At 55.1% G+C, this 224,042-nt stretch carries 239 protein-coding genes, 2 tRNA genes and 7 pseudogenes (2 of these 248 cut by a window edge); 127 read left to right on the plus strand and 121 right to left on the minus strand.

What is annotated here, in order from left to right:
- From GSVR_RS00840 to GSVR_RS00855, 4 genes are all read left to right on the plus strand, one after another.
- On the plus strand, positions 1 to 3 hold the final stretch of the coding sequence (locus GSVR_RS00840; protein WP_239077422.1) for an SOS response-associated peptidase. It extends 585 nt beyond the left edge of the window; only the last 3 of its 588 coding nucleotides appear in the window; the start codon falls outside the window, past its left edge; it ends in the stop codon at positions 1 to 3.
- Between the two features lie 241 nt (positions 4 to 244).
- Complete coding sequence (locus GSVR_RS00845) at positions 245 to 622, plus strand: metalloregulator ArsR/SmtB family transcription factor (RefSeq protein ID WP_173201697.1); 378 nt, start codon at positions 245 to 247, stop codon at positions 620 to 622.
- Between the two features lie 51 nt (positions 623 to 673).
- Positions 674 to 853: a hypothetical protein gene (locus tag GSVR_RS00850; RefSeq protein ID WP_173201696.1), complete on the plus strand. Its 180-nt coding sequence runs from the start codon at positions 674 to 676 to the stop codon at positions 851 to 853.
- 1 nt (position 854) lies between these two features.
- On the plus strand, positions 855 to 2,750 hold the full coding sequence (locus GSVR_RS00855; RefSeq protein WP_173201695.1) for a cation-translocating P-type ATPase: 1,896 nt from the start codon (positions 855 to 857) through the stop codon (positions 2,748 to 2,750).
- Between the two features lie 73 nt (positions 2,751 to 2,823).
- Here the strand turns inward: GSVR_RS00855 and GSVR_RS00860 are convergent, their stop codons facing one another.
- The 9 genes from GSVR_RS00860 to GSVR_RS00900 all read right to left on the minus strand — a co-directional run bounded on the left by GSVR_RS00860 (position 2,824) and on the right by GSVR_RS00900 (position 8,757).
- Positions 2,824 to 3,561, minus strand: coding sequence for a sulfite exporter TauE/SafE family protein (locus GSVR_RS00860; RefSeq protein ID WP_173201694.1), 738 nt, complete (start codon positions 3,559 to 3,561; stop codon positions 2,824 to 2,826).
- The gene (locus GSVR_RS00865) at positions 3,558 to 3,998 is read right to left on the minus strand and encodes an MOSC domain-containing protein (protein ID WP_239077423.1); all 441 of its coding nucleotides are present in this window, start codon (positions 3,996 to 3,998) and stop codon (positions 3,558 to 3,560) included. Before GSVR_RS00865 ends, GSVR_RS00860 begins: the two co-directional genes overlap by 4 nt.
- The gene (moaA, locus tag GSVR_RS00870) at positions 3,998 to 4,978 is read right to left on the minus strand and encodes a GTP 3',8-cyclase MoaA (protein WP_173201693.1); all 981 of its coding nucleotides are present in this window, start codon (positions 4,976 to 4,978) and stop codon (positions 3,998 to 4,000) included. Before moaA (GSVR_RS00870) ends, GSVR_RS00865 begins: the two co-directional genes overlap by 1 nt.
- On the minus strand, positions 4,965 to 6,188 hold the full coding sequence (glp, locus tag GSVR_RS00875) for a gephyrin-like molybdotransferase Glp (RefSeq protein ID WP_173201692.1): 1,224 nt from the start codon (positions 6,186 to 6,188) through the stop codon (positions 4,965 to 4,967). The genes moaA (GSVR_RS00870) and glp (GSVR_RS00875) overlap by 14 nt, the downstream gene beginning before the upstream one ends.
- Positions 6,189 to 6,211: 23 nt before the next feature.
- Positions 6,212 to 6,562 carry a winged helix-turn-helix domain-containing protein gene (locus GSVR_RS00880; protein ID WP_173201691.1) on the minus strand — a complete coding sequence of 117 codons (351 nt, stop codon included), beginning with the start codon at positions 6,560 to 6,562 and terminating at the stop codon, positions 6,212 to 6,214.
- The gene (gene mobB, locus GSVR_RS00885) at positions 6,559 to 7,062 is read right to left on the minus strand and encodes a molybdopterin-guanine dinucleotide biosynthesis protein B (protein WP_173201690.1); all 504 of its coding nucleotides are present in this window, start codon (positions 7,060 to 7,062) and stop codon (positions 6,559 to 6,561) included. The genes GSVR_RS00880 and mobB overlap by 4 nt, the downstream gene beginning before the upstream one ends.
- Positions 7,059 to 7,643 carry a molybdenum cofactor guanylyltransferase gene (locus GSVR_RS00890; RefSeq protein WP_173201689.1) on the minus strand — a complete coding sequence of 195 codons (585 nt, stop codon included), beginning with the start codon at positions 7,641 to 7,643 and terminating at the stop codon, positions 7,059 to 7,061. The genes mobB and GSVR_RS00890 overlap by 4 nt, the downstream gene beginning before the upstream one ends.
- 31 nt (positions 7,644 to 7,674) lie before the next feature.
- Positions 7,675 to 7,857: a twin-arginine translocase TatA/TatE family subunit gene (locus tag GSVR_RS00895; RefSeq protein WP_173201688.1), complete on the minus strand. Its 183-nt coding sequence runs from the start codon at positions 7,855 to 7,857 to the stop codon at positions 7,675 to 7,677.
- Positions 7,858 to 7,980: 123 nt separating this feature from the next.
- The gene (locus GSVR_RS00900; protein ID WP_239077424.1) at positions 7,981 to 8,757 is read right to left on the minus strand and encodes a cation diffusion facilitator family transporter; all 777 of its coding nucleotides are present in this window, start codon (positions 8,755 to 8,757) and stop codon (positions 7,981 to 7,983) included.
- Between the two features lie 775 nt (positions 8,758 to 9,532).
- On the opposite strand from GSVR_RS00900, the gene GSVR_RS00905 reads away from it, so the two are divergent.
- Complete coding sequence (locus tag GSVR_RS00905; RefSeq protein WP_173201785.1) at positions 9,533 to 9,943, plus strand: helix-turn-helix transcriptional regulator; 411 nt, start codon at positions 9,533 to 9,535, stop codon at positions 9,941 to 9,943.
- A 52-nt stretch (positions 9,944 to 9,995) separates the two neighbouring features.
- On the opposite strand, the gene GSVR_RS00910 is transcribed toward GSVR_RS00905, so the two are convergent.
- A complete protein-coding gene (locus GSVR_RS00910; protein WP_173202480.1) occupies positions 9,996 to 11,165 on the minus strand; it encodes an IS4 family transposase in 1,170 nt (389 codons plus the stop codon).
- Between the two features lie 173 nt (positions 11,166 to 11,338).
- Between GSVR_RS00910 and GSVR_RS00915 the strand changes: the two genes are divergently transcribed.
- Positions 11,339 to 11,875 (plus strand): hypothetical protein, encoded by a 537-nt coding sequence (locus tag GSVR_RS00915; RefSeq protein ID WP_173202466.1) that lies wholly within the window; start codon positions 11,339 to 11,341, stop codon positions 11,873 to 11,875.
- 423 nt (positions 11,876 to 12,298) lie between these two features.
- Here the strand turns inward: GSVR_RS00915 and GSVR_RS00920 are convergent, their stop codons facing one another.
- From GSVR_RS00920 to GSVR_RS01060, 29 genes are all read right to left on the minus strand, one after another.
- The gene (locus tag GSVR_RS00920; RefSeq protein ID WP_173202465.1) at positions 12,299 to 13,714 is read right to left on the minus strand and encodes a heterodisulfide reductase-related iron-sulfur binding cluster; all 1,416 of its coding nucleotides are present in this window, start codon (positions 13,712 to 13,714) and stop codon (positions 12,299 to 12,301) included.
- 68 nt (positions 13,715 to 13,782) lie between these two features.
- Positions 13,783 to 15,522: an aldehyde ferredoxin oxidoreductase family protein gene (locus tag GSVR_RS00925; RefSeq protein WP_173202464.1), complete on the minus strand. Its 1,740-nt coding sequence runs from the start codon at positions 15,520 to 15,522 to the stop codon at positions 13,783 to 13,785.
- 70 nt (positions 15,523 to 15,592) lie between these two features.
- Positions 15,593 to 15,871 (minus strand): carboxymuconolactone decarboxylase family protein, encoded by a 279-nt coding sequence (locus GSVR_RS00930; protein WP_173202463.1) that lies wholly within the window; start codon positions 15,869 to 15,871, stop codon positions 15,593 to 15,595.
- Positions 15,872 to 15,989: 118 nt separating this feature from the next.
- Positions 15,990 to 16,430: an ATP-binding protein gene (locus GSVR_RS00935; RefSeq protein ID WP_173202462.1), complete on the minus strand. Its 441-nt coding sequence runs from the start codon at positions 16,428 to 16,430 to the stop codon at positions 15,990 to 15,992.
- A 93-nt stretch (positions 16,431 to 16,523) separates the two neighbouring features.
- Positions 16,524 to 17,294 carry an NRDE family protein gene (locus tag GSVR_RS00940; protein ID WP_173202461.1) on the minus strand — a complete coding sequence of 257 codons (771 nt, stop codon included), beginning with the start codon at positions 17,292 to 17,294 and terminating at the stop codon, positions 16,524 to 16,526.
- Between the two features lie 109 nt (positions 17,295 to 17,403).
- A complete protein-coding gene (locus GSVR_RS00945) occupies positions 17,404 to 18,144 on the minus strand; it encodes a sulfite exporter TauE/SafE family protein (RefSeq protein WP_173202460.1) in 741 nt (246 codons plus the stop codon).
- Between the two features lie 146 nt (positions 18,145 to 18,290).
- On the minus strand, positions 18,291 to 19,058 hold the full coding sequence (locus GSVR_RS00950; RefSeq protein ID WP_173202459.1) for a GGDEF domain-containing protein: 768 nt from the start codon (positions 19,056 to 19,058) through the stop codon (positions 18,291 to 18,293).
- Positions 19,059 to 19,259: 201 nt separating this feature from the next.
- A complete protein-coding gene (locus GSVR_RS00955; RefSeq protein ID WP_173202458.1) occupies positions 19,260 to 19,850 on the minus strand; it encodes a flavoprotein in 591 nt (196 codons plus the stop codon).
- A gap of 1 nt (position 19,851) precedes the next feature.
- The gene (locus GSVR_RS00960; protein ID WP_173202457.1) at positions 19,852 to 20,235 is read right to left on the minus strand and encodes a YlbF family regulator; all 384 of its coding nucleotides are present in this window, start codon (positions 20,233 to 20,235) and stop codon (positions 19,852 to 19,854) included.
- A 16-nt stretch (positions 20,236 to 20,251) separates the two neighbouring features.
- Complete coding sequence (locus GSVR_RS00965; RefSeq protein WP_173202456.1) at positions 20,252 to 20,656, minus strand: YlbF family regulator; 405 nt, start codon at positions 20,654 to 20,656, stop codon at positions 20,252 to 20,254.
- 45 nt (positions 20,657 to 20,701) lie between these two features.
- Complete coding sequence (locus GSVR_RS00970) at positions 20,702 to 22,579, minus strand: TRC40/GET3/ArsA family transport-energizing ATPase (protein WP_173202455.1); 1,878 nt, start codon at positions 22,577 to 22,579, stop codon at positions 20,702 to 20,704.
- Positions 22,576 to 22,926, minus strand: coding sequence for an arsenite efflux transporter metallochaperone ArsD (arsD, locus tag GSVR_RS00975; protein ID WP_173202454.1), 351 nt, complete (start codon positions 22,924 to 22,926; stop codon positions 22,576 to 22,578). The genes GSVR_RS00970 and arsD (GSVR_RS00975) overlap by 4 nt, the downstream gene beginning before the upstream one ends.
- A 134-nt stretch (positions 22,927 to 23,060) precedes the next feature.
- Positions 23,061 to 23,459: an Hsp20/alpha crystallin family protein gene (locus tag GSVR_RS00980; RefSeq protein ID WP_173202453.1), complete on the minus strand. Its 399-nt coding sequence runs from the start codon at positions 23,457 to 23,459 to the stop codon at positions 23,061 to 23,063.
- Positions 23,460 to 23,511: 52 nt separating this feature from the next.
- Positions 23,512 to 23,961, minus strand: a complete 450-nt coding sequence (locus tag GSVR_RS00985; RefSeq protein ID WP_173202452.1) for an Hsp20/alpha crystallin family protein — start codon at positions 23,959 to 23,961, stop codon at positions 23,512 to 23,514.
- 195 nt (positions 23,962 to 24,156) lie between these two features.
- Entirely contained in the window at positions 24,157 to 24,546 is a 390-nt protein-coding gene (locus GSVR_RS00990; protein ID WP_173202451.1) for a DUF2703 domain-containing protein, read from the minus strand.
- A gap of 138 nt (positions 24,547 to 24,684) precedes the next feature.
- The gene (gene dnaK / locus GSVR_RS00995; protein WP_173202450.1) at positions 24,685 to 26,613 is read right to left on the minus strand and encodes a molecular chaperone DnaK; all 1,929 of its coding nucleotides are present in this window, start codon (positions 26,611 to 26,613) and stop codon (positions 24,685 to 24,687) included.
- A 95-nt stretch (positions 26,614 to 26,708) separates the two neighbouring features.
- Positions 26,709 to 27,011 carry a MerR family transcriptional regulator gene (locus tag GSVR_RS01000; protein ID WP_239077425.1) on the minus strand — a complete coding sequence of 101 codons (303 nt, stop codon included), beginning with the start codon at positions 27,009 to 27,011 and terminating at the stop codon, positions 26,709 to 26,711.
- The gene (locus GSVR_RS01005) at positions 26,918 to 27,967 is read right to left on the minus strand and encodes a DnaJ C-terminal domain-containing protein (protein ID WP_173202448.1); all 1,050 of its coding nucleotides are present in this window, start codon (positions 27,965 to 27,967) and stop codon (positions 26,918 to 26,920) included. Before GSVR_RS01005 ends, GSVR_RS01000 begins: the two co-directional genes overlap by 94 nt.
- Positions 27,968 to 28,278: 311 nt before the next feature.
- A complete protein-coding gene (locus GSVR_RS01010; protein WP_173202447.1) occupies positions 28,279 to 29,007 on the minus strand; it encodes a cytochrome c biogenesis CcdA family protein in 729 nt (242 codons plus the stop codon).
- A 2-nt stretch (positions 29,008 to 29,009) separates the two neighbouring features.
- Positions 29,010 to 30,023 carry a thioredoxin domain-containing protein gene (locus tag GSVR_RS01015; protein WP_173202446.1) on the minus strand — a complete coding sequence of 338 codons (1,014 nt, stop codon included), beginning with the start codon at positions 30,021 to 30,023 and terminating at the stop codon, positions 29,010 to 29,012.
- Positions 30,020 to 30,415, minus strand: a complete 396-nt coding sequence (locus GSVR_RS01020; protein ID WP_173202445.1) for a thioredoxin family protein — start codon at positions 30,413 to 30,415, stop codon at positions 30,020 to 30,022. The genes GSVR_RS01015 and GSVR_RS01020 overlap by 4 nt, the downstream gene beginning before the upstream one ends.
- Before the next feature lie 43 nt (positions 30,416 to 30,458).
- The gene (locus tag GSVR_RS01025; RefSeq protein WP_173202444.1) at positions 30,459 to 30,929 is read right to left on the minus strand and encodes a MarR family winged helix-turn-helix transcriptional regulator; all 471 of its coding nucleotides are present in this window, start codon (positions 30,927 to 30,929) and stop codon (positions 30,459 to 30,461) included.
- Positions 30,930 to 30,989: 60 nt separating this feature from the next.
- The gene (locus GSVR_RS01030; protein ID WP_173202443.1) at positions 30,990 to 32,210 is read right to left on the minus strand and encodes a class I SAM-dependent methyltransferase; all 1,221 of its coding nucleotides are present in this window, start codon (positions 32,208 to 32,210) and stop codon (positions 30,990 to 30,992) included.
- A 37-nt stretch (positions 32,211 to 32,247) separates the two neighbouring features.
- Positions 32,248 to 32,619 carry an arsenite efflux transporter metallochaperone ArsD gene (arsD, locus tag GSVR_RS01035; RefSeq protein WP_173202442.1) on the minus strand — a complete coding sequence of 124 codons (372 nt, stop codon included), beginning with the start codon at positions 32,617 to 32,619 and terminating at the stop codon, positions 32,248 to 32,250.
- A gap of 35 nt (positions 32,620 to 32,654) precedes the next feature.
- Entirely contained in the window at positions 32,655 to 33,635 is a 981-nt protein-coding gene (locus GSVR_RS01040; RefSeq protein ID WP_173202441.1) for a beta-ketoacyl-ACP synthase III, read from the minus strand.
- 61 nt (positions 33,636 to 33,696) lie between these two features.
- On the minus strand, positions 33,697 to 34,392 hold the full coding sequence (locus GSVR_RS01045) for a cytochrome c biogenesis CcdA family protein (protein WP_173202440.1): 696 nt from the start codon (positions 34,390 to 34,392) through the stop codon (positions 33,697 to 33,699).
- 11 nt (positions 34,393 to 34,403) lie between these two features.
- Positions 34,404 to 35,078, minus strand: a complete 675-nt coding sequence (locus GSVR_RS01050) for a hypothetical protein (RefSeq protein ID WP_173202439.1) — start codon at positions 35,076 to 35,078, stop codon at positions 34,404 to 34,406.
- Positions 35,079 to 35,118: 40 nt separating this feature from the next.
- Complete coding sequence (gene arsD / locus GSVR_RS01055; RefSeq protein WP_173202438.1) at positions 35,119 to 35,490, minus strand: arsenite efflux transporter metallochaperone ArsD; 372 nt, start codon at positions 35,488 to 35,490, stop codon at positions 35,119 to 35,121.
- Between the two features lie 69 nt (positions 35,491 to 35,559).
- A complete protein-coding gene (locus GSVR_RS01060) occupies positions 35,560 to 36,495 on the minus strand; it encodes an ArsA-related P-loop ATPase (protein ID WP_203978753.1) in 936 nt (311 codons plus the stop codon).
- Positions 36,496 to 36,659: 164 nt separating this feature from the next.
- Here GSVR_RS01060 and tnpA (GSVR_RS01065) point away from each other — a divergent pair, with 164 nt between their 5' ends.
- Both tnpA (GSVR_RS01065) and GSVR_RS01070 read left to right on the plus strand, forming a co-directional pair.
- Positions 36,660 to 37,097, plus strand: coding sequence for an IS200/IS605 family transposase (tnpA, locus tag GSVR_RS01065; RefSeq protein WP_173196373.1), 438 nt, complete (start codon positions 36,660 to 36,662; stop codon positions 37,095 to 37,097).
- Positions 37,098 to 37,208: 111 nt separating this feature from the next.
- Positions 37,209 to 37,595: a hypothetical protein gene (locus tag GSVR_RS01070; protein WP_173202467.1), complete on the plus strand. Its 387-nt coding sequence runs from the start codon at positions 37,209 to 37,211 to the stop codon at positions 37,593 to 37,595.
- A 279-nt stretch (positions 37,596 to 37,874) separates the two neighbouring features.
- On the opposite strand, the gene GSVR_RS01075 is transcribed toward GSVR_RS01070, so the two are convergent.
- The 7 genes from GSVR_RS01075 to GSVR_RS01105 all read right to left on the minus strand — a co-directional run bounded on the left by GSVR_RS01075 (position 37,875) and on the right by GSVR_RS01105 (position 40,645).
- Positions 37,875 to 38,561 (minus strand): cytochrome c biogenesis CcdA family protein, encoded by a 687-nt coding sequence (locus GSVR_RS01075; protein ID WP_173202468.1) that lies wholly within the window; start codon positions 38,559 to 38,561, stop codon positions 37,875 to 37,877.
- Positions 38,558 to 38,938, minus strand: a complete 381-nt coding sequence (locus GSVR_RS01080) for a co-chaperone YbbN (protein ID WP_173202477.1) — start codon at positions 38,936 to 38,938, stop codon at positions 38,558 to 38,560. Before GSVR_RS01080 ends, GSVR_RS01075 begins: the two co-directional genes overlap by 4 nt.
- Positions 38,938 to 39,168, minus strand: a complete 231-nt coding sequence (locus tag GSVR_RS01085) for a thioredoxin family protein (protein WP_173202469.1) — start codon at positions 39,166 to 39,168, stop codon at positions 38,938 to 38,940. The genes GSVR_RS01080 and GSVR_RS01085 overlap by 1 nt, the downstream gene beginning before the upstream one ends.
- Positions 39,165 to 39,383 (minus strand): (2Fe-2S)-binding protein, encoded by a 219-nt coding sequence (locus GSVR_RS01090; RefSeq protein WP_173202470.1) that lies wholly within the window; start codon positions 39,381 to 39,383, stop codon positions 39,165 to 39,167. The genes GSVR_RS01085 and GSVR_RS01090 overlap by 4 nt, the downstream gene beginning before the upstream one ends.
- Before the next feature lie 138 nt (positions 39,384 to 39,521).
- Entirely contained in the window at positions 39,522 to 39,830 is a 309-nt protein-coding gene (locus GSVR_RS01095) for a hypothetical protein (protein WP_173202471.1), read from the minus strand.
- Between the two features lie 43 nt (positions 39,831 to 39,873).
- Positions 39,874 to 40,209, minus strand: a complete 336-nt coding sequence (locus GSVR_RS01100) for a hypothetical protein (protein WP_173202472.1) — start codon at positions 40,207 to 40,209, stop codon at positions 39,874 to 39,876.
- Between the two features lie 40 nt (positions 40,210 to 40,249).
- Positions 40,250 to 40,645: a hypothetical protein gene (locus tag GSVR_RS01105; protein WP_173202473.1), complete on the minus strand. Its 396-nt coding sequence runs from the start codon at positions 40,643 to 40,645 to the stop codon at positions 40,250 to 40,252.
- A gap of 169 nt (positions 40,646 to 40,814) precedes the next feature.
- Between GSVR_RS01105 and GSVR_RS01110 the strand changes: the two genes are divergently transcribed.
- The 5 genes from GSVR_RS01110 to GSVR_RS01130 all read left to right on the plus strand — a co-directional run bounded on the left by GSVR_RS01110 (position 40,815) and on the right by GSVR_RS01130 (position 44,544).
- Positions 40,815 to 41,192: a metalloregulator ArsR/SmtB family transcription factor gene (locus GSVR_RS01110; RefSeq protein WP_173202474.1), complete on the plus strand. Its 378-nt coding sequence runs from the start codon at positions 40,815 to 40,817 to the stop codon at positions 41,190 to 41,192.
- A 90-nt stretch (positions 41,193 to 41,282) separates the two neighbouring features.
- Positions 41,283 to 41,447 carry a hypothetical protein gene (locus GSVR_RS01115; protein ID WP_173202475.1) on the plus strand — a complete coding sequence of 55 codons (165 nt, stop codon included), beginning with the start codon at positions 41,283 to 41,285 and terminating at the stop codon, positions 41,445 to 41,447.
- 18 nt (positions 41,448 to 41,465) lie between these two features.
- Complete coding sequence (locus GSVR_RS01120) at positions 41,466 to 43,388, plus strand: cation-translocating P-type ATPase (protein ID WP_173202476.1); 1,923 nt, start codon at positions 41,466 to 41,468, stop codon at positions 43,386 to 43,388.
- 220 nt (positions 43,389 to 43,608) lie between these two features.
- On the plus strand, positions 43,609 to 44,046 hold the full coding sequence (gene tnpA, locus GSVR_RS01125; RefSeq protein ID WP_173196373.1) for an IS200/IS605 family transposase: 438 nt from the start codon (positions 43,609 to 43,611) through the stop codon (positions 44,044 to 44,046).
- Positions 44,047 to 44,157: 111 nt separating this feature from the next.
- A complete protein-coding gene (locus tag GSVR_RS01130) occupies positions 44,158 to 44,544 on the plus strand; it encodes a hypothetical protein (protein ID WP_173202467.1) in 387 nt (128 codons plus the stop codon).
- 279 nt (positions 44,545 to 44,823) lie between these two features.
- On the opposite strand, the pseudogene GSVR_RS01135 reads toward GSVR_RS01130, so the two are convergent.
- From GSVR_RS01135 to GSVR_RS01165, 7 genes and pseudogenes are all read right to left on the minus strand, one after another.
- Positions 44,824 to 45,509, minus strand: a pseudogene (locus tag GSVR_RS01135) (cytochrome c biogenesis CcdA family protein).
- The gene (locus GSVR_RS01140) at positions 45,506 to 45,886 is read right to left on the minus strand and encodes a co-chaperone YbbN (protein ID WP_173202477.1); all 381 of its coding nucleotides are present in this window, start codon (positions 45,884 to 45,886) and stop codon (positions 45,506 to 45,508) included. Before GSVR_RS01140 ends, GSVR_RS01135 begins: the two are co-directional and overlap by 4 nt.
- Positions 45,886 to 46,116: a thioredoxin family protein gene (locus GSVR_RS01145; protein ID WP_173202469.1), complete on the minus strand. Its 231-nt coding sequence runs from the start codon at positions 46,114 to 46,116 to the stop codon at positions 45,886 to 45,888. The genes GSVR_RS01140 and GSVR_RS01145 overlap by 1 nt, the downstream gene beginning before the upstream one ends.
- A 72-nt stretch (positions 46,117 to 46,188) precedes the next feature.
- Positions 46,189 to 46,329 (minus strand): annotated as a pseudogene (locus GSVR_RS22285) ((2Fe-2S)-binding protein); the annotation flags it as partial.
- A 138-nt stretch (positions 46,330 to 46,467) separates the two neighbouring features.
- On the minus strand, positions 46,468 to 46,776 hold the full coding sequence (locus tag GSVR_RS01155) for a hypothetical protein (RefSeq protein WP_173202471.1): 309 nt from the start codon (positions 46,774 to 46,776) through the stop codon (positions 46,468 to 46,470).
- Positions 46,777 to 46,819: 43 nt separating this feature from the next.
- Entirely contained in the window at positions 46,820 to 47,155 is a 336-nt protein-coding gene (locus GSVR_RS01160; protein ID WP_173202472.1) for a hypothetical protein, read from the minus strand.
- A 40-nt stretch (positions 47,156 to 47,195) separates the two neighbouring features.
- Positions 47,196 to 47,591: a hypothetical protein gene (locus GSVR_RS01165; RefSeq protein ID WP_173202473.1), complete on the minus strand. Its 396-nt coding sequence runs from the start codon at positions 47,589 to 47,591 to the stop codon at positions 47,196 to 47,198.
- Between the two features lie 169 nt (positions 47,592 to 47,760).
- Here GSVR_RS01165 and GSVR_RS01170 point away from each other — a divergent pair, with 169 nt between their 5' ends.
- From GSVR_RS01170 to GSVR_RS01195, 6 genes are all read left to right on the plus strand, one after another.
- A complete protein-coding gene (locus GSVR_RS01170) occupies positions 47,761 to 48,138 on the plus strand; it encodes a metalloregulator ArsR/SmtB family transcription factor (protein WP_173202474.1) in 378 nt (125 codons plus the stop codon).
- A gap of 90 nt (positions 48,139 to 48,228) precedes the next feature.
- Entirely contained in the window at positions 48,229 to 48,393 is a 165-nt protein-coding gene (locus GSVR_RS01175) for a hypothetical protein (RefSeq protein ID WP_173202475.1), read from the plus strand.
- 18 nt (positions 48,394 to 48,411) lie between these two features.
- The gene (locus tag GSVR_RS01180) at positions 48,412 to 49,671 is read left to right on the plus strand and encodes a cation-translocating P-type ATPase (protein WP_203978757.1); all 1,260 of its coding nucleotides are present in this window, start codon (positions 48,412 to 48,414) and stop codon (positions 49,669 to 49,671) included.
- 32 nt (positions 49,672 to 49,703) lie between these two features.
- Positions 49,704 to 50,333, plus strand: coding sequence for an HAD-IC family P-type ATPase (locus GSVR_RS22165; RefSeq protein ID WP_370552070.1), 630 nt, complete (start codon positions 49,704 to 49,706; stop codon positions 50,331 to 50,333).
- A 220-nt stretch (positions 50,334 to 50,553) separates the two neighbouring features.
- Positions 50,554 to 50,991: an IS200/IS605 family transposase gene (gene tnpA, locus GSVR_RS01190; protein ID WP_173196373.1), complete on the plus strand. Its 438-nt coding sequence runs from the start codon at positions 50,554 to 50,556 to the stop codon at positions 50,989 to 50,991.
- Positions 50,992 to 51,102: 111 nt separating this feature from the next.
- A complete protein-coding gene (locus GSVR_RS01195) occupies positions 51,103 to 51,489 on the plus strand; it encodes a hypothetical protein (RefSeq protein WP_173202467.1) in 387 nt (128 codons plus the stop codon).
- A gap of 279 nt (positions 51,490 to 51,768) precedes the next feature.
- On the opposite strand, the gene GSVR_RS01200 is transcribed toward GSVR_RS01195, so the two are convergent.
- The 7 genes and pseudogenes from GSVR_RS01200 to GSVR_RS01230 all read right to left on the minus strand — a co-directional run bounded on the left by GSVR_RS01200 (position 51,769) and on the right by GSVR_RS01230 (position 54,537).
- Entirely contained in the window at positions 51,769 to 52,455 is a 687-nt protein-coding gene (locus GSVR_RS01200) for a cytochrome c biogenesis CcdA family protein (RefSeq protein ID WP_173202468.1), read from the minus strand.
- Positions 52,452 to 52,832 carry a co-chaperone YbbN gene (locus GSVR_RS01205; RefSeq protein WP_173202477.1) on the minus strand — a complete coding sequence of 127 codons (381 nt, stop codon included), beginning with the start codon at positions 52,830 to 52,832 and terminating at the stop codon, positions 52,452 to 52,454. Before GSVR_RS01205 ends, GSVR_RS01200 begins: the two co-directional genes overlap by 4 nt.
- Complete coding sequence (locus tag GSVR_RS01210) at positions 52,832 to 53,062, minus strand: thioredoxin family protein (RefSeq protein WP_173202469.1); 231 nt, start codon at positions 53,060 to 53,062, stop codon at positions 52,832 to 52,834. The genes GSVR_RS01205 and GSVR_RS01210 overlap by 1 nt, the downstream gene beginning before the upstream one ends.
- A 72-nt stretch (positions 53,063 to 53,134) precedes the next feature.
- Positions 53,135 to 53,275: pseudogene (locus tag GSVR_RS22290) on the minus strand ((2Fe-2S)-binding protein); the annotation flags it as partial.
- Positions 53,276 to 53,413: 138 nt separating this feature from the next.
- Complete coding sequence (locus GSVR_RS01220; protein ID WP_173202471.1) at positions 53,414 to 53,722, minus strand: hypothetical protein; 309 nt, start codon at positions 53,720 to 53,722, stop codon at positions 53,414 to 53,416.
- 43 nt (positions 53,723 to 53,765) lie between these two features.
- Entirely contained in the window at positions 53,766 to 54,101 is a 336-nt protein-coding gene (locus tag GSVR_RS01225; protein ID WP_173202472.1) for a hypothetical protein, read from the minus strand.
- A gap of 40 nt (positions 54,102 to 54,141) precedes the next feature.
- Entirely contained in the window at positions 54,142 to 54,537 is a 396-nt protein-coding gene (locus GSVR_RS01230; protein ID WP_173202473.1) for a hypothetical protein, read from the minus strand.
- 169 nt (positions 54,538 to 54,706) lie between these two features.
- Here GSVR_RS01230 and GSVR_RS01235 point away from each other — a divergent pair, with 169 nt between their 5' ends.
- The 6 genes from GSVR_RS01235 (at position 54,707) to GSVR_RS01260 (ending at position 58,437) form a co-directional block, all read left to right on the plus strand.
- A complete protein-coding gene (locus GSVR_RS01235) occupies positions 54,707 to 55,084 on the plus strand; it encodes a metalloregulator ArsR/SmtB family transcription factor (protein WP_173202474.1) in 378 nt (125 codons plus the stop codon).
- 90 nt (positions 55,085 to 55,174) lie between these two features.
- The gene (locus tag GSVR_RS01240; RefSeq protein WP_173202475.1) at positions 55,175 to 55,339 is read left to right on the plus strand and encodes a hypothetical protein; all 165 of its coding nucleotides are present in this window, start codon (positions 55,175 to 55,177) and stop codon (positions 55,337 to 55,339) included.
- Positions 55,340 to 55,357: 18 nt separating this feature from the next.
- Positions 55,358 to 56,617 (plus strand): cation-translocating P-type ATPase, encoded by a 1,260-nt coding sequence (locus GSVR_RS01245; protein WP_203978757.1) that lies wholly within the window; start codon positions 55,358 to 55,360, stop codon positions 56,615 to 56,617.
- Positions 56,618 to 56,649: 32 nt separating this feature from the next.
- Positions 56,650 to 57,279, plus strand: a complete 630-nt coding sequence (locus GSVR_RS22170) for an HAD-IC family P-type ATPase (protein WP_370552070.1) — start codon at positions 56,650 to 56,652, stop codon at positions 57,277 to 57,279.
- A 222-nt stretch (positions 57,280 to 57,501) separates the two neighbouring features.
- The gene (gene tnpA, locus GSVR_RS01255; RefSeq protein WP_173196373.1) at positions 57,502 to 57,939 is read left to right on the plus strand and encodes an IS200/IS605 family transposase; all 438 of its coding nucleotides are present in this window, start codon (positions 57,502 to 57,504) and stop codon (positions 57,937 to 57,939) included.
- 111 nt (positions 57,940 to 58,050) lie between these two features.
- On the plus strand, positions 58,051 to 58,437 hold the full coding sequence (locus GSVR_RS01260) for a hypothetical protein (protein WP_173202467.1): 387 nt from the start codon (positions 58,051 to 58,053) through the stop codon (positions 58,435 to 58,437).
- A gap of 279 nt (positions 58,438 to 58,716) precedes the next feature.
- Here GSVR_RS01260 and GSVR_RS01265 read toward each other — a convergent pair whose 3' ends face one another.
- From GSVR_RS01265 to GSVR_RS01295, 7 genes and pseudogenes are all read right to left on the minus strand, one after another.
- Complete coding sequence (locus GSVR_RS01265) at positions 58,717 to 59,403, minus strand: cytochrome c biogenesis CcdA family protein (RefSeq protein WP_173202468.1); 687 nt, start codon at positions 59,401 to 59,403, stop codon at positions 58,717 to 58,719.
- On the minus strand, positions 59,400 to 59,780 hold the full coding sequence (locus tag GSVR_RS01270; RefSeq protein WP_173202477.1) for a co-chaperone YbbN: 381 nt from the start codon (positions 59,778 to 59,780) through the stop codon (positions 59,400 to 59,402). Before GSVR_RS01270 ends, GSVR_RS01265 begins: the two co-directional genes overlap by 4 nt.
- Positions 59,780 to 60,010: a thioredoxin family protein gene (locus GSVR_RS01275; protein WP_173202469.1), complete on the minus strand. Its 231-nt coding sequence runs from the start codon at positions 60,008 to 60,010 to the stop codon at positions 59,780 to 59,782. The genes GSVR_RS01270 and GSVR_RS01275 overlap by 1 nt, the downstream gene beginning before the upstream one ends.
- Positions 60,011 to 60,082: 72 nt before the next feature.
- Positions 60,083 to 60,223 (minus strand): annotated as a pseudogene (locus GSVR_RS22295) ((2Fe-2S)-binding protein); the annotation flags it as partial.
- A gap of 138 nt (positions 60,224 to 60,361) precedes the next feature.
- Complete coding sequence (locus GSVR_RS01285) at positions 60,362 to 60,670, minus strand: hypothetical protein (protein ID WP_173202471.1); 309 nt, start codon at positions 60,668 to 60,670, stop codon at positions 60,362 to 60,364.
- A gap of 43 nt (positions 60,671 to 60,713) precedes the next feature.
- Complete coding sequence (locus tag GSVR_RS01290) at positions 60,714 to 61,049, minus strand: hypothetical protein (RefSeq protein ID WP_173202472.1); 336 nt, start codon at positions 61,047 to 61,049, stop codon at positions 60,714 to 60,716.
- Positions 61,050 to 61,089: 40 nt separating this feature from the next.
- Positions 61,090 to 61,485 (minus strand): hypothetical protein, encoded by a 396-nt coding sequence (locus GSVR_RS01295; protein WP_173202473.1) that lies wholly within the window; start codon positions 61,483 to 61,485, stop codon positions 61,090 to 61,092.
- Between the two features lie 169 nt (positions 61,486 to 61,654).
- Between GSVR_RS01295 and GSVR_RS01300 the strand changes: the two genes are divergently transcribed.
- From GSVR_RS01300 to tnpA (GSVR_RS01315), 4 genes are all read left to right on the plus strand, one after another.
- On the plus strand, positions 61,655 to 62,032 hold the full coding sequence (locus GSVR_RS01300) for a metalloregulator ArsR/SmtB family transcription factor (protein WP_173202474.1): 378 nt from the start codon (positions 61,655 to 61,657) through the stop codon (positions 62,030 to 62,032).
- A 90-nt stretch (positions 62,033 to 62,122) separates the two neighbouring features.
- Positions 62,123 to 62,287, plus strand: coding sequence for a hypothetical protein (locus tag GSVR_RS01305; protein WP_173202475.1), 165 nt, complete (start codon positions 62,123 to 62,125; stop codon positions 62,285 to 62,287).
- A gap of 18 nt (positions 62,288 to 62,305) precedes the next feature.
- Positions 62,306 to 64,228, plus strand: a complete 1,923-nt coding sequence (locus GSVR_RS01310; RefSeq protein WP_173202476.1) for a cation-translocating P-type ATPase — start codon at positions 62,306 to 62,308, stop codon at positions 64,226 to 64,228.
- Positions 64,229 to 64,450: 222 nt separating this feature from the next.
- The gene (gene tnpA, locus GSVR_RS01315; protein WP_173196373.1) at positions 64,451 to 64,888 is read left to right on the plus strand and encodes an IS200/IS605 family transposase; all 438 of its coding nucleotides are present in this window, start codon (positions 64,451 to 64,453) and stop codon (positions 64,886 to 64,888) included.
- A 114-nt stretch (positions 64,889 to 65,002) separates the two neighbouring features.
- Here tnpA (GSVR_RS01315) and GSVR_RS01320 read toward each other — a convergent pair whose 3' ends face one another.
- The 18 genes and pseudogenes from GSVR_RS01320 to phnD form a co-directional block, all read right to left on the minus strand.
- Complete coding sequence (locus tag GSVR_RS01320; RefSeq protein ID WP_173201965.1) at positions 65,003 to 66,355, minus strand: HAMP domain-containing sensor histidine kinase; 1,353 nt, start codon at positions 66,353 to 66,355, stop codon at positions 65,003 to 65,005.
- Positions 66,336 to 67,046 carry a response regulator transcription factor gene (locus GSVR_RS01325; RefSeq protein ID WP_173201964.1) on the minus strand — a complete coding sequence of 237 codons (711 nt, stop codon included), beginning with the start codon at positions 67,044 to 67,046 and terminating at the stop codon, positions 66,336 to 66,338. The genes GSVR_RS01320 and GSVR_RS01325 overlap by 20 nt, the downstream gene beginning before the upstream one ends.
- A 45-nt stretch (positions 67,047 to 67,091) precedes the next feature.
- Positions 67,092 to 68,039 carry a permease gene (locus GSVR_RS01330; RefSeq protein WP_173201963.1) on the minus strand — a complete coding sequence of 316 codons (948 nt, stop codon included), beginning with the start codon at positions 68,037 to 68,039 and terminating at the stop codon, positions 67,092 to 67,094.
- A gap of 14 nt (positions 68,040 to 68,053) precedes the next feature.
- Positions 68,054 to 68,800 (minus strand): cytochrome c biogenesis CcdA family protein, encoded by a 747-nt coding sequence (locus tag GSVR_RS01335; RefSeq protein ID WP_173201962.1) that lies wholly within the window; start codon positions 68,798 to 68,800, stop codon positions 68,054 to 68,056.
- A 303-nt stretch (positions 68,801 to 69,103) separates the two neighbouring features.
- Positions 69,104 to 69,532, minus strand: a complete 429-nt coding sequence (locus GSVR_RS01340; protein ID WP_173201961.1) for an MOSC domain-containing protein — start codon at positions 69,530 to 69,532, stop codon at positions 69,104 to 69,106.
- 4 nt (positions 69,533 to 69,536) lie between these two features.
- The gene (gene moaA / locus GSVR_RS01345; protein ID WP_173201960.1) at positions 69,537 to 70,517 is read right to left on the minus strand and encodes a GTP 3',8-cyclase MoaA; all 981 of its coding nucleotides are present in this window, start codon (positions 70,515 to 70,517) and stop codon (positions 69,537 to 69,539) included.
- Entirely contained in the window at positions 70,504 to 71,727 is a 1,224-nt protein-coding gene (gene glp, locus GSVR_RS01350; protein ID WP_173201959.1) for a gephyrin-like molybdotransferase Glp, read from the minus strand. The genes moaA (GSVR_RS01345) and glp (GSVR_RS01350) overlap by 14 nt, the downstream gene beginning before the upstream one ends.
- 1 nt (position 71,728) lies before the next feature.
- Positions 71,729 to 71,911: a twin-arginine translocase TatA/TatE family subunit gene (gene tatA / locus GSVR_RS01355; RefSeq protein WP_173201958.1), complete on the minus strand. Its 183-nt coding sequence runs from the start codon at positions 71,909 to 71,911 to the stop codon at positions 71,729 to 71,731.
- A 76-nt stretch (positions 71,912 to 71,987) separates the two neighbouring features.
- Entirely contained in the window at positions 71,988 to 72,830 is an 843-nt protein-coding gene (gene tatC, locus GSVR_RS01360) for a twin-arginine translocase subunit TatC (RefSeq protein ID WP_173201957.1), read from the minus strand.
- Between the two features lie 109 nt (positions 72,831 to 72,939).
- The gene (locus tag GSVR_RS01365) at positions 72,940 to 73,110 is read right to left on the minus strand and encodes a twin-arginine translocase TatA/TatE family subunit (RefSeq protein WP_173201956.1); all 171 of its coding nucleotides are present in this window, start codon (positions 73,108 to 73,110) and stop codon (positions 72,940 to 72,942) included.
- A gap of 170 nt (positions 73,111 to 73,280) precedes the next feature.
- Complete coding sequence (locus tag GSVR_RS01370; protein WP_173201955.1) at positions 73,281 to 73,892, minus strand: molecular chaperone; 612 nt, start codon at positions 73,890 to 73,892, stop codon at positions 73,281 to 73,283.
- A gap of 89 nt (positions 73,893 to 73,981) precedes the next feature.
- On the minus strand, positions 73,982 to 75,073 hold the full coding sequence (locus tag GSVR_RS22300; protein WP_370552071.1) for a molybdopterin dinucleotide binding domain-containing protein: 1,092 nt from the start codon (positions 75,071 to 75,073) through the stop codon (positions 73,982 to 73,984).
- Positions 75,065 to 76,537 (minus strand): annotated as a pseudogene (locus GSVR_RS22305) (molybdopterin-dependent oxidoreductase); the annotation flags it as partial. The pseudogene GSVR_RS22305 and the gene GSVR_RS22300, both read right to left, overlap by 9 nt.
- A pseudogene (locus GSVR_RS22310) lies at positions 76,538 to 76,828 on the minus strand (twin-arginine translocation signal domain-containing protein); the annotation flags it as partial.
- Positions 76,829 to 76,839: 11 nt separating this feature from the next.
- Positions 76,840 to 77,505 (minus strand): 4Fe-4S dicluster domain-containing protein, encoded by a 666-nt coding sequence (locus GSVR_RS01380; protein WP_173201953.1) that lies wholly within the window; start codon positions 77,503 to 77,505, stop codon positions 76,840 to 76,842.
- 158 nt (positions 77,506 to 77,663) lie between these two features.
- Entirely contained in the window at positions 77,664 to 79,082 is a 1,419-nt protein-coding gene (locus GSVR_RS01385) for a sigma-54 dependent transcriptional regulator (RefSeq protein ID WP_173201952.1), read from the minus strand.
- Positions 79,072 to 80,424, minus strand: a complete 1,353-nt coding sequence (locus GSVR_RS01390) for an ATP-binding protein (RefSeq protein ID WP_173201951.1) — start codon at positions 80,422 to 80,424, stop codon at positions 79,072 to 79,074. Before GSVR_RS01390 ends, GSVR_RS01385 begins: the two co-directional genes overlap by 11 nt.
- A gap of 68 nt (positions 80,425 to 80,492) precedes the next feature.
- The gene (gene phnD / locus GSVR_RS01395) at positions 80,493 to 81,434 is read right to left on the minus strand and encodes a phosphate/phosphite/phosphonate ABC transporter substrate-binding protein (protein WP_173201950.1); all 942 of its coding nucleotides are present in this window, start codon (positions 81,432 to 81,434) and stop codon (positions 80,493 to 80,495) included.
- Between the two features lie 649 nt (positions 81,435 to 82,083).
- Here phnD and GSVR_RS01400 point away from each other — a divergent pair.
- The gene (locus tag GSVR_RS01400; protein ID WP_173201949.1) at positions 82,084 to 83,052 is read left to right on the plus strand and encodes a hypothetical protein; all 969 of its coding nucleotides are present in this window, start codon (positions 82,084 to 82,086) and stop codon (positions 83,050 to 83,052) included.
- Positions 83,053 to 83,145: 93 nt separating this feature from the next.
- Here GSVR_RS01400 and GSVR_RS01405 read toward each other — a convergent pair whose 3' ends face one another.
- Positions 83,146 to 83,688, minus strand: coding sequence for a helix-turn-helix transcriptional regulator (locus tag GSVR_RS01405; protein WP_239077426.1), 543 nt, complete (start codon positions 83,686 to 83,688; stop codon positions 83,146 to 83,148).
- Between GSVR_RS01405 and GSVR_RS01410 the strand changes: the two genes are divergently transcribed.
- The 21 genes from GSVR_RS01410 to truA all read left to right on the plus strand — a co-directional run bounded on the left by GSVR_RS01410 (position 83,664) and on the right by truA (position 106,225).
- The gene (locus tag GSVR_RS01410) at positions 83,664 to 84,089 is read left to right on the plus strand and encodes an ATP-binding protein (RefSeq protein ID WP_239077526.1); all 426 of its coding nucleotides are present in this window, start codon (positions 83,664 to 83,666) and stop codon (positions 84,087 to 84,089) included. The two genes, GSVR_RS01405 and GSVR_RS01410, sit on opposite strands and share 25 nt — an antisense overlap.
- Positions 84,090 to 84,201: 112 nt before the next feature.
- On the plus strand, positions 84,202 to 85,251 hold the full coding sequence (gmd, locus tag GSVR_RS01415; RefSeq protein WP_173201946.1) for a GDP-mannose 4,6-dehydratase: 1,050 nt from the start codon (positions 84,202 to 84,204) through the stop codon (positions 85,249 to 85,251).
- 577 nt (positions 85,252 to 85,828) lie between these two features.
- Positions 85,829 to 86,203, plus strand: a complete 375-nt coding sequence (locus tag GSVR_RS01420) for a GDP-mannose 4,6-dehydratase (RefSeq protein WP_239077427.1) — start codon at positions 85,829 to 85,831, stop codon at positions 86,201 to 86,203.
- Positions 86,196 to 87,152, plus strand: coding sequence for a GDP-mannose 4,6-dehydratase (locus tag GSVR_RS01425; RefSeq protein WP_173201945.1), 957 nt, complete (start codon positions 86,196 to 86,198; stop codon positions 87,150 to 87,152). The genes GSVR_RS01420 and GSVR_RS01425 overlap by 8 nt, the downstream gene beginning before the upstream one ends.
- A gap of 51 nt (positions 87,153 to 87,203) precedes the next feature.
- Entirely contained in the window at positions 87,204 to 88,547 is a 1,344-nt protein-coding gene (locus tag GSVR_RS01430; RefSeq protein ID WP_173201944.1) for a flippase, read from the plus strand.
- An 18-nt stretch (positions 88,548 to 88,565) separates the two neighbouring features.
- Complete coding sequence (locus tag GSVR_RS01435) at positions 88,566 to 89,375, plus strand: DUF268 domain-containing protein (protein WP_173201943.1); 810 nt, start codon at positions 88,566 to 88,568, stop codon at positions 89,373 to 89,375.
- An 84-nt stretch (positions 89,376 to 89,459) separates the two neighbouring features.
- Positions 89,460 to 90,335 carry an alpha-1,2-fucosyltransferase gene (locus GSVR_RS01440; RefSeq protein WP_173201942.1) on the plus strand — a complete coding sequence of 292 codons (876 nt, stop codon included), beginning with the start codon at positions 89,460 to 89,462 and terminating at the stop codon, positions 90,333 to 90,335.
- 30 nt (positions 90,336 to 90,365) lie between these two features.
- Entirely contained in the window at positions 90,366 to 91,283 is a 918-nt protein-coding gene (locus tag GSVR_RS01445) for a glycosyltransferase family 2 protein (protein WP_173201941.1), read from the plus strand.
- A gap of 136 nt (positions 91,284 to 91,419) precedes the next feature.
- Complete coding sequence (locus tag GSVR_RS01450; RefSeq protein ID WP_173201940.1) at positions 91,420 to 92,562, plus strand: glycosyltransferase family 1 protein; 1,143 nt, start codon at positions 91,420 to 91,422, stop codon at positions 92,560 to 92,562.
- Entirely contained in the window at positions 92,477 to 93,958 is a 1,482-nt protein-coding gene (locus GSVR_RS01455) for an oligosaccharide repeat unit polymerase (protein WP_203978759.1), read from the plus strand. The genes GSVR_RS01450 and GSVR_RS01455 overlap by 86 nt, the downstream gene beginning before the upstream one ends.
- Before the next feature lie 54 nt (positions 93,959 to 94,012).
- Entirely contained in the window at positions 94,013 to 95,197 is a 1,185-nt protein-coding gene (locus GSVR_RS01460; protein ID WP_173201938.1) for a glycosyltransferase family 9 protein, read from the plus strand.
- A gap of 116 nt (positions 95,198 to 95,313) precedes the next feature.
- A complete protein-coding gene (locus GSVR_RS01465; protein WP_173201937.1) occupies positions 95,314 to 96,321 on the plus strand; it encodes a glycosyltransferase family 4 protein in 1,008 nt (335 codons plus the stop codon).
- Entirely contained in the window at positions 96,318 to 97,391 is a 1,074-nt protein-coding gene (locus GSVR_RS01470) for a glycosyltransferase family 1 protein (RefSeq protein ID WP_203978761.1), read from the plus strand. The genes GSVR_RS01465 and GSVR_RS01470 overlap by 4 nt, the downstream gene beginning before the upstream one ends.
- A complete protein-coding gene (locus tag GSVR_RS01475; RefSeq protein WP_173201935.1) occupies positions 97,388 to 98,629 on the plus strand; it encodes a glycosyltransferase family 4 protein in 1,242 nt (413 codons plus the stop codon). Before GSVR_RS01470 ends, GSVR_RS01475 begins: the two co-directional genes overlap by 4 nt.
- The gene (locus tag GSVR_RS01480; RefSeq protein ID WP_173201934.1) at positions 98,626 to 99,594 is read left to right on the plus strand and encodes an NAD-dependent epimerase/dehydratase family protein; all 969 of its coding nucleotides are present in this window, start codon (positions 98,626 to 98,628) and stop codon (positions 99,592 to 99,594) included. Before GSVR_RS01475 ends, GSVR_RS01480 begins: the two co-directional genes overlap by 4 nt.
- A complete protein-coding gene (locus GSVR_RS01485; RefSeq protein WP_173201933.1) occupies positions 99,591 to 100,151 on the plus strand; it encodes a sugar transferase in 561 nt (186 codons plus the stop codon). Before GSVR_RS01480 ends, GSVR_RS01485 begins: the two co-directional genes overlap by 4 nt.
- Before the next feature lie 313 nt (positions 100,152 to 100,464).
- Positions 100,465 to 102,390 carry a nucleoside-diphosphate sugar epimerase/dehydratase gene (locus GSVR_RS01490; protein WP_173201932.1) on the plus strand — a complete coding sequence of 642 codons (1,926 nt, stop codon included), beginning with the start codon at positions 100,465 to 100,467 and terminating at the stop codon, positions 102,388 to 102,390.
- Positions 102,391 to 102,468: 78 nt separating this feature from the next.
- The gene (locus GSVR_RS01495) at positions 102,469 to 104,088 is read left to right on the plus strand and encodes a capsule assembly Wzi family protein (protein ID WP_173201931.1); all 1,620 of its coding nucleotides are present in this window, start codon (positions 102,469 to 102,471) and stop codon (positions 104,086 to 104,088) included.
- Positions 104,089 to 104,259: 171 nt separating this feature from the next.
- Complete coding sequence (locus tag GSVR_RS01500) at positions 104,260 to 104,505, plus strand: hypothetical protein (protein ID WP_173201930.1); 246 nt, start codon at positions 104,260 to 104,262, stop codon at positions 104,503 to 104,505.
- An 81-nt stretch (positions 104,506 to 104,586) separates the two neighbouring features.
- A complete protein-coding gene (hslO, locus tag GSVR_RS01505; protein ID WP_173201929.1) occupies positions 104,587 to 105,477 on the plus strand; it encodes an Hsp33 family molecular chaperone HslO in 891 nt (296 codons plus the stop codon).
- A gap of 1 nt (position 105,478) precedes the next feature.
- Complete coding sequence (gene truA / locus GSVR_RS01510) at positions 105,479 to 106,225, plus strand: tRNA pseudouridine(38-40) synthase TruA (protein WP_173201928.1); 747 nt, start codon at positions 105,479 to 105,481, stop codon at positions 106,223 to 106,225.
- 16 nt (positions 106,226 to 106,241) lie between these two features.
- Here the strand turns inward: truA and GSVR_RS01515 are convergent, their stop codons facing one another.
- Positions 106,242 to 106,754: a TlpA disulfide reductase family protein gene (locus GSVR_RS01515; RefSeq protein ID WP_173201927.1), complete on the minus strand. Its 513-nt coding sequence runs from the start codon at positions 106,752 to 106,754 to the stop codon at positions 106,242 to 106,244.
- A 4-nt stretch (positions 106,755 to 106,758) separates the two neighbouring features.
- Entirely contained in the window at positions 106,759 to 107,088 is a 330-nt protein-coding gene (gene trxA / locus GSVR_RS01520) for a thioredoxin (RefSeq protein ID WP_173201926.1), read from the minus strand.
- Between the two features lie 316 nt (positions 107,089 to 107,404).
- Between trxA and GSVR_RS01525 the strand changes: the two genes are divergently transcribed.
- From GSVR_RS01525 to GSVR_RS01555, 7 genes are all read left to right on the plus strand, one after another.
- Positions 107,405 to 108,001 carry a bifunctional precorrin-2 dehydrogenase/sirohydrochlorin ferrochelatase gene (locus GSVR_RS01525; RefSeq protein ID WP_173201925.1) on the plus strand — a complete coding sequence of 199 codons (597 nt, stop codon included), beginning with the start codon at positions 107,405 to 107,407 and terminating at the stop codon, positions 107,999 to 108,001.
- Positions 107,998 to 108,798, plus strand: a complete 801-nt coding sequence (gene ccsB / locus GSVR_RS01530) for a c-type cytochrome biogenesis protein CcsB (protein WP_173201924.1) — start codon at positions 107,998 to 108,000, stop codon at positions 108,796 to 108,798. The genes GSVR_RS01525 and ccsB overlap by 4 nt, the downstream gene beginning before the upstream one ends.
- A gap of 33 nt (positions 108,799 to 108,831) precedes the next feature.
- The gene (gene hemA, locus GSVR_RS01535; RefSeq protein ID WP_173201923.1) at positions 108,832 to 110,133 is read left to right on the plus strand and encodes a glutamyl-tRNA reductase; all 1,302 of its coding nucleotides are present in this window, start codon (positions 108,832 to 108,834) and stop codon (positions 110,131 to 110,133) included.
- A gap of 100 nt (positions 110,134 to 110,233) precedes the next feature.
- Entirely contained in the window at positions 110,234 to 110,926 is a 693-nt protein-coding gene (gene sfsA, locus GSVR_RS01540; RefSeq protein ID WP_173201922.1) for a DNA/RNA nuclease SfsA, read from the plus strand.
- 112 nt (positions 110,927 to 111,038) lie between these two features.
- Positions 111,039 to 111,989, plus strand: a complete 951-nt coding sequence (hemC, locus tag GSVR_RS01545; protein WP_173201921.1) for a hydroxymethylbilane synthase — start codon at positions 111,039 to 111,041, stop codon at positions 111,987 to 111,989.
- Positions 111,986 to 113,521, plus strand: coding sequence for a uroporphyrinogen-III C-methyltransferase (cobA, locus tag GSVR_RS01550; RefSeq protein WP_173201920.1), 1,536 nt, complete (start codon positions 111,986 to 111,988; stop codon positions 113,519 to 113,521). The genes hemC and cobA overlap by 4 nt, the downstream gene beginning before the upstream one ends.
- 111 nt (positions 113,522 to 113,632) lie before the next feature.
- On the plus strand, positions 113,633 to 115,078 hold the full coding sequence (locus GSVR_RS01555; protein ID WP_173201919.1) for a sigma-54 dependent transcriptional regulator: 1,446 nt from the start codon (positions 113,633 to 113,635) through the stop codon (positions 115,076 to 115,078).
- Positions 115,079 to 115,102: 24 nt separating this feature from the next.
- Here the strand turns inward: GSVR_RS01555 and GSVR_RS01560 are convergent, their stop codons facing one another.
- Complete coding sequence (locus GSVR_RS01560) at positions 115,103 to 116,689, minus strand: ATP-binding protein (protein ID WP_173201918.1); 1,587 nt, start codon at positions 116,687 to 116,689, stop codon at positions 115,103 to 115,105.
- Positions 116,690 to 116,693: 4 nt separating this feature from the next.
- Positions 116,694 to 117,602 carry an ABC transporter substrate-binding protein gene (locus GSVR_RS01565; protein WP_239077428.1) on the minus strand — a complete coding sequence of 303 codons (909 nt, stop codon included), beginning with the start codon at positions 117,600 to 117,602 and terminating at the stop codon, positions 116,694 to 116,696.
- 171 nt (positions 117,603 to 117,773) lie between these two features.
- Between GSVR_RS01565 and GSVR_RS01570 the strand changes: the two genes are divergently transcribed.
- The gene (locus tag GSVR_RS01570) at positions 117,774 to 118,943 is read left to right on the plus strand and encodes an IS4 family transposase (protein WP_173202480.1); all 1,170 of its coding nucleotides are present in this window, start codon (positions 117,774 to 117,776) and stop codon (positions 118,941 to 118,943) included.
- Positions 118,944 to 118,975: 32 nt separating this feature from the next.
- Here the strand turns inward: GSVR_RS01570 and GSVR_RS01575 are convergent, their stop codons facing one another.
- The gene (locus GSVR_RS01575; RefSeq protein ID WP_173201917.1) at positions 118,976 to 120,805 is read right to left on the minus strand and encodes a TonB-dependent siderophore receptor; all 1,830 of its coding nucleotides are present in this window, start codon (positions 120,803 to 120,805) and stop codon (positions 118,976 to 118,978) included.
- A gap of 236 nt (positions 120,806 to 121,041) precedes the next feature.
- On the opposite strand from GSVR_RS01575, the gene gptM reads away from it, so the two are divergent.
- The 24 genes from gptM to GSVR_RS01695 all read left to right on the plus strand — a co-directional run bounded on the left by gptM (position 121,042) and on the right by GSVR_RS01695 (position 147,762).
- Positions 121,042 to 122,337, plus strand: a complete 1,296-nt coding sequence (gene gptM, locus GSVR_RS01580) for a geopeptide radical SAM maturase (protein WP_173201916.1) — start codon at positions 121,042 to 121,044, stop codon at positions 122,335 to 122,337.
- Between the two features lie 494 nt (positions 122,338 to 122,831).
- The gene (locus GSVR_RS01585) at positions 122,832 to 123,137 is read left to right on the plus strand and encodes a hypothetical protein (protein WP_173201915.1); all 306 of its coding nucleotides are present in this window, start codon (positions 122,832 to 122,834) and stop codon (positions 123,135 to 123,137) included.
- 39 nt (positions 123,138 to 123,176) lie between these two features.
- Positions 123,177 to 123,434, plus strand: coding sequence for a hypothetical protein (locus tag GSVR_RS01590; protein ID WP_173201914.1), 258 nt, complete (start codon positions 123,177 to 123,179; stop codon positions 123,432 to 123,434).
- A 49-nt stretch (positions 123,435 to 123,483) separates the two neighbouring features.
- On the plus strand, positions 123,484 to 124,341 hold the full coding sequence (locus GSVR_RS01595; RefSeq protein ID WP_173201913.1) for an STAS domain-containing protein: 858 nt from the start codon (positions 123,484 to 123,486) through the stop codon (positions 124,339 to 124,341).
- 4 nt (positions 124,342 to 124,345) lie between these two features.
- Positions 124,346 to 124,735 (plus strand): STAS domain-containing protein, encoded by a 390-nt coding sequence (locus tag GSVR_RS01600; RefSeq protein WP_173201912.1) that lies wholly within the window; start codon positions 124,346 to 124,348, stop codon positions 124,733 to 124,735.
- Entirely contained in the window at positions 124,732 to 125,142 is a 411-nt protein-coding gene (locus GSVR_RS01605; RefSeq protein ID WP_173201911.1) for an anti-sigma regulatory factor, read from the plus strand. The genes GSVR_RS01600 and GSVR_RS01605 overlap by 4 nt, the downstream gene beginning before the upstream one ends.
- Positions 125,133 to 126,119 (plus strand): ATP-binding SpoIIE family protein phosphatase, encoded by a 987-nt coding sequence (locus tag GSVR_RS01610; protein WP_173201910.1) that lies wholly within the window; start codon positions 125,133 to 125,135, stop codon positions 126,117 to 126,119. The genes GSVR_RS01605 and GSVR_RS01610 overlap by 10 nt, the downstream gene beginning before the upstream one ends.
- 3 nt (positions 126,120 to 126,122) lie before the next feature.
- Positions 126,123 to 127,235 carry an ATP-binding protein gene (locus tag GSVR_RS01615; protein ID WP_173201909.1) on the plus strand — a complete coding sequence of 371 codons (1,113 nt, stop codon included), beginning with the start codon at positions 126,123 to 126,125 and terminating at the stop codon, positions 127,233 to 127,235.
- Positions 127,236 to 127,251: 16 nt separating this feature from the next.
- Entirely contained in the window at positions 127,252 to 127,623 is a 372-nt protein-coding gene (locus GSVR_RS01620; protein ID WP_173201908.1) for a response regulator, read from the plus strand.
- 90 nt (positions 127,624 to 127,713) lie between these two features.
- A complete protein-coding gene (locus GSVR_RS01625; protein WP_173201907.1) occupies positions 127,714 to 129,237 on the plus strand; it encodes a response regulator in 1,524 nt (507 codons plus the stop codon).
- 51 nt (positions 129,238 to 129,288) lie between these two features.
- Positions 129,289 to 130,596, plus strand: a complete 1,308-nt coding sequence (locus tag GSVR_RS01630; RefSeq protein WP_173201906.1) for an ATP-binding protein — start codon at positions 129,289 to 129,291, stop codon at positions 130,594 to 130,596.
- A gap of 11 nt (positions 130,597 to 130,607) precedes the next feature.
- Complete coding sequence (locus GSVR_RS01635) at positions 130,608 to 131,297, plus strand: M15 family metallopeptidase (RefSeq protein ID WP_173201905.1); 690 nt, start codon at positions 130,608 to 130,610, stop codon at positions 131,295 to 131,297.
- 95 nt (positions 131,298 to 131,392) lie between these two features.
- Positions 131,393 to 131,707, plus strand: coding sequence for a hypothetical protein (locus tag GSVR_RS01640; protein WP_173201904.1), 315 nt, complete (start codon positions 131,393 to 131,395; stop codon positions 131,705 to 131,707).
- A 460-nt stretch (positions 131,708 to 132,167) separates the two neighbouring features.
- Complete coding sequence (locus GSVR_RS01645; RefSeq protein WP_203978763.1) at positions 132,168 to 133,085, plus strand: DUF6502 family protein; 918 nt, start codon at positions 132,168 to 132,170, stop codon at positions 133,083 to 133,085.
- Positions 133,082 to 135,079, plus strand: a complete 1,998-nt coding sequence (locus GSVR_RS01650) for a beta-propeller domain-containing protein (RefSeq protein WP_173201903.1) — start codon at positions 133,082 to 133,084, stop codon at positions 135,077 to 135,079. The genes GSVR_RS01645 and GSVR_RS01650 overlap by 4 nt, the downstream gene beginning before the upstream one ends.
- 124 nt (positions 135,080 to 135,203) lie before the next feature.
- Positions 135,204 to 136,124, plus strand: a complete 921-nt coding sequence (locus GSVR_RS01655; protein ID WP_173201902.1) for a hypothetical protein — start codon at positions 135,204 to 135,206, stop codon at positions 136,122 to 136,124.
- A gap of 301 nt (positions 136,125 to 136,425) precedes the next feature.
- The gene (locus GSVR_RS01660; protein ID WP_173201901.1) at positions 136,426 to 136,920 is read left to right on the plus strand and encodes a Spy/CpxP family protein refolding chaperone; all 495 of its coding nucleotides are present in this window, start codon (positions 136,426 to 136,428) and stop codon (positions 136,918 to 136,920) included.
- A 9-nt stretch (positions 136,921 to 136,929) separates the two neighbouring features.
- Positions 136,930 to 137,493, plus strand: coding sequence for an RNA polymerase sigma factor (locus GSVR_RS01665; protein ID WP_173201900.1), 564 nt, complete (start codon positions 136,930 to 136,932; stop codon positions 137,491 to 137,493).
- Positions 137,483 to 137,788, plus strand: coding sequence for a hypothetical protein (locus GSVR_RS01670; RefSeq protein ID WP_173201899.1), 306 nt, complete (start codon positions 137,483 to 137,485; stop codon positions 137,786 to 137,788). The genes GSVR_RS01665 and GSVR_RS01670 overlap by 11 nt, the downstream gene beginning before the upstream one ends.
- A 1-nt stretch (position 137,789) precedes the next feature.
- On the plus strand, positions 137,790 to 138,173 hold the full coding sequence (locus GSVR_RS01675; RefSeq protein ID WP_173201898.1) for a hypothetical protein: 384 nt from the start codon (positions 137,790 to 137,792) through the stop codon (positions 138,171 to 138,173).
- 165 nt (positions 138,174 to 138,338) lie between these two features.
- Positions 138,339 to 139,613: an MdtA/MuxA family multidrug efflux RND transporter periplasmic adaptor subunit gene (locus GSVR_RS01680; protein WP_239077429.1), complete on the plus strand. Its 1,275-nt coding sequence runs from the start codon at positions 138,339 to 138,341 to the stop codon at positions 139,611 to 139,613.
- A 250-nt stretch (positions 139,614 to 139,863) separates the two neighbouring features.
- Positions 139,864 to 142,971: an MdtB/MuxB family multidrug efflux RND transporter permease subunit gene (locus tag GSVR_RS01685; protein ID WP_173201897.1), complete on the plus strand. Its 3,108-nt coding sequence runs from the start codon at positions 139,864 to 139,866 to the stop codon at positions 142,969 to 142,971.
- Complete coding sequence (locus tag GSVR_RS01690; RefSeq protein ID WP_173201896.1) at positions 142,968 to 146,072, plus strand: multidrug efflux RND transporter permease subunit; 3,105 nt, start codon at positions 142,968 to 142,970, stop codon at positions 146,070 to 146,072. Before GSVR_RS01685 ends, GSVR_RS01690 begins: the two co-directional genes overlap by 4 nt.
- A 199-nt stretch (positions 146,073 to 146,271) precedes the next feature.
- Positions 146,272 to 147,762, plus strand: a complete 1,491-nt coding sequence (locus GSVR_RS01695; protein WP_173201895.1) for an efflux transporter outer membrane subunit — start codon at positions 146,272 to 146,274, stop codon at positions 147,760 to 147,762.
- A gap of 25 nt (positions 147,763 to 147,787) precedes the next feature.
- On the opposite strand, the gene GSVR_RS01700 is transcribed toward GSVR_RS01695, so the two are convergent.
- The 4 genes from GSVR_RS01700 to GSVR_RS01715 form a co-directional block, all read right to left on the minus strand.
- Complete coding sequence (locus tag GSVR_RS01700; protein WP_173201894.1) at positions 147,788 to 148,630, minus strand: hypothetical protein; 843 nt, start codon at positions 148,628 to 148,630, stop codon at positions 147,788 to 147,790.
- Between the two features lie 93 nt (positions 148,631 to 148,723).
- Positions 148,724 to 148,948, minus strand: a complete 225-nt coding sequence (locus GSVR_RS01705; RefSeq protein WP_173201893.1) for a hypothetical protein — start codon at positions 148,946 to 148,948, stop codon at positions 148,724 to 148,726.
- A gap of 231 nt (positions 148,949 to 149,179) precedes the next feature.
- Positions 149,180 to 150,193: a UDP-N-acetylmuramate dehydrogenase gene (gene murB / locus GSVR_RS01710; RefSeq protein WP_173201892.1), complete on the minus strand. Its 1,014-nt coding sequence runs from the start codon at positions 150,191 to 150,193 to the stop codon at positions 149,180 to 149,182.
- Between the two features lie 144 nt (positions 150,194 to 150,337).
- On the minus strand, positions 150,338 to 150,934 hold the full coding sequence (locus GSVR_RS01715; protein WP_173201891.1) for a hypothetical protein: 597 nt from the start codon (positions 150,932 to 150,934) through the stop codon (positions 150,338 to 150,340).
- A gap of 184 nt (positions 150,935 to 151,118) precedes the next feature.
- Here GSVR_RS01715 and pdhA point away from each other — a divergent pair, with 184 nt between their 5' ends.
- The 5 genes from pdhA to GSVR_RS01740 all read left to right on the plus strand — a co-directional run bounded on the left by pdhA (position 151,119) and on the right by GSVR_RS01740 (position 155,818).
- The gene (pdhA, locus tag GSVR_RS01720; protein ID WP_173201890.1) at positions 151,119 to 152,174 is read left to right on the plus strand and encodes a pyruvate dehydrogenase (acetyl-transferring) E1 component subunit alpha; all 1,056 of its coding nucleotides are present in this window, start codon (positions 151,119 to 151,121) and stop codon (positions 152,172 to 152,174) included.
- A gap of 1 nt (position 152,175) precedes the next feature.
- Entirely contained in the window at positions 152,176 to 153,138 is a 963-nt protein-coding gene (locus tag GSVR_RS01725; RefSeq protein WP_173201889.1) for an alpha-ketoacid dehydrogenase subunit beta, read from the plus strand.
- 80 nt (positions 153,139 to 153,218) lie between these two features.
- Positions 153,219 to 153,518 (plus strand): transposase, encoded by a 300-nt coding sequence (locus tag GSVR_RS01730; RefSeq protein ID WP_173202482.1) that lies wholly within the window; start codon positions 153,219 to 153,221, stop codon positions 153,516 to 153,518.
- A 31-nt stretch (positions 153,519 to 153,549) separates the two neighbouring features.
- Entirely contained in the window at positions 153,550 to 154,368 is an 819-nt protein-coding gene (locus GSVR_RS01735) for an IS3 family transposase (RefSeq protein ID WP_203978766.1), read from the plus strand.
- A 259-nt stretch (positions 154,369 to 154,627) separates the two neighbouring features.
- Positions 154,628 to 155,818, plus strand: coding sequence for a dihydrolipoamide acetyltransferase family protein (locus GSVR_RS01740; protein WP_173200956.1), 1,191 nt, complete (start codon positions 154,628 to 154,630; stop codon positions 155,816 to 155,818).
- 254 nt (positions 155,819 to 156,072) lie between these two features.
- On the opposite strand, the gene GSVR_RS01745 is transcribed toward GSVR_RS01740, so the two are convergent.
- The 4 genes from GSVR_RS01745 to GSVR_RS01760 form a co-directional block, all read right to left on the minus strand.
- Positions 156,073 to 159,114: a response regulator gene (locus GSVR_RS01745; RefSeq protein WP_173200958.1), complete on the minus strand. Its 3,042-nt coding sequence runs from the start codon at positions 159,112 to 159,114 to the stop codon at positions 156,073 to 156,075.
- Positions 159,111 to 160,175, minus strand: a complete 1,065-nt coding sequence (locus tag GSVR_RS01750) for a two-component system response regulator (RefSeq protein WP_173200960.1) — start codon at positions 160,173 to 160,175, stop codon at positions 159,111 to 159,113. Before GSVR_RS01750 ends, GSVR_RS01745 begins: the two co-directional genes overlap by 4 nt.
- Positions 160,176 to 160,464: 289 nt before the next feature.
- Entirely contained in the window at positions 160,465 to 162,453 is a 1,989-nt protein-coding gene (locus tag GSVR_RS01755) for a methyl-accepting chemotaxis protein (RefSeq protein WP_173200962.1), read from the minus strand.
- Positions 162,454 to 162,770: 317 nt separating this feature from the next.
- Positions 162,771 to 162,847: transfer RNA gene (locus tag GSVR_RS01760), tRNA-Pro, on the minus strand.
- Positions 162,848 to 163,144: 297 nt separating this feature from the next.
- Between GSVR_RS01760 and GSVR_RS01765 the strand changes: the two genes are divergently transcribed.
- From GSVR_RS01765 to GSVR_RS01815, 12 genes are all read left to right on the plus strand, one after another.
- Positions 163,145 to 164,707 (plus strand): methyl-accepting chemotaxis protein, encoded by a 1,563-nt coding sequence (locus GSVR_RS01765; protein WP_173200964.1) that lies wholly within the window; start codon positions 163,145 to 163,147, stop codon positions 164,705 to 164,707.
- A gap of 187 nt (positions 164,708 to 164,894) precedes the next feature.
- Positions 164,895 to 165,464, plus strand: a complete 570-nt coding sequence (locus GSVR_RS01770; RefSeq protein WP_173200966.1) for a GNAT family N-acetyltransferase — start codon at positions 164,895 to 164,897, stop codon at positions 165,462 to 165,464.
- Between the two features lie 335 nt (positions 165,465 to 165,799).
- Positions 165,800 to 166,492 carry an HAD family hydrolase gene (locus tag GSVR_RS01775; protein WP_173200968.1) on the plus strand — a complete coding sequence of 231 codons (693 nt, stop codon included), beginning with the start codon at positions 165,800 to 165,802 and terminating at the stop codon, positions 166,490 to 166,492.
- A 44-nt stretch (positions 166,493 to 166,536) separates the two neighbouring features.
- A complete protein-coding gene (locus GSVR_RS01780; RefSeq protein ID WP_173200970.1) occupies positions 166,537 to 167,598 on the plus strand; it encodes a hypothetical protein in 1,062 nt (353 codons plus the stop codon).
- Positions 167,599 to 167,601: 3 nt separating this feature from the next.
- Entirely contained in the window at positions 167,602 to 167,940 is a 339-nt protein-coding gene (locus tag GSVR_RS22315) for a hypothetical protein (protein WP_308936473.1), read from the plus strand.
- A 121-nt stretch (positions 167,941 to 168,061) separates the two neighbouring features.
- Complete coding sequence (locus GSVR_RS22320; RefSeq protein WP_308936474.1) at positions 168,062 to 168,670, plus strand: VWA-like domain-containing protein; 609 nt, start codon at positions 168,062 to 168,064, stop codon at positions 168,668 to 168,670.
- A 158-nt stretch (positions 168,671 to 168,828) separates the two neighbouring features.
- Positions 168,829 to 169,245, plus strand: coding sequence for a hypothetical protein (locus GSVR_RS01790; protein WP_173200972.1), 417 nt, complete (start codon positions 168,829 to 168,831; stop codon positions 169,243 to 169,245).
- Between the two features lie 128 nt (positions 169,246 to 169,373).
- On the plus strand, positions 169,374 to 170,285 hold the full coding sequence (nadA, locus tag GSVR_RS01795; RefSeq protein ID WP_173200975.1) for a quinolinate synthase NadA: 912 nt from the start codon (positions 169,374 to 169,376) through the stop codon (positions 170,283 to 170,285).
- A 130-nt stretch (positions 170,286 to 170,415) separates the two neighbouring features.
- Positions 170,416 to 170,958: a cysteine hydrolase family protein gene (locus GSVR_RS01800; protein WP_173200977.1), complete on the plus strand. Its 543-nt coding sequence runs from the start codon at positions 170,416 to 170,418 to the stop codon at positions 170,956 to 170,958.
- Between the two features lie 112 nt (positions 170,959 to 171,070).
- Complete coding sequence (locus GSVR_RS01805; RefSeq protein WP_173200979.1) at positions 171,071 to 172,129, plus strand: nitronate monooxygenase family protein; 1,059 nt, start codon at positions 171,071 to 171,073, stop codon at positions 172,127 to 172,129.
- 189 nt (positions 172,130 to 172,318) lie between these two features.
- Positions 172,319 to 173,443: an efflux RND transporter periplasmic adaptor subunit gene (locus GSVR_RS01810; protein ID WP_173200981.1), complete on the plus strand. Its 1,125-nt coding sequence runs from the start codon at positions 172,319 to 172,321 to the stop codon at positions 173,441 to 173,443.
- 5 nt (positions 173,444 to 173,448) lie between these two features.
- The gene (locus GSVR_RS01815; RefSeq protein WP_173200983.1) at positions 173,449 to 176,559 is read left to right on the plus strand and encodes an efflux RND transporter permease subunit; all 3,111 of its coding nucleotides are present in this window, start codon (positions 173,449 to 173,451) and stop codon (positions 176,557 to 176,559) included.
- A 130-nt stretch (positions 176,560 to 176,689) separates the two neighbouring features.
- Here the strand turns inward: GSVR_RS01815 and GSVR_RS01820 are convergent, their stop codons facing one another.
- Positions 176,690 to 177,007, minus strand: coding sequence for a DUF2845 domain-containing protein (locus GSVR_RS01820; RefSeq protein WP_173200985.1), 318 nt, complete (start codon positions 177,005 to 177,007; stop codon positions 176,690 to 176,692).
- 187 nt (positions 177,008 to 177,194) lie between these two features.
- Here GSVR_RS01820 and GSVR_RS01825 point away from each other — a divergent pair, with 187 nt between their 5' ends.
- Both GSVR_RS01825 and ahcY read left to right on the plus strand, forming a co-directional pair.
- Positions 177,195 to 178,109 carry a metalloregulator ArsR/SmtB family transcription factor gene (locus GSVR_RS01825; protein WP_173200987.1) on the plus strand — a complete coding sequence of 305 codons (915 nt, stop codon included), beginning with the start codon at positions 177,195 to 177,197 and terminating at the stop codon, positions 178,107 to 178,109.
- A 123-nt stretch (positions 178,110 to 178,232) separates the two neighbouring features.
- Positions 178,233 to 179,627, plus strand: coding sequence for an adenosylhomocysteinase (ahcY, locus tag GSVR_RS01830; protein WP_173200989.1), 1,395 nt, complete (start codon positions 178,233 to 178,235; stop codon positions 179,625 to 179,627).
- A gap of 82 nt (positions 179,628 to 179,709) precedes the next feature.
- Here the strand turns inward: ahcY and GSVR_RS01835 are convergent, their stop codons facing one another.
- Both GSVR_RS01835 and GSVR_RS01840 read right to left on the minus strand, forming a co-directional pair.
- Complete coding sequence (locus GSVR_RS01835; protein ID WP_173200991.1) at positions 179,710 to 180,102, minus strand: response regulator; 393 nt, start codon at positions 180,100 to 180,102, stop codon at positions 179,710 to 179,712.
- Positions 180,103 to 180,173: 71 nt separating this feature from the next.
- On the minus strand, positions 180,174 to 180,473 hold the full coding sequence (locus GSVR_RS01840) for a hypothetical protein (protein WP_173200993.1): 300 nt from the start codon (positions 180,471 to 180,473) through the stop codon (positions 180,174 to 180,176).
- A gap of 170 nt (positions 180,474 to 180,643) precedes the next feature.
- Between GSVR_RS01840 and GSVR_RS01845 the strand changes: the two genes are divergently transcribed.
- Entirely contained in the window at positions 180,644 to 181,093 is a 450-nt protein-coding gene (locus tag GSVR_RS01845; protein WP_173200995.1) for a helix-turn-helix domain-containing protein, read from the plus strand.
- Positions 181,094 to 181,230: 137 nt separating this feature from the next.
- Here GSVR_RS01845 and GSVR_RS01850 read toward each other — a convergent pair whose 3' ends face one another.
- Together GSVR_RS01850 and GSVR_RS01855 are read right to left on the minus strand one after the other, a co-directional pair.
- Positions 181,231 to 183,549 carry a cache domain-containing protein gene (locus tag GSVR_RS01850; RefSeq protein ID WP_173200997.1) on the minus strand — a complete coding sequence of 773 codons (2,319 nt, stop codon included), beginning with the start codon at positions 183,547 to 183,549 and terminating at the stop codon, positions 181,231 to 181,233.
- A 4-nt stretch (positions 183,550 to 183,553) separates the two neighbouring features.
- Complete coding sequence (locus GSVR_RS01855) at positions 183,554 to 186,367, minus strand: GPMC system transcriptional regulator (RefSeq protein ID WP_173200999.1); 2,814 nt, start codon at positions 186,365 to 186,367, stop codon at positions 183,554 to 183,556.
- A gap of 176 nt (positions 186,368 to 186,543) precedes the next feature.
- On the opposite strand from GSVR_RS01855, the gene glp (GSVR_RS01860) reads away from it, so the two are divergent.
- Together glp (GSVR_RS01860) and GSVR_RS01865 are read left to right on the plus strand one after the other, a co-directional pair.
- On the plus strand, positions 186,544 to 187,770 hold the full coding sequence (gene glp / locus GSVR_RS01860; RefSeq protein WP_173201001.1) for a gephyrin-like molybdotransferase Glp: 1,227 nt from the start codon (positions 186,544 to 186,546) through the stop codon (positions 187,768 to 187,770).
- Positions 187,767 to 188,621 (plus strand): deoxyribonuclease IV, encoded by an 855-nt coding sequence (locus tag GSVR_RS01865; RefSeq protein ID WP_173201003.1) that lies wholly within the window; start codon positions 187,767 to 187,769, stop codon positions 188,619 to 188,621. Before glp (GSVR_RS01860) ends, GSVR_RS01865 begins: the two co-directional genes overlap by 4 nt.
- Before the next feature lie 80 nt (positions 188,622 to 188,701).
- Here GSVR_RS01865 and GSVR_RS01870 read toward each other — a convergent pair whose 3' ends face one another.
- From GSVR_RS01870 to mtnP, 11 genes are all read right to left on the minus strand, one after another.
- A complete protein-coding gene (locus GSVR_RS01870; RefSeq protein WP_173201005.1) occupies positions 188,702 to 188,890 on the minus strand; it encodes a hypothetical protein in 189 nt (62 codons plus the stop codon).
- 237 nt (positions 188,891 to 189,127) lie between these two features.
- On the minus strand, positions 189,128 to 190,240 hold the full coding sequence (locus GSVR_RS01875; protein ID WP_173201007.1) for a 3'-5' exoribonuclease YhaM family protein: 1,113 nt from the start codon (positions 190,238 to 190,240) through the stop codon (positions 189,128 to 189,130).
- 197 nt (positions 190,241 to 190,437) lie between these two features.
- A complete protein-coding gene (locus GSVR_RS01880; RefSeq protein WP_173201009.1) occupies positions 190,438 to 192,045 on the minus strand; it encodes an NAD(P)/FAD-dependent oxidoreductase in 1,608 nt (535 codons plus the stop codon).
- A 3-nt stretch (positions 192,046 to 192,048) separates the two neighbouring features.
- Entirely contained in the window at positions 192,049 to 192,189 is a 141-nt protein-coding gene (locus GSVR_RS01885) for a hypothetical protein (protein ID WP_173201011.1), read from the minus strand.
- A gap of 281 nt (positions 192,190 to 192,470) precedes the next feature.
- Positions 192,471 to 192,923: a universal stress protein gene (locus tag GSVR_RS01890; RefSeq protein WP_173201013.1), complete on the minus strand. Its 453-nt coding sequence runs from the start codon at positions 192,921 to 192,923 to the stop codon at positions 192,471 to 192,473.
- A complete protein-coding gene (locus tag GSVR_RS01895) occupies positions 192,907 to 193,332 on the minus strand; it encodes a response regulator (RefSeq protein ID WP_173201015.1) in 426 nt (141 codons plus the stop codon). Before GSVR_RS01895 ends, GSVR_RS01890 begins: the two co-directional genes overlap by 17 nt.
- Positions 193,333 to 193,388: 56 nt before the next feature.
- Positions 193,389 to 194,135, minus strand: coding sequence for a GAF domain-containing protein (locus GSVR_RS01900; protein WP_173201017.1), 747 nt, complete (start codon positions 194,133 to 194,135; stop codon positions 193,389 to 193,391).
- A 32-nt stretch (positions 194,136 to 194,167) separates the two neighbouring features.
- The gene (locus GSVR_RS01905) at positions 194,168 to 195,031 is read right to left on the minus strand and encodes a helix-turn-helix domain-containing protein (RefSeq protein ID WP_173201019.1); all 864 of its coding nucleotides are present in this window, start codon (positions 195,029 to 195,031) and stop codon (positions 194,168 to 194,170) included.
- Between the two features lie 11 nt (positions 195,032 to 195,042).
- Complete coding sequence (locus GSVR_RS01910; protein WP_308936475.1) at positions 195,043 to 195,804, minus strand: tetratricopeptide repeat protein; 762 nt, start codon at positions 195,802 to 195,804, stop codon at positions 195,043 to 195,045.
- A gap of 118 nt (positions 195,805 to 195,922) precedes the next feature.
- Positions 195,923 to 196,840, minus strand: coding sequence for a PfkB family carbohydrate kinase (locus GSVR_RS01915; protein WP_173201021.1), 918 nt, complete (start codon positions 196,838 to 196,840; stop codon positions 195,923 to 195,925).
- A 166-nt stretch (positions 196,841 to 197,006) separates the two neighbouring features.
- Positions 197,007 to 197,867: an S-methyl-5'-thioadenosine phosphorylase gene (gene mtnP, locus GSVR_RS01920; protein WP_173201023.1), complete on the minus strand. Its 861-nt coding sequence runs from the start codon at positions 197,865 to 197,867 to the stop codon at positions 197,007 to 197,009.
- Positions 197,868 to 198,468: 601 nt separating this feature from the next.
- On the opposite strand from mtnP, the gene GSVR_RS01925 reads away from it, so the two are divergent.
- Positions 198,469 to 199,851: a DEAD/DEAH box helicase gene (locus GSVR_RS01925; RefSeq protein ID WP_173201025.1), complete on the plus strand. Its 1,383-nt coding sequence runs from the start codon at positions 198,469 to 198,471 to the stop codon at positions 199,849 to 199,851.
- 110 nt (positions 199,852 to 199,961) lie between these two features.
- On the opposite strand, the gene rlmN is transcribed toward GSVR_RS01925, so the two are convergent.
- The 3 genes from rlmN to GSVR_RS01940 all read right to left on the minus strand — a co-directional run bounded on the left by rlmN (position 199,962) and on the right by GSVR_RS01940 (position 203,397).
- A complete protein-coding gene (rlmN, locus tag GSVR_RS01930) occupies positions 199,962 to 201,095 on the minus strand; it encodes a 23S rRNA (adenine(2503)-C(2))-methyltransferase RlmN (RefSeq protein WP_173201027.1) in 1,134 nt (377 codons plus the stop codon).
- A gap of 40 nt (positions 201,096 to 201,135) precedes the next feature.
- Positions 201,136 to 202,083: a transglycosylase domain-containing protein gene (locus GSVR_RS01935; protein ID WP_173201029.1), complete on the minus strand. Its 948-nt coding sequence runs from the start codon at positions 202,081 to 202,083 to the stop codon at positions 201,136 to 201,138.
- 120 nt (positions 202,084 to 202,203) lie between these two features.
- Positions 202,204 to 203,397: an FprA family A-type flavoprotein gene (locus GSVR_RS01940; protein WP_173201031.1), complete on the minus strand. Its 1,194-nt coding sequence runs from the start codon at positions 203,395 to 203,397 to the stop codon at positions 202,204 to 202,206.
- A 326-nt stretch (positions 203,398 to 203,723) separates the two neighbouring features.
- Here GSVR_RS01940 and radA point away from each other — a divergent pair, with 326 nt between their 5' ends.
- The 7 genes and pseudogenes from radA to GSVR_RS01975 all read left to right on the plus strand — a co-directional run bounded on the left by radA (position 203,724) and on the right by GSVR_RS01975 (position 208,933).
- Positions 203,724 to 205,073: a DNA repair protein RadA gene (gene radA, locus GSVR_RS01945; protein ID WP_173201033.1), complete on the plus strand. Its 1,350-nt coding sequence runs from the start codon at positions 203,724 to 203,726 to the stop codon at positions 205,071 to 205,073.
- A gap of 78 nt (positions 205,074 to 205,151) precedes the next feature.
- Positions 205,152 to 205,508 carry an RNA polymerase-binding protein DksA gene (gene dksA, locus GSVR_RS01950; protein WP_173201035.1) on the plus strand — a complete coding sequence of 119 codons (357 nt, stop codon included), beginning with the start codon at positions 205,152 to 205,154 and terminating at the stop codon, positions 205,506 to 205,508.
- Between the two features lie 33 nt (positions 205,509 to 205,541).
- The gene (locus tag GSVR_RS01955) at positions 205,542 to 206,927 is read left to right on the plus strand and encodes a GAF domain-containing sensor histidine kinase (protein WP_173201037.1); all 1,386 of its coding nucleotides are present in this window, start codon (positions 205,542 to 205,544) and stop codon (positions 206,925 to 206,927) included.
- A gap of 9 nt (positions 206,928 to 206,936) precedes the next feature.
- Positions 206,937 to 207,012: transfer RNA gene (locus tag GSVR_RS01960), tRNA-Ala, on the plus strand.
- A gap of 385 nt (positions 207,013 to 207,397) precedes the next feature.
- Complete coding sequence (locus GSVR_RS01965) at positions 207,398 to 207,766, plus strand: DUF134 domain-containing protein (RefSeq protein ID WP_173201039.1); 369 nt, start codon at positions 207,398 to 207,400, stop codon at positions 207,764 to 207,766.
- Positions 207,767 to 207,809: 43 nt separating this feature from the next.
- Positions 207,810 to 208,301 (plus strand): annotated as a pseudogene (locus GSVR_RS01970) (L-serine ammonia-lyase, iron-sulfur-dependent, subunit alpha); the annotation flags it as partial.
- Between the two features lie 185 nt (positions 208,302 to 208,486).
- Positions 208,487 to 208,933 carry a hypothetical protein gene (locus GSVR_RS01975; protein WP_173201041.1) on the plus strand — a complete coding sequence of 149 codons (447 nt, stop codon included), beginning with the start codon at positions 208,487 to 208,489 and terminating at the stop codon, positions 208,931 to 208,933.
- Between the two features lie 160 nt (positions 208,934 to 209,093).
- Here the strand turns inward: GSVR_RS01975 and GSVR_RS01980 are convergent, their stop codons facing one another.
- The gene (locus GSVR_RS01980) at positions 209,094 to 209,360 is read right to left on the minus strand and encodes an HU family DNA-binding protein (RefSeq protein WP_173201043.1); all 267 of its coding nucleotides are present in this window, start codon (positions 209,358 to 209,360) and stop codon (positions 209,094 to 209,096) included.
- A 597-nt stretch (positions 209,361 to 209,957) separates the two neighbouring features.
- Between GSVR_RS01980 and GSVR_RS01985 the strand changes: the two genes are divergently transcribed.
- Both GSVR_RS01985 and GSVR_RS01990 read left to right on the plus strand, forming a co-directional pair.
- Positions 209,958 to 210,869, plus strand: coding sequence for a cytochrome C (locus tag GSVR_RS01985; protein WP_173201045.1), 912 nt, complete (start codon positions 209,958 to 209,960; stop codon positions 210,867 to 210,869).
- Between the two features lie 70 nt (positions 210,870 to 210,939).
- Positions 210,940 to 211,134, plus strand: a complete 195-nt coding sequence (locus GSVR_RS01990) for a hypothetical protein (protein WP_173201047.1) — start codon at positions 210,940 to 210,942, stop codon at positions 211,132 to 211,134.
- A 158-nt stretch (positions 211,135 to 211,292) separates the two neighbouring features.
- Here the strand turns inward: GSVR_RS01990 and GSVR_RS01995 are convergent, their stop codons facing one another.
- Positions 211,293 to 211,577, minus strand: coding sequence for a hypothetical protein (locus GSVR_RS01995; RefSeq protein WP_173201049.1), 285 nt, complete (start codon positions 211,575 to 211,577; stop codon positions 211,293 to 211,295).
- A 202-nt stretch (positions 211,578 to 211,779) separates the two neighbouring features.
- Between GSVR_RS01995 and GSVR_RS02000 the strand changes: the two genes are divergently transcribed.
- The 6 genes from GSVR_RS02000 to GSVR_RS02025 all read left to right on the plus strand — a co-directional run bounded on the left by GSVR_RS02000 (position 211,780) and on the right by GSVR_RS02025 (position 216,525).
- Positions 211,780 to 212,931, plus strand: coding sequence for an acetoin utilization protein AcuC (locus tag GSVR_RS02000; RefSeq protein WP_173201051.1), 1,152 nt, complete (start codon positions 211,780 to 211,782; stop codon positions 212,929 to 212,931).
- Positions 212,932 to 213,055: 124 nt separating this feature from the next.
- Entirely contained in the window at positions 213,056 to 213,964 is a 909-nt protein-coding gene (locus GSVR_RS02005; protein WP_173201053.1) for a tetratricopeptide repeat protein, read from the plus strand.
- Between the two features lie 264 nt (positions 213,965 to 214,228).
- Complete coding sequence (locus GSVR_RS02010; protein ID WP_173201055.1) at positions 214,229 to 214,615, plus strand: response regulator; 387 nt, start codon at positions 214,229 to 214,231, stop codon at positions 214,613 to 214,615.
- Between the two features lie 5 nt (positions 214,616 to 214,620).
- On the plus strand, positions 214,621 to 214,902 hold the full coding sequence (locus tag GSVR_RS02015; RefSeq protein WP_173201057.1) for a hypothetical protein: 282 nt from the start codon (positions 214,621 to 214,623) through the stop codon (positions 214,900 to 214,902).
- A 43-nt stretch (positions 214,903 to 214,945) separates the two neighbouring features.
- Entirely contained in the window at positions 214,946 to 215,809 is an 864-nt protein-coding gene (locus tag GSVR_RS02020; protein ID WP_173201059.1) for an OmpA family protein, read from the plus strand.
- The gene (locus GSVR_RS02025) at positions 215,809 to 216,525 is read left to right on the plus strand and encodes a Smr/MutS family protein (RefSeq protein ID WP_173201061.1); all 717 of its coding nucleotides are present in this window, start codon (positions 215,809 to 215,811) and stop codon (positions 216,523 to 216,525) included. The genes GSVR_RS02020 and GSVR_RS02025 overlap by 1 nt, the downstream gene beginning before the upstream one ends.
- Before the next feature lie 87 nt (positions 216,526 to 216,612).
- Here GSVR_RS02025 and GSVR_RS02030 read toward each other — a convergent pair whose 3' ends face one another.
- The gene (locus GSVR_RS02030; RefSeq protein ID WP_173201063.1) at positions 216,613 to 217,074 is read right to left on the minus strand and encodes a hypothetical protein; all 462 of its coding nucleotides are present in this window, start codon (positions 217,072 to 217,074) and stop codon (positions 216,613 to 216,615) included.
- A gap of 368 nt (positions 217,075 to 217,442) precedes the next feature.
- On the opposite strand from GSVR_RS02030, the gene GSVR_RS02035 reads away from it, so the two are divergent.
- The 6 genes from GSVR_RS02035 to GSVR_RS02060 all read left to right on the plus strand — a co-directional run.
- Positions 217,443 to 218,789 (plus strand): hypothetical protein, encoded by a 1,347-nt coding sequence (locus GSVR_RS02035; protein ID WP_173201064.1) that lies wholly within the window; start codon positions 217,443 to 217,445, stop codon positions 218,787 to 218,789.
- Positions 218,786 to 219,259 (plus strand): cytochrome C, encoded by a 474-nt coding sequence (locus GSVR_RS02040; RefSeq protein WP_173201066.1) that lies wholly within the window; start codon positions 218,786 to 218,788, stop codon positions 219,257 to 219,259. The genes GSVR_RS02035 and GSVR_RS02040 overlap by 4 nt, the downstream gene beginning before the upstream one ends.
- 8 nt (positions 219,260 to 219,267) lie before the next feature.
- Positions 219,268 to 220,299 carry a hypothetical protein gene (locus GSVR_RS02045; RefSeq protein ID WP_173201068.1) on the plus strand — a complete coding sequence of 344 codons (1,032 nt, stop codon included), beginning with the start codon at positions 219,268 to 219,270 and terminating at the stop codon, positions 220,297 to 220,299.
- A 535-nt stretch (positions 220,300 to 220,834) separates the two neighbouring features.
- Positions 220,835 to 221,500, plus strand: a complete 666-nt coding sequence (locus tag GSVR_RS02050) for a hypothetical protein (RefSeq protein WP_173201069.1) — start codon at positions 220,835 to 220,837, stop codon at positions 221,498 to 221,500.
- Positions 221,501 to 221,603: 103 nt separating this feature from the next.
- Positions 221,604 to 223,634, plus strand: coding sequence for a carboxypeptidase regulatory-like domain-containing protein (locus GSVR_RS02055; protein WP_173201071.1), 2,031 nt, complete (start codon positions 221,604 to 221,606; stop codon positions 223,632 to 223,634).
- A gap of 202 nt (positions 223,635 to 223,836) precedes the next feature.
- Positions 223,837 to 224,042: the 5' portion of a cytochrome c3 family protein gene (locus tag GSVR_RS02060; RefSeq protein WP_173201073.1), read on the plus strand. The gene runs 2,278 nt beyond the window's last position; only the first 206 of its 2,484 coding nucleotides appear in the window; it begins with the start codon at positions 223,837 to 223,839; its stop codon lies off the right edge, out of view.

The raw sequence follows: 224,042 nt of genomic DNA on the forward strand, positions 1-224,042 counted from the left end.
TGACCATCAGATATCCTGAATGCGTATCCCGTCTCCCCTATGTTCAACAGCCCGAAAAATGATTTTGCTGATTGTATTGAGGAAGATTGCGAGATCAATTCGTGCAGTGTTTGCTTTTATGGTCCTAATTTCGTGAAAAACTAAAAAAGTAAGTTGGCAAAAACATTGACAGCATATGTATTACACTATAAAATGTAATAGTTGTGAACTCGAAAGGCTTAACTCTGCCAAATGGTGTGAGATTATGATCGATGAATTAAATTCCGCAACAAGGCAATGTTGCCCTGTCCCCGCCATTAAGGATCGAACCTTATTATCTCATGATGAGGCGGCGACCATGGAAGGGGTGTTTAAGGTGCTGGCTAATGGTACGCGTTTACGCATTTTGCATGCTCTTATCCGTAAGCCTGATATTGCCGTTGGAGAGTTGGCTCATTCAATAGGGATGGAGGCACAGGCTGTTTCCAACCAGCTGCGTCGACTCTTGGATAAAGGGATCGTAGTAGCGCAACGGGATGGGAACTTCATTCGATATCAAATCGTGGATGCTTGCACCATCAATCTCCTCAACCAAGGATTCTGTCTGGCATTCTATGGGGCAGACATCAATCCGGCCCCTTGACAGGCACGCGGCGAAATCGACTAACAAGGCAACCAAAGGAGGAAGTAAAAAATGGAAAAGCAAAGTGAAACCAAGCTGGAAAAGAAGGGGTTGTGGTCAATCATTAAGGAGTCTATGAACAAGGCGAGCAGTGGTTGCGGCCCCGAATGTGGGTGTCACTCGGAAAAACCTGGCGGCAAGAGCCAAAATGATAATCCTGTCGAACGTTCATCAGAACAAAAGGAAGGGTAGAATGAGCACCCCAGAAGAAGTTCGGCCGGGGCGCAAGCAAGAAATTTTGGTGTTTGCGCTTGCACCATTGATCGTGGGTATCTTGACACTGGCCGCCTGGCTCTTGGGACGCTGGCAAGTCGGCCCTGTGTATTTTTCCGCTGGCCTGGCTCTGCTGGCCACGGTCTTTGGTGGCTGGCAGCGCTTCCTCTCAGCTTTCCGGGATGTTTTAAATCGCAAGATAACGGTCAATGTGTTCGTAACAGTGGCCATTATTATTACAATAGGCGCTGGAGAGTTCCTCCCTGCAGCGGCCATCATCCTTATCATGGCGGTAGTTGGGTCGTTGGAGTCGTACACCCTCGACAATACCCGTCGGAGCATCCGCGGACTGCTTGACCTCGCCCCGCCAATGGCAACAGTGCGACGCGGCGATTCGGAAGCAACCGTTCCCGTGACAGAATTACAGATTGGGGATATCGTCATTGTGCGTCCGGGTGAACGCATCCCAGTGGATGGTGTGGTTACGGCGGGGATGACGACGGTAAACCAGGCGCCCATCACCGGCGAATCCATGCCGGTAGAGAAATTTATCGGCAGCGAAGTGTTCGGCGGCACCCTCAATGAAAGTGGTCGCCTTGAGGTAAGTACCAAAAAAATTGGCACGGATACAACTCTTGCGAAGATTGTTCATCTCGTAGAAATGGCGCAGAACGTTAAAGCGCCCATTCAGGGGGTTGCTGACCGCTTCACCGTCTGGTTCCTGCCCACAGTTCTGGTACTTTCAATTATCGGTTATCTTGCCTCAGGCAACCTGAAGGTTGCTATTGCCATTCTGCTTGTTGCTTGCCCGTGCGCCTTTGCCATTGCAACACCATCAGCGGTGGCGGCCGGCATTGCCAATATGGCCCGCAGAGCCGTGCTCATCAAGGGAGGTATTTATTTCGAGGTTGCAGGAAAAATTGATGCCTTAGTCGTTGACAAAACGGGCACGCTCACTTTTGGGCGCCCGAAAGTTATGGAGGTAGTGAGCGGTGATGGAGCAACTGCGGACGAGGTGCTGCGTCTGGCGGCTATCGCCGAGAAATACTCGGAGCATCCTCTGGCAAAAGCTGTGATGGCAATGGCTGCCGAGCGGCGGCTTGACGTTCCGGACCCCGACGACTTCAAGATTGAGGTGAGCATGGGGGTTGCCGCTACCAATCAAGGTATGAGTATTGTCGTTGGCAGGCGCGATTTTCTGAAGGACCGGGGGATCGCTCTGTCCAAGCGTATTGAACAGGATATAACAGCACAGACAGCGCTTGGCAGGACTGTGATCTTGGTGGCACGAGACATGGAAGCCATAGGTATAGTTGCCATTGCGGACGAGGTGAAAACAGAGACGATACAGGCTATCAAGGCACTCAAGGGTCTAGGTTTGAGTAAAATTGTCATGCTCACTGGGGACAACTCCAAGGTAGCACAGGCAGTCGCCGATCAGATAGGTGTGAACGAGTACTATGCCGAACAGCTTCCAGAAGACAAGCAGCGCGTCATCAAAGATTTGCAGAATCAAGGAAGAAAAGTCTGTATGGTGGGTGACGGGATCAATGACGCGCCAGCTTTAGCCCTGGCTGATGTGGGTATCGCAATGGGGGCAGCAGGTACGCATGTATCAATCGAGGCTGCAGACGTTACGCTGATGAATGACGACCTCTTCCGTCTCGTCGAATTTGTTCAGATGTCCCGTAAGGTACTAATGCGTATCAAGCTCAACATATTCTTTTCGATTATTTACAACGCTATCGGCTTGACCTTGGCCATGCTTGGGCACATAACACCGGTTATGGCGGTCATTTTCCAGGAAGCTGGCTGCATCACAGTGGTTCTAAGCTCCACTCTTTTGCTGTGGGCAAAAACTCCACAAGTAAGATAAATGTTTGTGACTGATGAAGTTAGAGGACGAGAAGAGATCATCGAATCAGTGGTGTGTTGTTTTTGGGAAGTGGTCACACAAACAGCATCTTAAAGCCGGCGATGGTCAGGACAACGGACAAAGCCCTGATCACTCCGGCAACCGGCAGTATGCGACTGCCGAAAAAGGAGCCGATAACACCGCCGGCGAGAGCTGTAACCGCGAGCAGCGGCGCAAAACCCGGGATTTCCTGAAGACTGCTGACATGACCGAGAAGTCCGGACGTAGAGTTGACCAGGATGAACAGTGCTGCGACAGCTGATGTTTCCCGTGCTTTTCCCCACTTGAGCAGTATGAAGAGGGGGCTGAGAAATATGCCGCCTCCCACGCCGGTCAGTCCCGACAATAGTCCAAGCACAGCGCCGACAGACAAGGCCAACGGCATCGAAGGATATCGCACCGCTGAACCATCTTCTATCGAATGGAAAAAGAGTCGGCAGGCTGAAGCCAGTAGAATGAATCCCACCAGTGGCTTATAGATGTGAGGTGGCAGGTTCAGACAGCCGCCTATGAAACTGCACGGGATCGACGTTATAGCGAAAGGCCAGAACAGCCGCCAGGAGAAGTGGCCGGCGCGAGCGAAGGAGTAGGTAGCTACAGTCGCAACCAGGATGTTCAAAATCAAGGCGGTGGGTTTGAAAGCCGACGGTGTAACACTGAATAAGGCCAATGCAGCGATGTATCCCGACGCACCGCCATGACCGACACTGGAGTAGAGCATTGCCACTACCAGAATACAAATCAACAGGGGTATCAGAAGGGAAAGGGTCACTCCAGAACCTCTATAACATCGTCCGGCTTAACTATGCCTCCATGCAGCACCTTGGCAAAGATCCCTTCCTTGGGCATGACGCAATCACCAGCCTGATGATAGATGGCGCAGCGGGTGTGGCACTCCTTGCCAATCTGGGTCACCTCCAGAAGCGTCTCACCAACGGCCAGCCGCGTCCCGACCGGAAGTACAGGCAGGTCGATCCCCTGGGTGGTGATATTCTCGGCAAAATCACCTGAGTCGACGCTTAACCCTAGAGCTTGCATTTTCCGGATGCTCTCAATGGCGAGGAGACTTACTTGCCGGTGCCACTCACCCGCATGGGCATCGCCGACGATGCCGTGATTTTCACGCACCTCGACAAGTTCGACAGCTGTCTTCCGTTCTCCCTTGTTCCGGCTTATGCATACTGCCACAACCTTTCCCTGTCGCATCATTATCCTCCAATTCCGGCCATGGCAATCTGTCGTTGTCTGTCGCTGCCTTCGGCAAGTCTGTGTCGGTCGGGCTTCTCGGCCACGGTTCGGAAGAGGGCCTCGCGGAGCGTGGTGTCGTCACCACCGGCAAGTATGGGCCGGAGGTCGATGGTTCCGCGGTCGAAGAGGCAGCTTTTTGCTATGCCAAGAGAGGTTACCCGGATTCGGTTGCAGTCGCCGCAGAAATGGCAGGAAACGGGGGTGATCACCCCAATCAGCCCGGCTGCCCCGGCAATCCTTTGGTAGCGCGCAGGGCCGGCAAGGTTTTCTGAAGCCTCGTCCGTCATCGCGAACCGGCGTGACAGCCTCGCCAGAATCTCTGCACCGGGAACTACGGTTGCCTCCCATCCCGCCTCAGCCAGAGTCGGCATGTACTCGATAAAGCGCACCCTCCATGGACGCTCCAGGGTGAGAGCTGCGAACTCCTCAATTTCATCGTCGTTGACTCCGCGCATTACAACCACGTTGATTTTGATAAACCGGAACCCTGCAGACTCGGCGGCTTCAATCCCGGCCAAAACCTGACGAAGATCACCACCACGGGTGATTGCCGCGAAGGTTTGCGGCCTCAGGGAATCCAGACTGATATTGAGGCTTTCCACTCCTGCATTACGTAGCGAGGCCGCCATCTCGGGGAGCATCACTCCGTTGGTGGTAAGCACCAGACGTCGCAGGCCGGGAATCGCCGCCAGTTGTCGCAGAAAGTCGATGATCCCTCGCCGAACCAGCGGTTCGCCCCCGGTTACCCGAATCTTTTCCACGCCGATTGCTACTGCGGCGCGGGCGATTCGGAGCAACTCCTCGTAGCTCAGAATGTCGTCATGGCCCACCTTGACCGTTCCTTCGGCAGGCATGCAGTACCGACAGCGCAGGTTGCAACGGTCGGTCACGGAGAGCCGGAGGTAGTTTATACGCCTTCCATGAGGGTCAAGCAATGACATCGCCGACACATCCCAACTCAAACCAGCGATCCAGCAGAAGGACTTCCACTTCATCTCCCGGTGTGTGCAGGGCTTCAGGAGCAAGTTTGATCAGGCCGTTTCCCTGAATCAGAGATGAAAGTCGTCCGGAACTCTGATTTCCGGTGGTGGAAACCAGATAACGACCTTCATGCACGGTGACAATTCCCCGCACCAGGTGGGGGCGCTTCCCCTTGTTTGTCACCGGCTCCTGCAGAAGCGCCTTGACCTTCGACCGGAAGATACGGAGGTGCCCCATTGCTTTGAGAAGCGAAGGCCGCACGAACAGTTCAAAGGAGACCATGGCGGCAACTGGGTTCCCGGGCAGGGCGAATACCGGCTTCCCATCCAGAATAGCGAATGCCAGGGGTTTCCCCGGCTTCATGTTCACTTTCCAGAAGGTGACATTGCCGCCCAGTTGTTCGATTGCCATCTTGACGAAATCTCTGTCCCCAACCGATACGCCACCGGTGATGACCAGGATATCGGCATTCAGGCCGGACTTGATCTTTTCACAGGTGGCGTCCAAAGTATCCGGGGCGATTCCGAGCAGGACAGGGTCCCCTCCTGCGTCCAGTACTTGGGCGGCCAGACTGTAGCTGTTGCTGTTGATGATCTTGCCCGGTGCCGGTGTCGCTCCGGGCTCCAGGAGCTCGTCGCCAGTGGCGAGGATGGCGACCCTGGCTCGACGATACACGGCCAGGGACGTTGTTCCCATGGCCGAGAGCATACCGATTTCCTGTGGTCTGAGGAGCGTGCCGGCAGGTATGACAACATTTCCGTGCCGGATGTCCTCCCCCTGTTTGCGAATGTGCGAGCCGGCCTTGACTGACGAGGTGAGGCAAATCCATTCGCCATACTCTTTCACATCCTCGATGGGTACGACGGTGTCGCAATCGGGTGGAACCGGGGCACCGGTCATGATCCTCACAGCTTCACCCGGAGGCACTGGGATGGTCCGCACTTCTCCCGCCGGTAGAAATCCGGTCATCCGTAGTCTATTGCTGGTGAGAGTTGCATGGGAGAAAGCGAACCCATCCATGGCAGAATTGTCTGCAGCCGGAATGTCCCAGGGTGCGATGTGATCCTCTGGAGTTACTCTATTCAGCCCTTGAAGCACTGAAACCTTTTCCGTCTCCAGCGGGGTGATATATTCCAGTATGGTCTGTTGCGCTTGCTCGATGCTGACCATCTATAAATACCTCCTTAATAGTCTCAGAAGTCGAGTTCCATAAATTTCCGATTAACGGTCTCGTTGAACCCTTGTCGTAGGATGTCGAACTTTTCCAGAAACGTTTCCGCCTGTGGAGTTAGAGTGGATTCACCGCCGCCTGGTCCACCCTTCAGGCGGTTCACCAGAGGGAACCCCAGTCGCTTTTCCATAGCGTCGATGTAAGTCCACGCCTTGCGGTAGGTGATCCCCATCGCCTTTGCTGCGGCGTTTATGGAGCCGTTCTTCTGCACCAGCCGCAACAGTTCTTCCCGTCCCTGACCGAACACCGGCTCGCCGTTAATTTCCAGCCAGATCTTGGAACGTACCTGAATTACCGATCCGGGGGCGCTCATTTCAGGAAGCTTTGTTCGATGAAGTCGGCAACCTGGGGTGGATCGTTGAGATCGAGCACCGGCACGTCCAGGTCCAGTTGTTCGTCACTGGCTACCGCTACTAACGTCGCGTCGAACTCATCACCCCGACAGAGAAGTCTCGAACTCCGCTCTTTGCGGTGGAGCTCGATCTTCGGCATGGAGCTCTTCTTGAACCCCTCAGTAAGTACGATATCCACATCGGTGAAATAGGTAGAGAGAATCTCCTCGATGCTTGGCGCTTCGGCGTGTTTCTTCACCATGGCCAGCTTCTCAGGAGATGAGATTAGCATGGTGTCGGCACCGGCGGCCGTCAGCCGGTAGCTGTCCTTGCCCGGATGATCGATGTCGAAGCGGTGAGCGTCGTGCTTGACCACTCCTACCCTGTAACCGCGATCTTTGAGACTGGCGATGACCTTTTCCAGGAGAGTAGTTTTGCCTGTACCCGATTTTGCTACGAAAGAAACCGCTTTTACGGTCATAGATCTTCTCCTATTCTTGCAAATTCATCCGGGGTGTTGACGTTCAGAAAAGCCCTTCCGTCCTTATTGATATGGGCCAGTTCTTCTTCGGAGACATATCTGACCTTGACCTGGGGATACCAGGCGTAGGCGCAGAACTCACCGGCTTCCAGAAGCGCTTTGATCGGCCCAAGACAGCTTTTCGCGTAGAGGGCGAAGAGGGGTTCGTAACCGTGCTCTGTACTTGGCACCACAGCGTCGAAGCCATCCTGCAGGGAGCAGAGGTGCCGGAGAATATTGGCGTTAAGAAATGGGAGGTCACAAGAGGAAACGAAGATGTACTCCGTTGCCGCGTGAAAAAGGCCGGTGTAGAGGCCTCCCAGAGAACTGCCTGGGTAGATGTCCGGCACGACCGGCAGGTCGTAGGCGGCAAAGCGTTCTTCCCGGTCCCCAACAAGGACGATCCGGTCGAAGCTCGCTCGAAAAACATCCAGAATTCTTTCGAGGAGCGGTTTACCTGCAACATCCAAGAACGCCTTGTCCCGACCCATACGGCGGCTTTTCCCGCCGACAAGAATGACGCCGGTTATGTCTTGGTTCATAGGTTCGGGCATGGCAACGTTTGGACGGCTCCTATTGATCTTTTTTCTCTTCTTGTTGAGGATTTATCTGCTTAGGGTCTTCTTCAGCGGCCTTCTTGAAACTTCTAATCGCGCCGCCGAGTGAAGCACCCAGTTGAGGGAGTTTCCCCGGACCAAAGATCACTAGCATGATGACAAGAATGATGACGAGTTCCGGCATGCCGAATCCGAACATGTAATGCCTCCTGAAATATATTCTTTAGTGCTGAGAAAATTCTGACGCTGGTTATACCAAAAATGCATAACGGCAGACAATAAATTTCGCTTCTGACGGATCTTTGTACGACTGGTTGTGAAGTCATACCTCACCTGAATCTGTCCTGCTGCTCATAGAGTTGTGTCTGTTCAAATAGCCCCTGGCCAGAATTTCCATCGGGTGAAAGACAGGGTACGGAAGCTCTTGCTGGAACTGCAACCTGCAACTCAGGCAGTCGATGACAATCGCCGCGGGGTCCTTTGCTCGAATCGTCTCCATCAGGGGGCGCCCTATATGGCCTGACTTTCGGGTTCTGAGCTTGTGGTACTCCAGATAATGTCGGGAATGTTTCAGCATCACTTCATGGATAGTTGCTTCCTCATCATCAGGGAGCTTTAAGTCAAGAATGTGAAAAAAGGCGGTCTTCGTCAGGTCATAGGCAGCCTTTAGAATCAGGCAGGCAACCACTATCGCAACCAATGGGTCCAGAATAGCTATGCCTGTTAATTTGATGGCAGCCAAACCAGCAAGCACACCAACTGAAGTATATACGTCCGTTCGTAAATGCATGGCATCCGCTTCAAGGGCCACAGAATCTGTTTTTATGGCAACATTCAGCAAGTGCCTGGAAACGAGATAGTTAACAAGAGCCGAAATCCCCATGACCAGAGCACCTATGCCCAGATTTTCAATCTCGTTACTTCCTTTGATGAGCTTATGCACTGCCTCCCAAATTAAGTAGATTGCGGCCCCGAAGATAAGTACCGCTTCTATCGTACCTGCGACGTTTTCAATTTTGCCATGACCAAAATGGTGCTTATCGTCAGCAGGCTTGCCCGATTCTCTGACCGCGAACCAAGCAATAATTGCTGCAACCAAGTCTATCCCAGAAGGCAAGAGTAGATAAATGAGATTGGCGCAATTATCCTTATAGCGTCATTCACATATGCTTTCAGAGCGCAAGTCCACACACTGCCTGCTTGAACATCCTTCTTCCAGACTGTGATCGAAAATTTTGTCGTTATACCCAGCCTTGGAGGACGCGCCCATTCTGCTTTCGGAGGGTAGCCAGCACTCCATGTAATGTTCTTATCCCCTATTTATACTTGCACGTTAGCGCATATGTGCATATACTGACCCTCAACGTATGCAGGATTAATCATCGAAGCATTAAAAGGAGGATAGGGTGCAAGAAGGTAGTCTCTCGATTGCGCCGGCAGAATTTTTGCCGAGGGAACTCCCGGTGTCCCTGTATTTGCACCGACTCCCTGTTTTCTCTATTGCATAATGGAGGGACAATCCCAAAAACTAGCTATGGGAGGAGGGGATACGGCCATTCTTGAGGTGTTACAGAAAACGTTGTTCATGCAAACGGAAGCTGCTCCCGGAACTGCAGCATACGGTGGTGGCTGCCTTGTTGCTTGTCCGGTCGACAGAAAATCCCGAAAATTAGTCTAAAGCTTGGCCTCTTATTAATTACATCCAGGCTGGGTGCATGAAGCCATTCGAGGCTTCTGTTTTCCCTTAGGCTCTTTTTATTTCACTGATGCTGATAAAAAGACCCCAGCTGTTGTCAAACAACCTTGTGCTTTTGATCAATCCAATTCAATTTAGAGGCTGGTTCGCTATTCTCAGGGCCAGATGCGTGAAGCTTATGGATGAACAATATGTAGAAGCATTAAAAGCTTTGGCCGAACCGAGCCGTTTGCGCGTTTACTGTTTGCTTGTACAGATTCATGAGCGTGTATGTGTGGCAGAGGCCATGGATGTTTTGGGTGAATCACATTACAACGTCTCCCGCCACCTCAAATGCTTGCTGAAAGCTGGGTTGGTAACAGCACGAAAAGAAGGGAAATGGGTATTTTATACTCTGAAAAACGACCAAACTCCGTTTTTTACCAATCTGCTCGCTGCCGTGCGTGGCATTCCCGCATCTGAATTCAAGCAGGAAATCAAGCGTTGCAAACAGCGTCTGTCGATGCGACAAGATGGTCGCTGCGTCATAGGGCCGGACAGCGACGAGTGGAAAGCTGTTTGTCCAAACATGAATAAGTCAAAGGACTGAAGTAAATGGTAACCATAGCTGATTTTTAATATACCAAATCACTACTGTCCGGTTAATAATTGAATAAGTTCAACTGGTTATAGTCGAGAGTGCCAGCTTTCTGCTTGAGACCCTCTGTAACCAGTGATGAAATGGGCTTTTTCTCGAATAAGTTGACCTCAAGAATCTGTAGAAAAGTGTATAGCGAGCACGGAATACCGAGTCGTTTTTTGGCGATAGCCACGAGCAGGTACATGCAGAGCCCGACCCATATCTGGCTTTTAACAGCATTTTCGGATGTTCCGTAAAACTTCTTGAATCGCAGGTGCTGCTTGATCCACTTGAAGAACAGCTCCACCTGCCACCTCTGCTTGTAGACGTCAGCAACTGTCTTTGCCGGGATGTCAAAGTTGTTGGTTAGAAATACCAGACGTTTGTTTCGCTCTTTGTCAACATAGCTGACCCGGCGTAGCCGTTCTGGATATCCCTTCTTCGATTTTATCGTTACCAAGGTGATAACCTGGTCGGCCCGTATACCTGTTTCCTTATCTTTTGGTGCAGAGTAGAGGCGCTTGAATTTCAGGTTGTCTTTGGCCCTTATGACGAAGAATGCGCCCTGCTTATGAATTGCGAACAAGCGTGCATAATCAACATAGCCGCGATCCATGGTATAGATGGCATCTTCTTGAACCGGCATTCTGTCCAGCAACTTTACATCATTCACTTTGCCGGTGGTAATTGCTACGAATGTCGGGATTATTCCACGCAGGTCAATCAGCGTGTGCATCTTGACCGCTGCCTTGGTTTTCCGGAATTCGGCCCACGGAAACAACGTCAGGCAGAGATCAATAGTCGTAGAGTCAAAAGCAAATAGTGGTTGCTTCAATTCGATGGCAAGCGGATCACCCTTGTAAAGCTCTTGGGCAAGACCGATCAGGATCTGGCCAAAATCCTGAAAGATCCGCCAATCCCTGCGCTCGTTCGCATCGGCAAGCGTCGTGCGGGAGACATCACCACGAAATCCAATGTGGTAGAGTTTCTCCTGATGAGAGTTCAGACAGGTTTCAATGTCCCGCAAACTCTCACGCCCGGTCATCTGGGCATACGCCAGACAAAGAAACTGGTCGAATGTGGAAAAACTCTTGGCCCAGTACTCACCGCGATATCGGTGAACGCAGACATTGAACTCATGTCGTGGAAGATACTGAAGCAGTTGCCGAAAGACGGTATGGCCAGAGTTCATTGGTACCCTCCTGAGCTGTCAGGAAGGTACCACCCCGGAGCCCCGGGATGAATTCAAATCGAAAAAAGAACAATCGTGTCAAAGAACATTAATAATCAGGTGGTTAAGCCAGTACATTCGAAATTAACCGGACAGTAGTGATACCAAATCACTAAATAGGAGGGAGCATAAACATGGAAACAATAGAAAGTTGCAATTGCAATTGTGGCAAATCGTCACAGGAAATAGACCCGACAATCATTTGCAAAAATACAAATGCAATAAAAAAGCCAGTTGTAAACTTCAAAAGATGCTTTACTGACAAACACGTCTGCACCGCAATTAAGGTTTGTCCGGTGGAAGCGATCAGTTACATGGAAGTTGATGAACCAATTCTTAACAAACAACTGACTGGCCGTCTTGATAGGTGTCCTATGGCTGCGAGAGGCATCAAGGCAACAATCAATATAACAGAAAAGAACACGGGTTGTTTGAGTACAGCCAATTTAGCCAACAATAAAGTCGGAGATACCATTGAGTGTGTCGGAAATCCTTGGGGCAGAATTATCATTGACTATGATAAATGTATTTATTGCTACAAGTGTGTTGATGCGTGTTGTGGGTATGCGATTGATTTGTTGTGCGACGACTCCAATTGTGAATGCAATAATTCGAATGGGTTGCATTCAGCCTCTTCCGCAGAATCTGTGGGTAGCTGTTTGAAAAAATAAGGGCATTGATACCAGTTCCAGCGACTTTTTGTCCAGTGGCATGATTTCTCCTTTCTCTCTTTGTAAATGGCACTGTCTCATAGGTTCACCCTACGTCGAGTGAAGTACCTCATGCATCGCGCACGTCTTCCGCTCCCTAGGCAAAGAAATATTCGGCAGCTTCCTTGAGGGGCACAAGGCCGGCGACCTTTTCACTCAAAAGCGGCATGGCGGCAATGGGGCACGGGAAACGCCGTGCAATTTCCATCAGGTAACGCGTCTGTATCTGCCTTCGGCTTTGGTAAAGAAGCCTCCGCAAGGGGGCCCTCTGCAACTGGTTCGGCCCCGATTAGATTAACAGGTGTCTTCATAGTCTCACCGTCATCACATAACGGCAGACAATAAATTTCTCACTTAACGGTCTTTATACGGCTGGTTGTGAGGTCATTCCTCCGTAGAATCTGTCCAGCTCAGAGAGTTGCGTCTGTTCAAATAGCCCCTTGCCAGGATTTCCATCGGATGAAAGACAGGGTACGGAAGCTCGTGCTGGAACTGCAACCTGCAACTCAGGCAGTCGGTGACAATCGACTCGGGGTCCTTTGCTCGAATCGTCTCCATCAGGGGGCGCCCTATGGTAAGGGATTTTTCGTGGAACTCGGCCTTGAAACCGAAATTCCCTCCCATGCCGCAACAGTACATCCCTTCCACTCGTTCAATGGTTATTCCTGGAATCAGCGTTAGAAGATCCGGGTAAGGACTACCGATCTTCTGTTCTCTCTGATGGCAAGGGGCAAAGTAGACCATGCGTTCAGAGATGGGAACGAACTGGGTGTCAAAGTTTCCGTCGGCATGGAGGCGAGCAAGATACTCACCGGCGTCGGAGAGATGCTCAGCCAGATTGATGCGGTTCATAGGGTCGAGGGATGAAAAATAGCCATCATCCTTTAAGATGCGTTCGTATGTCGATTTTCTGAGAACCTTGTGCTTCTTGCCGCCATGATCCGATCTCGGCACCTTGATCTCATCCTCACCGGCATTCACCGACCTCTGATATACCTCTGAATAGCAGGCCCTTTCCTTAAGAAGAACCTTCATAAGATAACCACAGGTAGGACAGGAACATACCAGGTCATCTCCTGCATGAACCGATTCCAGGAGATTCCACATGTTGGCTCGAACCCTCTGCAGCGTGGCGTTGCGGTCGCCTTCCACAAGGTGCGGCATACCGCAGCAGTCCTGCGGCGGAACATATACCGTCATGCCGTTGTGCTCCAGAACCTCCACCACGGCCTGGCCGACCTGGGGAAAGAGGTAGCCGGCAGTACACCCTGCAAAATAGGCAACATTGCGTGTCCCATCCCTTCTGGAGTTCAAGCCTTTCTGCGCAGCCCATTTGAAAAAACTCTGCTCCGGGAATTTGATAAGTTGCCTTTCGGGATGGACATGAGTCACTTTTTTTAGCAGAGAACTGACTGGCTCATGCGACTGAAGAGTGTTAACCAGCTTCGGAAAGGTCCCGCACAAACGGGCGAACCGTGGGACATTTGTGAGCAGCCGGATCGCAAGGGGCAGCCCTTCCCGGTCGATATATCGACTCTTTGCCTCCATGAGATCGGCGGGTATTTTTGGGCATGGGCAGAGACCACAGAGAGTACAGAGTTCGACTAGGCTTCGCAGCTCCGCCTCGGTAATTGGGACGCCATTCTCCGTTTCCCGGTCCCAGAGTCGATAGAACTCAGGGAAAAAGAGACATGTTTCTTCCATAAGGTAACGGCAGGTGTCGCAGTCGGCGCACAACTCCACGATGCTTCGGATTATCTCATGTGAGCTCTTGTGTTCACAAGAATTCGGTACATCCATGACATCACCTCTCCAATTGCAGTTTTCAAAATATACCCCAAGTGTTCGTGGTTGCGAATAAAGGGCGATTATGGTTGTTTCTCCAGCCAATTAGAGTCATGGAAGGCCCCATGAGTGTCAAGACCTCGTATCCGATAGTATTTTAGTAATTCCTCGTCAAACTTTGCTCGGTCGATGGGAGGGACTTTAATTCCTTCACCGCTCGAACCGGCCTCATCGAAGAATCGCTCAGGCAAATAGTCGTCGGCTTTTGTAAAACCATTTGTGCAGTTGTAGAAACGTTCTGTCATGCATATCCGATTGCCGATCTCAACAAGCAACTGCGGAGAGTATTCTAACCCGGTGGTTGCGCTCAGCAGTCCGGCATACTCTTCGAGGGTCGCCCCTAAAAAAGAGAACTTGCAGGCAACCAGTGAATCTACTACTGCATTTGTATCCTCTGCAATCTTGATTATTCTCGCTTTCCCTGAGAAAGAAAAGCGGTCAGTGGGCACCGGCTTGCGCAGGATCTCGTGAGAAATAGTGTAGGCACGCAGGTGGCACCCACCCCGATTACTGGTGCAGTAGGCAAGCGCCATGCCATACGCGCCGCGAGGGTCGTAGGCGGGAAGTTCAAGGGACTTCACGCTGATGGAGAGTTCCGGGCGCCCAAGCTCTACGGTCAAGCGTCTCGAACCAAGCGCCAGCAACTCTCCTGAACCGCGTCTGAGTGCGGTGTCATTCAGCAGGCCCGGCAGTTCTTCGGCATCCTGAAAGCGCCCCAATGCCTCACCCCATGCAGAGATGGTGGCAGCGGCGGAGATGGTGTCCATCCCCAGTTCGTTGCAGAGAGTGTTAGCCCTGACAATCGCGGCAAGATTCGAGATTTTATTTAATCCGCCAAAATGAGAGACTGTCTCGTATTCCGGCAGATGTTCTCCATTTGGGGTGCTCTTCTTACACTGGATCGGACAGCCATAGCAGCCATCCTTCTTTGCTTCAAAATTCAGATTTATCGCCGGACCGGAGTAGTTGTCAGATTCTTCAAAAACTGTCTTGGTAAAGTTCTCTGTGGGGGCCATCCTCCTTTGCCTCATGATATCGACTAAAGCCGGAGTGCCAAACCTGGCGATACCCATTTCGCCGAATATGACCGGAGAAGCATTAAAAAGTCTCATGACGTCGCTTCGTGCACGATAGAAACGCACAGGATCAACAACAGTAACCTTTGCATCGCCGTTAACAGCAATTGCCTTCAGCCCCTTGGCTCCCATCAGGGCACCAAGGCCGCCACGCCCAAGCGAGTTGCCTTCTCCCATCATTATGTTGGCGTAAAGAACACCATTCTCACCTGCAGGGCCTATAGCTGCGACGCTTCCAAGATCAGCCAGCAACGCGACAGTTTCCTTGATCCCCTTTCCCCAGAGGCGCTTGGCAGGGAGGAAATCAGATTTCTCCCCTTGAATAGAAAGGACTACAGGCCTAGAGCTGCAACCGGTTATCCGAATCGCATCAAGTCCGGCGGCTTTCAACCGCCATGCAAAGCGTCCGCCTGCCGAGCAATCAAAGATGGTACCGGTAAGTGGCGATCTGGATATTACAGAGAGCCTTGCAGAAGTGGGCGCTTGTGTGCCACATAGCGGACCAACAGCAAAGACCAATGGCATATTGGAATCGAACGGGGCAAGGGAATAGTAATCCCGCATCAATCGTACTCCAAGCCCACGCCCACCCAGGTACAGGTGCAGGAAGTCGACGGGGATATCCTCACGCCATATTCGACCAGACGTCAGGTCTACATTGAGCATTTTTCCTGTCCAACCTGTCATATTACCTTATGCAACTCCTTGTATTGGTACGAAGTCCGCATTTGCTGGATTCAATGAAGTCTTTGCTTATTCACGCACTATGCTCGTCGTGAACACCAAATGACTTCAACGCCTCACAAACTTTATGTACTGTGCATTCTGTTTTTGTTTCAAGGACATCTGCGGAAAACTTCCGCATGGCACTCATGGCCCCTTTTTCGACCATATGACCAGTTTCAATAGCTTCACGTATAGTCTCATCGTCAATGCCAATTTCACGAGCTTTTCCAACGTGCCAGGTGAGGCAGGGTTGGCAGTGAGCGCTGACAGATGCTCCGATGGCTATCAGTTCCTTGGTTCGTTCATCCATAATGTTACCTCCCTTTCTCGGTAGAATTCATACTTACACAAGTCAAAAATTTATAAATAATGACTTTGAAATATTTGTCAGGTTAATCATTGCCACTAATGGCACTATGTACAATAAATCAACATGATAACTTCTTCTTCATTTCCAGAACATTCCCACCATTTGCTTTTTTGTAAACAACCGAATCCATCAACGACTTGATGATAAATATTCCACGTCCTGATTCATCAAGACTGCCTGAAATAAGGTCAGGAGTGGAAATTGTATTCAGTTCAAACCCTTGTCCACTATCGTAAACATTAATTGAAAGTTCTTTGTCGGAAACGTTGATAATAATCTTTACAAACGTATCAGGATCAGCGGTATTTGCATGTTTAATTGCATTCACTACAGCCTCTGTTGCAACTACGTTTATTATATTGGCACATAATTCATTTTTGTCCGGTAATTGACATATCTCCTTAACCAAATTTTCGCTTATTTGACCTATAAGGCTCAAATAGCGGGTTTGGTTTGGTACCTTAATCTGTATTTCTATACCGTTATCTATTTTATCCACGACCCCACCTCAACTTCACGAAACACACGGAGTGGCCAACAGAATTATTGGCATTTTAAAGCCATTCTTGACTAATTACTTCTGTCCTGACGGTTACGACTGGTGCATCACGAAACTGAACTCAGCTGTTGCGCTGCTCGAACGCTGAGGATCATGACTTCGTTCTACGAATCTCAATCCGTTCTCTCTGTCGATAAAGAGAAGTGTTGTGAAACAAGTTCCATACGTCCTGCTGGTCATGAATATCGAAGAGAGAAACCGCTCCCGCTTGATCCCTACGCCGGTTTCAGGCAGCGTGTCATCGGGAAAAGGAGCCCCATCAGCCAAAACGGCAAAAAACTCTTCCGGTTCTTCCGTATCCTTGTTGAGAAGAGCTTCGAACCTCTTCTTGGCAGATGTCACCTTTGGCCACGGTGTGTCGAGAAGATGGTTACTGAGTCCATGGATTCCTGGTGATACAACATTTTCAGCCTCACCGCGGTTGGAATAGTAGAATATGCCGGAACTATCCCCAAAGAGGAGGTTGAACCCATCGTAGCGGTGTCCTCTTGTTTTGAGGTTTTCCAGATACTCCGGCGGAGACATATTTCCAGACAGGTACTCAGCAACAAGCAAACCTCGTGAAGGCGGATTCTCGACATGCCATTTCGTGTCACGATAGTTGGTTACCGCCGCCAGTCGCCCTGTTGTCGTCACCCCCAGCCACGTTCCCCCTGATTGTAAATCCCGTCCAGCTAGAATTGAAGGATTATCAGGCCAATATCCAGCGGGAATTGTCGGGCGATCGAAATACTCGTCACGGTTTGCAGCAAGGACAAGACGGTATTTCGGATGATATTCCAACGCAAAGACGATAAGACACATAGAGTTATCCTACCCACCCAGAGATAGTTGCGCAGTCTGGCCGAGCGATGCTCAGCCCTTTTTCATTCAGGGTACGACTGATTATCTCCTCCGAATCTTTCAAGCCGGGTTACCTAAGAAGCGTATAAATCTTGTACAGTGTGACAATGATGATCAGAATACCGAACATTTGCTTTATCCGAGCACCTGGCACATAGAGGCTCGTCACCCTTGCGCCTATAAACGAACCGGCTGCTCCGACGAGTAGTAGTGTAGTAGTCAGGAATGGGTTGAACTGTGCGGTGGCAAGGTGTGGCACGAGGGCCGAGAAAGATGGCGGGGTCACCGCAAGGGCATTGATGCCGGCTGCCTTCTTTGCGTTGAACCCCGCAATCATAAGGGTAGGCATGAGCAGAAATCCCGGCCCGACTCCGAGAAAACCGCTCAATACAGCAATCGGGAACGCCAGCAAGAGAGCGAGGCGGAAATTTTCAGTGCAGCAAGGTTTTTCCTGAATCGGTCGGAAGAGCCGATAGGATAGATACACAACAGCAGCGAAGTAGATGATCCAGATTGTGGTCTGATTGATGAACTGGGCCAGCCATGAGCCGAGAGGAGCGGCAACCGTAGTGATAACGGCCAAGATAGCTGCCTTTTTCCAGACTATGTTGCCGCTCTTGGCGAAACCGAAAACCGAAAACAGGGCCGTTACCCCGTTTAATAAGAGGCTGAGTGGTTGAACCTGATGGACCAGATCGGGCAGAAAAAGCCCGAGAAAAGGAATTGCCGCAAAGGCAACTCCAAGACCGAGCATACCGGAGACGACAGAAAGGACTATGAGTCCTGCTATAATGATCCAGTTTTCGTTCATTTTTGGAACTTCTCATTCCAACGGAAGAAGGTATTAAATAACGTGTTCCGCAACGATGCTTTGCCAATAATGTGATGGCTGATTATTAAGATAGTTCTAGCTTTAATTTGACATTCCGACGCAAAAACTATCAGGCACATAGATTCTTACCTTTGTTGACAATTACAGAAATTTTCAACTAGGTTTCTTCCTCTTTCTTTGGCTGAATACATGGCCTCATCAGCTCGTTTGATAATACTTTCGCTTGTATCGCCAAGCTCAAACTGGCTAACGCCGAAGCTACAGGTAACAATGCCCACTATTGTAAAGCGATGTTGATCAACAGCACTCCGGATCTTTTCGGCGAGTTCGCATCCCGCATTGACGTCATTGTTATGTGCTAGAATGACAAACTCTTCTCCACCAAAGCGTGCGAAGATATCTGCCTCGCGAATCGTACTGGCAACAAGTTGGGTTAGTTCACGTAATACGCTGTCTCCGGCATCGTGCCCATATTTGTCGTTGATGTCCTTGAAGCGATCGATGTCAAAGAAAATGAGCACCAACGGAACGCCATATCGCTTTGATTCCTGAATTTCCAATTGAAGCAGATCCAAAAATCTACGTCGGTTGAAGATGCCGGTCAGAGAGTCGGTGGTAGCCTGTAATTCAAGCAGATCATTCACCCGCCGCAGTTCGTTTTCAGCTAAATTGCACTCTTGGCTTCGGCGCTTAATCATTTTGGCCCCAATGTACAGACAAATAAGACCGACAATCCAGATGACCGCATGGGTAGCAAAGAGCAAACCCGTTTGCTTCATCATAATGTTCACTATAAGTGATACGGAAATAACAAATGTCCAAAAGCAAACAAGAACCAGTGAATTCGCAATGGTCTTGGTAATGGGTAATTTTTGGAATATTTTTATCAGCATGGTGTTGTTCCAAACTGGCAATAGCTGAGGGTTGCATATGTCTGCAACCTTCAGGGCAGAACACTTATAGGCATAACTGCATCTCCAGGTTTTACACTGCCTTGATCGCTATCTTTTGCTGTTTATCCGCCTCTGCCTTGATTAGATGCAGGGCAAGCATCCCGTTGGCAAAATCGTCTTTTACTTATAAGATCTGTACAATCATTTGGTGAGTGAGCTGGGTCCGCCTTCTTCCTTTTCTGAGATTGTTTTTGTCATCTCGCCTAAAGCAACAATAATGGCATTCATGCTTGCCATGCGGCCCTCCCCCGAATCACCGCTCGCCTGAATGCCAATTTCTGGTTGCACGATCCTGTAACCAACACTCTCCAGTATCCCAAGATTTCGTTTTAAAATCGGTTTGCTCCACATAGTATCGTGCATTGCGGGAGCCAGCAGAACTGGGGCAGGCGTAGCAGCCAGGAGCAGGGATACCGGATCATCGGCTCGACCAGCGGCAACTTTCCCAATGAAGTCGAACGTTGCCGGGGCAACCAGAACCAGATCGGCCAGGTGCGCCAGGTGAATATGAGCCAGAGGATCTCGTTGGGCAGCAACAAAGATTTCTGTATCGACTGGAGTCCCTGTAGCAGCTGCCACCATCAGGGGGGATATAAATTGGGCTGCGGCCGGAGTCATCACCGCATAGACAACAGCAAAGTGCCGAAACCGCAACTGACCAATCAACTCGGGCAGATAATGCGCCGCCACGCCTCCAGTGATGCCAACAACGATGTTTTTCCCGGCCAACATGTCAACAGCTCGCAGGGCCGGCCAGCGAGGCAAAATCTACACCAAGCGACTGACTGATTTCTTGGTTCACTGCGGACAGATATGCCATAGCCTCTTGTTGGGTTTGGGCAAAATCCATAATCCTCTGATTAGATTGAATCTGGCGTTGAAGGGAACGTAGCTGATCTACATCCTCTTGTGAAACTGCATTCCGTAATTGGCGCATGCGCAGGTCGACTTGTGCTTCCGAAAGGCTTTTAATCAATTTAAGCGCCTCCAGATCGGCGTCCAGACGTGCTTTAGCTTGCTGATAAGCAGTGATGGGTTTTGCACGCAATAGTGCAGTAGCCAACCGCTCAGCCGTTGATATGATATTTTCAGGATTTTTTTCAGTATTAGTTTCCATCTTGTAACTCCTTACCTTAGCAGCTTCCCGGGCCACAGGCGGCAGCAAAGCTCAGTCCGATGCGTTCAGAAAGCAGCGCAGCGGCTGCCTTACATAATGTGGTAAGCTCGTCCTGAGCCTGCAGATAGGCAACAACGGAAGGCTCATTCAGGAAAGCTTTCTGTAAGCGGTCCATTTCTGCCTGATCCTTCTCGCTAACTGCGTTCAGCATCAACATCACCTGAAGAGACTTTTGCTGATTTTGAAACGCCTGGATTGCCTCCAGAGCGGTTTTATCCTGTTTCAGGCGCTCTGCTGCCTGCTCAAAAGCTTTAAATTCAGCTGATTCGGATAGAGCCTTCGCAAAGGTGTGTGCTGCAATGTGCACCTCCGCTTCTTGGGTGTCGGTTGCGGCTTGGATAAATTCAGCACTCTGTGACATAGGTTTCTCCTTATCACCTTAAGGACGGACATGGGGTTTGATTGGTCATTTCTGGTTCCAGTCCTTTGGCTTCAGGCTGGGCAGCCTTGATTCATTACCATAGGCCAACACCCCTATTTCAACCAACATCTCCAGTCCCTTTACTTCTTGCGGCAGGAGCGGAATTTCAAGTACGGGCACGGCAAAGCGCTCGCGGATTTCAGCTAGATACTTGACCTGCATGGCGCGTCGCGCTCGCGCAAAAGGAGTCACCTGCTCCGGCGGGATGACAAAGTTCGCCACGACCAGCCCGGTGTGAATCCCGACTGTTGCCAGTTCCTGCGACGCACGCCAGGCTTCCAAAACCGGCGTCGACTCCGGATACATCACAAACGCGAAGGTGCTTTGCTCCTGGTCGCGCATCATCTCAATCACCTTGCCAAAGCGCTGCTTGGCCACGTTGTCCGCGGCATTACCCTCTACTGAAGCAAACACCTTAACGTCAATTTGCTGGCTCCAATCCATCGGCAGTTCCAGAAGGCGCATGGTGTGGCCGGTTGGAGCGGTATCGAATACCATCGCATCCCACTGTGACTGCGAGGCGTAATCAATAAACTGGTCGAAAGCTGCCATTTCCTCGGTGCAGGGCGACTCAAGTTCTTCTTCCATCACCTTGAGAGCGCTTTCCGGACGCCCGCGTTGACGGGCATCCCCAAGAATACGTGCCTTGTAGGTCTCCGCAGCCGCCTTGGGGTCAATCTTGACTGCCCATAGAGATGTTTGTCCACTAACAACCGTAACATTATCGCCCACGGGCTGACCAAGCACATCACCCAGATGGGCTGCGGGGTCAGTCGTCAGCAGTAGGGTCTTGTGTCCCTGACGAGCCAGCCAGACGGCCGTCATGCACGAGGCGACCGTCTTGCCGACGCCGCCTTTGCCGGCGAAAAATACAGTGCGGCGTTGCCCCTTCGGGAGGATTCGAGCAGTGACTTCCTCGATGGAGGAAGTCACTATTTTTACAGGTTTCCCCCTGGCCGCCTCAAGCTCCACTGGGGTTGGTTCACCATCAAAGAAAATCTTCCCTACCTGACGGAGCCGTGCCGCGCCCTGAATCTCGCCCGAAAGCAAAATCATGCTCTGACTTGGGTATGGCAGTTCAGCCTGGATCTGTGCCAGGTAGCGCGTCTGCATCTGGGAGCGGGCGGCGAATAGCGGGTTAGCTTTCTCGCTGGCCGGGATGATGCCGTTGATAATTAAGCGGAAGGCATGGATTTCCAGTTTACCCAGTTCGCCAATTGCACGCTTGGTTTCACGGATGGCAATCGCTTCTGGGTGCAACACAAAGATAAAGGTCGCAAGCGTTTCGTCGCGCAGGGCTCCCAAGGCATGCTCATATTTACGTTTTGCGTCCTGAATTGCGGCGGCCGGCCCGATACAGGTTTGTCCACTGCCTGCGCTGGCCGTGGCAATAGACTGACTCCACTCGGCAGGAAGTTCCAGCAAGCGAATAGTGTGACCCGTTGGCGCAGTGTCAAAGATAACAACATCGAAATCGGGGGCGCCCTTATCGCTAACGATGAAGTCAGTGAAGCGGTCGAACGCTGCCACTTCCGCCGTACAGGGGCCGCTCATCTGCTCTTCCATCACTTTTACTACTTGAGGAGGAAAGGCAGCGCGCAGTGGCGCCATAGCGCGGTCAATGTATTCCCGCGTGGCGGTATCGGGATCGATTTCCATAGCAGATAAATTCGATACGCCCGAAACAGGTGTAATCTGATGGCCGATTTTCTGTTCGAACACATCTGCTAAATTGGATGCCGGGTCGGTAGTGACAATCAGCGTGCGCCTGCCCTCATCCGCGTAACGGACAGCATGTGTGCACGCCATGCTGGTCTTGCCTACGCCACCCTTGCCCGAAAAAAAGATGAATTGAGTACTCATACGTTTGCTCCGTTTAGATTTGCTTTGATCTCATCCAAAGTAGGATATGCTCCGACCTTGATCACCTTGCCGCGCACGACAATAATAGGCAGGGCCTCCATTTGCTTCTCGCCCAGCAGTTTCATGACCTCGGCATTTCCTAAAAAGGCCCCGGAGTTGCTGCTCATTTGATAGCGTTCCACATGCAGATTTTCGCGCTGGAGGGACATTATCATTTCGTTTACATCCAGCAACAACTGGTCGAGAGCGGGTCCGCATAACCCGGTGGGACAGCACATCGGAGGGTCGAATAATTCCACGTCTGGCGGTGCAATTGAAGTTGACAAGGTGTTCGGCACAGGAGTCATGACGTTTCGGCCTCCTTCAGCACCTGCAAGGGCAAGTGACAGTTTCTCTTTTAAATCGTTTTGCTACCTCGTGGAAAGCTACGCCAACCAGCGATCCATTAGGTTGGCGTAGCAATCAAACAGCAACCGTTCTTTTACGCCGCCTTGATCGCTATCTTGTGCGGTTTGGCTGCCTCTGCCTTGGTAAGATGCAGGGTAAGAATTCCGCATTCGAATTCTGCTTTTACTTTCTTAAGGTCCAGGACCTCCGGGATGGTGAATTGGCGATAATATGGGGCCAGTTCGAATTCGGTATATACAGGCTGACCGCACATACTGCGCGATACCGGCGCGTTGATAGTCAGAACCCCATTATCCACATTGATATCGACGGTCTCTTTAGCGGCACCGGGGATATCGGCGGTCAAAGTCAGCCCGTTTTCTGTCTCTATGATATTGACCGATGGTTTGATGTAACGTTCACTGGCCCTGGTTTCTTCGCGGGTCTGGACACTTTTATCCTCATTGCGTGCAGTTATATTTTTGTCTGCCATGATGATAACCTCCTTTCATAGTGAAGCGTGTTAAGTGCTTACTGAAATCTGGTTACGAAAGTTTGATACCGATCTTTTTCGGTTTTGCATGTTCGGCCTTGGCAAGGCAAATGCTTAATATGCCATCAATGCACTCGGCTTCTATCTTGTTGGGGTCGATATCAGCCGGCAGTTCCACTGTTCTGGAGAACGTGCCTGAACCGAGTTCGCACCTGTGCACAGTCTGACCTTTCTGTTCATCAAACGGCTTCCGCTCGCCACTTATGGTGATGGTATCTCTCAGCACAGAAAGGTCGATCTGTTTCGGATCGACTCCGGGTACGAGCGCATTAACATACACATGGTCTTTGTCTTCACTGAGATTGACAAGAGGAAAACATCGTGAAGCTTCCTGTGAAAGGAATGTGGTTCCAAGCGGACGATTGAATCCATACCCCTGGAAGGCCTGGTTGATTTCCCTGCGCAAATTATCCATCTCTCTCAATAGATCCCAGCTTCTCATGTTTATTACCTCCTTGTTGTTATTGACGTTTCCTGCCTGCATAACCACGGTTTCGGTTTTACTTGTATTTCCTTCAATTACCACCTCCTTTCGGTCCAGTCATCATCTCGCATTGTTCACCACAAGGAAAGTGTACGGCCACTTTGGTCAGATGCCGCTACATGGCCAAGAAGCGGCCGGATAACAGTCACACTCTTACCGACTAAGTATTTGCGCCGCTGCGAGGAGCCCGGCCTTGACGATCAGTTCCGCCGGGATAACCTCCAAGACCTCGCTCTCCACTGTCATGGTGCGGCAATCGTTGGGGCCGCAGACCTCGCAGCACTGGCTCTGCCCGGTCTCCCCGCCGATCCATTCCTCCAGCAGTTTGCCATCGATCTGGATTCTGTTCGATTGAAGAGTGTCCTTTGCGAACTGCTCAGCGTTCAGATCACTCTTTGCGAGGACGACTGTGATACCCAGCGGCGCGAGGGACTGGGTGAGGAGCGCTACGGCTTTTTCGACCTCGATTTCCGTAGACCCACAGCGGGGGCAGGTTTTCCCATCGTCCAATAGTCTCTGCCATGTGATAGATAGCGTTTTCATGAGGTTCTCCTTTCTGCAAATACTTGCACACCGTGCAAGTGTCTTTAAATGCTCTCTTTTCTCTCGGCTTCTCATAAATTCAGACCATTCTAAAATTTGGTAGGAAGATCATGTTTGGCTATGTATGCATGGACATGACTACTTCTTGTCGCTCTTCACTTCGTCAAATTCAGCGTCTACCACGTTGTCATTAATGGGTTTTGAGCCCCCCGGTCGCTCTGCTGCGCCGCAGGAAGTGCCGCAGTCCCCGCCTCCGCAGCCAGATTCCTTTGGGTACATGGCCTCGGCCAGTTTGTGAGCCGATTGGGCAAGAGCTTCGGTGGCCTTTTTGATAGCTTCGGCGTCTTCGACTTCCATGAGCTTTTTCAGTTCGGACAGCTTGTTTTCGATGTTGTCCTTTTCCAAGGTGCCGATCTTGTCGCCAAACTCCTTGACTGACTTCTCGGTGCTGTAGATCATGGTGTTGGCATGATTACGTGCTTCGATCACCTCACGCTTCTTTTTATCCTCATCAGCATGAGCCTCGGCGTCTCGGACCATCTTGTTGATCTCTTCTTTGGACAGGCCAGACGATGCGGTGATCCTGATCGACTGTTCCTTGCCGGTGCCGAGATCCTTGGCAGAAACATGCACTATGCCGTTAGCGTCTATGTCGAAGGTCACTTCGATCTGCGGAATGCCGCGCGGTGCTGGCGGGATGCCGGTCAGTTCGAAGTTGCCAAGGGTCTTGTTGTTGAGTGACATTTCGCGCTCACCTTGCAAAACATGGATCGAAACCGCTGCCTGGTTGTCGGCGGCGGTCGAAAAAACCTGGCTCTTGCGACAAGGGATGGTAGTGTTCTTTTCGATCAGTCTGGTCATGACGCTGCCCAAGGTTTCGATACCGAGTGAGAGCGGGGTCACATCCAGCAGAAGGACGCCCTTGACCTCACCTATAAGAACGCCGCCCTGGATAGCAGCGCCGATGGCAACCACCTCGTCGGGGTTGACACCCTTGCTGGGTATCTTGCCAAAGACGTTCTCTACCATTTTCTGAACAGCCGGCATGCGGGTCATGCCGCCTACCAGCAGGACCTCATCAATCTCGTTGGCAGACAGCCCGGCATCCTTGAGCGCAGTTCGGCAGGGGCCGTCAAGCTTGGTCAGCAGATTGGCACAGATCGACTCCAGCTTGGCACGAGAGAGTTTAAGTATCAGGTGCTTCGGCCCTGAGGCATCGGCAGTTATGAAGGGCAGATTGATGTCGGTCTCCATTGATGTAGACAGTTCGCATTTGGCTTTTTCTGCTGCTTCCTTCAGGCGTTGCAAGGCCATATTGTCGCCGCGCAGATCGATGCCCTGGTCTTTTTTGAATTCATCTGAGATCCAGTCAATGACCAGCTGATCGAAATCCTCGCCCCCCAGGAACGTGTCACCGTTGGTGGATTTGACTTCGAAGACGCCGTCACCCACTTCCAGAATAGAGATGTCGAAGGTGCCCCCTCCCAGGTCGAATACGGCTATTTTCTCATCCTTTTTCTTGTCGAGCCCGTATGCCAGAGCGGCTGCTGTCGGTTCGTTGATGATGCGCAGGACGTTTAATCCTGCGATTTTCCCGGCATCTTTGGTGGCCTGACGCTGGGAATCGTCGAAATAGGCCGGTACGGTAATGACCGCATCGGTAACCGTACTCCCCAGGTGATCCTCGGCGGTTTTTTTCATCTTCTGCAGAACCATGGCTGAGATCTCCGGTGGGGAATAGTGCTTGCCGCGAACCTCAACCCAGGCATCTCCGTTGTCTGCCTTGACGATCTTGAAAGGGGAGTTAGCGATATCCTTTTTGACCGCTTCCGTATCGAACTTGCGTCCAATTAGCCGTTTTATTGAATAGAGGGTGTTTTCCGGATTGGTGACCGCCTGTCGTTTGGCCTGCTGCCCCACCAGACGTTCCCCATTCTCTGAAATTGCCACCATCGAAGGAGTTGTGCGGCCCCCCTCGGAGTTGGCGATAACGACCGGCTCACCACCCTCCATGATCGAGACGCAGGAATTGGTTGTTCCGAGATCAATCCCGATTACTTTACTCATATTGCTTAACCCCCCTTTCGATTATTCGTTGTTGACTTTGCGGAAGATCACTCGTCCATATAAATATTCTATCGAAATGAGATGAGCTCGCCTTTTCAATGGTGACGCAAGAAGCGCAACTCGGAGCGCAGACGTTCCACCTCTTCGATCAGTTCGAACACGGTTTTGATCATGGCCAGATCCAGACCGTGACAGGAACGCACGTGTTCAATGCGCCGAACGGTGTAGATCGCTTCTTCCGTAAATGCCATGACGCCATACGGCGGCTGAAAAACAGAACGTATAAAACCGGCACGGCAGTAGATCAGAATTGAACGACGGGGTACACCAGCGATACGGGCAGCTGCATCGAGGCTGTACAGGAGGTCCGGTTTCGGCTGAAACAACTCCAGTGACATATGCGAGGGGCTGTCTGAATCATTTCGTTTACACATGGTGCACTCCTCGGTTTAAACGTCGAAAGTCCAGCTAACTGCTCCCACAGAGCTTTTTCTTTCGAATTAAGAACTGCCGGAACCTGGATCTTGGCAATAGCGTGCAAGTCGCCCCGCATCCCGTTTCCCGTGGGCAATCCCTTGCCACGCAGACGGAATTCGCGATCAGCAGTTGTGCCTGGCGGCACTTTCAAGGCTACCGTTCCATCAAGCGTCGTGATGTGGACGGTTGCGCCAAGCACCGCTTCCCATGGAGACAACTCCAGATCAAAATACAAGTTGGCACCCTGTACCCGGAAATCAGGATGTTTGGCGAACTGGACACGCAAATAAAGGTCACCGGCATTACCTCCGCCACTACCTTCCTGCCCTTTGCCACAGAGACGGATGAGCTGTGCTTCCCGCACTCCTGGTGGTATTTTTACCCGCAATGTCTGCAGAGACACTTGCCCGCTGCGCGAATCGACACGTTGCAGATTGATCGTGCGCATCGAACCGTGCAAGGCTTCAGCAAGCGTTACCAGAATGTCACTCTCGATATCCTGCCCCCGCTGAGCAAATGAGCCACCGGGCGGGTGGACGCGACTGCCGAAGAACTGCTCAAAGAAATCACTGAAGCCCGTGCCTTCGAAATGGAATTCGGAGCCATTTTCCGCACCTCTTCGAAATCCGCTTGATTGCCGTTCGGGTCGGTTCCAGTCTGCTCCCAGAGCATCATACTTCCGCCGTTTATCAGGGTCGCTGAGAACCTCATTGGCCTCGTTGATTTCCTTAAATTTTATTTCTGAGGCAGTCTTGTCTTTGGCTATATCAGGATGGTGTTTACGAGCCAGACTCCGGAAGGCTTTCTTGATTTCCGCGTCGCTCGCATTTGAGCTCACGCCGAGAATGTCATAATAGTTCTTGAACTCAACGGGCATGACCGGCTCCTGATCAAGCAGGGTGACACATTGCATCCGCATTAGCGAATATATTTTACTATATCGCTGCTTTTTCAACTTGCAACAATAAATTATGAATAATTAATAAAGAGCTATGGAGTAGTACCCGGAGAGAAATAAATTTGGCAAGACTATGAGGATAAACTGTTGGTAAGTAATTGTTCAGTCCAGTAAAGTAAGAGTTCTGCTGGTGTGGCAAAAAAGGCAGTGCCGTTCCTGCGTAAAAATCTGCATCCCCTCCCGAGAAAAGCCCCGAAATGCCGATGTCAGAAGGAAATGCAAGACATCACTTATTTGGGCAGAAAAAGCATGTTGGCATAGCCGGAAAGGAGTGAAAGCCAGTTGGTAAATATCAGTATTCCTACTAACACAAGAAACAGTCCGGTGATGATCTCAAAGATGCGAATATATCGCTTGAATCGGTTGAATAAAATGATGAAGCGATGAAGCGCCAGGGAGGAGACCAAAAATGGAATCCCCAGGCCGATGGAGTAGAGCAGCAACAGCACAATCCCTTGCCCCACTTTTCCCTCTGTGGCCGCGATCATCAGGATCGATCCTAGGATTGGGCCGATACAGGGTGTCCAGCCGGCAGCAAAGGCCAGGCCCACCAGGAAACTTCCCAGATAACCGGCAGGCTTGTGACGGATGTTGATCCGTTTCTCCCCAAGCAGCCAGAGTATTGGTAAAAGACCGGCGACATGCAGACCAAACATAATTACAAGCAGACCGCCAGTTTTGCGGATTATGGACATATGCTCCTGAAGGAACGAGCCAAGAAGTGTAGCGGAGGCTCCCAGGAGAACAAATACGAATGTAAATCCCGAAATGAAAGCCAGGGAATGCAGTATCGTTTTCTGACGAACGACATGGCCAGGGCGTTCATTCTGAAGGTCACCAAGAGAAAGGCCGGTGATGTAGGTAATGTATGAGGGTATCAGGGGAAGCACGCAGGGGGATAGAAAGGATAGTAGTCCTGCCACAAATGCACTCAGATAGGTTATTGATTGTGATTCCATCACTACTTTTTGCCAACCTCAAGAAGCGCAGACTGGATAGCTTGAAGTGTTATTTGCTTGTCGCCGACAAGGATCTTTTTCCTCCCGGTTTTAGAGTGCGTCACTACTACTGAAGGGGTGGCAGTGACGCCGAAGCCTCGATAGGTAGTGAGGTTGGTCTGAAGGCCGTAAAGGATGTCAGCGTAGTTCATCTGCCGCAAAGTAACACCAAGTGGAGCTACCACCTCTTGAACCTGTTCGGCCGTCGGAGTTTTTGTTTTCATTGCAAGTGTTGCCAGGGCGGCGCGCAGTTTTGGGTACTTCTCTTTTTCAAAAGCCAGAAATTGCAGATTGTACGGGGTGAAGTTGTTAGTCTCCGCATGGATTGGGTAGTCGATGAAGGCTACACGGGCATCGCTAGCCACCTGGCTATAAATCTGCGCGATACGAGGCTCCACCTTTCGACAGACAGGACAGAACCAATCACTGATGAAGTAGACTGTCACCGGACTCTTTTCGTTGCCCAGGTAAAAATCAAGAGCTGCCTGGCTCTCTCTGACAACACCGAATGTGGCGGTGATAGTGCCCACAACAAGCGCCACGATCATGACGGCAATACGATTGAATCTGTTTTTCACTGTTTTACTCCTTAATGATTCATATAGCAGGACACCACAGCCCAGGTAGACTGTCGCCGCAATGGTCAGACAGATAGGGCACCACTTTCCGATTTCGTACTTTTGCAGCCAGATAAAATGCAGTTCAGCCCCGGCAGCGCCAAACAGTAGCAGCGACAGGATCAAGCGCGCAATGGGCAACCGGTTTCGAACGGCAAGAATCACCAGCACAGTCGCAAAAAAGGCCAGTCCGAACAAGCCGAAATTAAGTCCGAAAATGGTATATTTTGCGTTCTCGCTGCATGCCTCGGTGCAGATTTCAAGAAGATCCATAAGTGACAGAGCAAAGCCTGCAATGACAGCAAGCCAGAGGATTCCCGAAGTCACCCGGTTCTGCCCCCCTTGAAGAGAGGATTTCATTTCATCCCTGCGGCCGTAAGTTCTTTCAGGATGTCAGCTTTGTCCAAGAAGCCGATATGCCGCTTTACTTCCTTGCCTTTGGCATCGAAAAAAATCTGCGTCGGCATCATCTGGATTCTATATGGACTTGCCACATCCCGAGACTCGTTGAGGTCGGAAAACAGAACATTGGCTTTGCCTTTAAGCTCATTGTTCAGTTCTTCCAGAATCGGCGCCATCCTTTTGCAGGGGATGCAACTGCGGGCGCCAAAGTCAGCCACAGTCGGCTTACCCGAGGCCAGGGCAGCACGGATGGTAAATACGTTGGCTGAGGGGAGTCCGGCGGCAAAAGAAAAAACAGGGAACAAAAGGAATGCTACAGTGACAAAAGATAATCGGAGAACAGACTTCATAAGCCTCCCTGGGATGAAATGAAGTTGATTACTCTGGCCCTTTTTACTTGCAACATACAATATTAATGTCTTGGTTCCTGTCTGACTTGCCAGTGGTAGCCATGGAATCATTCAAAAACTCCAGTGAGCGTGCCACCGTTTCCTGCTCAAAACGACTCATTCTTTCAAATATTCCTGCAGTCCGTTTTGCGATGTAATTGTCAATCGAGCATAATACCTCAACTCCTGCAGGGGTCAAATCCAGAAGGCTTACCCTCCGGTCGTAGGGTGAAGCTCGCCTGATTACGAGTTTTTTAGCCTCCATTTTCTTAACCTGGCGGCTGAATGTGGTAATATCCACGCCCAACTCCTCGGCTATCTGCTGCATTGATGAGCCGGGGCGTCTACTCACTTCACGAAGTATACTGCAATGAGTCATGGAGACCTGCTCGCCGCAGCACTCGTCGCAACATGAGGCATTTAAATGACTGTAGCGTCGGAAAAGTATCCGCAATTGCTCTATGAACAGCTCCATTTACCTTTTTCCTGTAATGTACAGGCTGGGGAAGAGGACCTTCTCCACCCGCGTACTTCATCAAACCTTTTTGGGCTGCGGGGCGATACAGTTGCAGCGCATATAGTCGCGCGTCAGCGGCAATACAGCTGCACCTGCCTTGACTGCTAAAATTTGGTGAACTGATATCCAATGGCGAGTGAACCCGTAGGCGCATCCGGCCAGGTAGACCCGCCAGATTCGCCAACGTTTTTCGCCAACCATAGTCCGCAACTGATCTCCCACCGCCTCGAACCGTTCCGTCCAGTGTTTTAGGGTCATGGAGTAGTGACGACGCAGACTTTCCACGTCCACCGGCTCAAGCCCGGCAGCCCCCATCTCTTTAAGTGCCAGGCTGATATGCGGCAGTGCTCCGTGAGGGAATACGTAACGGTCGATGAAACTCCCACCTCCCCAAGGGGATTCACCGGATTCAGGATCTGTAGAGGTAATGCCATGGTTCAAAACTATGCCGTCATCCTCCAGCAATGTATGAATTTTGTCGAAGTACCCGCGCAGATTATTGAGCCCAACATGCTCGAACATACCGACGCTGGAGATACGGTCAAACTTGCCTGTGACATCCCGATAGTCTTCAAGGCGCACTTCGCAACGATCCGTGAGACCTGCATCTCTGATTCTTTCCTTCGCCAGTTCGTATTGGTTGCGGGACAGGGTGATACCCACCGCTTTTGCGCCAAATTTTTCCGCAGCTCGCATGACCAGTGCACCCCAGCCGCAACCGATATCAAGCAGCCTGTCACCAGGGCGCAGACTGAGTTTTCGGAGGATACGATCAATTTTCTGTACCTGAGCCGCCTCCAAAGGGTCGTCTTCGTTGCAAAAATATCCGCATGAATACACCATGCCGGGGTCGAGCCAGAGGCTGTAGAACTCATTCGATACGTCATAATGGTAGGCGATGGCTTCAGCGTCTATCTTTCTGGTATGGTGTACAATCTCTAGGACTCGGGATGTCTTTCCGACTTTCTCAGAGGCACTCTCGGCAAGCCGCGCAGCGATATCTACCACATCCGCGATCCGGCCCTCCACGTCGATCTCCCCCTCCACATACGCATGCCCGAGTGTGTCCAGGGAAGGATTGAGAAGATGCTGTAATGCCTTGATCGAAGGAACTTTTATTGTTACGCGCGGGTTGTGGCCCAGATCTACTTCAGTGCCTTTCCAGAGGTGAATACGTGCGGGAATGCCTTTGTCGCGCATTCGCATAACGAAATCATTAAATGGCTTGTGCCAGAACATGATCTCCCTCCTGATTTCATCAACTCTGCAAGAGAGTTCAGCAGCAACCTGGACCGCAGCATCGTGATGCTTGTTTATCCTCTTCCAGTGTTACACTAAATCCACGGTTTTTAAGTATTAATCTTAACTGTTCATTCCCTGGGTATTGTCCTTTGAGGATGAACATCCCGTCCACAAACAGGAGCGGCAAACACTCCGGCCCCTCGTTCTGCAACAGTTCGGCCACAGCGGAGTTGACGATAAAAACCTCCGGATTTGAGGTGAGCCCGTAGCGCAGAACCTGAACTTCCGGAACCTGCTTCTGTATCTGGCGCAACACCTCTTGGATTCTAACCAGTTCAGGATCGACGCTTGGTCCGCATACCCCGGTTGAACAGCACATTGCAGGGTCGTAAATTTCAATCTTCAAGGGTAATCTCCTCTACTGGGCAATCGCGTACATAGTTAAAACTGGATAAGTATTCCACCCCAGGACAAACCGCCGCCGAATCCCATCATCAGTACCTTTTCCCCTGTCTTGATCACGCCGTTACGGAGGCTCTCATCAAGCACCAATCCTACTGAAGCTGCTGCAGTATTGCCATAGCGGTCGAGATTGAGGAGAAACTTGTTTTTGGGGAACCCGAGTTTCTTAGAGATGAAATCGATGATCCGGATATTTGCCTGGTGGGGTATGATGTGATCAAGCTGGTCGGGTGTTATCCCGGCTTTGGCGGTTACTTCTTCGATAATTTTCGGGATGATGTCGGTGGCGAAAACAAAGACCGGCTTTCCTTCCATCTTGAAGGTGTTTTCCCGCATAGCGATGGTTTCGACTGTGATCGGCTTCCTGGAGCCCGAAGAAGCGACCTGGATGAGTTCCCACCCCTTGCCGTCGCTCTTGACGATGCTCTGAATAATTCCCTTCCGTTCTTCCGTCACCCCTAAAATTACCGCACCGGCACCGTCTCCAAACAATGGACAGGTAGTCTTGTCCTGAAAATCGAGGATCTTTGAGTAGGTGTCGGCGCCAATAACAAGGATTTTCCTGTATTTACCTGACCGAATGAAATTATCGGCAATTTCAACGGCATAGATGAAGCTGCTGCAGACTGCGTTCATGTCAAATGCGAAGGCATTGACAGCCCCGATATTCTTTTGAACCATACATGCGGTAGCAGGAAGAATCATGTCAGCAGTAGATGTGCCAACAATAATGCAGTCAAGTTCAGCCGGGGTAATTCCACCTCGTTCCATGGCGTTTCTCGCGGCACGGGTTGCCAAGTCTGAGGTCGCCTCATCGGGAGCAACAAAACGCCTTTCCCGTATTCCGGTTCTGGAGGAAATCCAATTGTCAGCATCCTCAACCAGGTAACTAAAGTAATCGTTTGTAACCACTCTGCCCGGAATACCCGAACCAGTTGAGAGAACCTGTGAATAAAACATTGTCGTCACCTAATCCCCAGATGGGGTTATTGTTGAATCCAGTCTTCGGATAGGAACTTCTTTAAAAAGTTACCAGGAGATAGAATCCAGCGATAAGGAGGATACACCCTGAAACCCAGCGGATGGCTTTGTCAGCATTTTGTGATAGTAGTGCGGTTTTACCCAGAGAAACTCCCAGTAAAACAGCTCCTAGCGGGATGCTGAAACCGATTGCATACATGGCAAGTAAGAGTATCGCCCATATTACCTGCCCCTGTAAGATCGCCGCGCCGAGCACAATGAAAATGCCAGGATTGCAGGGGAGAGAACATGCTGCGAGGCCGCCGCCTAAGAGCAGCCCCGCTGCAGCCGGCCTGAGCTTGCCGATGCGGTTTGTTGACAGTGTGCTGCTTGACGCAGGGAGTTTAAAGGGGAGCAGCTTCAGAGTCACCAGACCAAAGAGAATCGCGATAATGCCGGCAAATATTTTCCAGTACCCACCCAGAGATAGTTGCGCAGTCTGGCCGACAAAACCGGCGATGCCGCCGATAATCATCAAAGACAAGACTGTGCCCACAGTGAAAAATATGACAGAACTGACAGCCGCTCGATGGTTTTTTTCTTGCCGCGCCCCTGAATAGCCGATAAGTATCCCCATTGCCGGCAGCGTGCAGCAGGCGCTGGTGGCTGCGCTCACTGTGCCGAGCAGCAGGGCAAAGAACAGCCCGATCGGCTGGGAAGCCGCGTTTTGCAGCGTTGTGATACAATAGTCAAGCATCTGTCACCCCGTCAGTTGCACGGTACGGCAGCTTTGCCGCCACCGGGCGGCGGGCAACCGCTCGGACCACAGCCGCCACCTCTTGTGGAGGCCACATATGCCTGCATCAGCTTATTTTCCGACATTCCTCCAGAAACAAAACCGATGCCGCGCCCCTTGGTCAACACCGCAATTCCTGGTGGTGTCACTTTGGCGGCAACATCGGGGTAGTCGGGCGACGTGGCTTTCAAGGTGTAGATGCCAGTGCTCAGCCCTTTTTCATTCAGGGTTCGCTCGACTGATGCCAGTACGTCACCAGTTTCATTACTGGCAGGGGCATTGTCTTTGCTCGGAATAACGAGAAAAACAGTGTCGAGTTTGGCAGCAAGGTCATTGAGGTCGGCAATTGCGGAAATAGCCGCCCCGCTGCCTCCTCCCTGCACTGAACTGTTCGTTACAGGCCCTTTACGCGCGAACGAAGCTGAAAACCCGGCTGCCGGATTCTGCCGGGCGTTCATAGCTTTGAAAAGCAGGATACCTGCGATTATCGCGACAACAACACAACAAATGACAATCTTTGCTGTTGCGCTGGTTTTGCTGGTAGGACTCCCGCAGTCGCACCCCGGTCCGCAACTGGGGAATTCCCCGGTAGATACTTCGTCACTTGTATCTGATAAATTCCCATTTTTGTTTGCTTTTGCTGCCATTCCAATCTCCTTGTTTACCGATTCTGCTACTATATCGGATTTAGCAGCAGCCGGGACCGCAGCAACCAGTGGCTCTTTTCTTCTCGGTCATCTTCACAGTGATTCCAGCTCGATTCAGGATTGCCTGGAGTTGTTCATTGCCCGGATACTTACCCTTACTGGCCAGTTCACCATCAACAAAGGTGAGAGGCAGGCATTCGGGTCCTTCGCTTTTCAGAAGCTCAGCAACGACACTGTTGGCAACAAAGGCTTGCGGATCTGAGGTGAGGCCGGAGCGCACAACCTGGACTTCCGGCGCCTGTTTCTGAATCTGACGTAGCGTTTCCTGAATTCTGACAAGTTCAGAATCGACGCTTGGTCCGCAGACGCCAGTTGAGCAGCACATTGCAGGGTCATAAATTTCAATCTTCATGGCAAATCTCCTTTTTGTTTGGTGTTGATAAATTTGTAGAGCCGCTTTGCAATGCGTTCCAATATGTCTCTATTGCCAGGGAATGAGGAAGGTCGGCAGACCTTCATGGACGACCTCATCGATATAGCGGAATTCGCGGACACGGCGTTGGTCAAGGATCGGATCGGTAACCGCCAGCGGCGCCAGGCTCTGGTTAATGATCCAACCTGCTGGTTCTATGCCTGCGCGGCGCAGATCCTGTTGGAGCGCCAGCGCCTCATGAACCGGAGTTGCCTCCGGCAGAGTCACCAAAAAAACCTTGGTGAACACGGGATCACGCAGGCGCGGTAGCAATTGGCGCACCGCCTCAGGGATATCGCTCATGGAACGCGACACCTCACGGTGGTATGATTCGGAAGCGTCCAGTAGCAGCAACGTATGTCCGGTGGGAGCGGTGTCGATTACCACGAAGCGATCGGTACCCTGGTCTACGATTTTGGCAAAAGCCCGGAATACAGCAATCTCTTCCGTACAGGGTGAGCGCAGGTCTTCTTCCATCAGCGCCCGGGCTTCATCATCCAGACTCGTCCCGGCAGTTGCGAGGACTTCGTTGCGGTAGGCCTCGGTTTCCGCTTCCGGGTCAATACGGCTGACCTGCATTTCCGCCGCTGCTTCACCGAGGGTTAGGGCAACATGAGCAGCCGGATCGGTGGTGGTTAGATGCACCTTTTTGCCACGGCCAGCTAAAGCGGTTGCAATGTTCACTGCAAGGGTGGTTTTCCCGACCCCCCCTTTCCCCATGGTCATAATCACTCCGCCGGGCATGGATGCCAGCATATCGAGAAGATTGTTCAGTGGTGCCGGCAAAGTAGTTGAGTGCCCAACGCTTCTGGTTGACGGCACACCGCTTTCAGTTGAAAAGAATGCCCGCAATGCAGGAATGCCGACCAGTTCAGTGCCGCGCAACGGCAGTTCTGTTCGCGGCAGCAGGGTCAACGCCTGCGGGATTTCAGCGAGCGCTTTCATGTTCCGCTCGCGCAGTGCAACAGCGACAGAATCGCTTGGATCGGTTAATTTCCTTAGGGTAAACCCCCGGCTCTGCCGGGGGACCCCAATAGTTTGACAGTTCCTGAAATATGTAGAAGCCTCCCTAACGTGAACCGCTCAAAGTACACGAAAAGGAGGCTTCAATGGACGACACACAAAGTTTATGCCACACGAAATGGGATTGCAAGTATCACGTTGTATGGATTCCAAAATGTCGCCGCAAGGTGCTGTTTGGTCGAATCCGGAAATATCTTGCCGACTTGTTTCATAGTCTAGCCAGGCAGAAAGAGTGCAAGATAGTGGAAGGGCACCTTCAACCTGATCATATTCACATATTGATATCGATCCCACCAAAATACTCCGTTGCACAGGTGATCGGTTTCATCAAGGGCAAAAGTGCAATCCATATTGCGCGAATGTACCTTGGTCAGAAGAAGAACTTTGCTGGTATGAGCTTTTGGGCACGTGGCTACTTTGTATCCACTGTCGGTGCTGACGAGGAAACAATTGCCAACTACATCAGGAACCAGGAAGACGAAGACAAACGTCTGGATCAATTGACATTTTTGCCCGAAGAATGACCACCACTCGTGGTGGTCAGATAATCTTTTGAAAAAACCGCTTCGAGCGGTTCACGACTTTGAAAGCCCCCGGCTTTGCCGGGGGATGCTTACAATATAAAGGAGTCGCATATGAAAAATTCCAAAAATACACGATCACCTGATTTGATAGCAAAATTACTCCAGCTCATCTATAGCAAATCTTTTAACAGCACCAGTTTTTGTATGTTTTGTTTGGAGCCGTCTGAACTGGCAAGCCTTGCTGGTGTTGAAAATCTAACCGATAATGATATTAAGGCTATTGATAAGCACCTAAAAAGCTCTGACTTTGCATTGGTTCCATTATTTGATTGTTTTGTTGTGACTGAAGCTCCAGAAATAGATTTATTGCGGTCAGTCCCTTCCAAACTTCTTAAAAAGTATCAGATTGGTAGTGACGATAGCATTGAAAATGAATATGCGGCTGAGATGTCGCATAAACATGGATTTGGGCAGGGTGATAACCGTAATTATGATTAGTGTTTACTTGCCAATGTCATCTGGCTATACGGAGTTAAAATGTCGTATAGCCAGGACCAAAACATCATGAAAGTGCAGCCATTTCACCACGGCTATCTTTCCTGCAATGATTTTATGACTCCCACCAGTATCTTATACGCAACTTTCTGATCCTCATCATTAAGTTGTGAATGAGATGGTTTCATGAAGTATCAAGTTTTATGTTATGAACATGCAATCATATAGCTGGCAAAAAATAAGCGTCCGATGCACGGACGCAGACAGACTTCGCGCAGGATCTCAAAAATACTGCCAAACGAACCAACCTCCAACCAAAGCTACTATAGACCCACTTACTCGTTTTGCCCAAAGGGAGAAGTTTACGACTCCCCGTGCTTTGACAAATCCTTCGACAAAGCCGGTGAACGTGCCAGCAAAGAGCATCAGCAGGCAATGGCCTATGGCATAGCTGAACAGGAGTGCGATACCATAAAACACCTGACCTTTTCCGGCGACCAGCGTCAGCAGTACTACCAGTACCGGAGTGGCGCAGGGTGAGGAAACAATCCCGAAGAATAGCCCCAGCAGAAACGCACCGACAATTCCGCCTTGCTTTGGTTTGAAGTCCCGTTTAATCGGCAGTCGAATCTCATACAACCCCATCAACTGGCCACCCATGACCAATGCAATGGTTCCTGCGATCAAATACCAAGGCCCTCCCAGAGTGCCGAACATGGTCCCCAAAAGACCGGCTGCCGCACCAAAGGCGGTGAAGGTCAGCGACAACCCAAGAACAAAAACCAGGGAATAACGAAAGGCCTTCCACTTGTCGCCATCGCTGTAGCCGCCTACAAATCCGACCACCAGCGGGATGGTTGCCAGCACGCAGGGGGAGGCGGATGAAAGCACCCCGGCCAGGAACACCGCCCCGAAAGCCACCAGCGGATAGAGCGTAATAATCTGTTCGATATTATCGAGAAAGGTCATCTGAGCCCTGCTGTCTTCAATTCCTTTAGAATGTCCGACTTTTCCATAAATCCGGTATGACGCTTCACCTCTTTGCCCTGGGCATTGAAGAAGATCTGGGTCGGGATCATCTGAATTCTGAATTTTTTAGCAGCAGCCTCGTTTTCCCACACATCAATGAACAGCACTCCGGCTTTCCCTTTGTATTCAGTGGAAAGTCCCTCCAGAATCGGCGCCATTTTCTTGCAGGGAATGCAGGCACGGGCGCCTAGGTCAATGACCGTCGGTTTACCGGATGACAGGGCTTGTTTGACTGCGGCATCGGTTGCAGATGGAAGTTCGGCGTATGCCGTGGCTGTTGTCAGCATGATCAATATGAGCAGTTGAAGTGTCTTCATCATGACAGCACCCCCATGATTTCCGCCACGGAAGCGACCTTGCCGGAAAACTTTACCTGTCCATCAACCACCAGCGCCGGTGTGCTCATGACACCGTAAGACATGATTTTAGATATCTCTTCAACCTTGACGACATCTGCCGTCTTGCCACTCTCTTCCACTGCTTTCTTCACATTTTCATAAAGGGTCTTGCATTTAGAACAGCCAGTGCCGAGCACTTCGATCTTCATGATTCATTCTCCTGTGTTGATTTGATCTCTGCTTCAAGCAGTATTTTAATTTCTTTTGAGCAGCAGCGGCCACGGGGGGATAGCTCCTTGCAACGCCCCTCTGTGCAGGCTCCAGTCATTCGGCGGATATCATCCATGTTTCGGGCACCGTTTTGAATTGCTTCCAAAATTGATCCCTTGCTGACATTACTGCACCAGCAGACCGGCTCATTCATGGGTGCTTCCAAGATGTTTTCAGTAAAGTATTGGCTCACAGTGGTTTAGTTCCTCTTTTCGTGTTTAGTTCCATGCTTACCTCTTGCTAAATGGGGACCTCGGACTATAGGCCCCCATTATTCTCGAAAGGCCAAAACCTATTTGAGAACACCTTTAGCTTTCATCATGTCGCAGGGATTCTGACGCATGACCGGCACGGCAACACCTTTTTCTTTGGCCCGGTCTTCCATCTTTTTGTGATGTTCCTCAACGTACTCCTTGCAAGCGCCATACTCAGTGAAACTGCGCATTTTGGTCTGGTGTTCAGTACGTTCCGCCGAGGTCATCAATTGCCAACCGGCGGTATTCTGCTGGTTGCTGCTCCAGCGCCACTGTTTGGCCATGGCTGTGGTGGCAAAAAGTGCTGCTACAAGGATTGCAATTAGTGTTGTTGTGATGGTTTTCATGGTCTTTCTCCTTTTTGGGTTGTGGCAGTGGATACGCACTCACTTAATAAGTGGATCTGACTCTGCCGTTGTTCTTGTGAACAATTACCACATCGCGCACCGTTCCGTTTCCATCCACTAGTTCCACCCTGAAAAACCCGGGCCGCTCATCCATAAATCCGATATGCAGATCGTGACCGATGAGAAATCCTTCGATAACCTTGCGGGCCTCAGCAGCCGTTTTGATGGTAGCCTTGGCACCGTAACAACCGCACTTTCCGTTCTTTTGATAACCACCAAACGGTATTAGAGAATTGGGTTCTTTAGCAAAAGCGGGTGTGGTCATCAGTACGGCCAGGGTTGCATAGAGCGTAATAGATGTTATGTGTGGCTTTTTCATGACAGAGTACCATTGTTGTCTGTTGTTGGTGTGTACGTCCTTACCTGTTTTGATAGGCCGCCTGCATCCTTCCCATCCCTCTGCCCATTCCCATTCCACAGCCCATACCGCATCCTCCCCCGCCCGGACCCGGCAGGCCGTTACTGGTTGCGATGGTGGTAATTTTAGCCTGTAGATCGGTCATTTCTTTGGTGAGTGTCGCAACCCTGCCTGCGTCAACCGGCTGCTTGAGATACTCGTTGCGCAACTCAACTTTCTTGAGCATCATTTCGTTACGCAGAGTCGTGGTCTCGTCCTGAAACTTCTTGACAGCCTCGACACTGACCGGCGTCCCTTGAGCGACCATGCCACCTCCGTACCCCCACGGCCCGGCAAAAGCTGTGCCTGCAAATGCCAAAAGCCCTACCCCGATTACTGTTGCTATGTTTGTTTTCATGGCCAATTACCTCCTTACAAGATGTTTGATACAGTTGAACAGTAACAGGTAAGAGTGAAATGAGTGTGAGCAAATTGTGAAAGAATTGTGATATCAGTCCGGGGAAGAGAGCTTGACAAGCTCGGTAATACACAATACCATGTAATAGTGTTTTGCCCAAGGAGGCACAATGAATCAAAAAGAGAAAACGGAACTACCTGCTTGTACCCTCAAGCCCACCCTGGAGGAACGGAGTCTGATTACTTCCACGGAGAGTGGAGAACTCGTAGCTTTGTTCAAAGTTCTCGCCAACGAGACACGGCTTCGTTTGCTTCACGCCTTGGCTCGCGCGGGAGAGTTGTGTGTGACGGAGCTGGCGGCTGCCGTGGGGATGAAGCCACAAGCTGTTTCCAATCAGTTGCAACGCCTTGCTGACCGAGGCATCATCATGTCCACCCGACAAGGAAACAACATATATTACCGTGTAGCTGACCCGTGTGCGCTCAGTCTCCTCAGCCTCGGTTTCTGCCTTGTCGAGGAGGCCAAGCAGCGCGTCGGCGGATTATAAGGACGGGTTCGATAATGAAGAGGACGTATGCGTTCCAAGGTGAAACGGTAACGCTTAACAAAAAGTCCTAAACAACAAGGAGGTCAAATCATGGAAAAGAAACCCAATGAAGTGAATCCAGGCAAAAAAGGACTCTGGACAATACTCAAGGAGTCAATGAATAAGTCGAGCAGCGGTTGCGGTCCAGGGTGTGGTTGCCATGTCGAGAATCAGGATAAAGAGAAGCAACAGAAAGATGCGCCGGAAAAACCGTAAACGACAAGGAGCAAGCTGATGGTTCGACAAGATGATTCGCGAAACGTGCAGGAAATCCTGATCTTTACGCTTGTTCCGGTAATAGTGGGAGTGCTGACCCTGGCCGCTTGGCTATTGGGGCGTTGGCAGGTCGACCCTGCGTTTCTGGCTGCCGGACTTGCCCTAATTGCCACTGTTTTCGGTGGATGGCAGCGCTTTCTGGCGGGCTTTCGTGACATCGCACACCGCAAGATCACGGTCAACGTATTCGTGACAATAGCTATTTTCGTTACCATAGCCGCCGGAGAGTTTGTACCTGCGGCGGTGATCATTCTGATTATGGCCGTGGTCGGAGCTTTGGAGTCGTACACGCTCGACAAGACACGCCGGAGTATCCGTGGCCTGCTTGACCTCACCCCGCCGATGGCAAACGTGCGGCGCGGCGATGAGGAAGTCTCAGTTTCCGTAGCCGAACTGCAGACCGGAGATATCGTGATAGTACGACCGGGTGATCGCATTCCAGTGGACGGCATAATCACCGTGGGCTCGGCGACCGTTAACCAGGCACCCATCACCGGAGAATCCATGCCGGTGGAGAAACTCAAGGGCCACGAGGTCTTTGCCGGTACCCTGAATGAGAGCGGTCGTCTTGAGATACGCACCACCAAGATCGGCGCAGACACCACTCTTGCCAGAATAGTTCACTTGGTCGAAGAAGCGCAGGAGTCCAAAGCGCCCATTCAAGGGATCGCCGACCGTTTTACCGTATGGTTCCTTCCTACCGTGCTCATACTTGCAGGTATCGGGTATCTGACTTCAGGCGAGGTCAAAATAGCCGTCGCCATTCTGCTGGTTGCATGTCCCTGCGCTTTCGCCATCGCGACACCTTCGGCAGTGGCAGCAGGAATTGCCAATATGGCCCGCCGGTCTGTGCTCATCAAAGGTGGTATCTTCTTCGAAATCGCGGGTAAGATTAACTCTCTGGTCATTGACAAAACCGGTACTCTCACCTTGGGTCGTCCGAAAGTCCTGGAAGTGATCAGCTGCGAATGCGTGTCGGAAAACGAGGTGCTTCGTCTGGCTGCCATAACTGAAAAGTACTCGGAGCATCCTTTGGCAAAAGCGGTGATGGCTTTGGCCAAGGAACGAGCACTTGAGATACCGGACCCCGATGAGTTCAGAATCGAGGTTGGCAAAGGAGTCGAAACTACCCAGGATGGACGGGAGATTGTTGTTGGGAGGGATGTTTTTCTACGAGGACGGGGGATCGCTATTCCCGCTCAAATTGAACAGGCCCTGACTGCTCAATCCGAGTTAGGAAGGACGGCGATCCTGGTCGCCTGTGACCACAAAGTTGTTGGACTCCTGTCAATCGCGGATGAAGTAAAGCCGGAGACAGCAGACGCGATTGCTTCACTCAAGTCGCTTGGCGTGGGCAACATTACCATGTTGACCGGCGATAATGCCAGGGTTGCACAGGCCGTAGCGGCCCAGATCGGGGTGGACGAATTCCGGGCCGAGCTCATGCCGCAGGATAAGCAGTCCGCCATCCAGGAGATGAAAAACGAAGGCAAGACCGTAGCCATGGTCGGTGATGGCATCAATGATGCTCCTGCTCTGGCGCTCGCCGATGTAGGCATTGTGATGGGAGGGACCGGCTCAGACATCGCCATTGAGGCGGCGGATGTGACACTGATGGACGGCAACCTCTCGCGTCTAGTCGAATTTGTGCAGATGTCCCGGAAGGTGTTGCGGCGGATCAAGCTCAATATATTCTTTTCCATAATCTATAACGCTATCGGCCTGACCTTGGCTATGCTCGGGCACCTGACGCCGGTTATGGCGGTCATATTCCAGGAAGCGGGCTGTGTCACAGTCGTACTCAGCTCCACGTTGCTCCTCTGGGCCAAGGTTCCCGGCCCGAAGTTACGACATGCACCTGCGCTTAAAGGAACCACATGAGAACCCAAATTTGAATAGCTGAAAAGGAATGCCTATTTCATTCATCCGCAAAACTGTAGTCAAAACCTCCTTCCCTTCAGAGGGAGGGTTAGGGTTGGAGGGTAATTTCCTTAGGGTAAACCCCGGCTCTGCCGGGGGACCCCAATAGTTTGACAGTTCCTGAAATATGTAGAAGCCTCCCTAACGTGAACCGCTCAAAGTACACGAAAAGGAGGCTTCAATGGACGACACACAAAGTTTATGCCACACGAAATGGGATTGCAAGTATCACGTTGTATGGATTCCAAAATGTCGCCGCAAGGTGCTGTTTGGTCGAATCCGGAAATATCTTGCCGACTTGTTTCATAGTCTAGCCAGGCAGAAAGAGTGCAAGATAGTGGAAGGGCACCTTCAACCTGATCATATTCACATATTGATATCGATCCCACCAAAATACTCCGTTGCACAGGTGATCGGTTTCATCAAGGGCAAAAGTGCAATCCATATTGCGCGAATGTACCTTGGTCAGAAGAAGAACTTTGCTGGTATGAGCTTTTGGGCACGTGGCTACTTTGTATCCACTGTCGGTGCTGACGAGGAAACAATTGCCAACTACATCAGGAACCAGGAAGACGAAGACAAACGTCTGGATCAATTGACATTTTTGCCCGAAGAATGACCACCACTCGTGGTGGTCAGATAATCTTTTGAAAAAACCGCTTCGAGCGGTTCACGACTTTGAAAGCCCCCGGCTTTGCCGGGGGATGCTTACAATATAAAGGAGTCGCATATGAAAAATTCCAAAAATACACGATCACCTGATTTGATAGCAAAATTACTCCAGCTCATCTATAGCAAATCTTTTAACAGCACCAGTTTTTGTATGTTTTGTTTGGAGCCGTCTGAACTGGCAAGCCTTGCTGGTGTTGAAAATCTAACCGATAATGATATTAAGGCTATTGATAAGCACCTAAAAAGCTCTGACTTTGCATTGGTTCCATTATTTGATTGTTTTGTTGTGACTGAAGCTCCAGAAATAGATTTATTGCGGTCAGTCCCTTCCAAACTTCTTAAAAAGTATCAGATTGGTAGTGACGATAGCATTGAAAATGAATATGCGGCTGAGATGTCGCATAAACATGGATTTGGGCAGGGTGATAACCGTAATTATGATTAGTGTTTACTTGCCAATGTCATCTGGCTATACGGAGTTAAAATGTCGTATAGCCAGGACCAAAACATCATGAAAGTGCAGCCATTTCACCACGGCTATCTTTCCTGCAATGATTTTATGACTCCCACCAGTATCTTATACGCAACTTTCTGATCCTCATCATTAAGTTGTGAATGAGATGGTTTCATGAAGTATCAAGTTTTATGTTATGAACATGCAATCATATAGCTGGCAAAAAATAAGCGTCCGATGCACGGACGCAGACAGACTTCGCGCAGGATCTCAAAAATACTGCCAAACGAACCAACCTCCAACCAAAGCTACTATAGACCCACTTACTCGTTTTGCCCAAAGGGAGAAGTTTACGACTCCCCGTGCTTTGACAAATCCTTCGACAAAGCCGGTGAACGTGCCAGCAAAGAGCATCAGCAGGCAATGGCCTATGGCATAGCTGAACAGGAGTGCGATACCATAAAACACCTGACCTTTTCCGGCGACCAGCGTCAGCAGTACTACCAGTACCGGAGTGGCGCAGGGTGAGGAAACAATCCCGAAGAATAGCCCCAGCAGAAACGCACCGACAATTCCGCCTTGCTTTGGTTTGAAGTCCCGTTTAATCGGCAGTCGAATCTCATACAACCCCATCAACTGGCCACCCATGACCAATGCAATGGTTCCTGCGATCAAATACCAAGGCCCTCCCAGAGTGCCGAACATGGTCCCCAAAGACCGGCTGCCGCACCAAAGGCGGTGAAGGTCAGCGACAACCCAAGAACAAAAACCAGGGAATAACGAAAGGCCTTCCACTTGTCGCCATCGCTGTAGCCGCCTACAAATCCGACCACCAGCGGGATGGTTGCCAGCACGCAGGGGGAGGCGGATGAAAGCACCCCGGCCAGGAACACCGCCCCGAAAGCCACCAGCGGATAGAGCGTAATAATCTGTTCGATATTATCGAGAAAGGTCATCTGAGCCCTGCTGTCTTCAATTCCTTTAGAATGTCCGACTTTTCCATAAATCCGGTATGACGCTTCACCTCTTTGCCCTGGGCATTGAAGAAGATCTGGGTCGGGATCATCTGAATTCTGAATTTTTTAGCAGCAGCCTCGTTTTCCCACACATCAATGAACAGCACTCCGGCTTTCCCTTTGTATTCAGTGGAAAGTCCCTCCAGAATCGGCGCCATTTTCTTGCAGGGAATGCAGGCACGGGCGCCTAGGTCAATGACCGTCGGTTTACCGGATGACAGGGCTTGTTTGACTGCGGCATCGGTTGCAGATGGAAGTTCGGCGTATGCCGTGGCTGTTGTCAGCATGATCAATATGAGCAGTTGAAGTGTCTTCATCATGACAGCACCCCCATGATTTCCGCCACGGAAGCGACCTTGCCGGAAAACTTTACCTGTCCATCAACCACCAGCGCCGGTGTGCTCATGACACCGTAAGACATGATTTTAGATATCTCTTCAACCTTGACGACATCTGCCGTCTTGCCACTCTCTTCCACTGCTTTCTTCACATTTTCATAAAGGGTCTTGCATTTAGAACAGCCAGTGCCGAGCACTTCGATCTTCATGATTCATTCTCCTGTGTTGATTTGATCTCTGCTTCAAGCAGTATTTTAATTTCTTTTGAGCAGCAGCGGCCACGGGGATAGCTCCTTGCAACGCCCCTCTGTGCAGGCTCCAGTCATTCGGCGGATATCATCCATGTTTCGGGCACCGTTTTGAATTGCTTCCAAAATTGATCCCTTGCTGACATTACTGCACCAGCAGACCGGCTCATTCATGGGTGCTTCCAAGATGTTTTCAGTAAAGTATTGGCTCACAGTGGTTTAGTTCCTCTTTTCGTGTTTAGTTCCATGCTTACCTCTTGCTAAATGGGGACCTCGGACTATAGGCCCCCATTATTCTCGAAAGGCCAAAACCTATTTGAGAACACCTTTAGCTTTCATCATGTCGCAGGGATTCTGACGCATGACCGGCACGGCAACACCTTTTTCTTTGGCCCGGTCTTCCATCTTTTTGTGATGTTCCTCAACGTACTCCTTGCAAGCGCCATACTCAGTGAAACTGCGCATTTTGGTCTGGTGTTCAGTACGTTCCGCCGAGGTCATCAATTGCCAACCGGCGGTATTCTGCTGGTTGCTGCTCCAGCGCCACTGTTTGGCCATGGCTGTGGTGGCAAAAAGTGCTGCTACAAGGATTGCAATTAGTGTTGTTGTGATGGTTTTCATGGTCTTTCTCCTTTTTGGGTTGTGGCAGTGGATACGCACTCACTTAATAAGTGGATCTGACTCTGCCGTTGTTCTTGTGAACAATTACCACATCGCGCACCGTTCCGTTTCCATCCACTAGTTCCACCCTGAAAAACCCGGGCCGCTCATCCATAAATCCGATATGCAGATCGTGACCGATGAGAAATCCTTCGATAACCTTGCGGGCCTCAGCAGCCGTTTTGATGGTAGCCTTGGCACCGTAACAACCGCACTTTCCGTTCTTTTGATAACCACCAAACGGTATTAGAGAATTGGGTTCTTTAGCAAAAGCGGGTGTGGTCATCAGTACGGCCAGGGTTGCATAGAGCGTAATAGATGTTATGTGTGGCTTTTTCATGACAGAGTACCATTGTTGTCTGTTGTTGGTGTGTACGTCCTTACCTGTTTTGATAGGCCGCCTGCATCCTTCCCATCCCTCTGCCCATTCCCATTCCACAGCCCATACCGCATCCTCCCCCGCCCGGACCCGGCAGGCCGTTACTGGTTGCGATGGTGGTAATTTTAGCCTGTAGATCGGTCATTTCTTTGGTGAGTGTCGCAACCCTGCCTGCGTCAACCGGCTGCTTGAGATACTCGTTGCGCAACTCAACTTTCTTGAGCATCATTTCGTTACGCAGAGTCGTGGTCTCGTCCTGAAACTTCTTGACAGCCTCGACACTGACCGGCGTCCCTTGAGCGACCATGCCACCTCCGTACCCCCACGGCCCGGCAAAAGCTGTGCCTGCAAATGCCAAAAGCCCTACCCCGATTACTGTTGCTATGTTTGTTTTCATGGCCAATTACCTCCTTACAAGATGTTTGATACAGTTGAACAGTAACAGGTAAGAGTGAAATGAGTGTGAGCAAATTGTGAAAGAATTGTGATATCAGTCCGGGGAAGAGAGCTTGACAAGCTCGGTAATACACAATACCATGTAATAGTGTTTTGCCCAAGGAGGCACAATGAATCAAAAAGAGAAAACGGAACTACCTGCTTGTACCCTCAAGCCCACCCTGGAGGAACGGAGTCTGATTACTTCCACGGAGAGTGGAGAACTCGTAGCTTTGTTCAAAGTTCTCGCCAACGAGACACGGCTTCGTTTGCTTCACGCCTTGGCTCGCGCGGGAGAGTTGTGTGTGACGGAGCTGGCGGCTGCCGTGGGGATGAAGCCACAAGCTGTTTCCAATCAGTTGCAACGCCTTGCTGACCGAGGCATCATCATGTCCACCCGACAAGGAAACAACATATATTACCGTGTAGCTGACCCGTGTGCGCTCAGTCTCCTCAGCCTCGGTTTCTGCCTTGTCGAGGAGGCCAAGCAGCGCGTCGGCGGATTATAAGGACGGGTTCGATAATGAAGAGGACGTATGCGTTCCAAGGTGAAACGGTAACGCTTAACAAAAAGTCCTAAACAACAAGGAGGTCAAATCATGGAAAAGAAACCCAATGAAGTGAATCCAGGCAAAAAAGGACTCTGGACAATACTCAAGGAGTCAATGAATAAGTCGAGCAGCGGTTGCGGTCCAGGGTGTGGTTGCCATGTCGAGAATCAGGATAAAGAGAAGCAACAGAAAGATGCGCCGGAAAAACCGTAAACGACAAGGAGCAAGCTGATGGTTCGACAAGATGATTCGCGAAACGTGCAGGAAATCCTGATCTTTACGCTTGTTCCGGTAATAGTGGGAGTGCTGACCCTGGCCGCTTGGCTATTGGGGCGTTGGCAGGTCGACCCTGCGTTTCTGGCTGCCGGACTTGCCCTAATTGCCACTGTTTTCGGTGGATGGCAGCGCTTTCTGGCGGGCTTTCGTGACATCGCACACCGCAAGATCACGGTCAACGTATTCGTGACAATAGCTATTTTCGTTACCATAGCCGCCGGAGAGTTTGTACCTGCGGCGGTGATCATTCTGATTATGGCCGTGGTCGGAGCTTTGGAGTCGTACACGCTCGACAAGACACGCCGGAGTATCCGTGGCCTGCTTGACCTCACCCCGCCGATGGCAAACGTGCGGCGCGGCGATGAGGAAGTCTCAGTTTCCGTAGCCGAACTGCAGACCGGAGATATCGTGATAGTACGACCGGGTGATCGCATTCCAGTGGACGGCATAATCACCGTGGGCTCGGCGACCGTTAACCAGGCACCCATCACCGGAGAATCCATGCCGGTGGAGAAACTCAAGGGCCACGAGGTCTTTGCCGGTACCCTGAATGAGAGCGGTCGTCTTGAGATACGCACCACCAAGATCGGCGCAGACACCACTCTTGCCAGAATAGTTCACTTGGTCGAAGAAGCGCAGGAGTCCAAAGCGCCCATTCAAGGGATCGCCGACCGTTTTACCGTATGGTTCCTTCCTACCGTGCTCATACTTGCAGGTATCGGGTATCTGACTTCAGGCGAGGTCAAAATAGCCGTCGCCATTCTGCTGGTTGCATGTCCCTGCGCTTTCGCCATCGCGACACCTTCGGCAGTGGCAGCAGGAATTGCCAATATGGCCCGCCGGTCTGTGCTCATCAAAGGTGGTATCTTCTTCGAAATCGCGGGTAAGATTAACTCTCTGGTCATTGACAAAACCGGTACTCTCACCTTGGGTCGTCCGAAAGTCCTGGAAGTGATCAGCTGCGAATGCGTGTCGGAAAACGAGGTGCTTCGTCTGGCTGCCATAACTGAAAAGTACTCGGAGCATCCTTTGGCAAAAGCGGTGATGGCTTTGGCCAAGGAACGAGCACTTGAGATACCGGACCCCGATGAGTTCAGAATCGAGGTTGGCAAAGGAGTCGAAACTACCCAGGATGGACGGGAGATTGTTGTTGGGAGGGATGTTTTTCTACGAGGACGGGGATCGCTATTCCCGCTCAAATTGAACAGGCCCTGACTGCTCAATCCGAGTTAGGAAGGACGGCGATCCTGGTCGCCTGTGACCACAAAGTTGTTGGACTCCTGTCAATCGCGGATGAAGTAAAGCCGGAGACAGCAGACGCGATTGCTTCACTCAAGTCGCTTGGCGTGGGCAACATTACCATGTTGACCGGCGATAATGCCAGGGTTGCACAGGCCGTAGCGGCCCAGATCGGGGTGGACGAATTCCGGGCCGAGCTCATGCCGCAGGATAAGCAGTCCGCCATCCAGGAGATGAAAAACGAAGGCAAGACCGTAGCCATGGTCGGTGATGGCATCAATGATGCTCCTGCTCTGGCGCTCGCCGATGTAGGCATTGTGATGGGAGGGACCGGCTCAGACATCGCCATTGAGGCGGCGGATGTGACACTGATGGACGGCAACCTCTCGCGTCTAGTCGAATTTGTGCAGATGTCCCGGAAGGTGTTGCGGCGGATCAAGCTCAATATATTCTTTTCCATAATCTATAACGCTATCGGCCTGACCTTGGCTATGCTCGGGCACCTGACGCCGGTTATGGCGGTCATATTCCAGGAAGCGGGCTGTGTCACAGTCGTACTCAGCTCCACGTTGCTCCTCTGGGCCAAGGTTCCCGGCCCGAAGTTACGACATGCACCTGCGCTTAAAGGAACCACATGAGAACCCAAATTTGAATAGCTGAAAAGGAATGCCTATTTCATTCATCCGCAAAACTGTAGTCAAAACCTCCTTCCCTTCAGAGGGAGGGTTAGGGTTGGAGGGTAATTTCCTTAGGGTAAACCCCGGCTCTGCCGGGGGACCCCAATAGTTTGACAGTTCCTGAAATATGTAGAAGCCTCCCTAACGTGAACCGCTCAAAGTACACGAAAAGGAGGCTTCAATGGACGACACACAAAGTTTATGCCACACGAAATGGGATTGCAAGTATCACGTTGTATGGATTCCAAAATGTCGCCGCAAGGTGCTGTTTGGTCGAATCCGGAAATATCTTGCCGACTTGTTTCATAGTCTAGCCAGGCAGAAAGAGTGCAAGATAGTGGAAGGGCACCTTCAACCTGATCATATTCACATATTGATATCGATCCCACCAAAATACTCCGTTGCACAGGTGATCGGTTTCATCAAGGGCAAAAGTGCAATCCATATTGCGCGAATGTACCTTGGTCAGAAGAAGAACTTTGCTGGTATGAGCTTTTGGGCACGTGGCTACTTTGTATCCACTGTCGGTGCTGACGAGGAAACAATTGCCAACTACATCAGGAACCAGGAAGACGAAGACAAACGTCTGGATCAATTGACATTTTTGCCCGAAGAATGACCACCACTCGTGGTGGTCAGATAATCTTTTGAAAAAACCGCTTCGAGCGGTTCACGACTTTGAAAGCCCCCGGCTTTGCCGGGGGATGCTTACAATATAAAGGAGTCGCATATGAAAAATTCCAAAAATACACGATCACCTGATTTGATAGCAAAATTACTCCAGCTCATCTATAGCAAATCTTTTAACAGCACCAGTTTTTGTATGTTTTGTTTGGAGCCGTCTGAACTGGCAAGCCTTGCTGGTGTTGAAAATCTAACCGATAATGATATTAAGGCTATTGATAAGCACCTAAAAAGCTCTGACTTTGCATTGGTTCCATTATTTGATTGTTTTGTTGTGACTGAAGCTCCAGAAATAGATTTATTGCGGTCAGTCCCTTCCAAACTTCTTAAAAAGTATCAGATTGGTAGTGACGATAGCATTGAAAATGAATATGCGGCTGAGATGTCGCATAAACATGGATTTGGGCAGGGTGATAACCGTAATTATGATTAGTGTTTACTTGCCAATGTCATCTGGCTATACGGAGTTAAAATGTCGTATAGCCAGGACCAAAACATCATGAAAGTGCAGCCATTTCACCACGGCTATCTTTCCTGCAATGATTTTATGACTCCCACCAGTATCTTATACGCAACTTTCTGATCCTCATCATTAAGTTGTGAATGAGATGGTTTCATGAAGTATCAAGTTTTATGTTATGAACATGCAATCATATAGCTGGCAAAAAATAAGCGTCCGATGCACGGACGCAGACAGACTTCGCGCAGGATCTCAAAAATACTGCCAAACGAACCAACCTCCAACCAAAGCTACTATAGACCCACTTACTCGTTTTGCCCAAAGGGAGAAGTTTACGACTCCCCGTGCTTTGACAAATCCTTCGACAAAGCCGGTGAACGTGCCAGCAAAGAGCATCAGCAGGCAATGGCCTATGGCATAGCTGAACAGGAGTGCGATACCATAAAACACCTGACCTTTTCCGGCGACCAGCGTCAGCAGTACTACCAGTACCGGAGTGGCGCAGGGTGAGGAAACAATCCCGAAGAATAGCCCCAGCAGAAACGCACCGACAATTCCGCCTTGCTTTGGTTTGAAGTCCCGTTTAATCGGCAGTCGAATCTCATACAACCCCATCAACTGGCCACCCATGACCAATGCAATGGTTCCTGCGATCAAATACCAAGGCCCTCCCAGAGTGCCGAACATGGTCCCCAAAAGACCGGCTGCCGCACCAAAGGCGGTGAAGGTCAGCGACAACCCAAGAACAAAAACCAGGGAATAACGAAAGGCCTTCCACTTGTCGCCATCGCTGTAGCCGCCTACAAATCCGACCACCAGCGGGATGGTTGCCAGCACGCAGGGGGAGGCGGATGAAAGCACCCCGGCCAGGAACACCGCCCCGAAAGCCACCAGCGGATAGAGCGTAATAATCTGTTCGATATTATCGAGAAAGGTCATCTGAGCCCTGCTGTCTTCAATTCCTTTAGAATGTCCGACTTTTCCATAAATCCGGTATGACGCTTCACCTCTTTGCCCTGGGCATTGAAGAAGATCTGGGTCGGGATCATCTGAATTCTGAATTTTTTAGCAGCAGCCTCGTTTTCCCACACATCAATGAACAGCACTCCGGCTTTCCCTTTGTATTCAGTGGAAAGTCCCTCCAGAATCGGCGCCATTTTCTTGCAGGGAATGCAGGCACGGGCGCCTAGGTCAATGACCGTCGGTTTACCGGATGACAGGGCTTGTTTGACTGCGGCATCGGTTGCAGATGGAAGTTCGGCGTATGCCGTGGCTGTTGTCAGCATGATCAATATGAGCAGTTGAAGTGTCTTCATCATGACAGCACCCCCATGATTTCCGCCACGGAAGCGACCTTGCCGGAAAACTTTACCTGTCCATCAACCACCAGCGCCGGTGTGCTCATGACACCGTAAGACATGATTTTAGATATCTCTTCAACCTTGACGACATCTGCCGTCTTGCCACTCTCTTCCACTGCTTTCTTCACATTTTCATAAAGGGTCTTGCATTTAGAACAGCCAGTGCCGAGCACTTCGATCTTCATGATTCATTCTCCTGTGTTGATTTGATCTCTGCTTCAAGCAGTATTTTAATTTCTTTTGAGCAGCAGCGGCCACGGGGATAGCTCCTTGCAACGCCCCTCTGTGCAGGCTCCAGTCATTCGGCGGATATCATCCATGTTTCGGGCACCGTTTTGAATTGCTTCCAAAATTGATCCCTTGCTGACATTACTGCACCAGCAGACCGGCTCATTCATGGGTGCTTCCAAGATGTTTTCAGTAAAGTATTGGCTCACAGTGGTTTAGTTCCTCTTTTCGTGTTTAGTTCCATGCTTACCTCTTGCTAAATGGGGACCTCGGACTATAGGCCCCCATTATTCTCGAAAGGCCAAAACCTATTTGAGAACACCTTTAGCTTTCATCATGTCGCAGGGATTCTGACGCATGACCGGCACGGCAACACCTTTTTCTTTGGCCCGGTCTTCCATCTTTTTGTGATGTTCCTCAACGTACTCCTTGCAAGCGCCATACTCAGTGAAACTGCGCATTTTGGTCTGGTGTTCAGTACGTTCCGCCGAGGTCATCAATTGCCAACCGGCGGTATTCTGCTGGTTGCTGCTCCAGCGCCACTGTTTGGCCATGGCTGTGGTGGCAAAAAGTGCTGCTACAAGGATTGCAATTAGTGTTGTTGTGATGGTTTTCATGGTCTTTCTCCTTTTTGGGTTGTGGCAGTGGATACGCACTCACTTAATAAGTGGATCTGACTCTGCCGTTGTTCTTGTGAACAATTACCACATCGCGCACCGTTCCGTTTCCATCCACTAGTTCCACCCTGAAAAACCCGGGCCGCTCATCCATAAATCCGATATGCAGATCGTGACCGATGAGAAATCCTTCGATAACCTTGCGGGCCTCAGCAGCCGTTTTGATGGTAGCCTTGGCACCGTAACAACCGCACTTTCCGTTCTTTTGATAACCACCAAACGGTATTAGAGAATTGGGTTCTTTAGCAAAAGCGGGTGTGGTCATCAGTACGGCCAGGGTTGCATAGAGCGTAATAGATGTTATGTGTGGCTTTTTCATGACAGAGTACCATTGTTGTCTGTTGTTGGTGTGTACGTCCTTACCTGTTTTGATAGGCCGCCTGCATCCTTCCCATCCCTCTGCCCATTCCCATTCCACAGCCCATACCGCATCCTCCCCCGCCCGGACCCGGCAGGCCGTTACTGGTTGCGATGGTGGTAATTTTAGCCTGTAGATCGGTCATTTCTTTGGTGAGTGTCGCAACCCTGCCTGCGTCAACCGGCTGCTTGAGATACTCGTTGCGCAACTCAACTTTCTTGAGCATCATTTCGTTACGCAGAGTCGTGGTCTCGTCCTGAAACTTCTTGACAGCCTCGACACTGACCGGCGTCCCTTGAGCGACCATGCCACCTCCGTACCCCCACGGCCCGGCAAAAGCTGTGCCTGCAAATGCCAAAAGCCCTACCCCGATTACTGTTGCTATGTTTGTTTTCATGGCCAATTACCTCCTTACAAGATGTTTGATACAGTTGAACAGTAACAGGTAAGAGTGAAATGAGTGTGAGCAAATTGTGAAAGAATTGTGATATCAGTCCGGGGAAGAGAGCTTGACAAGCTCGGTAATACACAATACCATGTAATAGTGTTTTGCCCAAGGAGGCACAATGAATCAAAAAGAGAAAACGGAACTACCTGCTTGTACCCTCAAGCCCACCCTGGAGGAACGGAGTCTGATTACTTCCACGGAGAGTGGAGAACTCGTAGCTTTGTTCAAAGTTCTCGCCAACGAGACACGGCTTCGTTTGCTTCACGCCTTGGCTCGCGCGGGAGAGTTGTGTGTGACGGAGCTGGCGGCTGCCGTGGGGATGAAGCCACAAGCTGTTTCCAATCAGTTGCAACGCCTTGCTGACCGAGGCATCATCATGTCCACCCGACAAGGAAACAACATATATTACCGTGTAGCTGACCCGTGTGCGCTCAGTCTCCTCAGCCTCGGTTTCTGCCTTGTCGAGGAGGCCAAGCAGCGCGTCGGCGGATTATAAGGACGGGTTCGATAATGAAGAGGACGTATGCGTTCCAAGGTGAAACGGTAACGCTTAACAAAAAGTCCTAAACAACAAGGAGGTCAAATCATGGAAAAGAAACCCAATGAAGTGAATCCAGGCAAAAAAGGACTCTGGACAATACTCAAGGAGTCAATGAATAAGTCGAGCAGCGGTTGCGGTCCAGGGTGTGGTTGCCATGTCGAGAATCAGGATAAAGAGAAGCAACAGAAAGATGCGCCGGAAAAACCGTAAACGACAAGGAGCAAGCTGATGGTTCGACAAGATGATTCGCGAAACGTGCAGGAAATCCTGATCTTTACGCTTGTTCCGGTAATAGTGGGAGTGCTGACCCTGGCCGCTTGGCTATTGGGGCGTTGGCAGGTCGACCCTGCGTTTCTGGCTGCCGGACTTGCCCTAATTGCCACTGTTTTCGGTGGATGGCAGCGCTTTCTGGCGGGCTTTCGTGACATCGCACACCGCAAGATCACGGTCAACGTATTCGTGACAATAGCTATTTTCGTTACCATAGCCGCCGGAGAGTTTGTACCTGCGGCGGTGATCATTCTGATTATGGCCGTGGTCGGAGCTTTGGAGTCGTACACGCTCGACAAGACACGCCGGAGTATCCGTGGCCTGCTTGACCTCACCCCGCCGATGGCAAACGTGCGGCGCGGCGATGAGGAAGTCTCAGTTTCCGTAGCCGAACTGCAGACCGGAGATATCGTGATAGTACGACCGGGTGATCGCATTCCAGTGGACGGCATAATCACCGTGGGCTCGGCGACCGTTAACCAGGCACCCATCACCGGAGAATCCATGCCGGTGGAGAAACTCAAGGGCCACGAGGTCTTTGCCGGTACCCTGAATGAGAGCGGTCGTCTTGAGATACGCACCACCAAGATCGGCGCAGACACCACTCTTGCCAGAATAGTTCACTTGGTCGAAGAAGCGCAGGAGTCCAAAGCGCCCATTCAAGGGATCGCCGACCGTTTTACCGTATGGTTCCTTCCTACCGTGCTCATACTTGCAGGTATCGGGTATCTGACTTCAGGCGAGGTCAAAATAGCCGTCGCCATTCTGCTGGTTGCATGTCCCTGCGCTTTCGCCATCGCGACACCTTCGGCAGTGGCAGCAGGAATTGCCAATATGGCCCGCCGGTCTGTGCTCATCAAAGGTGGTATCTTCTTCGAAATCGCGGGTAAGATTAACTCTCTGGTCATTGACAAAACCGGTACTCTCACCTTGGGTCGTCCGAAAGTCCTGGAAGTGATCAGCTGCGAATGCGTGTCGGAAAACGAGGTGCTTCGTCTGGCTGCCATAACTGAAAAGTACTCGGAGCATCCTTTGGCAAAAGCGGTGATGGCTTTGGCCAAGGAACGAGCACTTGAGATACCGGACCCCGATGAGTTCAGAATCGAGGTTGGCAAAGGAGTCGAAACTACCCAGGATGGACGGGAGATTGTTGTTGGGAGGGATGTTTTTCTACGAGGACGGGGATCGCTATTCCCGCTCAAATTGAACAGGCCCTGACTGCTCAATCCGAGTTAGGAAGGACGGCGATCCTGGTCGCCTGTGACCACAAAGTTGTTGGACTCCTGTCAATCGCGGATGAAGTAAAGCCGGAGACAGCAGACGCGATTGCTTCACTCAAGTCGCTTGGCGTGGGCAACATTACCATGTTGACCGGCGATAATGCCAGGGTTGCACAGGCCGTAGCGGCCCAGATCGGGGTGGACGAATTCCGGGCCGAGCTCATGCCGCAGGATAAGCAGTCCGCCATCCAGGAGATGAAAAACGAAGGCAAGACCGTAGCCATGGTCGGTGATGGCATCAATGATGCTCCTGCTCTGGCGCTCGCCGATGTAGGCATTGTGATGGGAGGGACCGGCTCAGACATCGCCATTGAGGCGGCGGATGTGACACTGATGGACGGCAACCTCTCGCGTCTAGTCGAATTTGTGCAGATGTCCCGGAAGGTGTTGCGGCGGATCAAGCTCAATATATTCTTTTCCATAATCTATAACGCTATCGGCCTGACCTTGGCTATGCTCGGGCACCTGACGCCGGTTATGGCGGTCATATTCCAGGAAGCGGGCTGTGTCACAGTCGTACTCAGCTCCACGTTGCTCCTCTGGGCCAAGGTTCCCGGCCCGAAGTTACGACATGCACCTGCGCTTAAAGGAACCACATGAGAACCCAAATTTGAATAGCTGAAAAGGAATGCCTATTTCATTCATCCGCAAAACTGTAGTCAAAACCTCCTTCCCTTCAGAGGGAGGGTTAGGGTTGGAGGGGTAATTTCCTTAGGGTAAACCCCCGGCTCTGCCGGGGGACCCCAATAGTTTGACAGTTCCTGAAATATGTAGAAGCCTCCCTAACGTGAACCGCTCAAAGTACACGAAAAGGAGGCTTCAATGGACGACACACAAAGTTTATGCCACACGAAATGGGATTGCAAGTATCACGTTGTATGGATTCCAAAATGTCGCCGCAAGGTGCTGTTTGGTCGAATCCGGAAATATCTTGCCGACTTGTTTCATAGTCTAGCCAGGCAGAAAGAGTGCAAGATAGTGGAAGGGCACCTTCAACCTGATCATATTCACATATTGATATCGATCCCACCAAAATACTCCGTTGCACAGGTGATCGGTTTCATCAAGGGCAAAAGTGCAATCCATATTGCGCGAATGTACCTTGGTCAGAAGAAGAACTTTGCTGGTATGAGCTTTTGGGCACGTGGCTACTTTGTATCCACTGTCGGTGCTGACGAGGAAACAATTGCCAACTACATCAGGAACCAGGAAGACGAAGACAAACGTCTGGATCAATTGACATTTTTGCCCGAAGAATGACCACCACTCGTGGTGGTCAGATAATCTTTTGAAAAAACCGCTTCGAGCGGTTCACGACTTTGAAAGCCCCCGGCTTTGCCGGGGGATGCTTACAATATAAAGGAGTCGCATATGAAAAATTCCAAAAATACACGATCACCTGATTTGATAGCAAAATTACTCCAGCTCATCTATAGCAAATCTTTTAACAGCACCAGTTTTTGTATGTTTTGTTTGGAGCCGTCTGAACTGGCAAGCCTTGCTGGTGTTGAAAATCTAACCGATAATGATATTAAGGCTATTGATAAGCACCTAAAAAGCTCTGACTTTGCATTGGTTCCATTATTTGATTGTTTTGTTGTGACTGAAGCTCCAGAAATAGATTTATTGCGGTCAGTCCCTTCCAAACTTCTTAAAAAGTATCAGATTGGTAGTGACGATAGCATTGAAAATGAATATGCGGCTGAGATGTCGCATAAACATGGATTTGGGCAGGGTGATAACCGTAATTATGATTAGTGTTTACTTGCCAATGTCATCTGGCTATACGGAGTTAAAATGTCGTATAGCCAGGACCAAAACATCATGAAAGTGCAGCCATTTCACCACGGCTATCTTTCCTGCAATGATTTTATGACTCCCACCAGTATCTTATACGCAACTTTCTGATCCTCATCATTAAGTTGTGAATGAGATGGTTTCATGAAGTATCAAGTTTTATGTTATGAACATGCAATCATATAGCTGGCAAAAAATAAGCGTCCGATGCACGGACGCAGACAGACTTCGCGCAGGATCTCAAAAATACTGCCAAACGAACCAACCTCCAACCAAAGCTACTATAGACCCACTTACTCGTTTTGCCCAAAGGGAGAAGTTTACGACTCCCCGTGCTTTGACAAATCCTTCGACAAAGCCGGTGAACGTGCCAGCAAAGAGCATCAGCAGGCAATGGCCTATGGCATAGCTGAACAGGAGTGCGATACCATAAAACACCTGACCTTTTCCGGCGACCAGCGTCAGCAGTACTACCAGTACCGGAGTGGCGCAGGGTGAGGAAACAATCCCGAAGAATAGCCCCAGCAGAAACGCACCGACAATTCCGCCTTGCTTTGGTTTGAAGTCCCGTTTAATCGGCAGTCGAATCTCATACAACCCCATCAACTGGCCACCCATGACCAATGCAATGGTTCCTGCGATCAAATACCAAGGCCCTCCCAGAGTGCCGAACATGGTCCCCAAAAGACCGGCTGCCGCACCAAAGGCGGTGAAGGTCAGCGACAACCCAAGAACAAAAACCAGGGAATAACGAAAGGCCTTCCACTTGTCGCCATCGCTGTAGCCGCCTACAAATCCGACCACCAGCGGGATGGTTGCCAGCACGCAGGGGGAGGCGGATGAAAGCACCCCGGCCAGGAACACCGCCCCGAAAGCCACCAGCGGATAGAGCGTAATAATCTGTTCGATATTATCGAGAAAGGTCATCTGAGCCCTGCTGTCTTCAATTCCTTTAGAATGTCCGACTTTTCCATAAATCCGGTATGACGCTTCACCTCTTTGCCCTGGGCATTGAAGAAGATCTGGGTCGGGATCATCTGAATTCTGAATTTTTTAGCAGCAGCCTCGTTTTCCCACACATCAATGAACAGCACTCCGGCTTTCCCTTTGTATTCAGTGGAAAGTCCCTCCAGAATCGGCGCCATTTTCTTGCAGGGAATGCAGGCACGGGCGCCTAGGTCAATGACCGTCGGTTTACCGGATGACAGGGCTTGTTTGACTGCGGCATCGGTTGCAGATGGAAGTTCGGCGTATGCCGTGGCTGTTGTCAGCATGATCAATATGAGCAGTTGAAGTGTCTTCATCATGACAGCACCCCCATGATTTCCGCCACGGAAGCGACCTTGCCGGAAAACTTTACCTGTCCATCAACCACCAGCGCCGGTGTGCTCATGACACCGTAAGACATGATTTTAGATATCTCTTCAACCTTGACGACATCTGCCGTCTTGCCACTCTCTTCCACTGCTTTCTTCACATTTTCATAAAGGGTCTTGCATTTAGAACAGCCAGTGCCGAGCACTTCGATCTTCATGATTCATTCTCCTGTGTTGATTTGATCTCTGCTTCAAGCAGTATTTTAATTTCTTTTGAGCAGCAGCGGCCACGGGGATAGCTCCTTGCAACGCCCCTCTGTGCAGGCTCCAGTCATTCGGCGGATATCATCCATGTTTCGGGCACCGTTTTGAATTGCTTCCAAAATTGATCCCTTGCTGACATTACTGCACCAGCAGACCGGCTCATTCATGGGTGCTTCCAAGATGTTTTCAGTAAAGTATTGGCTCACAGTGGTTTAGTTCCTCTTTTCGTGTTTAGTTCCATGCTTACCTCTTGCTAAATGGGGACCTCGGACTATAGGCCCCCATTATTCTCGAAAGGCCAAAACCTATTTGAGAACACCTTTAGCTTTCATCATGTCGCAGGGATTCTGACGCATGACCGGCACGGCAACACCTTTTTCTTTGGCCCGGTCTTCCATCTTTTTGTGATGTTCCTCAACGTACTCCTTGCAAGCGCCATACTCAGTGAAACTGCGCATTTTGGTCTGGTGTTCAGTACGTTCCGCCGAGGTCATCAATTGCCAACCGGCGGTATTCTGCTGGTTGCTGCTCCAGCGCCACTGTTTGGCCATGGCTGTGGTGGCAAAAAGTGCTGCTACAAGGATTGCAATTAGTGTTGTTGTGATGGTTTTCATGGTCTTTCTCCTTTTTGGGTTGTGGCAGTGGATACGCACTCACTTAATAAGTGGATCTGACTCTGCCGTTGTTCTTGTGAACAATTACCACATCGCGCACCGTTCCGTTTCCATCCACTAGTTCCACCCTGAAAAACCCGGGCCGCTCATCCATAAATCCGATATGCAGATCGTGACCGATGAGAAATCCTTCGATAACCTTGCGGGCCTCAGCAGCCGTTTTGATGGTAGCCTTGGCACCGTAACAACCGCACTTTCCGTTCTTTTGATAACCACCAAACGGTATTAGAGAATTGGGTTCTTTAGCAAAAGCGGGTGTGGTCATCAGTACGGCCAGGGTTGCATAGAGCGTAATAGATGTTATGTGTGGCTTTTTCATGACAGAGTACCATTGTTGTCTGTTGTTGGTGTGTACGTCCTTACCTGTTTTGATAGGCCGCCTGCATCCTTCCCATCCCTCTGCCCATTCCCATTCCACAGCCCATACCGCATCCTCCCCCGCCCGGACCCGGCAGGCCGTTACTGGTTGCGATGGTGGTAATTTTAGCCTGTAGATCGGTCATTTCTTTGGTGAGTGTCGCAACCCTGCCTGCGTCAACCGGCTGCTTGAGATACTCGTTGCGCAACTCAACTTTCTTGAGCATCATTTCGTTACGCAGAGTCGTGGTCTCGTCCTGAAACTTCTTGACAGCCTCGACACTGACCGGCGTCCCTTGAGCGACCATGCCACCTCCGTACCCCCACGGCCCGGCAAAAGCTGTGCCTGCAAATGCCAAAAGCCCTACCCCGATTACTGTTGCTATGTTTGTTTTCATGGCCAATTACCTCCTTACAAGATGTTTGATACAGTTGAACAGTAACAGGTAAGAGTGAAATGAGTGTGAGCAAATTGTGAAAGAATTGTGATATCAGTCCGGGGAAGAGAGCTTGACAAGCTCGGTAATACACAATACCATGTAATAGTGTTTTGCCCAAGGAGGCACAATGAATCAAAAAGAGAAAACGGAACTACCTGCTTGTACCCTCAAGCCCACCCTGGAGGAACGGAGTCTGATTACTTCCACGGAGAGTGGAGAACTCGTAGCTTTGTTCAAAGTTCTCGCCAACGAGACACGGCTTCGTTTGCTTCACGCCTTGGCTCGCGCGGGAGAGTTGTGTGTGACGGAGCTGGCGGCTGCCGTGGGGATGAAGCCACAAGCTGTTTCCAATCAGTTGCAACGCCTTGCTGACCGAGGCATCATCATGTCCACCCGACAAGGAAACAACATATATTACCGTGTAGCTGACCCGTGTGCGCTCAGTCTCCTCAGCCTCGGTTTCTGCCTTGTCGAGGAGGCCAAGCAGCGCGTCGGCGGATTATAAGGACGGGTTCGATAATGAAGAGGACGTATGCGTTCCAAGGTGAAACGGTAACGCTTAACAAAAAGTCCTAAACAACAAGGAGGTCAAATCATGGAAAAGAAACCCAATGAAGTGAATCCAGGCAAAAAAGGACTCTGGACAATACTCAAGGAGTCAATGAATAAGTCGAGCAGCGGTTGCGGTCCAGGGTGTGGTTGCCATGTCGAGAATCAGGATAAAGAGAAGCAACAGAAAGATGCGCCGGAAAAACCGTAAACGACAAGGAGCAAGCTGATGGTTCGACAAGATGATTCGCGAAACGTGCAGGAAATCCTGATCTTTACGCTTGTTCCGGTAATAGTGGGAGTGCTGACCCTGGCCGCTTGGCTATTGGGGCGTTGGCAGGTCGACCCTGCGTTTCTGGCTGCCGGACTTGCCCTAATTGCCACTGTTTTCGGTGGATGGCAGCGCTTTCTGGCGGGCTTTCGTGACATCGCACACCGCAAGATCACGGTCAACGTATTCGTGACAATAGCTATTTTCGTTACCATAGCCGCCGGAGAGTTTGTACCTGCGGCGGTGATCATTCTGATTATGGCCGTGGTCGGAGCTTTGGAGTCGTACACGCTCGACAAGACACGCCGGAGTATCCGTGGCCTGCTTGACCTCACCCCGCCGATGGCAAACGTGCGGCGCGGCGATGAGGAAGTCTCAGTTTCCGTAGCCGAACTGCAGACCGGAGATATCGTGATAGTACGACCGGGTGATCGCATTCCAGTGGACGGCATAATCACCGTGGGCTCGGCGACCGTTAACCAGGCACCCATCACCGGAGAATCCATGCCGGTGGAGAAACTCAAGGGCCACGAGGTCTTTGCCGGTACCCTGAATGAGAGCGGTCGTCTTGAGATACGCACCACCAAGATCGGCGCAGACACCACTCTTGCCAGAATAGTTCACTTGGTCGAAGAAGCGCAGGAGTCCAAAGCGCCCATTCAAGGGATCGCCGACCGTTTTACCGTATGGTTCCTTCCTACCGTGCTCATACTTGCAGGTATCGGGTATCTGACTTCAGGCGAGGTCAAAATAGCCGTCGCCATTCTGCTGGTTGCATGTCCCTGCGCTTTCGCCATCGCGACACCTTCGGCAGTGGCAGCAGGAATTGCCAATATGGCCCGCCGGTCTGTGCTCATCAAAGGTGGTATCTTCTTCGAAATCGCGGGTAAGATTAACTCTCTGGTCATTGACAAAACCGGTACTCTCACCTTGGGTCGTCCGAAAGTCCTGGAAGTGATCAGCTGCGAATGCGTGTCGGAAAACGAGGTGCTTCGTCTGGCTGCCATAACTGAAAAGTACTCGGAGCATCCTTTGGCAAAAGCGGTGATGGCTTTGGCCAAGGAACGAGCACTTGAGATACCGGACCCCGATGAGTTCAGAATCGAGGTTGGCAAAGGAGTCGAAACTACCCAGGATGGACGGGAGATTGTTGTTGGGAGGGATGTTTTTCTACGAGGACGGGGGATCGCTATTCCCGCTCAAATTGAACAGGCCCTGACTGCTCAATCCGAGTTAGGAAGGACGGCGATCCTGGTCGCCTGTGACCACAAAGTTGTTGGACTCCTGTCAATCGCGGATGAAGTAAAGCCGGAGACAGCAGACGCGATTGCTTCACTCAAGTCGCTTGGCGTGGGCAACATTACCATGTTGACCGGCGATAATGCCAGGGTTGCACAGGCCGTAGCGGCCCAGATCGGGGTGGACGAATTCCGGGCCGAGCTCATGCCGCAGGATAAGCAGTCCGCCATCCAGGAGATGAAAAACGAAGGCAAGACCGTAGCCATGGTCGGTGATGGCATCAATGATGCTCCTGCTCTGGCGCTCGCCGATGTAGGCATTGTGATGGGAGGGACCGGCTCAGACATCGCCATTGAGGCGGCGGATGTGACACTGATGGACGGCAACCTCTCGCGTCTAGTCGAATTTGTGCAGATGTCCCGGAAGGTGTTGCGGCGGATCAAGCTCAATATATTCTTTTCCATAATCTATAACGCTATCGGCCTGACCTTGGCTATGCTCGGGCACCTGACGCCGGTTATGGCGGTCATATTCCAGGAAGCGGGCTGTGTCACAGTCGTACTCAGCTCCACGTTGCTCCTCTGGGCCAAGGTTCCCGGCCCGAAGTTACGACATGCACCTGCGCTTAAAGGAACCACATGAGAACCCAAATTTGAATAGCTGAAAAGGAATGCCTATTTCATTCATCCGCAAAACTGTAGTCAAAACCTCCTTCCCTTCAGAGGGAGGGTTAGGGTTGGAGGGGTAATTTCCTTAGGGTAAACCCCCGGCTCTGCCGGGGGACCCCAATAGTTTGACAGTTCCTGAAATATGTAGAAGCCTCCCTAACGTGAACCGCTCAAAGTACACGAAAAGGAGGCTTCAATGGACGACACACAAAGTTTATGCCACACGAAATGGGATTGCAAGTATCACGTTGTATGGATTCCAAAATGTCGCCGCAAGGTGCTGTTTGGTCGAATCCGGAAATATCTTGCCGACTTGTTTCATAGTCTAGCCAGGCAGAAAGAGTGCAAGATAGTGGAAGGGCACCTTCAACCTGATCATATTCACATATTGATATCGATCCCACCAAAATACTCCGTTGCACAGGTGATCGGTTTCATCAAGGGCAAAAGTGCAATCCATATTGCGCGAATGTACCTTGGTCAGAAGAAGAACTTTGCTGGTATGAGCTTTTGGGCACGTGGCTACTTTGTATCCACTGTCGGTGCTGACGAGGAAACAATTGCCAACTACATCAGGAACCAGGAAGACGAAGACAAACGTCTGGATCAATTGACATTTTTGCCCGAAGAATGACCACCACTCGTGGTGGTCAGATAATCTTTTGAAAAAACCGCTTCGAGCGGTTCACGACTTTGAAAGCCCCCGGCTTTGCCGGGGGATGCTTACTGTTTATCTGTCTGAGTAATATCAATCCGGAATAAAAACTTGGAAACAGGCACCGTCTCCCGAATTATTAGCGGCAGTGATTGTGCCACCGTGAGCTTCGACAAGTTGCTTGACAATAGCCAACCCAACCCCCATCCCACTCTGAAATCCCCGGTAAAAACGCTCGAATATGAAGGGAAGGTCTTCTACTCGAATCCCCCTTCCTGAGTCTTCAACGCTCATGACAACTCCATTCACGTTACGTCGTGCCCGAAGCGCAATACGTCCGTTCCCATCCACAGCCTTGACGGCGTTGCTGATGAGATTGAGAATGATCTGACTCAAACGGTCGGGATCGGCGTCAATGGTAATTTCCTCAGGAACGTCGAGTGTGAAGGCAACCTCTTGAGCCGAACAGACAAAGCGCTCCACAATCGGTTCCAGAAAACTCCGGAGCCGGATCGACTCTTTTTTGAGGTTCATCGCGCTCGCTTCGGCCTGGCTTAGATCGTCCAGCGCACCAAGAATGCCGCGAAAGCGGTCCATCTCCCCCATGAGGAGGGTGAGTCGTCTCTGGTCGGCAGGGACCATGCCGTCAGCCATCTGCTCCACCTGCAGTCGCATGACGGTAAGCGGTGTGCGCAACTCATGGGCTGCGTTGGTCAACAGCCTTTTGCGGAGCAATTCCTGAGCGGCCAGGGCATCAGCCATCCGGTTGAAGGTGTCGGCCATGGTTCTGAATTCCCGCGTTCCCTCTTCTTTGATTCGCACGGTCATGTCACCGTCACGCAGGGATTGGGCAGCAGCAGTTAGCCGCTCGACAGGGCGAGTGATACGGCGGGAGAGAAATATACTCAATAGCATCGTCAATGAGCCGACAATCAACAGGGAGAGGAGCAGCAGGCGGTTACTGCGGGTCACAAAAACAAGGTCTTTATCAGGATTGGTGCAAAGTATCTCCAGTTGGCCAATCTCCTGGCCGTTATGGAAGAGCGGATATGCCGTGCCGGTACCAAAATCACATTTAATACCCCCTTTGGCATAGGAGAACACCCTTTTCTTCATTTGTGGCGACATCTGCTCGACCGCTTGTTGGACATCGATCACGGAATGTTTTTTAGTATCACTGACCCGGACTGCCAGTCCCATCATGTATGCCCAGACAACGTCGTCGGCCAGCGTGGCGGCATCCCAGCGACCCGTCTCGGCGTATTTCCCCTCCAGCCGCGCCATGACCCAATAGCTGCGATCCTCCATACGACCGCTCATAAAGGAACGGAAGTCGTTGACGATAAGTTGACGAACCAGCAGACCCGAGGAGAGACCGGCCAGGGCTATCAGCAGTAACAGGGCCGACAATCGTGACCAGAGAGTATCAGGAATCTTTAACGCCATTGAAGCGATACCCCACGCCGTACACCGACTCGATGTAGACCGGATTCTTCGGCCGGTCGCCGATCTTGTGGCGGATGTTCTTGATATGGGCGTCTATGCAGCGGTCATAACCGTCGCATGTGTACCCGAGTACTTTTTCCAGCAGTTCCTCGCGGCTGAAGACCTTGCCCGGAGTTGCAGCGATCCGCAGAAGCAATTTGAACTCTGTTGCCGAGAGTTCCACAGGGTTTCCGGATACGATGGCGTGAAAGCATTCAGGGTCGAGTAGTAGCGCTCCCTTGTTGAAGCTTAATTTTCCTGTCGCAGTTTCATGTATGGTGTCGATAGTACGCCTGAGCGCTATTTTCACCCGATACACCAGTTCACGGGCACTGAACGGCTTAACCACATAGTCGTCTGCGCCAAGCGAAAATCCGATCAGACGCTGTTCCTCGGAAGATTTGGCCGTGAGCATGATGACCGGGAAGTCTCCCAACCGTTTCAGTTCCTGGCAGACCAGTTCACCGGGGATGTCGGGGAGTGACAAATCGAGTACCACCAGCAAGGGTTGCTGATTCCGAGCATGCTCCAGCGCCTCTTGCCCACGTTCGTAGTGGTTCACCCGGTAGCCCGCCTCGGCCAGGTAGGCCGTCACTACTTCGGCAATTGTGGCATCGTCTTCAATAAGAAGAATGTAATCAGCTACTGACATACTTTATCCTCAATGCCGACAAACATATCATACCGGTTGGTATCTTTACAGGATTGCATTGAACAGATAACCTACGATGACAATTGCCGTCGCTACTGTGCCGAAAAAGACCGCCAGGAGACGGTTCTTTAGCACATTTTTAAGGATGATTGCCTCCGGCAGCGACAGTGCCGTTACCGCCATCATAAAAGCCAACACCGTACCTATTGCCATACCCTTCTCCATAAGAGCATGCACAATCGGAATTACCCCAGCAGCGTTAGAATAGAGCGGGACCCCGAGTGCAACAGCAATTGGAACGGCAAAGGGATTGTCACGCCCGGCCCAGCGCACCAGAAAATCGGCCGGTACATAGCCGTGGATGAAGGCCCCCAGGCCGACCCCGACCACCACATAAGGCCAGATCTTCTTCAGCAGATCCAGAGTGTATTCACGGGCATAATTCAGTTTCTCCCGGAAATTCATCTGTACAATTTCAGCATTTCCGACTTGCATTTCCCAAACATAATCCTGAACGTACTTTTCCATCTTCAGTTTGCCGATGACGATACCCGCGATAATCGCCACGACCAAGCCGGTGCCGATGTAGATAAGAGCAATCTTCCAGCCGAACAGCCCCCACAGCATGATAAGTGCCACCTCGTTGACCATCGGCGAGGAGATCAGGAAGGAGAAGGTCACGCCCAACGGTACACCCGACTCAACAAAACCGATGAAGAGCGGAACCGCCGAGCAAGAACAGAAGGGGGTCACAATGCCCAGCAGAGCTGCCAGGATGTTACCCACATACTCCCGCTTGTGAGACAGCATGCGCTTGGTCTTTTCTGGAGGAAATGATGTGCGGATGACCGCTACAACATAGATGATAGTCGTTAACAGCAGGAAAATCTTCAGGGTGTCATAAATGAAGAAGTTGAGGGCCTCACCAGTTTGGCTGCCCTTCAGCAGGCCAAAAAGGGAAAAAGTAACGTAGTCAGCAAAGTTTTTGAGCATGATGCATACTCCTACTAGAAGAACATTTTCAGCAGATCAATTTTAAGGATGGACTTGAAAATGAAATAGACCCCGATAGTAATCATAACCAAACCACCAATCTTTTCCATCACAAACTGGATCTTGTCAAACCTCCTGATCCCCTTGATAAACCCGGTACATGTCCCAGCCAGAAGTATCGGTATGCTGCGTCCGGCTGCATAGCTGAACATTAACAGCGCGCCAAGCACAAAGCTGCCCTTAGCCGCAAGAAAGATAAGAACGGCAATAGTCACCGGGAGGGTACAGGGGGAGGCGGCAATGCCAAACGGCAGGCCAAGCAAAAAGGCACCGACCGGGCCGCTTTGTTGTCGTACACCAATCCTTTCCATCAGATTAACTCCGTTGAAATTGATCAGATTGAGCATCCAAAATCCTAGCATGATGAAAATAAAGCAAACTGATCCTAGGAAAATTTTCATACCGATGGAGCCTTTTGCAAACAGTAGTTTGCTTTGCAGCAGCAGACCACCGGCATATCCTGAAATTCCACCCAAAACGGTTAGTACGATCGCAATTCCCATCACAAAACTTAAGGCCAGCAGAAACCCGTGCAGTCGTCGCGTATTATCCGCCTTGCTGACATATCCAACCACCAGTGCAACTGTAGGAATGCTACAGGGGCTCAGACCACTCATGAGCCCCATGGTGAAGATTACCGGCAGAACCGTGAAAAGCCCGGCACCGACTATCATGTCCAGTTGACTAATTCCTGTTGTCATACGATGTTCCTCCGTGCTAGCGTAGTTGCATGGAGGATCACACATCAATGTGAAACGAGCATGAGCTAAATGTGAAAACATTGTGAATTTGCACGGCGACGACATTACGCCAGGCTGTCCAGCAGTATGGCAGCACCTTTGTAATGCCCTTAAAGGGTAAATCGGCAATCTGAGTTGCAAACTACTGGAATGAAAGGTCATAAAATCAGCATTTGCCAGTATCTGTTGAATACTACGAATCATTTTGGCAGTGTTAGTCAACATTATAGACGGTATTCTAGTAGCGCAGTGTCGAAGAGCGATTCAACTTATTACTATTTCGTCCTCGCGTCGTACCATACCACCGGTGATTACTTTTGTGAAAATGCCCTCCTTGGGCATGACACAGTCGCCGGCCTGGTAAAAGATGGCGCAGCGGGTGTGGCACTCCTTGCCGATCTGGGTTACCTCCAGCAAAGTTTCGCCGATCTGTAACCGTGTACCGATCAGCAGTTTGACCAGGTCAATGCCGCTGGTAGTGATGTTCTCGGCAAAATCACCGGCAGTTACATCCAGCCCCAGAACTCGCATCTTGTCGATGCTTTCCTGTGCCAACAGGCTCACTTGGCGATGCCAGTCACCGGCATGGGCATCGCCGACAATTCCATGGTTCTCGCGCATTTCCACCGATTCTACCGGCTTCTTGCGCTCCCCTTTATTCTCGCTGATACAGACCGCCAGTACCTGAGCCATCTCGTTATCCCCCTACCTGCGACATCGTAAAATTCTTATGGGTGTAGCCATCCTGCGAGATATTATGGCGCTCCGGTTTTCTGGTAACGATTCTCCTCAGCACCTCGGCCAGTCCTTCGCGATCCGGTGGCCGCAGCCAGGGGAGCAGGTCCGTTTTTGCGTCGCTGAAGAGACACCCCTTGGCCTGACCGGTGGAGGTGACCCGGATGCGGTTGCATTCGCAGCAGAAATGACCGGACACGGCGGTGATGATGCCGATGCTGCCCCGTGCACCGGGGATGCGAAAATCCCGTGACGGTCCGGCAAACGGCCCCTTGTCCACCTGCTCCAGGGTGTAACGTTCAGCAATTTGCTCAAGGATTTCTTCACCGGAGATGCAGTAGCGCTGCCAGTCATCTTCCTTAGCCGCAGGCATATACTCTATGAAGCGGATTGAATTGCCGTGCGACAGGGTCTTGTCGGCAAAATCGAGTATTTCAGCATCGTTGACCCCACGCATAATAACGCAATTGATCTTGGGTGGAGGAAATCCGGCCTGCTCTGCGGCGTCCAGTCCGGACAGTACCCGCTTCAGGTCGCCGCCACGGGTAATCTCACTGAAGGTCTGGGGATTGAGGGAATCGAGGCTGACGTTCAGTCGCTGCACTCCAGCCTTGTGCAGGTCCGCCGCCATCTCTGCAAGCAACAGACCGTTGGTGGTCAGGGCCAGATGTCGCAGCCCGCGAATAGCAGATAGTTTCCCCAGAAAACTGACAATTCCGGCTCGGACCAGCGGCTCACCGCCGGTGATACGGATCTTCTCGATGCCCAGCTCCAGTGCGGTTTCAGCAATCAGTAGCAACTCTTCATAACTGAGCACCGCTGCATGCCCCTTCTTTACGACGCCCTCCTTGGGCATGCAGTAGAAACAACGCAGGTTACAGCGATCAGTCACGGACAAACGCAGGTAATTTATAGTCCTACCGTATGAATCAAGAAGTGCCATATGCGGTTTCCCCCATCTCGAAACCGCGATCCAGCAGAGTAATTTCAGCGGAACTTCCAGATGTAATAGTAGTGTTCGCATCCAGCTTCATCAGACCGTTGCACTGGGTAAGAGATGTCAGGTTGGCGGAACTCTGGTTGCCGGTACTTGTTGCCATGTAGACGCCATGTTTCAGTGTAACCTGCATCCTGACAAGATGGGGACGCCCCCCCCCGTTCTTCATCTCTTCGAGCAAATTAGCCCTGACTACTGGCCTGAAGATGCGGGTATGCCCCATCATCTTCAGCATGGCCGGACGGACGAACATTTCGAAGGCAACCATTGCCGCCACCGGATTACCTGGCAAGGCAAATACCGGTTTTTCCTCAAGTATTGCAAATGCCACAGGCTTTCCCGGTTTCATATTCACCTTCCAGAAGAGCAATTCCCCACTCAAAGCCTGTATGGATTCCTTGACGAAATCTCGATCACCGACCGACACTCCGCCGGTGGTGATGAGAATATCAGCATGAAGCCCCTCAAGAATTTTCTCTCTGGTTGCTTCTCCGCTGTCTGCAGCGACACCGATCAAAATCGGCTCGCCTCCTACTTCCAGCACCTGCGCTGCCAAGCTGTAACTGTTACTGTTGATGATTCTGCCGGATACAGGGATTGAACCCGCATCAAGCAGTTCATCGCCGGTGGCCAGAATGGCGACTCGCACTTTTCGATAGACTTTGACTTCAGTTCTACCAAGCGATACCATCAAGCCAATTTCCTGGGGACGAAGCACCGATCCGGATGCGACAACAAGATCGTTTGCCCGCACATCCTCGCCCCGTCTCCTGATGTGAGCCCCCGATGTAACTTTGGCAACCAGGCGTATTCCGTTAGTGGTCTGCTCCACCTCCTCGATCGGAGCTACCGTATCGCATCCAGGCGGGATCGGAGCGCCGGTCATGATCTTGACTGCCTCACCCGGAGCAACCAGCGTTGTCTGTTCACTTCCCGCTGGAATGAAACCAGCGACTACCCACTGTTCGCGAACCGATGTAGTTGAGGAAAAAGCATACCCATCCATAGCGGAATTGTCCGTCATGGGGATATCCCATGGGGCATGGACGTTTTCGGCAATAACCCTCCCCGCAGCTTGCAAAAGCGGCACGTCCTCCATCGGCATAAACCTTGTGCGACTCAAAACAATCTGTTGTGCTTCTTCAATAGCAATCACGTTAAACCTCAATATTTTTGTGCTGCTCGGTCTCGATGGTCGTCGGTTCACCTTCGGCTGCTTTCTTGAAGCCGCGAATCGCGCCGCCCAATGAGGAACCAAGCTGCGGTAATTTACCCGGACCAACGATCACCACCAAAATAACAAGAATTATTATCAACTCCGGCATTCCGATTCCAAACATGGAATTTCTCCTTTTCGTGTTTCACCACGCATATTTCACGGTGACTTGCATGTGAATTACCAAACAATTATCAAAGTTAAACTGTAATAGGCTCCAGAGAGAGTTCCTTCTTCTTTCCGAAGATCAGGGCCACCCAGATGCTGATTTCATACATCAGGTACATAGGAATCATAATGACGAACATAGTGATCAAGTCGGCGTGGAAAGCAGATACAATAGAACTGGCCAGAAGGGCATATTTGCGCTTAGGGGCCAGTATATGGTAGCTGACCAGCCCGAAACGCGACAGGATCAGAGTCAGAATTGGAAGCTCGAAGATCAGGCCAAAAACCAGTATCAAGCGCAGGCAGAAGTTGATGTAGGCGCTGATGTTAAACCAACTCTGCAACCCCTCGGCCTCGTAGGAGAGTGAAAAATTGATGATCACCGGCCAGATCACAATAAGGAAGAACATGGCCCCGAGACAGAAAGTGAGCGAAGCGGCGGTGACAAAAGGGACGACCAGACGTCGTTCCTTACGGGTGAGTCCAGGCGCGATAAATTGCCACAACTGGTGGAACACAACCGGCAGGACCAGAATGAAACCGGCCAGCATGGAAATCTTGCACTGAATGAAGAACGGCTCCAGAGGTGCGCTGTAGTTAAGGAGGTGCTTCTTCGGTGGGGCTGAAATCTCCTGCTCCAGCTTGTAGTGCCTGTAAAGCGCCGGAGCGTGCTGTTTGACCTGGAGGTATACTAGTTTCTTAATCTCGGTCAGGTAGGTCCGGCCGGTTAGCGGGCGTTCCACGAATTCCAGAATAGCGCCGGAAAAGTTCCATGCCACGCCCATGCCGATCACCACGGCCACAACGATGATGATCAGCCTTTTTCTCAGCTCGGTTAGGTGTTCTATAAAGGGAATGGTTTTGCTTTCAGTCATGCGTGAACCTATTTGTCGGACAAACTAAGCGGAAAAACTGAGTCGTCGGTCAGCGGGATAGAATAAAAAACATTTATGCAGCATGTTATAACTGCCGAAAGAAAGCCGGTCAGCTTTCTTTCGGTTTGATTTCGATCTCGTCCTTACCTTCAGACGCCTTCTTGAAATTACGAATCGACTTGCCCACCGCTCCGCCAATCTCCGGCAGACGACCGGCCCCAAACACAACCATGACTATGACAAGTATAATAATCATCTCCGGCATTCCGAATCCAAACATGAGAGGCCTCCTTTTATAACTGCTCGTGTTAACCTCCTGTTAAATGCCACAACAACGTGACATTCAACAGGAGGTGTTAATCAGGCTAGTGACAAACGTTGTGTGTAACGTCTTCACCATATCCCTTCTTTGTCCTGATAATGGGGATAATGAGTAAATCTCTCTGCATCTCAGGCAATCATCAAAACCTCATCAAGGAGCAGGGCCGCACCTTTATAAAACTTGTTTGCATCAGAATCAGTAATCGTAGCAATAAATGCGGGAGCCCACTGTTTCATGTGGTCGTTGATAAACCCGCCCCTAGCGTTTTCAAGCGCCTGCAACATTTCCTGCTGCCCCGTTTCATGGGCAGCAATCATCTCTCCGGCCAGATAGCTCAGAAACTCAAGCTCAATACTGATATGGTCGTCCGGAGTACTGTACAGATCCTTCACCGCCATCCCGGCTTCAAGATATCTCCGCCTAACATCGATAGTTTCATCAGTCATAAGTTGATGTGATTCCGAGAGATACCAGGATGCATATGGAATTGCTACCTGCTTGATTGGCCCAAGAAACAGGCGGGTAAATTCCATAGCAAGTTCGTCTTGTAATTCTTCGAGGTTGTTGCTGTGAAGACGGGCCACTTCAACCATCTGAAGCATCCCCTTTGAAGCATCAGCTTCTGTCTCCGATGGTAGTTTCATCGCTGCCAGTTCACGCAAAAGTTCCAGAGTTGGTTCACTGTAAAAAATCCGGGCCAGCATGTTGTAAACAAATATCTCTCCATGTAATTCCTGCATACAGATCCTCCTTATTATCGTAAAAAAGCGGTGCCTGCTTGTTCTTGGCAGGCACCGCCATCTTTGAAGCATCTGCTAACCAACGTTGCTTAGGCCTTCTTTACCCGCACGACCATATCGGCATAGGCCGGGAAACCCATGACCGGACTCAAGGCATCCGGATCAACCAGATCATTGTGGCTCGGGGTATAGCCCCTGCTTTCGTACGCAGGCCCCATCCCTTTGCTGAACCTTCCGCCTGAAGCAAAGGCCATCTTGACAATGCCCGGTCGCATACCACCGGAAGCAAACACTTTGCCTTTGGTTGACTTACCCAAAGGGTTTTCCACAACAATGAGGTCGCCATTCTTGATCTTCAGCTTCTTGGCGTCATCATCGTTCATCCAGATGGTAGCAACTGAGTACGTATTCTTTTTGAACTTCATCTTGATGGTTTTCATCGGTTCATTACCGGTCGGCATCGCCTCAGGAACCTCTGACTCAAACTCGTTGTTCATCGGTTGCCAATGGCCTTCAGCCTTGACTTCACCCAGCCAGGGCACCATCTGGGTGCCGCTCATGCTTTGGTGTATGCGACCGCAAATCAACTGGAACGGATAATCCTTCGCATATTTCTGGTAGGCAGGGTTGGTGTAAGGGTTCCACTTGGTCTCAAACCAGAAGAAGGTTGTGGGGAATTTTGCAAAGCCGATCTCTTTCAACCCCATCGGTACATCTCCGCCAGCCTTCTCGATCTTCTCGTTATGCGATTTGTAACCGCCATACCGCTTGCCGCCTTCGGTCCAGTCAAACACGAACTCGATCATTTTGGTGGAGGTATTGGGGAAAAACTTGTTCGGCTCATCGGCATTGTGTTTCTTGTAGCGATGCCAGCTCATCGGCCAGATGGCAACGCCGTTGTTGTTGCGCAACCACTGGACGGTCACCGGCTTGCCCTTGACCGTCTTTTTCTCATTGTCTACAGATGCATCTCCTTTTTCCAGAGATTCCGGTGTGCCGATAAGCTTGTATCCCTCCGGATATTGAGGATACGGAAGCGGCGTACCGACGTTGACGCGACCGGGGGATACCGCCAGCATCTCATTGACAAAATCCTCTTCTGACTTGTACTTTTCCCAGAAATCAGAACCCTTGATATCCTTGTCGCCATAATCCACCAGCTTCTTTGCCAGCATGTTCATGATATCGGTCGGCTTCTTGGATTGGTGCAGCGGCTCTATCACCGCATCACGGTTATAGATTACCTGATGGGAAGGATAGATGTCTGAAAGACTCATCCTCTCCGCATAACTAGCCTCCGGCAGGATCACGTCTGCATAGAGGGCGCTCTCCAGATTGAGTGAGTCGATGAATACCGTCAACTCAACCTTGTAGTTACCTTTTGTATCCTTTGCCGTCAGCGAATCTATCCAGCGATCAGGGCGACTTCCGGTCAAAACAGCGTTGCCGGTGCGCAATACGAACGCCTTGATCGGGTATTTGTGGCCACGGAACGGACCATACTTGATCTCGACGCCATCTTTGAAGGCATTGGGGTAATCGGCCACCACATCATCCCATCCAGCTGGGTACTTGCTGCCGAAGAGGTCCATATGCAGGTGCTCAACCTCGCCTTCAACCTCCTTGCCGCCGATCATTCGTTTAATCTTCTTGCCCTTGAATTGCTTGCCGGAGGCCGAGCCGCCCTTGTCGGACTTGACCAGTTCGGTATCAATGGCACCACCGGGGGCATCAAAGTTACCGGTAATGATGTTCAGCACCGTACCGATGATGGAGCAGCAGTAGCCATTGTAGTGATGACCAGGAGACTGCATGCCCCAGACCAGTGCAGCCGGCTTGGTAATGCCGAACAGATGTGACAGATCTTCAATCTGTTTTTTGTCAAGACCTGTCCTGTTGGCGGCCCATTCGGTACTGAAATAACTCAAGCCGTTGATCGGGTCTTTCTTGCCCCACCATACCTTGAATTCCGCCATGAACTCGTCCCATCCCTTGACGAACTTTTTCATGTTCCAATCGATGTATTTCCGGTTCGGATCGTTTTGGTTATCGTTCTCAAGGATGTAGCGCAGCATGGCGGCGAACAGGTCGCCGTCGGTGCCGGCGCGGGGTGACAACCACATATCGGCACGGGCTGCCGTATTGCTCAGAGACGGGTCAATTACAACCACCTTGCAGCCATTCTCAACCTGGGCAGCAAGGGTGCCGCGCTGTTCGTAGTAAATACGTGTAGCGACAAAAGGGTTCCAGCCGTTGTAGATAATCAGCTTGGACTTGTACTCATAGTTCTGTTTGAGCGAACCATCAGGTTGACGCACCAGTTGCGGTCGCATGATATCCGGCTCAATCCGCTTGCCACCCAACATCAGCTTGGGACCATGGCGGCGTGGCGTGTCACAGATGGAGCCGTGCTCCACGCAGTTGGGTGTGCCGAGGGCGAAGAAGAGCCGGTGATACTGGTCGCGGTCGGTGACGTCGCCGGCGTCCATAATTATCGATTCAGCCCCGTAGTTTTTCTTGATCTTGGTCAGCTTTTCGGCGATATAGTCGGTCGCCTCTTCCCAACTTACCCGCTTGAACTTTCCTTCCCCCCTGGCGCCGACCCGGATCATTGGATACTTCAGGCGATAGGGAGAATAGACCAGTTGCTGGCCTGCCGCTCCTTTGGCGCAGCAGGTTCCGGCATTCATGGGCACTGCCTTGTTGCCGTAAATTTTGGCGATCTTGCCGTCCTTCACCCACATCTCCATGCCGCATTCAGCCGGGCACATGGCATCAGCGGTATACTTGACGGTGTACTTTCCCATCTCAACCTGCATAGCTTCAGCTTCGGCCGGAGAGAGTTTTTTTAAGTGGAGCAGGCCGCTCTGGGTAACAGCCGTTGCCCCGGCCAGCGCACCGGCATATTGTAAAAAGAGTCTTCTTGATATCTGCATGGATTCCCTCCTTATTTATTAAGATCGCCGTCGGCAAGTTTGAACAGATTGGCATCGCGAAGGATATATGGACTCTTCGGCTTGGTGTCAAATTCCGGGTGCCAGAGTTCCGTCTTGTTGTCACGGACCAATTTGGCAATTTCGCTGTTTGGATCGTTCAAGTCGCCGAAAATACGCGCTAAACCTGGGCAGTTCCTGACGCAGGCCGGCTCCTCGATTCCCTGGGCGAGACGATGACTACAGTAATCGCATTTGTCCACCATCCTAAGTTCTTTGGCAGTTTTGCCGCTGACTTCCTTGACCTTTTTGGCAAAAGGTTTCGGATCGTTTTTCACCGGGAGATGCGGATGGAGATAGCGGGCACCGTAGGGACATCCATTTACGCACCGGCCGCAGCCGATGCAGAGATCCCTGTTCACCATAACAACGCCATCCTCGCGCTTGTAGGTTGCTCCTTTTACCGGGCAGGGCTCAATGCAGGGCGGTTCTGCACAGTTGTTGCATAATTTGGGGAAAAAATGACGTTTTGCATCAGGATAAGCCCCCTCTTCGGCAAAATCCACTTTCGAGCGGAATTTACCCATCGGTACGGCATTTTCCATCTTGCAACTTACCTGGCACGAGGTGCAACCGACGCACCTGCGCAGATCCACCAGTAATCCGTACTGTTTGGACATGTGTACTCCTCCTTTGAAAGATTAATCTTTACTACGCCATCAAGAAACATGCCGATTTTTTTCATCATAATAACAGATAGTTGAACGGGACACACCTATGCAGCGCCTGCGCAGGTGTGCAGCCATTGCACAGGCGCATGGAGAAAAAACGGAACCAGTTACTCAGGAAGACCTGAAGAACTTTCCAGCAGTTTTTTGCGGAGGGTATTGCGGGCAATACCGAGCAACCGGGCTGCCTGCACCTGATTCTGACCGGTCAAGGACAGCGATTTTGTCACCATGCCGGTTTCAATCTGCTGAATAATATCCGGCAGACTACATGGCAGATTATTGGCAAACAGACGCTCGATAAAATCGTCAACCAGCCTGTTGCACGACTGGAGCGATTGAAAACAGCATGCATGACCATCTGAAACGGAAAGCAGCAGTTCCAGGGAGTTGTCGGTGGCCAGAAGCACAGCCTTCTGGATGACGTTTTCAAGCTCGCGGACATTGCCCGGCCAGGTATGGTTCCTGAGACGCTCCAGACTTTCCGAGGCAATGCTGCGAATATTCTTGTTGAAAAGTTGATTATACTTACGAATGAAATAGACACACAGTTCGCTGATATCCTCTTGCCGTTCCCGCAGAGGCGGCAAGGCTATGCTGATGACATTCAGCCGGTAAAACAGGTCTTCCCTGAAACTTTTCTTTCTGACCATATCGGCAAGGTCGCAATGGGTGGCAGCGATAATACGCACATCAACCCGCAAGGTTTCAATGCCCCCAACCCGCTGGAAACTGCCGTCTTGCAGAACCCTCAGCAGTTTGCCCTGCAAAGGTAGCGGCAGATCGCCGATTTCATCCAGAAAGATGGTGCCGCCGTGGCATTGCTCGAATTTGCCGGGGTGCCTGACCGTAGCGCCGGTAAACGCCCCTTTTTCATGACCGAACAGCTCACTTTCCAAAAGTGTGTCGGGAATAGCGGAACAGTTGATGGCCAGAAACGGCTTGCGGGTACGCAGGCCGTGCTTGTAAAGCGCCCGCGCCACAAGTTCCTTGCCGGTTCCCGTTTCTCCCTGGATCAGCACGGTGGTATCGCTTGGCGCTGTCTTGCCGATCTGCTTGAACACCTCCAGCATCTTTCTGCTGGCACCGACAATCCGATCTTCAGCCCCATCGGTTTGCTCCTGACCATCAAAGACCAGATCGGCAAGCATCCGCCCCGACTGGAGCGCATCATTGATTACCTTGAGCAGATGTGCGTTATCGAACGGCTTGAGCAAGAAGTCAAAGGCTCCCTGCTTCATCGCCTCAATGGCCCGCTCGGTTGAACTAAAGGCGGTCATCAGAATAACCTGCACTGCCGGATAGCTTTCTTTGATCCTGGCCAGCGTCGCAAGCCCGTCCATACCCGGCATGGCTATATCCATGACCACAACATGTACAGGATGTTGCGATAGCATGCTCAAGGCTTTTTCACCACTGGAGGCCGTATCCACTTCAAAGCCTTCGGAAACCAGAAAGCGTTGCAAGGCATAGCAGATGGCCTGCTGGTCGTCCACAATCAGGATATGTCCGGTTTCATCATGGTTCATTGGCTGCTCCGGTTTTCTTGGTAGTCATATCTGATGCTACGGGAAAAGAAACAGCAAACATCGTGCCCGTAGAGTCACAGCAAAAATCGATCGTGCCGCCGAAATGCCCGACTATGTTATGAATAACCGACAACCCCAGTCCGGTGCCTTCCGGTTTTGTCGTGAAAAACGGATCGAATATTTTGTCCCTTATCGCTTCCGGGATGCCGCCGCCACTGTCACGCACCCTGATCTCAACCCTGTTGTCCACCGTTATCCCGCCGGAGATATGTAGCTCCCCTCCTTCCGGCATCGCTTCAACGGCATTCATGAGCAGATTGAGCAGCACCTGTTCAATCATTGCCCGATCAGCCAAGACCGGTGGCATGGCTGCAAGCTCGGTTGCAACTTCTATTCCTTGTATCCGCATCTGATAGCGGCAAATGTACAAAACATGATGCGTCACTTCCGGCAGATCGACAGCCTGAGGCGTTGCTTCCTCAATATGGGTGAAGGCAAGAAATTGTTTGAGCAGGGTCTCCATCCGTTCGGTTTCCGACAGGACGACCTCAATGTCTTTTCGTGTGGGTGAAGAGCTTTCAAGAAAGGACTGAAAGAGTATCTTGATACTGGTCAGCGGATTGCGGATTTCATGTGCCAAACCTGCTGAAAGCTGCCCCAGCGCACTCAGCTTCTCGGTCCGCAACATCTGGCGCATCGTCTCCTGCGCCCGTTGCCGGGAGGAAGCCAACTCCTGCGACAAGGTATCAAAGGTTGCGGCAAGGGCGCCAAGTTCGCCGTGGCCGGCAAGACCGACCCGCTTGCCGAATTCTCCGCGTATCAGCGCTTCACCATGTGCTATCAAATGATTAAGGGGTCGGGCAAGATAGCGGTTAAGAAGAAGGGAAAACAGCAGTGCCCCTAAAATGGCGATGCCGCTGCCGACAGCAATCCGGTTGCGCAACCGTTCCTGTGTAACGGTAATACGAGTTTCTTTCAGCCCCAGATGCAGCTCAGCAGGAAGGCCACTGAATACTTTCACCCCCACATCACGGATCGTCCCGACCTCCGTGGCAAGCAACTGGACTGTTTCTTCCTTGTTTCCGGTGGGGTTCCATTCCGTGAGTCCGACAGGATAGCCGGTTCCGAAGGTATGGGCGAACAGCTTGCCGTCCATCCCGATCACAAAGGCGTAGTGCAGATCACTGTCGCTCTTCAGTGAAGCGGAAATGGCCGCCTCGGTCTGGTACGGCTCATCCTGTACCACCTGATCGGCTATCCGGTCGGCAAGATTGCGGGCAATGGTCAGCCCGTACCTGCTCTGCTCCGCCCGGAGTGCGGACGTCACCTCCAGCCGCACCACCAGGAGAATCAGGACCGTCAGGAGCGACAGCAGAAGGGTGTTCAGTAGAAATATTCTCAACCAGAATTTCATGGTTTGAAGAGGTCGTACCGGCGAACCAACTGGCGAATCCGCGCCAGTGCGGATTCATTTATATCCACAAAGCCACGGGACATCTCCGTATGTTCCCAGTCAATCAGGCGAGCGGCATCCTTGCCCGCCGGATCAAAGGCAAGCAAGGCGGATTTGAGAGAAGCCAGCAGGGCAGGATCGACCCCTTTGCCATAGCAGATCAGGCTGCTGGGAGAAGGTTCCGACACAGCTAGAATCCTAACCTTGCCCTCAGCTTCAAGCCGTCGGGCCAAGGTATCCTGAAGTCCTCCGACATCATAACGGCCGTTAATGACCAGACGTGCCGTCTCCGCATGGGAATCGGTAAAGGTGTAGTCCGCCAGATCGTGCAGGGCTATTCCGGCCTGCTCCAGCATGTTGCGCGGCAGCAGGTGCCCCTGGGTTGAGTACTTGTTGCCGAAGGCAAAGGTTTTTCCCTGCAGTTCCTGAAGGCTTTTGATGGCGCTGCCGCGACGGGTGACGATGATGCTGCGGTACTCGGCCCGTTTTTCAGCGTTCAGCCCCATGACCAGACATCCCGCTCCATATTTTTCCCGCGCCCGAACGCAGTTAACCGGCCCCATGGCTGCGAACTGTATCTCCCGCCGTCCCAGGGCATCAACGGTTTCACCATATCCTTTGGTGAAACGGATCGCAAACCTGTGCCCGGTTTCCTCCTCAAGGTATTTGAGAAACGGGGCATAAATCCGGACATCTTCCTTTGGTCCAAGGCGCAGGTCAAAACCGAAAACCAAGGCGGGCTGTGCTTGAGGGGCTGTCGCAGGTGGTTGATGTATGAGCGGCGCCTGTGGGGCAAGCCGTACTTTTTTTGCCTGTTCAGACTGCTCACAGCCTGATACTGCCATGGACAGCAGCACGGAAATCATCAGCAGGGCTGCTCTGTGCACAAGGAGAATCACATAGCCTCCACGACGGCTGAAACTCAATTACCAATCATGACAGACTATAGAGACATACACTCGTTATGGCAAGTCATGTTCCCGAAAGCAGCCGGTTTTCCGGATTTATAACCACTGCCGCCACTGACCATTAACCTGTCGCTGTGTAATGAATGTCCAAACAATCGGATGATTAAGTATCTTAACTTAAACATCGATTTGATACTCTTACCGCCTCACGGCTTTCGTACGGTAGTTGCCGGCTTATTCTTACAGAAACGGCTGGTGATATCCATTTCCAGGACGAATCGGTTTGTCGTCCATATGCGTACTCACCTGCACCGGCTCCAAGGCTATTTACGAATTTGGAATCAGAAAGTTGTCAAATTTGCAACTTCAACCGTAAAAGCATAAAACACCTATATATCTGACTTTATTCAGTTATTTTGATATGGTACACATAGGCTGGCAAAGAAGAAAACGACAGCCCCTATCCCCAAAAGCTTCAGAAAGTTGTCAGAATTCTTCCGACCATCCACGTCAGTAAAACATCGCATTTCCGATTCAAGTCCAAATCATCAATCTGAAACAAGAATAGCCCCAAAGTGCGTAAGAACTGTCGCCATCTGGGGCTATTTCTATAATCCAACCTATCCAAGAAGGAGGCCCTATGGAATTAGTCCAATTTCTCATGGCAGTAGCGACCCGACACGAGCGAGAAAAGGATGAGTATGAGGAGGAAATAAAGGAATTAAACCTGAGGCAGAAAAAGAATCTGAGCGGTCGGACAAGTTTCACCCTGACCTATGACGATGAGTTGGCACTGCTTAAAGGAGTCATTGGTTTGGTTCGCGGAAAGCCACCCTGCTTGAAGAGACTCACAGCGCCGGCCATTGGAGTCCTTGCCTACATCCTCATGGCAAAAGTTGAAAATGATGTCTTTATTGAAGGCCATGAAATTGTAACCAAACTGGTTTATGACCCGGAAAAAACAATCGTGTATCTGAAAGGTTTTGCTGAGCTGAAAGAAAGGGGATGGATCAGGGTGATTGACAGACCTGGCATGTCCTTCACCGATCAACCGCCTTTCAGCTGGCTACAGGCGTGGTTGGAGTTGAGCGAATCCTTTGATAAAGCAATGGGAGTTTGTCAGGATAACAGTCGAGCCTTTGCATCGAATGATGGATATTTGGATGCAGTCTACTCCTATCTCTATGCATTGATTCATGATGACATCAACCGTTACAAGGTAACCGATTCTGAAGCAGTTCTGGAAACTCTGGAACCAGAAGGTTGGTACAGAAGGGTTGCACAGAGAGTTGAAGTATCGACGTGCCCACTTCCGGCTGCAGAAGCACAGCATAAATATTCCCTGAGTATCTTTCAACATCTGACACTGATGGGATTATTGGCTCAGCGTGATGGTGATTTGAAGTTCGATTTTAATGATCCGTCCGAAGTGACAAGCCTGTTTGCCCGTGGCCGGGTCTGCCGAAAGCGCATGAAAGACCATCTGTTCGCTGATAAAAGCCATTTGAAACGCAACAGGCTCCTGGAAGGAACCCGTAGTGAGTTCGGAGAAACTGTTCAATTGACTCAGCTCGGCTTTTCACACCTCTTTTCAATTGTATTCCCATAATCGATAGCTGAGAGTGCCTAATTGGTGGTGTCTGCTTGTAGTTGTAAAGATTCCGCTCGTATATAAACTCTGAGTTGACTATCAAGACTATTTCTAAACCCCCTGCTCTTCCAGAAACTGCTTGATCTTCTCTCTGTTCTTCTTGAATGGATAGTGCCTCCCGCTCAGCCAATCTGATAGCTGTTCTGGATCTCTCCCCATTAATTCGCCAAGATGATCAAAGTTCATTCCTGAAGCTCGTTTATACCATGCAAGCCGCCCAACGGTGTCATCCGGACAGTCGAACGGAATATAACCTAGAAATTTGATAATTCTTGGATTATATTGCAGTTCTGGTTCGGTGCCATGTTCCCAGTTCCAGATTGAGGACTCGGTGACGCCGATGATCTCGGCAACTTCTCTCTGGAGGAGGCTGAGATCCATTCGTTTCTTACGGATGTGTTCACCGACTGTGATGGGGAATTCAGGATAACCGGGAAGCTGCTGTTTTTCGAGGGGAATTTGAATTGAGAACGAGTGCCGTTTTAAGTGGGTATAGTAGAGAAAGGTCAACACACCCCTGCCCCTGCGGCTATCTGGCTGATCCGATCCATCCCTGCAGTTGTACCCCCATCTCCATCCATCGTTATCGGTCACGTATCTCCGGGCCTCTTCTGGACCGAATCGACATTCACATCGAGGTGCCTGCCGTGAAATACCGGGACCTCTCCGATCGGGGAGAATCGGAAAGCTCGGCAGACATAGGACGGCGCGTGGAGCGTTCGCGGCAGATTCAGCTCGAGCGATTCTCCGGTACGAGGATCCACTGCAATGCCCAGATGACACCACGCTTCATAAAAAAACATTGTGATCTGGATGCTGCCGGCAATCGCATGCTGGAACTGGTGACGGATCGCCTCGGTTTTTCCGCCCGCACCTACAACCGCATTCTCAAGGTTGCCAGAACCATTGCCGATTTGGGAGAGAGCGAACATATCCGCGAAGAGCACATCGCCGAAGCAATCCAGTATCGCAGTCTGGACCGGAAGTCGGTCTAGCCGCCCCGTCTCCTTGATCCTACATATACCCGAAAAGATTTTTACGGGACATGTGAATATCTTGTGGTAAAGTTATAATCTTGCGCACTAATAATATCATTGGGGTAACTGAATGAAAAAAGCATTAATTACCGGAATCACCGGTCAGGATGGATCCTATCTAGCCGAGTTGCTGCTTTCCAAAGGCTATGAGGTGCACGGCATGATCCGCCGCTCCTCATCATTCAATACCGGCCGCATCAACCATATCTATCGCGATCCCCACGAAAAGGATGTACGCCTGTTCCTGCACTACGGCGATCTGAACGATGCCAGCTCCATCAACCTGCTTTTGCGCGACATCCGGCCCGACGAGATCTACAACCTGGGTGCCCAGAGCCATGTGCGCGTGTCGTTTGACGTGCCGGAGTATACCGGGGAAGTGGATGCCCTGGGTGCCGTACGCATTCTGGAGGGGATCCGCGAAACCGGCCTGAACACCCGCTTCTACCAAGCCTCTTCTTCCGAGCTGTATGGCAAGGTGGTCGAAACCCCACAGAAGGAGACTACCCCCTTTTATCCCCGCTCCCCCTATGCCTGTGCCAAGGCATATGCTTTTTATATCACCATGAACTACCGCGAGAGCTATGGCTTGCATGCCAGCAACGGCATCCTCTTCAACCACGAATCCCCCCGCCGGGGAGAAACCTTCGTGACCCGCAAAATCACCCGCGCCGCGGCTCGCATCAGGCTCGACATGCAGGAATGTCTCTACCTGGGCAACCTGGATGCCAAGCGCGACTGGGGCTTTGCCGGCGATTATGTCGAGGCGATGTGGCTGATGCTGCAGCAGGAACAGCCAGATGACTATGTCATCGCCACCGGAGAGACCTGGTCGGTGCGCAGCTTTGCCGAAAAAGTCTTCGAACGTCTGGGCATGCCGCTGGAGTGGCGGGGCAATGGAGAATCTGAGACAGGGATCGACCGTGCGAGCGGTAAGGTTGTACTACGGATCGACCCCAAATACTTCCGTCCGGCCGAGGTTGACCTGCTGTTGGGCGACCCCACCAAGGCGAAGCGTCAGTTAGGCTGGGAGCTGAAGACAAGTTTCGATCAACTGGTGGAGATGATGGTTGATGCGGATTTGAAGCTAGCTGAGCGGGAGAAGCGGGCTGACGCGTAAAAAACCAAGTCTGCTATTTTTCGAAGCGATGATGTTTTTTGCCCTCATTCTCTACACGCCGTGAGAAGGCGATCTGTATTCATCTCACGGTGATTGGTGCTCCTGCACATCGAGCGGTAAAATCAGGGCTATCAACGGTTCCCGATCCCGTGTCGTCAACAACCTGCTGCCCTGGACGATCCGAAGCATCGTCGTTCGTGTAAAAGAACAGGCTCTAGACCATCAGGAAACCTCTGATAGGCTAGAGCCTTTTAAAATCCCCAATTTCATCTTTCTCTTTCCAAAAACCTGCATGACCCCATGCTCCTTTCACATCTTTTCATGAAAAGCGGAAGCAATCCAGTATCGCAGTCTGGATCGGAAGCCGATCTAACTGCACCCCACGTCTTTGATCCTGCATATAACCGAAAAGATTTTCACGAGACATGTAAACATTTCGTGGTAAAATTCTAATATGATTTATTAATAATCATCTTCGGAGTCATTGCATGGAAAAAGCATTAATAATCGGCATCACCGGCCAGGATGGATCCTCTCTGGCCGAATTGCGTTTTCCAAAGGCTATGGAGTGCATGGCATGATCCGGCGCTCCTCATCATACAGTTCCGCACGTATAAACCATATCCATCGCGATCCCTATGAAATGGATGTACGCCTGTTCCTGCACTACGGCGATCTGAACGATGCCAGCTCTATCAACCGCTTGGGCATGCCGCTGGAGTGGCATGGAGGCGGCGAGGCGGAAACCGGTATGGACCGCACCAGCGGCAGGGCGATGATCTGGATTGCTTCCCGCTGCTTCCGTTCGGCTAAGGTGGACCTGCTGGGCGATCCATCCAAGGCCAGGCAGCAACTGGGATGGGAGCTGAAGACCGATTTCGACCAACTGGTCGAGCTGATGGTGGATGCGGATCTGAAGCCGGTTGAACGGGAGCAGCGAGCGAATGGGTAAACGGGCGCTGATCTGCGGCATCTCAGGGCAAGACGGGGCGTATCTTTCCCAGTTATTGCTTGAAAAAGATTATGAGGTCCACGGAACGGCACGCGACGCCCAAATGGCGATCTTCGGCAACCTCGCCCGCCTCGGCATTAAACAGCGGGTGAGCTTCCATTCCATGGCGCTTAATGATTTCCGAAGCGTTTTGCAGGTTTTGGCCAAGGTCCGACCGGACGAGATCTACAACCTGGCAGGTCAAAGTTCGGTGGGGCTTTCCTTTGAACAGCCTGTTGAGACGTTGGAAAGCATCAGTGTGGGAACCCTTAACCTTTTGGAAGCCATGCGTTTTATTGACCAGCCCACAAAGCTGTACAATGCAGGCTCAAGTGAGTGTTTTGGCAACACGGGGGGACAGCCGGCAGATGAAACTACACCGTTTCGGCCCCGCAGCCCGTATGCAGTAGCAAAGGCAACTGCATTCTGGGAAGTGGCCAATTATCGGGAAGCATATCGTCTCTTTGCCTGCACCGGCATCCTTTTCAATCACGAATCTCCTCTGCGTCCCGAGCGTTTTGTAACCGGTAAGATAGTAAAAGCAGCATGTCGAATTGCATCAGGCAGCGACGAGAAACTACATTTGGGAAACATTTCCATTGCCCGAGATTGGGGATGGGCACCGGAGTATGTTGAGGCGATGTGGCGGATGTTGCAGCACGACAGAGCTGACGATTATGTGATTGCCACAGGTGAAACCAATACGCTGGAGGATTTTATAGCCGAGGCTTTCAGGTGCGTCGGGCTCGATTGGCGCAAGTATGTCATAAGTGATTCCGCTTTATTGCGCCCCTCTGAAATTATGGTCAGCCGGGGGTATCCCCGGAAGGCGCTCACGATACTTGGCTGGAAAGCGCGGAGTTCAATGGAAGATGTGGTCAGACTGATGATGGACTCCGGTAAAAAATAGGCAACTCCGGAACGGCTTCTCAGTATTTTACTGGAGTAACTGACAAATCGAATGGATTTATTGTTATCCAAACATATTCCGGGATTTATCCGAGATCGCCTGGAGGGGCGTCATAATTTACAAAGAGTAGTAGCCAATATCAGCTGGCTTTTTGTCGATAACATAATACGCATGGGAGTCGGCATGCTGGTTGGCGTCTGGGTAGCCCGGTACCTGGGACCTGAGCAATATGGCCGAATTAATTATGCAACTGCATTTGTTTCGTTATTCTTTGCAGTGACGACACTTGGGCTTGATAGCATAGTTGTACGCGAGATTGTTAAAGATACTTCGAGCTCTGGTGAGATTCTTGGTAGTGCATTCATTCTGAAGTTATTGGGAGGAATTACTACTTTTATTTTATCGTTGGTGATTATAATTGTAAGCCGACCTAATGATACTATTACACATTGGCTTGTGGGTATAACTTCGCTTGGCACTGTTTTCCAATCCCTTGATACAATCAATTTCTGGTTTCAATCTCAAGTTAAATCTAAGTATGTGGTATACGCAAAAAGCTGTGCTTTCTTGATAATATCAATGATAAAAATCGTTTTTATTATTAGCAAAGCACCGCTTATTGCTTTTGCATGGACAGGATTTGCTGAGATAGTATTGGGCTCATGTGGCCTGGTTATCGTATATCGTCTTTATGGTCAAACTCTTAAAACGTGGTCGGCCACAGTAAGAAGAATGCAAAATTTACTGAACGAAAGTTGGCCATTGATTTTTTCAGGTATAGCTATTTATGTGCAGGCTCGTATCGATCAGGTCATGCTGGGTGATATGTTGGGTAATGTTGAGGTTGGCCAGTTCTCAGCTGCGATGAAGCTCATAGAGGTTTTTGGATTTGTGCCTATGATAATTCAAAGCACTATAGCTCCATCAATAACTATGGCAAGAGCTGTCAGTGATAGAGCATATTATACGCGGCTTTTAAATTTATATCGCCTTATGTTTTTATTGTTTTTATCTACAGCCATCCCTATTTTTTTGTTCGCAAAGGAATTTGTAGTGTTCTTTTACGGCAATAACTATGCGGCGGCTGGAGTACTATTGTCGTTATTTGCCATAAGACTGTTGTTTACGAATTTTGGGGTTGCAAAAGATTTATATATAACAAATGAAGGGCTGTTCAGGTATTCATTGATAACATCAGTTTTAGGATGCATTGCAAACATAGTCCTCAATTATGTATTGATTCCACGTTATGCTTCAGTAGGCGCAATCATATCAATGATTATTTCCTTTGCTATAACTATTTTTATAGTTGACTTATTCTTTGAACAACTACGAAAAAATTTAAAAGTCATGTTTTACGCAATCATAACGCCATGGAAGATTACGTTGCACTAAATACATAGTTGGAGATTTATGAAGCTCCTGAGGAAGATGAATTTCCTGCTTTTTCTGGCGGGGTTGAATTTACAGGGATTGGCGTCCTTTCTTTGGCTCATGCCGAAGTACGCCAGGGATTTTCTGTACTTCAAAAAACAATCTGACTGGAAAATAGCAGCTTACCCTTGTCTTTATGACACCAAGACGCAATCGGCGACCTTGGGTGAATATTTTTGGCAAGATATGTATGTGGCCGGGAAAATTATAAACTCGGCGCAGGGGGGAAGACATATTGATATCGGCAGCAGGGTGGATGGTTTTATATCCATTGTAGCCTCGGTGCGGCCAATAGAGGTTTTTGATATACGTCCCCTGAAGGTGAAAATTCCAAACGTGGAGTTTCATCAGTGGGATATGACAGTTCCTTCGTGCGGACAGGTTGAGGCGGATAGTGTCAGCTGTTTGCACACTATTGAGCATGTGGGGTTGGGGCGCTACGGAGATCGCATTGATCCCGACGGGTGGAAGTGCGCCTTGATTAATGTACTTTCTCTGCTAAAAGAGAATGGAGTTCTGTGGTTGTCAGTGCCGATCGGCATTGAAAGAGTCGAGTTCAATGCTCATCGCATATTTAATCCCCACACTATAGATACCTTGCTCTGTGGTAGCGGAATGGAGTTACTTGAATTCTCGTACGTGGATGGCACCGGCTTGTACAAAACAGAAAATACAGTGAGTGAAATGATGCGGTTGGCACATCTGAAATACTCTCTTGGAATATTTTGCTATCGAAAAATCGGAAAAATTTCCGATTTTGATGACGAATCCTGCATTGGTGCCTGTTAAGTATGGACGTTTGATCGAGCCGAACAGTTGGCGCGCGCTCTCGGTGTTTTTTCTGAATGAAAGAGTATGGGGTAGCGATCTTCAATGTTAATCGTATTCGAATGGGGGCGCCTGGGCAATCAGTTGTTTCAGTATGCAGCTATGCGCGTTGCGGATCCCCAAGGTGCAATTTGGGCTGTGGGAATGCCGGACATTCGACAGCTTTTTCTATGTCACCGGTTTTATGAGTGGGGTGATATACGCAGCACAAAAAGATTGGTACGGTTCTGCATTAGAAGGTTAATTGAGCTGGTACGTTGTGGATTGGCTCTTTTGGCTTCCACAAGGATTATCGGATTAATTGCAGAAAATACGGGCGCCGATAATGGAGGAATAGCTGTCCGTAGGGGGTTTCTGAAACAGGTCTATTACGTCCAGTTAGGGTTTTGGCAAAATCAGGCTGTTGTTGATATGGCATCAGATGTTATCCCGCCTATGAACCCGGAATTTGAGACAAAGGCAGCAAATATTGTCGAAGAAATTGGTGTCAGTAAGCGTGATTTGTATTTTGTGCATATAAGGCGGGGGGATTATAACGCATGGCCTTCGAAGGAGCATCCCGCCATAGTGCCGCTGCGCTGGTACGAACAGCAGATCTCCAGGATTAGGGAACTCAATCCTGATGCCTTCTTTTTGGTATTTTCCGATGACTTCTGGTACGTTCACGATTTTTTTTCGGGCAAAGATTGGGCGAGAGTGTGTGGCGAGGGGCACTATATCGACTTTATGTTGATGGCCCAGTGCCATGGGGGTGGGGTTTTGTCCGCCAGCTCATACGCCTGGTGGGCTGCATATTATGCCAGAAGGGAAAATTCAGAGGCATATTTTGTTGCTCCTCTTTATTGGGCGGGGCATCGCTTGGGGAAATGGTATCCGGAATGTATAGAAACCGAATGGATTAATTATCAGCCGGTTTCTTGATATTTTGATTTGACACGGATGGAGTAGGTCATGAGCGGATTTAAACTCAAAACACCTGTTGCCTTCTTGATCTTCAACCGCCCTGATGTGACTCAAAAAGTATTTGAAGAGATCAGGCGGGCACGCCCACCGAAACTCTTGGTTGTGGCAGATGGACCACGCGTGAACAGGCCAGGTGAAGCAGAAAAGTGTCAATCAGTACGAGCGATTATCGATACGGTGGATTGGCCGTGCGAAGTTTTGAAAAATTACTCGGATGTCAATCTTGGCTGTAAACGGCGTGTTTCGAGCGGGCTGGACTGGGTGTTCGAACAGGCCGAAGAAGCTATTATTCTCGAGGATGATTGTCTGCCTCATCCCTCATTTTTTGGATTTTGCGAGGAATTGCTTGAAAAATACAGGGATGATGAGCGGATAGGGATTATAAGTGGCGATAATTTTCTGTTTGGCAGAAGGCGAACAGATAATAGCTACTATTTCTCGCGTTATACGCATATATGGGGATGGGCTTCGTGGCGCCGGACATGGCAAACGTACGATGTCGAAATGAAATCATGGCCACTGGTGAAAAATGGGATGTGGTTGACTGATATTCTGCATGACAAAAAACAGGTCAAATATTGGAGCGATATATTCGAATCAGTTTTTAACGGACAGATTGATACATGGGATTATCAAATTAATTTCAATAATTTTGTACATTCAAGACTTAATATAATGCCTAATCAAAATTTAATATCGAATATCGGATTTGGAGTTGAGGCAACCAGAACTATACAAAAGTGCAAGTGTGCTGAAATGCCTATTTTTGAAATGAAGTTTCCGTTGATACATCCACAGATGATCATACGAGATGCACAAGCAGATAGTATTACAGAAGAAGATCAATTCAGATCCCCCACCGTAGCGACTCGCATCATAAACAAGATTCGACGAATTATTGCATGAACTGTAGCTGTAGGATCTGCGGGTCCATCAGCAATGCCCGTATAACCAGTGCAAAGGTGCTTGAAATGGTATCACGGGAAAAATCACTTTCACATTCAGACTACAAGCGGATCACCTGCGTGGATATCACCAGCCTATGAGAGTCTGTCTCAATGCATTACATTTCGTTCCTGGCAAAATGGGGGGTGTAGAAACCTACCTCAGGGAACTGATACGTACCATGCCATTAGTCGGGGGTGCCGAAGACTCGATCGTTATATATACCAATAGTAAGTACCTTGAAGCATTTTCCACGAATACAATAATACCGATTGAGCATGCCAAGATTTATGAACGGCCAGATCCCCGTTGGTTAGTACGAGCTGTACTGCGTAAAAGCATCGGTATTGATCTCTATGCCACTGCGTTGTCTAAGATCAAGGCGGACATACTACATTATCCATTTACGGTAATGGCCCCTTTGGTTACTAACAAACCGACAGTACTGACATTCTGGGACATGCAGCATGAGTTTTATCCGGAATTCTTTTCCAAAAAAGAAATTGGATACAGGGCTGCAGTTTATAGAAAGTCCGTACAGAAGGCCACGCGCATTATTGTCAGCTCCGCATTCACCAAGCGCTGTCTGACGGAACGTTACGGGGTCGACGCTGCCAAGATCGATGTGGTGTACACGGGGTATGCCCCGGATTTCCAGGTTATGGGAGATGCGGAAGATGTCATCAGGTGCCATGGAGTGGAGCGTCCCTTCATGTACTACCCCGCCGCCACATGGCCTCACAAAAACCACGCGCTATTGCTCGATGCCTTACGATTGCTCATTGACAGGTGGGGCTTCGACGGTATTCTCGTACTGTCAGGCATCAGCATGCAGCAGGACAGCGCGATACTAGAGAGAATCCGGACGCTTGCCCTGGAAAACTACGTGAAGATTCTTGGCTACCTGCCCTATTCAGAACTGCCCTATTTCTACAACGCCGCCCGCCTCATGGTTTTCCCCTCGCTCTTCGAAGGGTTTGGCATACCGCTCGTCGAGGCAATGGCATGTGGCTGTCCTGTGGTTGCCGCGGACTGCACCTCTATCCCCGAGGTAGTGGGCAGTGCCGGTAGGCTTTTCGATCCCGGCTCGGCAGAGGCACTTGCGGAAAACATCTGGAGCCTCTGGAATAATGACACTGAGTTGCAGGCCATGAGTGAAAAAGGTTTACAGAGGGCCGCATGCTTCACGTGGCGGGAAACCGCGCTCGCGACCTTACAGGCCTATCGGAAGTTACTATAGCGAAGCGACTGGAAGCCAGCAGTCCAGGCTCCCTTGTAACTCTGCAGTAAAATTTCGAAGGTGCACGTGCACGAAAGGTGCGCAGCCGATGCTGGAACATATCGCGGGATTATCGTTCATCAGCTATCTAGCGGTTCTGATGTCGCTCATTGCGGTGCAGATGCTTGTTCTCAGGGATAAGATCTGGAACATGTTCGATCCCCTGCTGCTGATCGTACTGAATATATCTCTCAACGCCTCCATTGTTGTTTTTCTCTATCTGAACGGCCAGGCTCAACTTTCATATGCATTATATGTCCTTGCCGGAACGATCCTCTTCTGTCTGGGGGTGAAGACTAAAAGGCTGTCTTTGGGAAAGCGGCCGATTCATGATCCGAAGGCTTCCGGCCTGTCACGTAAGTTCACGATAATACTGCTCTCCATCTCACTGTTCTACCTGGCAATTTCTTCACTCTATATGTTGAGCCAGATAGGGCTTGGTATCCTGACGGGGGATGCCAATCCCGATCTGGTCAAGGTAACACTCACCCAAGATGGTTTGGGCGCTTTCAAGCATATCGGCGCTGCAGGTGACTTACTGTTTTTGCCCTTGGTTGCCTATGCCTTTTTTTCTCTGAGAATACGAAGGTTTTCATTGTTCTGCCTGTTCTGCTACGCGGTTCGGATGATTCTTTTTCCCCTCAGCAAGTCGGGTCTTGTATTTGCCATCTTTGACCTGGGCATCATCATGCATTTTTATAAATACCACTTCAGCAGCACCATCATCTCCGTCAAAAAGGTGCTCCTTATCGGGCTGGCCGGAATCATCCCGGCAGCGATCGTGCTGTTTAACGTGACGTCGAAATATGAGTCTACCATCCTGTCTCTGGTGATCGAGAGACTCATAGTGACCGGCTTCGGCACCTATCAGTATTTCATCAGCGGTGGGAAGGAATTTCTCGACAGCATGGTCTTCGGAGAAAGATTGCTGCACTATTTCGATACCCTGCTGTCCTCTCTGAGGATCAAGCCGTGGGAGGAGATGAGCCACGTTGCCAAGATGACGTATCACATTACCGGCAACTATCTGCCAGGCTTCGGGGCCAATCCGTATATCTTTATGGATGGCCATTTTCTCTTCGGCTGGGGAGGGGGGCTGTACTGTTATCTCATTGGGGTCGCCATCGCCTGGTCCCGGCGGCAGCAGACAAACTTTCTGATCTTTTACCTGGCGGTCAAGTTGAGCGCATACCTGGTGGCGGACCCCGCCATACTGCAGGCACAACTCATTGCGCTCCTACTGTATGTGCCTCCTGTATTGCTGCTCTATGCAGGGGCGAAATGTACAAACCGCAGCACCCACCTCAATCTTCGCAGGGTCCATTGTGCCCCCGGTCACGTATATGAAAAGGCTTAGGCTCACCTTCGCACAATGCGACAGGACGAGTAAAACACCATGGAGTCATTTGTAATGGCTCGCGTAAAGCAAAGAGCAAAGAGCCCATTATGCGGCAGGTATTTAATACACAACATATTTCTAATTACATTGATACGGTCTATTGACTTTGTCTTGAATATTTTTTGTTACAAAAAAAAATCATCAGACTTTAATACTCCTAAGTCTATTTTATTTTCAAACATTGCCCACATGGGCGACGTATTAATAGCAACATCTGTATTACCAGTTATAAAAAAAGCATTTCCTGATATAAAAATTGGTTTTTTGGCTGGCTCATGGTCAGCACAAATAGTTAATAAACATCCGATGGTGGATAAAGTACATATAGTGGATCATTGGAGACTCAATAGATCGAATAAAAATATTATAACCAAGCTACGTCATTATCTCAGGACACGAAGTAATGCATTAAATGAAATCAAGCAAGAGCGTTATGATATAAGCATTGATCTCTATTATTTTTTTCCAAATACCATACTAATGTTATATCTAAGTGGTATTCCTGTGCGCATTGGATATACCAGTGCAGGATTTGGTGCACTACTCACACATGCAAACGAGTGGTATGAAAATAAGAGTCATGTCTTGGAATATCATAGAGACTTATTGAAACAGCTAAAACTTGATAATGATACTCTTATGGTTATGCAACCTTCAGTATCTCGACAACCGGATATTCAAATACCATTCGCTGATACTTGCTTACAAAATAAAAATTATATCATCATACATATTGGTGCTGGAGCAGCATTCAAAGAGTGGCCGGATAAGTATTGGATAACACTATTAACCTTACTTGAAAGAGACGGTGTACAGCTATGCTTTACCGGTACGGGCTTATCTGAATTCAATAAGATAGAAACAATTATTTCCGGTATCAATGGCTGCGTCAATCTCTGTGATAAGCTGAGTTGGGATGCCTTTGTAGAAGTAGTTGCCGGTGCAAAACTTCTAATTGGTGTTGATTCGTTGGCCGGGCATCTGGCAGCTGCAGTTCATGTGCCTTTTATAGTTATTAAAACCGGCATTACGAGTAATCAATGGAGACCATTTGGGGATGGGGCGGTTTTAACGTATCCCGTATCTTGTGCGCCCTGCTACCTGAAAAACGGATGTGAAAGTATGGGCTGTGTTCGTCTTGTAAAGCCCGAGGACGTCTATTCTGAAATAGAGACTTTTTTGAATTTTAGTGGCTGAATTTTCTCTTCTGACATCTTGGTGATCACATGAGATTCGTATTCATCAACACGGGGACCAAGGAGCAGAACGCCGGCATTATCAGGTGCATCGGTCTGGGATCACAGCTCGCACAGTTGGGTCATGATGTCATAATTCTCATCACTGACAACCCGGAAAACGTTCAGCAGTACGGCAGCCGCTGGAAAGGGATGCGTTTTCTCTACGTAAAGAGCGGACGGCTCATCGAGCAATTGCACAAGTTTCTGCGCCTTGCCTTGCTAGGGGGTGTCGATGTAGTGCACTGCATGGGGGCCGGTTCCTCCATCTTTCTCCCCGCGTTGATCAACAAAAAGCTGTTCGGGAAGAAATTCCAGCTCATTGTCGATTACGAGGACAAGCAGTCGCTGCTGGTGTTGCCGGGCAAGAGACGCCTGCACCTGTTGTATGAGCATCTGAGCTTCCAGTGTGCCGATAAGATTGTCTGTGCCAGTAAAGAACTTACCGGGGAATACCTGGCAAAGAACAGCAACACCTACTATCTGCCGTTTGCTGTCAGTCAATGCCGACCTGTTGGCCCTCCTGAAAGTGCAGGAAATCAGCCGAATGATCCCCTTGAAATCGGATACTTGGGAAGCCTCACCGAGGCCTACAGCGGGCAATTGGATTACCTGTTCCGACTCATGCCACGCCTCAAAAAAAGAGTTGGACCGGCCCGCCTCAATATCGCGGGCTCGGGCCCACTGCGAGAGCACTATCTCAACAAGGCCCTTGAAATGGGGTTACAGGATGATGTGATATTCCGCGGCTTTGTACCTGATTCCCAATTGGATCAGTTTTTTGCCAGCATCGACGTAGTTGTCTGTTATTTCCCTGATCTGCCCATTAACAGGTATCGCTGTCCCAACAAGGTATTCCTCTACTGTTCTTATGGGCTTCCCATAGTCTCCAACAGGGTCGGTGAAGTGGCCAGCCTGCTCGATCACTACGCCAATGCGGTATTTTACGACGATAAGGACGAGGATTCCTGTATTGATGCCACGCGCGCAGCATTACAGCTTCCCAGGGCTGTACCGCCCGAGTTCTATCTCGCTCATGACTGGACTGCAAGGACAGAGCGCTATCTGGAGATCGTGAAAGCATGATAGCAATCAACGGCAAGATATTCACCCAACGTATGAGCGGCCTGGGACGATTCGCCTTCGAGGTGACCCGCCGGTTGCTGGATGCCGGCACGCACATGGTGATCTATACGCCCAACAAGCCCTTGCACGACGACTATCAGTCCCTGGCCAACTGGATACACCGGGACAGCTTCGGGATGCATCCATTTTTATGGGAACTGTTTCGCCTGCCCGTGCTCCTTGGCAAAAGCGGGTGCTCTCTGTTGTGGTCGCCGGCCAATATCGGTCCGATTTTCCCCGGGGTGCCCCATTACCTGACTCTGCACGACCTGACCTTCATTCATGACGCCACATGGATGGATAGACTTCCCAGGCTCCTGTACCGCACGTTGATTCCTCTCATCTGCAAAGGTACCGAATACCTTATAAGCCCAACAGAGGTCATTCGGCAGGAGGTTCTCGCCCATCTGCCTGAAAAGCCTGCCGGACACGTGCTTATGTGCCATCAGGGGGGCGATCACGTGCCGCTCCGTGATTCGTCGCCGCCTGAACAGCCGTTGGACAGTGAGAAATATTTTGTCTTCCTGGGAAACATCGACAGACGAAAGAATCTTGCCCGGATTGTGGATGCTTGGGCTCTCGCCAGAAAAAAGGTCGATCAACCCCTCAAGTTGTACATCATTGGCGCGGTCAAGTTTAAAGGAAACTATAGTATTGACGTTGAAGATGCATCTATAGAGATACGCTCAAACCTCGATGATGCAGCTGTCTTTGCTCTGTTGTCCCAAGCACGGGGGCTTCTGTTTCCCTCCTTGTACGAGGGGTTCGGCTTCCCGATGCTTGAGGCCATGCGTTCCGGCTGCCCCGTGATTACCAGCAACATCGGCGCCATGGCAGAAGTAGCCGGCAGTGCAGCCTTACTGGTTGATCCCCATTCGGCACAAGAAATTGCGACAGCGATTGTAGACCTGTGCCGTTCGGATGAACTGCACGGCAAGCTGGTCGGTATGGGATTCGAAAGACAGAAAACGTTCACGTGGGACCGCACTGCACATTATTATCTCGATCTCTTTTCGCGGGAGTGCCGATGAAAATTCTCTTCGTAACCCCTCGTTTTCCTTACCCACCCCACCGGGGCGACACCAGTGTCCCCTATCACCGCATGCGGCTGTTGAGTCAGCGTCACGAGATCACGCTACTGTCCTTCTATGAAAACGAAGACGAACTATCGGATATTGACGGGCTACGAAGCCTTTGCCGGAGAATCGAAACAGTCAGGCTGCCCAAATGGCGCTCCTATTCCAACATGGTGCTGATGGGGCTTCTTTCCCGAATGCCGCTGCAGGTACTCTATTATCTTTCAGGGAAGTTCAGGACGCGTCTCAACGAGTTGCTCAAGGATGAAGCTTTTGACGTGATCCATGTCTTCATGTTGCGTATCGCGCCTTATTTTTTTGATATTCCGGGTCCGAAGGTCATTGACCTGATCGACTCCATGCAGCTCAATTTCCAGCGTCGCGTTCAACTGGCGCGTTTGCCCAAACGACTGTTGCTACAGGAGGAACTGCGGCGTGTCTCCAGCTACGAACGGAATATAGGGCAACATTTTGATCAGCTCGTTGTGGTTTCCCAAAAAGATGGCGCACACATCCCGTCTGGCAGGGTCAATGTGATCCCTTTAGGAGTGGACACCGACATTTTCTCACCTGAAAAAGACGTACCCCAGTGCCCGGTGATAATTTTTTCCGGGAACATGTTTTACTCTCCCAATATACAGGCGGTGACGTGGTTCGTAGAGTCGTGTTTTCCCCGTATCCAGAGGGTATTGCCGACAGTATCGCTGCTCATCGTAGGCAACAAACCACCTAAGACAATTCTCGATCTGGGGCAAAAGGCCGGCATTACGGTGACCGGCTTTGTGGCGTCCATGCCGGATGCCTTACAGAGATCAAGCGTTTCAGTTACTCCCATGAGGTCGGGTTCCGGCATGCAGTTCAAGATTCTTGAGGCCATGGCGTGTGGTTTGCCGGTGGTTACTACTACTCTTGGCCTGGGGGACATCAAAGCAAGACCCGGTGAGGAGATTTTTGTCAAGGACAGTCCGGAGGAGTTTGCCGATGCAGTCATCCTGCTTCTCAGCACTCCAGAATTGGTCCAGAAAATCGGAGAAAAGGCGCGCCGATTTGTCGTGCAAAATCATAGCTGGGAGAGTGCCGCAGCGAGTGTGGAGCGGGTTTACGAGGATGTGCTGGAAAACAAACGTGGTAGAAGTTTTGAAACGGTACCACGTGCCGCATCACCACTTTTGATCCCAAGGGTTATTAAATGAAGGTATTGGTAACCGGCGCGTCCGGTTTTGTGGGGAGGGCGCTCTGTACAAGAATAGTCCGGGAAGGCCGCACCGTACGCGGTACCGTGCTGGCCTCGGAAGCCCCAGCATCACTTGTTGCCGGGGTGGCCCCCGCTGTTGTCGAACCGCTGGGGGCAGCCACGCCGTGGGGGCACGCTCTTGCAGATATCGATACAATTATCCATCTGGCAGCACGCGTGCACGTCATGCGTGAAAGCTCCTCAAATCCGCTTAAAGCGTTTCGGGCGGTCAACACGGAAGGTACCGAATGTCTCGCCCGCCACGCTGCTACTGCCGGCATTCGCCGTTTTGTTTTTATGAGCACGATCGGGGTACATGGGAGTAATTCAGGAAACCTTCCCTATGCGGAAAGCGACAAGCCTTGTCCGCACAACACCTATTCGGTTTCAAAACTTGAAGCTGAGAACAAGCTTCGAGAGATAGCAGCAGAAACGGGCATGGAGGTGGTCGTCATACGCGCTCCTCTTGTGTATGGCCCGGAAAACCCCGGAAATTTTCTGAATCTTCTCAAGGTGGTGCAGCGCTGCCTTCCGCTTCCGCTGGCTTCAATCAGTAACAAGCGCAGCCTCCTCTACGTAGAAAACCTTGTCGATGCCCTGCTCACCTGCGCCACGCATCCCGCTGCCGCAGGCAAGACCTTCCTGGTGAGTGATGGTGAGGATATCTCCACCCCCGAACTTATCAGGAAGACCGCAGCCGCACTTGGCGTGCCGGCCCGTCTGTTTCCTTTCCCCATGCCCTTGGTGAGGGTTGTGGGCACGCTGTCCGGCAAAAGCGCTGCTGTTAATCGCCTCATTGGTTCGCTTATGGTCGATAGTTCAAAGATTCGCCAGGAACTGGGATGGACACCGCCGTTCATGATGGAAGAAGGGTTACAGGCCACGGCGGAATGGTATCTGAAGACACAGAGGAATGCGTCATGAAGCGGTTCTTCGATATTGTCACATCACTTGCCATTCTGATGCTGTGTGGCGTGCCGATGCTGTTGGTGGCCCTTCTCGTGAAGCTTACGTCCAAAGGGCCCGTGCTCTACTGGTCCGACCGGGTAGGCAGGGAGAATGCCATCTTCAGCATGCCCAAATTTCGCACCATGCGCACGAATACCCCGGCTGTGGCTACCCATCTTCTGGATGACCCTGATCGCTGGCTGACGCCGATCGGAGAATTCCTCCGCAAGACCAGCCTGGACGAGTTGCCGCAGCTCTGGAGCATTCTGGTTGGAGACATGAGCCTTGTAGGTCCCCGGCCGGCGCTCTTCAACCAGGACGATCTGGTAGCGCTGCGGACGGAAAAGGGGGTACACCGACTGGTCCCCGGATTGACGGGATGGGCACAGGTCAATGGCCGTGACGAGTTGCCCATTCCAGTGAAGGTTGAAATGGATGCATTTTATTTGTCTCACCGATCATGTGCCTTCGATCTGCGGATCATCCTTCTGACCTTTTCCAAGGTAGTGCGTAGTGAAGGGGTCAAACATTGACCGCGTGTTTCAGGAACAGCACGATGTAATGCAAAACCCCGCTTCTCCAGGCGGGGTTTTTTATTTGAGCGAGCAGTAAAAATCAGATTTTTTTGCAGCACACACCAGCCGACACGCCGGACGCTGCCGTACAATCCGTCCGCCCTCCACCAAGTCTTATCCCGCCTTGCAGCGCCATTTGCCGGCCTTTCGAAGGCCCCTGATGAAGTGTTCACCCGGGAAGAATTTTCTTGATGGGTTGATTTGCAATTTCACATTAAGGTATTACACTTTCTCAATGGGTAGACACTTCTAATATTCGGACGCTCTTCATATGCTGACGCCTCGCAGGATTAAAGTGTTTCTCTGTGACCTGGTTTTGATCAGCCTTGCGCTCTGCCTCGCCTTCCTGCTCAGGTTCGATTTCAGGTTGGCGCCTGCGGAGCTGGAGTTGCTCAAAGATTGTCTGCTGGTCGTTCTGGTTGTAAAGCCACTGGTTTTCATTACAGTCGGTTTTTATCAGAGTCTGTGGCGTTATGCCTCCCTGCAGGATGGGATCGAAATATTCAAGGGGATCAGTTTTTCGACCATTCTTGCCGTTACTGCGCTGCTATTCCTGCGTCAATTCACCCCCCTGCCCCGCTCAATTTTCGTGCTCGACTGGTTTTTGCTGTTTGCACTGGTTGCCGCAAGCCGGCTTGTCTGGCGCATTTATCGTGAGAGCTGCATAACCGGCAAACCTTGCGGAGGCCAGCGTACACTGATTATCGGCGCCGGAGAGGCCGGAAGTCTGCTGCTGAAAGAGATCCGGCGCCAGCCGCATACATCGTACAATGTCATAGGTTTTGTGGATGATGATCCTGAGAAGAGAGGTATGAAATTGCATGGAGTGCCGGTATTGGGAGTGAGCAGGCAGCTCAGGGCGCTGATTATGGCACATGAGATCGAAGAAGTGATTATCGCCATGCCCTCGGCCAACGGGAAGATTATCAAGCCGATTATCGACTCCTGCAAAAATGCCAACGTGACCTTCAAGACGCTGCCAAGCATCAACGAGTTGATCAATGGAAAGCTGACGGTGTCCCAGATCAAGAACGTGGAGATCCAGGATCTGCTGGGGCGGGCGCCGGTCGTGCTGGACCGCGAGCTTATAGGAGATTACCTGACCGGCAAGCGGGTGGTTGTCACCGGGGCAGCCGGCAGCATAGGCAGCGAAATCTGTCGTCAGGTGGCCGACTTTCAACCGGATAAGCTGATTTTGCTGGAACAGGCGGAAACGCCGCTGTACGAAATCGAAAAAGAGTTGACGCTTCGTTTCCCGGGCCTGCGAGTAGTACCCTTGGTTGCCGACGTGCGGGACCGCGAAAAGATCTTTGAGGCTTTCGAGGAATACGCGCCCGAAGTGGTGTTCCATGCTGCCGCCTACAAGCATGTGCCCATGATGGAGTACAATCCGACCCAGGCCGTATTGAACAATGTTTTTGGCTCCCGCAACATTGCCGATGCGGCACATTATTTCAGAATCCGCAATCTCGTCATGATCTCCACGGACAAAGCGGTAAATCCCACCAACATCATGGGGGCGTCCAAGCGCGCCGCGGAGATCTATATACAGGCCTTGTCGCGCACCAGCAGCACGAAATTCACCACCGTCCGTTTCGGAAATGTGCTGGGCAGCAATGGCAGCGTGATCCCCCTGTTCAAGGAGCAGATCGCCAAGGGGGGGCCGGTTACGGTAACCGACAGGCGCATTATCCGGTATTTCATGACCATCCCCGAGGCAACCCAGCTTGTGCTGCAGGCCGGCAGCATGGGGCGCGGCGGTGAGATCCTGGTGCTCGATATGGGCGAACCGGTCCGTATCGTCGACTTGGCTGAAGAACTCATCAGATTGTCGGGCCTCACCCCCTATGAAGACATCGATATCGTATTTACCGGTCTGCGGCCGGGGGAGAAGCTGTTTGAGGAACTGCTGATCGATGGTGAAGGCATCCTCCCAACGACACATGGCAAGATTCGGGTGCTGACCCCGGTGCAGGTCGAAATGGGACCGGTCAAGGCCGAACTGGAGCTGCTGTACGACGCGTCGCGTAAAAACCGTGTCCATGAACTGATGGCATCGCTGAAGCGTCTGGTCCCCGAATTCAAGCCTGCCTACAGCTTTACCGGCGAGGCCCCGCTCATATTTCAGCGCGTGCGGCCGGATCTGTTTCCTCCCCTTTTGGCCGAAAAGGCAAAAATTCTGCCTCTCAAAAAGTGATGCTCATCTTCTTGTGCAGTCATGCAATGCAACGTGCGCCGTATAATGTTCAGGTATTGCAGTTTGGAGTTGCCGGTAATGAGTCATAGTCGTCCGTTGGTGTACTGCTCGCTCCTGCTCGGTCTTTTGTGCATTGTTCCGGCAGCAGCCCCCGCAGCAGTGCTCTCCTCGACCAACATCCCCCTCGACAGTCCGCTTTACAGCTTCCTCGAAAAATTGGCGGGATTCGGCTTGGTCACGAGCGATGTCAAAGGCATCAAACCCTTCAGCAGGAGTGAAGCGGCTCGTCTGCTGCTGGAAGCTGAACAGCGCATGGCAGAGCGTCCGAACGAGGTTCCTGATTTTGCGAAAGAACTCGCAAAACGGGTTCGCGAACTGATTCCGCGAGAGGCGTTTTTGAAAAATAATCCCGAGGCAAAGCCACCGCTGGCGGATTGCAATCTGATGTCAGCCGCCCGATTGCGATATGTCTACCTTGATGGTGTTCCGCGCAGTTATGAACGCCAGGTACGCGATCCCGGAAATGACGGTGTATTCGGGATAGGATCAGGTCTGCGCCCCAAGAACCCCGATTCCGCAGCGGTTACGCAGCACGGCAGCGAAGGCACGCCGTTGTCGGAGAACAATAACGGGATCGTGTATCACAATGGCAATAACGCCGAATTGCGCTGGGCCGCCGAAGGGTATATCAGCGACAAGGCTGCCGGGCTGGTAGAACCGGTGGCGGTATTTTCAGAGGGAGATAGCGTGGTCAAGCTGAACCGGGGGTATATCAAGCTCGGCGGCGGCTGGCTCGAACTGGAGGCGGGCAAGGATGAAAACTGGTTCGGACTTGGCTACCGCGGCACGGTTACCCTGACTGACAATGCCGAAAATTTTGCCCAGATCAAGGTCTCCAGTCCCGAACCATTCAGCGTAAAGTATATCGGGGCCATGAAATATGCCATGGTGTTTTCCCGCTTCGACAGGACGGTCGTCAACGGGGAGGAGCGCCAGCCCTGGTTTTATGCCCTGAAACTCTCGGTAAAACCTGTCGACAGTTTCGAAATAGGTTTCAATCTGGGCCGGCAGGTCGGCGGTCCGGGAGTCAACAACAGTATCGGGGACAGCATCCGCGGTTTGATTGGGGGGACCGGCGCCGACAATTCCAATGGCCTGGCAGGGTTCGAAGCACGCTACCGCATGTCGTGGCTGCGCAATACGGAGCTGTATGGCGAGTTTTCGGGCGAGGACACGGCCGGTTTCTGGCCGATCGCCGAAAGCTATGTTGCAGGCTTCTATGTTCCCCGCCTGACGGATGATGGTCGTAACGACCTGCGCTTTGAGTTTTTTCAGGGCAACCGAATCTTGTACACGAATGGGACCTTTCCGGAAGGCTACATTTACAGGAACCTGCCCATCGGGCATTCCCAGGGGGGAGCCACCCAGGATTTCTTTACCCGCTACAGCCATTGGTTCAGTACACGAAACAATCTCGCGGTGGAGTACATCTATACCAACCGCGGCATGACCGGTCGGGTTCCGGGGCAGGCAATCGAGCGCAAGCATGCGGGCCGGGTCATCTGGTCGTTGCCCGTGTATGGTGATATCGATGCCCGTTTATCATACGGTGTGGAAAGAGTCTCAAACTTCAACCTCGTTGAAGGCGTTAACCACACGAATCAGCTGGCAATGTTCGAGTTGAGATATCGTTATTAGGTTCTAACCCTATTTGCGGCATGGGGTGGTTGTTCTCGGGTGGGGTTCCCGTGGCAGAACTCGCTGGTGAGGGTGTTTTCCACTGTGAAAGCGCAGGCTTAACATTAATTTTAATCTTGGCATTTCAAATGCAAATCCTTCCTGTAACCAATTTCTTTAGGAGGTAGTACCATGAAAAAAGTTCTCTCCACCCTCGTAGCCGCTCTCGTTGCCGTTTCTTTCTCCGCAGTTGTTTTCGCTGCTGACGCTGCCAAGCCGGCTGCTAAAGACGCTGCTAAGCCTGCTGAAACTGCTGCTCCTGCTGCTGAGAAGAAAGAAGAAGCCAAACCGGCTAAGAAGAAAAAAGCAAAGAAAGCAAAGAAAGCTGCTGAGCCGAAGAAAGAAGAAGCTCCTGCTGCTGCTCCTGCCGCAAAGTAATTCCCCCTTGACGGAATTTGAAAGAAGCCGCATCGTAAGATGCGGCTTTTTTTTATCGTATTGAAAGCAAAAGGTACTGCCATGACTGATCATATTGTACGTGCAGTAAGCACAGCCGGCGGCATTCGCGTGCTGGCCTGCACCGCAGCACAACTGGCCCGTGAAGTGTGCACCCTCCAATCTACTTCCGCCACAGTCAGTATCGCCCTGGGCAGGGGCTTGACCGGTGGTGCGCTGATGGGGGCGCTGCTTAAGCCCGGTCAGCGGGTTGCCCTCAAGTTCGAGGGCAACGGCCCCATGGGCAAGATGATAATCGAGGCGGACAGCGATGGCGCGGTGCGGGGGAGTGTCGGCAACCCGGCTGCGGAAATGGAGCCTCTGAACGGGCGCTGGAACGTGCCCGGGATTCTGGGAAAGGCCGGCTTCCTGACCGTATCCAAAGACCTCGGATTCGGGGGTGAACCGTACCTGGGCACAGTGCAGTTGCGCACCAGTGAGATCGGTGATGACCTGGCCTATTACCTGACCGATTCGGAGCAGGTGCCTTCGGCTGTCGGGCTGGGCGCCACATTGGACGAAACCTGCAAGATCACCGTCTGCGGAGGATTTCTGGTACAGGCCCTCCCCCGGGCTGACAATGAGGAGATCGAACAGATCCTGGCCGGCATTAAAGGCCTGCCGCCGTTATCGTCCATTCTCCAGGAGGGGGGGGCGGAACTGCTCCTGAAGCGGATTTTCGGATCGGTGCCGTACACGCTGCTTGAGACAAGCGACATTTTTTTCCGTTGCAGATGTACCATGGATAAAGTCGAGCGGGCCCTGTTATCGCTGGGGGCGGAAGAGTTGCGCGACATGGCAGCCAAAGAAAACGGCACCGAAGTGACCTGTGAATTCTGCCGGCAGATCTATCGCTTCGATGCACCCGCACTCGAACAGCTGGCCAGCCGTACGTCGTCTTCTTCCTCGGTATAAGATGCGCGCCATCAGGTTGACTATAGAATATGACGGCACCGCCTATGCAGGCTGGCAGATTCAGCCCAACGGGCTGGCCGTACAGCAGGTAATCGAGGGGGCCTTGCAGCAGCTTCTGGGGGAGGCGGTGAGCCTGCGATCCTCAGGGCGTACCGATGCCGGTGTGCATGCCGCCGGCATGGTGGCTGCGTTCGCAACAACAAGGCAATTGCCGCTCATCGCCTTTGTTGAGGGGACCAACCGCTTCCTGCCCCCTGATATAGTCATCCTCGATGCCGCCGAAGTGGCGCCCGGATTCAGGCCGATTGCCGATGCCGTTGCCAAGCATTACCGTTACACGGTGTACAACAGCACCGTCCGCTCGCCCTTGCGACGTTTCATGTCATGGCACGTGCGCGAAAGACTCGATCTGGAGGCCATGCACGCGGCAGCCGCTCATTTTGTCGGCCGTCACGACTTTGCAGCCTTCCGGGCTTCGAACTGTGCGACGAAAACCTCGGTGCGGCGGATCGATGCCGTCGATATTGTCCGGGATGGAGAAACCATTACCATCGATGTGATCGGCGAAGGCTTTTTGAAGAATATGGTCAGGGTGATGGCGGGGACATTGGTGGATATCGGCAAAGGGCGTTTTGCTCCGGAGCATGTGGCCTGGCTGCTTGCCAATCCGGACAGAAAAAAGGCCGGCGTTACAGCGCCGGCCTGTGGTTTGTGTCTGATCAAAGTCACCTATCGTGACGACATCTGAGCCGTTTACCGGCTTGTTATTCCGCCAGCAACTTCTTTATCAACTGCTCCAGCGATTTTCCGATCCCGTCGGAGAACCCCCGGTACATCTCGGCAATCCGCCCCTTTTTATCGATCACGAACATCACCGGCACCGAACGGATGCCGTAATCGGTCTGGATCGCCTCGCTGGACATTGCCAGGGGATAGTTGACGTGATTTGCGGCGGCAAACGCCTTTACAAGCTGCTCACCATCCTCGTCGGCGCTCAGCCCCAGCACTTGAAGCCCCTGCTTTCCAAACTTGCGGTTCAACTCAACCAGGTGCGGTACCGATTCGCGACATGGAACACACCAGGTGGCGAAGAAATCGACAATCAGCACACGGTCGCGGTAGTTTTCAAGCGACACGGTCTGTCCCGACGTGGTTACCACTTTGAAGTTGGGAGCCTGCTGCCCGACCCTCGGTATTGCATGCAGGGGGGCCGGCAACAGGAATGTGCCGACGATCAGCAGCAGGAAGAGTCCGGGGAGGAAGCGGCCGCGTCGCATATGGTTACAGCGCCTTCGCGATCAGTGCTTCAAGCTGGGATTTGGGTACGGCGCCAACGATCTGATCGACAACGGCGCCCCCTTTGAACAGGATCAGGGTCGGGATGCCGCGGACACCGTATTTCCCGGGTGTCGAAGGGTTCTCGTCCACATTGACTTTGCCTACTTTTATTTTGCCCGCATGCTCTTCCGCCACGGCATCTACCAGTGGAGCAATCGCCTTGCAGGGGGCGCACCACGTGGCCCAGAAGTCAACCAGAACAGGAAGCTCGGATTGCAGCACTTCCCGATCGAAATTGGCGTCGCTGAATGCAAGTACCTTTTCGCTGGACATTGAAGATCTCCTTTGTGACTAAAATTATTTGGAAATGATATACCAGGCATTGAAAAAATCAAGAGCAAACTCCGGAAAAAGAGCCCTGTCAGTTGAAAGGTGCAACAAATGGGGGTATGCTGAAGTGCATGTGTAAACAAACCCGACACAAGAGAGCGTTTCCGCATAAAACAACTCTTCCATCGGCTACAGGTTCCGGCCGCGATGCCGAAGTGGCCGGTGCGACCGGAATCGTCTGTAGATCGTATCGATAGGTAACAGGTATCAAATCACCGCTCAACGTGAAGAATTTTCAGATGCCCTCGGAGAAGAGCGCATGTCGGGCTTGCCGCTGAACATAGATATGAAAGGGCGTCCCGTGCTGGTTGCGGGCGGCGGGAGTGTGGCATACCGCAAGGTGAAGGTGCTGCTCGAGTCGCAAGCCATGGTGCGCATAGTCGCACCGGAGATGCTTCCTGATCTGGCCGGGCTGACTGCAGCTGAAGGCGTGCCGGTTCGCCTCGGACGCTACGAAACGGGCGATCTCGAGGGGGTTTTCCTTGTCGTTGCGGCGACCGGCGATGCCGCGGTCAATGCACGGATTGCGGCCGACGCACGTGAACGGGGAATTCTGGTTGCCGTGAGTGATGCCCCCGACTTGGGGGACTGCACCTTCCCTGCTGTCGTGCGGCGCGGAGCGCTTGAGATCGCCGTCTCCACAGGCGGTCGCTGTCCGGCACTCGCGGTAGAGGTTCGTAATGTCCTTGCCGGCGTAATCGGCGAGGAATACGGATTGGCTCTGGAGCACCTGGCAGCGGAGCGTGAAAAGCTGTTGACGGAAGGGAAGGGCAGCACATACAATGGCGCGATCATGCGCTCCCGAGCCAGGGAGCTGGTCGCAGAGTTCACCGAACGCAAGGAACGAGTGCCATGACGCATCTCTTTTTCTATCTGACCCTGGTCCTGTACGGGTGTGCCACGACGGCCTACCTTGCCTGCCTGTTCCGCACATCTGACTGGCTGACCAGATGGGCCAGTCGCCTGCTTGCCGCCGGATGCATCTCTCACGGCCTTTCCACGATTCACCTGGCCAGTCAGGCCGGGCACCTGCCGCTGACAAACATGCAGGAATCCCTGTCGTTCTTCAGCCTGTTGATCGTTGCCACGTTTCTGTTGTTCGAGCGACGCTACAAGGTGACCACGCTCGGTTCCTTCGTCACGCCCGTAGCCCTGGTAATGCTGATCCTCGCCAGCGCCCTGCATGGCGAGGTGCGCCAGCTGCCGCCGATCCTGCAGAGCAACTGGTTCTGGTTCCACGCCCTGCTCGCCTTTATCAGCTACGCCGCCTTCGCCATCGCCTTCGGTGTTGCGGTGATGTACCTGATTCAGCGTCATTTCCTCAAGGCCAAGCATTTCGGCGGCCTGTTCCAGAAGCTGCCTTCGCTGGAGACCCTGGACGAGATCAGCTATCGCAGCCTGGCAGTCGGCTTTCCTCTGCTCACCTTTGCCATCATCTCCGGTGCCATCTGGTCGGAACAGGCAGTGGGAAGCTATTGGGTGTGGGATCCCAAACAGACCTGGTCTCTGATCACCTGGTTCATTTATGCGGCACTGCTGCACGGGCGCCTGACCATCGGCTGGCGCGGCAAGCGTGCCGCCATTCTTTCGATCATCGGCTTCATCGTGCTCCTGATAACCTTCCTGGGCATGAAGCACAGCATCACCTGGTAGTTCAATCCCGGCACCTCCAAGGACCGCAATCCTATGAACATCATTGTCGTGGGGCTTTCACATAAGACTGCAACGGTCGAATTACGGGAAAAGGTGGCATTTTCGCCCAACCTGATCGAAAAGCCGTTGCGTGATCTGGTGGCCCTGGATGACATAGTGGAAGGGGTGATCGTCTCGACCTGCAACCGGGTAGAAATCTATGCCACTACCCGTGACATAGCAGGGGGCATCGCCCGCATAAAGCGTTTTTTGGCCGACCACCACCGCATTTCGCTGGAAACCCTTGAACCCCATCTGTACAGCCATCACTCCGAGGCCGCCATCCGGCACGTTTTCCGGGTGGCTTCAAGCCTGGATTCTATGGTGGTGGGTGAACCGCAGATCTTGGGGCAGATCAAAACCTCGTACGGATATGCGGCCGAATACAAATCCTCCGGAATCATCCTGAACCGTTTTCTGCACAAGGCCTTTTCGGTGGCCAAACGGGTCCGCACCGAAACCAGGATTGCCTCGTCCGCCGTATCGGTGGCCTTTGCCGCCGTGGAGCTTGCCAAAAAGATCCTCGGCGATCTCTCCGACAAGACCGTCATGCTGATCGGCGCCGGAGAGATGTGCGAACTGGCCGCCAAGCACTTCCTCAACAGCGGTGCCCGTGGCGTGATGGTCACCAACCGCACCTTTGAGCGGGCCGAACGGCTGGCCGCGGATTTCGGCGGGGAGGCGGTGCCATTCGACGAGCTCTTCCAGCACCTGCACCGGGCCGACATCGTACTCTCCTCTACCGGGGCTCCGCATTGCATCATCGGTCCCAAGGATGTCGAGGAAGTGGTCAAGCGGCGCCGATTCAAGCCGATGTTCTTTATCGACATCGCCGTACCGCGGGATATCGACACCAAGGTCGATGATGTGGAAAACGCCTATCTTTTTACGGTGGACGACCTGCAGGAGATCGTCCAGGCCAATCTTGCCCAGCGTAATCGCGAGGCGGAAAAGGCCGAGGAAATCATCGACCAGGAGATCGGACAGTTTTACAAGTGGCTCTCATCCCTAGAGGTGACCCCCACCATCGTGGCCCTGCGCAGCAGGTTCGACGAGATCAGGCGTGCAGAGCTCGAAAAAACGATGGCTGGATGGAAAGATCTGCCCCCCGAGGCTGAAAAACGGTTGGAAGCCCTGACCATGGCCATCACGAACAAGCTGTTGCACGCCCCCACCGCCGCACTCAAGCGGGCCGGTCAGGGAGGGCGCATCGATCTCTATGTGGACGCCTTGCGGCAGCTGTTCGATCTGCAGACCGGCCACCAGGAAGATGACGAACTGGAGCTGGAGGAATAGGCCGCAACTCCACCACCCGTGGGGGCGACCAGCCGGGTTGTCCCTGCTAAGACCGGGAGGTGCCGCATTGCTCCCCGGATTCAGGAAGGATTGTAAGCATTTGAAATTGCCGCCGCTGATAGCGGGAACATTGATAAAACGTTACAAACGCTTTCTTGCTGACGTGCTGCTGGAAGACGGCAGCGTCGTTACGATCCACTGTCCCAACTCAGGCAGCATGAAAGGGTGTGCTGACCCCGGCAGCCGGGTGTTCCTTTCCCGCAGCCCCAACCTGGGACGTACCTATCCCTTTACCTGGGAACTGGTCGAATCCTGCGGCTGTTGGGCCGGCATCAACACCGGCCTCCCTAACCGGCTGGCCCGTGAAGCCATCGAAGAGGGTACTCTGGCTGAACTGCAGGGGTACCCCTTGATCCGTCCCGAAGTGCGCTACGGCGAGCGCAGCCGGATCGACCTGCTGCTGGAGGGGCCGGAAGGGCGCTGCTTCGTGGAAGTCAAGAACGTCACGCTGGTGGAATCGAACCGGGCGCTGTTTCCCGATGCGGTCACCGAGCGCGGCCAGAAGCACCTGCGTGAATTGATGCGTGTCGTCGCGGAAGGAGATCGCGGAGTGATCCTGTTCATCGTCCAGCGTGAAGATGGCCACTCCGTTTCGCCGGCCGACGGAATCGATCCCTCTTACGGGCGGCTGCTGCGGCTGGCCGTAGAACAGGGAGTGGAGGCCCTGGCCTATCGCGCCCTGGTAACGCCGGAAGAGGTCCGGCTGACGGAGCGCCTGCCGGTATTGCTTTAGCCACAGAGGACACAGAGATTTTCACCACGGGACAGATATGGGTTCATCTTTCTGAATCGATATTCTCTGCCTCTGTAACAGGAAATTCATTACACAAGAAATGGAGATCATCATGCCCCCCAAACAGTTACGCATCGGCACCCGCGCTAGTCAGCTGGCGTTGTGGCAGGCCAACTGGGTCAAGTCCGAGCTGGAAAAACAGTATCCCGGCATGGAAGTTACCCTGACCAAGATCAAGACCATCGGCGACAAGATTCTCGATGTGCCGCTGGCCCAGGTGGGGGGCAAAGGGCTGTTCGTCAAGGAGATCGAGGAGGCCATGCTGCGGGGCGAAATAGACATTGCCGTGCATAGCATGAAGGATGTACCGACCGAGTTCCCCGAAGGTCTCGGCCTGTACTGCATCACCGAACGCGAAGACCCGCGCGATGCAGTCATTTCGCGCAATGTGAAGTTCAGTGAACTGCCCCAGGGTGCCCGCATCGGCACCAGCGCCCTGCGCCGCCAGGCCCAGTTGCTCAAGGTACGCCCCGATCTGCAGATGGTCATCATCCGGGGCAATGTGGAAACCCGCATCCGCAAACTGGAAGACGAGAAGCTGGATGCCGTGATTCTGGCAGCCGCCGGTCTGAAGCGGCTGGGTTTCACAGAAAAGGTCGCCGAATATCTCGATACCGATCTTTCCATCCCGGCCATCGGACAAGGAGCCCTGGGGATCGAATGCCGGCTGGCAGACCCGGTCATCACCGAGACGATTGCATTTTTCAACCATGCCGACACCTCCCATGCGGTGAGGGCCGAGCGTGCCCTGCTGAAGCGCTGCGAAGGGGGCTGCCAGGTGCCGATTGCCGCCCATGGAACGGTCAGTGGCGGTGAGCTCCGCCTGGTGGGATTCATCGCCGCGGTGGACGGAAGTCGCTCGGTGCACGGCGAGATCAGCGGACCGGTGACGGAGTGCGAACAGCTTGGCATCCGGCTGGCCGATCAACTGCTGGCAGAAGGGGGCAAGGCCATCCTGGAAGAGGTTTACCAGCGGGAGATCGCATCACCCTCGCATCCATGACCACTCACCTGCAATCGAAAGGTATGGTGTACCTGGTGGGGGCAGGGCCCGGTGATCCCGGGCTGATCACTCTGCGGGGGGTTGAATGCCTGCGGAAGGCCGAGGTGGTGGTATACGATTACCTGGCCAACGAGCAACTGCTGGATCATGTGCCGGCTGCCGCTGAGCGGATCTATGCCGGCAAGATCGGCGGCCGTCACAATCAGGACCAGGAAGAGATCAACACGCTGCTGGTGAAACAGGCCCAGGCCGGCAGGATCGTCGTCCGCCTGAAGGGGGGAGACCCGTTTGTTTTCGGGAGGGGGGGCGAAGAGTGCGAGGCGCTCGGCGCTGCCGGTGTGCCGTTCGAAATCGTGCCGGGCGTAACCGCGGCTGTAGGCGCCTGCGCCTATGCCGGTATTCCCCTCACTCACCGCGATTACACCGCCTCGGTTACCCTGGTCACTGGCAGGGAGGGCAAGGACAAGGACGATTCCGGCATCGACTGGCACAGCCTTTCCCGCGGCAAAGGCACGCTCGTGTTTTACATGGGCATCACTACCCTGCGGCGGAACATGGAGCGCCTGGTCGAGCACGGGCGCAGTCCTGACACGCCGGTGGCGTTGATCCGCTGGGGGACCACACCGGACCAGCAGGTGCTGAAAGGCACCCTGGCCGATATCGCCGACCGGGCCGACCGGGCCGGCTTCAAACCGCCGGCCCTCACGATCGTGGGAGAAGTGGTGGCCCTGCGTGAGAAGCTGTCGTGGTTCGACGGGCGTCCGCTCTTCGGCCGCAAGGTCATCGTAACCCGCGCCGCCGACCAGACCGGTGAATTTGCGGCCATGCTGGCGGAGCAAGGCGCCATGGCCATCGAATGCCCCACAATCCGGCTGGTGGAGCCGGAACAGTGGGAGCCTCTTGATACGGTGCTGCGCGAGGCAGGAAGCTACGACTGGTTGGTGCTGACTTCCGGTAATGCGGTACGATCGGTGTTCCGGCGGCTGGAAGTGCTCGGCCTGGATGCCAGAGTGCTCGGCCGGTGCCGGGTCTGCGCCGTGGGTCCGAAAACGGCTGAAGCGCTGGGTGAGTTCGGCATCCGGCCCGATCTGGTGCCGTCGGATTACAAGGCCGAAGGGGTGGTGGCCGAGTTCGCCCGCATGGATCTGGCAGGCAAAAGAGTTCTCTTCCCCAGGGCTGACCGAGCGCGTGATCTGGTACCGCGCGAACTGGCACGAATGGGTGCCCGGGTGGACAGTCCGATTGCATATCGCAATATCCTGCCGGACTCGCTGCCGCACGAAGCGCTGCATGCCCTGGAACGGCGAACAGTGGATTGCATCACCTTTACCTCATCCTCAACCGTCAGGAACCTGGCCGCCATGGTGGGCGAAGACCGCATGCTCGACCTGCTCAAAGGGGTGACGGTGGCCTCCATTGGGCCGATAACCTCGCAGGCCTGCCGCAGCCTGGGACTCGAGGTCGCGATTGAACCGGCCAGTTACACCCTGGCGGATTTGGCCGCTGCCATCGAAGCCTTCTTCTCATGTTGAAGGCGGCGGCGCCATGACATTAGTTGTATCACCGACAGGCACGTGCGACCGTATCGCAGGTGCCTGTTTGGTTTTCAGGAAATCTGATCAGCAAAAAAGGAGGTTGGTGCCTTGAAGCAACCTGCCGATAATGAACGCTCCATCCTGGTGGTGGATGACAACCCCGATTTTCTGAACGAGGTGCGTCTGATGCTTATCTCCAATGGCATCAAGGAGGTAACGACGCTCTCTGCCAGTACCGAATTGCTGGATGCGCTGGAATGCGGCGGGGTGGCGGTGCTGTTGATGGACTGGATGATGCCGGGCCTGACCGGTGCCGACCTGTTGCCGGTGATCATCGAGCGCTTCCCGCACATTCCGGTCATCATCATGACGGCGGTCAACGATCTGCAGACTGTGGTGGGATGCATAAAACAGGGAGCTTTTGATTACATCACCAAACCGATCGATGTTAACCGGCTTCTGTCCTGCATTGCCAAGGCTTTCCAGATCAACGAACTGGCCAGGCAGAACCGCCGCCTCAAGGAGTACCTGCTGGGGAACAACCTGCTCCAGCCCGAGATCTTCAGCGGGATCGTAACTGCCAATCCGCGCATGCAAGCCATTTTCAAGATCGTGGAGACCATGGGAGGCACACACCATCCGGTTCTGATCAGCGGAGAAACCGGCGTCGGCAAGGAGCTGATCGCCCGCGCCATTCACCAGTCCAGCGGTCTCAGGGGTGCTTTCGTACCTCTCAACGTTGCCGGGCTGGATGACATGATGTTTGCCGATACCCTGTTCGGGCATAAAAAAGGCGCCTTTACCGGCGCCCACGAACCGCGGGAGGGACTAATTGCCAAGGCCGAGGGGGGTACCCTGTTTCTGGACGAGATCGGCGATCTGGGAAGCGACTCCCAAGTCAAGCTGTTACGTCTGCTGCAGGAACACGAATACTACCGGCTCGGGTCGGACGCCCTGATCAAGAGCAATGCCCGTATCATCGCCGCCTCCAACCGCGATTTCGGAAGCCTGATGCAACAGGGGGTCTTTCGCCGCGACCTGTACCATCGTCTCCGCAACCACCACATACACATTCCGCCGTTGCGGGAACGGGGCGACGACATTCCGCTGCTGATCGAGCATTTCCTGCGGAAAGCCGCTACGGAGAGCGGGCGCCCCGTGCCGGCACTTACCAGGGAGGCGCGCAACGCGCTGGAGGCTTACGACTATCCCGGCAACGTGCGGGAACTGGCCAACCTGATCCAGCATGCAGTGGCCTGCGACAACAGCGGAATACTGAATCTGGCCGATTTTCCGGGCATCGACGTCTCCGATGGCTCGGGACCGAGGCAACTGCGTATCTTCCGGGACGGCTCCTACCGTCTGCAAATGAATTTTCCGGCCTTTCCCAGCATCGGGATCATTGAGCAGATGATCATCGAAGAGGCGATCCGCATTTCGGAAGGCAACAAAAGCCATGCCGCCGATCTTTTGGGCATATCGCGTCCAACGCTCAACAGAAAACTTGCGGAAGGCAGCATCCGCAGTGCAACGGGCGTCCAGGAGAGGATGTGAGTTTTAGTATTCCTCCGTTGCTCCTTATCCCTGCAGCGCGGACCTGGCAGGAGGGAGTGAAACGGTTACGGCAGTGCCGGCTCCCGGCTGGGAGCGGAAGGTGATTCGGCCGCCATGTTCACTCACCAGGTAATTGGCCACAAAGAGACCGAGCCCGCTGCCCCCCCGGTCGAGCCGGGTCGAGAAAAAGGGCTCCAGCAGCCGCTCCATGTGCTCCGCCGGTATGCCCTCCCCTTCGTCCTGCACGGTTATGGTGGCTTCTCCGACAGTCGGGAGGTAGGCGGTGCTGACCATGATCCGTCCCTTGCCGCCATCCAGCGATTGGAGCGCATTGAGCAGGAGGTTGACCACCACCTGTTCCAATTTGTGCGGACTGGCGTTGACCGACGGCAGCTCCGGCGCCAGGTCGGTCCAGATGCTCATGTCGCTGTGATGACCATAGGCACGAATGACCGACAGCGCATTGCTGACCACTTGGTTGAGATCGACGTCGGGACGAAACTCATTCGGCTTTCCGAGGCTGTAGGAGCGCAGGTCGTGCACCACCGCGGCGATCAGCTTGGTGCTGCGCTCGATGGTGGCGCAGCTTTGAGCCAATTCGTCCCTGGCCGCGCTGAACGGCAACCCACCCAGACAGAAATCCCCCTCCTCCTCGGCTGCCTGCTGCAGCAGCGGCAAGGCATCCTTCCAGGCCCGAGACAGGTACGTGCCGGCCAGATGGATGGCTGCGTTGGGATTGTTGATCTCATGGGCCATGCTTGAGGCCAGCAGTCCCAGAAAGGTCATCCGGTTGGTCTGGATCAGTTTGGCCATCAGCTGTTTCTTTTCTTCCTGCACTTCAAGGCGCATGGCATTAACCAGTTCCTCCTGCAGTCGCGCATTCTCTACCTCCCGCTGGCGCAGGGCGGCTGCCAGATGATTCACAGCCGCAGTTGCCCTGCCCGCCTCGTCATCGCGTTCTATCGGGATACTGACGGTATAATTGCCTTCCTGCATGGTTTCCAGCCCATGGACCAACGTGTTGAAAGAACGGGTCACCTGCCGCAGGGCCAAGTAGCTCAACAGTGAAACTGTGGCCCAGAACAGGAAGGAGACGCAGCAGGCGGTGGCGATCAAACGGTGTGTGTTTTCCCTTTCTCCGCTGGTGTCCAGGTCGACCCGCACGGTGCCTATCCTGACCCCTGATGTATCGTCGCTGCCGGTGAGCGCCGATTCCGGGGACAAACCCTGCGGCATGCTGCGAACCTCGGCTGACATGCTCAGAAGATCGTTGGCGGCAGGTTTTGACGGCCGCCGCACCTCAGCCAGTACGCGTCCATCGTTGGCGGTGATGGTCACGGCATTGATGTCCGGATAGCGCGCCGTGGTGCCGGCCATTTGCAGCAGCGTCTCGCGGTCTTCGGCAAACAGCGCCAGTCGGACGCCGTCCGACAGCTGGGTTGCCAGCAGCCGGGCCCGGTCGCCGGCCCGGGATGTGCGTTCGCTTATTTCGGAGAAGATGTAGAGCGTACTGAAGAGGGAAGTGATCAGTGCGGTCAGCAGCGTGAAAATCATGAAGAGCTTGAAGCGGAAGCTGGCGCGGAAACCGGTGAGAAATGCATACAGTCCCATTGCGTTACTCCCGTTCCAACTTATCGAGTATTTCCGGTGAGATGTCGAGATGCCTGAGAACGCTCCCGTTGGATTTGAGCGTGGTCCGGCGCGGCAGGCCGGGAGGAAGTTCGGCAATGTCGCTCCCCCGCAGGATCGAGAGCGCCATTTCGCCAGCCTGCCGGCCGATGTCGGTTCGGTCCAGCTCCAGTATCGCCGCAGCTCCCAGTTTCAGGTACGGTGCAGCAAAGGAAATCACCGGCACACGCTGTTCCTGGGAAAAATGAAAATAGGCCTCGACGGTTTCGCGGGTGACCGCTGAGGTATCAGGCAGCATCCACAGTGCATCTACCGCGCCTTTCAAGGTGTCCAGCTGCGTCAGTGCGGAGCGTGGAGTGGAAACCTCACGCAGTATCAGTTCGATATCCATGCGCTGTGCAGCCTGCCGAGCCTGGCGCAGGTACCAGGCACTCTTGGCGGGATGGTACAGCAGCCCTACCCGGCGCCTCTTCATGGTTCTGAACAGTGTCAGGTAGCGTTCCGGAGAGGCAAGCATGCCGATGCCCCCCAGGTTGGGATGGGAACCATACATGCTGGGGAAGCCGAGCGCCATCAGGGCGACCACCGGCACGTGGCGGATCTTTCTGGCGGCTGCCAGGGCGCTGTCACCGACAGCCAGAACCAGCGCGGGGCGCTCTTCACGTACAATCCGTACCACATCGGCCTCGCCATAGTCCGACAGCACGATCACCCTTTCGGAGAGACGGGCGGTACGGAAGCCAGCCAGCGCTTCATCCAGGGCCGGTTCGCGGCGGCTTTGCACCACCAGCACCTGGTAGGCCCGGGCCTGTTCGCAAAGCAGCAGCAGTACCATTGCAGCAATCAGAAAGGCCAGGCAGAAAACGCGGCGCTGATAGCTGCGCCGGCCTGTCACATGGGGGGGTGCGAAACAATTGGGGCATGAGCACTACTGTCCGGTTAATTTCGAATGTACTGGCTTAACCACCTGATTATTAATGTTCTTTGACACGATTGTTCTTTTTTCGATTTGAATTCATCCCGGGGCTCCGGGGTGGTACCTTCCTGACAGCTCAGGAGGGTACCAATGAACTCTGGCCATACCGTCTTTCGGCAACTGCTTCAGTATCTTCCACGACATGAGTTCAATGTCTGCGTTCACCGATATCGCGGTGAGTACTGGGCCAAGAGTTTTTCCACATTCGACCAGTTTCTTTGTCTGGCGTATGCCCAGATGACCGGGCGTGAGAGTTTGCGGGACATTGAAACCTGTCTGAACTCTCATCAGGAGAAACTCTACCACATTGGATTTCGTGGTGATGTCTCCCGCACGACGCTTGCCGATGCGAACGAGCGCAGGGATTGGCGGATCTTTCAGGATTTTGGCCAGATCCTGATCGGTCTTGCCCAAGAGCTTTACAAGGGTGATCCGCTTGCCATCGAATTGAAGCAACCACTATTTGCTTTTGACTCTACGACTATTGATCTCTGCCTGACGTTGTTTCCGTGGGCCGAATTCCGGAAAACCAAGGCAGCGGTCAAGATGCACACGCTGATTGACCTGCGTGGAATAATCCCGACATTCGTAGCAATTACCACCGGCAAAGTGAATGATGTAAAGTTGCTGGACAGAATGCCGGTTCAAGAAGATGCCATCTATACCATGGATCGCGGCTATGTTGATTATGCACGCTTGTTCGCAATTCATAAGCAGGGCGCATTCTTCGTCATAAGGGCCAAAGACAACCTGAAATTCAAGCGCCTCTACTCTGCACCAAAAGATAAGGAAACAGGTATACGGGCCGACCAGGTTATCACCTTGGTAACGATAAAATCGAAGAAGGGATATCCAGAACGGCTACGCCGGGTCAGCTATGTTGACAAAGAGCGAAACAAACGTCTGGTATTTCTAACCAACAACTTTGACATCCCGGCAAAGACAGTTGCTGACGTCTACAAGCAGAGGTGGCAGGTGGAGCTGTTCTTCAAGTGGATCAAGCAGCACCTGCGATTCAAGAAGTTTTACGGAACATCCGAAAATGCTGTTAAAAGCCAGATATGGGTCGGGCTCTGCATGTACCTGCTCGTGGCTATCGCCAAAAAACGACTCGGTATTCCGTGCTCGCTATACACTTTTCTACAGATTCTTGAGGTCAACTTATTCGAGAAAAAGCCCATTTCATCACTGGTTACAGAGGGTCTCAAGCAGAAAGCTGGCACTCTCGACTATAACCAGTTGAACTTATTCAATTATTAACCGGACAGTAGTGGGGCATGAGGGGAAAAACATCAGAAGCCTATCCTCATACCGCCCTCGAACCAGCGCCCCGGGGCAGGGTAGATATTAATCAGGTACTGGTCGTTGTTGAAGAGGTTGCGGCCGGAGAAGAACAGCTCCAGCGAGGTGTCCTCGCGTTTGAACAGCATGGCTCCCAGGTGCAGGTCCCACACCATTCCGCCGTAGCGGCCATTGTTGCTGGGATCAGCATTCCACCAGACATGGCGGCCGGTCAGCATCGCGCGCAGGCGCTGGTCGTCATAGCGCAGGGCCAGTTGCACGGTGTGGCGCGGCACATCCTTGACCTGGGAACCATCACTGGTTCGGGTGGTATCGACAAAGGTATAGCCGGCACCCAGGGAGGTGTGCAGGACCGGTGCGGTACGCATCTCCAGCTCGGTACCCAGGGCAATGCGCCGCTCGCTGGACCATGCTCCGCTTTGGGAGTCGCTGACGGCAATATTCCAGATTTCGTTGCGGAACAAGGTCCCTTTCAGCCAGAGCAGACCGATAGCGCTGCTCTCGATGCCGATCTGGGAGGTCCAAACCTTCTCGGACCCACGGTCCAGTTGCAGTGATCGCAGGCTATAACCGCGGGCGGTATAGCCCCGCAGCAGGGTGGTTTCCCCCAACTGCCAGGTAAACCCCAGGGAAGGGCTGAACTGGTCATCGTTACTTTGGGTACGGTCAAATCGTTCTCCGGCCGAAAGCGAGAGCGGCCCAAAACTGAGGGTATAGTTGAGATAGGTCCCCCAGCGGTTCACGGGACGATCCGGGAAATCCACCGGCAGCAGTGTCGAGTTGCAGGTGAGAGCAGCATGCTCATAATCGCCTCCAACAACCAGCAAGTTGTGTTCCGTCCGCCAGACCAGCTTGGCGCTGGCACCGGTGACGTCCTCATGGTTCTTAACGTCCTTCACGGTGGTTGCATCGCTCAGTCGGTCTACCAAAACATTTATTTCGCGTCCGGTGTAGCGGGTATTTAGTTCCAGTTCCAGGTCTTCCGACAACTGCCGATGATAGCCAAGAGTGGCATAGAAAAAGCGGACGCTATCGTTACCCTTCAGATTAAAAGCCGGTGAGGCGAATTCCCCGCGATTGGCCTGGATATAGGAAAAACTGCTGGTCAGGCTGCTACGGTTTGGCAGGTCCAGGATCAGCTTGGCATAGCCATTGCTCGATGACAGGGCATTGTTGGGGAAGAGGCCATTGGAGCCGAGGAAGCCGCCTGAGAGATAATAGCCGAGTCTGCCGGGAGTGCCGGAAAGCTCACCGCGGGTATCGGCGGTACCGTGTCCTCCGACTGAAACCAAAGCAGTACCGCCGACGGGACGTCCTTGTTCAGGATTTTTAGTAATGACATTGATCACTCCCCCCAAGGCCTGGCCCCAGGCAGTCGAGGCCGCCCCCTTGACAACTTCGATCCGTTCGATTTGCTGGACCGGCACCAATCCTACGTCGGGGAAATTGTCGGATAGGTTGTTGAGCGGTACCCCGTCCATCAGTACCAGCACATGGTTGAACTGGGAAGCCTGGATGAAGGTATACGCTACGCTTCCCACCCCGCCCCTCAAGTCGAGCTGCAGACCCGGAATGGTGACCAACACATCGGCCAGGGTATGGGCGTTGAGCGCCTCGATATCGGCGGCGGTCACCACGGTGACATTCTCGGGGGTACGCGAGAGCGGCTTGGCGGCCCTGCCGGTTGAGACCGACTGCCCCTGCCAGCCGTTGAACAGCTCGAGGGTTTCCTCGTCATCCCCCATAGCCCGGCCGGGGATCAAAAATGTGCTGGTTGCCAGCAGCAGCGCAGCGATATATGATCGGCACAAGAGGTTCATTGTCGGCACGGTAGCAAATTAGAGCTTGGCTTGTCCAGCAACTTGCAGTAGATCTAATGAGAGAAGGGGGGTGAGGCGGATGTGTCCCATGAGTGAAGAATTGGTTATATTGGAAGAAGGTTATGAGATGAGCGCGCAGGTATCCTGTTGTATTACGAGTATGACGATCTTCATGTAGTCCCTGCGGGCCCAGGGGGAGCTGCGGCTCCCCTTGAACTTATTTTCGAAGGACATCCATGGAGCTGTCTCGCTACACGAAAACTTACCCTCATCCGGACCAGCCGGAACGGGTGCTACTGTTCTCCACCCGACGTGGGGCACTGCTGCAGGTATCGCACGCACTACTGGAACGCATCCGGTGCAACGACCTGTCGGATAAAGAACGCGATACTCTGCTGCGCCTGGGCTTTCTGGTGGCGGACTGCGAGGCCGAGCGCGAGGAGGTGTTGGCTACCTTTACGCGCGTCAACCGTGACAGCCGACGGTTTACTGCCGTGGTCACCCTGACCCTGACATGCAACCTGGCTTGTCCGTACTGTTACGAAGACCCGTTCCGCGGTGACTTTACGATGAGCGAGGAGACCGCCGACCTGCTGGTGCAGCGGGTGACGGAACGGATGGCGTCCGGTCTGGACATTGTCATCGATTTCTATGGCGGAGAGGCGTTACTAGCCTTGCCGCTGCTGAAATCCATCGCTGAGCGGTTGAAATTGTTGGCCGGACAGCACGGGGTGGCTTTCGAATTCAATCTGGTGACCAACGGTACCCTGCTGAACCGCCCGACCGTGCGGGAACTGGCGGAGTTGGGGCTGAAAAAGGCCAAGTTGACCCTGGACGGTCCCCGCGAGATCCATGACCGACAGCGTCCGTTCGTCTCCGGACGGGGCAGTTTCGATGCGATCGTGGCCAATATCGCGGCTACCTGGGATCTTGTGGCGCTGCAGGTAGGAGGCAACTTCACCCGCGACAACTATCACCGTTTTCCGGAAATGCTGGACCATCTGTCGGGTGCGGGCATTACCCCGGACATGCTGCAGATGGTGGTCTTCGCGCCGGTCACCCCCAAGTCGGACGGTAGCGGCATCGGCGATTTCAGCGCCACCTGCGCCTGCTCGTCCGAACCCTGGCTGATCGAGGCCAGCCTGTACCTGCGAGAAGAGACTCTGCGGCGCGGCTTCAACGCCCCCAAACCGGCCCCAGCCGGTTGTATGATCGAATTCGCCAACGACCTGGTGGTTGGCTACGACGGCGGTCTCTACAAATGTCCGGCCTTCATGGGACAGGAAGAGTTGCGGATTGGTTCGCTGGCTGAAGGGGTCGGCGATTACCGCACTTCCCACGGCCTGGATGCCTGGAAGTGCGATGAGTGTCTGGCCTGTCCCTACCTGCCGCTCTGTTTCGGTGGTTGCCGCTTTCTGCGTCGGCTGGCCAGTGGAGCCATCGATGGTGTCGATTGCCGCCGCGAATTTTTCGATAAAACGCTCGAAAAAATGATCCGTCAGGATCTTGAGCTACGCGCTCCCCGGAAATAATCCCCTTACCTCTCTTCTTTTTCCCTGATTTTCGTCTGGTTTCAGATCGCCTATAATAAAATGTTACAGTCGGCTCAAAGCCGCTCCAGCAAAGGGCTCGGAGTGGTTTTGGTATTCAGGTGTAACAAAATGTTACACTCGGCTGAAAGCAAGGGCCAGGGCAGATTTGCGGCATGTTTTCCAAATCGACTGTAACGAAACGTTACACTCAAGGAACCGGTCGCCCTGCTCTGTTGCTTCAGCACGCTTTTCCTCTCCTGTCCCAGCCAATTTCCACACTTCGTTTCTACTGCCTCCTGAATCATTCTCTGTTTAATAAATTATATTTTTCAGTGAGTTATGTCTTTTGATCATCAGTGCCCTGTCGCATTGAACGACCTGGCCAGCGCAAAGAAAGGCATGATCTGGCAGGCCCTGCTTCAGTGCTCCTCAAAAGGAGTTGGCACTATCCATGTAATGGGTGGTAGCGGCATGACAACTATGAGGGAGAAATCATGAAGCAGCAGCATGACGATAGTTCGCGGGACACAGCCGGTGAAATCTCGTACGAGCATATCGAAGAGATCATCCTGGCGGCACTGCGCCTGCGCAATCTGCCGGTCGGGCAGATGGTCGATATCTCCCAGTTGCAGGAGGATTGTTTCAGCATCGGCTATTCCCCCCGCGAGCTGAGCCAGGGGCTTGTCCGGCTGCTGAGGCGCCGGTATTTGAGTCCCTGCCCGTGCGGCGAGCTGTCCTTCATGTTGACCCAGGAAGGGCACCGAGCGGGGGAGCAGGCATTGTTTTCACGACGCGATTGAACAGGACGGAACGTTTCGAAAAACAACGAGGAGAAGGAAATGCTCAGATTGGAAGATGTTCAGCGAAAACTGACGATTTTGCACAGCTACGACAAGGTGTTCAGGGGTAGCCCGGTAAGGCAGCTGTTGCCGCGATGTTGCGGCAAGCAGTTTGACATCGGCAAACTGCTGCAGATGGAGGTGAAGCAGATTACCGTGGAGGTGGAAGGGGACCAGGTGATGATGTTCGAAGTGGTATGTCCGGTGTGCGGTCGGGTAGTGCCGCCCGAATGGGAAATAAGGAAGAACGGAATCTGATCAGCTGCCTCTGTTCAATGAATCAATGAACACGAAAGGAGTACAGACAATGTCACGTAAAACTATCTGCCAGGAAATAGCCGCCATAATTGCCGACAATCAGCAGGAGATCATCTCCTCCTGGTACCAGCTGATCACCGACAAGGGGCAAATCATAGTGGCGACCATGGGAGAAGAGGAGATGAAATGCTTCATGCGCGACGGCATTTCCGCCTTTGCCAAGGCCCTGCACGCAGGGGAGGATTTCCGGGGAGAGGCCTACCGCGATGCGCGCGAGCTGCATACCAGGCTGAGTACGATCCTGGCCGCCAAAGGCGTTTCGCCGGCGGAGGTCGCCACCCTGGTCTTTTCCAAGAAGGATCCCATCAATACGGTGCTGCAGAAAGCCTATCCCCAGAAGGATAAACTGCTGGAGGCCATCAGTCTGGTAAACCGGGTGATCGACCAGGCCGGCCTGTATACCTTCGAGACCTTCACGGCCTCGCGGGAAGCGATCATAAAGGAACAGCAAAAAGCCCTGCTGGAGCTTTCCGCCCCGGTGGTCAAGGTATGGGAGAGGATCCTGATGATGCCGCTGATCGGCATTATGGACAGTGCACGGACCCAGCACATCATGGAGTCGCTCCTGACCGGGATCGAGGAGAACCAGGCCAAGGTGGCGATTCTCGATATCTCCGGCATTCCGGTGGTGGATTCCCTGGTCGCCAAGCATCTTTTCAGGACCGTAGCAGCAGCAAAGCTGATGGGGGCGGAGTGCATCATCACCGGCATACGCGCCAGGATCGCACAGACCATGATCCAGCTTGGAGTGGATCTGGCCTGGGTGACCACCAGGAACACCATGGCGGAAGGTCTGCGGGTTGCCCTGGATCTGACCGGACAGAGGTTTGTCTCCAAAGAGGTATAGGAACATGGACGAAGTCACCATCATCAAGGTCGGGGGAACCCTGGTCGTACCGATTCAGGTGGAACTGCACGACAAGGCCGCAATGAAGCTCCAGCAGAGCATCCTCAGGAAGATCGAGAAGAGCGGTGCCCAAGGGCTGCTCATAGATGTCTCGGCAGTATCGATCGTAGACAGTTTTCTCGGCCGGCTCCTGGGAGAAACCGCCAAGATGGCGCGGCTCATGGGAACCACTACGATACTGGTCGGGATGAGGAAAGAGGTCGTGCTCACCCTGGTGCAGTTGGGCATGACCCTTAATGATCTTTGCACCTCGCTCAATGTGGAAGAGGGGCTCCGTTTTCTGGACACGCTGCTTAGTGGAACTCCCCCCGCGGACGAGGGAGGAGCGGTATGAAAGGGAAAAGCGACGGGACAGTCGGATTTTCCATACAAAGCGATGAAGATGTGATTCTGGCCCGCCAGAAGGTGCGTTCCATGGCGCAGGAGCTGGGATTTTCCCTTCTGGATCAGACCAAGCTCGTCACGGCGGTCTCGGAATTGGCCAGGAATATCGTGGTCCACGCCGGCGAAGGAAGCATACGTGTCTTCCGGTTGGAGCAAGCGGGCAGAATCGGCCTGACTGTGCGGTGTGAGGACCATGGCCCCGGGATCCCTGATGTGGGACGCGCCATGCGTGAGGGATTCAGCACCGTCGGCTCTCTCGGGTTGGGACTGCCGGGCTCCAGGCGCCTGGTGGACGAGTTTCGCATTGACTCGGTACCCGGCAAGGGCACCATGGTCGAGGTGGTCAAATGGCTCTGAAAGAGCAGCGTATTCTGGTGTTTGTGGACAGCGACATCCTCAAGGTCCGCCGCCTGGCCAGAGAGGCGGCCCAGGAGGCCGGCTTCGACCAGATTGCATCCGGCGAGATCGAGATAGTTGCCTCCGAGCTCGCTACCAATCTTCTCAAACATCATGCCGTGGATGGAGAGATCGTCATAACCACGCTCAACTCTACCGGCCGGCAAGGGGTTGAGCTACGTTCGCTGGACCTTGGACCGGGAATACGGGATATCAGGACCGCTGTCCACGGCGGGGTCTCCACGGCCGGCGGATTGGGGATCGGACTCTCCGGGGTCAGGAGACTGATGGACGAGTTCTCCATCGAGTCTCAGCCTGGAGCGATGACATCGGTGGTCGCCAGAAAGTGGCTTCCTTCCAAGGATGACACACGGATGGGCTTTTCGGTCATCGCCAGACCCAAGCCGGGGGAGGATGTCTCCGGCGACGCCTATTTCATCAAACAGGGCCGCGACTATGTCTTCTTTACGGTGCTGGACGCTCTGGGGCATGGCCCGGAGGCTTTTGAAACGGGCCGGGTCTGCATGGCCGTCATCGAGGAAAATTACGACGCACCACTGCCCATGATCGCAGAGCTGTGCCACCAGGAACTGAAGGGCACCAGGGGAGCGGCCGTGGCCCTCTGCCGGATCGATTTTGCGGAATCGCGGCTGCGGCACCTGAGCATCGGCAATGTGGAGACCAGGGTCTACGGTACGAGCGTGCCGGTGCGCCCCTTCTGCTTCAACGGCACTCTGGGGATGTCCATGGAGCGCTACCAGGTCCGGGACTACCGTTGGGAGGAAGGTGCAACCATCATGATGTATTCGGACGGGATCTCCTTTCCGTGGGATGTTCAACCCGAGATGATAGCCGCATCTCCTCAGGTGGTCGCAGAGCAGGTTTTCAAGGCCTTTGCCGGGGACAACGACGATGCCACCGTGCTGGTGGGAAGGTGAGCCATGAACGAGAGTGAAATCCTTCGACGCTACAGCGCCCTGCTGTCGAACTTCCTCGGGCAGATGGAGGAGAAGGCTCTCTATGATGTGTCCGAGCTGGCCCGCGAACTGGTCAATGCCAAGATCGGCCCGGAGGTGCTGCTGGACATTCATTCCAAATGCCTGAGGGGCATCATCGCCGAACTCGATCCCAAGAGCGCCAGCAGAAAGGTGATGATCGCCAACGACCTGTTGCTGAACGGCATCATGACCTACACCCTCAGTTTCTACAGCGTCATGGAAACCCTGGGAGAGCAAAACCGGGAACTGGAACTTCGCAAGCAGGAAGCGGAAGCGGCCAGGCGGGATGCAGACGTTGCCAGCAAGGCCAAATCCGATTTCCTGGCCAACATGAGCCACGAACTGCGCACCCCCCTCAATTCGGTAATCGGTTTCTCGGAGGTTCTGCTGGATGAGCTGTTCGGCTCGCTCAACGAGAAGCAGAAAGTGTATGTGAACAACATCCTCGTGAGCGGCCGGCACTTGTTGAGCCTTATCAACGATATCCTCGACCTCTCCAAGGTGGAGGCGGGCAAGATGGAGCTGGAGCTCTCCCGCTTCCCCCTGCGGCAGTCCCTGCAGGGCGCGGTTGCCCTGCTCATGGAAAAGGCCCTCAAGCACGGCATAACCCTTTCGCTCTGGATTCCGCCGGAGGCGGACAGAGAGATCGAGGCGGACGAACGGAAACTGAAGCAGATCATGTTCAATCTTCTTTCCAATGCCGTCAAGTTCACACCGGAGGGGGGCAGCGTGCTGGTTTCGGCACACTGCGGCAATGGTGCGGACCGGGATATGCCGGATGCCGGCGGGGATTATGTGGCAGAGACTGGATCGGCTCCTGAGTTTGTCGAGATTTCGGTCACGGATACCGGTATCGGCATCCGCCCCGAAGACCTGAAAAAGCTGTTCATCGAGTTTACCCAGTTGGAATCCCCGTACGTGAAGAATCAGGAGGGAACGGGCCTCGGGCTGGCACTCACCAAGCGGCTTGTGGAGCTTCAGGGGGGAAGCATCCGGGTGGCAAGCGAATACGGCAGGGGGTGCACGTTCGCTTTTACCGTCCCATTACAGAGATGAAGAGGGAGGGGTCGTTGTGGGAAAAAAACTGCTTGTGGTGGACGATAACGATCTGAACCGTTACCTGCTGCGGGAGGTGCTGCACTATCACGGCTACGAGGTGATCGAGGCGGCCAACGGCGCGGAAGGGGTGGCACAGGCGCGGAACCACCATCCGGACCTGATTTTCCTGGACATCCAGATGCCGGTGATGAACGGCTTCACCGCCATAGCCACACTGCGGGGAGAGCCGGACATAGCGGGTGTCAAGATCATCGCCATTACCTCACTGGCCATGAACTGCGACCAGAGCACCATCATGGAGGCCGGGTTCGATGGCTATATCTCCAAGCCGTTCGATATTCGCGAGCTGCCTGAATGGGTGCGCATATGGCTCGGCACGTCCTAGAGATTTATACATAATGAGGTGCCCCACTCTCAGATCCTATCTTCGAGCATCTTTTGCCGACCTCCCCAACAACACGGAATCGGAGGCTCCATGAACAGCCGAATCCCCAGAATTCTCTGCGTTGACGACGAATCCCTCAACCTTGGCCTGTTGGAAGCCATACTCGTGCCGCGCGGCTACGACGTGATCTGTGTCGACAACGGTGCCGATGCCCTGGAAACGATCCGCAGGGAGCGGATCGACGTCCTGCTGCTGGATATGATGATGCCGGGTATGAACGGCTTCGAAGTCTGCAGCCGGATCAAGGCTGATGAATACCTTCGCAACATCCCGGTGGTCATGATCACGGCCTATGCCGCCAAAGAGAACCGCATCAAGGGGATCGAGGCCGGAGCCGAGGATTTCATCTCCAAACCCTTTGACACCGCCGAGGTGCTGGCGCGCATCGGCATGCTTATCCGGGTGAAAACCCTCAACGACCGGCTCACTTCCGCCTACAACAACATCGCAAGCCTGACACGGGTGGCGGAGGAGATCATCCCCACCTTCGATCCGTTCCACTTCAATTTCATGGACAACATTACCGGAATCATCCGGCGGGTAATCGCCAGATCACCCGACATGCCCGACAACCCGCAGATGGTGCTGCTGGGAATCAAGGGGGAGGAGGGCACCAGCCGCTGGTATCGCTACAGCTGCACCGGCGAAGATCTTTCCATTACCCTCCTGGCGGCCGACTTCGACCGTTTTCTGCAAGCACCGGGCGCGACGCCGCTGATCTGCTGCCACAACAGGTCCGATCCGCCGGGCCATGAACTGGCGGGATTTGCCGCATCCCTGGCCGATCTCTTCCTTGAGCCGGAGAATATCGTCATCTGCCGGTGCGACACCATCTCGCTCTGCGCGGTCAACTATGGCCGCGAGGTGACCATGTACGATGCCGAGGTGCTCAACAGCGTGGTCGCCCAGAGCCTCTTTCTCAAATCACTCTCCCATCAGGTCAAGGAAACCGAAGAGGCCTTCGTCTACACGGTTCACGCCCTTGCCAGGGCAGCCGAGGCCAATGATGAGGATACCGGCAACCATATCGTCCGGGTGGGGGAATACGGCGCCCTTCTTGCCCGGCAGCTGGGCATGTCCGACGACAAGGTGGAAATGATCCGTCTGCATTCGCGGATGCATGACGTGGGGAAGCTGCGCATCCCTGCGGCGCTCCTTTTGAAACCGGGCAAGTTCAGCGCTGCCGAGTACGAGATTATGAAGCAGCATACCGTGGAAGGGGCCAGGATCCTGGGAGAACACGTAAGACTGTCGCTGGCCGCGGAGATCGCCCTGACCCACCACGAGCGCTGGGACGGCAGCGGTTATCCGCGGGGACTGAAAGGTGAGGAGATTCCCTGGGGGGGCAGGATCACAACCCTGGCCGACCAGTACGACGCATTGAGAAATGCCCGTGTCTACAAACCGGCCATCGACCATGACACCACCTGCAGGATCATTCTCGGAGGCGACGGCAGGACCCTGCCCCAGCACTTCGATCCTTCGGTACTGAATGCCTTCAGGGCTCTTGCCGGAAAGTTTGAGGAGGTCTACGAACACCTTCACACACCATGAGCCTTTCAGGCCGGCAGAAGCGGGAGACGTTGCGGATTCCAGGACAGAGGTATGCACATGACAGCACAGGACAGCCGAGGCAGCAGGGCGTCGACCATTTTCATCGTTGATGATGATTCCGGCACGCAGCAATTGTTGGCCGACACCCTTTCCTACAAGGGATACGCGACCCGCTGCCTGTCCAGCGGAAGACTGGCATTGACTGCAGCCGCGGAAGATCCGCCCGACCTGATTCTGCTCGACGTCATGATGCCCGACATGGATGGCTTCGAGGTTTGCCGGCTCCTCAAGATGGATCAGGCCACACGGTTCATACCGGTGGTAATGGTAACCTCTTTCAACGAAAAGGCCATGCGTCTGAAAGGAATCGCCGCTGGAGCGGATGATTTCATCAGCAAGCCGATCGATGCGACCGAAATTCTCCTGAGAACGCGCAATCTTCTATTGGTGAAGCAGTACAACGACTTCCTCAAGGAGCACGCAGGCATTCTCGAGCAGCAGGTCAGACTGCGTACGGAAGAGCTGGAAAAGGTCATAGCCGAGCTCAGGACTACCCATCAGCAGTTGGTGCAGCAGGAAAAAATGGCCACCATCGGGCAGTTGACCGCGGGGATCGCCCACGAGATCAACAATCCGATCGGGTTTATCGCCAGCAACGTCACTTCGCTCGGCAAGTACTGCGAGCGGTTCCTGACGTTCATCAAGGCCCAGCAGACGACGCTGGCTGCCTGCCTGCCCGATCCGGATCAGGCCGAACGTTTGCAGGCCATGGGCAATCAGCTGAAGCTGGAGCGGATCATCGACGATGTCCCGAATATCATACGTGAAACCATGGAAGGGGTGGACCGGCTGAAGAGCATCGTGATGGACCTGAAATGTTTTTCGCGGGTGAACGATGCCGAGCAGAGCATTGCGGACATCAATCAATGTCTGGAAAGTACCCTGAACATCGCCGGCAACGAACTGAAATACAAGACCATTGTCAAGCGAGAGTACGGAGAATTGCCGCCCTTCTCCTGCCACCCGCAGCAGCTCAACCAGGTCTTCATGAACCTGCTGGTCAACGCAGCCCATGCCATCGACACCAAGGGGGAGATCACCGTACGGAGCTGGAGCAGCAACGGCTGGATCCATGTCTCCATCAGCGACACCGGCTGCGGTATTTCGGAACAGCACCTTTCAAGAATCTTCGAGCCGTTTTTCACCACCAAGGAGCCGGGACGGGGAACCGGCCTGGGACTTTCGATCAGCAACGAAATCGTCAGAAATCATGGCGGCAGGATCGAGGTCGAGAGTCTGGTCGGACAGGGCAGCACCTTTACCGTGTCGATTCCTATGAAGAGCCAAGGCCACGGATAGGAGGATACCGTATGACACGAACGATCATGGTGACAGTGGGAGACACGCTTTCCGGGATCGCTGCCGCAAACTACGGCAGTGCGGCGTATGCTTTCAGGCTTGCCAAGTATAATGGCATGTCCGATCCGAACCTGCTGCAGGTCGGTGAAACGCTGCACATCCCGTCCCGCACCGAACTGGTTGGTCCGAAACTCCCGGTATCGTCACCGGTCGGCATCACCATTCCCAATGGTCTGGACGGGATTATCGCCACCTTCGGTGACCTCACGGCCTACATCCGTGACGACGGGTATCTCGACCCGGCCTGGGAGGCCGAGCGCATGGCCACCGCCAGGCTCCCCTTTACCATACCGTTATCCTGGGACCGCTCCAGAAAAGTACATGGCATCTATTGCCATAAATTCCTCACGCCGATCGTCTCCGAGCTCTTCGCAGCAATAGACAAGCGTGGATTCGGAAGCCAGATCAAAACGTTCGGCGGCTGCTTCAACTATCGGCCAAAGCGGCAGAGCAGCAAGCTTTCGACCCATTGCTGGGGCATTGCCATCGATCTCAATCCTGAAACCAATCGCCCGGGGACCCCTGGAGACATGCATCCTGAACTGGTGGCCATGTTCCGAGAGTTCGGCTTCAAATGGGGTGGTGACTGGACCGGCAAAAACAGGGATCCGATGCATTTCCAGTACTGCACAGGGTATTAGACCGCAGCGTTGCAGGCCAGCGACCGAAAAATTCCAGCACATGTTCGAATATGCCGCCGTGCAGGGCAAAGTCCCGTGATCGATGAGGGGGTGCCATGGGTTTCGACTTCAGCAGTGTCATGAAAGCTATGATCTTCGCAGCCGAGGGCGCATTTGCCCAGGAATGGCCCCAGGTGAAAGATGTTGTGGGTCGGGTGTTGGCCGACCAGAAGGAGGACTTGGAACTGATCGCCAGCGCCTATGCGAATGGCTTGATCACGGCGGGGGAATTCAAGGAACACCTGGAAGGTGAACGGGATGTTTTTGAAGCCGGAGTTTCGATGTGCAGGGCCAACAGCGAGGGCACTGTGCGGAGAGGGGCCGATGCTGCGCTGGGGGTGTTTGCGGCGGCGGTAAAGGCGGGCGTTTGACTCGCCGTGATGCAAAATTTCAAGCTGGCAGGCGAGTACTGCAAACAGGCTGAAAGAATTTGAAGAAGCGAAAATCTCTTTCGCGAAGTACGAAATCAAACAGGACGGCACCGCCAAAGAGCGCTACAAGGGGCTGGAGCGGCGGTCTACCGTTGATCACCGCCACCGGCACACGATGTCCGGTTTTCTCACCACAACTGCTGAAAAACATCCCGGTCAGGATTAGGGCGGGCAGCCGCCTGAAAGAGCTTTCTTCATTGCTTCGCCCGGAGCACAGAGCTCCCGCATTATGCAGGATCTTTCCTCTACGTTATGCCATAGCTCCCTTCAGAAAACTCTCTCCTGAAAAGTTCAAGCTCATCCGAATTGCTAAAAATCACACTTCCTACAAAAAAAGATTGCCCAAGCGCTATAAATGTGCAAAATGCACATCCATAGTTCATCTTAATTTGGAACGGATATGAAACCACCATCCACAATCCTGACTGCACAGACAGCTCTCGCTGACATCACCCGGCCGGATCAGGCTCTGGCTAGTGTGCTGAGCCGCCTGATGGCCCCTCTGGCGCGCCTTTGTCTGGCGAAGGGCGTGCCGTTCGCGGCGGTCGAAGATATTCTGAAACAGGCCTTCGTCCAAGAGGCGGCGGCACTCCAACCTGGAGCCGCCAGCCACGGCACGGTCAGCCGTATCAGCACCGCCACAGGCATCAGCCGCCGAGAAGTGACTCGTCTGACACGGTCCGACTCGCCCGTGCGGCCGACCAAGCCACCGCTGGCAACCGAGGTATTCGCCCGCTGGACCACGGACCCCGTATTCCGCGACCATGACGGCGCGCCCCGCGTGCTCAAACGGCAGGGTCCTGCGCCGAGTTTCGATTCGCTTGCCCAGTCGATCACCCGCGACCTCCACCCGCGCAGCATGCTCGACGAGCTTGTCAGGCTGGGCCTTGCGCAGCATGACGAAGATAACGATTGTGTGGCCTTGGTACGGGATGATTTTATTCCCAAAGGGGATTCCCGGCAGATGTTCGGATTGCTGGGCGACAATGTGGGAGACCACTTGGATGCAGCGGTCGACAACGTTTTAGGTGACCGTCGGCACCTTGAGCAGGCCGTCTTTGCTGACGAACTCTCCGCCGAGTCGGTGGAAAAGTTGCGTCAGCTGGTCACAGCCCACTGGCAGGCGTTTCGCGACGCCATGGTGCCAACCATAACGGAATTAATCGAGGCGGACCACGTTGCAGGCCGCATGCAGGACCAACGTGTGCGCATCGGGCTTTACACCTTCACGGAATCCATGCCGGATAGCGATGCCCCAGCCACTGAATCATCGGCGAACCCAAGCCGGAAATCCACCTCAAAGGAACATACGAAATGAACACATCCATTACACCTTGGGATGGGGCTGTCCGGCGGGCGTTTGCCGCATTTCTCGTTGTTGCCGCTCTCATCGCGGGATGCAGTTCCTCTGGCGTCGGCACAGGGGGCACTGGAAGCTACTCGCCTAAACTGGTAAAGCCAACGAATAATGCAGACCTTGAGCGGCGCCTCAAATCGGAGCTGGTTCGCCGTTACGAGCGTCGGTCATCAGGAATCCGCTACTATGCCACGCAGGGGTTCATCAATGAGGTGATAACGACCCCCGGGATACCAATTTTGACATCGACAGCAAGCGTCGGGACTGCGCCAGACCATTCAGAGACAAACGTCCAGGAACAGGGAGTGGATGAAGGAGACTTGGTCAAAACGGACGGTTCGTATATCTATCTGGCAAGGGGGAGTCACTTTATCGTCCTGAGAGCCCTGCCGGCAGCGCAGGCGGCGATAGTCAGCGATATCGACATTAAAGAGAACATCAGTGAGCTATATCTGAATGGCAACCACGTCACTGTAATCAGCACCGCGAATAATAATCCGTCACTTGTGGTGCCTGTGGTCGGGAACATGACCCTGCCAGGAAGCCCGATAACCCGCCTCTACCGGTATGATGTCACTGATGCCACCATGCCGACCATTACCGCCCGATACGATTTTCCCGGTGCCCTGCAAGGCAGCAGGCGAATCAATTCCACCATCCATGTCGTCACCAATTACACAATCGACATCCTTAATCCGGTTTCTTTCACGAGCTATTTACCACAAGGCGTTTACGACCGCGACGCAGTCTACACCGCCAGCGCCCTTGCCCAGGCCGAAAACGTGAAGCGAATCAATGCAACCCCCCTTGGCGCTCTGATCCCCTCGTATAGCCGGACTCTTTACAGTGGAGGAGTAGCTGGCTCATCTCAAAAACTGCCGGGTGTCGACTACACGAATGTTTCTATTCCGGAATCGGGCAACGGTGCCGATCTCTCCCTTGTTTTTACCATTGACGAATCTTCTTCATCCGCGGCAGTCGAAAGTTCGGGTGTCCTCAGTTCATGGTGCACGCTGTACATGTCACCGGACAGCCTCTACCTGGCATCGGGTAATGGATGGCTCTGGATTAATCCTATCGCCTCTGCCGAACAGCCGCCGGGCAACCCGGAGCCAATGATTGCGCTCCACAAGTTCGCACTGCCCGGGACAGCAGGAAAACCGCTCTATCGGGGAAGCGGCAGCGTCAACGGATGGCTCAACAACCAGTTCAGCATGGGGGAATACAACGGCTATCTGCGGATAGGCACCACTCGCGGCGGCTGGGTTGGAGAGGGGATCAGCAATCAGTTGGCTATCCTGGGAGAGCGGGATGGATCGCTCGTAGAAACGGGCAGGATCAGTGGTCTCGCACCCGGAGAAAGAATCTACTCCATGCGCTTTGACCGTTCACGCGGTTATATGGTGACCTTCCGCAGAACCGACCCCCTCTTCACCCTGGATTTGAGCGACCCCACCAAGCCGAAGGTTGCCGGAGAAATCGTAGTCAACGGCTTTGCGACGTACATCCACCCGATCGGTGCGGACAACAACCGCCTTCTCACCATCGGCCAATCTGCAGACGCTGCCGGACAGGTTACTGGCAATAAACTCCAGCTTTTTGATGTGACGGACCTGGCTACACCCACGCTCATCGGTGATTATGAATTGGGCCAGGGCTGGTCCAGTGCGGCCTATGACTACCACGCTTTTCTCTATTACAATACCTTCGGGGTTCTCGCAATCCCGTATTTCCAATCAATTCCCACCCTTACATCCGGGCTTAGGGTATTCACGGTGGACAACAGCGGCATTGCACAACGCGGCGTCATTCAGGCGAAAACGATCAACGGTTTTCCTGACACAGTAATCAGGTCGGTTATTATCGGCAACGACATCTATTCCATTGCGAACCGCTCAGTAACGGCCGCCGACGTGAATACGCTGGCAGTCGAAACGGTCGTTGACCTGCCGTAAGGTTTCCGCCTCGTTGAAGGATAGCTGTTTCGCTTGACTTTGCGGCCAAAGATATTTATTTAAGATTTCCCATTATTTTGTCATAAGTGATGCAGGTATTTATATTCGTTTCAGGAGGCTTTTCATGAGCAAGATCATCGGCGCGCTGCTGACAGCAAGTCTTTCATTTCTGGTTCTGCTGGCCGGCTGCGGCGGTAGTGGCGGAGAAATCACGGCATACAAAGGCATAACGACCCAGGCAACCGTGACCACCTCGAATGCCAAGGCCCTGTCAGCGGACGCCTTCAGCGGCAGTCAGATGGCTTCCGCTGCCACCGGGCTTGCCAAGGAAACCGGCGACAGCAGCGAACGGACGCTGCTGGTGCAGGAAACCGCAGTCATATTGCACAAAAGCGTGGCCGCCCTATTCGAGGCACCCAAGGCATCGGGCAAGGCCGTTGCTGCAATGGTCCAGAATACCGTCAACGGTTACTCCGGAACCTACAGCTATTCCGTCAGCGTAGAACAATCTACGGGCGCCTGCAGCGGGACGGTCAGCTACTCCCACTTCCGCGCCAACAGCAGCTCGACAACCACCCTTTCCGGCAGCATGAGCTTTATGGGCCAGTACAATCAGTCGACGGAATCATTCAGCAGCCTTACCATCAGCATGAATAACCTGAGCAGCACCGCCGGCAGCAGGTCGGCCGGCATGTCCGGCACCATGAGCTACAGTTTCAGCGGTACGACCGAGATAGTAACTGCCACGCTTGTGCTCGCCGACAACATCTCGGGACTTACCTATTGGCTCAGGGACTTTACCCTGACCATGAACGGCGTCTCGCTTACCGTGACCGGCACCTATTATGATCCGAATTACGGCTTCGTGGTCATCAGCACCGTTACCCCCCTGCAGGCATCCGTAATCGATGCCACGCCGGCATCCGGGCAGTTGCGCTTTACCGGCAGCAACGGTACCAAGGCCCGCCTGACCTTTCTCGGCAACGGCAGCTCTTCTGTAGAGGCCGACACGACCGGCAGCGGCACCTATGTTCCGGTGCCATAAGCATCATGTGAGGGGGCGTGGTATGGCACGGCAGCAAGCCGCCCGGACTACGCCCCCGTCCCCGATCCTTCAGCAAGCCTCCCGTTTCATCCTTTGCTTCCCTCTCCTTGGGTACTACAATTACAGAAAGAAAATCAGCTGCTTTCCACTGTGCCTGGGACACCGGAGACAACCCGCTTTTGAATGACAGGGAGCAGTGACCAAACCGACTAAAATTAATCCCGTAATATTTGTATGTAACCTTTGGCATGGAGATGTCGTCTCCCTTGGTACGATGTTCAATAATCCAAGGAGGAACACCATGAGATCAGTCATCAAGAACCTGGCCGCCTGTGCCGCAATCGTCGCGGCGATCGGTCTGTCGCCGGCTCTGTCACACGCCTATATGGGCAACGACGGTCCGGTTCCCGCTCCCCACCATCTGAAAAAAATGGCCAGGGACCTGGGTCTGTCCCAACAACAGCAACAGCAGATCAAGGATATTTTCAGCAAGGAAAGACCACAGATGGGACCGCTTGCAAAACAGCTCAGGACCGAACGCGGTACCATGCGCTCGCTGATCCATGGTGAGACCTTCGATGAAGCCGCCATTCGTGCCCAGTCCGCCAAGGTCGCCGCAATTCAGGCCGATCTGGCGGTGGAACGTGCCCGCATTGCCCAGGAGATTCGCAAGGTGCTTACACCGGACCAGGTGCAGAAATTCAAGGAGCTTCAGGCCAAACAGGTTCCGAAGCATGACCGGAAACAGTGGGGTCGTGGAAATTGCGCCGATGCGCCACAAGGTCAGGGGAAATAACTACCGTTCATGGATTCAAGCCTGCTGGAACATTCCGATGAACGCCTCATCAAAGCCGTGCTGGCCGGCGATGATGAGGCGTTCGCCCAACTCGTGACCCGGTATAAACGACGGGTGTTCGGGTTGGCAGCGCGTTTTGCCCGTGATCACGACGAACTGGAGGACATCAGCCAGGAGGTTTTCATCAAGGCCTTCGAGAACTTGGGAAAGTTCCGCCACACTGCTCCGTTCGAACACTGGCTGACACGGATTACAGTCCGCGTCTGCTATGATGCTCTGCGCAGCCGGCGCCATGAGAAGCACCACCGTGCCCTGGACGATCTGGCCTATGAGATCAGGGACCGTGCGGCAGAGGCGCGCAGCGAGTCACGGGAGCTGCGGGAACTGCTGGCATGGGCCATGGCACGGCTCAAACCGGACGAACGCTTGGTGATTACGCTGATGGAACTTGAGGAAAAAACGGTCAGGGAAACTGCCGATCTGACCGGCTGGAGCGAGGCAAATGTCAAGGTTCGCGCCCACCGGGCGCGGCAGGCCCTGAAAAAGATACTGGAGGCAAGCGATGCGCGATAATGCTGATGACACACTGGATCGTCTCTTTGCTGCGGCACGCAGCGAGCGCCCCGATACGTCAGCCCGGGAGGCGCACTTCGAAACCAGACTGATGGCCCGCCTTGCCGAGCGCCGGACACAGAGGCGACCATGGCAGATGCTGGTCTGGCGGACAATGCCCGCCTTTGCGGTCACGGCCGCCATCAGCATCGCCTGCAGCCTGGCCTTTAATCCGGTCCGTACCGAAGACCCGTTTGCAGCCATTACGGTAGCCCAGGAAGAGGGTATCTACCGGGTCGTCCTGGCGGAGGAATGACATGAAAAATATTAAGGCGATACTCGGAATACTGCTGGTTTTTCTGCTCGGGGCTGCCAGCGGCTCCTTTCTGACGTATTCGGTGGAATGCGGGCGGCGCCAATCGCTCGACAGAAAGAGCCCCCAGGCCAAAGAGGACGAGATCGTGCGGCGTCTCACGAAGAAGCTCGATCTGGACAGCCAGCAGCAGGAACAGGTGCGTGCCATTGTCCATGAGGACTATGCCGCCATCAGGCAGATCCGCCGGCTGTCCCAGCCCCAGGTCCAAGCCCGGCTTGAACAGGGACAGGGTCGCATCAACGCTATCCTGAGGCCTGACCAGCGCGAAAAATTCCAGAAAATCATCGCCGAACGAAAGGCGCAGCGCCCACCTGACGGGCCGTGATTTCCTCGGCGGGGATTTTCCCGTTTCGAAACATGCTATAATTCAATTTTCATGAGCGCAGCCCGAATTCCTTTTTGCGGAGGCAGGAGTGTTTCCCTATTTACACCGTAGCCATTTTTCCCCCTTCACCCGGTCACCAGCCGTAGTATGCGGGGTGGTGCCGTCATGATGCCGACTGAAGAGCAGAACCCGCCCGAAAAGCAATTGCCCGCCGTTGAGCGGCGCCGCCCGAAAAAAGGTACCTGGATCGTCATCGCGGCCATCGTGGCACTCGGCATTGGCGGTTACATCTACTACAGCCGCCAGCCGGCAGCAAAGCCGGGTGCAGCCGGCAGTGCGCCGGGCGGGGCCAAAGGGGCACCGCAGATCACGCCGGTGGTGGCGGTCGCTGCCCGCACCAGTGACGTGGGAGTCTATATCAACGGTCTCGGTTCGGTCACCCCCAACAACAGCGTTACCGTCAGGACCCGTGTGGATGGACAGTTGATGGAGGTCCGCTTCCGGGAGGGGCAAAATGTCAGCAAGGGAGAGCTGCTGGCCCTGATAGATCCCCGACCTTTCCAAGTGCAGTTGACCCAGGCCGAGGGGCAGATGGCCCGCGACCGGGAGCAATTGAACAATGCCCGTCTCGATTTGCAGCGCTACAAACTGCTCTGGCAGCAGGATTCGATACCCAAGCAGCAGTACGATACCCAGGAGGCCCTGGTGCGCCAGTTGGAAGGGGCGGTCAAGTCCGATCAGGGACTGATCGATAATGCGCGGTTGCAGCTGGTTTACAGCCGCATCACGGCGCCGGTCGGCGGACGGGTCGGCCTGCGTCTGGTGGATGCCGGCAACATCGTGCATGCTGCCGATGCCAATGGCTTGGTGGTCATCAACCAGCTCCAGCCAAGCACCGTGGTCTTTCCGATCCCCGAAGACAATCTGCCCAAAGTCCAGGCCAAGCTTAAAACCGGTACCCGCCTGGCAGTGGATGCCTACGACCGCGAGCAGAAGCAGCGGCTGGCCAGCGGGACGCTCCTGACGCTGGACAACCAGATCGATCCCACCACCGGTACGGTCAAGCTCAAGGCGCTCTTTCCCAACCTCAACAACGAACTCTTTCCCAATCAGTTCGTCAATGCGCGATTGCTGGTAGAGACCCTCAAGGATGCGATTGTGGTCCCGGCTGCCGCCATCCAGCGCGGCTCCCAAGGCACCTTCGTTTATCTGCTGAAGCCCGATCGGACCGTCACCATCCGTCCGGTCACGGTGGGGGTTGTCCATGGCGAAGATATCGTCGTTACCGGCGGCTTGCAGCCGGGAGAGCGGGTGGTGGTGGAAGGGGCCGAACGCCTGCGGGAGGGGAGCAAGGTGGAGGTTAGGGAGCCGGGCCAGCGCGGGCGGACGCAACCATCGGGGCAGAACCAGACTGACGGCCAGCACCGGCCAAAACCCTGACGCCACGAGCTGTCCCCACGGGGGACACAGAGGACACGGAGGGAAGGCACGATCGAAAACTGAGAATGAGCTCAGACCTGAATCCGTGATGCTCTGTGCCTCCAGTGACCGGATGAATCCCCGCAGGGAGATGTAAGGCCGAAAGCTGTTCCCACTGTTTGTGCCGCTTCGCTTCTCCTCCGTGTCCTCTGTGTCCTCCGTGGTACATACACCGTTTTCTGTATTCCGAATGTAATCTTCAGGACACTTCATGAACATCTCCCGCATTTTCATCCTGCGCCCGGTGGCCACCACCCTGCTGATGATCGCCATCCTGCTGGCCGGGGCCGTGGCTTACAAGCAGCTGCCGGTGTCGGCCCTGCCCCAGGTGGACTATCCCACCATCCAGGTGCGCACCTTCTACCCCGGTGCCAGCCCGGATGTTGTGGCTACCTCGATCACTGCCCCCCTGGAGCGGCAGTTCGGCCAGATGCCGGGGCTGACCCAGATGACTTCCACCAGTTCCAACGGCTGTTCGGTGATCACGCTGCAGTTCAGCCTGGAACTCAGCCTGGATGTTGCCGAGCAGCAGGTGCAGGCTGCCATCAATGCGGGATTTACCTTCCTGCCCCGCGACTTGCCCACCCCTCCGGTGTACAGCAAGGTCAATCCGGCCGATACGCCGATCATGACCCTGGCCCTGACCTCGGAATCCATGCCGCTGCCCAAGGTGGAGGACCTGGCCGATACCCGCCTGGCCCAGAAGATCTCCCAGCTGCCGGGTGTCGGCCTGGTCAGCATCAGCGGCGGACAACGCCCTGCGGTCCGTATCCACGCCAATCCGACCGCCCTGGCCTCCTACGGCCTGGCCATGGAGGATCTGCGCAGCGCCATTGCCGCCGCCAACGTCAACCAAGCCAAGGGGGGCTTTGACGGCCCGCGCCAGGCCTACATCATCGGCGCCAACGACCAGCTTTACTCCAGCAAGGATTTCCGGCCGCTGGTGATCGCTTACAAAAACGGGGCAGCCATACACCTGTCCGATGTGGCCGAGGTACTGGACGATGCCGAGAACCAGTACCAGGCCGCCTGGATGAACGCCTCCCCGGCGGTGGTGCTCAACATCCAGCGACAGCCGGGCGCCAACGTGATCGAGGTGGTGGATCGCATCAAGCAGTTGATGCCGCAGTTGCAGGCGTCGTTGCCGGCTGCGGTCAAGGTCACGGTGCTGACCGACCGTACCACCACCATCCGCGCCTCGGTTACCGACGTGCAGCATGAACTGCTGCTTGCAATCGGCCTGGTGGTGCTGGTGATCTTCCTGTTCCTGCGCAATGTCCCTGCCACGACCATCCCGAGCGTGGCAGTGCCCCTGTCGCTGGTAGGCACCTTCGGCGTCATGTACCTGCTCGGTTTCAGCCTGAACAACCTGACCCTGATGGCCCTGACCATTTCCACCGGTTTTGTGGTGGATGACGCCATCGTCATGATCGAGAACATTGCCCGCTACGTGGAGGAGGGGGAAAATCCGCTCCAGGCGGCCCTCAAAGGGGCCCAGCAGATTGGCTTCACCATCCTGTCGCTGACCGTTTCGCTGATCGCTGTCCTGATCCCGCTGCTGTTCATGGGGGACGTGGTCGGCCGTCTATTCCGCGAATTCGCCGTCACGCTGGGGGTCACGATTCTGATTTCGGCAGTGGTTTCCCTGACCCTGACCCCGATGATGTGCGCCCGGCTGCTCAAGCATGTGCCTGAAGAGCGCCAGGGCTGGTTTTACCATGCCTCGGGCCGCTTCTTCGACCGGATCATCGCGGCCTACGGCCGCACCCTGCAGTGGGTGCTGAAACACCAGACCGCCACGTTGGTGGTGGCGGGCGCCACCCTGGTGCTGACCGTCGTATTGTACGTGATCGTGCCCAAAGGCTTCTTCCCCACCCAGGACACCGGCGCCATCCAGGGCATTTCCGAGGCCCCCCAGTCGATCTCCTTTCCGGCCATGGCCGAGCGGCAGCAGGAACTGGCACGGGTGATCCTGAAAGACCCGGCCGTGGAGAGCCTTTCCTCCTTCATCGGCGTGGACGGGGTCAATACGACGCTCAATAGCGGCCGGATCCTGATCAATCTGAAACCTCTGGCGCAGCGCGATGCCTCTGCCAGCCAGATCATCCTGCGGCTGCAGCCGGAACTGGCCAAAGTGGGGGGGATAAGCCTGTTCATGCAGCCGGTGCAGGACCTGACCGTGGATGCACGTGTCGCCCGGACCCAGTACCAATACACCCTGGAAGATCCCAACACCGAGGAACTGAAGCTTCTGGCCCCCAAGGTGGTGGAGGCGATGAAGGCCAGGCCGGAACTGCGGGATGTCAGCAGCGATCAGCAGGATCAGGGTTTGCGGCTCGCTCTCGATATCGACCGGGCCACGGCAGCCCGCTTCGGCATCTCTCCCCAGAACATCGACGATGCCCTCTACAATGCCTTTGGCCAGCGCCAGATATCGACCATTTTTACCGAATTGAACCAATACCGGGTGGTGTTGTCCGTCCAGCCCCCCTTCCGGGACGGGCCTGACGGGCTGCGGTCGGTGTATCTGCGCAGCTCCACCGGCAGCACCATCCCGCTGGGAACCATCGTGCGGGCCAGCGAATCCACCGGGCCGCTGGTGATCAACCGCCAAGGGCAGTTCCCGGCCGTGACCACCTCATTCAACCTGGCACCCGGCGTCTCACTGGGAGGGGCTGTGGCGGCCATCGAGGAGGCCGCTCACAGCCTCGGACTGCCCCCCAGCATCCGGGGCAGTTTCCAGGGCACGGCCCAGGCCTTCAAGGCCTCGCTCTCCAATCAGCCGCTGCTGATTCTGGCGGCCCTGATCACGGTCTATATCGTGCTGGGGGTGCTGTACGAGAGCTACATCCACCCGGTCACTATCCTCTCCACCCTGCCGTCGGCCGGGGTCGGTGCGGTACTCTCGCTGATGATCTGCGGCACCGACCTGAGTGTGATCGCCATCATCGGCATCATCCTGCTGATCGGCATCGTCAAGAAGAACGGCATCATGATGGTGGACTTTGCGCTGGATGCCGAGCGCAACGAAGGCAAAAGCCCGGAGGAGGCCATCTACCAGGCCTGCCTGCTCCGTTTCCGGCCGATCATGATGACCACCATGGCCGCCCTGCTGGGTGCCCTGCCCATGGCCCTGGGACAGGGTGTCGGTTCCGAGCTGCGGCGGCCCTTGGGGATCTCGATCGTGGGGGGACTGATCATCAGCCAGATCCTGACCCTCTACACCACGCCGGTAATCTACCTGGCCTTCGACCGCGTCACCCGGCGCAGGAAGAAGAGGCCACTTGAAGCTGCGGAAGCCAGTACCCCTATCCCATGAACATCTCCGCACCCTTCATAAAGCGCCCGGTGGCCACGACCCTGCTGACCCTGGGGGTTGTGCTGGCCGGCTTGATCGCCTTCCGGCTGCTGCCGGTGTCGCCGTTGCCGCAGGTCGATTTCCCGACCATCTCGGTCTCGGCCTCGCTGCCCGGCGCCGATCCGGCCACCATGTCCACCTCGGTGGCGGCGCCCCTGGAGCGTCAGTTCGGGCGCATCGCCGGGGTGACCGAGATGACCTCCACCAGCACTCGCGGCTCCACCAGCATCACCATGCAGTTCGACCTCTCCCGCGATATCAACGGCGCGGCGCGGGATGTCCAGGCCGCCATCAACGCGGCCCGCGGCGATCTGCCCTCCAATCTGCCCAGCAATCCGACCTACCGCAAGGTCAACCCGGCGGACGCCCCGATCCTGATCCTGGCGCTGACCTCCGATACCATGAGCAAGCCCCGCATGTACGATGCCGCCTCGTCGATCCTGCAGCAGAAGCTGTCCCAGGTGAAGGGGGTCGGCCAGGTCTTCGTGGGGGGCAGCTCACTGCCGGCGGTGCGGGTGGAACTGAACCCGCTGGCGCTCAGCAAGTACGGCGTCAGCCTGGAAAGCGTGCGCAGCGTGCTGTCCAACACCAATGTCAACCGTCCCAAGGGAGAGCTCACTCGGGGTGATTCCAACTGGGAGCTGCGTACCAACGACCAGTTGCGCAAGGCCGAGGACTACCTGCCGCTGGTAATTTCCTATAAAAACGGCGCTGCTTTGCAGCTCAAGGATGTGGCCACGGTGCAGGATTCGGTGGAGGACCTGCGCTCCACCGGTCTGGTCAACGGCAAGCCGGCCGTGATGGTGATCATCTTCCGCCAGCCGGGGGCCAACATCATCGAGACGGTGGACAATGTGCGCAGCCTGCTGCCGCAACTGGAGGGGGCCCTGCCGGGGGCCATCAAGCTATCGGTGGTGCTGGACCGCACCCCCTCCATCAGGGGATCGCTGCATGATGTGGAAGTATCCCTGATCCTATCGGGTCTGCTGGTGGTCCTGGTGGTATTCTGGTTTCTGCGCAATGCGCGCGCTACGCTGATACCGGCCGTGGCCGTGACGGTTTCGATCATCGGCACTTTTGCGGTGATGTACCTGTGCGGCTATTCTTTGGATAACCTGTCGCTGATGGCGCTGACCATTGCCACCGGTTTTGTGGTGGACGATGCCATTGTCGTGCTGGAGAACATCACCCGCTACCGCGAGATGGGACAGTCCCCCTTTCGGGCGGCCCTGTCCGGCTCGAAGGAGATCGCCTTCACGGTACTGTCCATGAGCGTTTCTCTGGTGGCGGTATTCATTCCGATCCTGCTGATGGGGGGCATCGTGGGCCGCCTGTTCAGGGAATTCGCCGTCGTGCTTTCGGCCGCCATCATGGTTTCGTTGCTGGTTTCCCTGACCGTGACACCCATGATGTGTGCCACCATCCTCAAGCCGGAAGGTCCACGCAGGCACGGTCCGTTTTACCGGGCCAGCGAGGCGATGTTCGACTGGCTGCACCGGGGCTACGAGGTCAGTCTGGCCTGGGCTCTGGCCCATGCGCGCCTGATGCTGATCGTGCTGCTGGTGACGCTGGGCTTCAACCTGTACCTGTTCCGCGTGGTGCCCAAGGGCTTCTTTCCCGAGCAGGATACCGGCCGGATCTCCGGCAATATCCAGGCGGCCCAGGATACCTCCTTTCAGGCCATGGAGCAGAAACTTGCGCGGATTGTGGCCATCATCAAGGAAGACCCTGATGTGGAGTACGTGACCGGTTTCACCGGTGGCGGCGGCGGTGGCGGTTCCACCACCAATACCGGACGGATGTTCATCTCATTGAAGTCGTTCGATCAACGCACCGCCAGCGCCAACGACGTGATCCGCCGGCTGCGGCGGAAACTGATGGGTGTGCCGGGCGCCCCGACCTTTCTTCAGCCGGTGCAGGACCTGCGGGTGGGGGGCAGGAGCAGCAACGCGTTGTATCAGTACACCCTGCAGGGTAACGATCTGAACGAACTCAACAGCTGGTCGCAGCGGCTGCTCCAGAAATTGCGCACCATCCCCCAACTGGCCGACCTGAACAGCGATCTGCAGGACAGGGGCAGGCAGGCGGATCTGGTGATCGACCGCCAAACTGCCAGCCGGCTGGGGATCACCACCCAGGCGATCGACAACGCCCTCTACGATGCTTTCGGCCAGCGCCAGGTTTCAGTCTCCTACACGCTGCTGAACCAGTATCATGTGGTGATGGAGGTCGATCAGGCCTTCTGGCAGAACCCCGAGACATTGCGGGATATCTATGTCGCTTCCACCAGCGGCACATTGGTGCCGCTCTCCACGTTCACCCGTTTCGAGCCGACCGCCACCCCCCTGGCGGTCAACCACCAGGGGCAGTTCCCGGCGGTGACGCTCTCCTTCAATCTGGCATCCGGCGTGGCTCTGGGGGAAGCGGTCAGGTTCATCGAGGGGGCCGCCCGCGAGCTGGGGATGCCCGGTACCATCCGGGGCAGTTTCCAGGGCACGGCCCAGGCTTTCCAGGCCTCGCTCAGGAATCAGCCGCTGCTGATCGTGGCGGCGCTGATCACGGTCTACATCGTGCTGGGGGTGTTGTATGAAAGCTACATCCACCCGATCACGATCCTTTCCACCCTTCCTTCGGCAGGGGTCGGCGCAGTGGCGGCCCTGATGCTGTTCAGGGCCGATCTGAGCCTGATCGCCATCATTGGCGTGATCCTGCTGATCGGCATCGTCAAGAAGAACGGCATCATGATGGTCGACTTCGCCATCGTGGCGGAACGCAACGAGGGAAAACCCCCCGAGGAGGCGATTTACCAGGCCTGTCTGCTCCGTTTCCGGCCGATCATGATGACCACCATGGCGGCGCTGTTGGGCGCGGTGCCGTTGGCGCTGGGAATCGGGGTGGGGGGGGAACTGCGCCGGCCGCTCGGTATTTCCATTGTGGGCGGCTTGATCTTCAGCCAGATGATGACGCTCTATACCACACCGGTAGTGTATCTCTACATGGACCGTTTCAGGCTGTGGCTGGAGCGCAAGCGGGGAAAAAGGCCGAAAACAATTGCCGAATGAAGTTTAAAATCATTTGCCAAGAACACAGGGGAAAAGCAGAAACAAATTTACAGGGATGAAATGATAAACAGGATGCAAACCTGCAAGGTTCAACTGAGCAGTTTGATTTTCTATTCATCCCCGTGACCTGCTTTTGACGTTCTCTGTGCTCTCTGTGTCCTCTGTGGCAGAGGTTTTGTTTTGGTTTGGGAGAAAAGCTATGAATTATCTGAATGCTGGAAAATCATGTGGCCTGCTGGCTTTCGGCCTGATGCTGCTGGGGGGCTGCGCGGTGGGGCCGGACTATGTCAGGCCCACCGTGGATGAGCCGCCCGCCTACAAGGAACTGCAGGGGTGGAAGGTGGCCGAACCGGGCGGTGTGTTGAACGAGAAGTGGTGGGAGTTGTTCAACGATCCGGTCCTGAACGGGCTGGAGGAACAGGTGGCCGGCGCCAACCTCGATATTGCCGTGGCTGAGGCCCAGTTCAGGCAGGCCCGCGCCCTGGTGCAGTCGGCCCGGTCGGGTCTCTTCCCGACCCTCAGCGTCGGTGCATCCGTTAACTACGGCCAGCGCCAGGGGACTGTCGGCGGCATACAACCCTCCCCCACCACCGAATACCTCCTGCCGGCGGACCTCTCCTGGGAGGCGGATATCTGGGGGCGCATCCGGCGCGGCGTGGAGGCGAGCCGTGCCAATGCCCAGGCCAGTGGAGCCGACCTGGCCGCGATCAGACTGAGCGCGCAGGCCGAACTGGCGCTGGATTATTGGCAGGTGCGAACGCTGGATGCCCAGAAGCAGTTCCTGGAGGAGACCGTCTCCAATTATCAAAAGACGCTTGAGTTGACACGCAACCGTTATGCCGCCGGTATCGTGGCCAAGTTGGACGTGCTCCAGGCAGAGACCCAACTCAAGAGCACCCAGGCCCAGCTGATCGACCTGGGAGTGCAGCGGGCCCAGTTGGAGCATGCCATAGCGCTCCTGATCGGCAAACCTGCCGCACGATTTTCCCTGGCCTTTGCGCCGCTGGGCGGACTGCCGCCGCAGATTCCGATCGGCCTGCCCTCGGAACTGCTCGAACGGCGGCCCGATGTCGCCGGGGCCGAACGCCGCATGGCAGCGGCCAATGCACAGATCGGGGTGGTCAAGGCAGCCTGGTTTCCAACCGTCAAATTGAGCGCTACTGCCGGTTTGGAGGCCACCAGCCTGGCCAGATGGCTGGCGTGGCCCAGCCGGTTCTGGTCGGTGGGACCTGCCATTTCGCAGACCATTTACGACGGAGGGCTGAGGGGAGCTCAGAACGAGCAGGCCCGGGCCGCCTATGACGCTACCGTGGCCTCCTACCGCCAGACCGTGCTGACCGGTTTCAAGGAAGTGGAGGATAATCTGTCGGCGGCAAGGATTCTGGAGGAAGAGCACCGTACTCAGGATGAGGCGGTGGATGCGGCCAGTAAGACGGTAGCGGTAACCCTGAATCAATATAAGGCGGGGGTGGTGGCTTATCTGAACGTGATCAGCGCGCAGACGGCCGAGTTGACCAATCGTACGACGGCGATCCAGATCCAGGGACGGCGTATGGCAGCTGCCGTGTCGCTGATCAAGGCTCTGGGAGGGGGATGGACGGCAGACTCGCTGGAGGAAGGAAAAGCGGAGGAGAAAAAGGGTGGGACGGCCGCAGCCGAGCATGATGCAACGCCCGCCGGCACCCGTTGACGGCTTATCAGCAGCCGGCGGGATGCTATCGCTTGCCGGAGCCTTTGCTTTCCCCGTGGCCGACGAATCCCAGGGTGCCTCCCACGGCTACGTAGGCTTCCATGATCCGTTCCAGCCCCTTTTTCTCGGCCTCGCCGATGTCACGGCGGTATGCAATCGACTGGGACACGTAGCCGAGCAGGCTGGCCTTGCGGGCCTTGATCAGCGCGAGAATGGCATTATAGGTGTGGCTGTCGAGCGGCGCGTCATACCACTGGGCCCATGTGTCCCGGATTTTTTCGGAATGCAGCTCTGCAGCCGGAATATCGAACGTTTTGCCGTCGGCAAGGATTCTGAAGGCAGTGATCGCCAGCCGCTTGTCCGGTGCCACCTGAATGCAGAACCGGGGCCAGAAGGCACCTGCCTGCTCACTGAAATAGGCGAAGACCCACGCCGTTGACCGGTCGCGGGGTGTGGTTTCATCGTAGTATCGCAGGGGACCCTGCGCCACGGCGGCCTCTTTTCTCAGGCCGGGACGCTGCTTTTTCCGTTCCGCAACCAGTTGTTCGCGCAGTTCCCGGTATTCCGGGGAATCCTTAGGGATCCGGCCGAGTTCGAGGTAGGCGGTGGAGTAATTGCCTTGACTGATCGCTTCCCGGACGGAGGCGGCAACCTGTGGCGACATCTTCGGCGGCGGCGCTGCCGGTTCCTCGCTCTTGGTCACGATGATCCGTTTTTCCGGCGCAGGGTTCTGTTCCTCGGTCTGCATGCGTTTTCCCAGCACCAGATCGAGAACAAAGATTACCGCAGGGATTATCAGCATGATAAGCAGAATGCGGAGGGCGTACCGGGTTTCATCCTGCAGGTTGAGGTTTCTGAATATCTTCATGGCTGTCCCCGCGACAGGTCGGCTGCACTGCTCTGGTATTCTCATCGGTCAGGTTCTGCAGAAATCAAGTGCAGGATGTCGCGAAGCGGGTCGCTAGCGCTTTGCCACCAGACCGTCCATCAGGGTTAACTCCCATTGATCCAGTTCCAGGTCGTGCCGCAGGATGTAGATCGTGCCATCTTCCGTGATCACCTTAAAGTAGGCGTGGTCCTCGCCAAACCAGCGGTCAACCACCGTACGTACCCGTATGATCCGCTCGCCCAGCATGAAGTCTGCCGGCGTCTGTTCGGCCGTGCTTGTGATCCGTATTTGGGCCATGCCGCCTTCTCCGATCCGCTTCCTTACCGATAATTCCTGAATCCGTGATGAATGGAAGCCGGAATGAGCGTCGTGCCGGGGCTCCATCGTCGCCGGCTCCGTTTCATGCCGTCAATGCCGCCCCACCTACGAGGAAATGCTTCTCATGCCGGAAACGTAAGAGCAGAGGCACGGGTAGCGAGTGCAGGCTGGAAGGCGTCACGGATTCAGGAATTGGATTCAGGAATCATGTTATATGATCTGGGCCTCCCGCTCCAGGACCAGTCCGAATGTGTCTCTGACGCTGGCGATGATCCGTTCCGACAGGTCATAGATCTGTTCGCCGTCGGCGGCTCCGTAATTGACCAGGATCAGGGCGTGCTGGGGATAGACCGCCGCATCGCCGCTGCGCCAGCCCTTCCAGCCGCACTGCTCGATCAGCCAGGCCGAGGGTATCTTGATCTGCCCCGTGTGCTCCCTGAAGAAGGGCAGAGCCGGGTAGCTGGTGCGCAGGCGTTCGAAATCGTCTGGGGTCACAATGCAGTTTTTGAAAAAGCTGCCGCAGTTTCCGAGCTCCCGAGGATCCGGCAGCTTGACGGCCCTGATCTCGGAAATGGCGCGCTCCAGCAGCCGGGGCGACAGCGGCTGATCTCCATACTCTTCCAGTTTTTTGCGGATGTCGCCGTATTCGATATGATACTCCGGCTGCCTGGCCAGTCTGATCACGATGCCGGTTACAAAAAAGAGTCCTTTCAGCTCGTGCTTGAAAATACTGTCGCGATAACCGAAACGGCACTCGCTGTTGCTGAAGGTCCGCACCTGGCCGGAGCGGATATCGACCGCCTCCACCGATTCCAGAAGATCCTTGATTTCCACGCCGTAGGCACCGATGTTCTGGACCGGGGCTGCCCCCACCGAGCCGGGTATCCGTGTCAGATTCTCCAGCCCCCCCAGGTCATGCTCCAGGCTGAAATCGACCAGGTCCTGCCATTCCTCTCCGCCCCGACTCTCGATCCAGACATGCGCATCGTCGCTGCGCACGATCCTGATCCCGCGGATCTCGTTCTTCAGCACCAGCCCTGAGAAATCCGATCTGAACACGACGTTGCTGCCCCCGCCCAGCACTAGTATCCGTTCGGCCTCCGGGGCCGCGGCCAGGGCTTGGCCGATCTGGTCGACGTGCCGGATACGGGCGAAATAGCGGGCCGTCGCATCGACGTTGAGGGTGTTGTACGGCCTGAGTGAATGGTTCCTGAGCAGTTCCATGGATGTGAAATACCTCGGTAGAAAGTGGCGGAAACAGTGTACTGCAAAAAGAGCTTACCAGGGATGTACAGGGCGAACAGGATCAAAAATTTTGGATACCTCTGCCCGGCGAACTCCCTGATCCTCTGCCGCTGAAGCGGGATGCTAGCGCTTGCGTCCCGCCCGGTGCAGGTCGATAATCACCCCCGGCAGCAGCGGAGTGCCGCTGAACAGGTCCACCGGCGGTGTCGGTGTGACCGAGGCGGTCCCGAAGGCATATTCGAGCACGGCGTGGCGGCCGTTGTCCTCCAGCCAGACCAGCCGGGTGGTTTCAGTGCCGGTGATCTCCCCCGCCAGATAGTTCTTGACCGCCCGGTCCCGGCATTCCAGCGGATCGTTGACGGTTGTGATGGAATCCAGGCAACGTTCCAGTCGGGCGGCACGGGCTGCGATGTCGCTGCTGGCGGCATTCAGCTCCTTTTTCGAGGAAAGTTCGGCCAGTCCCATGGCACCGGAAAAGGCGGTTCTGGTCCAGCCTCCATCGATCGGCTCGATGGACCAGGCAGTAATGAACAGCCCCTCGGGTCGCTGCTCGACGCTGACTCGCGGGCAGCCCGCCGGCGTTTTGCCGGTCCATTTTCCGCTCTTGCCGATCTCCCGGAAAAGGCGGGTGGTGCAGTCAGCCAGATTCCTGATTTCGCCGGCAGCGGCCGGCCGGCACGCCATCAGGCACAGCAGCAGTATCAGTATGCGGTGCGGCATGATTCCCCCCCTTGTCGACCTGTCCAGGATTTTCTCTGCCAAAGTATAGCACTACCGGCAGGAGTGGTGCGAGGCCAATTATCACCGGATTCCGGATGGTGACGCCACTTCGTTGACAACGGCATTAGGGACGTTTAAACTCTCCACGCGGGTTATATCAATAGAGCGGAAGCGAGCTGAAACCATGCCGGAGACGATTCTGGAAACATTCAGTATCAAGCGCCTGGAGATCCTCGACGAGAACGGCCAGGCCGACCAGGCTCTCATGCCCCCCCTGTCGGATGCCGAGCTGCGGCGCGGCTACGAGGCGATGGTGCTGGCGCGTATCTTCGACGAGCGGGCGGTCGCGCTGCAGCGCGAAGGACGATTGGGCACCTATCCCTCGATTTTCGGGCAGGAGGCGGCCCAGGTCGGCAGCGCGCTGGCCCTGACGCCCGATGACCGGGTCTTCCCCTCCTTCCGCGAAATGGGGGTTCACCTGACCCTCGGCTATCCGCTCGCATCGTTGTTCCAGTACTGGGGCGGAGACGAACGCGGCCAGCTCGTGCCGGAACACCTCAATTTCTTCCCCTTCTGCGTTTCGGTCGGCACCCATATCCCCCACGCGGTGGGCGCCGCCATGGCGGCCCGCTACCGGCGGGAGCCGGCGGTGTCGGTGGCCTATTTCGGCGACGGCGCCACCTCCAAGGGGGATTTTCACGAAGGCTTCAACCTGGCCGGTGTGCTGAAGCTGCCGGTGGTTTTCATCTGCCAGAACAATCAGTGGGCCATCTCGATCCCGCTCAAGGGACAGACCGCCTCCGCCACTCTGGCGCAGAAGGCGGTTGCCTATGGTTTCGACGGCATCCAGGTGGACGGCAACGACCTGTTCGCGGTTTACCGCGCCACGTGGGAGGCGCTCGACAAGGCCCGCAGCGGCGGCGGCCCTACCTTCATCGAATGCCTGACCTACCGCATGTCCGACCATACCACGGCCGACGACGCCTCCCGCTACCGCCCGCCGGAGGAGGTGACCGCCTGGCGCGGCCGCGATCCGCTGGCGCGGCTGGAACGCTACCTGGCGGCGCGCGGGTTATGGGATCAGGCATATGCCGACCGGACCCGGGCACTCATCATCGGGCTGATCGACGAGGCGGTGCGCATCATGGAGGCGGCCCCCCCACCGAAGGCCGGCGAACTGTTCGATCATGTCTGTGCCACGCTAAGTCCGCGTCAGGCTAGACAGAGAAAGGGGGCCTGAGATGGCGCAGCTCAACATGGTGCAGGCCATCAACCAGGCCCTGGCCCAGGAGATGGCCCACGACGAGCGGGTGGTGCTGCTGGGTGAGGATGTGGGGCGGGACGGCGGCGTTTTCCGGGTGACCGAGGGGCTGCTGGAGCGCTTCGGCGTCGAGCGGGTGATCGATACGCCACTGTCCGAATCGGCCATTGCCGGCGCGGCCATCGGCATGGCGGCCTACGGCCTGCGCCCGGTGGCCGAGATCCAGTTCATGGGCTTCATCTATCCCGCCCTGGACCAGCTCTTTGCCCATGCCGCCCGGCTGCGTGCGCGTTCGCGCGGCCGCTACAGCTGCCCGCTGGTGGTGCGGACCCCCTACGGAGGCGGGATCAAGGCTCCCGAACTCCACGAGGAAAGCACCGAATCGCTCTTCTGCCACATGCCCGGCATCCGGGTGGTGGTCCCCTCGGGACCGTACACCGCCAAGGGGCTGCTGCTGGCGGCCCTGCGCGATCCCGACCCGGTGCTGTTCCTGGAACCGACTCGGCTCTACCGCCTGATCAAGGAGGAGGTGCCGGAGGGAGATTATACCGTCGAGATCGGCCGGGCGCGGCTGGTGCAGCAGGGCAGCGCTGTGACGGTGATCGCCTGGGGCAGCATGCTGGAGCGGGTGCGCAAGGCGGTGGAAGGCTACGATGTCGATCTGATCGACCTGCTGACCCTGAATCCGTTCGACAGCGAAACCGTGCTGGCCTCGGTCGCCAGGACCGGGCGGGTGGTGATCGTGCACGAGGCGGTCAAGACCTGCGGTCTGGGAGCGGAGATCGCAGCCACCATTGCCGAGGAGGCCATCCTGCACCTGCGGGGTCCGGTGCTGCGGGTGGCCGCCCCGGACGTGCCGGTGCCGCTGGCCAAGCTGGTGGACCGGTACCTGCCGGGTGTGGAACAGATCCGGGTAGCCCTGGACGAGGTGCTGAAATACTGAAAAACTTTTTTTGCCACAGAGTGAGCTATCTTCACATTTGAGGACACACCTTATATCCTAACGGACCAGGAGGGTGTGTCATGAGAATGAACCGAAAATACGATGCCGAGTTTAAAGCTGAAGCGGTGAAGCTGGTTTTGGAAGACAACCGCACCATTCGCGAAGTTGAAAGCAGTCTCGGGATCACGCATGGAGTCTTAAAAGGATGGATCCGGAAACACCGTGACCAGCAGGATCCGGCTATAGCCAGTCAAATATCTGCCGAAGCAGAGCTTAAGCAACTCCGCAAAGAGAACGAGCAACTCCGTCGGGAGCGTGAAATCCTAAAAAAAGCTGTGGCCATCTTCTCAACGGATCCGCATCGTTATTCGGGTTCATAACCGAGCACCGCTCCGAATTCGGGTGAAGGAGATGTGCCGAGTTCTGGGAGTGACTCGGAGTTGGTACTACGCCCATGCGGCCGGCCGAGTAACGAATCGGCAGCGCGAAGACCAGGCGTTGTTGCCAACGATCAAATCAGCCTTCGAAGAGAGCGACAAAACATATGGCGCGAAACGGATTACCCATAACCTACGGCAGTTAGGGCGGCGCGTCGGTAAAAACCGCATCTGGCGCCTGATGCGAGAAAACGGCCTTAAAGTCAAGACGACGCGGAAGTTCAAGGTTACAACGAATTCAGATCACAAGCGTCCTGTAGCGGACAATCTGGTGAAGCGTCAATTCTCCGCTGACGCTCCCAATCGGCTCTGGACCGGCGACATAACGTACATTGAAACGGTCCAGGGCTGGCTGTACTTGGCAGTGGTCCTCGATGTATTCTCCCGCCGGATCGTGGGCTGGAGCATGAACAAACGCATGACGGATGATCTTGTTATAGCTGCCCTTACCAATGCGATAGTCAGGCGTCGGCCGTCACCAGGATTCATCTTTCACACGGATCGTGGTTCGCAATATTGCAGCAAACGGTTTCGTGCCGTGGTCGGGAAAGCAGCTGGCATCCAAAGCATGAGCGGAACCGGATGCTGCTATGACAATGCAATTACGGAGACCTTTTTCTCCACATTGAAGAGAGAACTGATTTACCACTGCTCCTTCACGACCCGGCAAGAAGCACAGAGCCGGATATTTCGTTACATCGAAGGTTTCTACAACCGCAAGAGGATTCACTCTGCGATTGGCTATCTCACTCCTGAACAGTTTGAGCAGCAGGAGCTAAAGATGGCAGCATAGAATTTTGAGTGTGTCCTCTATTGCGAAGACAGGTCAGAGGACACAAAAGTCCCCCTTTGCAAAAGGGGGATTTAGGGGGATTTGCCTTTAATAGCGTAACACCAAATCCCCCTGTCCCCCTTTAGGCCCTTGGGTCCTTTTTCAAAGGGGGGAACCCTTAGGGAAGATTGGTGCCAATCAGGTTTCTTTGAAGCCCTCTGTGACCTCTGTGTCCTCTGTGGCTACCAATCTTCAGGTTTTTTCGCGACAAGGAGCGAACATGTCCTTCGATTTCAAGCTGCCCGATCTGGGTGAGGGGATTGCCGAGGTGGAACTGCGGCGCTGGCTGGTCAAGGAGGGGGACCGGGTGGCGGAGCACCAAGTGCTGGCCGAGGTGGAAAGCGACAAGGCGGTGGTAGAGGTGCCCTCCCCCCACGGCGGCATCGTGGCCCGCATCCATCGCAACGAGGGGGAAACCGTGGCTGTGGGCCAGACGCTGGTGACGATTGCCGATGCCGGGGAGAATGTGCAGCAGCGCTCCCCCTCGTTCGGGATCGTCGGCAGCCTGCCCGAGGCCGAGGAGGTCCCCCGGGCTGCCTCTCCGGCAGCCGGCGCAGTGCAGGCCACCCCGCTGGTGCGCAAACTGGCCCGCGAGCGGGGTATCGATCTGCAGTCGATCCGGGGCAGCGGTCCGCGCGGCAGCATCACCCCCGAAGACCTGGAGCAGCTGGCCACTCCGCAGCGCCCTGTTGCCGACCAGCCGGCCGGAGAGGTTGAGCGGCTGCCGCTACGCGGCCTGCGGCGCACCATTGCCCGCAACGTGCTGGCAGCCCAGCGGGCCACCGCCTTTGTGACCAGCATGGAGGAGGTGGACATCACCACCCTGTGGGAGTTGCGCCTGCGCGAACAGCACGAAGTGGAGTCACGCGGCACCCACCTGACCTTTCTGCCCTTCTTCATCAAGGCTGCCCAGCACGCCCTCAGGGAACACCCCCGCCTGAACGCCGCCATTGACGATGCGGCCGAGGAGATCGTGCTCAAGCGGCACTACCACTTCGGCATTGCCGTGGATACCGAGGAGGGGCTGATGGTACCGGTGATCCGCGACGTGGACAAGAAGAGCATTCTCCACCTGGCGGCCGAGATCCAGGAACTGGGGCGCAGGGCGCGTGAACGGACAATCGCGGTGGACGACCTGCGCGGCAGCAGCTTTACCATCACCAACTACGGCCATTTCGGCGGCACCTTTGCCACGCCGATCATCAACTGGCCCGATGTGGCCATCCTCGGCTGCGGCCGAATCGTGGAGCGTCCCTGGGTCCATCAGGGGGCGATTGCGATCCGCAAGATCCTGCACCTCTCCCTGACTTTCGATCACCGCGTCACCGACGGCGTCGACGCGGCCCGCTTCATCGGCCGGGTGGCCCGGTATCTGGAGGACCCGGACCTGCTGTTCATCGAGAGCATTTGAAGGTTGTTGAAAAACGGGCATCTCGCCGCCGTCCTCGTCAGCCCTCTTGTGCGGCGTAGCGCTGCTACGCCTCCGCGGGGCTTCCTGCGGGTGCGACGATCTGCCCATTTTTGAACAACCTGAGAATTTCAACAGGCTGTTTTAGGCTGCAGAAAACTGCTGCGGGACCGGTCTGTGGTCATCCGCTTGTAACAAAAAAGCAGGGTTTGCACATGGCGTGCAAACCCCTGCTTTTGTTTCACAGTTGTTTACTCCTAGATCCGGGGGCTTTCCAGCGTTTTCATCATCGTGTGCAGCGTTGTCAGTGCCTGGTCGAAATCGTACTGCGAGATGTTTTTTTCGAGGGAGGCCACAATCTCCGCCGCGCCGGCCGCACACAGATGTCGGCGGCACTCCGCCAGATGATCGACGGCGGTGACATCGCTGTCGCGAATATACAGCTCAAGTTTTTCCAGCATCGCTCCCAGGTCAGCCGGGACGGCCGGGTCAGTGGCGCAGGGGGGAAGAGGCGCGTCTTCCTTTTCCAAGGCCGACTCCAGGGTTGCCATGATCGACGTCAGCGCTGTTGCCAGCCTGTCCAGGCTGTCCCCCGGCTGCGATCCGCGGCGCAGTTCCTGCTCGACCGCCAGGGCCGCCTCCTGCAGTTCCGTTGCTCCGATGGTGCCGGCCAGACCCTTCAAGGAGTGGGCAATGCGCTCTGCGCCCGGGCGATCGCCCGATTGCAGTGCCGCAGCGATCCGCTCGTCAGCATGCTGTTGCCCCTCCCTGAATTTCCGGAGCACATCGAGGTAAAGCTGCAGTTTGCCCCCCACCCGCCGTACACCGCCGGCTGTGTCGAGGCCGGGAATCTCCAGTCGGGCTACAGATTCCGCGATCTCACGCTCCTGTTTCCGGGCTTGCTCCCTCAGGCCCGGCAGGTGGGGCAACTGGCGGCAGATGGACTCCATCAGTTCCCGTGGCTCGATCGGCTTGGTCACGTGATCGTTCATGCCTGCTTCCTGGGAACGTTGCCGCTCTTCGGCAAAGGCATGGGCGGTCAGGGCAATGATCGGGAGTTCGTTGAAGCGGCTGTCCTGCCGGATGAGCCGGGTGGCCTGGAACCCGTCCATTTCAGGCATCTGGATATCCATCAGCACCACATCGAAGTGTTGTTCATTGTTCATCACCATCTCCAGCGCCTGCCGGCCATTGGCTGCCAGCGCCACTGAGGCGCCCGACAGTTCCAGCAGCTCGCAGGCGATCTGCCGGTTGAGCTCGTTGTCTTCGGCCAGCAGTATCTGCAGGCCCCTGAAGTCGTAGCCCTCTCCCGGGGCGCCCTTCAGGCCTGTGGCGGCCTGCCGGCCCGGGGCGAAGAGCCTGATGATGATATCGTACAGGTCCGACTGGGTCATGGGTTTGTAAAGAAAATCGTCGGCGCCGGCTGCCAGGGCCTCGCTTCGCTCTCGCTCACTGCCGAAGGCGGTCAGCATGACGATACGCGGGGAGTTCTGCAGCGAGTTGTCCTGCTTGAGCGCGCGGATGGTTTGAATGCCGTCCATGTCCGGCATCTGCCAGTCCATGAACAGCAGATGGTAGGGCGAAACAGCGTCCCGCCCCCGCACCGCCTGGATGGCTTCATCCCCGGAATGCACGGTCTCGACCGAGACCGGCAGAAACCCCAGCAGTTTTTTCAGGGCCAGGCTGCTGACACGGCTGTCGTCGACGATCAGGACCCGCAGGCTGTGCACGATGTCGGGGATAAGCCAGGGCTCGGCGTGCTTTGCCGGCCGGTCGAAGACGGCGGTGAAGATGAAGCTGCTGCCCTGCCCCTCCGCGCTCTCTACCCGAATCTCTCCCCCCATCATTTCTGCCAGACGCTTGCTGATGGAGAGCCCCAGGCCGGTACCGCCGAACCGGCGCGTGGTGGTGCCGTCGGCCTGGGTAAACGGCTGGAAGAGCAACTGCACCTGTGCGGCACTCATGCCGATGCCGGTGTCCCGGACCGTGAAGCAGATCCGCAGCTCATCCGGGGAGTCTCCCTCCAGGTCGATGCCCAGTTCCACCTCCCCTGTTTCGGTAAACTTGACGGCGTTGATCAGCAGGTTCATCAGCACCTGGCCCAGCCGCAGGGGATCGCCGATCAAGGTGGGGGGGACATCGGCCGAGTGCGAGAGCAGCAACTCGATGCTTTTCTCCAGGGCCTTGTGCTGGATGATGGGGATCACCTGGGTCAGGACCGCCTCCAGCGCGAACTCGGTCCGCTCCAGTTCTATGCGGTCGGCCTCGATCTTGGAGAAGTCCAGGACGTCATTGATGACGCCCAGCAGGGACTTCCCGGAGCTGCTGATCTTCTTGATGTAGTCGAACTGCTTGGGGGCCAGGTCGGTCTTGAGGGCCAGCTCCGAGAAGCCGATGATGGCATTGAGAGGGGTGCGGATTTCGTGCGACATATTGGCCAGAAAGGCGCTCTTGGCACGGTTGGCCACCTCGGCCCGGTCCCTGGTAATCCTGAGCTCCTCTTCCGCCTGTCGGCGTTCTCTGATCTCCTGGCTGAGCTGCTCGTTCAGGGCCTGCAGTTCAATGGTCCGTTGCTCCGCTTCTTCGGCGTGGGCCTGCAACTCCTCGTTCGCCAGCAGCAGCTCCTTTTCGGAGGCCTTGCGCCGCATTTCCCGGCTCCAGAGACCCAGCACGGCAACAATCACAATCAGGGTCCATACCGAGACGATTCCCAGGAAGAGACGGCGGGCATTTTTCTGGTTGTGGGACCTCTCCGCCTCGATCAAACCCTCCAGGGCCGAAGCTCGGGAGAGCACCGTGCCGAACAGCGCGTCGAAGCGGTGATTCAGATCGGAAGCGATGCCCGACTTTTCGGGGGCTTTCATGCGCTCCAGTGCCACCTGTTTCATTTCCCGCAGTGCGATCTTTATGCCTTCGGCCTGTGCGCGGCTGTCGGGATGTTTCAGGGGATCGGTGAGCAGGCCGTGTTCGGATCCACCCCCATTCAGGACCGTGTCGGTCAGCCGTATGGCGCTTTCAAACTCGTTCCAGAGCTTCGGGATGCTTACCTCCTGGTTGCCTCCCAGATACTCTTCCAGCCAGAGATGGAAGGCTGAGGTATGGATCTGCACATCCATCAGCGCGGCATTGGCCACATAATCCATGCGTTGCTTTTCGTTGATCCGGCCGGTCAGGACCATCAGGCCAATGGAGAGCGAGCCCAGCAGGAAAACGGCAGCCGGCATCCACAGTCCCTGGGTGAAGGTCTTGTCGAACAGGGGCTTGATTCTCTTGTGCTCCGCACTTCCCCGGTCTTTCATAGGGCGTCGTCCGGCGCGAAAGGTGCCTCCGCAGTTACATCGGCGAACTGCTGCTTGACCTCCAGGATCTCGGGCATCCGTCTGGTGAAGGCTTCGACCAGGGCCGGATCGAAATGGCTGCCGCTGCACCTGCGGATCTCGGTCACCGCCTCTTCCACCGGCCAGGCCGCTTTGTACGGCCTGACACTGGTCAAAGCGTCGAAGACATCGGCCACGGCGATGATGCGGCCGATCAGGGGGATGTCCTCGTGCTTCAGGCGCCGGGGATAGCCGCTGCCGTCCCACTTCTCGTGGTGGGTGTAGGCGGCGATGGCGGCGGCTTTCAGCAGCTCGCCGGGGTGGTCGCCGATGATCCGGTAGCCGATGTAGGAGTGGGCGCGCATGATGCTCCATTCCTTGTCGTCCAGCTTGGCTGGTTTGAGCAGTATCCGGTCGGGAATGCCGATTTTGCCGACGTCATGCATCGGTGCCGCGTGCAGGACCAGTTCCGCCTCACCATGCGAAAGGCCGTATTCCTGGGAGATCAGCTGGGAGTAGCGGCTCATCCTGATGACATGCATGCCGGTCTCGTTATCCTTGTATTCGGCTGCCCGCCCCAGGCGCCTGATGATTTGCAGGCGGGTATCGTTCAACTCGGCCATGCGCTCCCGTACCTTGTCCTCCAGCGCCCGGTTCTGATCGTAGAGCGCCAGATGGGTCCTGACCCGGGCCTGAACGATGGAGGGGCTGACCGGTTTGCCGATATAGTCCACGGCACCGCAGGCAAAGCCGGCGGCTTCATCCTCGATCTCGTCCCGGGCAGTCACGAATATGACCGGTATCCGCCGCGTCAGCGGATTTTCCTTGAGCCGGCGGCAGACCTCGAAGCCGTCCATCTCCGGCATCAACACGTCCAGCAGGATCAGGTCCGGCGGAGCGGCCGAGGCGGCGATCTCCAGCGCCTTGCGGCCGTTGCTGGCGGCCTTGAGGGCATATTCCTGCCTGAGAATCGATGAAAGGATATCGATATTGGCGGGTATATCGTCGACAATCAGGATTGTTTGTTTGTGCTGTTTTCCCATGGACGCACTCCACGAGCGGAAAGAAATGTGTATAGCCCCATCCGGGCCAATCGAATTTAACAGATTCCAAATTTTTTATCCTGACATTTTAGATCCGGCGGATTTGGTAGAGGATGGCAGGCGGGCAGGCAAGGGGCATCATAAAAACAACAAAAGCACTTGCGGCAACTTGTCGCAAGTGCTTTGTTATCTGGTATCTGGATGACTAAACTCGAATTAGCGCCTCCTGCTTCGAGCATCAAGCGTGCCCGGTCCTCAGGACCTCGCCCACCTCCTGCGTGACATACCATCAGGCCAATTTGAATCTTCCCACCAGCGACTGAAGGTCCTTTGCCAGTGAAGAGAGCTGTGACGCTGCCGTGGCGGTCTCGTGGGCACCGCGGGCGGTTTCGTGGACCACGTCGGTGATCTGGTGGATATTGGTGGATATCTCGCCGGTGACAGCGGTCTGCTCTTCCGCGGCCGTTGCGATTTGATGAACCTGCATGGTCACCTTGTTGATGGCGTCCAATATCTCTTCCAGCGCACTCCCGGATTTGCGCGAATTCTCCATTCCCTTTTCAACCTCGCTCACCCCATTTTCCATGCTGCCGACCGCATCGGCCGTTTCCTGCTGGATGGCCTTGATCATCCCGCCGATTTCCTTTGTCGCCTTGGTGGTGCGCTCGGCCAGGGCTCGTACCTCGTCGGCCACAACGGCGAAGCCGCGTCCCTGTTCTCCGGCCCGGGCCGCTTCGATGGCCGCGTTCAGGGCAAGCAGGTTGGTCTGGTCGGCGATGTCTTCGATGGTGCCGACAATGGCTCCGATCTGGTCGGACCGTGCCCCCAGACTCTCCACGGTGCCGGCTGCCTCCCGCACCCGCTCGGCGATCTTCTCCATGCCGCTTAGGGCTTCCTGAACCACGTCGGCTCCTTCCCTGGCGGTCGTGGTGGCCTGGTTGGCCACTTCGGAGGCGAGCATGCAGTTGCGGGAGATATCGCCAGAGGTGGCGGACATCTCCTCGCTGGCCGTGGCCACGGTCACTGACTGGCAGGCGACCTCCTCGGCGGCGGTGGCGATCTGTTCGGCGGTGCTGTTCAACTGATGGGCGGCAGCGGAGACCTGAAGGGTGTTACCGGAAACCTGGGAGACGATGCCATGGATGTTGTCAACGAAGCGGTTGAACCAGCGGGCCAACTCGCCCAATTCGTCCTTCTGCCCCTCTTCCAGTCGTCGGGTCAGGTCCCCTTCTCCTTCGGCAATATCCTTGAGCATGTGCAACAGGCGGGAGAGCGGAGTGGTGATGCCGAGCATGACCATGAAGCCCAGGATCACGGCCGCCCCTCCTAGAATGGTCGAGAGGGCGACACTGAAGATCAGGGATTTTCTGGCCCCCGAGTGGAGCGCATCGGCGGTGGCGAGGATGTTTTTGGCAATGGAATCCTCCACCCCCTTCATGGCGTCGATCTTCTTGGTGTTGGAGTCGAACCACGTCTCGGGGGCAATGCCGAAGTCACCCGTCGTGTGCTTGGCCAGTACTGCATTCCGGAGATCCTCCACCTGCTGAAAGACCGGCCCTTTTGCCGCATCGTCGAAAGTGGCCAGTTCCGTGGCTGAGGCGAATTTGCGGAACAGGGAGAGATAGTTCTTCTGGGCGGCCAGAATCATGAACGTCCTCTGGAGGGTTTCGTCGTTGAAGCTGCCGGCCGCGATGACGGCATTCAAGGTTGCGCGCTCCTTGCCGGTCTCCTCCTTGGCAATGACAAGGGCATAATAGGCCGCGGCTTCCCGCATGAGCTCCGTTTTCTTGCTGGTGGTCGCCACGGCGGCAACTACGTCGGTATAGGAGCCAATCAGATCGGTGTAGTAGGCAAAGGAGTTTTTCCCCTCGACCTTGAGAGAATCGATGCCGCTCCTGGTTTCCTGGAGCTTCCCTATTGCGACGGACGCCAGATCCAGCGATGGTTTCACCACATCCAGCGCTTGGCTGTTGGTGGAGATATACTGCTGTACACTTTTGAATTCGCGGTCGACCCTCTCGCGCTGTCGGGCCAGGTCATCACGAAACTTCCCTCCTTGGGAGTTGATATAGCCGGAGGAGAGTCCGCGTTCCTTCTGGAGTTCATGGACCAGCGCACCGGCCTGGACCGCCAGCTCCGTCAAGGTACGCGTGGCAGCAGTATTCTGCATGGTGCCGTATTTATCCGCCACCTCGCGCACCGAGAAAACAGCAAGACCAAGCAAGGGAACAAGCAGAAGCAGTAACAGTTTATAGCGGATCTTCATGTTGCCGAGCATGCGGCTCCTCCTCTGTATTTATATTTGAGTCTATTCTTATCATTAAAATAACTCGTTAGGGAAGATTACTTTACTTTGGACTCACGGTGGGCTCCGGTATGACAAACCGCCGAAGAGCCGACGTGAAGGGTACGCGTTGCTATAACCGCTCTTTTTATGCCGGCTGAGTTCTGCAAAATGCCGATAGACAGCGAATGCGGCGCCTATAGGGCTTCCATCAGGAGGCAGGCTAATAAAGGCCTTTTTCGAAACATTCAACATTGCACTTAGAAAAGAAAAAGGGGTTACAGCGTTTGCCGTAACCCCTTAATTCTTTATGGTCGGGATGACTAGATTCGAACTAGCGACCCCCTGCTCCCGAAGCAGGTGCGCTACCAGGCTGCGCTACATCCCGAAGAATTATTTTTGTAGCATTTTCGAGGAATTTTTGTCAACAAAAACTCTCTCCTGGTCTGTGCCCAGACCGAGCGGGCACAGCGCCGGGTGTACATGGGGTGATCACAGACGATCATTGCCGGCGGTCTCGGACGGTGTCTCTGCAAACTATAAACAACAATGAAGAAGTGTCGTTGACATTAATTAATTGTCTAGGCTAAAATTTCCGGTTGAGTAAATTTCCCGAAAGCCCGGCCCGCCGATCCCTTTTACTTGCTGATCGCCGTTCGGCCGAACGTCACGAGGAGTCGTCCGAATGAAAACCATCAAATCGAAGCTTGTCATGTTTTCCGCTGTATCGTTTCTGGCCGTGGCCGTTTCCGTGGCCTTTTCCTATCTCATCGCGGTCTCCGAAGTGAAACAGCTCATGGAGAAGGATGTCACGTCGGTGGCCGAGGCTCTGGCCAACAGCATTTCATATACAGTGTCGGTGAAGCCCGATGCGATGAAGGATCCTGCCTTTCACCGCTCGATCTATTCCGTCAAGATCGGCAAAAGCGGTTATCCTTTCCTCCTGGATGCGTCAGGGACATTGATCGTCCATCCCAAAGAGGAGGGGAAAAAGCTTGCCGGCCAGAAGCATATCGACCATATCCGCAGCCACAAGGAAGGAGGGGTGTACGAGTACACCGCCACCACCACCGGCCAGGAGAAGCTGGTTGCCTTCCGATACATAAAGGAGCTGGATGCCTGGGTCGTTCCGGGGGTGAACAAGGCCGATTACTTCAGCGAACTTAAAACGGACTTCCTCAAGTGGAACCTGATTCTGGGAGTGACGATCTTTGCGCTGCTTACGGTGACCGGCATCTGGATTACGCGCAGCATCACGACGCCCCTGTCGGCAATGCTTACCATGCTGAAGGATATCGCCCAGGGAGAGGGAGACCTCACCAAGCGGCTGGACGAAGGGATGGCGGGTGAGCTGGGGGAAGTGTCCCACTGGTTCAACCTGTTTATCGAGAAGTTGAAAGGGGTAATCACACAGGTGGCCCAGGATGCCAGAAAGCTTGCCGACTCCGCGTCCCAACTGCGCACTTCCGCTGGACAGATGGCAGACGGCACCGGTCAGGCGGCCGCTCAAGCGGGAAATGTTGCCACCGCCAGCGAGGAGATGGCTGCTACCAGCGCCGATATCGCCCGCAGTTGCCACAACGCTGCGGTAGGCTCCCAGGAGGCGGGAGATGCCGCCAAGAGCGGATCGGCCGTGGTAGAGGAGACCGTGGAGGTGATGAGCGGCATTGCCCGGCAGGTGACACAATCTGCGCGCACGGTGGAGGCGCTGGGAGCCCGTTCTGATCAGATCGGCGATATTGTCGGAACAATCGAGGATATCGCAGACCAGACCAATCTGCTGGCGCTGAATGCCGCAATCGAAGCGGCCCGTGCCGGGGAACAGGGCCGGGGATTCGCGGTGGTAGCGGATGAGGTCAGGGCTCTGGCGGAGCGTACCACCAAGGCAACCAAGGAAATCAGCGAGATGATCCGGGCCATTCAGTCCGAGACGCGGCTGGCTGTCACTGCCATGGAGGACGGCGTCAAAGGGGTGGAAGCGGGGACCGAAAAAGCGACCAGATCGGGAGATTCGCTGCGCATGATCCAGGAGCGTATCGACGCCGTTACACTTCAGGTGAGCCAGATCGCGGCTGCAGCCGAGGAGCAGACCGCAACCACCGGGGAGATCACCCGCAGTATTTTCGATATTTCCGAGGCGATCCGGCATTCGGCCGGAGGATCGGGCAAAGCGGCAGCGGCGGCTACGGAACTCTCATCGCTGGCGGACGAGCTGACTCAGCTGGTAGGGCAGTTCCGGCTGGCCTGACGTGGTGGGCAGAAAGGCATGTGCGGCCGCAGGGAAAACCTGCGGCCGTTTTTAATGGAAATGACCATTTGGATAAGAAATGGGCAGCAACGCGATGAGATGGACTGATTGAGTTTTGCAACGCAGCACCTGGCATGTTGAGTGTGAGGCTATTGTGGTGCGGATCAACTGAAAGCGAGTATACCCGATGTCTTTAAAACCGGAATGGGACATCTTCCCGCAACTGGAAACGGACCGTCTTGTCCTGCGGGAAATTGTTCCCGCGGATGCCGAAGAGCTGTTCCGTATCTTTTCCGATGAGGAGACCATGCAATTCTGGAGCTGCCGACCGTACCGGTCGGTGCAGCAAGCCTGTGAACTCATCGCAAGCATGGCCGAGGCCAAAGGCCGCCGGTCCGCCATCCACTGGGGAATCGCCCGGCGCGGGGACAACCGGCTGATTGGCAAGTGCGGTTACAACGAATGGCGCACAATGCATCGGCGCGGCGACGTAAGCTACATCACCGCCCGCGAATGCTGGGGCAGGGGGATCGCGAGCGAGGCGCTCTCAGCAGTTCTGGATTACGGGTTCCATCAGATGGATCTGCACAGTGTCGAGGCAGGCGTCACCCCGGGGAACGACGGTTCGACACGGATGCTGGCCAGGCTCGGCTTCAGGCTCGAAGGACACCTGCGCGAGAGCTATTGGGCGGAAGACAGGTTCGTGGATTCCCTGATCTATTCGCTGCTCCGCGAGGATTGGAGACAACGGGCGTAGCGTGTAGAGCCGGTCTCGACCGGAAAGGGGGAGTCCGAAACCCTCGACACACGCTTCAATCCTGCCAAGTTCCCGGTGTCCGGAAGCAGCCCCGGTCCGGCTTGCACTTCTCCCGCCTCTCTCCTACCTATTTTTTTCCGAAGTTCTCTTTTCACTCCCACTATCTGACCACGTGCCGCCATGGTTCCGTTCCATCCGTTCTTTGCGGCCGCTGAACGACCGGGAGAACCGGTTTCCTCCTGGGTATGTACAACCCATGCATCCTCGACATCATCCCCTAAAAAGTATAAGCTTTCACAGTGACTGCTGTTTTTAAAAATGACCAGAGAGTGGCCATGCCCGAAGATCACGCCAAATCTGACCCTGCCGTCGAACTTTTCGACCGGGATGGAGCATCCGCAGGAGCGCAGGCCAGAACGAAAGACCTGCTCGGCCTGCTGGCGGCCCGCACCTGCTGGATCTTCGATCTGGACGGCACCCTGACCATGCCGGTGCACGATTTCTCCCTGATCCGCCTGGAGCTGGAGATCCCGGAGGGGGCTGACATCCTTGGCCACCTGGAGACGCTTTCGCCCCACCAGGCGGCCCTGCGCCGCGGGCGGCTGGACGCAATCGAACGGGATCTTGCCGAACGGGCCTTGGCAGCGCCCGGTATGACAGAATTGCTGGCCTTGCTGGATGGCCTGGACCTACCCCTGGGCATTTTGACCCGCAACAGCCGGGAGGTGGCATTGACGACCCTTGAGGCGATCGGCGCCCGGCGCTATTTTGAGGAGGGGCATGTGCTGGGACGCGACCAGGCGCCCCCCAAGCCGGACCCGGCCGGTATCCTGCACTTGCTCCAAGGGTGGGGGCTGGGAGCAGGCGGTGCCGCAATGGTGGGCGATTACTTGTTCGACCTGCAGGCGGGCCGGGCTGCAGGGGCGGTAACGGTCCATGTGGGGCGCCCGGATGGCCAGCGCTGGCCGGAGATGAGCGACGTGATCGTAGATGACCTGACCCAGCTGGTCGCGTTGTTGGGGTTCTGAATAGCAAAAGACTGCCACGGTTCCGAACCGTGTGGGAGATATATATGAATGTCGAGCAGATGAAGCTGGTCATCAAGGAAATTATCGCCAAGACCGATCTTACTCCCTGTGTGGTCGGTCACCGCGGGGTCGGCAAGACCGCCGGTATCATCCAGGCCTGCCGGGAGATTGACCGGCGTTACGTGTCCCTGCGCCTGGGGCAGATGGAAGTGGGGGACCTGGTCGGTATTCCTTTCCGAGAGGGGGATGTGATGCACTGGTCGCGTCCTTCCTGGCTGCCGGGAGACGATGATCCGCCGACGCTGATCCATTGCGATGAGCTGAACCGAGCCCAGCAGGAGGACACGCTCCAGGCCATCTTTCAGTTCGTGGAGCCGCCGGCGGAAGGCATGTTGCGCAGCCTGCACACGCACCGCCTGTCGCGGCGCCATAAGGTGGTGGTCAGCATCAACCCGCCTGACGGCACCTACCAAGTGGCCACGCTGGACCGGGCGCTGGTCGACCGGATGGTGATGCTGTATGTCGAAAGCGACTACCACTGCTGGGCTCGTTATGCCGCCCAGCGGGAACTGGCCGCGGATGTGCGCCAGTTTCTGGCCGGCAACTCCGGCATGCTGGCCCGCCAAGGACTGCCGATGGATCTGCAGGTGGAGCCGACCGAACGGGGCTGGGAGATGGTCAGCACCTTGCGCAAGAGCTGCCGTTTTCCCGGCGATCTGGAGATGGAGGTCTATGCCGGCATCATCGGCAAGGAGGCGGCCATCATGTTCATGCGCTGGCTGGCCGACCGCGCCGGGCGCCCCCTGACTGCGGCGGAGGTGCTCAATGCCTGGCCCGAAGTGGCTGCCAGGGCCGAGAACCAGCGTGACGACGTCCAGGCCGCCACAATCAACGATCTGGTCGCTACCCTGCAGGTTTCCCCTGTGCTGACGCCGGAGCAGGAATCCCATCTGGTGGCCTACATCTCCGTCCTGCCGCGCGACCTGCGCTTCAGCCTGGTCAAGTCGCTGCTCAAGATTCCCTCCGTTGCGCTGGCCCTGGCCCAGGACAAGTACGACAATGTCGTCTTCAATGCAATCCAGGCCATTTCTGCCGGGGCAGTCTAGCCGGTGTCCGCGACGGATTACCTGGAAAAGGCTGTGGTGGGGCTCTTGCGGGAGCGCCCCTTCTACGGCCACTTCATCCTCAACCTGCGCCGCGAAGTACGCAGCCTGGGAGGCCCGCCGGCCGGGGTCACCATTCGCGACGGCATCCCCTTCCTGGCCGTCGATCCGGCTCTCTTCAGTCTCTTGATGGCAATCGAGCAACGCGCGTTGCTGGAACACCTGGTCAAACATCTGCTGCATCTGCACATGGCGCGCCGCAAGGATCGCAACCGGCATGACTGGGATGTCTGCTGCGATCTGGCCATCAATCCCGGCATAGCGGGAAGGCAGCGGCTACGGTAATGCCGACCGTTCCGAGCAGGGGAGCGCCGGCCGGGGAGAGCAGGCCCTGGCAGGAAAAAACCTGGATGACCATGCCCTGTGGAGCGAATGCGACAGCACCCCCTTCGCGCTTGCCGAAGAGATGGTCCGAAGCATTACCCGCGAGAGTCTGCGCGGCAGCGACGGCGAAGCCCCGGCTGAGATCCGCGCGGTGGTCGATGGCCTGCTGCGGCCGAGCCCCATCCCCTGGCGTCAGGTTCTGCGCCAGTTCGTCGCTACCGCAGGCCGTACCGGTCGCACTGCCACCTGGATGCGCGAACACCGCCGTTTCGGCCACGATACCCCCGGCATCCGCAAACGGAAACGGCTCAATCTGCTGGTGGGGGTCGATGTCAGCGATTCCACCAATATCGTGGCGGTGCGCGAGGCCTTTGCCGCGGAACTGATGCAGGTTGCCCGGGGGCGCGACGCGGCCATTACCGTGCTGTACGCCAACAGCCGCATTCAGCATATCGAGAGCTTCAAGGGATCGGCCGGCGTCGTCCAGCGCTATGACGGCGGCGGTTTCACCGATTTGCGGCCGGTTTTCGACTACGCCCGCACCATGCATCCTCTGCCGGCCGCGGTGATCTACCTGACCGACGGCATCGGACCGGCGCCGGAGCAGATGGAGTTTCCCACCTTGTGGGTGCTGACCGTGGAGGGGGGAAAACCGGTGCCATGGGGTCTGGAGCTGCGGCTCGACGTTTAAAGGTTGTTGAAAAACGGGCATCTCGCCGCCGTCCTCGTCAGCCCCCTTGTGCGGCGTAGCGCTGCAACGCCTACGCGGGGCTTCCTGCGGTTGCGACGATCTGCCCATTTTTGAACAACCTGAGAATTTCAACAGTTTATTAAAGGAATGAGAGCTTTATGGATCAGACGTATAAACCGATGACGGCCGACTCGGTCGGCGATATTCTGAAAGAAGCCGGGGCCGAGGTGCAGGTGCGTTCCGGTAGGAGCGAAAACTACAGCGCCCCGCGCGAATTTTCCTTCGAGGTCAAAGCGATCTTCCCCAACGGCATGGGGCTGCATGTCGTGGCGCGCCAGTTCAACTACCGCGATCCTTGGGAGGCGGTCGGCCGGGTCAATGACATGGTCGATGCGATGCTGCTGCGGGACGGGGCATTGTCGTCGCTCCCTAAGGGCTTTTCCTGGTTTCAGGGTATCGAGGAAGAGTGCGGGCTGGATGAGGAACGGCTGCGGGAGGTGGTGGCCTGCATAGCCGGCGTCAATCCCAAGCTGTATCTGCTGCAGGAAATGACCGGCGACCTGGCGGGCAGCTGAATGGACGATTGTAGAGCTGCCGCTTCTCAAAGGGCCCTGGCCGGGGAAAGGAGAGCAACCTGCTCTCGACATCGTATACGGATTAGGGTATGTTTCTCCCGCCCAATCCATTTTCAAGGGATGATTCCATGAACGATACCGTCAAAGAGATCAAAAACCTTCTCAAACAGCACAAGGCCGTGCTGCTGGCCCACAACTACATGCGCGACGAAGTGCAGGAGATCGCCGACATCACTGGCGATTCGCTGGCTCTTTCCATGGAAGCGGCCAAGACCGACGCGGAGGTGATCGTCTTCTGCGGCGTGCATTTTATGGCCGAGTCGGCCGCCATCCTTTCTCCCGACAAGAAGGTGCTGCTGCCGCGGCCGGATGCGGGCTGCCCGATGGCGGACATGGTTACGCCCGAGGGGCTGGAGGAGCTCAAACGCCGGCATCCCGGCGTGCCGGTAGTGACCTACGTCAACTCCTCGGCCGAGGTCAAGGCCCACTCCGACATCTGCTGTACCTCGGCCAATGCGCTGAAAGTGGTCAAGTCGTTGCCCGAGGAGGAGCTGATCTTCGTGCCCGACCGTAACCTCGGGCGGTATGTGGCCCGCTTCGTGCCGGAGAAGCGCTTCATCTTCTGGGAGGGCTATTGCCCGACTCACGAGCGCATGACCGTGGAGGCGGTGCTGCGGAAGAAGGCCGAACATCCCGACGCCCTGTTCATCTGCCACCCCGAATGCGCGCCGGAGGTGACCGCCCTGGCCGATCATGCCTGCTCCACCAGCGGCATGTACAACTATTGCCGCACCAGCCCGGCCAAAAAGTTCATCATCGGCACCGAGGCGGGTATCCTCTACAAGCTGCGCCTGGAAAATCCGGACAAGGAGTTCATCCTGGCCTCCCCGGCCCTGCTCTGTCCCAACATGAAACTGACCTCCCTGGAAGACGTGCTGCATGCGCTGCAGACCCTGTCGCCGGTGGTCAGCGTGCCGGAGGATATCCGCCTGAGGGCCAGGCAGGCTCTGGATCGAATGCTGGCGGTGCCGCGGGATTGATCCGCAGCTGTCCCGGCTGGCTTTCCCCTGCTCCGGTTCGCTCGCCGGGCAGGGGAATTTTATTTCGCTCTGTCCGCGTCGGTTCCGGCCGGCGCATTACCCACCTTTTCGGAAAGAAGGAGGAGTTTCTATGGCCCCGACATTGATCATCATCGACATCCAGAACGACTACTTCAGCGGTGGCAGCATGGAACTGAGCGGCAGCGCCCCGGCCGCCGCCAACGCCGCCAGAATCCTGGGGCGCTTCCGCGAGCAGGGATGGCCGCTGGTGCACATCCAGCACTTGGCAGCGCGTCCGGGAGCGACCTTCTTCCTAAAGGGCACGCCGGGGGCGGAGATCCATCCCACGGTTGCGCCGCTGGCCGGGGAAACGGTGCTGCAGAAGCATTTTCCCAACAGCTTCCGCGACACGGGATTGCTTGAGTTCCTCAAGGGCGCCGGGGTAACGGACCTGGTGATCTGCGGCATGATGACCAACATGTGCGTGGATGCCACGGTCAGGGCCGCTTTTGATCTGGGGTTCACCTGCACCGTGATCCATGACGCCTGTGCCGCCCGCGATCTGGCCTTCGGCGGAGAGACGGTCCCGGCCCGCCAGGTGCACGGCGCCTTTCTGGCCGCCTTGGGGGCGGTCTACGCAAACGTCATTTCAACCGAGGAGTATCTGGCCTGAGGCGGGCATTCCTCCTCGGTGCCCGGGCTACTTTTACAAAAGTATTACAAAGAGCCTCCTGAACTGCTGCTATATTTGCAGCAGTTCATTTCATGTACGGCACGAGGAAGCGATGACGCAGCCTTTACGGATTGGAAAGTATACTGCCCGCTTCCCCCTGATTCAGGGGGGTATGGGCGTGCGGGTCTCTGCCGGGCGCCTGGCGGGCCATGTTGCCAAATGCGGGGGAATCGGACTGGTTGCCGCCGCCGGCATCGCTCTGAACAGCCGCTTCTATAACGGCAGGAACTATTTCCAGGCCGATAGCGAAGCCTTCAAGGAAGAGCTGCGCAAAGCCTATGAAATCGCCCCGGAAGGCATCATCGGCGTCAATGTGATGGTGGCGCTGTCCGATTTCGAGGAATTGGTCAAGGCGGCCGTCGAGGGGGGAGCCAAGGTGATCGTCTGCGGTGCCGGCCTGCCGATGAGCCTGCCGGAATTGACCCTGGACCATCCCGAAGTGGCCCTGGTGCCGATCGTTTCCTCCCTGCGGGCGGCCCAGTTGATTGCCCGCAAGTGGCTTAAATCGTATGACCGCTTGCCCGACGCGGTGGTGGTGGAAGACCCGGATACGGCCGGCGGCCACCTGGGCGAGAAAATAGAAAACATCGGCACCGGTGAGTACGACCAGTACGGCACTGTCCGCCAGGTCAAGGAGTTCTTCCGCAGCGAGTACGGTACCGATGTACCGGTCATTGCCGCCGGCGGCATATGGGACCGCGCCGATGTGGAGCATGCCCTGGCCGAAGGGGCCGACGGCGTGCAGATGGCCAGCCGTTTCGTCTGTACCGAGGAGTGCGACGCCGAGGAGGCCTTCAAGCAAAAGTACCTGGAGTGCCGCCAGGAGGACATCGGCCTGATCATGAGCCCGGCCGGACTGCCGGGGCGGGCGATCCTCAGCAACAAGGACAACATCCGCCAGCACGACCTGGATTACGATATCGCCTGCAGCATGGGTTGCCTTAAAAAGTGCACCTACAAGGAGACCGGCGAACGTTTCTGTATCGTGACCGCCCTGGACCGCGCCCAGCGAGGAGACGTAGAAACCGGTCTGGTCTTTTGCGGCACCAACGCCTGGAAGGCGGACCGGATTACCACGGTGCAGGCCATCTTCGACGAACTGTTCGGATAAGGCGTTCATCGACAGCAGAGAGATTCCTTCCAAATTTTACAGGGCCAGGCGCTTATCCCGCCCGGCCTTTTTCATTCCGGCATTCATTTGCCGGAATGCTCCATTAAGATTGTTTTCAATACCGCTCTCCGGTGCTATAAGATAGCGGTACATCACCTCGGTTCGTCAACCAGCGGAGTCCTCACGATCATGAAGAAGAAGCGCATCCTGTTCATCGTCCTCGGCCTGCTCGTCCTGATCGGCCTGCTTGCCGGGGTCAAGGCCCTGCAGATATTTGCCATGATCGATCATGGCAAAAAATACGTTCCCCCTCCCGAAGCGGTTACCACCATGCAGGTCAAGAGCGATTCGTGGGAGAATAATCTGAATGCGGTCGGGTCGCTCACAGCCGTTCAGGGGGTTTCAGTGTCGGCAGAACTGGCGGGCAAGGTGTCCAGGATCGCCTTTGAACCGGGCACCTCCATCAAAAAGGGAGACCTGCTGCTGCAGCAGGATACCAGCTTCGAGGAGGCCCAACTTCCCGGCGCAGTAGCCCAGGCCGGGCTTGGCCGCAGCAACCTGAAACGTGCTGAACAGCTCCTCTCCGACGGAATCATCTCACAGGCCGACTACGATACCGCGGCTGCCGCGTACCGCCAGAATCAGGCCCAGGTCGATGCGATCCGGGCCACCATCGCCAAAAAGACCATCCGCGCCCCCTTTTCCGGGCAGCTCGGTATTCGCCTGGTCAACCTGGGACAGTCCCTGCGCGAGGGGGATCCCATCGTTACCCTGCAGACGCTCGATCCGATCTTCGTCGACTTCACGCTTCCCCAGCAGCAGACTGGCCAATTGCGTACCGGCTTGCCGGTACGGGTGACCGGCGATCCCGTTCCGGGGGAGTCGATCCGGGGACGCATCACCACCGTGAATCCCCTGGTGGAGTCGGATACCCGTTCGCTCAAGCTGCAGGCCACCCTGGCCAATCCTTCCGGCAGACTGCGCCCCGGCATGTTCGTCAACGTGGGGGTGGAATTGCCCGGCCGGCAGCAGGTGCTGGTCATTCCGGCAACGGCGGTGCTGTACGCTCCCTACAGCGATTCGGTCTTTGTGGTCGAGCAGCCGCAGGACCCCAAAAAAGGGACGACGGTACGCCAGCAATTCGTGCGCCTGGGCGAGAAACGGGGTGATTTCGTTGCGGTCACCACCGGACTCAAGGGTGGAGAAACAGTGGTCAGCTCCGGGGTCTTCAAGCTGCGCAACGGCCAGACCGTGGCGGTTGACAACAAGCTGGCGCCCCAGTTCCAGTACGCGCCAAAACCGGAGAACAACTGAGCGGCATGACCTTTACCGATCTTTTCATACGCCGTCCGGTGCTGGCCCTGGTGGTCAGCCTGGTGATCCTGATTGCCGGCCTGCAGGCCATCCGCACCCTGAACGTACGCCAGTACCCCCGCAGCGAAAATGCTTCGGTGACGGTCAGCACCGTCTATGTTGGCGCCAGCGCCGACCTGGTGCGCGGTTTTATCACCACTCCGTTGGAACGGGCCATTGCCGCTGCCGACGGCATCGAGTACATCGAATCCCAGAGTACCCTGGGTCTCTCCACCATTACCGTACGCCTCAAGCTCAATTACGACTCCACCAAAGCGCTGGCCGAGATCGGTTCCAAGGTGGACCAGGTGCGCCGCGATCTGCCTCCTGAAGCGGAAGTGCCGGTAATCAACATCGAATCCGCCGACAGCCAGTTCGCCTCGGCCTATCTCAGCTTTACGTCGGATATCCTCAAGCAGAACGAAATCACCGACTACCTGGTACGCGTGGTGCAACCGCGCCTGTCGGCCATTGCCGGGGTGCAGCGGGCCGATGTTCTGGGAGCCCGCACCTTTGCCATGCGCATCTGGCTTCGGCCCGAACGGATGGCGGCCCTCAACGTCAGTCCGGCCCAGGTGCGCCGGGCACTGGCAGCCAACAACTTCCTGTCGGCACCCGGGCGCAGCAAAGGGGCCCTGATCCAGGTCAACCTGACTGCCGATACCAACCTCCATACCCAGGATGAATTCAAGCGCCTGGCGATCCGCGAACAGAACGGCGCCATCGTCCGGCTGGGTGATATTGCCGATGTGGTGCTGGGAGCAGAGGATTACGAGTCCGAGGTGCGCTTTTCCGGCCAGACCGCCGTTTTCATGGGCATCTGGCCCCTGCCAAACGCCAACTCCATCGACGTGATCAAAAAAGTGCGCGCCGAGATGGAGTCCATCCAGCGCGACATGCCCAGCGGCATGCAGGCCAGGGTTGCCTACGACGCCACCGACTACATCAACAGCGCCATCCGCGAGGTGCTCAAGACCCTGGGAGACACGCTGCTGATCGTGATGGTGGTGATCTTCCTGTTCATGGGGTCCTTCCGTTCGGTGCTGGTGCCGGTGGTGGCCATTCCCATTTCGCTGATCGGGGCCGTCTTTCTGATGCAGGCCTTCGGCTTCACCGTCAACCTGCTGACGCTGCTGGCAGTGGTGCTTTCGGTCGGTCTGGTGGTGGATGATGCCATCGTGGTGGTGGAGAACGTGGAGCGCCACATGGGCGAAGGGCGTTCGCCGCTGGAGGCGGCGCTCCTGGGAGCCCGTGAGCTGGTGGGACCGATCATTGCCATGACGATCACTCTGGCGGCGGTGTACCTGCCGATCGGCCTGCAGGGGGGGCTGACCGGCGCATTGTTCCGCGAGTTCGCCCTGACCCTGGCCGGCGCGGTGACCATTTCCGGGGTCGTGGCACTGACTCTCTCGCCGCTCATGTCGGCCCGGCTGCTCAAGCCGGGCATGGAGGAGCATGGCCTGGCAGGGCGCATTGCCCGCGGCTTCAACCGGCTCAAGGAGGCCTATGGTCGCCGGCTGGATGCAACCCTGGCCGCCCGCCCGGCGGTGTATGCGGTCTGGATCGTGGTCAGCCTGCTGACCATCCCGCTGTTCACCATGTCGGCCCGCGAACTGGCCCCCACCGAGGATCAGGGGGTCATATTCGGCATCCTGGATGCCGCCGCCAACTCGACCATCGACCAGAACAGCCGTTATGCCGCTGCCGCCAATCAGGCTTTTCTGAGCGTGCCCGAAACCGATTTCACCTTCCAGCTCACCTTTCCCAGCTCCGGGTTCAGCGGTATGGTTACCAAACCCTGGGAGAAGCGCAGCCGCACGATTTTCCAGATCATGCCCGAGGTCCAGCAGAAATTGCAGGCCATCCCCGGCATCCAGATGTTCCCGGTTACGCCGCCGGCATTGCCAGGGGGCGGTCAGTTTCCGGTGGAATTCGTGCTGGCCTCCACCGCCGACACGGACAAGATCCTGGAGTTCGCCCGGCAACTGCAGCAGAAGGCCATGCAGAGCCAGATGTTCGCCTTTCCGCCGCTGATCGACGTCAAGCTCGATCAGCCCCAGTCCGAATTCGTGATCGACCGTGACAAGGTGGCTGCCCTGGGTCTCAGTCTGGAGCAGATCGGTGCCGACCTGGGGGGTATGGTGGGGGGCGGCTTCGTCAACCGCTTCGATATCGCCGGCCGCAGCTACAAGGTGATCCCGCAGATCGAGCGGGTCGGCCGTCTCAATCCCTCCCAGTTGAATGATATCCATGTGACCGGGCCCAACGGCAAACTGATCCCGCTCTCCACCGTGGCCAGCCTGAAGGACTCGGTGGTGCCGCGCTCTCTGAACCGCTTTCAGCAACTGAACGCCGTCAAACTCAGCGGGGTGGCGATCCGACCGCTGGATGAGGCGCTGCGTTTTCTGGAGACCGAAGCGGGCAAAATCCTGCCCAAAGGCTATGTGCTTGATTACACCGGGGAGTCGCGCCAGTTGCGTACCGAGGGGAACAAATTCCTGCCGGCCTTCAGTCTGGCGATCGTGCTGATATTCCTGGTGCTGGCGGCCCAGTTCAACAGTTTCCGCGACCCGTTCGTGATCCTGGCCGGCTCGGTGCCGCTGGCGATCTTCGGGGCCCTGTTATTCACCTTCCTGAAGATGCCCGACCCCAACACCCCCTTCTGGACCCGCGGCTGGACCACCAGTCTGAATATCTATTCCCAGATCGGACTGGTGACCCTGGTCGGGCTGGTCGCCAAAAACGGCATCCTGATCGTGGAGTTCGCCAACAAGCTCCAGCTGCAGGGGCATTCCAAGCTCGAAGCGGTGCGGGAGGCGGCCATGACCCGTCTCAGGCCGATCCTGATGACCACCGCCGCCACCATTGCCGGCCATTTCCCCCTGACGCTGGTCAGCGGTGCCGGCGCCGCGGCCCGGAACTCGATCGGTCTCGTGCTGGTGGGAGGTATGTTCATCGGTACCCTGTTCACCCTGTTCGTGGTGCCTTCGATCTACATGCTGATTGCCAGGGACCACGGCAAGGTGCGTGAACAAGAGCCGGTGCTGGAGACAGTGGCTGGAGAAGCCACATCCTGAGAAATATGCGGCGGTTCCGGCTCGTGTGCCGGACCGCCTCCGCAACATCGTAGCCCACTCCCCCCATCCTCGCTTTTTTATTATCTGAATGTCCCCAGGCACTGAGCGTATCGATTGTGAGAGCAGTGCGCTATTTCACAAAGCCGCCAGTGCGAACCTCGGACAGCATTCCGTTGCGAAAGACCAGGGTGTGCAGCAGCGTGGAGCCTTGGTCGTAGGTCCACTCCTGCACCTCGATGTAGACGATTCCGGCCCTGCCGCCCCTTCTATCCATTTCCACCGGTTCCTCGCGTCTGAACGTACCGGCCGGGGGATCGCATTTGGCAGCAACAGTCGATATGGCATCGCCGGTGGAGACGATATTTCCATTGGGACAGCGAAAATTATCGGCTAGAGCCGGCAGAGCGGAAAATATTACAGCAACGAAGACGATGGGCAGTGCTCTCATGATCTCCTCCTTTGTAATATCCTACTGCAAAATAGACCACCCTCCCGACCAGACGGTTACAATTTTTCACGCGCCTACCATTGTCTCTTGTATGATCCAACCATCCACTAGTTTCCGTTGGCAAAATTCCTGCTTTATGCTATATCAAGAAAACTTGATTTATATCTTCCGGTAAATGTGATGTAACATGCTCGATATCTTCAAAGCCCTGGCCGATCCCTGCCGCCTGCGCCTGACCGCGGTGCTGTTGGCCGGTGAATTCACCGTGCAGGAGCTGACCCGTATCATGGGCATGGGGCAGTCGCGCATTTCGCGGCACCTCAAGATCCTGACCGAGGCGGGCGTGCTGAGCGTCAAGCGCCAGGGGACCTGGAGCTACTACCGCCTTGGCACGGAAAACCGCTTTTTCAGCGCCATCCGCCACGCCTTCGAACAGGAGGTGCAGGCCCTGCCCGAACGCCCCAGGGATCTGGCCGCTGTGGCTCAGGTATTGGAGGAACGGTGCAGCCGCAGTCAGCAGTTCTTCGACCGTCATGCGCGCCAGTGGGACGAGTTGGCCCGGGCGCTGCTGCCGGTGCCGGAGTATCAAAACCGTCTCCTGGAGCAGGTGCCTCGGGGTGGGACAGTCCTGGAGATCGGTATCGGCACCGGTGCTCTGCTGGTGGAGCTGGCGCAGCGGGCGGACTCGGTGGTCGGCGTGGATCACGCTCCGGCCATGCTGGAGGAGGCGCGCCGCCGGCTGGCCGAGCGTGACGTGAGCGGAGTCGAGCTGCGGCTGGGGGAGATGACCCATCTACCGCTGCCGGATGCCGCAGTGGGATGCGTGGTGGCCAACATGGTGCTGCACCATGCCGCGGATCCGCAGGCCGTACTGGCCGAGATCCGGCGGGTGCTGTCTCCCGGCGGAACCCTGCTGCTGGCCGACCTGGCCCGCCACGAACGCGAGGCGGCCCGCGAGCAACTGGCCGATCAGTGGCTGGGGTTTGAGGAGGGGGAACTGGAGTCGTGGCTGTCGGCAGCGGGATTTTCCGCGATGCACTGTGAGCGAATCGAAGGGGCGAACGGGCAGGAAGCGGTGCTGCTGGTAGATGGGACGAAGTGATTAACTATCAAGTCAAATTCTTTAATGGAACGCGGAAAATCCGTGTGAATCCGCTGCATCTGCGAAGATCCGTGTTCCATTGCGGGTAACGTTGAGATAACCATCACACAAGGAGAAACACACATGTCACAGGATTACATCGTAGCAGACCTGTCCCTGGCCGATTGGGGACGCAAGGAGATCAGGATCGCCGAGACCGAGATGCCGGGACTGATGGCCATCCGCGAGGAGTACGCCGCAGCGCAGCCGCTCAAGGGAGCCCGCATTACCGGCTCGCTGCACATGACCATCCAGACCGCCGTGCTGATCGAAACCCTGACTGCCCTGGGGGCGCAGGTGCGCTGGGCCTCCTGCAACATCTTCTCCACCCAGGATCACGCAGCCGCAGCCATCGCCGCCTCGGGCGTGCCGGTTTTTGCCGTCAAGGGGGAGACCCTGGAGCAGTACTGGGATTACACCCACCGTATCTTCGAATGGAATGACGGCGGCTATTCCAACATGATCCTGGACGACGGCGGCGATGCCACCCTGTTGTTGCATCTGGGCGCCAAGGCTGAAAAGGATCTCTCCGTACTGGCCAATCCCGGCTCCGAGGAAGAAACCGTCCTGTTTGCCGCCATCAAGGCCAAGCTAGGCGTTGATCCGACCTGGTATTCCACCCGTCTGGCCCAGGTCAAGGGTGTGACCGAGGAGACTACTACGGGCGTGCATCGCCTGTACCAGATGCACGAGAGGGGCGACCTGAAATTCCCGGCCATCAATGTCAACGACTCGGTCACCAAGTCCAAGTTCGACAACCTCTACGGCTGCCGCGAGTCGCTGGTAGACGGCATCAAGCGCGCCACCGACGTGATGATTGCCGGCAAGATCGCCGTGATCTGCGGGTACGGCGATGTGGGCAAGGGCTCGGCCCAGGCCATGCGCGCCCTTTCGGCCCAGGTGTGGGTGACCGAGATCGATCCGATCTGCGCGCTGCAGGCCGCCATGGAAGGTTTCCGCGTGGTGACCATGGATTATGCCGCGGACAAGGCCGATATCTTCGTGACTTGCACCGGCAATTACCACGTCATCACTCACGACCATATGGCAAAGATGAAGGACCAGGCCATTGTCTGCAACATCGGCCACTTCGACAACGAGATCGAGGTCGCAGCCCTGGAGAAATACCAGTGGGAAGAGATCAAGCCCCAGGTGGATCACATCATCTTCCCCGACAATAAGCGCATCATCCTGCTGGCCAAAGGGCGCCTGGTGAACCTGGGCTGTGCCACCGGGCATCCCAGCTACGTCATGTCCTCCTCTTTCGCCAACCAGACCATCGCCCAGATCGAGCTGTTCGCCCGCAATGCCGACTATCCCGTCGGCGTGTACGTGCTGCCCAAACACCTGGACGAAAAGGTGGCCCGTTTGCAGCTCAAGAAGCTGAACGCCCAGCTGAGCGAACTGACCGACCAGCAGGCCGCCTATATTGGCGTGCCCAAGGAAGGGCCGTACAAAGCCGGGCATTATCGCTACTGATCCGGGCGAATATGCCGTTGAATAAAAAAGGGACCGAATCGTGGGATTCGGTCCCTTTTTGCATGGCAGGCTCCGGCATACTTCAGCTGCCGGCGTTCCGGGCGATTATGCCGAAGAGTTCATCGACATCCAGCGGCTTGGTAAGGACTGCCGTGATCCCGAGTTTTTCGGCCGCCTGATGGAGGTGGGTTGCACAGCCCCCGGTTATCATCACAATGACCAGCCCCGGCGATGTTTTCAGCGCTTCTTCGGAAAGCTTCAGTCCGTTCATGCCGGGCATGTTGTAGTCGGTCAGCATAAGGCAGAAACTGGTTGATTTCAGCAGTACAAGCGCTTCGGAAGCGTTGGCGGCGCAGGTCGCCCGGTATCCTTCCATGGCAAGAGAAACTGCCAGCAGGCGTCGATGGTCCCAGTTGTCATCCACGATCAGGATGCCGGCCTTGTCGGAAGCGGTGAAACTACCACTACAGAGCATATATTTTCCCCCGTGCTGATTGGTCAGAAGGCGTGTCCGGCGGAGTGCAAACCGTCGCCTGCTTCGGAAGGTCAGGGTGGGGCAAGAAGGAGGCGGTAGCCCAGACCGGGATTATTTCCACATGCATTTTGGCTGGAGAGCGCCGTAATGACAACCAGCCCCTTTTGCTCCAGTCCGGCGCAGATCTTCGCAAGTTTTTCGTGGGAGAAATCCTCACCAAACGTCCAACGCAGCCGGTCCGCGAAAATCTCTCCCTCTCCGTTTTTTCGACTTCCGGCGAGCATTATGAAATAGATGCGCAACTCTGCGCTGGTCAGGCACTCGAGTGTTCCCTCGTCATTCAGCTTTTTCAGCAAGCGGAGTTTGTCCACGGCAGTCCCTGCTATTTTTGGGCAAAAAATACGATAAATAAGACTTAATGTCAAATAAAATGACTGTCAGTCATATTTGATCATAATTGACATACGCTCCAGTTAAAGGTATACAATCGAAAACCGTGGCAAGGGAAATGCGCGGCTGATGCGGCATCGGGAGGTTTTCTTTGACGGCAGGGATCGGAAGTGCGCTCAAGCGGCTGAGAATGGAGAGAAAGCTCACCCAGAAGCAATTGGCCGCCAAGGTGAGCGGAGGGCTGGATTATACCTATATTGGCAAGATCGAGCGCGAGGAGCAGCTTCCCTCCCTGAACATGCTCGTGAAGCTTTCCAGCGCCTTGGCCGTCCCTCTGGCCTCTTTTTTTCGCGAAGAAGACCAGAACATTGCAGCCCTTCTCCGGCCGGGCAAGGTGCTTGATCTCGGTGCCTCCCGGGAGATGTCCGTACTCCTCAAGGAACTGAAACAACTGGACCGCCGCGATATCCCGTTGCTCGTCGAGATAGTCCGGGCACTCAACAAGCACGGGAAGAGCCGGAAAAAGGACGATTACTCCCCAGCCGTACAGGAATATGCCTTGGTCGCAGAGGAAGGTTCCGGCTACCCGAACAACGAATGACCCATCGTGCCGTGGTTCGCGCAACGCTACCGCCTGCCAGCAGCCCCTGGATGATCCCCCGCGACCGCACTCCCTGAAAGCGCAAAAGCCCCGCCGTTTCCAGCGAAGCTCCCAAAAGTAACCTATCCGAAACCACATCAGGCGGAGGGAAGTTCTATCCTGAACTCGGCGCCCCCTTTGTTGTTGCGCACGGTCAGGGTGCCACCCATGTTCTGCTCGATGATCACCTTGGACATGTAAAGCCCTATCCCGGTGCCTTTCAGGGACTTGGTGCTGAAGTAGGGATCGAAAACCTTGGGAAGGACATCGTCACTGATGCCTCCCCCATTGTCCCGGATCGTGACGATATTCAGCCCTTTTTCCCGGAATATCCGGATATTGATGGAGGGCTCTGCCACGTCGCGTTCCGTAAGGACATCCCGGGCATTGTTGACGATATTCAGCAGCACCTGTGAATACTCATTGGGATAGCCGAAGGCAACCACGTTACCGCGGATCTCAAGCTCTACGGAGATATGGTTGTGCTTGAGGTTGGCGGACACGAAGTCCAGGGTCCTGTACACCATGTCCTTGATGGAAAAACTCAGCTTCAGCTTGTCCTTGCGGAAGAAATGGCGGAAGTCGTCGATGGTGCGCGACATGTACTTGATGGTGTCCATGGCCATCTCGACTCCATGATTCATTTCATCCTGGGTGAGCTGGTCCATCTCGTACATGACCCGCAGATTCTGAACGATCAGGCCCACGTTGTTGAGAGGCTGGCGCCATTGGTGGGCGATATTGTTGACCATCTCACCCATGGCGGCCGAACGTCCCTGCTGGATGAGCAGCTGATCTTTCTGCCGCAGCTCGCTGATAGCGCGATCGATGCGCTCCTCCAGCGAGCTGTTGAGTTCCTCGAGCTGTTGCTGCTTGATCGCCAGGGCCTCCTGCACCTTTTGCCGCTCAGCCACCTCCGACTCCAGCAACAGGGCCTTCTCCTGCAGTTTTTCCTCCACGTGTCTGCGTTCGGTTATGTCCCGGTTGGATGTGCGACGGCCCAGGTATGTGCCGTCTTGGCCAAAAATCGGCCGGCTGACGTGGCTCAGCCACCGCACCTCTCCGTCCCGGGTGATGATCCTGAATTCGAGTTCCAGCACGCCGAGGTTCGGCTGTCTGACGAACTGCAGGTGGTACTCGAACAGCCTTCTATGGTCGGGGTGGACGATGTCGCACAATAAACCAGGACTGGTCAGGAATTCTTCGGCATGATACCCGGAAAACGCCCAGCAGGAGGGGGAAGTGTAAATCATGCTCTGCCCGGGATCGATCCAGTATTCCCAGTCCACCGTAAAATCGGCCAACAGGCGGAATTTTTCCTCGCTTTCCCTCAGGCTCGTCTGTTGTTTGTTCAACGCCGCGATCATATTGTTGAAGGCCGTGGCCAGCACTCCGATTTCATCGTTGGTCCCGACCGTGACGGATCGTTCTTCGGCAGGCAGGTCAGGCAGATGCTTCAACTGGCGTGTCACCGCCACCAGCGGAGACATCAGGCGCCGCATGATGCACCAGGTGAGCAGCAACAGAACCAGAGTGGCCACAGAGGCTGCCACACTGAAATAATACCGTGCCTTGACCAGGGGGGCGTGCGCTTCGGAGATGGGATAATTGGCAATAAGTATCCAGGAGGTGCTCTCCAGGCGCTTGACCGACGAAATCATCGGAACACCATAGGAGGTAATCGTTTCTCCAGTGCCTTCGAAGCCTTGGGTGGCCCGGTCGTAGATCTTGTTGACGCCGGGAGCTGCTACCGGCTTCATGATTCTGTTCTTGTCGGGATGCACGAGCATGATGCGATGGTTGTCGGTGATGTACAGATACCCGGTCTTGCCTATCCTTATCCCGGAGAGTTCAGCCAATCCGTTTTTGCCGGTGAGGGCCAGGCTGCCGGTCATCATGCCGATTATTTCACCCTGCTTGTCGAAAAGCGGTGCTGTCATGGCGATTGCGGGAAGTCCGGGAGTATAGGTGGAGATATAAGGATCGGATATGAAGGGCTTGCCGGTGGCAAGAGTCTTTTGCACCCATTCCCGAAAGGAAAAGTCCTTGCCGCGCCGGCCCGCCTTGTAGGGGCTTTCGGCGATCAGGATGCCACGTTTGTCGAACAGGAAGATGCCATTGTCGAAATGGGCCTTCAACCCGATCCGTTCGTCAAGAAAACGCTGGGCCGCAGCCGTATCGGTCACGACATCGGATGAAGCAGAGGAGGCGACGGTCGTCAAGGAGCGCAGTGCCGTCAGGAGCTTGTCGTCGATGGTTTTCGCCAGGGTAGATACGTGGGCGAACTGCTGGCGGGAGATGGACTCCTTGAACATGTTCTCGAAATACGAAAGGGTGAAATAGGATGCAGTAACGACGAACAGAACGAACAGGACACTGGCCGCCACAGCCATCTTGGTCTTGAGGCTGATATACATGTCGTTATATCCGGACCGTCTTGTAGAGGAAGTTCTTGAACTTGAACAGCCTGCGCTGCAATTCCCCCGGATCCCCCTCGCCGTCGACGGCCTTCAGATAGCGCGCCACGGCCGGCAGCGTTTTGCCTGCCAGCACACGGGTCCTGTCTATTACCAACCGTACCGTTTCCCGGGAAATATCATTGCGTGAAAATGGCTCGTAGATCTCGGTCCAGAAATCGCTGCCCTGCTCTATCCGTTCCAGGATCGCGGCAGCCAGCCGGTCATCCAGTTCCCGCACGTCGGAGCGGCGCGCGGCTGCTAGATTGCCGGCTGCCGTACCGGCGATGGCCATGCGGATGGCATCTCCGCTGATGACGTCGCGGGTACGGAAAAACAGCGCCCGCAGCAGGATGCTGCGCAACTCGCGGATATTGCCCTGATAGTTGTGGCGGATGAGTTCCTGCTTCGCCTCTTCCGAGAGGATCGGGGCCGCGTCGGACAGCTCGTGTTCGCCGCGGTAGGTGCGATAGAGCTTGCCCAGGAAGTGTACCGACAGGTCCGAGATATCCTCGCGCCGTTCGTTGAGCGAAGGCAGGCGGATCGAGAGTTCGGAGAGCCGGTGGAAAAGGTCTTCCCGAAAGCGTCCGGCAGCGATCTCCTCGGGCAGATTGCGGTTGGTAGCGGCCACCAGCAGCACGCGGCTGTACCGTTCGACGTTCTCCCCCAGGCGCACGAAGCCGCCGTTGTCCAGGAAGCGCAGCAGCTGAACCTGGGTCTTGGGATCGGCATCGCCGATTTCGTCCAGAAAGACGATACCGCCGATGGTTTCTTCCAGAATGCCGCGCCGATCGCTGTACGCACCGGTGAAGGCCCCCTTTTTGTGGCCGAAGAGTTCCGAGTAGGTCAGGTCGCCGGAGTAAGAGGCGATGTTGGTCTTCTTGACCGGTAACTCGCCATTCGGGTTGAGCTGGGCGCGGTACAGGCCGTTGAGCTTGTTGTAGAGGTTGTTGAAGAAGAACTCCTTGCCCGAGCCGGTCGGGCCGGTGACCAGGATCGACGGGAGGCCGATGGTGGCCTCCTGCAGGCTGTTGCGGTTCCAGAAGGTGATCCGGTTGAAGAGCGGCGGCGAGACGGTATTGATAAAATCGACCACTGCCTGGGAGGTGGGGCTGTTGCCGATGATGTTGCCCAGACGGTAGGAGGAGACATGGGGATCCTTGTAGGCCACGTCGGTGGTCAGCCGGTTGACCTCGCTCTGCAGACCCTCGATGCGCTGCAGATCCGAGATGTGACGTGCGGTCAGACTGCCGATGATCTGCAGGATGCGGCGGTGCTCCTCGCTGAAGTAGTCGTAGTGCAGGGAGTTGAGGCAGATTACGGCGATGACCTCATCATCGCAGATCACCGGAACCGCGATCTCGCTCTTGAGCAATTCGCTCATCGAACGGTGGAATCCCCCGGCCTGCAGTTCCTGCTCTACCCGTGCAATCGTCTTTGGCAGCTTGGTGTGGGCCACGTAGCCGGTCAGACTGCGCTCCTCGGGGCGCAGTTCCTCCCCCCCTATCAGGAACGGCGGAATGTACTTTTTGAGCCATTCCTTGTTCTTGGCCCCGATGATGGTACCGTTTTCATCCTCCACCACCAGCCATCTGACACCGTCCCGCTCCGTTACCAGCGCGATGCTGCCGGTATCGGCCCCGATCAGCTCGGTGGCCTTGGAAAGCACCTTGCTCAAAAAGGGCTGAAGGCTTTCGGTCCGCTCGTTCAGGAGATCGGTGATCTCAGACAGGGCGCGGATTTCGAGATGCTCGACCCCCACCTCGCTGATTACCCGCTCGACCATTTCGGCATGGGTCTGCAACAGCCCCATTTCGAAATCGGAGAAACGGTACAGCTCATGGGAATAGTAGTTCAACAGACAGATGATCTGCCGGCTGTCCGGCGCAAAACGAGGCACGACATACATCGAACGCAGGGCCATGGATTCGGTCAGCGCCCGCTTCTGCAGATTGTGCTGGGTCAGGTCGGCCACGAAGAGCGGTTTCAGCAGGCGCTCGTCGGTAATCACCCCCTGGTCGTTGACGTACTGGGAGATCAGTGATTTGCCCTTGCCGAGATCGATGGCGCCCTGCTGGTCGTACAGGGCCTTGAGCCGCTCGTCTTCCGAGTAGCTGGCCAGGACGTTCATGGCCAGGATGCCTTCCTTCTGTTCCGGCACCAGCACTGAAGCCAGTGAAACCTTTTCGATCAGCCCCACTGCTGATTTGACCATCATGCCGGCCGCCTCGCGCGCTTTGAACTCCTCCAGGCGGCGAGCCAGCTTGACCTGCTGATGATAGATGCGGGCCTGGTCGAGCCGATCCGCCATCAATCCGGCCAGCTCGGCCAGATCGGACTTGGCGCGGGGTTCCAGCGTCTCGGCCGGCTGATTCTGATCGATGCACAGGATGCCGATGGATTTGCCCAGGCTGACCACCGGCATCACATAACTGGAACAGAAACCGAACTGTTCGGCAAACGAGTTGTCCGCCGCATTGCCCGTTCCGGACGCTATCCGGAAATCGACCGGATACTGGCTGACAAAAACGCTGGAGACGATCGCTTCGGAGGAAATGATCGGGAAGTCGGTTTCGCCGATCCGGGAGGCTTGCGGGCCGGTGGCATGCACGCAGGAGAGCGTGCCGCGCGTCAGGTCTTCGAGGTAGATGCGCACCTGGTCATTGCCGGAGATGAGTTGCGCTCCCTCCGCCAGGGCATAGAGCAGTTCGCCCAGGTTTTCCTTGCCGTAGGTGGCGATCTTGATGCGCAGAGAGGCCAGGTAGTTGTCGGTGGTCATGGATCAATCCTGTGTAAATAGATTACTCAGGTGAGTGTAGCGTCAAAGGGCGCAACGAGTCAAGCGCATCTCCTCAGGGTGCCAGGTGCGCCCTGGATGCCATTTTCGGCAGCCGGCTATTGTATTTGGCCGGTCTTCCCGCTATGCTGATAGCCAAACATTTACCTGGAGGGAACATGGTTTCCTTTGAACAAGCCCGCAGCACGATACTCGCCAGCGTCCAGCCGCTGGGGAGCGAGCGCGTGAGCCTGCCGGAAGCGGCGGGACGCGTGCTGGCCGAAGACCTGGCCGCCCCCTGGAACATGCCGGCCTGGGACAATTCGGCCATGGACGGGTACGCTGTCCGCGCCGCCGATTGCGGTACCATTCCGGTCCGTCTCACGGTGACCGGTTTTTTGCCGGCCGGAGCCAGGGGGGATGACCTGCGGGTGGAGCCGGGCTGCGCCGTCAGGATCATGACCGGAGCACCGCTGCCAGCCGGTTGCGATGCGGTCGTGCCGGTGGAGGATACCGAGGGGGGGCAGCAGGAGACAACGCTGAGGGAGCCGGTACAAAAAGGGCAGCATATCCGTTTACGCGGCGAAGATGTTACTGTCGGGACGATTTTTCTCCGCTCCGGCGCGATCATCCGTCCGCCGGAGATCAACATGCTGGCCAGCTTCGGGATGGCACTGGTGCCCGTATTCCGCCGCCCTACCGTGGCGATCCTTTCCACGGGCGACGAACTGGTCGAACTGGGCCGGACGCCGGGAACGGGGGAAGTGCTCAACAGCAATACGCTTTCGCTGGCCGCGTCGGTGCGGGAGGCGGGAGGCATACCGCTGATCCTCGGCATTGCCCGGGACAATCGCGACAACCATATCGAAAAATTGAAGCAGGGGCTCAAGGCTGACGTGCTGATCACTTCTGCCGGGGTTTCAGCCGGCGACTGCGACCTGGTGCGCGACGTGCTGGCCGAACTGGGAGCTGATCAGCTGTTCTGGAAAATCGGCATCAAACCGGGCGGTCCGACCGCCTTTGCGCTGCATGGTGCTACGCCGGTCTTTTCGTTGCCCGGCAATCCGGTCTCCACCATGATCACCTTCGAGGAATTCGTCCGCCCGGCGCTGCTCCGGATGCAGGGGCACCGCCGGGTAGTGCGGCCACGCTTCAAGGCGGTGCTGCGCGAGGACCAGACCAAGAAGCCGGGAAAAGTACAGATCGTGCGGGTGCGCCTGGAGCGGGACGGGGAACGCTGGTATGCCAGTTCGGCCGGCAAACAGCAGACCGCTATTCTGAAGACGATGGTGGATGCCGAAGGGCTTGCGGTCCTGCCGGCCGAAGGCACCCGTTTTGCCGCAGGCGAGGAGGTGGAGGTTCATTTCTACGGCAGCCACATCGAATTGGTGGAGGAACAGCCATGAGCGACTATATCGGTGCCCACATGTCGATTGCGGGTGGTATCCATCTGGCTGTGGACCGGGCCCTGGAAGCCGGTTGTGGAGCGCTGCAGGTTTTCACCCGCAACACCAACCAGTGGAAAGGCAAACCGGTCAGCGAAGCCGATGCGGCCCTGTTCCGGCAGAAATACGCGGCATCCGGGCTGAACGACGTTGTTTCACACGATATCTACTTGATCAACCTAGCAGCTCCGCCGGGGGAACTGCGTGACAAGAGCCTGGCAGCCTTCCGCGACGAGCTGGAAACCTGCGCCCGGCTCGGTATAGCCAAAGTGGTGATGCATCCCGGTTCGCACCTGAGCGATACGCGCGAAGCGGGCCTGGAGCGGGTCGTCGCCGCTTTTGACCAGTTGTTCGGTGAGGTGCCCCGATTCGAGGGGCAGGTTCTGCTGGAAAATACCGCCGGCCAGGGTTCCAACCTGGGCAACTGCTTTGAGGAGCTGCAGGCCATCATCAGCGGTTCGCGTTTTTCCGACCGGTTCGCGGTCTGCCTCGATACCTGCCACACCTATGCGGCCGGGTACGATATCACCACCGAGCAGGGCTATGGCGATACCATGGCCCAGTTCGACCGGATCATCGGGCTGGAGCGGCTGGCCTGCTTTCATTTCAACGATTCAAAGAAAGGGCTGGGCTCGCGGGTCGACCGGCACGAGCATATCGGACGGGGGGAACTGGGGCTGGAACCGTTCCGTTTTATCCTGAACGATGCGCGCTTCGCCAGGATTCCCAAGATCCTGGAAACCCCCAAGGGTGACGATAATGAAATGGACAGGATCAATCTGGAGGTGTTGCGGGGATTGATAAAAGGGTGAGGATGAGGGGCCGTCCGCCCCGATCACGGCTAAAGGGTGCTGCGAAGGAGTCGCAGCACCCTTTTTTTGTCAGTTGACGGCTACCGGTCTTCGCTTTTCCGGCTGTAGAAGCCGATCAAAAAGTCGGCATCCATGGGGGACAGGTCGAATTTGAAGATCGCCTCCTGGACGAGCGGCATGACCGGCTGGTCCTGGTTCTCCTGCAGATGGCTCGAAATCCATTTGACCGCCCGTCTCAGATCTTCCCCTTGCGGCAGTATGCTTGACATGACTGTTGCTCTCTCTCTTAGAAGGTTGTTGAAAAACGATCATCTCGCCGCCGTCCTCGTCAGCCACCTTGTGCGGCGTAGCGCTGCAACCCTCACCCAATCCCTCTCCCAGAGGGAGAGAGCAAGGCATGCTTCCCCCTCTGGGGAAGAGATAGAGAGAGGGTCGGCCTCCGCGAGGCTTCCTGCGGGTGCGACGATCTACCCATTTTTGAACAACCTGAGAATTTCAACAACCTCTTAGAACAGATCCAGGTTTTCCAGCGCCTTGAAGGGCTGATTGCCGAATGACTGGCGTTCCCGCTTCAGAGATGCCTGCTGTTCCGGCAGTACCTCCGAGACCGGCGCCAATACCGTTTCCGATTCCTCCTCGTAGATGCAGGCTACTTCCTGATCCTCGTCCATGCCGTTGCCCTTGAAGAAATAACGGTCATACAAGCGGTGATGGGCGGTCCAGCGGGAGGTGCTGACGTTCTCCTTGGCGATGTGGGCGCGAATACCGTTGATCTTGGAATCCATGTCGTCCAGGTAGTTCAGGATGGTGGCCTCGACCGTTTTGGGGCGCTTGGGAGAACCATATTCGTACTGGCCGTGGTGGGAGAGCAGCATGTGCTTCAGCAGCAGCTCCAACTCGCGCGGAAATCCTTCCATCCGGCGGATGCGCTCGTTGAGTAGTTCGACTCCGATGGTGATGTGTCCCAGCAGCTTGCCGGCATCGGTATAGTCGATGGAGCGGTCGAAGCTCATTTCGTGGATCTTGCCCACATCGTGCAGCAGCGCCCCCACCACCAGCAGATCCTCGTTGAGCCCTTCGTAGAGCGGCACCATGGCCTTTACCAGTTTGACCAGGGCCAGGGAATGCTCCAGAAGCCCCCCCAGATAGACATGGTGCATCCCCTTGGCGGCCGGCGCCGAGCAGTAGAGCCGCATGAAGGGCTGATCCGCCAGGAAGAGCTCCATGAGCCCCCGCAGGTACGGGTTGTCGAGGGCCGCAACCACCTCTGCCAGCTCGGCACGCATTTCGGCATTGTCGCGCGGCGATTCGGGCAGGAAATCGGCCAGATTGACCTCCTCTTCCGGAATCCTGCTGATCTCCGCCACCACCACCTGCATCTTGTTCATGTAAACGGAAGCCTTGCCCCGCACCTGTACGAAATCGTCCCGTTCGAACAGTTTGTCGAGCACGTCGGTGTTATCCCAGATCTTGGCATCAACCTCGCCGCTCTTATCCATGAAGCGCAGGTTCATGTAGGGTTTGCCGTTCTTGGCCATGGCCATGATCTTGTCCTTGACCAGGAAAACCGCATGGACCGTATCGCGGTCCTTGATATCGGCTATGAATTGTTTTGCCACGTCATGCTCCTTTGAAAACCGTTCTTCAAATCGTTTCAAAAATCTTTTACCACGGAGGACACGGAGAACCACAGAGAAATTAAAAGGCATGGAACGCGGAAAAGGCGGTACAAGCGGATCACGACGGATAATTTTGATTGGATCCTGACGTTTCCGCTGTTTCCGTGTGCCGTGTCTCTTCCTGTTCTTTCGTGTCTCTATGTCTCTGTGGCAGATTCTCTTCCAAGTTTAGCCGCGATAGTATCGGCGATCTTGATGCCGTCGATGGCCGAGCTCATGATACCGCCGGCGTATCCGGCGCCTTCGCCGGCCGGGTACAGTCCCGGCAAGCCGCGTGACTGGTAGTGCTCATCGCGCAGGATTCGCACTGGTGCCGAGGTGCGGGATTCGATGCCGATCAGGGTTGCCTCGGCCGTGACAAAGCCCCGCAGCTTGCGGCCGAAGTGGGGGATGCCTTCCTTCAGGGTGGCGGCAATGAAGGGTGGCAGGACCTCGTCCAGGTCGGTCTCGACGATACCGGGACGATAACTGGCAGCCGCTGGCTTGCCCCCCGGCAGTTTCAGGAAGGCCAGCAGGTTCTGAGCCGGTGCGCGATAGTCTCCGCCGCCCGCCGTGAATGCCCGCCGTTCCCAGGAGCGCTGGAACTCGACCCCGGCCAGGGGACCGCTGCCGCCAAAGTCATCGGGGGCTACATTGACCACCAGGGCGCTGTTGGCGTAGGAAGAGCTGCGTTTCTGTCCGCTCATGCCATTGGTCACCACGCCCCCCTCCTCCGATGCGCCGGCAATGACCACCCCGCCGGGGCACATGCAGAAGGAATAGGCGCTGCGGCCGGTGGCGCGGTTGTTCCAGGTGACGGCATAGTCGGCGGTTGGCAGGTTGGGGTGGCGCGTGGTGCCGTACTGGATGCGATCGATCAGTTCCTGGGGATGCTCCACCCGCAGCCCCATGGCGAACGGTTTGCGTTCCAGCGGCACCCCCCGCCGTTCCAGAAGTTCGTATGTATCCCGGGCACTGTGACCGGTGGCCAGGATCAGCAGGTCGCAGGGCAGTTCCTCCTGGCCGGCGATGACCGCAGCGACCTGGCCGTTGCGGATCACGATATCATCCAGCCGGCAGCCGAAGCGGATCGAAAACCCCTTGTTCAGCAGGTGGGCCCGGATGGCGCTGACCACCCGCCGCAGGCAGTCGGTACCGATATGCGGCTTGGCCAGGTAGCACACCTCGGAGGGCGCTCCGAAATCGGCCAGACGCTCCAGGATCCATGGCACGAGCGGATCTTTTGAACGGCAGGTCAATTTGCCGTCGGAAAAAGTTCCGGCGCCCCCCTCGCCGAACTGTACGTTGCTTTCCGGATCGAGCCCGCCGTTTCTCCAGAAGCGCTGGACATCCTGTGCCCGCTGTTCGACCGGCTGGCCCCGTTCGATGACGGTGGCGGTCAAGCCGTATTCGGACAGGCGCAGGGCCGCGAACAGGCCGGCCGGACCGCTGCCGGCAATGACGATCCGTTGTTGCGACCGTAGCCGGGCAAAGGCCGGAGGTTGAGGAACAGGCTGCCACTCCAGGCCGGTCAGGGAGGGATCGTTGCTGATGCGGCTGCGCAGCAGAGATTCGTCGGCAAGCGCGAAGGAAACGGTATAGACAAACTTGATACGCGGCTTCTGGCGGGCATCGATTCCTTTGCGGACGATCCGGAAGGCATTCAGCGCTTCGGGAGGCAGGCGCAATTGCGACGCCACGACAGACGGCAGGAGCTGCTCGTTCTGATACTGCGGGAGCATGATGTTGCGATAGAGAAATGGCATTGGTTAGTCCTGCAGAAAGCTTTTCCGCTCCAGGCGCTGGGGGACGATGATGGCGATGGCTGCTCGGGGTGTTGGCGGGGTATGTTCCCTGGTCATTTCCGGCGGGCTTTCGATCAAAACTTTTCCGCGTGCTCTTTGGCTCATGTCGATCTCAATTGCTGAAAATAAACCTGATACTACACCAGCTGCACGAAAAAAAGAAGGCGGAAACGGCCGGAGTGAAGCATCTCGCCCGTTCAGGCGGAAAAAGCTGGCTTGGGGGCACTGCGGGGGATCGCCGACCGGTGTCCGATCAGCGCAGAAGGGGAGGCATCCCGGAGGCAGAAGACCGGAACCGTAGAGTCAGGAGATGCCGCAATTATGGCCGGCGGCGAGCCCGTTGACCCGGGGACGGTAATGATTGCAAGGGCAGGATAAAAGCGAACTCAGCCTTCAGGCGAGAGACGGATCGTCAGAACCGGACAGGAAGCGGAGCGGACTACGCGCTCGGCGGTGCTGCCGAATATGAGGTGGTCGAGCCCGGTCCGGCCGTGGGTGCCCAGCACGATCAGCGAGGCCCCGATCTCTTCGGCTTTCCGGTTGATCTCTTCATAGGGTATTCCGGTTACGATGGCGGTGGTATAGTTGCCGAAGCCGGCCAAGCGTTCACTGCAGAATCGTTCCATCATGGTGACGGCGCCTGCCTCGATCTCCCTTTCCAGTTGTTCGAAAGAGATGTGCGGCACGTAGAAACCGCGCAGATCGACAGGTTCGTTGATGACGTGCATGATGGTCAGCTCGGAGTTGAACTGTTTTGCGAGGGTCAAGGCGTATTCGAAGGCGTAGGCTGAATTCTCGGAGAAATCGATGGCGGTCAGAATCTTATCGAATGTTTTCATTGCAGGGCTCCTCTTGAATGGGGGAATGGCTGAAATGGCTGTCCTTGAAAATCTTGTCGATAACCTTGAGCAACTCCTCGACCTTGACCGGTTTGTTTATGTATTCGAACGCGCCCAGATTCATTGCCTCGATATACGACTCCACCTCACCGTAGGCGGTGATCATTATCACGTTGCTGGCGGGATGGAGACGGTTGAGCTCTCGCAGGAACATCATGCCGTCCATTTCAGGCATGTTGATATCGGTAATGATCAGCTCGACCTGATGGCATCGCAGGTAGTTGAGGGCTTCGTACCCGTTGCCCGCCGATGTGACTTCGAAACCCTCGCGGCATAGAATCTTCGAGAGTGTGATACGGGCGTTTTCCTCATCGTCAACCACCAGTATCCGTCTCACGTCTTCTGCCACGGCAAGCTCCCCGCCCCTCGATGTAGTTTTCTATTCTAACATCGGGGTGGGGGCTGTCAAGAAGCAGGCGAGGCCCCCCGGGCCATTCTGTTGGATGCCACCTTCTGGCGCAGTTTGATGGCTGACAGAATCAGATTGGCGATAATCGAAACGAAATAGATCTCGTCTTCGGGAAAGCTGCGCATGGACGTCGTCTGCAGATTGATGACGCCATAGACGCTTTTTCTGTCCGTAATCGGGAACGACAGCATCGAATTGTACTTTTCCTCGTTCAGCTCGGGAAACACCTTGTAACGCGGGTCCTGCGAGGCGCGGCTGAGATTGAGCGGCTGCATCTCCTTGGCTACCGTCCCGGTTATGCCTTCGCCGATTTTGAGCCTGATCTGGCCGATTTTTTCCTGCTCAAAGCCATAGGTCGCCTTCAGGACCAGCTCCCCTTCCTCAAGCAGATAGATGTTACAGACGCTGGCATTCAACTGCCGGGCCAGTTTGTCGGCCACAGACTGGAGAACGTCCGCAAGCTCGAAGTCGGAGGACACCAGCATGCTGATCTCTTCCAGCGAAATGATCTCCATGTGCTCCCGGTTGGCCCGCTGCATGGTCAGCACCATCTTGCCCTTTTCGCTCTCCATGTAAGGGGTGAAGTTGGCTTTGTGGTAGAAGGGATTGACGGTCTTGACCTTTTCCGTAATGGTGCGGAAATCGGAGAAACCGCATGGGCAGGTCATTTTCACGCGATAGTTGTCGATGCGCTGACTGCTCATGGCTCTGCCGCATTTGCGGCAGCGTGCTGCGATCTGCATGGCTGTGCTCCTTGCTGCGAATGGTTATGGATTCAGGACTTGACGCCATTTGCGTCAAGCGTCACATATGCCGGTTTGCCCTCGGGCCCCAAAGGCTTGATCTGCCTGCCGTTCAGCTCGATTTCGACCCCTCCGGCATTGGAAAGTTCCAGGATGATGCTCTTGTCCGCCTTCCATTCGATGACGTCACCGACCGAAAGTTCATAATTCTGGGTAGCGGAACCGTCGATGGTCACGGCAAGCGTACCATTGCGGATCACTTTCATCCGCACGATGAAGTCCTTGGGGGCTTCGGCCGGCGGCGGTGCCACACCGGGACGCTCCGGCGGGGTGATGTGTTTTTCGGAAACGGCTGCCGGTGGTGCGGGGCTGGTAACGTGCGTTACGGACGGTACATTGCTGACACTCGAGCGGACTGGCTGGACAGGTGCGGCTATCGGGGTGCCCGGTCCGGGCGGCAGGGTCTGGCGCCGGGCCGGGGGAGTGGAAGAACGGTCCAGAATGTATGAGGTGACGATCAGCATCAGCAGCAGTACGGCCGGCAGTATCAGCTTCTTCCAGGGTACGCGGCGCCGTCTGGCGACTCCGCTGTCACCTGCGTTCAACGAGTGGTCGTGGCTGGTGGGAGAAGCATACAGCTTTTCGTACAGGCGCATCATGTCGTCGGCATTGAGGCCGAGATGGGTGGCGTAGATTCTCAGGAATCCCTTGAGATAGGCCTGGCTGGCGAAACCCTTGATCTGGTCCTTTTCCAGCGCAGTGAGATGGTCGGTGCCGATTTTGGTGGCTTCGGCCGCCTCTTCCAGTGAAATGCCATGATATTCGCGGCAGCGTCTGAGAATTGCGCCCGGTGAGTTGGCGGAGTGATCCTGATGGTGGGTTTCATTAATGGACAAGCGGTCCTCGATTACTTGAGCAGGTCCAGATATCCCAGGGTCAAATGGCCAAGTTCGGAATCCGGGATGATCCGAAGCACTTCCTTGAAGGCTGCTTTGGCGGCCTCTGTGTCATTCAGCTTGAGCTGGGCCAGACCGAGGTAATAATAGGCGGCGCCGTAATCCTTGAAGATGTCGAGCGCCTTGCGGTATTCGGCTATGGCCAGTTCGGTCTTGTCCATTGCGAACCAGACCCGCCCGATCGAAAGACGGATGACAGGGTTGCGCGGATTGGCCACCGCGGCCGAACGCAGCTCTTCCAGAGCCTTGGCATATTCGCCCTTGCCCAGATAGGCCAGCCCCAGATTGATGACGGCATTCTCGCTGTTGTCGTAGAAGATGTCGTCTTTGACGATCTTGAACTGTTGGATCGCACTGTCCCAGCGTTTCAGCTCCAGGTAGGCCACACCCAGGTCATTGCGGGCCTTGGTAAAATTGGGCTTGAGGGTCAGGGCCCGCTGGAGTTTCTGCTCGGCCAGGTCGGGACGCTTCTTGCCGAGATAGGCGAGACCGAGATTGTACTGCAGCTCCGGGTTGTTGGGATCGAGCTTTTCGGCCTCGGTCAACTCCACCAACGCACGGGTGAAATTGCGCTCACCGAGGTAGGATAGCCCCATCTGGTAGTGGTAGACCTCCGGGTTCTTCCGGATCTCCTGCTGGCTGCGTCCGGTAGCGCACGCGTTGAGGAGCAGCAGAAAGAGCATCGGAACGAACAATGGCAGACGCATCGTCATGAATCACCAGCGTGGAATCTACCCGTGCTGAAACAGGTGAAATACTGATAAAAACTAGCAAACTAACCCGGCAATGTCAATAAAATGGCTCTGCAGCCGGTGCGGGTAAAGACGCCGCTCACAGCGGCGCGATGTCCCGGAAGCTGGTAAGCGACCTGAAGCTTCTGTAGCGGGCTTCGATTTCCCGGTATTCAAGACGCTTCATGCGCTCCAGACTGAAGTCCTCCACATTGAACGATGCCATAACACTGCCGAACACGATGGCCTGGCGGATGCCTTCCTCGGTCAGGTCTCCGGTGTTGGCCAGGTAGCCCATGAAGCCGCCGGCAAAGGTATCACCGGCTCCGGTCGGATCGAAAACATCCTCCAGCGGATAGGCGGGCGCCGCAAAAACCGAATCGGCCGTGAACATCAGTACGCCGTATTCCCCGCGCTTGACCACCAGGCGCTTGCACCCCAGGGCAATGATCTGGCGGGCAGCCTTGACCAGGTTGACCTCGCCGGTGAACTGGCGGGCCTCCCCCTCGTTGATGACGACGATATCCACCTTCTGCAGCACCTTCCTGAGTGCCTCAGGCTTCGAACTGATCCAGAAATTCATGGTATCGCAGGCGACCAGTTTCGGCGAGGATACCTGCTCCAGAACCTCAATCTGCAGGTCGGGGTCGATGTTGGCAAGGAAGAGGTACTCCGCATTACGATAGCTGTCCGGCAGGTTCGGGCGGAAGGCGGTCAGCACGTTGAGCTGGGTATCCAGGGTCTGGGCCTCGTTCAGGTCATAGCCGTATCGGCCGGTCCAGTGAAAGGTCCTGCCGGGGATGCGCTGGAGGCCGTCAGTATTGATGTCACGCGACTGGAGGAACCGGACGTGTTCCTCGGGAAAATCATCTCCCACCACCGCCACCAGTGATACATCGGTAAAGAAGCTGGCCGAGGTGGAAAAGTAGGTGGCCGACCCGCCCAGAACGTTCTCTCCCCGTCCGAAGGGGGTTTCGACCGTGTCAAAGGCTACGGTGCCGACAACGACGATGCTCATTGAAAAACTCCTTTTTTTGCCACAGAGAACACAGAAAAAAAATTGCGAGAATTGTCGGCTAAGCCATAAAGGGGGATTGCGAGGACTTGTCCGTCAATCCGTTTCGTTAAATGATCCGGTTCTTCCGGTTTCCTCTGTGGCCTGTGTTCTCTCTGGCGGTGAGGTTTTATAAGTATTTCCCTATGATCGGCTTCAGCCGTTCCTTTGCCTCGGCCGGAATGGCGGCACGGTCGGTGATAATGGAGTGCTGCATGGCGCTGCTGCAGGTGCAGGTCCGCTCCCGCTGGATCTCGGCCACTGCCTGGCGGATGATGTTCTTCGCCATGGCCACATTCTGGCAGATCACGGCAATGACCGCCTCCACCGAGACGTCGGCATGGTGCTCATGCCAGCAGTCGTAGTCGGTCGACAGCGCGATGATGCCGTAGCAGATTTCAGCCTCGCGGGCCAGTTTGGCCTCGGTCAGATTGGTCATGCCTATGATCGAGGCGCCCAGACCCAGGTACATGAACGACTCTGCCCTGGTGGAAAAGGCGGGCCCCTCCATACAGATGTAGGTGCCCCCTTTGTGAACCGTTGCTCCCGCAGCGCGGGCGGCGTTGTAGAGCGTATCAGAAAGGGTGCCGCAGACCGGATCGGCAAAGCCGGCATGGGCAACGATGCCGTCGCCGAAGAAGGTGTCCTTGCGGATACCCTTGGTGCGGTCGATGAACTGATCGGGGATCACGATATGTCCCGGGGCAATGGCCTCCTTGAGGCTTCCCACGGCGGAAACGGAGATGATCTGTTCGACACCGAGTTGCTTCATGCCGTAGATGTTGGCACGGTAATTCACCTCCGAGGGCAGGAGCCGGTGCCCACGGCCATGGCGCGGCAGAAACACCATCCTCACGCCGTTCAGTACGCCGGTCACATATTCGTCCGAGGGTGCACCGAAGGGGGTTTCCACTGAAATCCGCTCGACACCCTCCAGCCCTTCGATGTCATACAGACCGCTGCCGCCGATAACGCCTATGGTTGTCGTCATCTATTCTTTCCTTTCAGCGATTGCTGAGTTCACTTCATGGGGAAGTGGCGAAACGCATTGTACAAGGGATTAGACTCTACGGGTTTCAGGGGTAAAATTCAACGATTATTTTCCTGAAAATGCCCGTGTGGATTGGAATTACATCGATTTTCCGACCGGATCATATTTTGATCTGCGGCACCTGTCGGCCGCAACGCCGGCTTGTTTCCGCCACCAAAAAACCGAAGTCAGGGGCCTTCCGGCACGGCGCAGGTCGCAAAGCCTTCATGAAAATAATGGCTTGCGTTTCTGCTGAAATAGCTCTATGCTACCTGTCAGACTGTCACCCGAACAACGGCATGGTGTCCGTTGTTTTCTTTTTGATCATCGCTTACCGACCCCCTGATTCACTCCACTTCTCGAAGTTGGCAGAATGCTTGGCAGGCGAAGATTTATGTGCCTTCACAATGCGGCTTGCGCCTTTGCGCCCCGGCTGCATCTGTTCGGCACTGTACAGCCTGCACACGCAGTACTGCCGTCCTGTCCCGAGGATCAACGGTTGATCCCGCGGCCTGCGTGCGCTCCGGTCCAGACACCGCCAACGCCCAAAAAGGAAAATAGTATGACCTTCGCAGAACTCAACCTCAATCCGGCCATTCTCAAGGCGGTTACCGCCTGCGGCTACACCAATCCCACGCCGATCCAGCAGCAGGCCATCCCGATCGTGATGACCGGGGCTGACCTGATCGCCACTGCCCAGACCGGCACCGGCAAAACCGCTGCCTTCGTCTTGCCCGGCCTGCAGCGCCTGACAACACCTTCCGCCATTCCGGGCAAAGGACCGCGCATTCTGGTTTTGACTCCTACCCGCGAACTGGCCGGCCAAGTCATGGATGCCGCCCGCACCTACGGGCGAGGCATGAGGCTGCGCTGCGGTTCACTCCTGGGAGGAATGCCCTACCGCGAGCAGTTGCGGCTCCTTTCGGCACCGGTCGATATCATCGTGGCCACCCCCGGACGTCTGCTGGACCACCTGGAACGGGGCAGCGTGCGGCTCGACCGCCTGGAGATGCTGATCCTGGACGAGGCCGACCGCATGCTCGACATGGGTTTCAGCGAAGACATGGAAAAGATCGTCGCCCGTGCGCCGGAGACCCGTCAGACCTTGATGTTTACTGCCACTATGGAGAATTCCGTGCTCAGGCTGGCCCAGAAGATGCTGCGCGAGCCGCAGCGCATCGAGCTGGCGGTACGCACTGCTTCGCATGAACTGATCGAGCAGCGCCTGCACGTGGCCGACAGTCTGCATCACAAGAAGGAATTGCTGCGTCACCTGGTCAGCGACCAGAAACTCACCCGTGCCATCATCTTCTCCGCCACCAAGCGGGATGCCGATGATCTGGCCCGTGAGCTGACCCGCGACGGCCATCCGGCTGCGGCGCTGCACGGCGATATGAATCAGTTCGCCCGCAACAAGACCATCGAGCGTATGCGCCGGGGTGGCATCCGCCTGCTGGTGGCTACTGACGTGGCTGCCCGGGGACTGGATGTGACCGGCATCAGCCACGTGATCAACTTCGACCTGCCGCGCTTTGCCGAGGATTACGTCCACCGCATCGGCCGCACCGGCCGGGCCGGAGCGAGCGGAGTCGCCATTTCGTTCGTCTCGTCCTCGGAGCTGAGCTACCTGGAGCGGATCGAGCGCTTCATCGGCAAGCGACTGCCGGAGCAGAACATCGACGGTCTGGCGCCGCTGACCGTGCTGAGGCGGGTGTCGTCGGGCAACAATGCCCGCCGTCCCGGCGGCCCGGGGAAGGGGCGTTATGCCAAGTCTTCCGGCGGCAACGGCGGCAGAAACCAGTCCCAGGGCAAGAGCTGGGGCGGTTCGGCCAAGCCTGGTCGAGCCGGGGCTCCGGGCGCAAGTCGGCCGCAGCGTAGCGCCACCCATCAGCCGGTAATCGAGTACCGTACCCGGCGGGCCGAGGCGATGAAGAATCAGCCGTAACCATTCCCCGATCATCATCGGGACGACAACATGAAAAAAGACCTGCGTGCATTGGCTGCCGCAGGTCTTTTTCGTTCTTCAGGCTGGAGTGCGAGCATGGGAAACAGGGGTTATGCCAAGGGCTCCCCCCCCTGTCCCAGACGTCCCTTCAATTGTCCGCAGGCGGCGGAAATGTCGCCGCCACGGCTGTCGCGGGTGATGACCGTTACATGGCGATCGATCAGGTATTTGTGGAAGGCATCGATGGCGGCCTGGGAAGGGGCCTTGAAATCGCAGCCTTCATGCTCGTTGAAGGGGATCAGGTTGACCTTGTTGGGTATGTCGCTGATCAGGCGCAGCAACCGCTTGGCATCCTCCAGCGTATCGTTCAGCCCCCCCAAAAGGACATATTCGAAAGTCACCTTGCGGCGGCCGGGCAGCGGAAATTCCCGGCAGGCCCGGAGCAATTCCTTGATCGGATAGCTGCGGTTGACCGGCATGATCCGGTTGCGCAATTCGTCGGTGGTGGCGTTCAGGGAAACCGCCAGGTTGACGTTCGGTATCTCGCGCCCCAGACGGGCCATCTGCGGTACCAGTCCGCAGGTCGAGACGGTCACGCGGCGGTTGGAGAACTGCAATCCGTTGCCGTCGATCATGATCTGAATGGCGGGGATGACATTGTCCAGGTTGTGCAGGGGTTCGCCCATGCCCATCAGCACGATGTTGCGGATCTCGGCCTGTGACTGCGAACGGTCGCCATCCTCGTCGTCTCCCCAGATATCATCCGCCGATTGGGGGGTGGGGGGATTGCGGGCGATGTCCCGCCGGACTGCCATGATCTGGTTGACGATCTCAGCCGTGGTCAGGTTGCGGGTCAGCTTGAACGTGCCGGTCAGGCAGAATTCGCAGCCCATGGCACAGCCTGCCTGGGACGAGATGCAGAGCGTGTTGCGCCCCTCGATCGGGATCAGCACCGATTCGACCGCATTACCGTCTCCCAGGTTGAAGAGATACTTGCGGGTGCCGTCGCTGCCCTCCTCGACCGCCTCCGGCTCGAGGTTGCTGATAAAGGCCTTTTCGGTTAGTTCCCGGCGCAGCTCCTTGGAGATATTGGTCATCTCGTCGAAGGTGCGGGCATCCTGCTGGTAGATCCATTTGAAGACCTGGGTGGCGCGGAAGCGCTCCTTGCCATGGCCCAGCAGGAAATGTTCCAGGGCCGGGAGGTTCAGGTTCTTCAGGTCGGTTTTGCATGCGGCTGTTGTCATCGTGCTATCCATTTGCGGTCTAAGTGAAGAAAAATGTTATTTATTGCTTCTCCGGCGCCGCCTCGTGCGGGCCGGCTGCTGGTGCGGCTTCGTTCCCGGCGGGGGGCTCACCATTGCCGGGAATTTTTTCTGTTTCAGTGGCTGGCTGACGGTCAGGCGCGGGTGACGGCTCGAGCGGCTTTTGCGCCGAGGAGGTGGCCGTGAAGATCGCCTCCTTCTGGATGCTCTCATCCACCTTGCGCTGGAGCCGGCCTATATTGGGTGACTGGGCCAGGGCGGTCTGGTATTCGCTCTCGCTGAGCACGCCCTTCTGGCGCAGCAGCCTGAGGATCATGTCGGAACGTTTCAGCACGCGGTCCAGGTTTTTGTACGGGTTGTAGGCCAGCCGCGGGCCGGGCAGCATGGCTGCCAGAAAGGCACATTCCCGCGGGGTAAGAGCCGCGGCGGGCTTGCCGAAGTAGTATTGGGCTCCGTGGCCGATGCCGTAGACCAGCGGTCCCAGTTCGGCCACGTTCAGGTACAGTTCGATGATGCGCCCTTTGGTCAGTTCCTGCTCCATCCGCCAGGCCAGATAGATCTCCTTGACCTTGCGGGTGATGGTCTTTTCGCGGGAGAGGAACAGGTTCTTGGCGGTCTGCTGGGTGATGGTGGAGGCTCCGCGCTTGAAGCTTTTCTTTTCCAGGTCGTACTTGATGGCCTCTTTGATAGCCTTCACGTCAAAGCCTTCGTGCTTGTAAAAATTGCTGTCCTCGGCCAGGATTACGGCCCATTTCATTTCGGCCGGAATACGGCCGGAAGAGGTCCAGTAGCGATTCGTCGGGCCGACGACAAAGGGAAGGTATTGGCCGTGCCAGTCCTTGACCTGTATGGTTGTCGTGTATTTGCGGTTGGCCAGCCCGGACAGCGGCGGCATCAGCCATAAGGATACGCCGACGTAGGCGGCATATCCGACAATCAGGCAGATGAGGGCTATGATGAATCTTTTCACGAATCTGTTCCTTGTTCCGGTACCTGTGCCGGATAAACGCCCTATGAACAAAATCCCCTGGGACAGGCGTTGTCCAGGGGATTTCCGTTGCGCGCCGACGAAGGGAGCCCCCGGGAGAGGTCACCCCTTTTTCAGGACTTCTTCGGCCAGGCTTCTGCCCAGTTCGGAGCATTGTTTCAATGCTTCGGCAGTGGGGGTGAAGATGGTCTTGACAATCGGTTCGGTGACTCTGAAGCCCATTGACTTGAGGCGCTCTTCCGCCATCTTGCAGGCCTCGCCGCTCCAGCCGTAGCTTCCGAACAGTCCCGCCAGATTCGTCTTGAGCTTGACGGTGCTCAGGTATGCCAGCACATCCCACATCGGCTTGGGAATATCCCGCGCGATGGTCGGAATGCCGAAGATCAGGGCATCGGCATCTTCCATAAGGTTTCTGACCTCGTTTGAACTCAAATGGCTGATGTGGTAGCTGCTCACCTCTATGCCGTCGACAGCGGCGCCTTCGGCAACGGACCGGGCCATTATCTCGGTGTTGCCGTGTGGTGAGATGTACAGGATCACCACCTTTTTGGCCCAGGAGGTCGGCTTGCTCCAGCTCTCGAACTGCTCGATCGCCCGCCAGGGAGCTTTCCTGAGAATCGGCCCATGGCTGGGGCAGATCATGTCGATTACATCGTGGCGGATCTTTTCCACCGCCGAAAGTACCTTGTCTTTGAAGGGGCGGAAGATACAGTCGAAGTAGAAATGGCGGGCCGAGGTGAAATCCACATTCTCATCGTTGAAGACCTTGCCGGGAGAACAGTAGTGCGCTCCGAAGGCATCGCAGGTGAAGAGGATGTTCTCTTCCTCCAGCCGGGTGAACATCGTGTCGGGCCAGTGCAGAAATGGAGCGATGATGAAGCGCAGCGTGCGCCCCCCCAGATCGAGGGTGTCGCCATCCTTGACCACCAGCGATTTGAACGGCCGGTGCAGCAGGTTGGTGAGAAAGTTCTTGCCGGCCATGGTGGATACCACGGTAGCTTGCGGGCACTGCTCCAACAGATAGGCCAGGGCGCCGGAATGATCCGGTTCAGTGTGGTTGGCGATGATGTAGTCAATGCCTTCGAGGGTTGTCAGGGCCTTGATCTTGTCCATGAATTCATCGGTCCGCTTTGCCTTGACCGTGTCGATGATCACGGTCTTTTCGGTGCCCTTGAGCAGGTACGAGTTGTAGGTGGTGCCGTGCTCGGTAGGGAACAGGTCATCAAATGTGCGCAGATCCGGGTCTTCCGAACCGATCCAGAAAAGTCCCGGTTTTATCTCTATGGGTGCGGACATCGGAGATCTCCTTGTGGGGAAAAAAGTATTTCCAGAGCCGGCCATCGTTGTGTCGGCCACTGCATATAATATGGCCTTCTACAATAGCAGAGGGCTCAAGTTGAGACAAGCTGCAAGTGAGCATCTGTTGCTGGCCATCCTGCATGTGCGTGAGCCGGCGCAGAGGTCTTGCAGGACATAAGATTGCCGTGCCGATAAAAAACCCGGCACAACTCATTAATATTATAGTATAAACCATATTTGTCAAAACAGCGCCATTGATCCGCGCCGGTTGACACCGGCTGTGGCAGCTTCTACAATCAATAAGATAGATGCAAGGAGAGGGCTTGAAACAGAAAACCATATTCACCTGTCAGAAGTGCGGCTGCCAATCTCCCAAGTGGCTGGGAAAATGTCCCGATTGCGGTTCATGGAACAGCATGGCCGAAGAAGTTACCGCTGCAGTGGGCGCGGTTTCTCCGGGAGCGGAGCGTTCACGCCCGATACCGATCTGTGATGTCCCGGCACAGGTGGAATCCAGGCTTGTCACCGGCATTGCCGAACTGGACCGGGTCTTGGGCGGGGGAATCGTTCCCGGCTCGCTGGTGCTGATCGGTGGCGATCCAGGCATCGGAAAATCGACGCTGCTGCTGCAGGCCATGCATAATCTGGCAGAGGGGAGCGGCCCGGTTCTGTATGTTTCAGGGGAGGAATCCGCATCGCAAACCCGCTTGCGAGGGGAGCGGCTGAAGGCCTCCCATCGCCAGTTGCTGGTGCTGGCGGAAAACTCGCTGGAGGCGATCCTGGGCCACGCCGCGACGCTCAAGCCTCGGGCGATGGTGGTCGATTCGATCCAGACCATCTGGACAACAGCTCTGGAGTCGGCCCCGGGCAGCGTCAGCCAGGTGCGGGAGTCGGCCGGCAAACTGATGATGATGGCCAAGGGCAGCGGAGTGCCTGTCTTCATTGTCGGACACGTTACCAAGGATGGCGCCATTGCCGGTCCGCGTGTGCTGGAACACATCGTCGACACGGTACTGTACTTCGAGGGGGACGGCAGCCACCCTTTCCGTATCCTGCGGGCCGTCAAGAACCGTTTCGGTTCCACTAACGAGATCGGGGTGTTCGAGATGAAGCAGGAGGGGTTGTGCGACGTGCCCAACCCGTCCGAGCTGTTCCTTTCGGAACGGCCGCTCGGAGCATCGGGGTCGGTGGTAACCACCTCCCTGGAAGGCAGCCGTCCTTTGCTGGTGGAACTGCAGGCCCTGGTGACGCAAACGTCTTTCGGTGTTCCCCGCCGTACCACCATCGGGGTGGATCACAACCGTCTGGCGTTGCTGGTGGCCGTGCTGGAGAAGAAGGTCGGCATGCACCTGACCGGTCAGGACATTTTTCTGAATGCCGCCGGAGGCGCCCGGCTGAACGAGCCGGCTGCCGATCTGGCCATGATCATGGCGGTGGCTTCCAGTCATCTGGACAAGGCGATCGCTCCCCAGACCGTGGTGCTGGGGGAGGTGGGACTGGCTGGCGAGGTGCGGGCCATCACGCAGCCTGAGCAGCGTATTGCCGAGGCTGAAAAACTGGGATTCAAAACCTGCATTCTGCCGGCAGGCAATCTGAAACGGCTCAGAAGTGGAAAAATCAAGCTGCACGGTGTCTCCTCGGTCGATGAGGCGATGCAGCTGCTGATTCAGTGAACTCTCATTTTTTTACTGGACTTGAACAACGGGAGTTACTAAAATTATAGAATTCACGCCGAAGTCAGGAGTTGTGCTATGAATGCGGAAAAGCTGGAATTTTTCAGAAACGTGCTGAGCGAAGAGATGAAGACGCTTTTGAGCGAGGCTGGCAAGACCGTTACGGAGATGACGTCTGATTCATCCAATTTCCCTGACCCCACCGACAGGGCCACCCAGGAATCAGATCGCAACTTCGAATTGCGCATCAGGGATCGAGAACGCAGGCTGATCAATAAGATCAAGGATGCGCTTGAGCGCATTGATAGCGGTGAATTCGGCATTTGCGAGGAATGCGGTGACGAGATTACCGAAGCTCGTCTCAAGGTGCGGCCGGTCACCACACTCTGCATAAACTGCAAAATGGAAGAAGAGCAAAAGGAAAAGCGTTTGTAGCTTCTGCATCTTCACTCCTGGCAGCGGGTGCCCATGGCTGACGTCAGTACCCCTCATATCGGTGCAGCAGACAAAAAACTCAACGAGCTGGCTCTGCTGTACCAGTTCAGTAATACCCTCTTGTCCACCATCCGCCTCAACAAGCTGACCCATCTCATCCTTACCGCACTTATTTCAGGTCCATCCCCGATATTCGAACGCGCAATGCTCTTCATGCGCAACGAGAAGACAGAGGTCTTGCAGGGCATGCTGGGGGTGACTCCGGACGCCGTCGAGGGTCTGGTTGTTGTCGGCGAGAGTGAAACATCGCTCAGCAGCCGCTGGGATATCAGCGATGAAGCCATGGCCCATCAGCGGGCCACGGAATTTTGCTGCCGTGTAAGGGTTACCCGGATCGAAATTGATGAACAATGCCCGCTGATCAGACAGGTAGTTAAAGAGAACCGCCTGCATTACGCCGATCAGCCTGATGACGGCGAGCTTGGCTGTCCCGCCTGCGGAGCGATCAGGAGGCTGGGAGTCTCTGTTTTTGCGGCGGTCCCCCTGTTGTCACGGGACAAGAACCTCGGCATGATCGTGGTCGACAACCCGGTTTCCGCAACCCCGATCAGCCTGGACGACCTGCATTTCCTGAAGCTGTTCGCCAGCCAGGCCGGCATGGCGATCGAAAATTCGATGCTTTACAACCGCATTGAAGACGCCCATTCCAATCTGCAGGATGCCCGTGAACGGCTGATGCATGGGGAGCGGCTGGCTGCGATCGGCGAGATGGCTGCCAATCTGGCACATGAGCTGAAGAACCCGCTGGTAACCATCGGCGGATTTGCGGGAAGATTGCTCAAAGCATTGCCGGATGAAAGCCGGGAGCATCGCTATGCCGACACGATCGTTAGGGAGATCAGCCGCCTGGAGAAAATGCTGGCCGACATCCTGGCCTTCTCCCGCAAGCCGACCATCTGCTACAATTACTGCGAACTCGGTGAAATACTGAGAGAATGTCTCGAAAATTGCGCCACCAGCCTGGAGGATAACAATATCCGCCTGAACGCCTCGTTTGGCGGCCATCCCTGGCCTGTTCTGGGGGATGCCTATCAGCTCAAGCAGGTTTTTCTGAACCTGATGCTCAATGCCTGCGAGGTGATGCCGGATGGCGGCGACATCCAGGTGGCGGTGGAAAAGGTAATTCTTGACAAAGAGCATGTTATGGTTAGCATAACTGATACCGGCGGTGGTATTTCACCGGAGATGCTGCCGAAGATCTTCAATCCATTTTTTACTACCAAACGCCATGGCACCGGGCTCGGCCTGGCGATAGTCAACCGGATACTTTTGAATCACAAAGGGACCATTGAGGCGGCCAACGAAGGAAAAGGCGCGGCTTTCAGGGTCACCTTGCCACTGATGGAACTGGCTGAATAAAAAACATACGGGGATGTAGCTCAGCTGGGAGAGCGATGCGTTCGCAACGCATAGGTCGACGGTTCGATCCCGTTCATCTCCACCAATAAAAACGAGGAGCTGCGATTGTTTCCGCACTCCTCGTTTTCATTGTGCCCTTCAATAAAAGTCCCGCCACTCTTAATTCTTCTTCCCATTTTCTGTCCTCTCCGAAATCCCTGACTTTAAAAGCATCCCTCTTGTCGTCAAATGCCATTGACGGGAAATGCCAATAGCGGTAATGTGCATATACACAAAACACGGAGGTTATGTACCATGCATAAAGCAGAAGACACAAGGAGCACTGCCGACGGTGTTGAGGCACCTTTGAAAGACCGACTGACGGATGAGGGGAAGAGTCACGACTCATGCTCCGGGCATGGCAGGAAATGTTGCGGAAACCATCACACCGGACACGGCTGCTGCGGTAAATAAGTAAGGAGCGTTTATCCATGGCGCCGCGTCCCAAAAAGAATCGCATCTGCAATTGCCAGCTCCGTGAGTGCCACAAAAAGCTGTTCAAGCCGGCCGGTTCCAGGCTCTCTGATTTAGAGGTGGTGTGTCTTGATCACGATGAGCTGGAGGCATTCATTCTCTGTGATGACCGGGAACTCAACCAGGAGGACGCCGGACGGCACATGGGCGTATCCCGCGGTACAGTGCAACGGCTCTTGGCCAGGGCTAGAAAAAAGGTTGCCTCTGCGCTGGCAGAAGGAAAGGCGCTGTCGATTGCACCTGTCCGGCATGCTGTTTCACCGCCGACGTGTACAGTCCATGACACTTCCTCCTGTTCCCAGGATTGCGCGTCAGACACTGTCTGACATCCCACGAATCCACCCCAAAGGTTTAGCCTTCAATGAACATCTCGTCCCGTACTGTGTAGGCATGGCGAACTCCATTCCCGAAACCACAATTCTGAAGAGCATCGGACTTTCCCATCTGGTAAATGCATATATCAAGAGTGTTACCGGCGATCTTGCACCTATCTGCGGTTGCGCCATCGCCGCAGGAGCTGGGGCTGCCGTTGCCATGGTCTACCAGACCGCGGGCAAGGACATGCATGCGATCAATCTGGCGGTCAATACGCTGATAAGCGATCTGGGAGGCATGCTGTGCGATGGTGCCAAAGGAGGCTGTGCGCTCAAGGTGGTCAGTTCCGTCGATTCCGCCATACGCGCCGCATACATGGCACTCAATGGCCACGGGATTACGGATGAAGAGGGGTTTGTCGGAAAAAGCGCCGAGTAGACGATCAGGCACATGAGCACCATTGGCGAAATCGGCATGTCTCAGGTGGATGAGATAATGCTGGGAATTATGCTTGGCAAGAAAGGAGCCAGGTCGTCCCTCGGTTGAGTTTGCACCTCGACGATTATGGCTGACTCCATCAGCAGGAAAGCGGGAAGTGCCCTTATTGTGGTGCTCCCCGCTTTTTTTTTGCCCTCTTCGGGAGCATTACGTCCCGAAGCGGTTGCCAGTCAACGGTTTGGAGGTATGCTTAACAGACATACTGGTGTTCAGTTCGGGTCAGGAGGTGCCCAGTGGGTTCGTCCCTGCGTGTGAAATCAAATAATTCCCTTAACGGTAATAACCCCTGGTATGGGGTGACTGTTCCGGAAAATGCTTCCCTGAACGTGGCACATGAACGCATCGTCGAGGTTACCGCTCGTGCCTTCAGCCACTTCTCGGAAAATGGATCGGCCACGCCTGAATACGGAAAACGGCTCACGAGGGAGCTGATGGCACACATGTCGCTGCTTTTGGTGCGGAAACCGGAGCATGTACTCTGTGCCCTGGAGGTCCTGCTCGACAATTACCGGTACTATTGTCGCAGGGTCAAGGAATGGACGCTTCTGGACATGACGATCGAGATGCTTGTGAAAAACAGCGAGTGCCACTCGCCAGAATGTGTCGAAATAGTGTCAAACATCCGGGCGCTGGTGGAAAGGCGGGCATTGATGGCTCTCCTCGCCGGCCCGTCGGCATAGGCACTGGAGAGCGCATCGGAGCATAAGGGCCGGCCGCCGGATATTGTCTTCATATCCGGCGGCAGCGTTCACAATGCCCGGAAACAACAGCGGGGAACCCATCAAGAGGTTCCCCGCTGTTGTTTCCGGTGGTGTTGTCCACCATGTGATTCGAGGTGGCTTAGAGCCCCTTCAGGTCCTTGCCGGCGCTGAATTTCCCGCTCTTGGAGGCTGCAATCTTGATTTCAGCCCCGGTCTGCGGGTTGCGGCCGGTGCGTGCTGCACGCTCGGATACGCTGAACGTGCCGAATCCGGGGAAGGTGACCTTGTCGCCGGCTTTGAGAAGTTCAGCGACGGTACCGGTGAAAGCGTCGACGGCTTCGGCTGCTGCAGCCTTGGTCAAGCCTGTTTTGGTTGCTACTGCTGCTACAAATTCTGCTTTGGTCATATGGTGTTGCCTCCTTGTGTTGATGGCTGGCCGTTCTCAGAACTGGCAGTCCAAATTACTGGCAACCCTGGTGGGCTGCCAGATTTTATCAGGTATAAGATTGAGGTTCTTTTTGCACCATTTCTGGCACTCGGACTTGAGTCTGAACTGCAGTGCGTGCTGCACGTTCCTCGTTACATAGTTTGTAAAATCACCGAAAGGTTCCGGTTTTTCTATTGCAAAAATCCCGGGCAGGCTTGCTACCTCGGGAATCCAAACGTATTTCCCTGCGCTCATTCCTCCAAAAAATCCTTCCTTTACCGGTTCAGGTCGTAAAGACGCAAAAACGGGGGGCTTGATGAGCTCCCCGCTTCGCCAATGCTTGTTAGTGCCTTGTACTCACAAGCGTGTATGACGTGATGTATAGCATGCAACCTCCCAGATATCAAGCGGCCTTCGTTCAAAATCCTTTTATAGCTTTAAAAAATGCTAATAAGGTCAGTTGACTTTGCCGAAATCGATTGTTTAATTGTGTGTGAATCTTAACAAAGCAACGATGACGACCGCCTGCAGGATCGAGCATCGGAGCAGTTCATAAGACCGCAAAGGGGATAGCTCATGAAACCACCACAACGGGATCGCTTCAGAATATTCCGGGCAGTCTCGGCATCGGCGGTACTTTTCCTGCTGATTTTTTCCGGTTTCATTCAGCTGTCTGCGGTAAGACAGGCAGAATCGGCACCCACTGCGGCCCAGCAAAGCCTCAGCGGCCAGGTCGTTGCACTGCCAAAAGCGTCAACCGCCCTTTATGCGGCTGAGCCGGAAGCGCTGACTACGGTCCAGTGCGGACAGTGCCATATCTCCATTTTCAGAGATCTCAAGATCGATGGTGGTCGACACAGATTTTCCTGCCAGGAATGTCACAAGAAACTCCACGAATACAATCCGGTGAAGGGGAATTGGCAGGAGCTGATGCCCAGGTGCGGAAATTGCCACGCCACCCCCCATGGCGAAAAGCTGGTTGCCTGCACGAACTGCCACGACAATCCGCATGCCATTGCCAAAGTTCCCCTGTCCAAAGCCATGCTGGACTCATGCACGATATGCCACCGTGAGGCCGGCGAACAGTTGCAGAAGTTTCCCAGTGCACACAGCAAGCTGTCCTGCAACGCATGCCATACGAGCCACGGATACAAGCCCGATTGCAGCGCCTGCCACAAGCCCCATCTGAAGGACCAGGATTTCAAAACCTGCACTCCGTGCCATCCGGTGCATATGCCGCGCGAGATCGTTTTCAAGCAGGACGGGGATGTCAGGACATGCAGTGCCTGCCACAGCACGATATACGAAAAATGGAGCAAAACGCGGAGCAAGCATGGGCAGGTCAACTGCGCATCATGCCATAAAAAACACCGCTCCGTACCGAGCTGCGAGTCCTGTCATGCCAAGCCGCATAACGAGCAATTGCTTCAGAAATACCCGAAGTGCCTGACCTGCCATCAGGACGCGCACGATCTGCCGGTCAAGTGATCCGACCGGGGTGCAACAGGGACTGAACGATCTCAGGGTGTCACAAAGCCCACTTCCGAAAGGAGCAACAATGGATAGAAACACCATCATGTACATTCTGAAAGAAATCATCAAATTGTCCGACAACATCGAAACAAAGCTGATTGCCATCAAGAACAATGTCAGCGACGAAAACTCTGCCGATCATGAATACATCGAAAATATCCAGAGTCATGTCGAGGAGATACGGTATACGATAGCCGACTATAAAGCCGAGATCCAATGAGAAGTATTCGATAGGCGCCTGGTCTGTGGGGACAGGCGTCGTGTTGCATGGCACCTGAGTGAATCTGCTGGGGATGGGGGTGGATTGCACCATTTCTGTGGTGGACAGTGTGACAGATCAGGGGACGTGCATCAACCGGCGGCGGAGTGGGAAGCGGATCAGCGATCGGCTATTTTCACTATCCAGCCCTCGTCCCTGCGCTCGATCGAATCGATGGTGCTGTTTGGAGGAATGGCGCGCATGGCTGCTTCGAAGGTAGTGCCGGTATACATGGTGCGATTCTGACACTGGGCGTCGTCGTCGATTGCAGCATCAGAGGGCTTGGCAACGGGTTTTGCCGCAAGTTCGGCAAGGGCTTTCTGCAGTTCCAGCAGGCTGTCCTCGAGTTTCGTAAGGTTTTCCCGCAGGTACAGCAGACGAAGTTCGTTGAGTTGATCGCCCATGTCATACCTCCACGTTGAGTATATCATTGCAGATTCCACTCGCAAGGCGTCCACCGAAACATATCATCTTCGTTGCCACACAGCTCAGCCCTTCCGTCGATCGTTCTCCGGTCCCACGTTCCGCCATGATTGGCCATAGACGGATGTATGAAAATAGTGCACTATGGCCCGCACCGGTTTTCAGTAATGCCAAGGAACAGTCGTGCCTGTCCCCCGCACTGCCCTGATATATTCGCCCCTGTTTGGAAGCTACAGTTACGGCGATGATCATCCCTTCAAACTGCAGCGCTATCATCTCGCTCGTGATCTGATGGATGCCTATGGGCTGTTGGATCTGCCGGAGATGGAGATCCGCGATTGTCGTCCGGTGGATGAACAATTGGTTCTCAGCTTCCATGACGCGGCCTACATCGATCGATTGAAGGAGTTCAGTCTGTCGGATGAGCCCCGGGCCGATTTCCTTTTCGGGCTGGGTGATGCCGACTGCCCCGTCTTCAAAGGACTGTATGAATGTGCCGCCCTGGGGGCCGGAGCAACCTGGGAGGCGGCACGCCTGGTTGAAGAGGAGGGCTTCGAAGTCGCCTTCAACCTTGCCGGCGGTTGGCATCACGCCCATCGTAGCCGGGCCTCGGGATTCTCCTATCTGAACGATGCGGTACTGGCGATAAACTGGCTGGTGGCTCGTGGCCGGCGGGTCGTGTATCTGGATATCGACGCCCATCATGGCGACGGTGTGCAGGAGGGTTTCTACGACAGCGACCAGGTACTGACCATCTCGCTACACGAAAGCGGTATCTACTTTTTTCCCGGCACCGGTTTCGAGGAGGAAACCGGCGAAGGACGTGGATGCGGCTATACCGTCAATCTGCCGTTGATCGCCCATACTGACGATGCAATATACATGAAGGCCTTCGACGAGATCGTCTATCCGCTGATTGCCGCCTATGATCCGGATGTGATCGTGACCCAGATCGGCGCCGATACCTTTCGCACCGATCCGCTCACGCGCCTGGAGATCACCACCCACAGCTACGGATATATAATGCGCAAGCTCAAGGCGCTCAAGATCCCCTGGGTGGCGCTGGGCGGCGGCGGATACGACCTGATGAACACGGCCCGGGCCTGGAGCATCGCCTGGGCCGTCATGAACGGTGTCGAACTGGACCCACGCCTGCCCGATTCCTTTGTCAGAAAGGTAAAGCCGCTGGGATATCCTCACCGGGCCCTGCTCGATGCAATGCACTGGTCCGAAGAGCAGGAGCGCAATATCGCACTGGAAGCTGCCGAGAAGAGCATCGCCAGAATAAAGGAGCTGATTTTTCCGGTGATAATCGGAAGGTACAGCCCCGCGTGAGGATTCCGGGCAGTTCCTTCCAAATGCCGCACACCACAGGCGGCATTCGACGTGTGCCTATCTTTGCGGATTTTCGTTTTCATATGAAGGCACCACAAACTTTCATACTGCACAGGATAAACAAATGAACGCCACTACCGAAGCTGAGCCCACCCGCCTGAAAGGCATCCGCTATTTTTCGCCATCGGCCGGATATGTCCTGACAGGTCGGGATGGCCTTGTCCACCTTCCTTGGGAAGGCCGGCCCCCCATCCCGCTCCTGGAGGAGGAATATCCGGCGGCGGAGAAGGCGGGAGGGCCTGATTACGACATGGTCGGACGCGGCATCTACCAGGCTTTGCGGCTCGATCCCGAGTGTGCTTTCGCCGTACACTATGCGGAAGTGCTGAAGGAGGCCTATCCCCACATCGTTTCTGAATTGGGGGGGCAGGTCATCATGCTTGAGGCTAAGGAGGTCGATACTCCCTATCTCGATCGTAAGATCAATTTTCTCAAGATCCTGTCCTTGCTGGATCAGGACAATCCCGGCTTATTGGTTGAGATCGCGGTTACATTCATGGAGAGGGGATCGCGCCTCTCGACCTTGCACCTGGCCGTGGACAGCTGGTACCAGGCGGAGAAATATCTGAAAAAAGCCCTTGAGCTCGATTCGGGGCTGCACCATGCGGCCTATGCCTATGGAGAAACGCTCTATGTGCTGGGACGCTATCAAGCCGCGGCCGAAATCTGGCAGAGTGTCGCTGCCGGCTTCGGTGTGGAGGAAAAACGTCGGTTCGAGGCCCGCATCGCTTCGATTCTTTCCGGCAGGGTTCCACTCGTGCCGCCAGTGGATTACCTTACGGCTCTTTCGGTGGCGGTGGAGCAGCATGATGCCGGACATAACGACGAGGCAGCCGCCATCATTGAGGATGTGCTGGCGGACCAGATATTTGCCGAGCAGTTTCCGCTGAGCGAAATCTATTATCTGCTCGGAACCTGTTACCAGGAATTGGGCTTGGCTGCCGAGGCGGCCGAGGCCTTCAAAAGGTCATAGAAGGTAAAGGAGTCAATATGTTCGGTTTCAGCATGGCGGACTGGATTTTTATCGGATTTATCCTGGCGGTAATCTATGTATGCGTTGCCATTAGCGCCTGGATTCAAAAAAAGAAGGGATGATATTCTCGCCTGTTATTGAACGGCAACCGGTGCCGGTGCTCGGATTTCCTGATGCGCCATGCGTGTCGCAATCGGTGCTTCCCCCTTCCCTCTCCGGTTTTTTGTTTCAAGCCTTGTCGAAAATCAGCTATAGTGGGGCATTATGGGCCGAATTCTGCTGATTGATGATGACCAGGGCTTCACCAGCTTCCTCTCCGGCTACATTCGCGAAACCTACCCCCTGCTGCAGGTGGAGATCTGCAATAATCCCGTTACCGCCTTGCACCGCATAAAGGCCGGTTGTTACGATCTGTTGCTGATCGATCTGGAGATGCCATCCCTGGATGGCCTCAAACTCCTGGGATTCGCCATCCAGGCCGGCATGGACAAGAACCGGATCGTGATCCTCTCCGGGAGAGAGGCGGACGTGCTGCACCAGCTCTGCCCCATGGGTACGTGCCTGGCCGTGCTGAACAAGTTCGAAGCCCGGCAGAAGGCTGTCCTGGACATGATCTTCAGCTCCCTCCAAAAGAAATCCGGAGGAACCTGACAGGCATGACCGATCTGTCCGAAACTACCGCCGCACCGATGCTGATCGTAACCCTGCTGTGCCGCAAGCCCATGGCGGCTGTCCCGCCCATGTGCGCCACGTCCGGCACGAACTCCCCGCTCTTACCGCTTGCCGCGCATGCTTCCTCGATATGTTATGCGGAAATAACGCAGATTCCTGGGCTGACCCTGCTCGAGCTGATGGTTGCATCGCTGTCGGCTCCATTCTACCGGTGCCGGGCTTTCGCCGCCAGAACGGGCTTCCTCCGCCCTGTCGCCTTCTGTTGATGCAATGCATCGTATCCATGTACCACCCATAAGGAGAGACTCCATGTTGAAGCGCATCATCTATCTTTCAGCGGCATCCCTGACTGTTATCGCCCTGAACGGGTGCCTGGTCGCGGAGAGCAGGTATCTGCAGAAGGTCGGGGAAGCCGATACCCTGACCCGCGAGCTCGACGACCTGAAGCAGCAGCACGCAAAGCTGACATCGGAGAACAATGCCCTGAAAGGCGAGTATGACAGGCTCAAGGGCGAGGCAGGCGGTCTGTCACGGGACAAGCAGGCACTGGCAGGGGAAAAGAAGGAGTTGGAGAGTCTGTTGGCTGCCAAAACCGACACCTTGTCCCGCAGCATCAGCGATCTGCGTCAGAAGATGGCAGCCCTGGAAGCGGAGAATCAGGGACTCAGAACAGATATAGCCATGCTGCAAAAGACCAAAGAAGAGAAAGTCCGTGAGGTCAGTGGCACCTACGAGCAGTTGCTGCAGAACATGAAAAACGAGATTGCCCAGGGCCAGGTGACGATTTCCGAGCTCAAGGGCAAGCTGACCGTCAACATGGAAGCGGCAATTCTGTTCGATTCGGGCAAGGCTGACATCAAGCCGGATGGGTTGGTGATTCTGCAGAAGATGGTGGACACCCTCAAGGGGGTACAAGACAAGGCGATCCGCATCGAGGGCCACACTGACAATGTCCAGATCAACGGTGCGCTGACGCGGATTTTTCCGACGAACTGGGAGCTTTCGGCTTCGCGTGCCATCAATGTCACCAAGTATCTGCAACAGCAGGGACTGGATCCCACAAATCTCTCTGCCGCTGCTTTCGGTGAAAACAGGCCCGTGGCCGACAACGACACCAGGGAAGGGCGTGCCAAGAACCGGCGGATCGAAATCACGCTGGTGGCCAAGGACTGATGGCCAGGAAGAAAGCGCCGGAAAACAGACCGAAGGAGGCGCCTTTCCGCGCCACCCCTTTCAGCGCACTCAAGGGGATCAGCATATCTGCTCCTCCGGCTAAGCAGGAACCTTCACGGCCGCCTGTGGTGCAGCCACCGACTGCCATCACCGACGATAGCGCGCTATTTCTGCAGGCCATGGAAGGGGTCCGCAAGGTCGATGGCGACCGTAAGGGGGCTGATGGAGCCGAGGCGAAAAAGACGCGGCCCGATACGGTGAAACCGCCTGTTGCCGTTCCGGCAGAAGTCGATCGGGTTGAACGCGAAACGTTCGCTCAGGCAATTGGCCGCCTCAAGCTGGACAAGACCTTCAGCGAGCAGGTGCCCGAGGACGAAGAATTGAAGCCCTTGGGGGGCAATCGTCTGCGTCAGTTGAAGAGAGGTGTCATAACCCTCGATCGGCAGCTCGATCTGCATGGCCTGACCCGTGAGGAGGCATTGGAAGCGCTTTCACGCTTTCTGAAAAGTGCTGGTGCGCATGGAGAGAAGGCGGTCCTGGTTATTACCGGCAAGGGCAATAATTCCCCCGGAGAGCCGGTATTGCAGCAGGCCGTGGCAGGCTGGCTGAGGGAAACCGGCCGCCAGTTCGTGGTGGAATTCGCGCCAGCACCGCGCGAGATGGGTGGCAGCGGAGCTTTCGTGGTGTTTTTGCGACCAGTCAAGCCAATCGTTTGAAATGGAGAACGGAAATTTAAGGAAATAGCCCCGGTTCGCCAGGGCTTATTATTTTGGAGAGAAAATTCGGCCAGTCGATAAGCGTTTTCATTCCCCTTCTGCGGCCCTCCTTGCTTCTCTTGCCTGTCGGCGCTGCTCTCTTCTTGCTTCCCTTTCGAAAGAATTCTTCTGAGGCTGCGGTGCTACGACCTGCGGCTTGATGCTGACCGTCTCATCAGGTTTTGCCTTCTGTACGATGGCGGCGGGCTGAGGCTGTTGTGGCGGCGTCGGCACTTCCGGCTTGGCTTGGGGGGAGGTGGGCTGGGCTGCGGACTTAGTTTGAGGAGTCGTTGTGAAATCTGCCTGTTCCGGATACAGTGATTTGGCTCTGGCCCGATACCGGGCAGGAATTTCGTAGGCTTTATTGGCGTAATGCGTGATACCTGTTGTATCGGTCCAGGAGTAAACCATTCCATAGGCGGCGGAATTGGAAATGAGTATCAGAAAAACAAATAGATTTTTTCGCATCGCTTTTGTATCTCTTTCGCTGAATGATAAAGATGTCTTCACCGGCCAAGGATCTACTTTTTTCGTACAGCAGAATGCATGGCCATGGCAAACGAATTACAGCAAGTATATAAAATACTCCGGATCGGCCGACAGCGGGCAAGGAGCCACATGCAAGGGTGGGTGAGCCAAATCGCGTACAGGGCACAGCCGATGTCGCCATATGGCTTGATGGGTTGTTCTTCATGCACAGGAAGTACCGGAGATAAGCGTTTGTTTTTTACATGAATACGTTCTTGGTCTCCTCTATGCGCTGCTTGGCACATTTGTAGCAGGGCGTCAAAGGTTCGTCCATCCGCTAATTCCAGAGAATTCGTTAGTATAAAAAACACTTGTTATGTATGTGCTTACTTCAGGATAGGAGGGCTTTTATGAAAAAACTGCTTTACCATTTGTTGCCGGCATTATTGCTGTCGGCCATGCCTGCCGCTGCCCTGGCAGACACCTCGGTTGATTCAACGACTATCGTGCGATTTTTCCAGGATGGCCGTACCGGTTCCACCAAAGATTTCGTAGCGCCGGCAACCGAGTTTCTGACCCTTGACGCTGACAAGCTCGGGGATGGCAAGCTCTCGGTGCATCTGTACGGGTGGGGGCGTGTGGATCTGGCGGACAAGAGCTTCAACAACAACACCTTTGATGGTAGCATCACCTATGCCTACGCCAACTACCGCTTCGATCAGGCCAATGCCCAGATCCGTGCCGGGCGCTTTTTCGTCAACGAGGGAATCGTCAACGAGCAGGTGGATGGCCTTAGTGCACGGACCGACCTGCCTCTGGGATTCGGTATTTCCGCCTTTGGTGGCGCTACCGTTCACACCGCTCATATGGCGAATGAAAGTACCGACGGCAAAGGTGATGGCATCATAGGTGGGCGGTTGAATTACCGCTACAAAGGAATGTTGGAGCTGGGAGTATCCGGCGTGTATGAAAGCGATGCCCCCCATCTCACCAGCCCTGCCAATATAGCGCTTGAAAACGAGGGTAAGTTCGGCAGTCACAGGCTCGTAGGGGGCGATGTATGGTTTTCTCCCCACCGTGTTTTCGACATCATGGGGCACACCAGCTACAACACTGAAACCAAGGCAGTCGCCGAGCACAGCTATCTGCTGAACGTCAGGCCAATCAGCAACCTGGTCTTGACGGGCGAATTCAACGAATACCATAACCGCGACATGTTCTTCAGTTCGATCCTTTTTGCCAGCATGGTCGACCGGCTGAACGAGCGCTCCCGTTCCATTGGCGGCCGCGCATCCTATGAGTTCAACAAATTCTTCGAACTCAGCGGTGATTACAAACACTATACCCGGGATATCGGTCAAGCCGATCGTTTTGGCGGCGATGCCCGCCTGACGTTGCTCGACAAAACTGTTCGGGCTGGCCTCGGCTACCATTATCTACGCTCGGGCGCCAACTTCGCCCTTTTTCCCGCGCCGAACGCATCCGGTTCCTTCCACGAAGCGCGTGTCTATGCCATGCATGATACCAAGGGATATTTCTCCGCCATTGACGCCATCGGTTACTTCTTCAAGCAGAATATCAACGGCAGGCCGAGCGCCTGGGAAGTCATCGGTTCGCTGGGCTACCATATCACCCCTGCGCTGGCACTCTCTGGTGATATCAGCTACGGCCAGAATCCGCAGTTCGTTGATGAGTTGAAGGGGCTGATACGACTGACATACAACATGAATTACGCGTCAAAAGGAGGCTCGAAATGAAACGCTTCACCATGATGTTCCCTATCCTGGCTCTGGCCGGGTTGCTTGTTACGATTGCGGCCTGTGCCCAGATGAAAACCTTGCCGAGTCTTCCGGCCTCCCATCCTGAAGAGCTTGCCGCCGGGCGGGTAAGCTGCGCTGAGTGCCACGAGGATCAGCAAAAGGGGACCATGAAGCCGTTTGCCAACTTCAACCATACTACGGCGTTCGTTAAGAACCACCGTTTCTATGCCTCTTCGGACGACCGCCTTTGCGCCACCTGCCACAAGCAGGCATTCTGCAGTGACTGCCATACCAACCAAGTGGAAATGAAGCCTTCCATAAAATATGGGTACCGTCCCGATCGCGAAATGCCTCACCGCGGGGACTTTCTGACAATTCACAAGATTGAAGGCAAGGTTGACCCGTCCAGCTGCTATCGTTGCCACGGCAGGGCCAACAATGCACGCTGCATAGCCTGCCATCGATAGGAGAAACCATGCATATCTTTAAACTCATCTCGATAGCTGTAGCAAGCTTGGCACTTTTTGCCTGCGGGAAGGAAGTTTCTTCCAACGGCAGTGCGAGTCATCCATCTAATGCTGATTGGGTTACCAAGCAGCATCCGTCAAAGTTTGTTGACAATGGCGTCTCCACACCCTGCGCCTCCTGCCATGGGACAGATTTGTCGGGCGGGATCTCCAAGGTCAGCTGTATGTCAGCCACACCGGTTATCGGTTTCTCCTGTCACGCTACCAGTCCAGTAGATAGTCCCACTGGATGTATATCGTGCCATGGGGGGCTGCCTGAAGGTCCCGATGGTTTGGTTTTCCCCAACAGACAGCGCGCCCATGGTGTGCATACCGCTTTGCCAGGTGTAACCTGCGTCGCATGCCACAACGGCCTCGGAACCGGTACTCCTCATCATGCCGACGGCACGCAGGTTGTCAGCTTCTCGGCAGACTTCAATGCCCAGTCAGGGGTCGGTTCCTATACTCCCATCAACCCCAGCATTCTTACTAATGGCGGTACCTGTTCGAATGTCAGCTGCCACGGTGGCAAGTCAACGCCCGAATGGTCCGAAAAGCTTGCATTCGTCAACAACAACAACGTTCTCTGTCTCAAGTGCCATGAGTCGGGCACTGCCCTGGGGTCGCCGCAATTCAACAGCTTCTATTCCGGAAATCCCAACCAGGTTCCGACAGGGTTGCCTGAAAATACCGTTGCGACCTTGCATGAGTTCCATCTGAATCCTGCTGATGTGAAATTTAGGGCTCAGAGTGTTACTGGCACCGATACGGCCAAGGCACAGGGATATGCAGTCAACGGAACAATTTATTGCACCGATTGCCACAGTCTCAGCAGCTTGAAAGATGCATCAACCCATTACGGCGGACTCGCAAATCGGCCTGTGTCCCTGCGGAACCCCAGTGCTACCATCAGTAATGAGAACATGTCCTATGATGCCGTGACAACTAAATGCAGTAATGTCCTCTGTCATATCAGCGGATTTTCACCGACCTGGAAGTAGTCCGTTCTTTTTCTTCGATGGCTGCGAGGCCCCTCCCGACACTAGGGAGGGGCCTCGTGTCGTTATATGGCCGGTTTGCGTATTTTCCTTTTGTGACCACTGCCACTCCTTCTGTAGTCTCGATTCCATGTGAGAAAGTCTGGTCCGTCGTCTTACCGCAATCACGTGATAGCCTGTCTTCGGTACCTCTCGGCGCCTCTATGCTTCCAGGTTGTATACGATCCCATATCATCTTAATGATGGCGGGCCAGTTCCGGCGCTGTGGTGCGGTTAGCGATTCAATTTGGCCCAAGACGTGCAGTACAGTGTACATGTATCGCAGGGATGAGTGGGATATGGGTGGGTGTAACAAAGTTTTTTGATCCATAAATCAGCCCCTTTCCTGTCTGGCAAAAGGCCCGGAGTGTGAGAAGGTTCCGTGCTTTGGCGATATGATGAGATGTGCGGCCGGCTATTTCGCTGTCTATATCGTTAGGCACTGTCGACAGACATATCGTAATAATGTCGCTAACTGAGAAAGAAGAAGGAAATCGTAATGCACAAAAGTAAACACATGAATTACCTGAAAGTCGCGTTTTTTGTAGCCATGGTTGTTTTGTTGCTCGCCGGGTGTGGCGGTGGTTCGGGCGGTCCCGCTCCGACCTCAGGAACAATAACAGGTAAAATCACTCTCAATGCCAATGGACTCAATGGCGTGACAATCGCAGTTACAGGTTCGGAGACCGCAACTCTTGTCACCGATGGCAGTGGAGCCTATTCAAGTAGCAGTATGCTGAACGGCACGTATACGGTAACACCCTCGCACCCGGACTACACGTTTTCGCCGGCAAGCCAGACAGTTACCGTGGCCGGTGGTTCAGCATCAGCGGTCTTCACCGCAACCGCCCCGAATACCATATCCGGCAAAATAAGTCTGGGCGACGGCAGTGGTGTTCCCGGAGTTACAATGCTCCTCAGAGCTATGTCGGAGACTACCGGGCAACCTATTGATGGCGCACCCACAGTCAGCACGACGACATCGACCAGCGGCACGTACAGTATCACCGCAGTCAAGGATGGCTTCTACCAGCTGATACCCTCGCGCGCCGGCTATAACTTCACGGGAGATTCAAACATTCGCATTAACGGCGCGGACGTAGTGAAAGACGCGACCGCTGCCCTGGCTTCTGGGGGAGCGGGCGGCATAAATATACATTGGTAATACGAGGAAGGTGTGTAGGCCCGGAAGAACGAGCGGCCGGTCACACTGCGACAATTAGGAAACGATCCACATTTTTTAAATAAAACAGAAGGAGGAGTTCCGTATGAGAATCAACTGGAAAAGGCTTGTGTCAGGAGCCTTGCTCATCGCCTCTCTGTCACTCATTCTTTTTGGATGCAGTGACATGGGGAGCGCTCCTGAGGCGAAAGCGCCCACAAAGGCCATTGGCGGAGTAGTGTCCAATCCGGACACCGGTCTGCCGCTTCCCGGCGTAACGGTAACCGCGTACGCTGTCGTAGGTGGTGTGACAGCGACAACACCGTTGAGCACCCCGGCCAGTACGACAACCAATGTCAATGGGAAGTACACCTTATATATCCCTGAGAATTTTGCGGGAACGGTTGCTGTGGAAGCATCGCTCTCAGGCGCCTCAAAAGTGGCCGCCAAGTCAGGGAAGCAGGTTTCGCTCTCGAGTGTCCGGAGGATAAGAGCTTTCCTTCCCAACATCAAGAAAGAGCAGCTTATACTCCCGCCGGTCATGATAAGCCTCGCAACGGAAATGGTTGCTCTCTATGTTGAGCAAAATAAAAGCGGCCATTTCACCCCTGTGAACATTCAGACAGCGATCAGCGTGTTGGAGATGTTTTTTGGCGCCAACTTTACTGAGATCCCTCCTCCGTCGAGCACCGGCTCAATTGTGAGCAGAGCACAGCAAGACTTGACCGTAATGATCCGGGCCATCAGCCAAGTCGTCAGCTCGGCAGGCGATGTGGCTACTCTGATCGTCGTCGATTCATCTAATATGATCGGCTTGGGTGGCAAGGCCAGCGAGATTAATGCAGCAATTAATGCCGCCAGGACCGAGTTGGTGGCAAGCGGCGTACTACCGACTGCCTATGCAACGACGGCTCTCACTACCACGGTCACACAGTCTGCAACCACTCAAGTATCCGAGACTCTGGCTGATTCCGTCCCGTCGGCGCCAACCGGTCTCAGTGGCTCAGCAGACTCGACCACGGCAACTCTTACCTGGAACCTTGTTGCCGGAGCCAGCAGCTACCTGATCTACAGGGACGGTGTCTACATCAACTCAATTGTACCCTCTGAGTCTCCGACCACCACCATCGGCTACACAGACACCAGCCTGGCATCCTCAACGGAATACACCTATGAGGTTAAGGCCCATAATTCGGCGGGCAATTCTGCCTCAGCCCCGGTTAAGCTTACGACGTTGCCGGCAGCCAAAACTTATACCGTAAGCGGCGTTGTAACCTTTGCCGATGGATCAAAAATCCCGGGAGTGAAAGTTACTCTTACGGGTGATGCAACCGGCACGACAACCACCGATGCAGCCGGCGCCTACTCTTTCACGGTCAAAAACGGCACCTATACCATAACGCCGCTCCTGACGTCTCTCAACCCGGCGAGTATCCAGGTTGCGGTTGCAAACGGCAATAAGAGTGGGCAGGACTTTATTTCGACACTGACAGGCGGCGGGGTCACCACGGTAATTACCAACCCAGACGGTTCAGTCACCACCACGACCACGTATCCGAACGGCACAGTATCAGTTTCCACGACTTACCCGAACGGCACAGTATCAGTTTCCACGACTTACCCGAACGGTACGATATCGGTTTCTACGACTTACCCGAACGGTACGATCTCTGTTTCAACGACCTATCCCGATGGATCCGTCACTACCTCAACGACCTATCCCAATGGATCCGTCACCACCTCAACCACCTATCCCAACGGAACAGTGATCAGCACGATTACCTATTCGGACGGGTCCGTCATTACCACAACCACCTATCCGAATGGTTCAGTCACCACCACAACCACCTATCCGAATGGGTCCATTTCCGGCTCCTTGGTTGATGGGTATCTGGTGTCGGGCACGGTTGTCGACAACAGTAATGCTGCGTTGCTCGGAGTAACCGTGACCATTACCGATGGATCGTACACCGCAACAGCGGTTACCGGCCCCTTCGGCACATATACCTTCCGCGGCGTGCCGGCCGGCAGTTACAGCATCACGCCTGTGCTCGCGCCCTACACCTTTGTGATGGCAACGGGGATTACGGTCAGTACAAGCAACGTAACGGGGCAAAATTTTACTGCGGGGCCATGACCTAACCCGTCTTGGTATCACTGTTAATTGTAATGGATGTAACAAACTGGGAGTTGCTCGAAACATCATGAAAAGAAAGGGGGGGGATTGAGAAGGCGTAATACCAGAAGCAATTTGCAATGAAGTTTTGATGTGAACAGAAGCCAGATTCAAGTATTAACGAACCACAGGTTCGGAAGCCCAATCTAGTAAAGGAGAAAGCATGATGAGAAAAAGCACAAGTATGCTGCACTGTCTGCTGGTTGCCCTGTTTTTATTGGCAATGGCAGGCTGCGGCGCAAACAACGTGGCTGGCACCGCAGACAGCAGCCCGAAGACGGGCGCCTTGAAGGCCTCGCTCGATCTGCCGACATCTAAGGTTGCCCAGTTGGCAGTCGGCGGTATCGCTACGGTCGAGTTCACGGTAAC

The sequence above is a fragment of the Geobacter sp. SVR genome, from assembly GCF_016865365.1.
Classification (GTDB): Bacteria; Desulfobacterota; Desulfuromonadia; order Geobacterales; family Pseudopelobacteraceae; genus Pelotalea.

Bases quoted from the DNA above. Each gene is read 5' to 3' on its own strand.
- GSVR_RS00845 (WP_173201697.1), top strand. From the start codon at position 245: ATGATCGATGAATTAAATTCCGCAACAAGGCAATGTTGCCCTGTCCCC.
- GSVR_RS00850 (WP_173201696.1), top strand. From the start codon at position 674: ATGGAAAAGCAAAGTGAAACCAAGCTGGAAAAGAAGGGGTTGTGGTCA.
- GSVR_RS00855 (WP_173201695.1), top strand. From the start codon at position 855: ATGAGCACCCCAGAAGAAGTTCGGCCGGGGCGCAAGCAAGAAATTTTG.
- GSVR_RS00865 (WP_239077423.1), bottom strand. From the start codon at position 3,998: ATGATGCGACAGGGAAAGGTTGTGGCAGTATGCATAAGCCGGAACAAG.
- moaA (WP_173201693.1), bottom strand. From the start codon at position 4,978: ATGTCATTGCTTGACCCTCATGGAAGGCGTATAAACTACCTCCGGCTC.
- glp (WP_173201692.1), bottom strand. From the start codon at position 6,188: ATGGTCAGCATCGAGCAAGCGCAACAGACCATACTGGAATATATCACC.
- GSVR_RS00880 (WP_173201691.1), bottom strand. From the start codon at position 6,562: ATGAGCGCCCCCGGATCGGTAATTCAGGTACGTTCCAAGATCTGGCTG.
- mobB (WP_173201690.1), bottom strand. From the start codon at position 7,062: ATGACCGTAAAAGCGGTTTCTTTCGTAGCAAAATCGGGTACAGGCAAA.
- GSVR_RS00890 (WP_173201689.1), bottom strand. From the start codon at position 7,643: ATGAACCAAGACATAACCGGCGTCATTCTTGTCGGCGGGAAAAGCCGC.
- GSVR_RS00895 (WP_173201688.1), bottom strand. From the start codon at position 7,857: ATGTTCGGATTCGGCATGCCGGAACTCGTCATCATTCTTGTCATCATG.
- GSVR_RS00905 (WP_173201785.1), top strand. From the start codon at position 9,533: ATGGATGAACAATATGTAGAAGCATTAAAAGCTTTGGCCGAACCGAGC.
- GSVR_RS00910 (WP_173202480.1), bottom strand. From the start codon at position 11,165: ATGAACTCTGGCCATACCGTCTTTCGGCAACTGCTTCAGTATCTTCCA.
- GSVR_RS00915 (WP_173202466.1), top strand. From the start codon at position 11,339: ATGGAAACAATAGAAAGTTGCAATTGCAATTGTGGCAAATCGTCACAG.
- GSVR_RS00920 (WP_173202465.1), bottom strand. From the start codon at position 13,714: ATGGATGTACCGAATTCTTGTGAACACAAGAGCTCACATGAGATAATC.
- GSVR_RS00925 (WP_173202464.1), bottom strand. From the start codon at position 15,522: ATGACAGGTTGGACAGGAAAAATGCTCAATGTAGACCTGACGTCTGGT.
- GSVR_RS00930 (WP_173202463.1), bottom strand. From the start codon at position 15,871: ATGGATGAACGAACCAAGGAACTGATAGCCATCGGAGCATCTGTCAGC.
- GSVR_RS00940 (WP_173202461.1), bottom strand. From the start codon at position 17,294: ATGTGTCTTATCGTCTTTGCGTTGGAATATCATCCGAAATACCGTCTT.
- GSVR_RS00945 (WP_173202460.1), bottom strand. From the start codon at position 18,144: ATGAACGAAAACTGGATCATTATAGCAGGACTCATAGTCCTTTCTGTC.
- GSVR_RS00950 (WP_173202459.1), bottom strand. From the start codon at position 19,058: ATGCTGATAAAAATATTCCAAAAATTACCCATTACCAAGACCATTGCG.
- GSVR_RS00955 (WP_173202458.1), bottom strand. From the start codon at position 19,850: ATGTTGGCCGGGAAAAACATCGTTGTTGGCATCACTGGAGGCGTGGCG.
- GSVR_RS00960 (WP_173202457.1), bottom strand. From the start codon at position 20,235: ATGGAAACTAATACTGAAAAAAATCCTGAAAATATCATATCAACGGCT.
- GSVR_RS00965 (WP_173202456.1), bottom strand. From the start codon at position 20,656: ATGTCACAGAGTGCTGAATTTATCCAAGCCGCAACCGACACCCAAGAA.
- GSVR_RS00970 (WP_173202455.1), bottom strand. From the start codon at position 22,579: ATGAGTACTCAATTCATCTTTTTTTCGGGCAAGGGTGGCGTAGGCAAG.
- arsD (WP_173202454.1), bottom strand. From the start codon at position 22,926: ATGACTCCTGTGCCGAACACCTTGTCAACTTCAATTGCACCGCCAGAC.
- GSVR_RS00980 (WP_173202453.1), bottom strand. From the start codon at position 23,459: ATGGCAGACAAAAATATAACTGCACGCAATGAGGATAAAAGTGTCCAG.
- GSVR_RS00985 (WP_173202452.1), bottom strand. From the start codon at position 23,961: ATGAGAAGCTGGGATCTATTGAGAGAGATGGATAATTTGCGCAGGGAA.
- GSVR_RS00990 (WP_173202451.1), bottom strand. From the start codon at position 24,546: ATGAAAACGCTATCTATCACATGGCAGAGACTATTGGACGATGGGAAA.
- dnaK (WP_173202450.1), bottom strand. From the start codon at position 26,613: ATGAGTAAAGTAATCGGGATTGATCTCGGAACAACCAATTCCTGCGTC.
- GSVR_RS01000 (WP_239077425.1), bottom strand. From the start codon at position 27,011: ATGTCACTGGAGTTGTTTCAGCCGAAACCGGACCTCCTGTACAGCCTC.
- GSVR_RS01005 (WP_173202448.1), bottom strand. From the start codon at position 27,967: ATGCCCGTTGAGTTCAAGAACTATTATGACATTCTCGGCGTGAGCTCA.
- GSVR_RS01010 (WP_173202447.1), bottom strand. From the start codon at position 29,007: ATGGAATCACAATCAATAACCTATCTGAGTGCATTTGTGGCAGGACTA.
- GSVR_RS01015 (WP_173202446.1), bottom strand. From the start codon at position 30,023: ATGAAATCCTCTCTTCAAGGGGGGCAGAACCGGGTGACTTCGGGAATC.
- GSVR_RS01020 (WP_173202445.1), bottom strand. From the start codon at position 30,415: ATGAAGTCTGTTCTCCGATTATCTTTTGTCACTGTAGCATTCCTTTTG.
- GSVR_RS01025 (WP_173202444.1), bottom strand. From the start codon at position 30,929: ATGGAGCTGTTCATAGAGCAATTGCGGATACTTTTCCGACGCTACAGT.
- GSVR_RS01030 (WP_173202443.1), bottom strand. From the start codon at position 32,210: ATGTTCTGGCACAAGCCATTTAATGATTTCGTTATGCGAATGCGCGAC.
- GSVR_RS01040 (WP_173202441.1), bottom strand. From the start codon at position 33,635: ATGTTTTATTCACAGGTTCTCTCAACTGGTTCGGGTATTCCGGGCAGA.
- GSVR_RS01045 (WP_173202440.1), bottom strand. From the start codon at position 34,392: ATGCTTGACTATTGTATCACAACGCTGCAAAACGCGGCTTCCCAGCCG.
- GSVR_RS01050 (WP_173202439.1), bottom strand. From the start codon at position 35,078: ATGGCAGCAAAAGCAAACAAAAATGGGAATTTATCAGATACAAGTGAC.
- arsD (WP_173202438.1), bottom strand. From the start codon at position 35,490: ATGAAGATTGAAATTTATGACCCTGCAATGTGCTGCTCAACTGGCGTC.
- GSVR_RS01060 (WP_203978753.1), bottom strand. From the start codon at position 36,495: ATGAAAGCGCTCGCTGAAATCCCGCAGGCGTTGACCCTGCTGCCGCGA.
- tnpA (WP_173196373.1), top strand. From the start codon at position 36,660: ATGGACGACACACAAAGTTTATGCCACACGAAATGGGATTGCAAGTAT.
- GSVR_RS01070 (WP_173202467.1), top strand. From the start codon at position 37,209: ATGAAAAATTCCAAAAATACACGATCACCTGATTTGATAGCAAAATTA.
- GSVR_RS01075 (WP_173202468.1), bottom strand. From the start codon at position 38,561: ATGACCTTTCTCGATAATATCGAACAGATTATTACGCTCTATCCGCTG.
- GSVR_RS01080 (WP_173202477.1), bottom strand. From the start codon at position 38,938: ATGAAGACACTTCAACTGCTCATATTGATCATGCTGACAACAGCCACG.
- GSVR_RS01085 (WP_173202469.1), bottom strand. From the start codon at position 39,168: ATGAAGATCGAAGTGCTCGGCACTGGCTGTTCTAAATGCAAGACCCTT.
- GSVR_RS01090 (WP_173202470.1), bottom strand. From the start codon at position 39,383: ATGAATGAGCCGGTCTGCTGGTGCAGTAATGTCAGCAAGGGATCAATT.
- GSVR_RS01095 (WP_173202471.1), bottom strand. From the start codon at position 39,830: ATGAAAACCATCACAACAACACTAATTGCAATCCTTGTAGCAGCACTT.
- GSVR_RS01100 (WP_173202472.1), bottom strand. From the start codon at position 40,209: ATGAAAAAGCCACACATAACATCTATTACGCTCTATGCAACCCTGGCC.
- GSVR_RS01105 (WP_173202473.1), bottom strand. From the start codon at position 40,645: ATGAAAACAAACATAGCAACAGTAATCGGGGTAGGGCTTTTGGCATTT.
- GSVR_RS01110 (WP_173202474.1), top strand. From the start codon at position 40,815: ATGAATCAAAAAGAGAAAACGGAACTACCTGCTTGTACCCTCAAGCCC.
- GSVR_RS01115 (WP_173202475.1), top strand. From the start codon at position 41,283: ATGGAAAAGAAACCCAATGAAGTGAATCCAGGCAAAAAAGGACTCTGG.
- GSVR_RS01120 (WP_173202476.1), top strand. From the start codon at position 41,466: ATGGTTCGACAAGATGATTCGCGAAACGTGCAGGAAATCCTGATCTTT.
- tnpA (WP_173196373.1), top strand. From the start codon at position 43,609: ATGGACGACACACAAAGTTTATGCCACACGAAATGGGATTGCAAGTAT.
- GSVR_RS01130 (WP_173202467.1), top strand. From the start codon at position 44,158: ATGAAAAATTCCAAAAATACACGATCACCTGATTTGATAGCAAAATTA.
- GSVR_RS01140 (WP_173202477.1), bottom strand. From the start codon at position 45,886: ATGAAGACACTTCAACTGCTCATATTGATCATGCTGACAACAGCCACG.
- GSVR_RS01145 (WP_173202469.1), bottom strand. From the start codon at position 46,116: ATGAAGATCGAAGTGCTCGGCACTGGCTGTTCTAAATGCAAGACCCTT.
- GSVR_RS01155 (WP_173202471.1), bottom strand. From the start codon at position 46,776: ATGAAAACCATCACAACAACACTAATTGCAATCCTTGTAGCAGCACTT.
- GSVR_RS01160 (WP_173202472.1), bottom strand. From the start codon at position 47,155: ATGAAAAAGCCACACATAACATCTATTACGCTCTATGCAACCCTGGCC.
- GSVR_RS01165 (WP_173202473.1), bottom strand. From the start codon at position 47,591: ATGAAAACAAACATAGCAACAGTAATCGGGGTAGGGCTTTTGGCATTT.
- GSVR_RS01170 (WP_173202474.1), top strand. From the start codon at position 47,761: ATGAATCAAAAAGAGAAAACGGAACTACCTGCTTGTACCCTCAAGCCC.
- GSVR_RS01175 (WP_173202475.1), top strand. From the start codon at position 48,229: ATGGAAAAGAAACCCAATGAAGTGAATCCAGGCAAAAAAGGACTCTGG.
- GSVR_RS01180 (WP_203978757.1), top strand. From the start codon at position 48,412: ATGGTTCGACAAGATGATTCGCGAAACGTGCAGGAAATCCTGATCTTT.
- tnpA (WP_173196373.1), top strand. From the start codon at position 50,554: ATGGACGACACACAAAGTTTATGCCACACGAAATGGGATTGCAAGTAT.
- GSVR_RS01195 (WP_173202467.1), top strand. From the start codon at position 51,103: ATGAAAAATTCCAAAAATACACGATCACCTGATTTGATAGCAAAATTA.
- GSVR_RS01200 (WP_173202468.1), bottom strand. From the start codon at position 52,455: ATGACCTTTCTCGATAATATCGAACAGATTATTACGCTCTATCCGCTG.
- GSVR_RS01205 (WP_173202477.1), bottom strand. From the start codon at position 52,832: ATGAAGACACTTCAACTGCTCATATTGATCATGCTGACAACAGCCACG.
- GSVR_RS01210 (WP_173202469.1), bottom strand. From the start codon at position 53,062: ATGAAGATCGAAGTGCTCGGCACTGGCTGTTCTAAATGCAAGACCCTT.
- GSVR_RS01220 (WP_173202471.1), bottom strand. From the start codon at position 53,722: ATGAAAACCATCACAACAACACTAATTGCAATCCTTGTAGCAGCACTT.
- GSVR_RS01225 (WP_173202472.1), bottom strand. From the start codon at position 54,101: ATGAAAAAGCCACACATAACATCTATTACGCTCTATGCAACCCTGGCC.
- GSVR_RS01230 (WP_173202473.1), bottom strand. From the start codon at position 54,537: ATGAAAACAAACATAGCAACAGTAATCGGGGTAGGGCTTTTGGCATTT.
- GSVR_RS01235 (WP_173202474.1), top strand. From the start codon at position 54,707: ATGAATCAAAAAGAGAAAACGGAACTACCTGCTTGTACCCTCAAGCCC.
- GSVR_RS01240 (WP_173202475.1), top strand. From the start codon at position 55,175: ATGGAAAAGAAACCCAATGAAGTGAATCCAGGCAAAAAAGGACTCTGG.
- GSVR_RS01245 (WP_203978757.1), top strand. From the start codon at position 55,358: ATGGTTCGACAAGATGATTCGCGAAACGTGCAGGAAATCCTGATCTTT.
- tnpA (WP_173196373.1), top strand. From the start codon at position 57,502: ATGGACGACACACAAAGTTTATGCCACACGAAATGGGATTGCAAGTAT.
- GSVR_RS01260 (WP_173202467.1), top strand. From the start codon at position 58,051: ATGAAAAATTCCAAAAATACACGATCACCTGATTTGATAGCAAAATTA.
- GSVR_RS01265 (WP_173202468.1), bottom strand. From the start codon at position 59,403: ATGACCTTTCTCGATAATATCGAACAGATTATTACGCTCTATCCGCTG.
- GSVR_RS01270 (WP_173202477.1), bottom strand. From the start codon at position 59,780: ATGAAGACACTTCAACTGCTCATATTGATCATGCTGACAACAGCCACG.
- GSVR_RS01275 (WP_173202469.1), bottom strand. From the start codon at position 60,010: ATGAAGATCGAAGTGCTCGGCACTGGCTGTTCTAAATGCAAGACCCTT.
- GSVR_RS01285 (WP_173202471.1), bottom strand. From the start codon at position 60,670: ATGAAAACCATCACAACAACACTAATTGCAATCCTTGTAGCAGCACTT.
- GSVR_RS01290 (WP_173202472.1), bottom strand. From the start codon at position 61,049: ATGAAAAAGCCACACATAACATCTATTACGCTCTATGCAACCCTGGCC.
- GSVR_RS01295 (WP_173202473.1), bottom strand. From the start codon at position 61,485: ATGAAAACAAACATAGCAACAGTAATCGGGGTAGGGCTTTTGGCATTT.
- GSVR_RS01300 (WP_173202474.1), top strand. From the start codon at position 61,655: ATGAATCAAAAAGAGAAAACGGAACTACCTGCTTGTACCCTCAAGCCC.
- GSVR_RS01305 (WP_173202475.1), top strand. From the start codon at position 62,123: ATGGAAAAGAAACCCAATGAAGTGAATCCAGGCAAAAAAGGACTCTGG.
- GSVR_RS01310 (WP_173202476.1), top strand. From the start codon at position 62,306: ATGGTTCGACAAGATGATTCGCGAAACGTGCAGGAAATCCTGATCTTT.
- tnpA (WP_173196373.1), top strand. From the start codon at position 64,451: ATGGACGACACACAAAGTTTATGCCACACGAAATGGGATTGCAAGTAT.
- GSVR_RS01320 (WP_173201965.1), bottom strand. From the start codon at position 66,355: ATGGCGTTAAAGATTCCTGATACTCTCTGGTCACGATTGTCGGCCCTG.
- GSVR_RS01325 (WP_173201964.1), bottom strand. From the start codon at position 67,046: ATGTCAGTAGCTGATTACATTCTTCTTATTGAAGACGATGCCACAATT.
- GSVR_RS01330 (WP_173201963.1), bottom strand. From the start codon at position 68,039: ATGCTCAAAAACTTTGCTGACTACGTTACTTTTTCCCTTTTTGGCCTG.
- GSVR_RS01335 (WP_173201962.1), bottom strand. From the start codon at position 68,800: ATGACAACAGGAATTAGTCAACTGGACATGATAGTCGGTGCCGGGCTT.
- GSVR_RS01340 (WP_173201961.1), bottom strand. From the start codon at position 69,532: ATGGCTCAGGTACTGGCGGTCTGTATCAGCGAGAATAAAGGGGAGCGC.
- moaA (WP_173201960.1), bottom strand. From the start codon at position 70,517: ATGGCACTTCTTGATTCATACGGTAGGACTATAAATTACCTGCGTTTG.
- tatA (WP_173201958.1), bottom strand. From the start codon at position 71,911: ATGTTTGGAATCGGAATGCCGGAGTTGATAATAATTCTTGTTATTTTG.
- tatC (WP_173201957.1), bottom strand. From the start codon at position 72,830: ATGACTGAAAGCAAAACCATTCCCTTTATAGAACACCTAACCGAGCTG.
- GSVR_RS01365 (WP_173201956.1), bottom strand. From the start codon at position 73,110: ATGTTTGGATTCGGAATGCCGGAGATGATTATTATACTTGTCATAGTC.
- GSVR_RS01370 (WP_173201955.1), bottom strand. From the start codon at position 73,892: ATGCAGGAATTACATGGAGAGATATTTGTTTACAACATGCTGGCCCGG.
- GSVR_RS22300 (WP_370552071.1), bottom strand. From the start codon at position 75,073: ATGAACATGCTGGCAAAGAAGCTGGTGGATTATGGCGACAAGGATATC.
- GSVR_RS01380 (WP_173201953.1), bottom strand. From the start codon at position 77,505: ATGTCCAAACAGTACGGATTACTGGTGGATCTGCGCAGGTGCGTCGGT.
- GSVR_RS01385 (WP_173201952.1), bottom strand. From the start codon at position 79,082: ATGAACCATGATGAAACCGGACATATCCTGATTGTGGACGACCAGCAG.
- GSVR_RS01400 (WP_173201949.1), top strand. From the start codon at position 82,084: ATGGAATTAGTCCAATTTCTCATGGCAGTAGCGACCCGACACGAGCGA.
- gmd (WP_173201946.1), top strand. From the start codon at position 84,202: ATGAAAAAAGCATTAATTACCGGAATCACCGGTCAGGATGGATCCTAT.
- GSVR_RS01420 (WP_239077427.1), top strand. From the start codon at position 85,829: ATGATCCGGCGCTCCTCATCATACAGTTCCGCACGTATAAACCATATC.
- GSVR_RS01425 (WP_173201945.1), top strand. From the start codon at position 86,196: ATGGGTAAACGGGCGCTGATCTGCGGCATCTCAGGGCAAGACGGGGCG.
- GSVR_RS01430 (WP_173201944.1), top strand. From the start codon at position 87,204: ATGGATTTATTGTTATCCAAACATATTCCGGGATTTATCCGAGATCGC.
- GSVR_RS01435 (WP_173201943.1), top strand. From the start codon at position 88,566: ATGAAGCTCCTGAGGAAGATGAATTTCCTGCTTTTTCTGGCGGGGTTG.
- GSVR_RS01440 (WP_173201942.1), top strand. From the start codon at position 89,460: ATGTTAATCGTATTCGAATGGGGGCGCCTGGGCAATCAGTTGTTTCAG.
- GSVR_RS01445 (WP_173201941.1), top strand. From the start codon at position 90,366: ATGAGCGGATTTAAACTCAAAACACCTGTTGCCTTCTTGATCTTCAAC.
- GSVR_RS01450 (WP_173201940.1), top strand. From the start codon at position 91,420: ATGAGAGTCTGTCTCAATGCATTACATTTCGTTCCTGGCAAAATGGGG.
- GSVR_RS01460 (WP_173201938.1), top strand. From the start codon at position 94,013: ATGGCTCGCGTAAAGCAAAGAGCAAAGAGCCCATTATGCGGCAGGTAT.
- GSVR_RS01470 (WP_203978761.1), top strand. From the start codon at position 96,318: ATGATAGCAATCAACGGCAAGATATTCACCCAACGTATGAGCGGCCTG.
- GSVR_RS01475 (WP_173201935.1), top strand. From the start codon at position 97,388: ATGAAAATTCTCTTCGTAACCCCTCGTTTTCCTTACCCACCCCACCGG.
- GSVR_RS01480 (WP_173201934.1), top strand. From the start codon at position 98,626: ATGAAGGTATTGGTAACCGGCGCGTCCGGTTTTGTGGGGAGGGCGCTC.
- GSVR_RS01485 (WP_173201933.1), top strand. From the start codon at position 99,591: ATGAAGCGGTTCTTCGATATTGTCACATCACTTGCCATTCTGATGCTG.
- GSVR_RS01490 (WP_173201932.1), top strand. From the start codon at position 100,465: ATGCTGACGCCTCGCAGGATTAAAGTGTTTCTCTGTGACCTGGTTTTG.
- GSVR_RS01495 (WP_173201931.1), top strand. From the start codon at position 102,469: ATGAGTCATAGTCGTCCGTTGGTGTACTGCTCGCTCCTGCTCGGTCTT.
- GSVR_RS01500 (WP_173201930.1), top strand. From the start codon at position 104,260: ATGAAAAAAGTTCTCTCCACCCTCGTAGCCGCTCTCGTTGCCGTTTCT.
- hslO (WP_173201929.1), top strand. From the start codon at position 104,587: ATGACTGATCATATTGTACGTGCAGTAAGCACAGCCGGCGGCATTCGC.
- truA (WP_173201928.1), top strand. From the start codon at position 105,479: ATGCGCGCCATCAGGTTGACTATAGAATATGACGGCACCGCCTATGCA.
- GSVR_RS01515 (WP_173201927.1), bottom strand. From the start codon at position 106,754: ATGCGACGCGGCCGCTTCCTCCCCGGACTCTTCCTGCTGCTGATCGTC.
- trxA (WP_173201926.1), bottom strand. From the start codon at position 107,088: ATGTCCAGCGAAAAGGTACTTGCATTCAGCGACGCCAATTTCGATCGG.
- GSVR_RS01525 (WP_173201925.1), top strand. From the start codon at position 107,405: ATGTCGGGCTTGCCGCTGAACATAGATATGAAAGGGCGTCCCGTGCTG.
- ccsB (WP_173201924.1), top strand. From the start codon at position 107,998: ATGACGCATCTCTTTTTCTATCTGACCCTGGTCCTGTACGGGTGTGCC.
- hemA (WP_173201923.1), top strand. From the start codon at position 108,832: ATGAACATCATTGTCGTGGGGCTTTCACATAAGACTGCAACGGTCGAA.
- hemC (WP_173201921.1), top strand. From the start codon at position 111,039: ATGCCCCCCAAACAGTTACGCATCGGCACCCGCGCTAGTCAGCTGGCG.
- cobA (WP_173201920.1), top strand. From the start codon at position 111,986: ATGACCACTCACCTGCAATCGAAAGGTATGGTGTACCTGGTGGGGGCA.
- GSVR_RS01560 (WP_173201918.1), bottom strand. From the start codon at position 116,689: ATGGGACTGTATGCATTTCTCACCGGTTTCCGCGCCAGCTTCCGCTTC.
- GSVR_RS01570 (WP_173202480.1), top strand. From the start codon at position 117,774: ATGAACTCTGGCCATACCGTCTTTCGGCAACTGCTTCAGTATCTTCCA.
- GSVR_RS01575 (WP_173201917.1), bottom strand. From the start codon at position 120,805: ATGAACCTCTTGTGCCGATCATATATCGCTGCGCTGCTGCTGGCAACC.
- gptM (WP_173201916.1), top strand. From the start codon at position 121,042: ATGGAGCTGTCTCGCTACACGAAAACTTACCCTCATCCGGACCAGCCG.
- GSVR_RS01585 (WP_173201915.1), top strand. From the start codon at position 122,832: ATGAAGCAGCAGCATGACGATAGTTCGCGGGACACAGCCGGTGAAATC.
- GSVR_RS01590 (WP_173201914.1), top strand. From the start codon at position 123,177: ATGCTCAGATTGGAAGATGTTCAGCGAAAACTGACGATTTTGCACAGC.
- GSVR_RS01595 (WP_173201913.1), top strand. From the start codon at position 123,484: ATGTCACGTAAAACTATCTGCCAGGAAATAGCCGCCATAATTGCCGAC.
- GSVR_RS01600 (WP_173201912.1), top strand. From the start codon at position 124,346: ATGGACGAAGTCACCATCATCAAGGTCGGGGGAACCCTGGTCGTACCG.
- GSVR_RS01605 (WP_173201911.1), top strand. From the start codon at position 124,732: ATGAAAGGGAAAAGCGACGGGACAGTCGGATTTTCCATACAAAGCGAT.
- GSVR_RS01610 (WP_173201910.1), top strand. From the start codon at position 125,133: ATGGCTCTGAAAGAGCAGCGTATTCTGGTGTTTGTGGACAGCGACATC.
- GSVR_RS01615 (WP_173201909.1), top strand. From the start codon at position 126,123: ATGAACGAGAGTGAAATCCTTCGACGCTACAGCGCCCTGCTGTCGAAC.
- GSVR_RS01625 (WP_173201907.1), top strand. From the start codon at position 127,714: ATGAACAGCCGAATCCCCAGAATTCTCTGCGTTGACGACGAATCCCTC.
- GSVR_RS01630 (WP_173201906.1), top strand. From the start codon at position 129,289: ATGCACATGACAGCACAGGACAGCCGAGGCAGCAGGGCGTCGACCATT.
- GSVR_RS01635 (WP_173201905.1), top strand. From the start codon at position 130,608: ATGACACGAACGATCATGGTGACAGTGGGAGACACGCTTTCCGGGATC.
- GSVR_RS01640 (WP_173201904.1), top strand. From the start codon at position 131,393: ATGGGTTTCGACTTCAGCAGTGTCATGAAAGCTATGATCTTCGCAGCC.
- GSVR_RS01645 (WP_203978763.1), top strand. From the start codon at position 132,168: ATGAAACCACCATCCACAATCCTGACTGCACAGACAGCTCTCGCTGAC.
- GSVR_RS01650 (WP_173201903.1), top strand. From the start codon at position 133,082: ATGAACACATCCATTACACCTTGGGATGGGGCTGTCCGGCGGGCGTTT.
- GSVR_RS01655 (WP_173201902.1), top strand. From the start codon at position 135,204: ATGAGCAAGATCATCGGCGCGCTGCTGACAGCAAGTCTTTCATTTCTG.
- GSVR_RS01660 (WP_173201901.1), top strand. From the start codon at position 136,426: ATGAGATCAGTCATCAAGAACCTGGCCGCCTGTGCCGCAATCGTCGCG.
- GSVR_RS01665 (WP_173201900.1), top strand. From the start codon at position 136,930: ATGGATTCAAGCCTGCTGGAACATTCCGATGAACGCCTCATCAAAGCC.
- GSVR_RS01670 (WP_173201899.1), top strand. From the start codon at position 137,483: ATGCGCGATAATGCTGATGACACACTGGATCGTCTCTTTGCTGCGGCA.
- GSVR_RS01675 (WP_173201898.1), top strand. From the start codon at position 137,790: ATGAAAAATATTAAGGCGATACTCGGAATACTGCTGGTTTTTCTGCTC.
- GSVR_RS01680 (WP_239077429.1), top strand. From the start codon at position 138,339: ATGATGCCGACTGAAGAGCAGAACCCGCCCGAAAAGCAATTGCCCGCC.
- GSVR_RS01685 (WP_173201897.1), top strand. From the start codon at position 139,864: ATGAACATCTCCCGCATTTTCATCCTGCGCCCGGTGGCCACCACCCTG.
- GSVR_RS01690 (WP_173201896.1), top strand. From the start codon at position 142,968: ATGAACATCTCCGCACCCTTCATAAAGCGCCCGGTGGCCACGACCCTG.
- GSVR_RS01695 (WP_173201895.1), top strand. From the start codon at position 146,272: ATGAATTATCTGAATGCTGGAAAATCATGTGGCCTGCTGGCTTTCGGC.
- GSVR_RS01700 (WP_173201894.1), bottom strand. From the start codon at position 148,630: ATGAAGATATTCAGAAACCTCAACCTGCAGGATGAAACCCGGTACGCC.
- GSVR_RS01705 (WP_173201893.1), bottom strand. From the start codon at position 148,948: ATGGCCCAAATACGGATCACAAGCACGGCCGAACAGACGCCGGCAGAC.
- murB (WP_173201892.1), bottom strand. From the start codon at position 150,193: ATGGAACTGCTCAGGAACCATTCACTCAGGCCGTACAACACCCTCAAC.
- GSVR_RS01715 (WP_173201891.1), bottom strand. From the start codon at position 150,934: ATGCCGCACCGCATACTGATACTGCTGCTGTGCCTGATGGCGTGCCGG.
- pdhA (WP_173201890.1), top strand. From the start codon at position 151,119: ATGCCGGAGACGATTCTGGAAACATTCAGTATCAAGCGCCTGGAGATC.
- GSVR_RS01725 (WP_173201889.1), top strand. From the start codon at position 152,176: ATGGCGCAGCTCAACATGGTGCAGGCCATCAACCAGGCCCTGGCCCAG.
- GSVR_RS01730 (WP_173202482.1), top strand. From the start codon at position 153,219: ATGAGAATGAACCGAAAATACGATGCCGAGTTTAAAGCTGAAGCGGTG.
- GSVR_RS01735 (WP_203978766.1), top strand. From the start codon at position 153,550: ATGTGCCGAGTTCTGGGAGTGACTCGGAGTTGGTACTACGCCCATGCG.
- GSVR_RS01740 (WP_173200956.1), top strand. From the start codon at position 154,628: ATGTCCTTCGATTTCAAGCTGCCCGATCTGGGTGAGGGGATTGCCGAG.
- GSVR_RS01745 (WP_173200958.1), bottom strand. From the start codon at position 159,114: ATGAAAGACCGGGGAAGTGCGGAGCACAAGAGAATCAAGCCCCTGTTC.
- GSVR_RS01750 (WP_173200960.1), bottom strand. From the start codon at position 160,175: ATGGGAAAACAGCACAAACAAACAATCCTGATTGTCGACGATATACCC.
- GSVR_RS01755 (WP_173200962.1), bottom strand. From the start codon at position 162,453: ATGCTCGGCAACATGAAGATCCGCTATAAACTGTTACTGCTTCTGCTT.
- GSVR_RS01765 (WP_173200964.1), top strand. From the start codon at position 163,145: ATGAAAACCATCAAATCGAAGCTTGTCATGTTTTCCGCTGTATCGTTT.
- GSVR_RS01770 (WP_173200966.1), top strand. From the start codon at position 164,895: ATGTCTTTAAAACCGGAATGGGACATCTTCCCGCAACTGGAAACGGAC.
- GSVR_RS01775 (WP_173200968.1), top strand. From the start codon at position 165,800: ATGCCCGAAGATCACGCCAAATCTGACCCTGCCGTCGAACTTTTCGAC.
- GSVR_RS01780 (WP_173200970.1), top strand. From the start codon at position 166,537: ATGAATGTCGAGCAGATGAAGCTGGTCATCAAGGAAATTATCGCCAAG.
- GSVR_RS22320 (WP_308936474.1), top strand. From the start codon at position 168,062: ATGGTCCGAAGCATTACCCGCGAGAGTCTGCGCGGCAGCGACGGCGAA.
- GSVR_RS01790 (WP_173200972.1), top strand. From the start codon at position 168,829: ATGGATCAGACGTATAAACCGATGACGGCCGACTCGGTCGGCGATATT.
- nadA (WP_173200975.1), top strand. From the start codon at position 169,374: ATGAACGATACCGTCAAAGAGATCAAAAACCTTCTCAAACAGCACAAG.
- GSVR_RS01800 (WP_173200977.1), top strand. From the start codon at position 170,416: ATGGCCCCGACATTGATCATCATCGACATCCAGAACGACTACTTCAGC.
- GSVR_RS01805 (WP_173200979.1), top strand. From the start codon at position 171,071: ATGACGCAGCCTTTACGGATTGGAAAGTATACTGCCCGCTTCCCCCTG.
- GSVR_RS01810 (WP_173200981.1), top strand. From the start codon at position 172,319: ATGAAGAAGAAGCGCATCCTGTTCATCGTCCTCGGCCTGCTCGTCCTG.
- GSVR_RS01815 (WP_173200983.1), top strand. From the start codon at position 173,449: ATGACCTTTACCGATCTTTTCATACGCCGTCCGGTGCTGGCCCTGGTG.
- GSVR_RS01820 (WP_173200985.1), bottom strand. From the start codon at position 177,007: ATGAGAGCACTGCCCATCGTCTTCGTTGCTGTAATATTTTCCGCTCTG.
- GSVR_RS01825 (WP_173200987.1), top strand. From the start codon at position 177,195: ATGCTCGATATCTTCAAAGCCCTGGCCGATCCCTGCCGCCTGCGCCTG.
- ahcY (WP_173200989.1), top strand. From the start codon at position 178,233: ATGTCACAGGATTACATCGTAGCAGACCTGTCCCTGGCCGATTGGGGA.
- GSVR_RS01835 (WP_173200991.1), bottom strand. From the start codon at position 180,102: ATGCTCTGTAGTGGTAGTTTCACCGCTTCCGACAAGGCCGGCATCCTG.
- GSVR_RS01850 (WP_173200997.1), bottom strand. From the start codon at position 183,549: ATGTATATCAGCCTCAAGACCAAGATGGCTGTGGCGGCCAGTGTCCTG.
- GSVR_RS01855 (WP_173200999.1), bottom strand. From the start codon at position 186,367: ATGACCACCGACAACTACCTGGCCTCTCTGCGCATCAAGATCGCCACC.
- glp (WP_173201001.1), top strand. From the start codon at position 186,544: ATGGTTTCCTTTGAACAAGCCCGCAGCACGATACTCGCCAGCGTCCAG.
- GSVR_RS01865 (WP_173201003.1), top strand. From the start codon at position 187,767: ATGAGCGACTATATCGGTGCCCACATGTCGATTGCGGGTGGTATCCAT.
- GSVR_RS01870 (WP_173201005.1), bottom strand. From the start codon at position 188,890: ATGTCAAGCATACTGCCGCAAGGGGAAGATCTGAGACGGGCGGTCAAA.
- GSVR_RS01880 (WP_173201009.1), bottom strand. From the start codon at position 192,045: ATGCCATTTCTCTATCGCAACATCATGCTCCCGCAGTATCAGAACGAG.
- GSVR_RS01885 (WP_173201011.1), bottom strand. From the start codon at position 192,189: ATGAGCCAAAGAGCACGCGGAAAAGTTTTGATCGAAAGCCCGCCGGAA.
- GSVR_RS01890 (WP_173201013.1), bottom strand. From the start codon at position 192,923: ATGAAAACATTCGATAAGATTCTGACCGCCATCGATTTCTCCGAGAAT.
- GSVR_RS01900 (WP_173201017.1), bottom strand. From the start codon at position 194,135: ATGCAGATCGCAGCACGCTGCCGCAAATGCGGCAGAGCCATGAGCAGT.
- GSVR_RS01910 (WP_308936475.1), bottom strand. From the start codon at position 195,804: ATGACGATGCGTCTGCCATTGTTCGTTCCGATGCTCTTTCTGCTGCTC.
- GSVR_RS01915 (WP_173201021.1), bottom strand. From the start codon at position 196,840: ATGAGCATCGTCGTTGTCGGCACCGTAGCCTTTGACACGGTCGAAACC.
- mtnP (WP_173201023.1), bottom strand. From the start codon at position 197,867: ATGACGACAACCATAGGCGTTATCGGCGGCAGCGGTCTGTATGACATC.
- GSVR_RS01925 (WP_173201025.1), top strand. From the start codon at position 198,469: ATGACCTTCGCAGAACTCAACCTCAATCCGGCCATTCTCAAGGCGGTT.
- rlmN (WP_173201027.1), bottom strand. From the start codon at position 201,095: ATGACAACAGCCGCATGCAAAACCGACCTGAAGAACCTGAACCTCCCG.
- GSVR_RS01940 (WP_173201031.1), bottom strand. From the start codon at position 203,397: ATGTCCGCACCCATAGAGATAAAACCGGGACTTTTCTGGATCGGTTCG.
- dksA (WP_173201035.1), top strand. From the start codon at position 205,152: ATGAATGCGGAAAAGCTGGAATTTTTCAGAAACGTGCTGAGCGAAGAG.
- GSVR_RS01955 (WP_173201037.1), top strand. From the start codon at position 205,542: ATGGCTGACGTCAGTACCCCTCATATCGGTGCAGCAGACAAAAAACTC.
- GSVR_RS01965 (WP_173201039.1), top strand. From the start codon at position 207,398: ATGGCGCCGCGTCCCAAAAAGAATCGCATCTGCAATTGCCAGCTCCGT.
- GSVR_RS01980 (WP_173201043.1), bottom strand. From the start codon at position 209,360: ATGACCAAAGCAGAATTTGTAGCAGCAGTAGCAACCAAAACAGGCTTG.
- GSVR_RS01985 (WP_173201045.1), top strand. From the start codon at position 209,958: ATGAAACCACCACAACGGGATCGCTTCAGAATATTCCGGGCAGTCTCG.
- GSVR_RS01990 (WP_173201047.1), top strand. From the start codon at position 210,940: ATGGATAGAAACACCATCATGTACATTCTGAAAGAAATCATCAAATTG.
- GSVR_RS01995 (WP_173201049.1), bottom strand. From the start codon at position 211,577: ATGGGCGATCAACTCAACGAACTTCGTCTGCTGTACCTGCGGGAAAAC.
- GSVR_RS02005 (WP_173201053.1), top strand. From the start codon at position 213,056: ATGAACGCCACTACCGAAGCTGAGCCCACCCGCCTGAAAGGCATCCGC.
- GSVR_RS02010 (WP_173201055.1), top strand. From the start codon at position 214,229: ATGGGCCGAATTCTGCTGATTGATGATGACCAGGGCTTCACCAGCTTC.
- GSVR_RS02015 (WP_173201057.1), top strand. From the start codon at position 214,621: ATGACCGATCTGTCCGAAACTACCGCCGCACCGATGCTGATCGTAACC.
- GSVR_RS02020 (WP_173201059.1), top strand. From the start codon at position 214,946: ATGTTGAAGCGCATCATCTATCTTTCAGCGGCATCCCTGACTGTTATC.
- GSVR_RS02025 (WP_173201061.1), top strand. From the start codon at position 215,809: ATGGCCAGGAAGAAAGCGCCGGAAAACAGACCGAAGGAGGCGCCTTTC.
- GSVR_RS02035 (WP_173201064.1), top strand. From the start codon at position 217,443: ATGAAAAAACTGCTTTACCATTTGTTGCCGGCATTATTGCTGTCGGCC.
- GSVR_RS02040 (WP_173201066.1), top strand. From the start codon at position 218,786: ATGAAACGCTTCACCATGATGTTCCCTATCCTGGCTCTGGCCGGGTTG.
- GSVR_RS02045 (WP_173201068.1), top strand. From the start codon at position 219,268: ATGCATATCTTTAAACTCATCTCGATAGCTGTAGCAAGCTTGGCACTT.
- GSVR_RS02050 (WP_173201069.1), top strand. From the start codon at position 220,835: ATGCACAAAAGTAAACACATGAATTACCTGAAAGTCGCGTTTTTTGTA.
- GSVR_RS02055 (WP_173201071.1), top strand. From the start codon at position 221,604: ATGAGAATCAACTGGAAAAGGCTTGTGTCAGGAGCCTTGCTCATCGCC.